This is a genomic window from Kribbella sp. NPDC050459 (assembly GCF_040655315.1).
Taxonomy (GTDB): Bacteria; Actinomycetota; Actinomycetes; order Propionibacteriales; family Kribbellaceae; genus Kribbella.
In genome coordinates this window covers 1-168,610 of sequence record NZ_JBFAJQ010000018.1, presented here as the reverse complement: position 1 = coordinate 168,610, position 168,610 = coordinate 1, and the positions used below count along the sequence as shown (strand labels likewise).

At 69.1% G+C, this 168,610-nt stretch carries 185 protein-coding genes, 3 tRNA genes, 1 other RNA gene, 1 pseudogene and 1 riboswitch; of the genes and pseudogenes, 114 read left to right on the top strand and 76 right to left on the bottom strand.

Annotation, left to right across the window (positions count from 1 at the left end; translation table 11 throughout):
- Positions 1–234: 234 nt before the first annotated feature.
- Positions 235–789 (bottom strand): hypothetical protein, encoded by a 555-nt coding sequence (locus AB0I12_RS39035; protein ID WP_359940321.1) that lies wholly within the window; start codon positions 787–789, stop codon positions 235–237.
- 128 nt (positions 790–917) lie between these two features.
- On the opposite strand from AB0I12_RS39035, the gene AB0I12_RS39030 reads away from it, so the two are divergent.
- A tRNA-Arg gene (locus AB0I12_RS39030) sits at positions 918–990 on the top strand.
- Between the two features lie 101 nt (positions 991–1,091).
- Here AB0I12_RS39030 and AB0I12_RS39025 read toward each other — a convergent pair.
- Positions 1,092–1,475: a hypothetical protein gene (locus tag AB0I12_RS39025; protein WP_359940318.1), complete on the bottom strand. Its 384-nt coding sequence runs from the start codon at positions 1,473–1,475 to the stop codon at positions 1,092–1,094.
- A 67-nt stretch (positions 1,476–1,542) separates the two neighbouring features.
- On the opposite strand from AB0I12_RS39025, the gene AB0I12_RS39020 reads away from it, so the two are divergent.
- Positions 1,543–2,106: a hypothetical protein gene (locus tag AB0I12_RS39020; protein ID WP_359940315.1), complete on the top strand. Its 564-nt coding sequence runs from the start codon at positions 1,543–1,545 to the stop codon at positions 2,104–2,106.
- A gap of 531 nt (positions 2,107–2,637) precedes the next feature.
- Here AB0I12_RS39020 and AB0I12_RS39015 read toward each other — a convergent pair.
- A complete protein-coding gene (locus AB0I12_RS39015; RefSeq protein WP_359940313.1) occupies positions 2,638–3,399 on the bottom strand; it encodes a hypothetical protein in 762 nt (253 codons plus the stop codon).
- 263 nt (positions 3,400–3,662) lie between these two features.
- Between AB0I12_RS39015 and AB0I12_RS39010 the strand changes: the two genes are divergently transcribed.
- The 3 genes from AB0I12_RS39010 (at position 3,663) to AB0I12_RS39000 (ending at position 6,124) form a co-directional block, all read left to right on the top strand.
- Complete coding sequence (locus tag AB0I12_RS39010; protein WP_359940310.1) at positions 3,663–4,187, top strand: hypothetical protein; 525 nt, start codon at positions 3,663–3,665, stop codon at positions 4,185–4,187.
- 120 nt (positions 4,188–4,307) lie between these two features.
- Positions 4,308–4,820, top strand: a complete 513-nt coding sequence (locus tag AB0I12_RS39005) for a hypothetical protein (protein WP_359940307.1) — start codon at positions 4,308–4,310, stop codon at positions 4,818–4,820.
- Positions 4,821–5,656: 836 nt separating this feature from the next.
- On the top strand, positions 5,657–6,124 hold the full coding sequence (locus tag AB0I12_RS39000; RefSeq protein ID WP_359940304.1) for a hypothetical protein: 468 nt from the start codon (positions 5,657–5,659) through the stop codon (positions 6,122–6,124).
- A gap of 195 nt (positions 6,125–6,319) precedes the next feature.
- On the opposite strand, the gene AB0I12_RS38995 is transcribed toward AB0I12_RS39000, so the two are convergent.
- The 3 genes from AB0I12_RS38995 to AB0I12_RS38985 all read right to left on the bottom strand — a co-directional run bounded on the left by AB0I12_RS38995 (position 6,320) and on the right by AB0I12_RS38985 (position 8,479).
- Entirely contained in the window at positions 6,320–6,949 is a 630-nt protein-coding gene (locus tag AB0I12_RS38995; protein ID WP_359940301.1) for a glyoxalase superfamily protein, read from the bottom strand.
- Positions 6,950–7,207: 258 nt separating this feature from the next.
- Positions 7,208–8,131, bottom strand: a complete 924-nt coding sequence (locus AB0I12_RS38990) for a hypothetical protein (RefSeq protein WP_359940298.1) — start codon at positions 8,129–8,131, stop codon at positions 7,208–7,210.
- Between the two features lie 189 nt (positions 8,132–8,320).
- Entirely contained in the window at positions 8,321–8,479 is a 159-nt protein-coding gene (locus AB0I12_RS38985) for a hypothetical protein (protein WP_359940295.1), read from the bottom strand.
- A gap of 485 nt (positions 8,480–8,964) precedes the next feature.
- Here AB0I12_RS38985 and AB0I12_RS38980 point away from each other — a divergent pair, with 485 nt between their 5' ends.
- Both AB0I12_RS38980 and AB0I12_RS38975 read left to right on the top strand, forming a co-directional pair.
- Entirely contained in the window at positions 8,965–9,366 is a 402-nt protein-coding gene (locus AB0I12_RS38980) for a DUF4375 domain-containing protein (RefSeq protein ID WP_359940292.1), read from the top strand.
- Between the two features lie 64 nt (positions 9,367–9,430).
- Entirely contained in the window at positions 9,431–9,907 is a 477-nt protein-coding gene (locus AB0I12_RS38975) for a GNAT family N-acetyltransferase (protein ID WP_359940290.1), read from the top strand.
- A gap of 34 nt (positions 9,908–9,941) precedes the next feature.
- Here the strand turns inward: AB0I12_RS38975 and AB0I12_RS38970 are convergent, their stop codons facing one another.
- Together AB0I12_RS38970 and AB0I12_RS38965 are read right to left on the bottom strand one after the other, a co-directional pair.
- Positions 9,942–10,295 carry a hypothetical protein gene (locus tag AB0I12_RS38970; RefSeq protein WP_359940287.1) on the bottom strand — a complete coding sequence of 118 codons (354 nt, stop codon included), beginning with the start codon at positions 10,293–10,295 and terminating at the stop codon, positions 9,942–9,944.
- A gap of 162 nt (positions 10,296–10,457) precedes the next feature.
- Positions 10,458–11,060, bottom strand: coding sequence for a TetR/AcrR family transcriptional regulator (locus tag AB0I12_RS38965; protein ID WP_359940284.1), 603 nt, complete (start codon positions 11,058–11,060; stop codon positions 10,458–10,460).
- A gap of 65 nt (positions 11,061–11,125) precedes the next feature.
- Between AB0I12_RS38965 and AB0I12_RS38960 the strand changes: the two genes are divergently transcribed.
- The 6 genes from AB0I12_RS38960 to AB0I12_RS38935 all read left to right on the top strand — a co-directional run bounded on the left by AB0I12_RS38960 (position 11,126) and on the right by AB0I12_RS38935 (position 15,050).
- The gene (locus AB0I12_RS38960) at positions 11,126–11,806 is read left to right on the top strand and encodes a molybdopterin-dependent oxidoreductase (protein WP_359940282.1); all 681 of its coding nucleotides are present in this window, start codon (positions 11,126–11,128) and stop codon (positions 11,804–11,806) included.
- Positions 11,803–12,411: a DUF2867 domain-containing protein gene (locus tag AB0I12_RS38955; protein ID WP_359940279.1), complete on the top strand. Its 609-nt coding sequence runs from the start codon at positions 11,803–11,805 to the stop codon at positions 12,409–12,411. Before AB0I12_RS38960 ends, AB0I12_RS38955 begins: the two co-directional genes overlap by 4 nt.
- Before the next feature lie 134 nt (positions 12,412–12,545).
- Complete coding sequence (locus tag AB0I12_RS38950; RefSeq protein WP_359940276.1) at positions 12,546–13,037, top strand: hypothetical protein; 492 nt, start codon at positions 12,546–12,548, stop codon at positions 13,035–13,037.
- A 183-nt stretch (positions 13,038–13,220) separates the two neighbouring features.
- Positions 13,221–13,889 carry a Type 1 glutamine amidotransferase-like domain-containing protein gene (locus AB0I12_RS38945; protein WP_359940274.1) on the top strand — a complete coding sequence of 223 codons (669 nt, stop codon included), beginning with the start codon at positions 13,221–13,223 and terminating at the stop codon, positions 13,887–13,889.
- Between the two features lie 19 nt (positions 13,890–13,908).
- A complete protein-coding gene (locus AB0I12_RS38940; RefSeq protein ID WP_359940271.1) occupies positions 13,909–14,292 on the top strand; it encodes a VOC family protein in 384 nt (127 codons plus the stop codon).
- Positions 14,293–14,312: 20 nt separating this feature from the next.
- Entirely contained in the window at positions 14,313–15,050 is a 738-nt protein-coding gene (locus AB0I12_RS38935; protein WP_359940268.1) for a VOC family protein, read from the top strand.
- A gap of 15 nt (positions 15,051–15,065) precedes the next feature.
- Here AB0I12_RS38935 and smpB read toward each other — a convergent pair whose 3' ends face one another.
- The 4 genes from smpB to AB0I12_RS38915 form a co-directional block, all read right to left on the bottom strand.
- On the bottom strand, positions 15,066–15,545 hold the full coding sequence (gene smpB, locus AB0I12_RS38930) for an SsrA-binding protein SmpB (RefSeq protein WP_359940265.1): 480 nt from the start codon (positions 15,543–15,545) through the stop codon (positions 15,066–15,068).
- On the bottom strand, positions 15,526–16,608 hold the full coding sequence (locus AB0I12_RS38925; RefSeq protein ID WP_359940262.1) for a hypothetical protein: 1,083 nt from the start codon (positions 16,606–16,608) through the stop codon (positions 15,526–15,528). Before AB0I12_RS38925 ends, smpB begins: the two co-directional genes overlap by 20 nt.
- Positions 16,609–17,658 carry a class I SAM-dependent methyltransferase gene (locus AB0I12_RS38920; protein ID WP_359940259.1) on the bottom strand — a complete coding sequence of 350 codons (1,050 nt, stop codon included), beginning with the start codon at positions 17,656–17,658 and terminating at the stop codon, positions 16,609–16,611.
- A gap of 173 nt (positions 17,659–17,831) precedes the next feature.
- The gene (locus tag AB0I12_RS38915; protein WP_359940256.1) at positions 17,832–18,542 is read right to left on the bottom strand and encodes a hypothetical protein; all 711 of its coding nucleotides are present in this window, start codon (positions 18,540–18,542) and stop codon (positions 17,832–17,834) included.
- Positions 18,543–18,742: 200 nt separating this feature from the next.
- Here AB0I12_RS38915 and AB0I12_RS38910 point away from each other — a divergent pair, with 200 nt between their 5' ends.
- From AB0I12_RS38910 to AB0I12_RS38890, 5 genes are all read left to right on the top strand, one after another.
- Positions 18,743–19,069 (top strand): hypothetical protein, encoded by a 327-nt coding sequence (locus tag AB0I12_RS38910; RefSeq protein ID WP_359940253.1) that lies wholly within the window; start codon positions 18,743–18,745, stop codon positions 19,067–19,069.
- A 59-nt stretch (positions 19,070–19,128) separates the two neighbouring features.
- Positions 19,129–19,563 carry a VOC family protein gene (locus AB0I12_RS38905; RefSeq protein WP_359940250.1) on the top strand — a complete coding sequence of 145 codons (435 nt, stop codon included), beginning with the start codon at positions 19,129–19,131 and terminating at the stop codon, positions 19,561–19,563.
- A gap of 11 nt (positions 19,564–19,574) precedes the next feature.
- The gene (locus AB0I12_RS38900; protein WP_359940247.1) at positions 19,575–20,342 is read left to right on the top strand and encodes a phosphotransferase; all 768 of its coding nucleotides are present in this window, start codon (positions 19,575–19,577) and stop codon (positions 20,340–20,342) included.
- A 37-nt stretch (positions 20,343–20,379) separates the two neighbouring features.
- Positions 20,380–20,544, top strand: a complete 165-nt coding sequence (locus tag AB0I12_RS38895; protein ID WP_359940244.1) for a hypothetical protein — start codon at positions 20,380–20,382, stop codon at positions 20,542–20,544.
- Between the two features lie 201 nt (positions 20,545–20,745).
- Positions 20,746–21,597 carry an alpha/beta hydrolase gene (locus AB0I12_RS38890; protein ID WP_359940241.1) on the top strand — a complete coding sequence of 284 codons (852 nt, stop codon included), beginning with the start codon at positions 20,746–20,748 and terminating at the stop codon, positions 21,595–21,597.
- Positions 21,598–21,601: 4 nt separating this feature from the next.
- On the opposite strand, the gene AB0I12_RS38885 is transcribed toward AB0I12_RS38890, so the two are convergent.
- Entirely contained in the window at positions 21,602–21,940 is a 339-nt protein-coding gene (locus AB0I12_RS38885; protein ID WP_359940238.1) for a ClpX C4-type zinc finger protein, read from the bottom strand.
- A 119-nt stretch (positions 21,941–22,059) separates the two neighbouring features.
- Between AB0I12_RS38885 and AB0I12_RS38880 the strand changes: the two genes are divergently transcribed.
- Together AB0I12_RS38880 and AB0I12_RS38875 are read left to right on the top strand one after the other, a co-directional pair.
- Positions 22,060–22,458, top strand: coding sequence for a hypothetical protein (locus tag AB0I12_RS38880; RefSeq protein ID WP_359940235.1), 399 nt, complete (start codon positions 22,060–22,062; stop codon positions 22,456–22,458).
- Positions 22,459–22,518: 60 nt separating this feature from the next.
- A complete protein-coding gene (locus AB0I12_RS38875) occupies positions 22,519–22,893 on the top strand; it encodes a hypothetical protein (RefSeq protein ID WP_359940232.1) in 375 nt (124 codons plus the stop codon).
- Positions 22,894–22,897: 4 nt separating this feature from the next.
- Here AB0I12_RS38875 and AB0I12_RS38870 read toward each other — a convergent pair whose 3' ends face one another.
- On the bottom strand, positions 22,898–23,842 hold the full coding sequence (locus tag AB0I12_RS38870; RefSeq protein ID WP_359940229.1) for a phosphotransferase: 945 nt from the start codon (positions 23,840–23,842) through the stop codon (positions 22,898–22,900).
- A 20-nt stretch (positions 23,843–23,862) separates the two neighbouring features.
- Here AB0I12_RS38870 and AB0I12_RS38865 point away from each other — a divergent pair, with 20 nt between their 5' ends.
- Positions 23,863–24,705 carry a DUF72 domain-containing protein gene (locus tag AB0I12_RS38865; protein ID WP_359940226.1) on the top strand — a complete coding sequence of 281 codons (843 nt, stop codon included), beginning with the start codon at positions 23,863–23,865 and terminating at the stop codon, positions 24,703–24,705.
- Positions 24,706–24,724: 19 nt separating this feature from the next.
- Positions 24,725–25,177: a hypothetical protein gene (locus tag AB0I12_RS38860; RefSeq protein WP_359940224.1), complete on the top strand. Its 453-nt coding sequence runs from the start codon at positions 24,725–24,727 to the stop codon at positions 25,175–25,177.
- 107 nt (positions 25,178–25,284) lie between these two features.
- Here AB0I12_RS38860 and AB0I12_RS38855 read toward each other — a convergent pair whose 3' ends face one another.
- Both AB0I12_RS38855 and AB0I12_RS38850 read right to left on the bottom strand, forming a co-directional pair.
- Positions 25,285–25,776 carry a methylated-DNA--[protein]-cysteine S-methyltransferase gene (locus tag AB0I12_RS38855; protein ID WP_359940221.1) on the bottom strand — a complete coding sequence of 164 codons (492 nt, stop codon included), beginning with the start codon at positions 25,774–25,776 and terminating at the stop codon, positions 25,285–25,287.
- Positions 25,777–25,812: 36 nt separating this feature from the next.
- On the bottom strand, positions 25,813–26,643 hold the full coding sequence (locus AB0I12_RS38850; protein ID WP_359940218.1) for a carbon-nitrogen hydrolase family protein: 831 nt from the start codon (positions 26,641–26,643) through the stop codon (positions 25,813–25,815).
- Between the two features lie 380 nt (positions 26,644–27,023).
- Here AB0I12_RS38850 and fgd point away from each other — a divergent pair, with 380 nt between their 5' ends.
- The 3 genes from fgd to AB0I12_RS38835 are packed head-to-tail and all read left to right on the top strand — an operon-like array spanning position 27,024 to position 29,237.
- On the top strand, positions 27,024–28,028 hold the full coding sequence (gene fgd, locus AB0I12_RS38845) for a glucose-6-phosphate dehydrogenase (coenzyme-F420) (protein WP_355693103.1): 1,005 nt from the start codon (positions 27,024–27,026) through the stop codon (positions 28,026–28,028).
- A gap of 10 nt (positions 28,029–28,038) precedes the next feature.
- The gene (locus tag AB0I12_RS38840) at positions 28,039–28,614 is read left to right on the top strand and encodes a GNAT family N-acetyltransferase (protein ID WP_359940215.1); all 576 of its coding nucleotides are present in this window, start codon (positions 28,039–28,041) and stop codon (positions 28,612–28,614) included.
- Between the two features lie 38 nt (positions 28,615–28,652).
- Positions 28,653–29,237 carry a GNAT family protein gene (locus tag AB0I12_RS38835; RefSeq protein ID WP_359940212.1) on the top strand — a complete coding sequence of 195 codons (585 nt, stop codon included), beginning with the start codon at positions 28,653–28,655 and terminating at the stop codon, positions 29,235–29,237.
- 152 nt (positions 29,238–29,389) lie between these two features.
- Here the strand turns inward: AB0I12_RS38835 and AB0I12_RS38830 are convergent, their stop codons facing one another.
- Complete coding sequence (locus AB0I12_RS38830) at positions 29,390–30,151, bottom strand: IclR family transcriptional regulator (RefSeq protein WP_359940209.1); 762 nt, start codon at positions 30,149–30,151, stop codon at positions 29,390–29,392.
- Between the two features lie 112 nt (positions 30,152–30,263).
- Between AB0I12_RS38830 and AB0I12_RS38825 the strand changes: the two genes are divergently transcribed.
- The 8 genes from AB0I12_RS38825 (at position 30,264) to AB0I12_RS38790 (ending at position 36,320) form a co-directional block, all read left to right on the top strand.
- A complete protein-coding gene (locus AB0I12_RS38825; RefSeq protein ID WP_359940206.1) occupies positions 30,264–31,457 on the top strand; it encodes an aldolase/citrate lyase family protein in 1,194 nt (397 codons plus the stop codon).
- 9 nt (positions 31,458–31,466) lie between these two features.
- Positions 31,467–31,706, top strand: coding sequence for a thiamine-binding protein (locus tag AB0I12_RS38820; protein WP_355475302.1), 240 nt, complete (start codon positions 31,467–31,469; stop codon positions 31,704–31,706).
- Complete coding sequence (locus AB0I12_RS38815; protein ID WP_359940203.1) at positions 31,699–32,094, top strand: helix-turn-helix domain-containing protein; 396 nt, start codon at positions 31,699–31,701, stop codon at positions 32,092–32,094. The genes AB0I12_RS38820 and AB0I12_RS38815 overlap by 8 nt, the downstream gene beginning before the upstream one ends.
- Positions 32,095–32,183: 89 nt before the next feature.
- Positions 32,184–32,678, top strand: a complete 495-nt coding sequence (uraD, locus tag AB0I12_RS38810) for a 2-oxo-4-hydroxy-4-carboxy-5-ureidoimidazoline decarboxylase (RefSeq protein ID WP_359940200.1) — start codon at positions 32,184–32,186, stop codon at positions 32,676–32,678.
- Positions 32,675–32,992, top strand: a complete 318-nt coding sequence (gene uraH / locus AB0I12_RS38805; RefSeq protein WP_359940198.1) for a hydroxyisourate hydrolase — start codon at positions 32,675–32,677, stop codon at positions 32,990–32,992. Before uraD (AB0I12_RS38810) ends, uraH begins: the two co-directional genes overlap by 4 nt.
- Before the next feature lie 6 nt (positions 32,993–32,998).
- Complete coding sequence (gene pucL / locus AB0I12_RS38800; protein ID WP_359940195.1) at positions 32,999–33,907, top strand: factor-independent urate hydroxylase; 909 nt, start codon at positions 32,999–33,001, stop codon at positions 33,905–33,907.
- The gene (locus AB0I12_RS38795; protein WP_359940192.1) at positions 33,904–35,247 is read left to right on the top strand and encodes an 8-oxoguanine deaminase; all 1,344 of its coding nucleotides are present in this window, start codon (positions 33,904–33,906) and stop codon (positions 35,245–35,247) included. The genes pucL and AB0I12_RS38795 overlap by 4 nt, the downstream gene beginning before the upstream one ends.
- Positions 35,248–35,363: 116 nt before the next feature.
- Entirely contained in the window at positions 35,364–36,320 is a 957-nt protein-coding gene (locus tag AB0I12_RS38790; RefSeq protein ID WP_359940189.1) for a hypothetical protein, read from the top strand.
- A gap of 40 nt (positions 36,321–36,360) precedes the next feature.
- On the opposite strand, the gene guaD is transcribed toward AB0I12_RS38790, so the two are convergent.
- The 6 genes from guaD to AB0I12_RS38760 all read right to left on the bottom strand — a co-directional run bounded on the left by guaD (position 36,361) and on the right by AB0I12_RS38760 (position 45,919).
- Positions 36,361–37,641, bottom strand: a complete 1,281-nt coding sequence (guaD, locus tag AB0I12_RS38785) for a guanine deaminase (RefSeq protein WP_359940186.1) — start codon at positions 37,639–37,641, stop codon at positions 36,361–36,363.
- Positions 37,638–38,561, bottom strand: coding sequence for a xanthine dehydrogenase accessory protein XdhC (gene xdhC / locus AB0I12_RS38780; RefSeq protein WP_359940183.1), 924 nt, complete (start codon positions 38,559–38,561; stop codon positions 37,638–37,640). Before xdhC ends, guaD begins: the two co-directional genes overlap by 4 nt.
- On the bottom strand, positions 38,549–40,888 hold the full coding sequence (xdhB, locus tag AB0I12_RS38775; RefSeq protein ID WP_359940180.1) for a xanthine dehydrogenase molybdopterin binding subunit: 2,340 nt from the start codon (positions 40,886–40,888) through the stop codon (positions 38,549–38,551). The genes xdhC and xdhB overlap by 13 nt, the downstream gene beginning before the upstream one ends.
- Complete coding sequence (locus AB0I12_RS38770; RefSeq protein ID WP_359940178.1) at positions 40,885–42,321, bottom strand: FAD binding domain-containing protein; 1,437 nt, start codon at positions 42,319–42,321, stop codon at positions 40,885–40,887. The genes xdhB and AB0I12_RS38770 overlap by 4 nt, the downstream gene beginning before the upstream one ends.
- Positions 42,318–44,243, bottom strand: a complete 1,926-nt coding sequence (gene uraD / locus AB0I12_RS38765; protein WP_359940176.1) for a 2-oxo-4-hydroxy-4-carboxy-5-ureidoimidazoline decarboxylase — start codon at positions 44,241–44,243, stop codon at positions 42,318–42,320. Before uraD (AB0I12_RS38765) ends, AB0I12_RS38770 begins: the two co-directional genes overlap by 4 nt.
- Positions 44,244–44,386: 143 nt before the next feature.
- On the bottom strand, positions 44,387–45,919 hold the full coding sequence (locus tag AB0I12_RS38760) for a helix-turn-helix domain-containing protein (RefSeq protein WP_359940173.1): 1,533 nt from the start codon (positions 45,917–45,919) through the stop codon (positions 44,387–44,389).
- A 267-nt stretch (positions 45,920–46,186) separates the two neighbouring features.
- On the opposite strand from AB0I12_RS38760, the gene AB0I12_RS38755 reads away from it, so the two are divergent.
- The 6 genes from AB0I12_RS38755 to AB0I12_RS38730 are packed head-to-tail and all read left to right on the top strand — an operon-like array spanning position 46,187 to position 53,021.
- Complete coding sequence (locus AB0I12_RS38755; RefSeq protein ID WP_359940170.1) at positions 46,187–46,999, top strand: TIM barrel protein; 813 nt, start codon at positions 46,187–46,189, stop codon at positions 46,997–46,999.
- Between the two features lie 28 nt (positions 47,000–47,027).
- Complete coding sequence (locus tag AB0I12_RS38750) at positions 47,028–47,954, top strand: 2-hydroxy-3-oxopropionate reductase (RefSeq protein ID WP_359940167.1); 927 nt, start codon at positions 47,028–47,030, stop codon at positions 47,952–47,954.
- On the top strand, positions 47,954–49,729 hold the full coding sequence (gene gcl / locus AB0I12_RS38745; protein ID WP_359940164.1) for a glyoxylate carboligase: 1,776 nt from the start codon (positions 47,954–47,956) through the stop codon (positions 49,727–49,729). The genes AB0I12_RS38750 and gcl overlap by 1 nt, the downstream gene beginning before the upstream one ends.
- 3 nt (positions 49,730–49,732) lie before the next feature.
- The gene (locus AB0I12_RS38740) at positions 49,733–50,872 is read left to right on the top strand and encodes a glycerate kinase (protein ID WP_359940161.1); all 1,140 of its coding nucleotides are present in this window, start codon (positions 49,733–49,735) and stop codon (positions 50,870–50,872) included.
- Positions 50,869–52,209 (top strand): allantoinase AllB, encoded by a 1,341-nt coding sequence (gene allB / locus AB0I12_RS38735; RefSeq protein ID WP_359940158.1) that lies wholly within the window; start codon positions 50,869–50,871, stop codon positions 52,207–52,209. Before AB0I12_RS38740 ends, allB begins: the two co-directional genes overlap by 4 nt.
- On the top strand, positions 52,206–53,021 hold the full coding sequence (locus AB0I12_RS38730) for a bifunctional allantoicase/(S)-ureidoglycine aminohydrolase (protein ID WP_359940155.1): 816 nt from the start codon (positions 52,206–52,208) through the stop codon (positions 53,019–53,021). Before allB ends, AB0I12_RS38730 begins: the two co-directional genes overlap by 4 nt.
- Here AB0I12_RS38730 and AB0I12_RS38725 read toward each other — a convergent pair.
- A complete protein-coding gene (locus tag AB0I12_RS38725; protein ID WP_359940152.1) occupies positions 53,011–53,550 on the bottom strand; it encodes a GNAT family N-acetyltransferase in 540 nt (179 codons plus the stop codon). The two genes, AB0I12_RS38730 and AB0I12_RS38725, sit on opposite strands and share 11 nt — an antisense overlap.
- Positions 53,551–53,630: 80 nt before the next feature.
- Between AB0I12_RS38725 and AB0I12_RS38720 the strand changes: the two genes are divergently transcribed.
- Positions 53,631–54,398: an SDR family NAD(P)-dependent oxidoreductase gene (locus tag AB0I12_RS38720; RefSeq protein ID WP_359940149.1), complete on the top strand. Its 768-nt coding sequence runs from the start codon at positions 53,631–53,633 to the stop codon at positions 54,396–54,398.
- Here AB0I12_RS38720 and AB0I12_RS38715 read toward each other — a convergent pair.
- Positions 54,373–55,164, bottom strand: coding sequence for an FkbM family methyltransferase (locus AB0I12_RS38715; protein WP_359940146.1), 792 nt, complete (start codon positions 55,162–55,164; stop codon positions 54,373–54,375). The two genes, AB0I12_RS38720 and AB0I12_RS38715, sit on opposite strands and share 26 nt — an antisense overlap.
- A 147-nt stretch (positions 55,165–55,311) precedes the next feature.
- Between AB0I12_RS38715 and AB0I12_RS38710 the strand changes: the two genes are divergently transcribed.
- Positions 55,312–55,638 carry a hypothetical protein gene (locus tag AB0I12_RS38710; RefSeq protein WP_359940143.1) on the top strand — a complete coding sequence of 109 codons (327 nt, stop codon included), beginning with the start codon at positions 55,312–55,314 and terminating at the stop codon, positions 55,636–55,638.
- 97 nt (positions 55,639–55,735) lie between these two features.
- Here the strand turns inward: AB0I12_RS38710 and AB0I12_RS38705 are convergent, their stop codons facing one another.
- Positions 55,736–56,527 (bottom strand): ABC transporter permease, encoded by a 792-nt coding sequence (locus AB0I12_RS38705; protein WP_359940140.1) that lies wholly within the window; start codon positions 56,525–56,527, stop codon positions 55,736–55,738.
- Positions 56,524–57,465, bottom strand: a complete 942-nt coding sequence (locus tag AB0I12_RS38700) for an ATP-binding cassette domain-containing protein (protein WP_359940137.1) — start codon at positions 57,463–57,465, stop codon at positions 56,524–56,526. Before AB0I12_RS38700 ends, AB0I12_RS38705 begins: the two co-directional genes overlap by 4 nt.
- Positions 57,466–57,561: 96 nt before the next feature.
- On the opposite strand from AB0I12_RS38700, the gene AB0I12_RS38695 reads away from it, so the two are divergent.
- Positions 57,562–58,335 (top strand): TetR/AcrR family transcriptional regulator, encoded by a 774-nt coding sequence (locus AB0I12_RS38695; RefSeq protein WP_359940134.1) that lies wholly within the window; start codon positions 57,562–57,564, stop codon positions 58,333–58,335.
- Here AB0I12_RS38695 and AB0I12_RS38690 read toward each other — a convergent pair.
- The 3 genes from AB0I12_RS38690 to AB0I12_RS38680 form a co-directional block, all read right to left on the bottom strand.
- Positions 58,321–58,923 (bottom strand): FMN reductase, encoded by a 603-nt coding sequence (locus AB0I12_RS38690; RefSeq protein ID WP_359940131.1) that lies wholly within the window; start codon positions 58,921–58,923, stop codon positions 58,321–58,323. The genes AB0I12_RS38695 and AB0I12_RS38690 overlap by 15 nt on opposite strands.
- On the bottom strand, positions 58,920–60,032 hold the full coding sequence (locus tag AB0I12_RS38685) for an LLM class flavin-dependent oxidoreductase (protein WP_359940128.1): 1,113 nt from the start codon (positions 60,030–60,032) through the stop codon (positions 58,920–58,922). Before AB0I12_RS38685 ends, AB0I12_RS38690 begins: the two co-directional genes overlap by 4 nt.
- A gap of 136 nt (positions 60,033–60,168) precedes the next feature.
- A complete protein-coding gene (locus tag AB0I12_RS38680) occupies positions 60,169–60,504 on the bottom strand; it encodes a tetratricopeptide repeat protein (RefSeq protein ID WP_359940126.1) in 336 nt (111 codons plus the stop codon).
- Between the two features lie 294 nt (positions 60,505–60,798).
- On the opposite strand from AB0I12_RS38680, the gene AB0I12_RS38675 reads away from it, so the two are divergent.
- Together AB0I12_RS38675 and AB0I12_RS38670 are read left to right on the top strand one after the other, a co-directional pair.
- Positions 60,799–61,332: a DUF4365 domain-containing protein gene (locus tag AB0I12_RS38675; RefSeq protein ID WP_359940124.1), complete on the top strand. Its 534-nt coding sequence runs from the start codon at positions 60,799–60,801 to the stop codon at positions 61,330–61,332.
- 11 nt (positions 61,333–61,343) lie between these two features.
- Positions 61,344–62,489, top strand: a complete 1,146-nt coding sequence (locus AB0I12_RS38670) for a hypothetical protein (RefSeq protein WP_359940122.1) — start codon at positions 61,344–61,346, stop codon at positions 62,487–62,489.
- Positions 62,490–62,542: 53 nt separating this feature from the next.
- Here AB0I12_RS38670 and AB0I12_RS38665 read toward each other — a convergent pair whose 3' ends face one another.
- Positions 62,543–63,418 (bottom strand): aldo/keto reductase, encoded by an 876-nt coding sequence (locus AB0I12_RS38665; protein WP_359940120.1) that lies wholly within the window; start codon positions 63,416–63,418, stop codon positions 62,543–62,545.
- A 154-nt stretch (positions 63,419–63,572) separates the two neighbouring features.
- On the opposite strand from AB0I12_RS38665, the gene AB0I12_RS38660 reads away from it, so the two are divergent.
- Positions 63,573–65,081, top strand: a complete 1,509-nt coding sequence (locus tag AB0I12_RS38660) for an alkaline phosphatase D family protein (protein ID WP_359940118.1) — start codon at positions 63,573–63,575, stop codon at positions 65,079–65,081.
- Positions 65,081–65,890, top strand: a complete 810-nt coding sequence (locus AB0I12_RS38655; protein WP_359940116.1) for a polysaccharide lyase family protein — start codon at positions 65,081–65,083, stop codon at positions 65,888–65,890. The genes AB0I12_RS38660 and AB0I12_RS38655 overlap by 1 nt, the downstream gene beginning before the upstream one ends.
- 3 nt (positions 65,891–65,893) lie before the next feature.
- Here AB0I12_RS38655 and AB0I12_RS38650 read toward each other — a convergent pair whose 3' ends face one another.
- Positions 65,894–67,474 carry an alkaline phosphatase D family protein gene (locus AB0I12_RS38650; protein WP_359940113.1) on the bottom strand — a complete coding sequence of 527 codons (1,581 nt, stop codon included), beginning with the start codon at positions 67,472–67,474 and terminating at the stop codon, positions 65,894–65,896.
- A gap of 157 nt (positions 67,475–67,631) precedes the next feature.
- On the opposite strand from AB0I12_RS38650, the gene AB0I12_RS38645 reads away from it, so the two are divergent.
- From AB0I12_RS38645 to AB0I12_RS38635, 3 genes are read left to right on the top strand one after another with little or no spacing between them, the layout of a single operon-like run.
- Entirely contained in the window at positions 67,632–67,862 is a 231-nt protein-coding gene (locus tag AB0I12_RS38645; RefSeq protein ID WP_355693036.1) for a hypothetical protein, read from the top strand.
- Positions 67,859–68,683: a Fic family protein gene (locus AB0I12_RS38640; protein ID WP_359940110.1), complete on the top strand. Its 825-nt coding sequence runs from the start codon at positions 67,859–67,861 to the stop codon at positions 68,681–68,683. The genes AB0I12_RS38645 and AB0I12_RS38640 overlap by 4 nt, the downstream gene beginning before the upstream one ends.
- Before the next feature lie 31 nt (positions 68,684–68,714).
- Entirely contained in the window at positions 68,715–69,197 is a 483-nt protein-coding gene (locus AB0I12_RS38635) for a GNAT family N-acetyltransferase (protein WP_359940107.1), read from the top strand.
- Positions 69,198–69,367: 170 nt separating this feature from the next.
- Here the strand turns inward: AB0I12_RS38635 and AB0I12_RS38630 are convergent, their stop codons facing one another.
- The 8 genes from AB0I12_RS38630 to AB0I12_RS38595 form a co-directional block, all read right to left on the bottom strand.
- Complete coding sequence (locus AB0I12_RS38630) at positions 69,368–70,432, bottom strand: hypothetical protein (protein WP_359940105.1); 1,065 nt, start codon at positions 70,430–70,432, stop codon at positions 69,368–69,370.
- Positions 70,432–71,502: a hypothetical protein gene (locus AB0I12_RS38625; RefSeq protein ID WP_359940103.1), complete on the bottom strand. Its 1,071-nt coding sequence runs from the start codon at positions 71,500–71,502 to the stop codon at positions 70,432–70,434. The genes AB0I12_RS38630 and AB0I12_RS38625 overlap by 1 nt, the downstream gene beginning before the upstream one ends.
- A 96-nt stretch (positions 71,503–71,598) precedes the next feature.
- On the bottom strand, positions 71,599–73,038 hold the full coding sequence (locus tag AB0I12_RS38620) for a diguanylate cyclase (RefSeq protein ID WP_359940101.1): 1,440 nt from the start codon (positions 73,036–73,038) through the stop codon (positions 71,599–71,601).
- An 81-nt stretch (positions 73,039–73,119) separates the two neighbouring features.
- Positions 73,120–73,875: a sugar phosphate isomerase/epimerase gene (locus AB0I12_RS38615; protein ID WP_359940100.1), complete on the bottom strand. Its 756-nt coding sequence runs from the start codon at positions 73,873–73,875 to the stop codon at positions 73,120–73,122.
- 13 nt (positions 73,876–73,888) lie between these two features.
- Positions 73,889–74,704 (bottom strand): sugar phosphate isomerase/epimerase, encoded by an 816-nt coding sequence (locus AB0I12_RS38610; protein WP_359940097.1) that lies wholly within the window; start codon positions 74,702–74,704, stop codon positions 73,889–73,891.
- Positions 74,701–75,846, bottom strand: a complete 1,146-nt coding sequence (locus AB0I12_RS38605) for a dihydrodipicolinate synthase family protein (protein WP_359940094.1) — start codon at positions 75,844–75,846, stop codon at positions 74,701–74,703. The genes AB0I12_RS38610 and AB0I12_RS38605 overlap by 4 nt, the downstream gene beginning before the upstream one ends.
- The gene (locus AB0I12_RS38600; protein ID WP_359940091.1) at positions 75,846–77,006 is read right to left on the bottom strand and encodes a Gfo/Idh/MocA family oxidoreductase; all 1,161 of its coding nucleotides are present in this window, start codon (positions 77,004–77,006) and stop codon (positions 75,846–75,848) included. Before AB0I12_RS38600 ends, AB0I12_RS38605 begins: the two co-directional genes overlap by 1 nt.
- A gap of 11 nt (positions 77,007–77,017) precedes the next feature.
- Positions 77,018–77,755: a cupin domain-containing protein gene (locus AB0I12_RS38595; RefSeq protein WP_359940088.1), complete on the bottom strand. Its 738-nt coding sequence runs from the start codon at positions 77,753–77,755 to the stop codon at positions 77,018–77,020.
- A 201-nt stretch (positions 77,756–77,956) separates the two neighbouring features.
- Here AB0I12_RS38595 and AB0I12_RS38590 point away from each other — a divergent pair, with 201 nt between their 5' ends.
- Positions 77,957–78,802: a hypothetical protein gene (locus tag AB0I12_RS38590; protein ID WP_359940085.1), complete on the top strand. Its 846-nt coding sequence runs from the start codon at positions 77,957–77,959 to the stop codon at positions 78,800–78,802.
- Here AB0I12_RS38590 and AB0I12_RS38585 read toward each other — a convergent pair.
- Positions 78,789–80,189, bottom strand: coding sequence for an FGGY family carbohydrate kinase (locus AB0I12_RS38585; protein ID WP_359940082.1), 1,401 nt, complete (start codon positions 80,187–80,189; stop codon positions 78,789–78,791). The genes AB0I12_RS38590 and AB0I12_RS38585 overlap by 14 nt on opposite strands.
- Before the next feature lie 116 nt (positions 80,190–80,305).
- On the opposite strand from AB0I12_RS38585, the gene AB0I12_RS38580 reads away from it, so the two are divergent.
- Genes AB0I12_RS38580 through AB0I12_RS38550 form a run of 7 tightly spaced genes read left to right on the top strand, consistent with a single transcriptional unit; the run spans position 80,306 to position 87,194 of the window.
- Positions 80,306–81,199: a nucleoside hydrolase gene (locus tag AB0I12_RS38580; protein WP_359940079.1), complete on the top strand. Its 894-nt coding sequence runs from the start codon at positions 80,306–80,308 to the stop codon at positions 81,197–81,199.
- Complete coding sequence (locus tag AB0I12_RS38575; RefSeq protein WP_359940076.1) at positions 81,196–82,488, top strand: extracellular solute-binding protein; 1,293 nt, start codon at positions 81,196–81,198, stop codon at positions 82,486–82,488. The genes AB0I12_RS38580 and AB0I12_RS38575 overlap by 4 nt, the downstream gene beginning before the upstream one ends.
- 4 nt (positions 82,489–82,492) lie before the next feature.
- Positions 82,493–83,392 (top strand): sugar ABC transporter permease, encoded by a 900-nt coding sequence (locus AB0I12_RS38570; protein ID WP_359940073.1) that lies wholly within the window; start codon positions 82,493–82,495, stop codon positions 83,390–83,392.
- Positions 83,389–84,285, top strand: coding sequence for a carbohydrate ABC transporter permease (locus tag AB0I12_RS38565; protein WP_355693010.1), 897 nt, complete (start codon positions 83,389–83,391; stop codon positions 84,283–84,285). The genes AB0I12_RS38570 and AB0I12_RS38565 overlap by 4 nt, the downstream gene beginning before the upstream one ends.
- 40 nt (positions 84,286–84,325) lie before the next feature.
- Positions 84,326–85,321, top strand: a complete 996-nt coding sequence (locus tag AB0I12_RS38560) for a sugar phosphate isomerase/epimerase family protein (protein WP_359940070.1) — start codon at positions 84,326–84,328, stop codon at positions 85,319–85,321.
- Positions 85,318–86,229 carry a transketolase gene (locus AB0I12_RS38555; RefSeq protein ID WP_359940067.1) on the top strand — a complete coding sequence of 304 codons (912 nt, stop codon included), beginning with the start codon at positions 85,318–85,320 and terminating at the stop codon, positions 86,227–86,229. Before AB0I12_RS38560 ends, AB0I12_RS38555 begins: the two co-directional genes overlap by 4 nt.
- Complete coding sequence (locus AB0I12_RS38550; protein ID WP_359940064.1) at positions 86,226–87,194, top strand: transketolase C-terminal domain-containing protein; 969 nt, start codon at positions 86,226–86,228, stop codon at positions 87,192–87,194. Before AB0I12_RS38555 ends, AB0I12_RS38550 begins: the two co-directional genes overlap by 4 nt.
- Here AB0I12_RS38550 and ribB read toward each other — a convergent pair.
- Positions 87,178–87,792, bottom strand: coding sequence for a 3,4-dihydroxy-2-butanone-4-phosphate synthase (ribB, locus tag AB0I12_RS38545; RefSeq protein WP_359940061.1), 615 nt, complete (start codon positions 87,790–87,792; stop codon positions 87,178–87,180). The two genes, AB0I12_RS38550 and ribB, sit on opposite strands and share 17 nt — an antisense overlap.
- An 84-nt stretch (positions 87,793–87,876) precedes the next feature.
- Positions 87,877–88,010, bottom strand: a riboswitch (FMN riboswitch).
- Between the two features lie 47 nt (positions 88,011–88,057).
- Here ribB and AB0I12_RS38540 point away from each other — a divergent pair.
- The 8 genes from AB0I12_RS38540 (at position 88,058) to AB0I12_RS38505 (ending at position 96,522) form a co-directional block, all read left to right on the top strand.
- Positions 88,058–89,632: a DUF4038 domain-containing protein gene (locus tag AB0I12_RS38540; protein ID WP_359940058.1), complete on the top strand. Its 1,575-nt coding sequence runs from the start codon at positions 88,058–88,060 to the stop codon at positions 89,630–89,632.
- A 29-nt stretch (positions 89,633–89,661) separates the two neighbouring features.
- The gene (locus tag AB0I12_RS38535; RefSeq protein ID WP_359940055.1) at positions 89,662–90,639 is read left to right on the top strand and encodes a sugar-binding transcriptional regulator; all 978 of its coding nucleotides are present in this window, start codon (positions 89,662–89,664) and stop codon (positions 90,637–90,639) included.
- A gap of 154 nt (positions 90,640–90,793) precedes the next feature.
- Entirely contained in the window at positions 90,794–92,140 is a 1,347-nt protein-coding gene (locus AB0I12_RS38530) for a threonine/serine exporter family protein (RefSeq protein ID WP_359940052.1), read from the top strand.
- A 205-nt stretch (positions 92,141–92,345) separates the two neighbouring features.
- Positions 92,346–93,548 (top strand): 3,4-dihydroxy-2-butanone-4-phosphate synthase, encoded by a 1,203-nt coding sequence (locus AB0I12_RS38525; protein WP_359940049.1) that lies wholly within the window; start codon positions 92,346–92,348, stop codon positions 93,546–93,548.
- Complete coding sequence (locus AB0I12_RS38520) at positions 93,545–94,318, top strand: class I SAM-dependent methyltransferase (protein ID WP_359940046.1); 774 nt, start codon at positions 93,545–93,547, stop codon at positions 94,316–94,318. Before AB0I12_RS38525 ends, AB0I12_RS38520 begins: the two co-directional genes overlap by 4 nt.
- Positions 94,305–94,703: a cyclic nucleotide-binding domain-containing protein gene (locus AB0I12_RS38515; protein WP_359940043.1), complete on the top strand. Its 399-nt coding sequence runs from the start codon at positions 94,305–94,307 to the stop codon at positions 94,701–94,703. Before AB0I12_RS38520 ends, AB0I12_RS38515 begins: the two co-directional genes overlap by 14 nt.
- Positions 94,693–95,670 (top strand): adenylate/guanylate cyclase domain-containing protein, encoded by a 978-nt coding sequence (locus tag AB0I12_RS38510; RefSeq protein WP_359940040.1) that lies wholly within the window; start codon positions 94,693–94,695, stop codon positions 95,668–95,670. Before AB0I12_RS38515 ends, AB0I12_RS38510 begins: the two co-directional genes overlap by 11 nt.
- A gap of 123 nt (positions 95,671–95,793) precedes the next feature.
- Positions 95,794–96,522, top strand: coding sequence for a GNAT family N-acetyltransferase (locus AB0I12_RS38505; protein WP_359940037.1), 729 nt, complete (start codon positions 95,794–95,796; stop codon positions 96,520–96,522).
- On the opposite strand, the gene AB0I12_RS38500 is transcribed toward AB0I12_RS38505, so the two are convergent.
- Both AB0I12_RS38500 and AB0I12_RS38495 read right to left on the bottom strand, forming a co-directional pair.
- Positions 96,506–97,690, bottom strand: coding sequence for a hypothetical protein (locus AB0I12_RS38500; RefSeq protein WP_359940034.1), 1,185 nt, complete (start codon positions 97,688–97,690; stop codon positions 96,506–96,508). The two genes, AB0I12_RS38505 and AB0I12_RS38500, sit on opposite strands and share 17 nt — an antisense overlap.
- On the bottom strand, positions 97,687–98,016 hold the full coding sequence (locus AB0I12_RS38495) for a PadR family transcriptional regulator (RefSeq protein ID WP_355692988.1): 330 nt from the start codon (positions 98,014–98,016) through the stop codon (positions 97,687–97,689). The genes AB0I12_RS38500 and AB0I12_RS38495 overlap by 4 nt, the downstream gene beginning before the upstream one ends.
- A gap of 125 nt (positions 98,017–98,141) precedes the next feature.
- Between AB0I12_RS38495 and AB0I12_RS38490 the strand changes: the two genes are divergently transcribed.
- Positions 98,142–99,068 (top strand): helix-turn-helix domain-containing protein, encoded by a 927-nt coding sequence (locus AB0I12_RS38490; RefSeq protein ID WP_359940031.1) that lies wholly within the window; start codon positions 98,142–98,144, stop codon positions 99,066–99,068.
- 42 nt (positions 99,069–99,110) lie between these two features.
- On the opposite strand, the gene AB0I12_RS38485 is transcribed toward AB0I12_RS38490, so the two are convergent.
- Both AB0I12_RS38485 and AB0I12_RS38480 read right to left on the bottom strand, forming a co-directional pair.
- Positions 99,111–99,779 carry a hypothetical protein gene (locus tag AB0I12_RS38485; RefSeq protein WP_359940028.1) on the bottom strand — a complete coding sequence of 223 codons (669 nt, stop codon included), beginning with the start codon at positions 99,777–99,779 and terminating at the stop codon, positions 99,111–99,113.
- A 149-nt stretch (positions 99,780–99,928) separates the two neighbouring features.
- Entirely contained in the window at positions 99,929–101,863 is a 1,935-nt protein-coding gene (locus tag AB0I12_RS38480; RefSeq protein WP_359940025.1) for a Xaa-Pro dipeptidyl-peptidase, read from the bottom strand.
- 145 nt (positions 101,864–102,008) lie between these two features.
- Between AB0I12_RS38480 and AB0I12_RS38475 the strand changes: the two genes are divergently transcribed.
- From AB0I12_RS38475 to AB0I12_RS38460, 4 genes are all read left to right on the top strand, one after another.
- A complete protein-coding gene (locus AB0I12_RS38475; protein ID WP_359940022.1) occupies positions 102,009–103,022 on the top strand; it encodes a LacI family DNA-binding transcriptional regulator in 1,014 nt (337 codons plus the stop codon).
- Between the two features lie 14 nt (positions 103,023–103,036).
- Positions 103,037–103,939: a 1,4-dihydroxy-2-naphthoyl-CoA synthase gene (locus tag AB0I12_RS38470; RefSeq protein ID WP_359940019.1), complete on the top strand. Its 903-nt coding sequence runs from the start codon at positions 103,037–103,039 to the stop codon at positions 103,937–103,939.
- A 194-nt stretch (positions 103,940–104,133) separates the two neighbouring features.
- A complete protein-coding gene (locus AB0I12_RS38465) occupies positions 104,134–105,099 on the top strand; it encodes a hypothetical protein (RefSeq protein ID WP_359940016.1) in 966 nt (321 codons plus the stop codon).
- A gap of 4 nt (positions 105,100–105,103) precedes the next feature.
- On the top strand, positions 105,104–106,066 hold the full coding sequence (locus AB0I12_RS38460) for a hypothetical protein (RefSeq protein WP_359940013.1): 963 nt from the start codon (positions 105,104–105,106) through the stop codon (positions 106,064–106,066).
- 103 nt (positions 106,067–106,169) lie between these two features.
- Here the strand turns inward: AB0I12_RS38460 and upp are convergent, their stop codons facing one another.
- Positions 106,170–106,811 carry a uracil phosphoribosyltransferase gene (gene upp, locus AB0I12_RS38455; protein ID WP_359940010.1) on the bottom strand — a complete coding sequence of 214 codons (642 nt, stop codon included), beginning with the start codon at positions 106,809–106,811 and terminating at the stop codon, positions 106,170–106,172.
- Positions 106,812–106,916: 105 nt separating this feature from the next.
- Between upp and AB0I12_RS38450 the strand changes: the two genes are divergently transcribed.
- The 5 genes from AB0I12_RS38450 (at position 106,917) to AB0I12_RS38430 (ending at position 109,835) form a co-directional block, all read left to right on the top strand.
- Complete coding sequence (locus tag AB0I12_RS38450) at positions 106,917–107,078, top strand: hypothetical protein (protein ID WP_359940007.1); 162 nt, start codon at positions 106,917–106,919, stop codon at positions 107,076–107,078.
- A gap of 87 nt (positions 107,079–107,165) precedes the next feature.
- A complete protein-coding gene (locus AB0I12_RS38445; RefSeq protein ID WP_359940004.1) occupies positions 107,166–107,654 on the top strand; it encodes a tRNA adenosine deaminase-associated protein in 489 nt (162 codons plus the stop codon).
- A gap of 31 nt (positions 107,655–107,685) precedes the next feature.
- Positions 107,686–108,114: a nucleoside deaminase gene (locus AB0I12_RS38440; RefSeq protein ID WP_359940327.1), complete on the top strand. Its 429-nt coding sequence runs from the start codon at positions 107,686–107,688 to the stop codon at positions 108,112–108,114.
- A 13-nt stretch (positions 108,115–108,127) separates the two neighbouring features.
- Positions 108,128–108,218 (top strand) — tRNA-Ser (locus AB0I12_RS38435).
- A 105-nt stretch (positions 108,219–108,323) separates the two neighbouring features.
- Positions 108,324–109,835, top strand: a complete 1,512-nt coding sequence (locus AB0I12_RS38430) for a potassium/proton antiporter (protein ID WP_359940001.1) — start codon at positions 108,324–108,326, stop codon at positions 109,833–109,835.
- Here AB0I12_RS38430 and AB0I12_RS38425 read toward each other — a convergent pair.
- Positions 109,832–110,287, bottom strand: coding sequence for a MarR family transcriptional regulator (locus AB0I12_RS38425; RefSeq protein WP_359939998.1), 456 nt, complete (start codon positions 110,285–110,287; stop codon positions 109,832–109,834). The two genes, AB0I12_RS38430 and AB0I12_RS38425, sit on opposite strands and share 4 nt — an antisense overlap.
- Before the next feature lie 61 nt (positions 110,288–110,348).
- Here AB0I12_RS38425 and AB0I12_RS38420 point away from each other — a divergent pair, with 61 nt between their 5' ends.
- Positions 110,349–110,648 (top strand): hypothetical protein, encoded by a 300-nt coding sequence (locus AB0I12_RS38420; RefSeq protein WP_355692956.1) that lies wholly within the window; start codon positions 110,349–110,351, stop codon positions 110,646–110,648.
- A 15-nt stretch (positions 110,649–110,663) separates the two neighbouring features.
- Here the strand turns inward: AB0I12_RS38420 and AB0I12_RS38415 are convergent, their stop codons facing one another.
- Positions 110,664–111,227: a LytR C-terminal domain-containing protein gene (locus AB0I12_RS38415; RefSeq protein WP_359939995.1), complete on the bottom strand. Its 564-nt coding sequence runs from the start codon at positions 111,225–111,227 to the stop codon at positions 110,664–110,666.
- Positions 111,228–111,258: 31 nt separating this feature from the next.
- Positions 111,259–111,552: a type II toxin-antitoxin system VapB family antitoxin gene (locus AB0I12_RS38410; protein WP_130386840.1), complete on the bottom strand. Its 294-nt coding sequence runs from the start codon at positions 111,550–111,552 to the stop codon at positions 111,259–111,261.
- A gap of 158 nt (positions 111,553–111,710) precedes the next feature.
- On the opposite strand from AB0I12_RS38410, the gene AB0I12_RS38405 reads away from it, so the two are divergent.
- From AB0I12_RS38405 to AB0I12_RS38385, 5 genes are all read left to right on the top strand, one after another.
- Positions 111,711–112,415: a L,D-transpeptidase family protein gene (locus tag AB0I12_RS38405; RefSeq protein WP_359939992.1), complete on the top strand. Its 705-nt coding sequence runs from the start codon at positions 111,711–111,713 to the stop codon at positions 112,413–112,415.
- Between the two features lie 69 nt (positions 112,416–112,484).
- A complete protein-coding gene (locus tag AB0I12_RS38400; RefSeq protein WP_359939989.1) occupies positions 112,485–114,032 on the top strand; it encodes a helicase HerA-like domain-containing protein in 1,548 nt (515 codons plus the stop codon).
- Positions 114,033–114,213: 181 nt separating this feature from the next.
- A complete protein-coding gene (locus tag AB0I12_RS38395) occupies positions 114,214–115,530 on the top strand; it encodes a GGDEF domain-containing protein (RefSeq protein ID WP_359939986.1) in 1,317 nt (438 codons plus the stop codon).
- Between the two features lie 21 nt (positions 115,531–115,551).
- Complete coding sequence (locus AB0I12_RS38390; protein WP_355692947.1) at positions 115,552–116,076, top strand: SigE family RNA polymerase sigma factor; 525 nt, start codon at positions 115,552–115,554, stop codon at positions 116,074–116,076.
- Positions 116,073–116,501 (top strand): hypothetical protein, encoded by a 429-nt coding sequence (locus AB0I12_RS38385; protein ID WP_359939983.1) that lies wholly within the window; start codon positions 116,073–116,075, stop codon positions 116,499–116,501. The genes AB0I12_RS38390 and AB0I12_RS38385 overlap by 4 nt, the downstream gene beginning before the upstream one ends.
- A gap of 56 nt (positions 116,502–116,557) precedes the next feature.
- On the opposite strand, the gene AB0I12_RS38380 is transcribed toward AB0I12_RS38385, so the two are convergent.
- Both AB0I12_RS38380 and AB0I12_RS38375 read right to left on the bottom strand, forming a co-directional pair.
- Positions 116,558–117,124 (bottom strand): hypothetical protein, encoded by a 567-nt coding sequence (locus AB0I12_RS38380; RefSeq protein ID WP_359939980.1) that lies wholly within the window; start codon positions 117,122–117,124, stop codon positions 116,558–116,560.
- 74 nt (positions 117,125–117,198) lie between these two features.
- Positions 117,199–118,398 (bottom strand): hypothetical protein, encoded by a 1,200-nt coding sequence (locus AB0I12_RS38375; protein ID WP_359939977.1) that lies wholly within the window; start codon positions 118,396–118,398, stop codon positions 117,199–117,201.
- Positions 118,399–118,553: 155 nt separating this feature from the next.
- Between AB0I12_RS38375 and AB0I12_RS38370 the strand changes: the two genes are divergently transcribed.
- Both AB0I12_RS38370 and AB0I12_RS38365 read left to right on the top strand, forming a co-directional pair.
- A complete protein-coding gene (locus AB0I12_RS38370; RefSeq protein WP_355475199.1) occupies positions 118,554–119,069 on the top strand; it encodes a SigE family RNA polymerase sigma factor in 516 nt (171 codons plus the stop codon).
- Positions 119,069–120,094: a hypothetical protein gene (locus AB0I12_RS38365; protein WP_359939974.1), complete on the top strand. Its 1,026-nt coding sequence runs from the start codon at positions 119,069–119,071 to the stop codon at positions 120,092–120,094. Before AB0I12_RS38370 ends, AB0I12_RS38365 begins: the two co-directional genes overlap by 1 nt.
- 32 nt (positions 120,095–120,126) lie before the next feature.
- Here the strand turns inward: AB0I12_RS38365 and AB0I12_RS38360 are convergent, their stop codons facing one another.
- Both AB0I12_RS38360 and AB0I12_RS38355 read right to left on the bottom strand, forming a co-directional pair.
- Positions 120,127–120,630 (bottom strand): DinB family protein, encoded by a 504-nt coding sequence (locus tag AB0I12_RS38360; protein ID WP_359939971.1) that lies wholly within the window; start codon positions 120,628–120,630, stop codon positions 120,127–120,129.
- Positions 120,627–121,421: a helix-turn-helix transcriptional regulator gene (locus AB0I12_RS38355; protein ID WP_359939968.1), complete on the bottom strand. Its 795-nt coding sequence runs from the start codon at positions 121,419–121,421 to the stop codon at positions 120,627–120,629. The genes AB0I12_RS38360 and AB0I12_RS38355 overlap by 4 nt, the downstream gene beginning before the upstream one ends.
- Before the next feature lie 113 nt (positions 121,422–121,534).
- Here AB0I12_RS38355 and AB0I12_RS38350 point away from each other — a divergent pair, with 113 nt between their 5' ends.
- Positions 121,535–121,897, top strand: a complete 363-nt coding sequence (locus AB0I12_RS38350) for a nuclear transport factor 2 family protein (protein WP_359939965.1) — start codon at positions 121,535–121,537, stop codon at positions 121,895–121,897.
- 156 nt (positions 121,898–122,053) lie between these two features.
- Complete coding sequence (locus tag AB0I12_RS38345; protein WP_359939962.1) at positions 122,054–122,791, top strand: phytanoyl-CoA dioxygenase family protein; 738 nt, start codon at positions 122,054–122,056, stop codon at positions 122,789–122,791.
- On the opposite strand, the gene AB0I12_RS38340 is transcribed toward AB0I12_RS38345, so the two are convergent.
- Positions 122,772–123,629 (bottom strand): aminoglycoside phosphotransferase family protein, encoded by an 858-nt coding sequence (locus AB0I12_RS38340; protein WP_359939959.1) that lies wholly within the window; start codon positions 123,627–123,629, stop codon positions 122,772–122,774. The genes AB0I12_RS38345 and AB0I12_RS38340 overlap by 20 nt on opposite strands.
- A 77-nt stretch (positions 123,630–123,706) precedes the next feature.
- Between AB0I12_RS38340 and AB0I12_RS38335 the strand changes: the two genes are divergently transcribed.
- Positions 123,707–123,877, top strand: a complete 171-nt coding sequence (locus tag AB0I12_RS38335; protein WP_359939956.1) for a hypothetical protein — start codon at positions 123,707–123,709, stop codon at positions 123,875–123,877.
- A gap of 413 nt (positions 123,878–124,290) precedes the next feature.
- On the top strand, positions 124,291–125,043 hold the full coding sequence (locus AB0I12_RS38330; protein WP_359939953.1) for a hypothetical protein: 753 nt from the start codon (positions 124,291–124,293) through the stop codon (positions 125,041–125,043).
- A 156-nt stretch (positions 125,044–125,199) separates the two neighbouring features.
- Here AB0I12_RS38330 and AB0I12_RS38325 read toward each other — a convergent pair whose 3' ends face one another.
- The 3 genes from AB0I12_RS38325 to AB0I12_RS38315 all read right to left on the bottom strand — a co-directional run bounded on the left by AB0I12_RS38325 (position 125,200) and on the right by AB0I12_RS38315 (position 127,176).
- Positions 125,200–125,523, bottom strand: a complete 324-nt coding sequence (locus AB0I12_RS38325; protein ID WP_359939950.1) for a hypothetical protein — start codon at positions 125,521–125,523, stop codon at positions 125,200–125,202.
- Positions 125,520–125,702: a hypothetical protein gene (locus AB0I12_RS38320; protein ID WP_359939947.1), complete on the bottom strand. Its 183-nt coding sequence runs from the start codon at positions 125,700–125,702 to the stop codon at positions 125,520–125,522. Before AB0I12_RS38320 ends, AB0I12_RS38325 begins: the two co-directional genes overlap by 4 nt.
- Positions 125,703–125,979: 277 nt before the next feature.
- On the bottom strand, positions 125,980–127,176 hold the full coding sequence (locus AB0I12_RS38315; RefSeq protein WP_359939944.1) for an MFS transporter: 1,197 nt from the start codon (positions 127,174–127,176) through the stop codon (positions 125,980–125,982).
- Positions 127,177–127,238: 62 nt separating this feature from the next.
- Between AB0I12_RS38315 and AB0I12_RS38310 the strand changes: the two genes are divergently transcribed.
- Together AB0I12_RS38310 and AB0I12_RS38305 are read left to right on the top strand one after the other, a co-directional pair.
- Entirely contained in the window at positions 127,239–127,643 is a 405-nt protein-coding gene (locus tag AB0I12_RS38310; protein WP_359939941.1) for a helix-turn-helix transcriptional regulator, read from the top strand.
- A 42-nt stretch (positions 127,644–127,685) separates the two neighbouring features.
- The gene (locus AB0I12_RS38305; protein WP_359939938.1) at positions 127,686–128,462 is read left to right on the top strand and encodes a GNAT family N-acetyltransferase; all 777 of its coding nucleotides are present in this window, start codon (positions 127,686–127,688) and stop codon (positions 128,460–128,462) included.
- 32 nt (positions 128,463–128,494) lie between these two features.
- Here AB0I12_RS38305 and AB0I12_RS38300 read toward each other — a convergent pair whose 3' ends face one another.
- Positions 128,495–129,067, bottom strand: a complete 573-nt coding sequence (locus tag AB0I12_RS38300; protein ID WP_359939935.1) for a TetR/AcrR family transcriptional regulator — start codon at positions 129,065–129,067, stop codon at positions 128,495–128,497.
- A 37-nt stretch (positions 129,068–129,104) separates the two neighbouring features.
- Between AB0I12_RS38300 and AB0I12_RS38295 the strand changes: the two genes are divergently transcribed.
- Complete coding sequence (locus AB0I12_RS38295; protein ID WP_359939932.1) at positions 129,105–129,485, top strand: nuclear transport factor 2 family protein; 381 nt, start codon at positions 129,105–129,107, stop codon at positions 129,483–129,485.
- Positions 129,482–129,682, top strand: coding sequence for a cation transporter (locus AB0I12_RS38290; protein WP_359939929.1), 201 nt, complete (start codon positions 129,482–129,484; stop codon positions 129,680–129,682). Before AB0I12_RS38295 ends, AB0I12_RS38290 begins: the two co-directional genes overlap by 4 nt.
- A gap of 100 nt (positions 129,683–129,782) precedes the next feature.
- Here AB0I12_RS38290 and AB0I12_RS38285 read toward each other — a convergent pair whose 3' ends face one another.
- Positions 129,783–132,212 carry a Tex family protein gene (locus AB0I12_RS38285; protein ID WP_359939926.1) on the bottom strand — a complete coding sequence of 810 codons (2,430 nt, stop codon included), beginning with the start codon at positions 132,210–132,212 and terminating at the stop codon, positions 129,783–129,785.
- A gap of 153 nt (positions 132,213–132,365) precedes the next feature.
- On the opposite strand from AB0I12_RS38285, the gene AB0I12_RS38280 reads away from it, so the two are divergent.
- Complete coding sequence (locus tag AB0I12_RS38280; protein WP_359939923.1) at positions 132,366–132,785, top strand: hypothetical protein; 420 nt, start codon at positions 132,366–132,368, stop codon at positions 132,783–132,785.
- 3 nt (positions 132,786–132,788) lie between these two features.
- Here the strand turns inward: AB0I12_RS38280 and AB0I12_RS38275 are convergent, their stop codons facing one another.
- The gene (locus AB0I12_RS38275; RefSeq protein ID WP_359939920.1) at positions 132,789–134,267 is read right to left on the bottom strand and encodes a DHA2 family efflux MFS transporter permease subunit; all 1,479 of its coding nucleotides are present in this window, start codon (positions 134,265–134,267) and stop codon (positions 132,789–132,791) included.
- 60 nt (positions 134,268–134,327) lie between these two features.
- Positions 134,328–134,945: a DUF624 domain-containing protein gene (locus AB0I12_RS38270; protein ID WP_359939917.1), complete on the bottom strand. Its 618-nt coding sequence runs from the start codon at positions 134,943–134,945 to the stop codon at positions 134,328–134,330.
- Between the two features lie 76 nt (positions 134,946–135,021).
- On the opposite strand from AB0I12_RS38270, the gene AB0I12_RS38265 reads away from it, so the two are divergent.
- The 4 genes from AB0I12_RS38265 (at position 135,022) to AB0I12_RS38250 (ending at position 139,324) form a co-directional block, all read left to right on the top strand.
- On the top strand, positions 135,022–136,104 hold the full coding sequence (locus AB0I12_RS38265; RefSeq protein ID WP_359939914.1) for a substrate-binding domain-containing protein: 1,083 nt from the start codon (positions 135,022–135,024) through the stop codon (positions 136,102–136,104).
- 115 nt (positions 136,105–136,219) lie between these two features.
- Positions 136,220–137,494 carry an extracellular solute-binding protein gene (locus AB0I12_RS38260; RefSeq protein ID WP_359939911.1) on the top strand — a complete coding sequence of 425 codons (1,275 nt, stop codon included), beginning with the start codon at positions 136,220–136,222 and terminating at the stop codon, positions 137,492–137,494.
- Complete coding sequence (locus AB0I12_RS38255) at positions 137,491–138,429, top strand: sugar ABC transporter permease (protein WP_359939909.1); 939 nt, start codon at positions 137,491–137,493, stop codon at positions 138,427–138,429. Before AB0I12_RS38260 ends, AB0I12_RS38255 begins: the two co-directional genes overlap by 4 nt.
- Entirely contained in the window at positions 138,422–139,324 is a 903-nt protein-coding gene (locus AB0I12_RS38250) for a carbohydrate ABC transporter permease (protein WP_359939906.1), read from the top strand. Before AB0I12_RS38255 ends, AB0I12_RS38250 begins: the two co-directional genes overlap by 8 nt.
- 224 nt (positions 139,325–139,548) lie before the next feature.
- Here AB0I12_RS38250 and AB0I12_RS38245 read toward each other — a convergent pair whose 3' ends face one another.
- Entirely contained in the window at positions 139,549–140,085 is a 537-nt protein-coding gene (locus AB0I12_RS38245) for a TetR/AcrR family transcriptional regulator (RefSeq protein WP_359939903.1), read from the bottom strand.
- 149 nt (positions 140,086–140,234) lie between these two features.
- Here AB0I12_RS38245 and AB0I12_RS38240 point away from each other — a divergent pair, with 149 nt between their 5' ends.
- Complete coding sequence (locus AB0I12_RS38240) at positions 140,235–141,038, top strand: nitroreductase/quinone reductase family protein (RefSeq protein ID WP_359940324.1); 804 nt, start codon at positions 140,235–140,237, stop codon at positions 141,036–141,038.
- Here AB0I12_RS38240 and AB0I12_RS38235 read toward each other — a convergent pair.
- From AB0I12_RS38235 to AB0I12_RS38220, 4 genes are read right to left on the bottom strand one after another with little or no spacing between them, the layout of a single operon-like run.
- Positions 141,033–141,788 carry a class I SAM-dependent methyltransferase gene (locus AB0I12_RS38235; RefSeq protein ID WP_359939901.1) on the bottom strand — a complete coding sequence of 252 codons (756 nt, stop codon included), beginning with the start codon at positions 141,786–141,788 and terminating at the stop codon, positions 141,033–141,035. The two genes, AB0I12_RS38240 and AB0I12_RS38235, sit on opposite strands and share 6 nt — an antisense overlap.
- An 8-nt stretch (positions 141,789–141,796) precedes the next feature.
- The gene (locus AB0I12_RS38230) at positions 141,797–142,264 is read right to left on the bottom strand and encodes a lincomycin resistance protein LmrB (protein ID WP_359939898.1); all 468 of its coding nucleotides are present in this window, start codon (positions 142,262–142,264) and stop codon (positions 141,797–141,799) included.
- Between the two features lie 21 nt (positions 142,265–142,285).
- Entirely contained in the window at positions 142,286–144,604 is a 2,319-nt protein-coding gene (locus tag AB0I12_RS38225) for an FtsX-like permease family protein (protein ID WP_359939896.1), read from the bottom strand.
- Positions 144,601–145,302, bottom strand: a complete 702-nt coding sequence (locus tag AB0I12_RS38220; protein ID WP_359939893.1) for an ABC transporter ATP-binding protein — start codon at positions 145,300–145,302, stop codon at positions 144,601–144,603. The genes AB0I12_RS38225 and AB0I12_RS38220 overlap by 4 nt, the downstream gene beginning before the upstream one ends.
- 120 nt (positions 145,303–145,422) lie before the next feature.
- Between AB0I12_RS38220 and AB0I12_RS38215 the strand changes: the two genes are divergently transcribed.
- From AB0I12_RS38215 to AB0I12_RS38205, 3 genes are read left to right on the top strand one after another with little or no spacing between them, the layout of a single operon-like run.
- Positions 145,423–146,208, top strand: a complete 786-nt coding sequence (locus AB0I12_RS38215) for a histidine kinase (RefSeq protein ID WP_359939890.1) — start codon at positions 145,423–145,425, stop codon at positions 146,206–146,208.
- Entirely contained in the window at positions 146,205–146,855 is a 651-nt protein-coding gene (locus AB0I12_RS38210) for a response regulator transcription factor (protein WP_355692881.1), read from the top strand. Before AB0I12_RS38215 ends, AB0I12_RS38210 begins: the two co-directional genes overlap by 4 nt.
- Positions 146,856–146,873: 18 nt before the next feature.
- Complete coding sequence (locus AB0I12_RS38205; protein ID WP_359939887.1) at positions 146,874–147,713, top strand: aminoglycoside phosphotransferase family protein; 840 nt, start codon at positions 146,874–146,876, stop codon at positions 147,711–147,713.
- Positions 147,714–147,758: 45 nt separating this feature from the next.
- Here the strand turns inward: AB0I12_RS38205 and AB0I12_RS38200 are convergent.
- Positions 147,759–147,846: transfer RNA gene (locus tag AB0I12_RS38200), tRNA-Ser, on the bottom strand.
- A gap of 112 nt (positions 147,847–147,958) precedes the next feature.
- On the opposite strand from AB0I12_RS38200, the gene AB0I12_RS38195 reads away from it, so the two are divergent.
- Both AB0I12_RS38195 and AB0I12_RS38190 read left to right on the top strand, forming a co-directional pair.
- A complete protein-coding gene (locus AB0I12_RS38195; RefSeq protein ID WP_359939884.1) occupies positions 147,959–148,144 on the top strand; it encodes a sigma factor in 186 nt (61 codons plus the stop codon).
- A 42-nt stretch (positions 148,145–148,186) separates the two neighbouring features.
- Positions 148,187–148,702, top strand: a complete 516-nt coding sequence (locus AB0I12_RS38190) for a GNAT family N-acetyltransferase (protein WP_359939881.1) — start codon at positions 148,187–148,189, stop codon at positions 148,700–148,702.
- Here the strand turns inward: AB0I12_RS38190 and AB0I12_RS38185 are convergent.
- Entirely contained in the window at positions 148,679–149,494 is an 816-nt protein-coding gene (locus AB0I12_RS38185) for a TIGR03620 family F420-dependent LLM class oxidoreductase (protein WP_359939878.1), read from the bottom strand. The two genes, AB0I12_RS38190 and AB0I12_RS38185, sit on opposite strands and share 24 nt — an antisense overlap.
- A 165-nt stretch (positions 149,495–149,659) precedes the next feature.
- On the opposite strand from AB0I12_RS38185, the gene ffs reads away from it, so the two are divergent.
- Both ffs and nadE read left to right on the top strand, forming a co-directional pair.
- An RNA gene (gene ffs / locus AB0I12_RS38180) (signal recognition particle sRNA small type) lies at positions 149,660–149,756 on the top strand.
- A gap of 71 nt (positions 149,757–149,827) precedes the next feature.
- Positions 149,828–150,646 (top strand): ammonia-dependent NAD(+) synthetase, encoded by an 819-nt coding sequence (gene nadE, locus AB0I12_RS38175; protein ID WP_359939875.1) that lies wholly within the window; start codon positions 149,828–149,830, stop codon positions 150,644–150,646.
- Here the strand turns inward: nadE and AB0I12_RS38170 are convergent.
- From AB0I12_RS38170 to AB0I12_RS38160, 3 genes are read right to left on the bottom strand one after another with little or no spacing between them, the layout of a single operon-like run.
- Complete coding sequence (locus AB0I12_RS38170) at positions 150,639–151,487, bottom strand: alpha/beta hydrolase (RefSeq protein ID WP_359939873.1); 849 nt, start codon at positions 151,485–151,487, stop codon at positions 150,639–150,641. The two genes, nadE and AB0I12_RS38170, sit on opposite strands and share 8 nt — an antisense overlap.
- 25 nt (positions 151,488–151,512) lie before the next feature.
- Entirely contained in the window at positions 151,513–151,917 is a 405-nt protein-coding gene (locus AB0I12_RS38165) for an SRPBCC family protein (protein ID WP_359939870.1), read from the bottom strand.
- Between the two features lie 2 nt (positions 151,918–151,919).
- Positions 151,920–152,396, bottom strand: a complete 477-nt coding sequence (locus tag AB0I12_RS38160) for a MarR family transcriptional regulator (protein ID WP_359939867.1) — start codon at positions 152,394–152,396, stop codon at positions 151,920–151,922.
- 162 nt (positions 152,397–152,558) lie between these two features.
- Between AB0I12_RS38160 and AB0I12_RS38155 the strand changes: the two genes are divergently transcribed.
- Positions 152,559–154,184, top strand: a complete 1,626-nt coding sequence (locus tag AB0I12_RS38155; RefSeq protein WP_359939864.1) for a long-chain fatty acid--CoA ligase — start codon at positions 152,559–152,561, stop codon at positions 154,182–154,184.
- 48 nt (positions 154,185–154,232) lie between these two features.
- On the opposite strand, the gene AB0I12_RS38150 is transcribed toward AB0I12_RS38155, so the two are convergent.
- Positions 154,233–155,048, bottom strand: a complete 816-nt coding sequence (locus AB0I12_RS38150) for a nucleotidyltransferase domain-containing protein (protein ID WP_359939861.1) — start codon at positions 155,046–155,048, stop codon at positions 154,233–154,235.
- A gap of 72 nt (positions 155,049–155,120) precedes the next feature.
- Here AB0I12_RS38150 and AB0I12_RS38145 point away from each other — a divergent pair.
- The 6 genes and pseudogenes from AB0I12_RS38145 to AB0I12_RS38120 form a co-directional block, all read left to right on the top strand.
- A pseudogene (locus AB0I12_RS38145) lies at positions 155,121–157,403 on the top strand (DNA polymerase III subunit gamma and tau); the annotation flags it as partial.
- Between the two features lie 1,105 nt (positions 157,404–158,508).
- Positions 158,509–159,090, top strand: coding sequence for a YbaB/EbfC family nucleoid-associated protein (locus AB0I12_RS38140; protein WP_359939858.1), 582 nt, complete (start codon positions 158,509–158,511; stop codon positions 159,088–159,090).
- 1 nt (position 159,091) lies between these two features.
- Positions 159,092–159,691, top strand: a complete 600-nt coding sequence (recR, locus tag AB0I12_RS38135; protein ID WP_355700982.1) for a recombination mediator RecR — start codon at positions 159,092–159,094, stop codon at positions 159,689–159,691.
- The gene (locus AB0I12_RS38130) at positions 159,684–160,328 is read left to right on the top strand and encodes a DUF5063 domain-containing protein (protein ID WP_167203751.1); all 645 of its coding nucleotides are present in this window, start codon (positions 159,684–159,686) and stop codon (positions 160,326–160,328) included. The genes recR and AB0I12_RS38130 overlap by 8 nt, the downstream gene beginning before the upstream one ends.
- Before the next feature lie 80 nt (positions 160,329–160,408).
- Entirely contained in the window at positions 160,409–161,062 is a 654-nt protein-coding gene (locus AB0I12_RS38125; RefSeq protein ID WP_359939854.1) for a hypothetical protein, read from the top strand.
- A 21-nt stretch (positions 161,063–161,083) separates the two neighbouring features.
- Complete coding sequence (locus AB0I12_RS38120; RefSeq protein ID WP_359939851.1) at positions 161,084–162,541, top strand: serine/threonine-protein kinase; 1,458 nt, start codon at positions 161,084–161,086, stop codon at positions 162,539–162,541.
- 26 nt (positions 162,542–162,567) lie between these two features.
- Here AB0I12_RS38120 and dinB read toward each other — a convergent pair whose 3' ends face one another.
- Positions 162,568–163,764 carry a DNA polymerase IV gene (gene dinB / locus AB0I12_RS38115; RefSeq protein ID WP_359939848.1) on the bottom strand — a complete coding sequence of 399 codons (1,197 nt, stop codon included), beginning with the start codon at positions 163,762–163,764 and terminating at the stop codon, positions 162,568–162,570.
- An 87-nt stretch (positions 163,765–163,851) separates the two neighbouring features.
- Here dinB and AB0I12_RS38110 point away from each other — a divergent pair, with 87 nt between their 5' ends.
- A complete protein-coding gene (locus tag AB0I12_RS38110) occupies positions 163,852–165,063 on the top strand; it encodes an MFS transporter (RefSeq protein ID WP_359939845.1) in 1,212 nt (403 codons plus the stop codon).
- Here the strand turns inward: AB0I12_RS38110 and AB0I12_RS38105 are convergent.
- Positions 164,946–165,506: a dihydrofolate reductase family protein gene (locus tag AB0I12_RS38105; RefSeq protein ID WP_359939842.1), complete on the bottom strand. Its 561-nt coding sequence runs from the start codon at positions 165,504–165,506 to the stop codon at positions 164,946–164,948. The genes AB0I12_RS38110 and AB0I12_RS38105 overlap by 118 nt on opposite strands.
- A 58-nt stretch (positions 165,507–165,564) precedes the next feature.
- Positions 165,565–165,885 carry a metalloregulator ArsR/SmtB family transcription factor gene (locus tag AB0I12_RS38100; protein ID WP_359939839.1) on the bottom strand — a complete coding sequence of 107 codons (321 nt, stop codon included), beginning with the start codon at positions 165,883–165,885 and terminating at the stop codon, positions 165,565–165,567.
- Positions 165,886–166,116: 231 nt separating this feature from the next.
- Here AB0I12_RS38100 and AB0I12_RS38095 point away from each other — a divergent pair, with 231 nt between their 5' ends.
- Positions 166,117–167,385: an aspartate kinase gene (locus AB0I12_RS38095; protein WP_359939836.1), complete on the top strand. Its 1,269-nt coding sequence runs from the start codon at positions 166,117–166,119 to the stop codon at positions 167,383–167,385.
- Positions 167,382–168,488, top strand: coding sequence for an aspartate-semialdehyde dehydrogenase (locus AB0I12_RS38090; RefSeq protein WP_359939833.1), 1,107 nt, complete (start codon positions 167,382–167,384; stop codon positions 168,486–168,488). Before AB0I12_RS38095 ends, AB0I12_RS38090 begins: the two co-directional genes overlap by 4 nt.
- Positions 168,489–168,610 lie beyond the last annotated feature (122 nt).

Below are 168,610 nucleotides of genomic sequence, written 5' to 3'. Positions count from 1 at the left end.
CGCTACGACAAGTACGCCCTCACCTACCTCGGTGGCGTACTCCTCGCCGCCATAGTCACCCACCACCGCATCACCAATTAACAGACACGACCTAGCCATGCCCGCGACCCTAACCACGCGAGGGTCCTCCCACGCGCGCAAGACCGCCGTGTCGCGGTTCCGTCACGAGACACGCGACGGTGTCTGGGAACAGGCTATTGCTTGTCGTCAGACACCGCCGGGTGTTCCCGGACCTCAGGCGAGCAGTGTTTTGACCGAGCCGCCGGACTCGGTGAGCTTCGTACCGAGACCGTTCAGGGCCTCGCCGACCGTCGCGAGGATGCCGGACAGGTCCTGCAGGTTGCCGGCCAGGCTCTCGATCTCGGTCGCGACGCCGCCGATCTGGCCGCTCCCGTCGTTCAGCTTCTTCGCCGCCGCGTCGCCGATCCCGGGGATCTTGTCCAGCTCACCCGCGAGTCCCGCGAGCATCCCGGCCGCATCGTGCAGCCGGTCCTTGGCCGCGCTCATCGTGGTCGCGCTCCCGGTCAGCGCCTTCCGCGCCCCGCCCTCCCCGTCCTCGCCGACGAGCGCCCCGGCCGCCTTCGCCGCCTGCTCACCGGCCTCCCCGAGCCCCGCCCCGATCGTCTTCAGCAACTCCGGCAGCTTCCCGAGAAACCCGACCGCGTCGTCCGGCAGCCCGCGCACCAGATCCAGCACCTTCTGGAAGTCGTCCGAGTTCTCCATCACGAACCCGACGGCCTTCTTCACGTCCCCCAGATCCCGCCCACCGAGCAAGTCCTCAATACCCATCCGCGGATCGTAGAGCCGCCACCTCCCCACCCCCCGCCACGCCGCACCCCACCACCGTCACGACCTCGTTGCGAGAGCCGATTGGCATCCACCCGCCCCCGCCATGTATCGTTACTCGACGTTGTCCAGCGCTCGTAGCTCAACGGATAGAGCATCTGACTACGGATCAGAAGGTTGGGGGTTCGAATCCCTCCGAGCGCGCAAATCGAAAGCCCAGGCAGACACCCTCTGACCTGGGCTTTTGTGTGTCCGGAGGCAACGGCAGAGAGGGCGGCTGCTGACCCCAAAGATTGACCCCAACGTCACCGCACCGGCTCCTCGAACAGGAACGCCAGCTTGTCCACGGCCCCGCGTTGCAGCTCCTCGGCCACGTCGACGTAGATGACCTTCGCCGTACGCCGGACTTGACGCCACAGCGTGTCGAAGTGGCGGTTCACGTTCCGCGGCTCGATCGGCGTACCGAGCGTGGTCGTGAACATGTGTCCCTTGTCCCATGCCTCGACCGCCGCTCGCTCACTCTTCTTGGCGGGTCCGGCCAGCTGTGCGAGGTGGCCGGCGCGCTCGGCTTCCTGTGCCTGTCGGTGGGCGAGCAGGATCGGCAGCAGTGACTTCGGTACTGGGACCTCCCGAACGGAGCCGTCGGTTTTGACCTGGCCGAGCTGCAGCTCGCCGTCAACGCGGTGCAAACCGTGCTCGACCCGGATTACGCCATTGGTTCAGCAGTAGCCTCACCCAATGACTCAGATCACCGGTGTGGCGCTGGGTGTGGAAGCAGCACGTCGCCTCGCCGCGCGGCGTCGAGACATCCAGCCCGGGCTGACCCCCGCCGAGTTCGACCGGATCGAGCAGCAGTACGGGTTTGAGTTCGCCGACGACCACCGTGCCTTCCTCAGCGTCGGCGTGCCGGTCGGCAGCCGCAACTGGCCGGACTGGAGGAACGACGACCCGGAGACACTGCGCGAGAAGCTCGCCCGGCCGATTGGAGGCGTCCTCTTCGATGTGGAACACAACGGCTACTGGCACCGCAGGTGGAGTGAGCGTCCAACCGATCGCACAGCCGCCGTCGAGCGGGCGCGGGAGCACCTTGCCACGGTTCCGAACCTGGTGCCGGTGTACTCCCACCGGTACCTACCGGCCGGGCGCGGCACCTCCGGCCACCCCGTGCTCTCCATGCACCAGGCCGACATCATCTTCTACGGGGTAAACCTGCTGGACTACGTCTACCAAGAGTTCTCGGCCGGGCCGGGCCTCGACCGCTCGGAGCCAGAATGGCAGCCGCAGGCGACTGTCCCGTTCTGGCGAGAGTTCCTTGAGTGACGGTGCGCTGCCGAAGACGCAAGGGGGAGCCGCGGGCGAGATTCCGCGTCAGGACTTAGAGTTCTCCAGGGCGTGACCGGCGGTGTCTCGCGGAACCGTCTCCGAACTTCACGCGCCGCCTGGCCACCCACCATCGCGCTACGAGCCACGCAGTTGCTACGACCGCCACCGCGAGACCAAGCTGTGCCAGCAGCCAGTGCCCAGCATCGCCCGCGATTGCGGCACCGAAGAATCCACCGTAGAAGCCCACCATCGCTGGCCACGGAGCCTCCATCTCGCGGATCGGTGCCCACCAGCTGACAGCCGCGAGAGACAGAGTGGCTACGGCGACCAGCCAGGGCGGATCAGCGGTCATGTCCAAACGGTAGCCGTACACCAACGTCACCCTCCCGTTGCTCGAAGAGAAACCCGGGCTTGTCCTCGGCATCGCGCTGCAATTCCTCGGCCACGTCGACGTAGATGACCTTCGTCGTACGGGGGTCAGCGTGCCCGAGAATGGCGTGAATTGCTCCGGCGGGATTCGCTGTGGAGTCAACTGTGGCGAGTGAGCTCCTCAAGGGCGGTCATTGCATGGCTGGCGACCAGTTCGTCCGGGTCGGCGCTCATCTTTCTCATCAGGGCAATATCTCTGTCATGCGAGACACAGAGCCACCATCGAACCGTCCCTGATCGGTCCTCTGCGAGCCGGCGTTGAACAACCTGTGGAAGCACGTCACGAGCGGCGACCTTGGCCCGGGCCGCGGCGCTGGAGTCCTCGGCAAGTCTCCACAATTGGGTTTCTGTTGCCAGCTCGTTGAGAGCAACCTCGCCGCGCACACGCGCATCTGGGTCCTGCATGAGCGCCTCCAAGACACTCGCGCTGTGTGTGCTTATCGCCAGTTGCTCGCGCACCTGCCAGTCAGTGTCTGCAATGACGGCCTGGATCAGATCGGGTTCCAGCTCACGCAGTTGGGCCGCAGCCCATCTGGCCTCCCGGTCAGGTGACCGAACCGCGGATTCTCGAACAGCTCGGTCGGCGTTCGGATGCTGAACAGCAGCCCACCGAATCTGGCGATCTGCGTCTCCCAGGCAGGCAAGCAGCAATTCGGGTGGACAACCTGGATTGTCGACCACTGCCTGCCTGGTCCGACGATCACCGTCGCCGGCCAAGCGGTCGAGCACCCAACTCGGCACATCCCTGCGCGCAGCCAGTGCGCGACGTACGCTCGGACTTGGATCTTCGACGAACTGCTTCCAATCGCGTGCCGACAGCGACGCAGTCCCGGCCTGGCGTGCACGATCAGCCACCTTCACGAGTCGATGGTAGGCGCGCCGGGTCAACGTTGTCGGGCGCACAAGCCGCAAATCCGCAGGCCTATCCCCGGCATCCCGCTACGCATGTGGTCGCACCGGAATTGGGACCATCTCGTCGATCTGTGCGCCGGGCGGCACACCACAACCCGGCCTGGCCCTTCAGACTGTGCGCATGAGTGCAGGCCGGGATGGTCCAGGCGGATGACCCACATGGGCCGCTCTGCCACAGTGGGATGGATGGGTTTACTGAGCGGAGTGAAGCGTTGACCGACAACCGTGAAGCGGCTGGGCTCGATCATTTTGACGTCGCTTTCGCCGCCCTCCGCCGCGCCCGACCGAGGCCAAGCGTCACCGAGGCCGCCGAAGTGCTTCGTCAGGCGTTGGCTGCGGACGGAGTCATCTGGCCACAGTCGTCCCTGCTCGAGATCGCGCGCACTGTCGTAGAACCATGGTGGCCCCTTCGCCACCCAGTGAAGTTCCTCCGAGAACGAGCTGTGCGCGACCGAAACGACTCCGAACAAACCATTGGGGCTCCCATCGATCGACAGCACGACGCCGTCGTATCCGCCCAGCGGCAGCGAGTTGCACTCGATCTCGCCGTCTATGACGCAGTCAAGGGAGTCGAGTTCCTTGCGGCTCGGCCAGGCGACGTCGGCGTGGTATTGAACCCCTGGACACAGTCCATGGCCGATGCAATTCGGCGAAAATGCTCGCCTTACCAGGTCTACTTCCTTGAGGCTCTGCGCGAGGTCGAGGCCGATCCGCCCCACAACACCATCGACACCTGATGCTCCCGGCCCGCTCATCGGCGGCCAAGGGACGGCAAGACGGCAACAGCCGCCCCGGAACCTGTTACCCAATCATTAGGGGACGGGGCAGGTGCGGCAGCAGGCATTCATAATCACGCCATGGCCGCGCGACCTCCTACGTACCCGTACGTACCCAAGTCCAACGCGCACCTCTTTCCTGGCCACATCTGGGGCATACCTCTGCGAGACGGCCGATTCGCCTGTGGCCTTGTGGTCGCACTTCCTACCGCTCAGGAAGCACCTCACTATGCGATCAACAGCCGAACGTTCGTCGCGGGTCTGCTCGACTGGGTTGGCGACGAACTGCCCTCGCCCAACGCGGCCGACGACAGTCAACTCCTCACATGGGGCTTCGGCCACATCAAGATGATTGGTGAGAACGGCGGGGCGATCCTCGGTCACCGTTCCCCGCCGGTCGACCGAGACGGCGCGCTGTCCGGGGTATCTCACCGGATGGGCGGAACGGTCGGGCTCTACCGCGACGGCCGGATGGTCCGCGCCGCCACCGCAGACGAGGCACGAGACCTCCCGGTCATCGGCACGTGGGGCTTCGCCTTCATCGTTCGCGTCGCTGAGCGCGTGTTCGTCGATCACAAACCGGTCGTTCGCTGACCTGCCCCGAGCGGTGGTCATTGGCACAGGTAGGCGGAAACCGGGTCGACGCGCCCGATCGAGCCAATCGCCTTCCCCGCGCAACTCCGCGAGCGTTGCGGCCGTGAGTTCCGGTCCGTGGATCCGCGATCTTTCGGCACCTCGAGCGGTGAGAATGCTGTTGCCGTCCAAGGTGTCGGCCAGCGCGATGCCGCCGGCCGGGTCGGCGTACTGGTACGAGTTCGCCAAGTACTCAGCATCTCGGTGACCCATCAGGACCGGCCAATAGCCCGTCGCTGCTTGAGCCTCGCGCTGCCGACGCCACCAGTCGAGTGCGTCTTAGCCCGACGCGGTGAATCCGAAGACCGGCGCACCCAGCGGCGTAGGCGCGATCGCGTGCAGGCTCGGCAGGCTCGACACCACAGCTGCGGAAACAGCGGGCCATCCGGAGCCTGTGTCACGCCCCGCCGGCGATCCATAGGATCGCGCCAAGCAAATCGTTGGAGAGGCACTCGCCGACCGTGGTGCGGTCGACTGGGCCTGAACCAACCCTGGGCAACCGCGTCGTCGTATGCCCCGACGCCAAGGGGGTACTCGGTGAGCAGGCCGGAAAGCCGGTGTAGTGCGATCCAAGCCATGGCGTCCTCTTGGGTGCTGAACACGCCGCTGGCATGCCGCGCTCCGTCTCCGTGGAACAACCAGACTGTCTCGTGCTGATCCCGCATCGTCTGATCGTAGGTTCGGCAGGGCCATCCGGGTCCTCGATAGTGGGTGCGGCGAGTGTGTCACCGGAAGTGCCGCGGGTGACGTGGTCCCAGCCAGCGAGGTTCGAGCGCCGGCTCTGCGAGACTCACCCGATGGCTGTGACCCCGGCAACCAGTCAGCACGAGCCGACCCGCGCTGAGGTGCAGGCCTGGTGGGAGGACGTCGTTGCGCGGCGTCGTACGCGCACCGAGGCGTCGGAATGGGCCGACACGTGGGTGCAGGCCGACTTCATGGGCGAAGAGCTCGTGCTTCAGGCCCTCCTTTACCTGCACGCTATGGACCTCGTCGTCGACGCGTCAGTGGACAATCCCCGGCATCGGGCCGGAGCTGCCTCCGAGTACCTGGTGTCGGACGCGGACATGGCTACTGCGCTGAGCCGATGGTTACGAGAGTTGAGTGTCTACGACGATGACCCCGACGGTTGGAACCGTCGGCGCTTTCAGAAGATGCTTCGCGACCTCGCCACGAGATCCGGCGCAGACCGTGCGCGCTCCTTCGGCGACAAGCTCGTCGATGCCGGTCACCTCACCATCGAAGACGTTCTCGACGTATTGCAGTAGCCATGTACCGGACGTTTCGTCACCACAGCAAACGGCCGGATCTGCGCGCGATCCGCGTGCCCTGACCAGCGCTGACGTTGGTTGGCAGCAGTAAGGGGGACGGGGCAACTATGGAGATCGAACTGTCAGAGGTGTCGGTTGGGTTCTTGAGGTTGTGGTTGACCGCAACCGATTGTGCCTCCGCTGCGGCGGGCCTCAGCCGACGAAGGCGATCGCGTTGCCGTCTGGGTCGCGCACGATGAAGTCGGTGCCGCCCCAGGCTTGTTTGGTCAGCTTCTGCACGATCTGGGCGTCGGCGGCCAGATATTCGGTGTAAAGCTCGCGCACCTTTGGCGTATTGACGAACGCCATGATGAGCCCTTCTCGTTCCACGGCGCCGGCCGCGAACACCGGTTCGTCTACGTGCTTCAGGTGCAAGGTCGCGCCGTCGCGCGACACCGATCCGTAGAACGGCGGGTTGCCGTGCACGAAGTCGATGCGGAAGCCGAGCTGGTCCCGATAGAACTTGGCCGAGGCATCGACGTCGGCGACGTACAGCACCGGTTTGGCGCTCGCGACCGGCGTGTCCTGAGTCTCCGGCTGCTCGCTGGTGGGCGGGGCCGCTTCCGTGTTCGCCTTGAGTTCGGCCCAGTTGGCGCAGCCCGCTTCGAGGGCGATGATCTCTTGGGCCTCGGTCAGGGGAAACTTCAGCGCGAGTGCTTCGTGGTCGGACAACGTGCGATAGCGCTCGAGCTGTCGGATGCGACCGCCAATCGAGAAGTTGCCTTCGCGGTGCCAGCGAACGAGCAGTTTCGCCTGTTTCTTGTAGGTTTCGAGCTTGGGCATGGCGCTCCCTCTTCGGTCTTGAAGTAGGTGGGCCTTGCCCTTTCGGCGTGCATGCCGTTGCGCCCTACGACCGGGGTTTAACCCGCGCCTGCGAGGTTTGAGATTACCACAGCGAATTGGGCGCCCGGCGGCTCAATTGACACGCTCCGCCATGATTCCAACGGTTCCTAACGAGCAGCATCTCTAGGCAACTGGTCTATCGGCATGTCCGGGGCTACCGGTTGCCAATAGCCTTCTGACCAGCTCAGGATCACTCGTTCACGGCCACCGGACGACGCTGTAGCTGTCGGCGAGATGTACAGGGTCTCGGATCACAACGAGGTTGTCCTCTGCGATCAGTAGAGCGCCGCCGAGATCGGCGTCATGGTCGTACGTGCCCTCGACTTCGAGCGTCACCGGGCTCAGCACGCTGATCGTGCGCCGAGCCGCGATCACGATCCGGCCTGCGGCGTCCGCTCCGAGAACCTCGATGCTGTGCTCGGGTGCCTCGGCACGCCGTACGGCCGCGAGTGTGTCCACATCGAAGGCGATCACGTGCGTGGCATCGATGTTCCAGACATTGGGAAACGGCGTGTCCTCGCGCTCACCACACAGCGCCACGACTTGAGCCCCGATCACGCGCGGCCCTTTCCCGTACGGCAGCCGGTGCCGTGCGACGCTGCGTCGTGACCGCAGGTCCAGGTCGGTCGCGACCGCGTGGTGGAAGGACCAGCAGCGGTGCCGGCCATCGCCTAGTCGGTGGACCAGCTCAGGTGCACCCATCCGGAGCCTCTTGATCACCGTGCCGTCGCGCCGCGAGACGAGGACCATGGACCGGCCGTGATAGGCCGAGATACCAAGTACCTCGTCCGACAGCGCGACCATCCGCCACTGGTACTTCCCGATGCCCTGGCGAATGTCGTCGCCGATCTTCGTCAACGACCCGACGTCGATCCGGCACAGACCGAACGTGGCCAGCGCCCAGGCCGCCCCGTCGGTCTCGGCGTCGAAGACGACATCGCGCAAATCTCCGGCCAGGCGCACGCCTGCGCGCAGGTCGCCGGTGAGCGGCTCGCAGACGTACAGCTTGCCGCCAGGCAACGTCGAGATCACCGCTGACGAGTTCGGGACACGGACCATGGCAGAGCCACAACCAGACCGGGACGAGCGGGGCAACGCCCGCCGGACGACGTCGAACTCCACCACCGCACCCTTTCCGCAGCCTGGCCCAAACGTCAACAGATGCGTGCGCTGATCGCGGCGTGCTCGGTCAATCATGGACGAGCCGACGCGCCCGCATCTGCCGCGGAACGCGAAGTTCGGAACTGTCGATGTGCGGTCGAGGGGTGGCGGCTCTTTGAATCACGAGCGCTTGCCGCTCGGTGTCCGGCATTACTCTGGCTTGCGCCCGAACACTCGCTTGGCGACGGAGCCGGTGCCGATCGCGCCGAACAGCGCGACAAAGACCTCCGAGGGAACGCTGCTGAAGCTCGAATCGACGCCGTGGAAGGTCGCATCGCCCCCATAGACGCCGACGAACAGCACGGCCACCCACATCGCGACGATCGCCAGGGTGGGCCAACATGTCGCGATCAAGGATGCGCGAAGCCCAGCCGCCGCGAGGGGACTGAACTGAAGACTGATCCTGCATGGTCGAGGTCATGACTGCCCCTAAGTGCACTCCTAGCCTGATCCAGTGGCTGAACCGCCGGTAGAGCCGGAGGTCGGGGAGCGCGTGGGCGGAAGGCCCTGAGCGGCTACTCCCCGGACAACGAGGCTCCGCGACGTCGGGCTGCCGTACCACGATCCGCACATGCCGCGACGCCTCTGCAATGTCGGAGTTCGCCTGGCGGACGAAGTCGCACACCACTCGACAGAGGAGGTCCAGGCCAGCGCATGTGATCCGCCAGATCCGCGACACCTGTCCGCCAACTGATCCGCAACAGCCCAGAAGCCTGGCGACCACGTGAAGGACCCGGTGAACGCACGGATCCGATGTGCGGATGTGCGCCAATGTCGCCCGTAGAGTCCTGCTCATGGCAACGGACGTCTGGGATCTGTACGCGCAACTCGGCGAAGGCAACCGTTCCGCACCGACCGCAGCCCAGCGGCAGGTGCTGGCCGTCTGTGACCTACGCCAAGAGGTCAACGCGGGCGGGTTCGACGCCTACTTTCGCTATTGGGGTGGCGACTCTGCAGCCGAGGCCCTCGCAGCCCTGCCGGAGCTGCTGGGGCAGGATTGGGCCAACCTCCTTCGCGAGGCCATGGAACTTCTTGGAGATCCCTATCCTGATGACCCCGACGACCGGGCCGACAGGATCGATACCGGCGGCCTTGACGAGACCCTGAATGCGTTGGACGTGCGCTTCTATGCACTCGAGGGCTCATCCGACGCCGATAGCCGTCTCAGCGCCTACATCGACGCCAACCTCAGCTGAGAGGAACGTCCGGATCTGCCGCTGTCCGCGCAGTTGGACTGAGCCGCGTGTCAGGGTGAGAGGCATGGACGCTGAGGACGAGGCTCGACCGCAGATCCGCACCTTCACCGAACAGGATCGCGAGGCGGTCATGGCGCTTGCCCCAGGGTTGACCGAGGGGGTGGCTCCGTGGCGTGATCCAAGCGCCGTACTGCGTGCCGTCACCCAGTGGGTCACCGACTCTCTCGAACGCGCGGACTCTGCCGACCATGCCGTCTTCGTCGCCGAGGTGCGCGGCCGTGTCGTCGGAGCGGTGACGGTGGCCACCAGGCGGCACTTCACTGGTGAGATAGACGCCTATGTAGGCGAACTTATTGTCGCCTCGAGAGACTCTCATCATGGTGTGGGAACAGCGCTGATGTCTGCTGCCGAGGATTGGGGGCGAGCGCGTGGACTGGCGCGGCTGAGCCTGGAGACGGGCGCGGCAAACACGATTGCGCGCGGCTTCTACGAGAAGCTGGGGTACGAGGACGAAGACGTCCGGCTCAGCCGTCGCCTCTGAGTGACGATGTCCGGATCTGCCGCATTTCGCGCTGTCACGCAGATGAGCGGTCCTGCTCTTGGCCCCAACCGGTGAGGATTCGAACCTCCCAGTCGTGTCCGGGACCAAGGCGATGGGCGATGTGGCCCGGCGGCATGGTGGCGAGCGACACGATCGAGCCGTTGCGCTCGACGACATGGGAAATGTGGGTGGCCGTGACGGCACCAGGAATGTTCGGGTCGTTGACTCCGTCGCCGGTACACCATTCGCCTGCGGGCGTGTGGATTACCTCCCTGGCCGGCTGCTCGCCACGAAGGACCGTGTTCTGCACGACCGCTCCCAGGGCAGGCGGGAAGCGGTCGCCCTCGTACGGGAACGGCATCACTCGGCGCATCTCGCGATCGGTCACAGCCCGCACCCTAGTCAGCGTCGGTCTCGCCGTCGAAACGCACTCACATGCCGTGATCCGCGCTCCCGGAGATCATCTGGCGGACAACTGTCAGGCGGTTGGCGCGGGCGTTGGAGTTTGACCTGGGGTTTGGTGGCTCGGTTGTCGGGAGATGCGCACCGATCAGGTGGTCGCCGCCCGTACGCCGCGCAGGACGACGTCAAGCACTGCGTCAGCCTCGGCACGGGCGGCCTGGGGGTCGTCGGCGCGGGCAATGTAGAGGGCTGAGCCGTAGAGACCGCCCAGTGCTAGGTGGGCGAGCGCGTCGACTGCGACACCGGGCAACGCACCGCTGTCCACCAGCGGCGTCAGCACGGTCCGCAGCATTGGCAGTTCGACGCCTTCGGTGCCGCTGTCCCAGGCACGTGCAGCCATCACGGTCACACTGTCGATGATCACGACCCGCCTGAACGCCGGGCGCAGGCAGGCGTCGAGGAACGCGGACAGGCCCGCTCGTACCGCGGTCCACGGATCGTCCTCGGCCAAGGCCGCGGCCATCACCGCGTCAGCGGTCTCGTCCAGCACCACGTCGTAGACCGCCTTGAACAGCGCGTCCTTGCCGCTGAAGTGGTGGTAGAGAGCGCCTTTCGCGAGACCTGCGCGCTGGACGATGTCGTCCATCGCGGTCGCTTTGTAGCCCTGCTCGACGAACCGCTCGCGTGCGATCCCGACCAGCAGCTCCCGGGTTGCCTCCGCCTGCCGTTCCCGCAGCCTCTTGACAGTCACCCGGCAAGCATAAAAGACTGACTACCAGTCGGTGACCGACCGTCGGTCGGTAAAGGAGAGTTGTCATGCTGCCACTTCCGCCCGGACAACGGAGCGTCGAGGGGTTCCCACGATTCGGCACGCACCTGCACCGGCCGCCGCCCGCGGTGCCGGACGATCCGGTGATCGCGATCAGCGGCGTCGTGCGCAGGCCGTCGGAGGTGCAGCTGCCGGACCTCGCCACGCTGCCGCGGCGCAAGATCGTCGCCGACTTCCACTGCGTCTCCGGCTGGACGGCGACCGACCTGCAGTGGGAAGGGGTGCGGTTCGCCGACTTCTTTCGCGCCTTCGTCGAGCCCGCGCTCTACCCCGAGGTCTCCGTCAGCCACCTCGCGTTCGTGGGTCTGGACGGGGTCAGCTCGGTGGTCGAGCTGCAGGACGCGCTGGCGGACGACGTCCTCCTCGCGGACCGGGTGAACGGGCGCCCACTCGGCGGCGACCACGGCGCGCCGATCCGGTTGGTCAGCCCTGCCCAGTACGGCTACATGAGCATCAAGCACCTGTGCCAGATCGAGGTGTGTTCCGCGCTGCCGGCACATCGCCTCGATCGGAGCATCATCGGCCGGCTGATCGAGGGCCATCCCCGGGCTCGGGTCTGGCACGAGGAGCGCCACGGCCACATCCCGGGATGGCTGATCCGGCCGTTCTACCGCCCGCTGATCCGCCCCATCCGCGCCCTCTGCGCGAAAGGAACGCAAGACCGATGAGACTCCCCAACGACGTCCTGAAGACTCAGGACTGGATCATCGACGACATCGTGCCCGACTTCGACGTCGAGGACGTCTGGGCCCTTCCCGCCGAGGGCGGTGCGCACGACTTTCCAGCCGTCATCCAGGCGCAGGACTCCCTCGACTTTCCCGCGGCCGCGCCGCTGCCGGTGCGAGTGCTGTGGGGCATTCGCGACCTGCTCGGACGCGCGTTCGGACTCGGGCGCATTTCGACATCCGCAGACGCCGCCGGCGCCTGGCCACCCGTTCCCGGCACTGGCGAACCATCGCTGCTCGCGCGGCTCCCCGAGGACCTCCGCGACACGTCCCCAGCATCGCCGTTCACCGACAAGCCGTTCCGGCCGCTGTACCGCACCGACACCGAACTCGCCCAGGAAATCTCCAACCGGACCATGTACGGCGTGATGCATCTGGCCTGGGCTGACCAGGGAAGCGACCGCTACCGCGCGCAGATGACCGTCTACGTCAAACCCCGCGGCACCTTCGGCAAGGCGTACATGGCCTTCATCAAGCCATTCCGTTATGCGATCGTCTATCCGGCACTAATGCGACACTTCGAACGAACCTGGTCACAACAGCACTGACGAGCGAGTCTGTACCCGTGAGCGCGGAGTGGCACCTGCGCCGGGTCCCGGCCGGTACGACGGGAAGAGGCGAGGGGCGGAGGTCGCCAGACAATGCCCATGACGGCGGCAGGCGACCCGAGCACAATGGCGCCATGTTGCAGGAGTTTGTTCCGGATGGGGAGACGCCGACACCCGGTGTGGTGGCCGCGTGGCTGGCCCTGGACACCCTGCAGGCGGAGCCCGTGCCGATGTGGGCGGCCAACTGGCTCGTTCAGGGGTACGACGGTGAATCGCTGGCGGAACTAGCCGGCCTGAGCGGACGGGACACCCGTGAGGTTCGTGATCTCCTCCCGGCAGCTCTCGCGGACGCGGGCGTTGACCCTTTGTCCTCGAGGCAGGCGGCCCTCAAGGTGGCGTACGACCACATCGCCACCATGCATCTGACCGGCCGGGTTCGTTGGGCCTGGGTCGTCGATCAAGTCGTCGGACTTGTGATTGGCAACGGGTACGCCTCCGAGGCCTTCGAACAGCCCCTGGGCGAGCTGTGGGGGATCGACGATGACCTGGGCGATCCATGGAGCCGGGCGGAGGACGAGCTAGCCGGAATCGTGCGCCAGGCATGCATCGAGCAGGTGCGGCAATGACCGGCGTGTGTCCGTCCCTTGGTTCGGGAGAGCAGGCGTACGAGTAGCTTCCCTCGAGTGCGCCGGCAAACCCCATGTCGAGCGGGAACTGGCCGAGGTTGTCGGATCTGGGACGTAGCGTTCGTCGAACAGGTGAATGGCGGTCGTTCACGCGGATTCGCCGTACTCGGCTTGGGAGGTTTTGTGAAGCTGCTGCTCACATCCGGTGGTGTGACGAACGAGAGCATTCGTGACGCGTTGGTCGAGCTGCTGGGGAAGCCGATCTCCGAGTCGCGTGCGCTCTGCATCCCGACGGCGCAATGGGGTCACCCGATGCTCGGGCCTGTTTCGGTGCGACGCTCCGTCGTCGGTGACCCTCCGTTTGACAGGCTGACCAGCTTGGGGTGGGCGACGTTGGGTGTCTTGGAGCTGACCGCGCTGCCCAGCATTGGCGAGGAGCGGTGGGTGCCGTGGGTTCGGGAGGCCGATGTGCTGCTGGTGGACGGCGGCGACGCGACGTACTTGTGCCATTGGATGCGGGAGTCGGGTCTGGCGGGTGTCGTCTCGTCGCTGCCCGAGACGGTCTGGGTAGGGCTCAGTGCCGGCAGCATGGTGATGACCCCGCGGATCGGCGACGACTTCGTCAGCTGGCCGTCTGCGCCGGACGACCGCACGCTCGGGGTCGTCGACTTCTCGATCTATCCGCACCTGGACCACGAGCAGATGCCGGGCAACACGATGGCCGATGCGGAGCGATGGGCCGTCGAGATCGCAGCTCCGGCGTACGCGATCGACGACGAGACCGCGATCAAGGTGACGGATGGCTCCGTCGAGGTCATCTCCGAAGGACATTGGAAGGCCTTCCCCGCCTAGCCGAAGGAGTCGACCGACGATGCAAGGTTTCGCGTGGAACGCGGTGTGCATCGACTGCGCGCCGGACGAGTACGACGCCGAGGTCGCCTTCTACCGCGACCTGCTCGGGGCAGAGGTGGCTGAGCGCGAGCCTCGTTGGGCTGCCTTGCAGGACCCCCGCAGCGGAATGTGGCTCAACATCCAGGCCAACGACTGGTACGTGCCTCCGGTGTGGCCCGAGGAGGTTCCTGCGCAGACGAAGATGATGCACTTCGAGATCCGGGTGGACGACGTCCAGGCCGCGGTCACGCGGGCAGTCTCGGTCGGCGCTCGTGAGGCCAGTCAGCAGCCGGCAGACCGCGACCCGAGCAGGCTGAGGGTGATGCTGGATCCTGCGGGTCACCCCTTCTGTCTCTGGAGCTGACTGTCGCTAGCATCGGCGGCATGGCAACGCGGCTTGTGCAGATCAACATGAAGGCTCGGGACGATTCGGCGCTCGGTCGTTTCTGGGCGGAGGCGCTCGGCTGGGAACTGTCGAGCGAGGGACCCGGCGTGACCAACCTCGAACCCAAGGGCTTCGTCTACCCCGACCCCGTCGCCGTCTGCATCGATCTGGTCGCCTCCGCGGAACCCAAGACGGTGAAGAACCGCGTGCACGTCGACCTCGCCACCACTTCGGCCGCCCATCAGGCGGAGCTGGTGGCGCGCCTGAAGGATCTCGGCGCGACACTTGCCGACGTGGGCCAGGGCGACGTCTCTTGGACGGTCATGGCCGACCCGGAGGGCAACGAGTTCTGCGTGCTGGATTGGCACGACCCGGTCCAGGACACCGGACCGATCGCCACGGTCGTGGTCGACTGCGCGGATCCGCGCGCTATGGCCGACTTCTGGGGTGAGGCCATGGACTGGACCGTGCACAAGGTGACCGACGACAACGCAGTACTGCGTTCCGCCAAGGGCGTCGGCCCCTACCTGCAGTTCCTCCGCACGCCTGACGAGAAGACCGTCTGGAATCGGGTCCACCTCGACATCCGCCCGTACCCGGGCGACGACCTGGAGGCAGAGGCCGCCAGACTGCAGTCCCTCGGCGCGACACCCATCGACCTGAGCGGCACCAATGTCACGTGGACGGTCATGGCCGACCCGGAAGGCAACGAGTTCTGCCTCCTCGCCCCACGCTGACCGCAACCTGGCGGGTCAGTCCCGGCGGCCTTTGAGGCGGCGGTTGACGGCGCGTTCGACTTCGCGGGTCGCCTCGCGTTCGGCGAGGGTCTGGCGTTTGTCCCAGGTCTTCTTGCCGCGCGCGAGCGCGATCTCGACCTTCGCGCGGCCGTCCTTGAAGTACAGAGTCACCGGGACGATCGTCAGCCCGCTCTCGTTGACCTTGCGCTCGATCTTGTCGATCTGCGCCCGGTGCAGCAGCAGCTTCCGCTTGCGCCGCGAGCCTTCGTTGAACCAGCGAGCCTGTGAGTACTGCGGGATGTGCACGCCGTACAGCCAGATCTCCCGGTCCTCGACGGCCGCGAACCCGCCGACCAGCGACGCTCGCCCGGCGCGGAGCGCCTTCACCTCGAGGCCCTGCAGCACGATCCCCGCCTCCCAGGACTCGCCCAGCTGGTAGTCGTGGGCAGCCTTGCGGTTGCGCGCGACGACGGGCTCAGCGTCTGGCTTCTTCACAGTCCGATTCTGCCTGGCGGCCGGCCAGCGCCGCGATACTGGCCAGGTACTTCCGTGGGATCTCGGCGCGGGTGCGGAGCTCGATCGGGTCGGCGTACGGGATCAGGCGCAGCCAGGAGACGAGGCGGTGCACACCGACCAGCGCCTCGGCGGCGTCGAGGTCGCGGCGCAGGACCCGCGGATCCGCGTCGAGACGGTCGCACCAGACGTCGACGTACGCGTTGAGGAGGGCGTCGCGGTGCTCGCGGGACAACGGCGCCCGCGTCCAGTCGGCCACCGCATCGAGGAAGCCGTGCAGGGTGACGAACGGATGCGCCCAGATCGTGTTGCCGAAGTCGAAGAACCGCGGCCGGAGTACGCCGGTGGAGCGGTCGGCGAAGATGTTCGCCGGGTAGACGTCGTTGAACTCCAGGTCGAGCGGAACAGTGCCGCTGAGCGAGGCGGTCCGCCGATCCAGTACGTCGGCAGCTCGGTCGACGCGGGCCACCACGGCCGGATCGGCGTACAGCGGATGTCGAGGCGGCAGGTCCGCCCACTCCCGGGCCACCGCGCGGACCCGATCGCCGGCCGCGGCCGGGGCGAGCTCGATCATGCCTGGGTACTCGGCCGGATCGAGGCGGCCGAGGAGGGAGCACTGCAGGCGGGCCAGGGCGCGTACGACGGTGCAGCGCGTCGGCTGATCTGCGGCGTCCGGGTGCCAGAGCGTCGTACCGTGATCGTCGGTGAGCAGGCGGCCGCGTTCGCGGTCCAGTGCGATCGGCCGGATCACGTCATACGGCGCGAACTGTGCCAGCCTCGCGACCAGGCCCGGCTCGAACCGGTGGCCTGGGTTGTTCTCCTTGAACCACACCAGGCCCTCGACGGTCGTGTAGCAGCGGACCACCGACCAGAAGCGGGCCCGGTAGGTGACCGGCTCCCCGCTGATCCGGCGACCGTGCTCGGCGAGGCGGTCGCCTACCCATGCGTCTGCGGTCTGCGTCCACTCCGGTGACGTCCAGCGAGCGACCCACTGACCCTGGGCGTCCGGGCCGAGTGGTCTCGCGGGCGGCGGGTAGTGGGGCATTCAGCGGGTGGCGGTCAGCAGGTAGGTGGCCGGGATGCGGTCGGCGGTGTCGCCGAGGGCCGGGTACATGTCGGCCTCGGAGAACTCCTGGAACGAGCGGAGCGTCAGCCCGGCGGTCAGGACGGCGCTGATGACGTTGCCGATGCTCCAGACGAAACTCTTGTGGGGGAGATCCGGGACTCCCAGCGTCCGGGTGATCTCGGGTGCCTTGAGCGGATCGGCGTAGCCGGCGCGATCCGGGACGAAGTAGTCGCCGGAGACGCTCAGACGGTCCTCGTCGGCGACCGTCAGCACCTCCCACAACGGGTGGTGCTCACTGATGACCAGCGAACCGCCGGGGTTGAGTCGTTGCGCGACCAGGTGGGCCCAGGCGTTGATGTCCGGCGCCCAGCACAGACCGCCCCAGGAGATGAAGATCAGGTCGAATCCGTTGAGGTCCTCGGACAGAGCCGTCATGTCTTGCTCTCGGAAGTCCACAGCCAAGCCCAGGGCGTCGGCCTTCGCCCTGCCCGTGGCCAAGTGGCTCGGTGCGAGGTCGACGGCGGTGACCTCGGCTCCCAGCTGGGCGAACGTCAGCGCCTCGTCGCCCACCGAGCAGGCCAGCTGCAGCACCCGTCGTCCGCTGACGTCACCGATCGCGGCACGCTCGTGCTCGTTGAACACGCCGGCCCCGGAGCGCAGCGTCTCCAGCGACGCACCCTTGCGCGCCGGCGCCAACGCTTCCCAGTACCGCTGGTTCTCGCGTACGACGTTCGCCGCGGACTCGTCCGGAGCGACCTTCGGATCGGTGTGCCACTCGATGTAGTCCGGCTCCGGATCGACCGGGAACCGTACGGCGTCGACCGTCGTACGGCCGCTCATCCAGGCCTTGGAGACCCGGTGCCCGCCGTCCATCAACCGCCCGTCCGCCGACAGGATCACCGGATAACCGAGATCGGCCTTCTGAATCAGATCGGCATGCCGCGCAACCATCCGGCAGGTCACCGCCCGGCCCCCGAACCAGCAATCCTCGTCGAAGGCCTTGATCGCCTCGATCGGCACAGCCTCCACCGGAAGCCCCTCCGCCAACTCCCACAACCGCTCAGTGAAGTAAAAAGCCCGCCCACCAGCCACAGCCCGCGAATGCCGCTCAACCATCCCGCCATCATCCCCCGCCAACCCTCAACCCGCCCGCCGTTTTCCTGGGCGCGGCCTCGGTCAGCTGGAAACGTTGCGGGTGTTGCTCAGGCGGTCACCAGGTCGCGTGCGGGGACGAAGATGTTGACCTGCGCCAGGTAGTCCGGGGTTTGTTCGATGATCTCGTCGCGCTCGAGGAACGGATGCTCAGGGATCCACGGATCCGAGAGGGCTTCGGCCTCGGTCCAGGCGGGCGGATCTCCGCCTGCCGCCTTGAACTCCTGAGCGGTCAGTACGGCGAGCAACGTGTCGAAACCCGCATGATCGGTCGTGTCCGGCGCGGCCTCCCAGGCGGCTTCGGAGCCGTCGTGGCGGTCGAGCAGCAAACGCAGATGGTCGCGGCCCTGCAGCAACATCCGCCATGCCCAATCGGTATCGCTCGCCTCGCGAATCGCGGTGGCCGTGGCAGGGGCCGTCAGGATCCGGTGATCCCGCGCCTCGTCAAGCGCGGTCAGTTCGGTTTCCAGGGTGTTGGTCATTTGGGTGAATTCGGTGGGGAGGTCGATGTTGTAGCGGTCGGCGAGGACGAGTACTGACCAGAGGCAGTCGGCGAGTTCGTGGCCGAGGTGGGCTTCGGCGTTGTCGATGTGGCGGCGGCCTTCGGTGGCCATGATGAGTTTGGCGAGGTCGCCTACGTCGCCGACGAAGCCGAGGGCGAGGTCGGTGGTGGTCCAGGGGGTGCGGCCGGCGGCCTCGTTGTGGCGGTCGTAGAGCTGGTTGATGGCGACGGCGCGGGTCTGCAGGGCTGCGAGATCCATGCGTGTAGACCCTAGCCTTGTACGGTGGCGGCGTGCGCGGACGACGTACGGCGGGGCTTGTGGCGACTCTTGCCGTGGTCGGCTGCTCGGTTCAGCCGCATGTGGAGATCTCTAGCGGGACTGGTGGGAGCGCGGAATTCGCGAGGCATGTGAAGTACTACGACATTCACCTGCCGGCGGGCGCTACCGGGCTTGAATGGGTGGAGCTTCGCGACTGGGACGTGAACGAGATCTATCTGCGCTTCGCCACCGACCGGGTCGGACTGGCCGGCTTCCTCGGCACATACCGGCTCACGCCGGACGCGCTGACGGACACGACCCGGTCGGAGGCCCTGCCGAAGGAGTCCGGCTGGGACGACGAGTTGCCCGCGCGGTTCGCCGAGTGGCAGCCGAGCAGCTGGCCGGCGCGAGCGAGTGACCAGGTCGACGACACCGACTCCAACGGCCTGCCTTTGTCCGTCGACCTCCTGGTCGACAACCCCACCGCCGCCCGCCCCACCGTCTTCGTCCGCATCATGCAAACCTGAGGAACGATCGAGTGGCAAACCAGATGACCGGCGGAAGCGGCACGTTCTAGGGTGGGTGTATGGCGTCGGTGAAGAAGTTTCAGGTCACCTTTGACTGTGCGGAGCCTGAGCGGGTTGGTCGGTTTTGGTGTGAGGTGTTGGGGTATGTCGCACCGCCGACGCCGGAGGGGTTCGCGTCCTGGGAGGAGTACGACCGGTCGCTGCCGGCCGAGCAGCAGGGGGCGTGGTTCGCGTGTTCCGACCCGACCGGGGAAGGGCCGCGGTTGTTCTTCCAGCGGGTTCCTGAGGGCAAGGTCGTGAAGAACCGCGTGCACCTCGACGTCCGGGTCGGCACCGGTCTCGTCGGTGCGGAGCGCCTCGCCGTGCTCGAGGCCGAGTGCCGGCGGCTCGAAGCGTTGGGGGCCGTCCGCGGGCAGCTGCTGCTGGCCGACGAGGAGAACGAGTCCTGCCAGAACATGCAAGATGTCGAAGGCAACGAGTTCTGCCTCGACTGATCCCTGCAAACGTGGAAGCTGAAGAGGTCCTGACCGGCGGGAACGTCGCCGACCGGGTCGTGAAGATCGGCGCGACGGTGCGGAAGCCGGCGCTCGACCACACGGCGGGGGTCGAGGCTGTGCTCGACCATCTGGCGGCGAAGCACTTCGAGGGTGCGCCGCGGACGTTCGGGCGCGACGAGCAGGAGCGCCACGTCCTCGAGTACATCCCAGGTGCGCTCGCGGACACGCTGCCGCCGTTCTCGCTGGACGAGCTGCGCCGCGCCGGACGGCTGATCCGTGAGCTGCACGACGCCATGGACGACTTCGAGCCGCCGCCGGACGCCGCCTGGCACCCGGCGGTACCGGACCCGGCCGGCGGCGAGTTGATCTGCCACGGCGACCTCGCCCCGTGGAACCTGGTCTGCAACGACGACCGCTGGGTCTTCATCGACTGGGACAACGCCGGGCCGTCGACGCGGTTGTGGGACCTCGGGTACGCCGCGCAGTCGCTCGTACCGTTGTGGCCGGGAGGCGACGTGACGGTGGACGCCCCGCGATTGCGGGCGTTCGTGGACGCATACGGGCTCGACCAAGAGCAGCGCCGGGCGTTCCCCGCGCAGATCGCGGCCCGGACGCGCGGATCGTACGAACTGCTGGTCCGCGGCCACGAGACCGGTGAACAACCGTGGGCCCAGCTTTACGCGGACGGCCACGCCGACTTCTGGGGCCCGGCCGCCGATTACGTCGCGAGGCACCACGACGCCTGGATCGACGCGCTGCTTTCCGGCCCCGCGTAACACTCCCCGGGCGGCTAGCGGGTAGGGGGTGGGGGGAATGACAGTGCTGCGGACGTTGCTGGCTGTGTGCTTCGTTCTCGCCGGGCTCGGAGGCATCGTCTCCGCGGTCCGCCAGGGCGAACTGTTCGACCTCGTCGTAGCGGTGGCCCTGTTCGCGACCGCGATTGCGCTGTGGCCGCGCAAGCATCGGAGCCAGGTCTAGCTTGCTGAGGGCAACAGGTCAGCTGAGAGGTGACGGCCAGTCGGTCTCGGGCAGCAGAGCGCGGAGCGACGATCGTCGACCCGATGCGGATGCAGCACGGCCGCCGCGGCGTCGATGAGCTCCTCGTCGGTCACCCAACGAAACCTAGCAACGCCGCACCGGTCGAACCACGGGATTTCGGCGCCGTGTGAGACTGCGGTGGTGGGTGAGTCGTACGTCGAGCTCAACGGAGTCCGGCAGTGGGTGCGGGTGGTGGGCGACCTGCGTGGGCGGACGCCGGTTGTCGTGGTGCACGGTGGGCCCGGCGGATTCGTCTACGACTTCGAGCGGCTGACGGGGCCTGGGCTCGAGCAGCTCGGGCCGGTTGTGTACTACGAGCAGCGCGGCTCCGGGCGCAGCGACGGCGACGGGCGGTACGCCGTACCGCTGCTCGTCGACGACCTGGAACAGTTGCGGCGGCATCTCGGCCTGCCGCGGATCGTGCTGCTCGGCATCTCGTTCGGCGGGGATCTCGCGGCCGAGTACACCGTCGCCTATCCGGATCGCGTCGCCGGCCTGATTCTTCAAGGCACCGCGCTGGCCGGGCCGCTCACGCCGTCGACGTGGGGATCCGGCTTCGAGGCCGTTGCCGCCGACGACGAGATGCGGGCCGCGATCCGCGCCGCGGTCGTTGAGTCGGGGCCAGGCGCGGTCTGGGATGTCGTCGACCGGGAGACCGTCGACCGCTTCCTGTTCCGTCGGCCCGCGGCGGCGCGGCGGGTCCGTGAGCTGTGGGAGGAGAGCGGGCTGATCAACACCGGCGAGATGGCGGCCGCGCTCGCCGCTGAGCCGCCGCGGCGGGTGCCGCTCGTCGACGAGCTCGCCGCGCTGGAAGTCAGAGTGCTGGTGCTCGTCGGCTTCTGGCATCGCAACGCGGGCGTGGATGCGTGCCGTGACCTGGCCACCCGGCTACCGCAGGCTCAGCTCCGCGTCTTCGGCGAGAGCGCCCATTTCCCGAACGTCGAGGAGCCTGACCGCTACCTTGCCGAGATCGCGGTGTTCACGGCAGGCTGACGGCCTATTCCTCGCCGGAGAAGCGTTCCCAGGCTGACTGGCGGCTGATGCCGAGGGCTTCGCCGATGCGGGCCCAGGTGACGGATCGGGAGCGCAGGGTGTGCACGCGTTCCTGTACGGCGGCCTCGACCTGGCCGCGGGACTTGTCGATCCGCGCGATGTCCGCAAGCAACTCTTCGTCGCTCTTGCCGTCCAGCGATGGGAGTGACGATTGCTCGTCGATCACCTGCACGCACAGGTCGACGCACTCGTTGCAGATGAACACGCCGGGCCCGGCGATCAGCCGCTGCACCTCGTCGGCGACCTTCCCGCAGAACGAGCATCGCAGCACGTTGTCCGGCATACCGCGTCCTCCAGCCTGTCAGGGTTGCCCTGACACAGGTGTCAGGCTAGCCCTGACAAGCTGCTACGGTCAACCGGGTCGGAGAAGGGGTGGATGTGTTCGTCAGGTATCAGAGTCCGGTGCCGGATCGGCGCGGCCGGCGGATCGGCGTCTTCGGGCTGGTGAACATGCTCGGTCAGCGCGGGTATCTGAGCGCCGAGGAGGAAGCGTTCCGCCGTACGACGAACGCCTGGTACGACGCGACGTACACGAACCCGTCGACCGTCGACCCCACCGTGTACGAGGCCAACCTGCGGGCGGCGGCGTGGTTCCGGTCGTCGGCCGCGCACCTGATGGAGCCGCTCCCGGGCTATCTGGCGATCCTCGCGGCCCACAACGTCCCGTGCGAACGCTACGAGTCACCCGCGCCAGGCCGGGTGCTCTACGAGGATGAACACCAGGTGGTCGTCGTCCCGCACGAACCCGAAGACCTCACTCACATCACCACCATGCTCTGGCTCCGCCCGAAGCCCGATTGAGCCTGGTGTACCCGCCGGGGTGAGGTGAAGTGGGGCGGTGGATCACTTACCGTGATCCTCATGGCGTTTGCGGCGAAGGGGAGCAAGGGGGAGTCGTTCCTTGCGGTGGTGGTCGGTGGTGGGACGGCGTTCGGGCTGGTGGTGGTGACGTCGCGGGCGTGGAAGGCGTGTCAGGTGGACGTCACCGGGAGCGTGCCGAACGGGCTGACGCTGCTCTTCCTCGGTGTGCCGATCGCGTTGATCGTCAATCTGGTGCTGTTCACCGTCGTTTTCCGGTACGCCGGGAAGGCGTTCCTGTTCTCGCTGATCGCCGCCGCCATCGCGATCGCGATCGCCGACCTCGCCCTGTTCTCGTGGCAAGGCACCCCGGCCGCCTCGCCCGGTACCTGCCCGGGCAACGTCCCGCCCTGGTGGCCGGAATGGATCCCCACCTGACGGATCAGTCGGCCAACCGCGACAGTGCGGCCGCGCGTTCGGGGTCTCCGATCGAGGCGGCTGTCGGGAACAGCCGGGCCCAGGAGCCGGCGCGGGTCAGCTGGCTGAGCCGGCGGGCGAGCTCGGCGGCGCGGCGCAGGTCGGGCAGCGAGTGACCGTCCGTCCACCGGTCGAGATAAGCGTCCTCCAACCGAGCGACGACCTCCGAGCCGTGGTCGTCGGCCGCACGATCGAGCGCGACCAGCAGACTGCAGAACGGGTGCCCGACATTCGCGTCACCCCAGTCGAAGAACGTGTACCGCCCCGCCCCGGCAACCAGAATCTGACCGTCATGCAGATCCGCATGATCCAGCGAATCCGGTACGCCGAGACCCGCAAGCTCCTCGCACGACGCGACCAGCCGCGGCCGGAACCGCCGCAACCGTTCCCGCTCCGCCGCATCCAGCGCCCCGTTCCCGGCGACGGCCTCGTCGAAGATCGACGGCAGCAGCGATACCCGAGCATCAGGTACGCCGAGACCCAGCAGCTCCTCCACCCGCGGTACGAGGGCCCGCTGCAACTCGGCGTACTGCGTCAACGCCTCCTCCCACTCGCGCGGCCCGATCTCCAGGCTGCGGAGCAGTGGCCCGCCGGACGGCAGCAGCGACCAGCCGCGGGCGGCGTCGACCGCGTACGGCGTGAGCACGTGGGACGGCACCCACCGGGACAGCGCCTCGCCGAGCCCGGCCTCGAACGCGCTCCCGGGCGACGCGGCCTTGAACCAGACCGGCTCGTCCGCCTCGACCCGGACGAGCACCGACCACGGCCGGACCCGGACCCGCCGCGGACCTGTCTCGCGAACGCCGGCCTCGTCGAGTCGCGCGTCCAGCCAGCCGAGCGCGGCTGCCCGCCACGCCGGGTCCTCCCAGGGCGTCACTGCGTCCGGATACGCGCCGCGGTCGATCTGCATGCGGGGACCATAATCGAGGAATGACGCGCTGGCCGGACTCGCCGTACCGAGTGGGGATCTCAGGCTGGCGCTACGCACCCTGGCGGAAGGTCTACTACCCCGACGGGCTGCCCCAGCGCGCCGAGCTCGAGTACGCGTCCTCTCGCTTGAACTCGATCGAGCTCAACGGCTCCTTCTACGCCCTCCAGCGCCCCTCCTCGTACCAGCGCTGGTACGAGGAGACGCCCGACGGGTTCGTGTTCTCGGTCAAGGGGCCGCGCTTCGTCACGCATCTGAAACGCCTGGCCGACGTGGACGCGCCGCTGGCGAACTTCTTCGCGTCCGGTGTGCTTGCGCTCGGCAACAAACTCGGACCGGTGCTGTGGCAGCTGCCGCCCAACTTCCAGTACGACGCGGAGCGCTGCGCCGCGTTCTTCGAGCAGCTGCCGCGAAGCACCGTCGAGGCGGTCGAGGTCGCCAAACGCCATGACGAACGGATGGAAGGCCGTGCGCTGCTGGAGGCTGCTGTCGACCAGCCGATCCGGTACGCGCTCGAAGTACGGCACGACAGCTTCAAGACCAAGCAGTTTGTCGACCTCTGCCGGGAGCACGACGTCGCGGTCGTCTGTGCCGACACCGCGGGCAAGTGGCCGATGTTCGGCGACGTCACCGCGGATTTCGCGTACGTCCGGCTGCACGGCGCCGAGGAGCTCTACGTCAGCGGCTACGACGACAAGTCCCTCGGTCGCTGGGCGCGGAAGATCCGTTCCTGGAAATGCGACACGTACGTGTACTTCGACAACGACGTCAAGGTGCACGCGCCGTACGACGCGGAGCGCCTGGCTGGAAAGCTCGGAATCACTTCGGCCGACACCGAAGCATGAAGGCCTTAGCGTCGGCGCTATGACACAGAACCCCGGAGAACTCGTCGAGCAGGCCGTCGGGCGATGCCTCCAACTCGTCGTCACCTGGCCGGCCTGGGACGGCGAACCGCGCATGTCCGACGACGGCCGCACGTTCACGCCGCACAAGGCGGTACGCCGGATCGCCGATCACCTGGTCGATCACCTGGCGGAGGTCGAGGCGCTGCTGGCCGGCGTACCGACGCAGCCCGACGAGTGGCACGCGAGTGCGCTCACGTCCGCCGCGGACCTCGCGCCGTTCACCGCGGAGGACGTACGCGAAGCCGAGCAGCGACTGCAGCGGCTCGGGCGGACGTTCGCACTGCGGTACGCCGCTCTCGACCCGGCCGAGTGGGACAAGGACCGCAGCCCGAACTGGACGCTCCGCGAGATCGCCGAACACCTCACCGAGCTCGACTGGTACGCCGCCCAGGTCGGCGACCTGAGCCGATAGCGCGGACGCCCATCACTCACCAACCACGCCGCGCCGCCGCACGGCACGCTCGCCACCGGTCGGCAGCGGCCGAGCCGCGGGAGTTGGTGAGTGATGGGCGTCCGCCTTTAGAACAGCCGCGCGCCCACCGGCTGCTCAAGGTCGAGCAGGAACTGCTTGCGCTTCAGGCCGCCGGCGTACCCGGTCAGCGATCCGTTCTTCCCGATCACCCGGTGGCACGGCACGACGATCGACAGCGGGTTCTGCCCGACCGCCTTGCCGATCGCCTGCGCCGTCTCGCCGAGCCGCGCCGCGATCTCGCCGTACGTCGTGGTCTCGCCGTACGGGATCTCCTCGAGCACGGCCCACACCCGCCGCTGGAACGTGTCTCCCTCGGGGCGGAGCGGCAGGTCGAAGGAAACCCGCGATCCGGACAAGTACGACTCCAGCTGCTCGACGACGAGCGCGATGAGCGGGTCGGACGCCTCGACCCGCTCACCCAGCGTCTGCGCCGTCGGCTTCACCCAGTGGTGCGGAAAATAGATTCCGAGCAGTTCCGTCCCCGACACCACCACCGTGAGCTCCCCGATCCGGGTGCTGACCACCGCATGCCTGTTCATACAGACAGAACGCGTCAGCACCCGGACCTGTGAGGGCTACGAGCTGACGCGGTCCCGCGTCCGGCGACGGAAGTCGCGGCCGACGGTGGTGAATTCGTCGGTGTGCAGCTCAGCGATCGCGACCGACGGCGTGCCGTCCTCCGCGCACTGCGCCAGCCATTGGCCGCGGGGACCGGCGACACCGGACCTGAGGTCGGTGTCCGGGTTGGCCGTGGCCGAGAGGCTCACCCAGCAGGTGTTGTTCGCGGCGGCCCCGCGGACCTGCACCCCGATGTGCGCGTTCACGCCCTCGTTGTTCGCGTACGACACGAGGACGACGTCAGTGCCGAGGCGGTCGTACTCGGTGAACAGCTCCGGGAACAGCACGTCCAGCCCGAGCGCAAGCCCGAAGCGGACACCGTCCACCTCGAACGTCACCGCCTTCTGGCCGGCGGAGTACATCCAGGTGACCTTCGTCGTGGACAGCATCCGCTCGTCGTACCGGGCGACCACCTTTCCGTGGTCGGACACGACGTACATGCTGTTGTGCGGACGGGCGCCGGGCAGTTGGTGGACCGACGGGATCACGGTCCAGATCCCGAGCTCGCGGGAGAGCGCGACGATCTGGTCGAGCTCGTCCTGCAGCGCGCCCCAGTCGGCCCGGGACCAGTCGGACGGGCCGACCTCGTCCGGACCGAGCGACGACATCACCCACTTGCTCGGGAAGCAGATCGCTCCTTCACCGAAGTGCACCAGGCGGGCACCCGCCTTGGCGGCCTGCCGCATCAAGCTGCGGACCTCGTCGCCGCTCTCCCGGAGCAGGGCGGCGTTCGTCGGGTCTTCACGGACCGTCGACTGGGCGACGGCGATGCGTGGGAATTCCGGCATGTCTGGTTCTCCTTGAGGAGTCGGACGGAAGTGCCGGAGGGCAGCCGTGTAGGACTCGCCGGTCTTCGCGGCGCGGGCTCGAACCCGTTGTTTGAGATTCCTGTGCGCTGTCATCTGGCCTTCCACGCACTCGCACGCGATCCCCCAGCGATCCCGTCGAGGCGGATGACCAGGACGAGCGGCCCGAGACAGGGAGTCCCTTTGCCTTCTCACGGTGACCGAGCTGGGGCCGGTCGACGAAGGTGAGGCGCGGGCCGCGCCGGACCCACATCCTTCCCGACCCCGGCGGCCGGAGTCAATCAGGCCCGCCGGGCGGCATAAAGTCGGACCCGGGCGCGGTTGTCTTCCGGAGTACGCGCAGACGACGTTGGGAGCAGAGGGTGAGCATTCGGGTCGGGTACAAGGCTTCGGCGGAGCAGTTCGGGCCGCGGGATCTGGTGGAGTACTCCGTGCGGGCCGAGGAACTCGGGCTCGACAGTGTGACCGTTTCGGACCACTTCCTGCCGTGGCGGCACGAGGGCGGCCACGCGCCGTTCGCGCTCGCCTGGCTGGCGGCGGTCGGCGAGCGGACCAACCGGGTGCTGCTCGGTACGTCGGTGCTGACGCCGACGTTCCGCTACAACCCGGCGGTCATCGCGCAGGCGTTCGCCACCCTCGGCGTGCTGTACCCGGGGCGGGTCATGCTCGGCGTCGGCAGCGGCGAGGCGCTCAACGAGATCGCGGTCTCGGGTATGGAGTGGCCCGAGTTCAAGGAGCGGTTCGCCCGGCTCCGGGAGTCCGTGCAGCTGATCCGCGACCTGTGGACGAAGGACGGCGTCAGCTCCGACGGGCCGTACTACAAGACCGTCGACGCGTTCATCTACGACCGCCCCGAGACCCCGCTGAAGGTGTACGTCGCCGCGGGCGGCCCCCTGGTCGCGCGGTACGCCGGGCGCGCCGGTGACGGGTTCATCGCGACGTCCGGCAAGGGCATGGACCTGTACACCGAGCAGCTGATGCCAGCCGTCCGCGAAGGCGCCGAGAAGGCCGGGAAGAAGTTCGAGGACGTCGACCGGATGCTCGAGGTGAAGATCTCCTACGACCGCGACCCGGCCCAGGCGCTGGAGAACACCCGGTTCTGGGCGCCGCTGTCGCTGACCGCCGAGCAGAAGCACAGCGTGACGAGCGCGACCGAGATGGAGCGGCTGGCCGACGAGCTGCCGATCGAGCAGGTCGCCAAGCGGTGGATCGTGGCGTCGGACCCGGAGGAGGCGGTGAAGCAGCTCCAGCCGTACGCCGACGCGGGCTTCAACCACTTCGTCGTCCACGGTCCGGGCAACGACCAGGAGCGTTTCCTCACCCAGTTCACCGAGGATGTCCTTCCGCTGCTGCGCAAACTGGGCTGACAATCGCTGGGTGGGTGACTACGAGATCGTCCAGGACAACGACCCGCGGTGCGCCGAGCTGGAAGCAGCCGGCTACCGCGTGGTCGCCGAGTCCTGGGCGGTGCGGCTGTTCGACCCGGATCGTGAGCTGCTGGAGTCCGCCGTACTCCGGGCCACGGCCGGTGGACTCACGATCCGCGAGCTCGGCGCCGAGTCCGCGCGGGAGCTGCACGCGCTGGAGAAGTCCAACGAGCCGGACTACCCGTACACGCCCGCGACGCACCGCGTGGTCGGAGAGCTGGCCGAAACCCGCGCGCTCTGGCCGGAGCACCGGGTGTTCGGCGCCTTCGACGGCAACCGGCTGGTCGGCGCGACGGTCATCCGCGCGAAGGACGGCTTCGGGGACACCCGGTTCACGTCGGTCCTGTCCACGCACCGCCGCCGCGGCGTCGCGCAGGCCGTGAAAGCCGCCTCGATCCTCGCCCTCCTCGACATCGGCATCACCCGCTTCAGCACCGGCGGAGCCGCCGCCAACCAGGCCAGCCTCCAAGCCAACCAGTCTCTCGGCTACAAACTCACCGAACATTGGCGCACCTACGCCCCCTGAGGGCCCCGGCCGGCGAGTGGGCGGAATAGCATCTCGGGATGCCTCTGCTTGTGGGATCGGTGTTGTCTCGGGGGACTTTGCGGGATGTGGCGCAGCCGCGGTTGGCGGTGGGGGACGGGTTGTTGTTGCGGCCTTGGCAGGGGAGGGATGCCGACGTCGTACGAACGGCGTTCGGGTGTCCTGACATTCAGCGGTGGCATGTTCGACGCCTGGACACGCGCGAGGAGGCTGGGGAGTGGGTCGGGCAGTGGGCTGATCATTGGGACGCGGAGACGGCGGCGAGTTGGGCGGTCGTCGGTCACGACGATGAGCCGCTCGGCCAGGTGGGGTTGCGGGAGGTCTCGCTGACGCAAGGCTCGGCGGCGCTGTCGTACTGGGTGACACCGGCCGCCCGTGGACGGGGCGTCGCGGCCGCAGCGGTGGACTCGCTGTCGGCTTGGGCCTTCGGTCAGGCCGGGTTCAATCGGCTGAACATCCACCACTCCACCGCGAACACCGCGTCATGCTGGGTCGCGACGAACGCCGGCTACCAGCTCGAAGGCACCCTGCGGCAGGCGATCATGCACGCGGACGGCTGGCACGACTGGCACGTGCACGGCCGGCTGCGCACCGACAGCCGCTAGCTCGAGGTGCGTACTGTCGGGGAATGCGGCACCTCAGCAGTACCTGCGTGGTGAGTTGGTGGTCGAGGCAGGGTGGGGCTGGCACGTGTTGGCCGACTCGGACGGAAACGAGTTCTGTGTCCTGCAGCCGCCGTCCCACCGCGGCGTGCGGGTCAGTGGAGGTCTTCGGACAGGGACTTGGCGGCTTGGGTGAGGAGCGGGATGGCGCGTTCCACCAGCGGCTCGGTCATGCGTCCCGCGGGGCCGGAGATGGAGATGGCCAGCGGGGAGGGCGCGTCGGGCACCGCCACCGCCACGCATCGTACGCCGACCTCCTGCTCGCCCTCGTCCATCGCGTAGCCGTCGCCGGCCGCCTGGTGGAGCTGGGTGGTGAACGCGTCGGGGCTGGTGATGGTGTTGTCGGTGTGTTTCGGCATGCCGGTGCGGTGCAGGAGCTCGCGGACCTCGGCGTCGGCGTACTGCGCGAGGATCGCCTTGCCGACCGCGGTGCAGTGCGGGAGGACGCGGCGGCCGACCTCGGTGAACATCCGCATCGAGTGCCGCGACGGGACCTGCGCCAGGTACACGATCTGGTCGCCGTCGAGCATCGCCATGTTCGCGGACTCGCCGAGCTCGTCGACGAGCCGCGCGAGATGCGGCCGGGCGAACACACTCAGCATGTGCGACGAACTCTCCCCGAGCCGGATCAGCTTCGGCCCGAGCACGTACTGCCGCGACGGTTCCTGACGCAGGTAGCCGAGGTCGACCAGGGTGCGCACCAGCCGGTGGATCGTCGGCAGCGGCAGCCCGGAGGCCGTGGCCAGCTGCGACAGGCCCATCATCCCGCCGGCGTCGGCCATCGTCTCGAGCAGCCCGAAGGCGCGCTCGATCGACTGCACGCTGCCGGTCCGGCCCTTGCCGTTCGTCTCCGCCATGACACCCACCTTTCCGGATCACGGAAGTTTAGCGCCAGATCCCGGAAGGTCGAATGGTTGCGCCTTCCGCAAAGTAGATATTAGTCTCCACAATACGGAAAAGGAGGCTGCAGTGGACGACCTGATGGCCGAGCTCGACCGACGCCTGGCGGCTGCCGACGCCGCGCTGGCCGCCGACTACCGCGGTGACCGCGGGGTCCGGCAGCCGATCCACACCGTGTACGTCCCGGCCGACCGGTACGACGTACGCACGGTGGACGACTGGGGCGCGCAGGCCCGTGCGGCTCTCGACGAGTACGCCGCCTCGGCCGCCGACCTCGCGAAGATCGTCGCGGCCGACCTGACCGACGACGTGTACGAGCGGGTCCGCGCCAAGCTCGAGCGGGAGCCGATCGAGGATCTCCGCATCGACTTCGAGGACGGCTACGGCAACCGGCCGGACGACGAGGAGGACGCCGCGGCGATCGCCGCCGCCGAAGCCCTCGCGGCCGGCCCGCGGACGCCGTACCACGGTCTGCGGATCAAGTCGTTGGAGGCGCCAACGAGACGACGTGGGGTCCGCACGCTCGACCTGTTCCTCGAGCACCTCGGGGCGGTCGACGACGGCTTCGTCATCACGCTCCCGAAGGTGACCTCGGTCGAGCAGGTCGAGGCGATGGTGCTCGTCCTCGAGACACTCGAGCAGAAGTACGGCGTACGGCGGCTGAGCTTCGAGATCCAGGTCGAGACCCCGCAGGCGATCCTCGGCGCGGACGGCACCGCGCTGATCGCCCGGATGGTCAAGGCCGGCGGCGAGCGCGTCACCGGGCTGCACTACGGCACGTACGACTACTCCGCCTCGCTCGGCGTCGCGGCGGCGTACCAGAGCATGGAGCACCCGGTCGCCGACCACGCGAAGGACGTGATGCAGCTGGCCGCGGCCGGTACCGGCGTCTTCGTGTCCGACGGCTCGACCAACGTCCTGCCGGTCGGCGACGCGGTCCACGACGCGTGGCGGCTGCATTTCCGGCTGGTACGGCGTTCGCTCGCGCGCGGCATCTACCAGGGCTGGGACATGCATCCCGCCCAGCTCCCGACCCGCTTCGCGGCGACGTACCTCTTCTACCGGGAGGGGTACGACGAGGCCGCGCAGCGCCTGCGGGCGTATCTGGGCGACGGCGAGTCGGGTTACCTCGACGAGCCGGCAACGGCCGTCGCCCTTGCCGGATTCGTGCTGCGCGGCATCGAGTGCGGCGCGATCGAGACGACCGAGTTCGACACCGCGGCCCTGGCTCGACTCGCCCGCCGGGCGGTGTCCGAGGGCTAGCCTCGCACCATGCGACTGGTTGCGGAGTTCACCACGGAACCGTTCGACGTGGACGGGTCGCCGCCCGCGCACGCCACCGAGGCGCTGCGCGCGGCGGAGGAGGCCGGGCTCGACTGTGAGTTCGGCCCGCTCGGTACGCAGGTCAGCGGCGAACAGCACCTGTTGCTGCCCGCACTCCCGAAAGTGCTCGAGGCGGCGTTCGCCGGCGGCGCGAGCCAGGTGACCTTGCAGGTACGGCGCGATGCCTGAGCAGCATCCCTTGGTCGAGGCGATCACGCCGCTGGTGGAGCGGCTGAACGCCGAGCTGATTGCACCGGCGGACGCCCTTGACGACGACATCCCGCTGAAGTGGGACGGGGAGGCGGTGGTCGCCGTCCGGCTGCCGAAACCCGCCGATGGCGGCACCGCGGCGGCCGTGGCCGGAACAAACGCCGGCGGGGTGCAGGGCCTGCTGGCAGAGGTTGCCGACGAGTTGGGCGGTCCGCTGCGCGACCTGTCCCGGCATGACAAACAGCAGGCCGTTCTGCTGCTGGAGGCGCGCGGCGCGTTCGAGTACCGCAAGTCGGCCGAGATCGTCGCCGAGGCGCTCGGCGTCACCCGCTTCACCGTCTACAACTACCTGAACCGCGCCCGCTGATTTTCAACAAACTGTTGACGACAGGCGGAGCGGGTGTCACGCTCTCGTCATACGGAAAGTCGATTTCGGGATTCGAGAAGGTGTGATCCGTGGACCTGGAGGAGTTCAACTCCACTGCGGCCGACCGGCTCCGGCCGGCACTGGCGGCCTGCTGCGACGTGCCCCGCTGGGTCGACGCGATCCTGGCCAAGCGGCCGTACGGCGATGCCGCGGCGCTGACCGCAGTCGCAGACCAGTTGCTCCGCGAGCTCGACGACAACGAGGTCGATCGCGCGCTCCAGGCGCACCCGCGGATCGGTGACCGCCCGCAGGGCGCGGGTACCGAGGCCAGTTGGTCGCGGAACGAGCAGTCCGGCGTCGGCGCGGACCCGGCGGTCCGGCAGGAACTTGCCGAGGGCAACCGTCAGTACGAGGAGCGGTTCGGCCGGGTGTTCCTGATCTGTGCGACCGGGCTGTCCGCGGCGCAGATGCTGGACAGCCTGCGGACCCGCCTCGCGCACGACGACGCGACCGAGGCAACCGTCGTCCACGAGGAACTGCGCAAGATCGCGCTGCTCCGGTTGAGCAAGGTGGTGGAGGCATGAGCTCGCTCAGCACGCACGTCCTCGACACCGCGCTGGGGCGACCGGCGCAGAACGTCGAGGTCCGGCTCTACCGGGGCGACGTCCTCGAGGCCGGCGGTACGACGGACGCCGACGGCCGGATCGCCGAGCTGCAACCGAAGCTCGAGCCGGGCACGTACCGGCTCTGGTTCGACGTCGCGGCGTACGCGAAGGCCACCGGCCAGGACATCTTCTTTCCCGAGGTCTCCGTGACCTTCACGGTCGCCGACGAGCGGCACTACCACGTCCCGTTGCTGCTCAGCCCGTTCGCGTTTTCCACCTACCGAGGGAGCTGACCTCCGATGGCCATCCACCTGGGCGCCAACCAGTACGGCAAAGCCGAGAACCGCGTCGTCCGCGTCTACCGCGACACGCCCCGGCACGAGATCCGCGACCTGAACGTGTCGACGTCGCTCCGCGGCAGTTTCGAGGCGGCGCACACGACCGGCGACCAGGCCGACGTACTGCCGACCGACACGCAGAAGAACACCGCGTTCGCCTTCGCCAAGGAGAAGGGGATCGGGGCGATCGAGGACTATGCGCTGACGCTCGGCGCACACTTCCTGGACGCGTCGCCGGCCGCGGAGGGCGCCCGGATCGAGGTCGAGGAGTACGCCTGGGAGCGCATCGACGACCACGACCACGCGTTCGTCCGGGCCGGCACCGGCGTCCGGAACACCGTCGTCAACGTCGAGGGCCGGGGTGCGCAGCGCAAGGCGTACGTCGTCTCCGGGATCAGCGATCTCGTCGTGCTGAAGTCGACCGGGTCGGAGTTCCACGGGTTCCTGAAGGACAAGTACACGACCCTGCAGGCAACCGACGATCGGATCCTGGCGACGTCGCTGGTCGCGCGCTGGCGGTACGACGCTAGTCCAACCGGGGATGGCTCGGTCGACTGGGACAAGTCGTACGACGGCATCAAGAGGCTGCTGCTCGAGCGGTTCGCGAACATCCACAGCCTGGCCCTGCAGCAGACGCTCTACGGCATGGGTTCCGCGGTGCTGGAGGCGCATCCGGAAGTTGCCGAGATCAAGTTCTCGGCGCCGAACAAGCACCACTTCCTGGTCGACCTGTCGCCGTTCGGGGTGGAGAACCCGGGTGAGGTGTTCATCGCCGCGGACCGCCCGTACGGCCTGATCGAGGCGACCGTGACACGCGACGACGCCGGCGACGCCGGGTCCGCCTGGCACGCGACGCCGGGATTCTGTTGAGCAGGACCGTGATCGAGGGCGCCTACGTGGCGACCCTCGATCCGGCCCGGCGCGAGTTCGTCGGCCACGTGGTTGCCGAGGGCAATCGCCTGGTCGCGGTCGGGCCGGGGCCCGCGCCGTCGTACGACGATGCTCGCGTCGTGGACGGGCGGGGCTGCCTGGTCACGCCGGGGTTCGTGAACACGCATCAGCACCTGTACCAGTGGGTGACGCGCGGACTCGCCGCGGACGCGACCCTCTTTGAGTGGCTGACGACGCTGTATCCGGTCTGGGCCCGGATCTCCGAGGAGACGGTGTACGTCGCGGCGCGGGCGGCGCTCGCCCAGCTCGCGCGGACCGGCTGCACGACCGTGGCCGATCACCATTACGTGTTCCCGCGTGATGGCGGGGACCTGCTCGCGGCCGAGATTGCCGCCGCGGGTGAGATCGGTCTGCGGTTCCACCCCGCGCGCGGCTCGATGGACCGCGGTCAGAAGGACGGCGGGTTGCCGCCGGATTCCGTGGTCGAGAACCGCGACGAGATCCTCGCCGCGACCGAGGCCGCGATCGACCGCTGGCACGACCCGTCACCGGACTCGATGCTGCAGATCGTGGTCGCGCCGTGCTCGCCGTTCAGTGTGAGCGGTGAACTGATGCGCGAGTCGGCCGAGCTGGCGCGGCGTCGCGGCGTACGGATGCACACGCACCTCGCCGAGACCACCGACGAGACTTCGTGGTGCCAGGAGACGTACGGGTGTACGCCCCTGGAGTACGCCGACCAGCTCGGGTGGACCGGTCCGGACGTGTGGTTCGCGCACGGCATCCACTTCGACGACGCGGAGATCAAGCACCTCGGCGGCACCGGTACGGGCGTCGCCCACTGCCCCAGCTCCAACGCCCGCCTCGGCGCCGGCATCGCCCGCGCCGCAGACCTCCGCGCCGCCGGATCGCCCGTCGGCCTCGGCGTGGACGGCGCCGCCAGCAACGAATCCGGCAGCCTGGTGGAGGAGTTGCGCCACGCCCTCCTCTTCGCCCGAGCCCGCAGCGGCCCACAAGCCCTGACCGTCCGCGCCGCACTGGAGATGGCGACTCTGGACGGCGCCCGCATCCTCGGCCGCTCCGCCGACCTCGGCTCCCTCGAACCCGGCAAACTCGCCGACCTCGCCGTCTGGAACCTCACCACCCTCCCCCACGCCGGCATCCCCGACCCGATCGCGGCCCTCACCCTCTCGACACCCCCACCCCTAACCCTCCTCCTCACCAACGGCCACCCCATCGTCGAACACGACGTACTCCTCACCGCCGACGAACCCACCCTGGCCACCGAGGTAGCTCGTACCCAAGCCCGGTTACTGGGGTGAGTGAACAGGCGCCGGGGTCGGGGAACAAGGAATAGCCTGTCTCGCGACCCCGGGGCTTATCCACAGATGCGCGATCGGATGTCCGAGCGGGGTGCGGAACGTGCACCTTCTTGGGCATGAACAGACGACTGGAAGTGATTGCGGCCGAGCGGGGCGGGTGGTTCACGCGCGCGGACGCGCGGGCCGCGGGATACAGCGACGATGAGTTTCGGCAGCGGGTGCGTGGCGGGCAGTGGCTCCGATTGAGCTTCAACTCGTACGTCGACCCGCGCGACTGGCCGGCTGACGAGCCGCCGTGGGAGCGCGCGATCCGGCTGCATCTGCTGAGCGTCCGGATGGCCGGCGCACGACTTCGTGACGTCGTCGTGAGCCATCAATCCGCAACGATGCTGCATGGTCTGCCCGTCTGGGGAACCGATCTGACGAAGGCGCACTTCACCCGCGCTGCCTCGGGACGTGCGCGCAGCGGTCGCGGCATCCGGCTGCATCGCAGCAGCAGCCCGATCGTCGAAGACGAGGTTGTGGAGCTTGGCGGCCTCAGGGTCACGTGCGTCGATCGGGCGATCGTGGAAACCACGTGTACGACGTCGTACGAGGTCGGCGTTGTCCTTGCCGATGCTGCGCTCCGGATGCGCTTGACGACGCGGGACCGGTTGGCCGGCGTCGTACGACGGCACCGGCGCTGGCACGGCTCTCCAGCCGCGGCAGCCGCCGCGCTCTTCGCGAACGCTCTCAGCGAGTCGGTCGGCGAATCGCGTCTCCGCGTCCTGATGGCGAATCAAGGCCTGCCTCCGCCTGAGTTGCAGGTCGAGATCCGGGGCGCCGACGGCCGGCTGATCGGGCGGGTCGACTTCCTGCTCGCGGGCGTGCTCGTCATCGAGTTCGACGGCGCGCTGAAGTACGGCAACACCGCGGACGCCGTACTCGCGGAGAAGTGGCGCGAGGACCGCCTCCGCGAACACGGGTACGGCGTGTTCCGCGTCGGCTGGGCCGACCTCGACCACCCGCGCGACACGGCCGCCCGGATCTGGCAGGCGTTGAAGAGACACGCAGCGGTGTCTGGGAACAGGTAATTGCCTGTTCCCAGACACCGGCGGCTGTCGTCAAGCCCCGTCAGTGGTGCAGGAGGTCGCCGTTGATCCAGACGGCCTGGACGTCGGCGGGGGTGCCTAGGGTGAAGATGCGGGCGAGGGCTTCTTCGGTGTCTTCGGCGTGGGTGATGGCTACGGCCAGGGGGGAGCCTTCCGCGGGTCGGAGGAGTTGGGCGTCGAAGTGCTGGCCGACCGAGAGGTGGCCGACGTGGGGGAGATCCAGGGCTTCGGCGCCGGCTGTCGTGGCGAGGTAGAGCAGGTGGGCTGCGGTGAGCGGTCGGCCTTGGTCGCCGAGGAGTTGCTGGCAGAAGTACGCCTGCAGGCCTTCCTTCAGCAGCGAGAAGCCGGTACCTGCGCCGACGTCCGATCCGAGCGCTACCCGGACCCCGAACTGCAGGTGCCGGGTCAGCGGGAACAGTCCGCTGCCGAGCGCCGCGTTGCTGGTCGGGCAGTGCGCGACCGTCGCGCCGCTGGTGGCCAGCGTCTTCAGCTCGACGTCTGTCGGGTGCACGTTGTGCGCGAGGACGGTACGCCGGTCCACCAGGCCGTGCCGGTCGTACGTCGTCACGTAGTCGCAGCCCCCGAACAGGTCGGCGACCGACGCGATCTCGGCCTCGTTCTCGTTCACGTGCGAGGTGAACAGCGCGCCGGGGATCGCCTCCATCAGCTCCTGGCAGGTCGCGAGCAGTTCGTCGGTGCACGACAGCGAGAACCGCGGCGTCACGGCGTACCGGTTGCGGCCGGCGCCGTGCCAGCGGTTCGCGAGCGCGAGCGACTCGGCGTACGCGCGGACCGGTGTGGTGAGCAGTTCCGGCCGTAGCAGCCGGTCGCTGAGCACCAGACCGCTCGTCACCCGCAGGCCGACCTCGGACGCGGCGCCGAACAGCGCGTCGACGGCGTCGGTGTAGTGCGCGCCGAAGACGAGCGCCGACGTCGTACCGGCGGCCGCGAGCCCGCGGACGAACTCGTTCGCCACACCGGTGGCGTAGTCCACGTCGGCCATCCGCGCCTCCTCGGGCAGCGCGTACCGGTCGAGCCACTCGAGCAGCGGCAGCCCGAGACCGCCGACCGCGCGAATCTGCGGGAAGTGCACGTGGGTATCGACGAATCCGGGCAGTACGACGCCGTCGCGCAGGTCCACGACCTGCTCGGCGGGATGCGCCTGGCGGAGCTCCGTGAACGGGCCCCGGGCAACGATCAGCCCGTCCTCGACCAGCAGCCCCATGTCGCTGCCGACCCGCAGCCCGGCGCCGTCGAACGGGTTCTCCGGCGTGTCGATGAACGTGCCACGATAAAGAGTCATGCCTGTGCCTCACGCTGAGCCGGCGTGGGGCGACGCACGGCAGGACGAGCCGACGCGGGATGCCGGTCGGCGGATTCGGGCCGGGCGGATCGCTCGGCGGATCGGGACGGTGCGGGCGGCCGTTCGGCCGCGAACCGTTGCAGAAGCCACGCGGCCACGCTGACCGCGATCACGGCCGGCTCCTTGCCGGGGAGATTGGGCAGGCCGATCGGTGTGGTGATCCGCGCGATCGCCTCGGGCGGGTTGCCGTCCTCGGCGAGCTTGCGCTGGAACCGCGTCCACTTGGCGCTGGAGCCGATCAGGCCGATCGTCGCGAGGTCCTCCTTGCGGATCGCGGCGTCGCACAGGGCCGCGTCCTCGGCGTGGTCGTGGGTCATGATCACCGCGTGGGTGCCGGGCGGGAGCTCACCGACGACGAGCTCCGGCAGCACCGGCACGTTGTGGACGTGGACGTGCGCGACCGCATCGTCTAGCGCCGACAGCCGCTCGGCCGTCAGCTGGTCGGCCCGGGAGTCGATCAGGTGCAGCTCGAGATCGTGCCGGGCGAGGATCCGCGCGAGCTCCAGGCCGACGTGCCCGACCCCGAAGATCGCCACCGACGGAACCACCGGCAACGGCTCCAGCAACAGCTTCACCTCACCGCCACAGCACTGCACTCCGTGCTGGTACGGCGCCTTGTCGGACAACGCGGCCGTGAGCTCCTCCGGGGTCGTCAGGCTGTCGGCGATCATCTGCCGCGAACGCTCGACCGCCAACGCCTCGAGATTCCCGCCGCCGACCGTCGACCAGACGTTGTCGGCAGCAACAACCATCTTCGCGCCGGCCTCCCGCGGAGCATGTCCTCGCACGGACACCACGGTGACCAGTACGCCGGCCTGCCGTCCGGATCGCAACCGCTGAACGGCTTTCACCCACTCCACGACGCACCTCCCCGGGCCCGATCGACCGCCCAGTACACGGCCTCCGGTGTGGCCGGCGACGGCAGATCCACGCTGGTGCCGGCTGGGCCGAAGGCGGCCGCAGCCTGGCGCAGGGCTTCGCGGACCGAGAACGCCAGCATGAGCGGCGGTTCGCCGACCGCCTTGGAGCCGTAGACGGCGCCCTCTTCGTGCGCCTTCTCCAGCAGCATGACGTTGAAGACCTCGGGCATCTCCGAGAAGCTCGGCAGCTTGTACGTGCTCGCGGCCTGCGTGGACAGCCGCCCGCGCCGATCACCGGAGCTCTCGTCCCAGCGGAGGTCCTCGAGCGTCAGCCAGCCGGCGCCCTGCACGAAACCGCCCTCGATCTGGCCGATGTCGATCAGCGGACTGAGGCTGTCACCGACGTCGTGGACGATGTCGACGCGGCGCAGCGTGTACGCGCCGCTGAACCCGTCCACCTCCACCTCGGCCGCCGCGACGCCGTACGCGAAGTACTTGAACGGCTCGCCGCGCATCGCGTTCGCGTCCCAGTGCAGCCCCTCGGTCCGGTAGAAGCCGGCCGCCCACAGCTGCACGCGCTGGTGATACGCGAGGTTGACCAGCTCGTTCCAGTCCACGCCGTCCCCGGACAGCCCGCGGACGACACCGTCGACGAACCGCACATCCAAAGGGCTGATCCCGAGCTTCCCGCCGGCGACCTGCGCGAGCCGCTCGCGGATCTGCTCGCACGCGTTCTTGATCGCCGCGCCGTTGAGATCGGCACCGGAGGACGCCGCGGTCGCCGAGGTGTTCGGCACCTTGTCGGTCCGCGTCGGAGCCAGCCGTACCCGCGCCAGCGGCACACCCAGCGTGGTCGCCGCGACCTGCAGCATCTTCGTGTGCAGGCCCTGCCCCATCTCGGTGCCGCCGTGGTTGATCAGCACCGACCCGTCCTTGTACACGTGCACCAGCGCGCCCGCCTGGTTGAACGCGGTCAGGTTGAACGAGATCCCGAACTTCACCGGCGTCAGCGCCAGCCCGCGCTTCACATGCTCGTGCGACGCGTTGAACGCCTCCAGCGAGGCCTGCCGCTCGGCAATCTCTCCGTTGGCCAGCACCTGCGACCAGCACGACTCGAGCCGATCCGCGTGCCGGACCGGCTGCCCGTACGGCGTGGAGTCGCCCGGCTGGTAGAAGTTCCGCCGGCGCAACTCCGCCGCGTCGTACCCGAGCAGCGGCGCGCACCGGCCGAGGATGTCCTCGATCACCAGCATCCCCTGCGGTCCGCCGAACCCGCGGAACGCGGTCTGCGACGTCTTGTTGGTCTTCGCGATCCGGCCGTCGACCCGGACGTGCGGGACTTCGTACGCGTTGTCGATGTGGCACATCGCCCGCGCCAGGACCGGCTCCGACAGGTCGAGGCTCCAGCCGCCGTCGGCGGTCAGCGTCGCGTCGAGCGCGACCAGCTTGCCGTCGGCCCCGAAGCCGACGGTCCACGAGCTGTGGAACCCGTGCCGCTTCCCCGACATCGTCATGTCCTGTGTGCGGTTCAGCCGCAACCGCACCGGCCGGCCGGTGAGTGTCGCGCCCAGCGCGGCGATCGCGGCGAAGCCGTGCGGCTGCATCTCCTTGCCGCCGAAGCCGCCGCCCATCCGCAGGCACTGCACGGTCACCGAATGGCTGGCCAGCCCGAGCACGTGGGCGACGATTTCCTGCGTTTCCGAGGGATGCTGCGTGCTGGACTGCACGAAGATCTGCCCGTACTCGTCGACCAGCGCCAGCGCCGCATGCGTCTCGAGGTAGAAGTGCTCCTGCCCGGCGAACTCGATCTCGCCGCGGAACACGTGTTCCGCCCCGGCCAGCGCCTGCTCGACGTCGCCGCGCTCCAGGTGCCGGCCGATGCCCTGGAAGCTGTCCGCCTCGATCGCCTCGCGAACGGTCACCAGCGACGGCAGCGGCTCGTACTCGACCTCGACCGCCGACGCCCCCAGCCGCGCGGCCTCCAGCGTCTCGCCGAGCACCCAGCACACCGCATGCCCGTTGAACATCACCTCACCCGGGAACAGCGGCTCGTCGTGCTTGACGCCCGCGTCGTTCACCCCCGGTACGTCGTCCGCCGTCAGCACGCGGACCACACCGGGTACGTCGTACGCCGGCTTCACGCGCAACGCGGTGACCCGGGCATGGGCGTGCGGCGACTGCACCGGCCACGCGTGCAGTACGTCGCGGGTGCGCATCACCAGATCGTCCGTGTACAAGGCCGCACCAGTCACATGCAGCGCGGCACTCTCGTGCGGCATCGGTACGCCGACCACGGCCGCGGCGGGCCGTTCAGACAACGAGCTCATGCGCCGACCCCCTGGAAGTAGAAGCGCAACAAGGACTGGCCGAGCATCGCGGAGCGGTACGACGAACTCGCGCGGTGATCGTCCATCGGCGTACCCTCGGCCGCCATCACGGCGGCGACGGTCCGCACGGTCTCCTCGGTCCACGGCCGGCCGATCAGCGCCGCCTCCGTCTCGCGGGCGCGCAGCGGGGTCGCCGCGACACCGCCCAGCCCGATCTTCGCGTCCCGGACGATGCCGTCGGCGACGTCGACGGCGTACCCGATCGCGACGCTCGAGATGTCGTCGAAGCGCCGCTTGGCGATCTTGTGGAACGCGCTCATCGGTGCCAAGGGCAACGGAATGACGATCGTCCGGATCAGCTCGTCCGGCGCCTTCACGGTCTGCCGGTAGCCGGTGAAGTACTCCGCCAGCGGCACCTGCCGCTCGCCCCGGCTGGATGCGAGAACCAGCTCCGCATCCAGTGCGAGGAGTGCGGGTGGAGTGTCTCCGATCGGTGATCCGGTCCCCAGGTTCCCGCCGATCGTCGCGCCGTTGCGGATCAGGCGTGAGGCGAACTGCGGGAAGAGCTGGTCGAGGAGCGGGATCCGCCCGGCCAGCCGCCGTTCGATCTCGGTCAGCGTGAGCGCCGCGCCGATCCGCACCTCGTCGTCGCCGAACGAGAACTCCCGCAGCTCTTCCAGCCGGTCGATCGCGATGGTCAGCGGCGGGCGGTCACCGAAGATGTTCACCTGCACACCGAGATCGGTCGAACCGGCAACGACCACCGCATCGTCCCGATCGCCCAGCACCGCGAGCGCCTGGTCGAGTGAAGCCGGGCGGATGAACTCTCCTTCCGGAGACACCATGCCGGTCGGCGCCGGCGCGGGCGGCGGTGTGTCACGGCGTACGGCGAGCGCGTCGTTCTCCGCAGGCGTGTCCAACGCGTAGGCCGCGTCCCGGATCGGGCGGTAACCCGTGCACCGGCACAGGTTCCCGCTCAACGCATGCAGATCGAACCCGTTCGCGCCATGCTCGTGGTCACCTTCACCACAAGCTCGACCGGGTCGGTAGTACTCGGCGGCCATGCTGCAGATGAAACCGGGGGTGCAGAAGCCGCACTGGGAGCCGCCGCGGACGGCCATCTCCTGCTGGACGGGGTGCAGCTCGGACGGCGTGCCCAGGCCTTCCGCCGTCATCAGCTCCTGGCCGTCCAGCGAGGCGACCGGGAGGAGGCACGCGTTGACTGCGGTCCACTCGGTCTCTGAGTCGATGCCGGGGCGGGCGACGAGGACGGAACAGGCACCGCACTCGCCCTCCGCGCATCCCTCCTTGGCGCCGGTCAGGCCGCGGTCGCGCAGCCAGTCCAGAACCGTCGTGTGCACGGAGACCGCGCCGATCGCGGTGAGTTCGCCGTTCACCGTCAAGGCGGGGGCGCGCAGGGCTTGGGTAGTCATCGGTTGGTGCTCCATCGGGTGCGTGCGCTGTGGATCGGGTTGGCGTCGGAGACGAAGTCGTCGAACCGGTAGCCGGCGATCTTCGCGATCTCGAGCAGGGCGGCGGCGTGTTCCTGGTTCTCGCAGTTCCCGAGCCGTTCCCGGCCCTGCTCGACGATCCGCTCGTACGACTCGGCGTCGCGGACCGAGATCACCAGCGGGAACCCGAACCGGTCCTCGTACGCCGAGGTGATCGCGGTCAGCTCGTCGCGCTCGGGGTCGCCGAGGAACGTCAGGCCCTTGTCGGACTGGTCCCGCAGCGACGCCTCGCCGCTGAGGCCGTCGGCGACGAACTGCGAGCCCAGCCGCGGGTACGCCTGGATGAGTTCACGCTGCTCGTCGCGGGAGCCCGAGAACAGCGCCTCCTGGAAGGACCGGCGCAGCGCGTGCGTGTCGGCGTACGGCCGCATCTCCCAGGCCCGCTCGACGGCCCAGCGCGGACCTTGGAACAGCGGACCGAACGTCTCGACGAATTCCTCGCGGGTCATCTCGTTCACCTGGTCGAGCCGGACCGTGTCACCCGGCTGCCCCGCCACCGCGGGCCCGAAGTTCTTGCCGACGTGGTGGAACAGGATGTTCAGGCCGATCGCGGTCAGGCTGCCGAGCGTGATGCCGCTGCCGAAGATGATCTCGGCCCAGTTCGGTACGGCCTGCGCGACCTGCGGCTGCGCGGTCACGTACATCGCCAGCCCGACGCTGGTCGCGACGATCACGACGTTGCGGTGGTCGTGGAAGTCGACCTTCGCGAGCGTCTGGAACCCGACCACGGCCACGGTCGCGAACATCGCCAGCGCCGCGCCGCCGAGCACCGGATGCGGTACGCCGGCCACGATCGCGCCGGCCTTCGGCACCAGACCGATCAGGATCATGATCGCGCCCGCGGCCGCGACCACCCAGCGGCTGCGGACCCGGGTCAGCCGGACCAGGCCGACGTTCTCCGCGAAGCAGGTGTACGGGAACGAGTTGAAGACGCCGCCGATCGTGGTGGCCAGGCCGTCGGCCCGCAGCGCCCGGGCGATGTCCTCGCGGCCGACCCGCTTCTCGACGATCTCGCCGGTCGCGAACACGTCGCCGGTGGTCTCCACCGCGGTGATCAGCATGACCACGACCATCGAGATGATGGCCGCGACCGAGAACTTCGGCCAGCCGAAGTAGAACGGCGTGGTCACCCCGGCCCAGGCCGCGTCGCCGACCGCACCGAAATGCGCGTCTCCGAACGCCCAGGCGACCAGCGTCCCGACGACCAGGCCGATCAGGACGGCGATGGTCGCCATGAAGCCCTTGAACACCCGCTGGATCAGGACGATCAGCGCCAGCGTGCCGAGTGCGTACGCCATGTTCTTGCCGCTGGTCGGCGCGGCGCTCGGGCCGGCGCCGCCGACCGCGTCCCCGGCCGCGACCGGCAGCAGCGCCAGGCCGATGATCGTGATCACCGACCCGGTCACCACCGGCGGGAAGAACCGGATCAGCCGGCTGAAGTACGGCGCGATGAAGAAAGTGGCCAGGCCCGCGACCAGGACGGCGCCGTAGATCACCAGCAGCCCGTCGGTGCCGCCGCCGGCCGCGAGGCCGATCGCGATCATCGGCGAGACCGCCGTGAACGTCACGCCCTGCAGCAACGGCAGCCGGACGCCGACCTTCCAGAAGCCGACCGACTGGATGATCGACGCGATGCCGCAGGTGAACAGGTCGGCGTTGATCAGGTGGATGAGTTGCTCGGTGCTGAGCCCGATCGCACTGGCGAGCAGGATCGGTACGATCACCGCCCCGGCGTAGAACGCCAGTACGTGCTGAGCGCCGTACACCGCGAGCTTCGCAGGCGGCAGCACCTGGTCGACGGGGTGGCGGTTGGTATGGCGGCTCGGTCGCAGGACTGCCTTCATCGGGGACACGCTCCTCGGCTGCTTTGGGGCGGTGCGGGGATTTGACCTGCACCTGAGCATCGGCTCACCGGGGTACGGATTGCACCCGGTGAACCTCCGAAGATGAACGGCCGGAGAACGGTCCGTTTTGTGCGATCACACAACTACAGCGATTTGAGCGCGAGGAACACGTCCACCCGGTCCTCGAGGCTCGACAGATCGCGTCCGGTCAGTTGCTCAACGCGTTCGATCCGGTAGCGAACGGTGTTGACGTGCAGGTGCAGCGACTCCGCCGTCCGCGTCCAGGAGCACGAGCAGGCGAGGAACGCCTGCAGCGTCGTGAGCAGGTCGGCGTGGGTCCGGCGGTCGTGGTCGAGGACCGCTCCGAGGACGCGGTGGCTGTAGGTACGGCGTACGTCGTCCGGCAACGTGGCGAGCAGCAGGACGTGCGAGGCGACCTCGTCCGAAGTGACCACCGACACGGGCGCTCGCGCGGCACCTGCCGCCCGCTGCGCGAACCTGGCCTCCTCGAGCGCGCCGGCGAGTGCGTCGACCGCCGTCTCGCCGCTGATCCCGACCGCGAGGCGTGCCCGGTTGAGGCCCGGGGCGAGGCGGCCGAAGGCCCGGCGCAGGTGCTCCGGGAGGCCCGGCGCGAACGGCAGGAATCCGACGAGCAGCCCGTCCCGCCCAGGGGCGACCACGGCCGGGCCGACCGTCAGCGCGACATCCTCCAGCAGGCTCAGGGCGACCTCGCTCGGGCCGTCGTCGCGTAGCTCGGCCACCGCCACGACCATCGGCCGCTCGGAGTGCGCGCCGGCCTGCCGCAGCCGGGCGGCGACCTCGGTCAGCGGAGCGCCCGACTCGACCATGGCCAGCGCGTCCGCCACCAACGGGCGCAGTGCGCGGCGGCCCTCGTCGCGCCGGGCCCGGTCCAGGGCAGCGATCGCGCACAGCTCGTGCACCGCCTCGACGTGATCGCCGGACCATTCGTGGTGGTCGCCCTCGATCACCAGCACCCACGCGGTCAGCCGGTTGCCGAGCCCGGATCCGACCGGGAACAGGCTGTACGACGCGTCGATCGTCATCGCCACGGCCGGTGTCCGGTCCGCGGTCAGGAACTTGCGGGTGACCGCGTCGACCGCGGCCGCGTCGAGCTCGCCCGGCCCGGGAACGACGTGCCGCCCGGTCGGGGTCAGCACCCGGCAGTCATGCCCGATCTCGGCGGAGATCCGCGCCGCCAGCTCGTCGAGGCTCCGCCCGGCGGCGATCGACGACAGCAGCTGCCGCTGGCGTACCAGGCTGGCCGACAACCGCGCGCCGGTCTCGGCCGATCCCGCCGCCGCGACGTACTCCGTGACGTCGGCGAACGCGATCTCGATCGGGACCTCGACCAGGGTCACGTCGTGCCGTCGGCAGGCCTCCACGAGATCTGCTGGGACGTCGCCCAGCTGCGCCTTCCCGGCCAGGATCGTGGTCGCTCCGCGACCGGCCATCGACGCCACGAACACCTCGCTGTCGGCGGCCTGCCGGCGCCAGACCAGCCCGGTCAGGACCACCTCGCCGCCGCTCAGGTACCGCCCGGGCTCGAGCAGGTCGGTGGTCACCAGCCGCCCGATCGGCCGATCCGGCATGCCGGCTCCGGAGTACAGCAACCGCAGCCCCAGCTCGGGCGCGTCCAGCAACTCCGCCAGCAACACGTCATACCTCCCGTTTAGAGGAAAGTACAACGCGCGCGCCCGCGTAGGACAGCCCTTCCGCGCCCCCGGCCCCTCGCCCAGCCGGCATTTCCGAGGTTAACCGCGCGGGTTGCCCCTTCACCCGTCGCATGCCAGGGGTGAAGGGGCAACGGCGGTGGTTAACCACTCAAACGGCTCCGGGCAGCGCCTTGACGGGTGGTGGGTGTGAGCTTATGGTCATTTCGCAGAACAGAAATCAAGTTCCACAATGCGGAAGTTGGAGTCGGGATGAGTCACCAGCTGAAGTACACGGTGAACTGTTCTTTGCTCTTCACCGAGTTGCCTCTGCTCGAGCGGCCGGCCGCCGCGCGCCGGGCCGGGTTCAGCGCGGTGGAGTTCTGGTGGCCGTTCGTCGAGGCTGTCCCGCCGGACCGCCAGGTCGACGCGTTCGTCAGCGCGGTCACCGACGCCGGCGTCCGCCTGACCGGCCTCAACTTCTTCGCCGGCGACATGCCGGGCGGCGACCGCGGCCTGGTGTCCTGGCCGAAGCGGTCCGGCGAGTTCCGCGACAACCTCGACGTCACCGTCGGCATCGGCGAGCGACTCGGCGCCCAGGGCTTCAACGCCCTGTACGGGAACCGTGTCGAGGGCAGCACGGCGCAGGAGCAGGACGACATCGCCGTCGAGAACCTCGCGCTCGCCGCCAAGGCCGCCGCGCGGATCGGCGCCACGGTCCTCGTCGAGCCGGTCAGCGGCGCGGAGCGCTACCCGCTGAAGATCGCGGCCGACGCGCTGGACGTGATCGACCGCGTCCAGGCGGCGTACGACGTACCGAACGTCGGGCTACTCGCGGACCTCTACCACCTGGCGGTCAACGGCGACGACGTCGACCAGGTGATCGCCGAGTACACCGGCCGGATCGCCCACGTACAGATCGCCGACCACCCGGGCCGCAACGAGCCCGGCACCGGCACGCTCCCGCTCGACCACCAGCTGTCCGCCCTCGAGGCGAACGGTTACACCGGCTCGGTCGGGCTCGAGTACAAGCCGTCCACCACCTCAGACGCAAGCTTCGGCTGGCTGCCGTTCGAGCGCCGCTGATCCCCGCTCCCTCACCTTCCTTCTCTCTTTGTCTTTCTTTCTCGCCGGCCACGCATTCCAGGAGTACGACATGACCAACATCGCCTTCATCGGCCTCGGCATCATGGGCAACCCGATGGCCGTCCACCTCGCCAACGCCGGCCACACCGTCGCCGGTCTGGACCGTACGCCGGAGCGCGCGGAGGCCCTGGTCGCCGCCGGCGGCCGCGCCGCGACCTCGCTCGCCGACGCGGTCAAGGGCGCCGACGTGATCTGCGTGATGGTGCCCGACTCGCCTGACGTCCAGGACGTGCTCGAGGGTGAGGACGGCGTCTTCCAGCTGGCCGAGACCGGCACACTGATCATCGACTTCTCCAGCATCCGGCCGGACGTCACGCAGCAGCTCGCCGAGCAGGCGCGGGCGAACGGCTTCCGGCTGCTCGACGCCCCGGTCTCCGGCGGCGAAGCGGGCGCCAAGAACGCCGCGCTGTCGATCATGGTCGGCGGCGACGCGGACGACTTCGCCGTGGCCAAGCCGCTGTTCGACGTCGTCGGCAAGACCGTCGTGCACGTCGGCCCGAGCGGGTCCGGCCAGACGGTCAAGGCCGCCAACCAGCTGATCGTCGCCGCGAACATCCAGGCCGTCTCCGAGGCCGTCGTCTTCCTGGAGGCGTACGGCGTCGACACCAAAGCCGCGCTCGAGGTCCTGGGCGGTGGGCTGGCCGGATCCACCGTGCTGAACCAGAAGAAGGAGAACATGCTGTCGCGCTCCTTCGAGCCCGGGTTCCGGATCGACCTGCACCACAAGGACATGGGGATCGTCACCGCGGCCGCTCGCGAGGCTGGTGTCGTCGTACCGCTCGGCGCACTGGTGGCGCAGCTGGTCGCGTCGGCCCGGGCGAACGGCGACGGCGGCCTCGACCACTCCGCGCTGCTCCGCGGCGTGGAGCGCCTGTCCGGCAAGGTGGTCGGCTGATGACCCGCATGCGCGCGGTCGACGCCGCCGTACTGATCCTGGAGAAGGAAGGCTCGACGCAGGCGTTCGGGCTGCCCGGCGCCGCGATCAACCCGTTCTACAGTGCGATCCGTGCGCACGGCGGGATCAAGCACGTACTCGCCCGCCACGTCGAGGCCGCGTCGCACATGGCCGAGGGCTACACCCGGGCCCGCGCCGGCAACATCGGCGTCTGCATCGGTACGTCGGGACCGGCCGGAACCGACATGATCACCGGGCTGTACTCCGCCGCCGCGGACTCGATCCCGATCCTGTGCATCACCGGCCAGGCGCCGGTCGCGAAGCTGCACAAGGAGGACTTCCAGGCCGTCGATATCGCCTCGATCGCCAAGCCGGTCGCGAAGTGGGCGGTCACCGTGATGGAGGCCGCGCAGGTCCCGGGCACCTTCCAGAAGGCGTTCCAGGTGATGCGCGAAGGCCGGCCGGGGCCGGTGCTGATCGACCTGCCGCTGGACGTGCAGCTCGCCGAGATCGACTTCGACATCGACACCTACGAGCCGCTTCCGGTCTCGCGTCCGGCGGCGACCCGAGCGCAGGCGGAGAAGGTGCTGTCCTTCCTCGCCGCCGCCGAGCGGCCGCTGATCGTGGCCGGCGGCGGAATCATCAACGCCGACGCGTCGGACCTGCTGGTCTCTTTCGCCGAGATCACCGGGATTCCCGTCGTACCGACGCTGATGGGCTGGGGTGCGATCGCCGACGACCACCCGCTGAGCGCGGGCATGGTCGGGCTGCAGACGTCGCACCGGTACGGGAACGCGACCATGCTCGCCTCGGACGTGGTCCTGGGGATCGGCAACCGGTGGGCGAACCGGCACACCGGCGGGCTGGATGTGTATCGGGGCTCGCGCAAGTTCATTCACGTGGACATCGAGCCGACGCAGATCGGGCGGGTGTTCGCACCGGACTACGGGGTCGTGTCGGACGCGCGCGCGGCGCTGGAGGTCTTCGTCGAGGTGGCGCGCGAGTGGGCCGCCGCCGGACGGTTGCCGGACCGTACGGCATGGGCGGCGGAATGCCGGGAGCGTCGTACGACGCTGCAGCGGAAGACGCACTTCGACGCGGTGCCGATCAAGCCGCAGCGGGTGTACGAGGAGATGAACCGTGCCTTCGGGCCGGACGTGCGGTACGTCAGCACGATCGGGTTGTCGCAGATCCAGGCGGCGCAGATGCTGCACGTGTACCGTCCGCGGCACTGGATCAACGCCGGTCAGGCCGGTCCGCTCGGCTGGACCGTGCCGGCGACGCTCGGGGTCGCGGTCGCGGATCCGGACAGCACGGTGGTCGCGTTGTCGGGTGACTACGACTTCCAGTTCCTGATCGAGGAGCTCGCGGTCGGGGCGCAGTTCAACATCCCGTACATCCACGTGGTGGTGAACAACTCCTACCTCGGCCTGATCCGCCAGGCCCAGCGTGGGTTCGACATGGACTACTGCGTGCAGCTGTCGTTCGAGAACATCAACAGCCCGGAGGTCAACGGGTACGGCGTCGACCACGTGAAGGTCGTCGAAGGCCTCGGTTGCAAGGCGTTGCGGGTCTCCGAGCCGGACGGGATCCTGCCGGCGCTGGAGCAGGCGAAGAAGCTGATGGTCGAGCACCAGGTCCCGATCGTCGTCGAGGTCATCCTGGAGCGGGTCACGAACGTGTCGATGGGTGTCGAGATCGACAACGTCGTGGAGTTCGAGGACCTGGCGATCTCACCCGAGGACGCGCCGACGGCCCTCGCGTTGCTGGACTGACCTGTGCGCGTGGTTGTTGCCTCCGACAAGTTCAAGGGGACGCTGACCAGCGCGGAGGTCGCGGACGCGGTCGGCGCCGGGGTACGACGAGCCTGCCCCGACGCCACCGTGGTCGCAGTCCCGGTCGCCGACGGCGGCGACGGCACCCTCGCCGCCGCCGTCGCGGCCGGCTACACCTTCGTCCCAGTCGTAGCCTCCGGCCCCACCGGCGAGCCAGTGCACTCCGGCTACGCCCGACTGGGCGACACCGCGGTGGTCGAACTGGCCGATGTCTCAGGCCTGGTCCGCCTCCCCGACGGCATACCCGCACCCCTCACCGCCACGTCGTACGGCACCGGCGAGCTGATCGCCGCGGCCGTCGACGCCGGATGCACCCGCATCATCCTCGGCATCGGCGGCAGCGCCTCCACAGACGGCGGCGCCGGCCTGATCGCCGCCCTGGCGGACCTGGGAACACCCGCTGGGGTCTGGGAACAGGCTATTGCTTGTTCCCAGACCCCAGCGCTTGTCGCCGCGAGGCTCCAAGGCGCGCGGTTGGTCGTTGCTTGTGATGTGGACAATCCGTTGACCGGGCCTTGGGGTGCGGCGGCTGTGTACGGGCCGCAGAAGGGGGCTACGCCGGAGCAGGTCGTGGAGCTGGACGCTCGCCTGGGGCGCTGGGCCGATGCGGTCGCTGACTGGACCGGCGCGGACCTCCGCGACATATCGGGCGCCGGGGCGGCCGGTGGGGTCGGCTTCGCCGCGCTGGCACTGCTGGGTGCCGAACTCAGGCCCGGCATCGACCTGGTGCTGGAGATGGTGCGCTTCCGCGAACAGTTCGCCGACGCGGATCTCGTCGTCACCGGCGAAGGGGCCTTGGACGAACAAACGCTGCACGGCAAGGCAGTTGCCGGCGTAGCGGCCGCTGCCGGCCGGCTGGGTCGCGACGGCGCGGGAATCCCGGTCGTCGCGGTCTGCGGTGTGAACCGCCTGCAGCGCGACAAACTCCAGAAGATCGGCGTAGCGGCGGCCTACGCACTGACCGACCTGGAGCCTGACGTCAGCAGATGCATCGCCGAACCCCGCCCGCTGCTGGAACAGCTCGGCGAACGGATCGCGGTCGACCACCTTACGATGGCACGAAGAGAGAAAGGCATCGCATGAGCGCTCTTGATCTCGTGATTCGGGCCCGCCGCGTGGTGCGACCCGACGGGGAGCGGTCGGCCGCGGTCGGCGTCCGGGACGGGCGGATCGTCGCGATCTCGCCGTACGACGCGGAGCTCGACGCCGCGACCGAGCTGCGTCTCGAGGACGACGAAGTGCTGCTGCCCGGTCTCGTCGACTCCCACGTACACGTCAACGACCCCGGCCGCACCGACTGGGAGGGCTTCACCTCCGCGACGAAGGCGGCCGCGTCCGGCGGTGTCACCACGATCGTCGACATGCCGCTGAACAGCATCCCGCCGACCTGCGACGTGCCGGCGCTGGCGCTGAAGCGCAAGACCGCCGAGACCCAGGCGTACGTCGACGTCGGCTTCTGGGGCGGCGCGATCCCGGGCAACGTCCCCGACCTGCGCCCACTGCACGACGCCGGCGTGTTCGGCTACAAGTGCTTCCTGCTGCACTCCGGCGTCGACGAGTTCCCGCCGCTCGACGCGGACCAACTGGCCGCGGCGATGCGCGAGATCGCCGCGTTCGACGGCCTGCTGATCGTGCATGCCGAGGACGCCCACGCCATCGACGAGGCCACCCCGCCGAACGGCGCCGGCTACCTCGACTTCCTCAACTCGCGGCCGCGCGCCGCGGAGAACGAGGCCGTCACGCAGGTCATCGACCTGGCGAAGACGACCGGCTGCCGCGTCCACATCCTGCACGTCTCCAGCGCCGACGTCCTCCCACTGCTCGCACAAGCCCGCAACGACGGCGTACGGATCAGCGCCGAGACGTGTCCGCACTACCTGAGCTTCACCGCCGAGGACATTCCCGACGGCGCCACGCAGTACAAGTGCTGCCCGCCGATCCGCGAGGCCGCGAACCGCGAGCTGCTGTGGGAAGGCCTGCGCGACGGCACGATCGACCTGGTCGTGTCCGACCACTCGCCGTCGACGATCGACCTGAAGCACCTCGACACCGGCGACTTCGGCACCGCGTGGGGCGGGATCGCGTCCCTCCAGCTCGGCCTGCCCGCCGTCTGGACCGAGGCTCGCCGCCGCGGCTTCACGCTGACCGACGTCGTCCGCTGGATGTCCGCCGCCCCCGCCGCGCAGACCGGCCTGTCCGCGAAGGGCGGCATCGAGATCGGCTACGACGCCGACTTCTGCGTCCTCGCCCCCGACGAGACCTTCGTCGTCGACGCGCGGCAGCTCCAGCACAAGAACGCCATCACGCCGTACGACGGGCGCACGCTGACCGGTGTCGTGCGGAGCACCTGGCTCCGCGGCGTACCCGTCGACCTCGCCGCCGACCCGCGCGGCCGCCTGCTGACCCGAGGAGAACGATGACCTTCTACGCGCCGAAGGGCGGACTGCCCGCGCAGACCGACCTCACCACCGACCGCGCGGTCTTCACCGAGGCGTACGCCGTCCTGCCGCGCGGCACGATGCGGGACATCGTCACCAGCCGGCTGCCGTTCTGGGACGACACCCGCTTGTGGGTGATCGCACGGCCGCTGTCCGGGTTCGCCGAGACGTTCTCGCAGTACATCGTCGAAGTCGCGCCGGGTGGCGGCAGCGACAAGCCCGAGACGGCCCCCGCCGCCGAGGCCGTACTGTTCGTTGTCGCTGGCAACCTTTTGCTGACGGTCGCGGGCGAGAAGCACACGCTGACCGAGGGCGGGTACGCCTACCTGCCGCCCGGCGGCGACTGGACGGTGCGGAACACAAGCGACGCGGCCGTCACGTTCCACCTGGTGCGCAAGGCGTACGAGCGGATCGAGGGCATCGACGTACCGCCGGCGCTCGTCACCAACGAGGCGGACGTCGAGGGCCGGGAGATGCCGGACACGAACGGCGCCTGGAAGACGCAGCGGTTCGTCGACCCGGACGACGTGCGGCACGACATGCACGTCAACATCGTGACGTTCGAGCCGGGCGGGGTGATCCCGTTCCCGGAGACGCACGTGATGGAGCACGGCCTCTACGTCCTCGAAGGCAAGGCGGTCTACCTGCTGAACAAGGACTGGGTCGAGGTGCAGGAAGGCGACTTCATGTGGCTCCGGGCGTTCTGTCCGCAGGCCTGTTACGCGGGTGGGCCCGGCCGCTTCCGGTATCTGCTCTACAAGGACGTCAACCGGCATCCCAAGCTCACGCTCTGACGGTCACCGGGCGCAGCGGAGGTGTCAACGGGTCGGTGATGAGCCGCGCGTGCCGCTCCACGTCGTACCTGTTGCCGTCGTAGGTGAGGCGTTCGCGTTCGACGCCCTCGGGCAGGAACCCGGCAGCGGCCGCGACCGCGCAGGACGCGGGGTTGTTGAGCCGGTGCCCGATCTCGAGCCGGTACAGCCCGGCGTCGTGATGCGCCCAGTCGGCGAGTGCGCGCAGCGCGTCCCGCGCGACTCCCTGGCCGCGGACGTCGGCGAGCGTCCAGTACCAGGTCCAGCCGACCCGGTGCCGGTCGATGTTCGTCACCCCCACGCAGCCGATCGGGTGATCGTCCGCGTCCGCCACGGCGTACACGTGCCCGTTGTCCAGGTCCGCGACCCGCCCGATCCAGTCGACGGCGGACGCGCGGTCCACGATCCCGCCCTGGTGCACCATCTCCGGATCGTCATGCGCCGCCGCCAGCCGCAGCGCGTCACCAGTCCGCCACCGCCGGAGCCCGAGCTCCCCGAGCGCGTATCCCATCCATCGAAAATACTCCTGGACCCGTCCCACCATCCCGTCCTCCGGCGCGTTCCCGGCGCGGCCGGGAGAGGATAGGCCGCATGGCATATCTGGATTTCAGGGATCAGGTCGCGGTGGTCACCGGGGCCAGCAGCGGGATCGGGGCCGCGGCGGCGGTCGGGTTCGCGGAGACGGGGGCCACGGTCGCGCTGCACTACCACCGCAACTCCGACGGTGCGAAGCACACCGTGGGGGCGGTGCAGACGGCCGGCGGTACGGCGTCCTTGCACCAGGCGGACCTCGCGGACCCGAAGGCGGCGGACGCGTTCGTCGACGAGGTGCTCGCGCAGCACGGGCGGATCGACGTCCTGGTCAACAACGCCGGCGACCTGGTGAACCGGTCCGCGATCGCCGAGGTCACCGACGAGGAGTTCCACCGGATCCTGGACGTCAACCTGACCTCGGTGTTCGCGCTCAGCCGGCGGATCGTGCCGGTGCTCCGCGCGCAGGGCGGCGGCTCGATCGTGAACGTGACGTCGATCGCCGGGCGGACCGGCGGCGCCGGCGGGTCGGTCGTCTACGCGACGTCGAAGGGCGCGGTCAGCACCTTCACCCGCGGTCTCGCCAAGGAACTCGCCCCGGAAGGTATCCGTGTGAACGCGATCGCCCCCGGCGTGATCAAGACCCCCTTCCACGACCGCCACACCGCCGACGCCCAGATGCAGGCCATGCTCACCACCATCCCGATGGGCCGGACCGGCACCCCCCACGAATGCGTCGGCACGATCCTCTTCCTGGCCTCCGAGCGGATGTCCTCGTACATCACCGGCCAGATCATCGAGGTCAACGGCGGTCAGCTGACGCCCTGAAGACCGCGTTGTGGTCCAAGACCTCACCGGTCGGCAGGTAACCGAGCTCATCCAGTACGGCGTGCAGCCGCGCGCGCGACTCGAGGCGCTTGTCCTCGACGATCACGACGCGCGGCTGCAACCGCTTGAACGTCCGCGTGCCTCCGGACAGGGCGGCGATCTCGGCGCCTTCGATGTCGAGCTTCACGACATCCAGCCGCTCCAGCCCGCAGGCCCAGTCGTCGAGCCGGACGACAGGCACCTCCTGCACCACCTCGCCGTCGCCGTACAGCGAACGCACCCCCGCGTCCGCCTCGTCGTACCGCCGGTCCGCCCGGAGCATCGCCAGCTCCGGTCGCTCACCGAGCGCCATCGGCACGACCTCCAGCTGTACGCCGTTGCGCGCCGCCGCCGCGCCGAGCTTCGCCACACTGTCCGCGGCCGGCTCGAACGCGATCACCCGCCCACCCCCGAGCTCCTGCAACCGCTTCGCGACAGTCAGGGCATGGACACCGATGTTCGCGCCGACATCCAGCACCACGTCCCCCTGCTGCAGCTCAGCACGCAAGAACCGCCGTACGGCAGGCTCGTACCGTCCCGCGTAATACAGAACAGCCTGCAGGTTGTCCCGCAGATCCAACTCCAGCAGCACCCCTTGCCGTCGTACCTGCACCGTCGACGCCCACCGCGCGGGAATCTTCACCAGCCCCGGATTCACCTCCGCCAACCGCGGCGAGATCCGCAGCGCGACCCGATGCACCCCGGCGTCGGTCAGCCCTTCGACCATGCCAACCGCTCGGGCAACCCGACGGGCGGCGCCGGAGCCCAGCCCACGCTCCGCCGCAGAAGCCAGCCCCCACGCCAGTCGCCGTACGAACCCGTCTCGGACATCCATTCTCAGCCGTTACCCAGGATCACCCCGCATACTCAGTCCATGGGGGACATCAACGTCGAACTACGCCGGTCCGGATTCGCGGAGTGGGGCTTCGAATACGCCAACGATCTTGTGGCGCTGTTGATCCTGGTTCCCCTCACCTTCCTCGGCAACGTGCTGACTCATGTGCTCGTGTTCCGCTGCGGTTGGACGCTGCACGTCTCCGCCGGCGACTACTACTACAAGCAAGTGCGCTACCGCTCGAAGGTCGCCGCCAAGGCCGACATCGAACGACAGCGGGAGCTGGCCGCGGCGATCGCACCGCCGGCTCCCGTCGAGCCGACGCGACTGCCCACACGAGGTGGATCCCTGCGCCGACCCTGGTGACAGCGGACGTCCGCCACTCACTAACCCCCGGCCGGACCACTACGCCACGCTCAGCGGCACAGAGGAACCCGTGGTTAGTGAGTGACGGGCGTCCGGTTCATCGCGACAAGGTCCGGAAGCGGTGGGCAGACAGCGGCAGGAAGATCGCTACCAGCAGGAGCGGGGCGATGAGGGCTGCGACTGCCGCGTTGGTGCCGATCCAGGTAGCGGTGGCTGATGGGTCGGGGTTGCCGAAGAGGGCGCGGGAGGCGGTGGCGGTGGCTGACAGTGGGTTCCACTGGGCGATCGTGCCCAGCCAGGCCGGCATCGTCGACGTGGCGACGAAGGCGCTGGACAGGAAACCGATCGGCCAGACCAGGACCTGCACCATCGTCACGCTCTGCGCGTTCTTGACCGTGAGGCCGATGAAGATGCCGACCCACAGCAAGGCGAACCGCAGCAGCAACAGCAACCCGAACGCGGCCAGTGCCGACGGCAGACCTTCGTGCCATCGCCATCCGAGCACCAGCCCGGTCCCGACCAGGACGGCGAGCGTCACCGCCGAGTCGAGCATGTCGGCGATACAGCGCCCGAGCACCACCGCCGCCGAGCTCATCGGCAGTGACCGGAACCGGTCCGTCACGCCTTTCGAGACATCGGTGGTGACCGCGGTCATCGTGCCTTCGAGCCCGAAGAGCATCGCCAGCGCGAAGATCCCGGGCACGAGCAACTCGTAGTACGACGAACCGGGCGGCTCCATCGCCCCGCCGAGCAGCCCGCCGAACATCAGCAGCATCAGCACCGGGAAGAACCACTGGAAGATCACCAGTCCCGGCTGCATCCGCCAGTGCGTCAAGGTCCGCCGCGCGATCGTCCAGCTGTCCGCGAGCGCCCACCCCAGGCCGTTCATGCGGCCGCCCCGGTCAGGTGCAGGAACACTTCGTCCAGCGTCGGCCTCCGCAACGTGATGTCCTCCGGCTCGATCTTTGCCTCATGCAACGAGTTCGCCAGCTGCACGAGCGCCTTCGTGCGATCCTTCACCGGCACGCTCACCCGGACGTCCTGCACCCGGACCTCCCCGTCCGCCAGCGCCGCGGCGAGCTCCACCACCTGCGGGATCTCGGCCGGATCCGCGAGGACCAGATCCAGCCAGTCCGACCCCAGCCGCGTCTTCAACTCGTCCGGTGTCCCTTCCGCGACGACCTTCCCCGCCTTGAGCATCGAGATCCGGTCCGCCAGCTGGTCCGCCTCCTCCAGGTACTGCGTCGTGAGCAACACCGTCGTACCGCCCGCGACCAGCTGCCGTACGGCGGACCACACCTCGATCCGCGTCGCCGGGTCGAGCCCGGTCGTCGGCTCGTCGACGAACAGCACCCGCGGCGCCACGATCAGACTGGCCGCCAGGTCGAGCCGCCGCCGCATCCCGCCGGAGTACTTGCTCACCGCCTGCCCGGCCGCCTCGGTCAGACCGAACCGCTCCAGCAACTCGTCCGCCCGGCCTTTGGCGTTCCCCAGATGGTTCAGCCGTGCGAACATCACCAGGTTCTGCCGCCCGGTGAGGATCTCGTCCACCGCGGCGTACTGCCCGACCAGTCCGATCCGCCGTCGTACCTCCGCCCCTTGCCGGCGCACGTCGTACCCCGCGATCGTCGCCGTACCGGAATCCATCTCCAGCAGTGTGGACAGGATCCGCACCGCCGTCGTCTTGCCGGCGCCGTTCGGGCCGAGCAGGCCCGTCACCGTGCCGGCCGTGACCTCCAGGTCGAAGCCGTTCAGCCCCGCGCCCTCCGTGCCGCCCCGGTAGTTCTTCCGTACGCCGACGGCCTCGATCACTCGTTCCGTGGTCACTTCCCACCTCTCCGCTCGTTGAGCCGTAGAGTGTACCGTACATTGTACGGCTCAGGTACGATGCAGCCAACGATGAGCGCTGGAGAAAGGGTCCGAGTGGCGGGTAGGAAGGCGGCGGCACCCGATCCGGCGCGCAGCCTGGCGCTGCTCTGGGGAAGTCACACCAAGGCCGGCCGCTCGGGCCTGACGGTGCGCGCGATCGTCGGCGCGGCGATCGCGCTGGCGGACGAGGCCGGGCTCGAGGCGCTGTCGATGCGGATGGTTGCCGACCGGCTGAAGGTCGGCACGATGTCGCTCTACACGCACGTCCCGGGCAAGGGCGAGCTGACCGACCTGATGTTCGACCAGGTGTACGGCGACCTGTACGCCGACGCGGACGAGCCGGCCCGGCAACCGGGCGGCTGGCGCGGTGCGCTCGAGTTCATCGCCCGGCGCAACTGGGACGTGCTGACCGCGCACCCGTGGATCCACGAGGTGCCGACGATGCGGACGGCGCTCGGGCCGAACATCACCCGGAAGTACGACACCGAGCTGCGTCCCCTGGACGGCCTCGGCCTGACCGACGTCGAGATGGACTCGGCGCTGACCCTCGTCCTCACCCACGTCCAGGGCACCGCGCGGGCGGGCGCCGAACAGCTGCGCACCCAGCGCGACTCCGGCCTGTCGGACGAGGAGTGGTGGCGTCAGATCTCTCCGACGCTCACCACGGTCATGTCCGGCACGCACTTCCCGGTCGCGGGGCGCGTCGGCACCTCGGTCGGCGAGCACTTCCAGTCGGTCATCGACCCGGCTCACGCGCTCAGCTTCGGGCTGAGCACGATCCTCGACGGTCTGGCCCAGCTGATCGAGTCGCGGTCAGCTGTTCAGTAGGTCCTCGAACGGAGTCGGGTTCTCGAAGGGGTCGGCCTGGGTGGGCGTCTCGTTGTGCAGAGCCGCGACCAGTTCGGTGGCGGCCTGCGTGATCCGCGCGCGGAGGCCGACGGCGTTCGGGCCCCAGTCGGTGGAGGCGGCGTACACAGCGGTCGGGACCGGCAGCGCCTTCAGGTAGGCGAACAAGGGCCGCAGGGCGAACTCCAGGACCAGCGAGTGCCGCTCGGTGCCGCCGGTCGCGGCCAGCAGGACGGGCTTGCCGGCCAGGGCCTTGTCGTCGAGCACGTCGAAGAACATCTTGAACAGACCGGAGTACGACGCGCTGAAGGTCGGGCTGACGACGATCAGGGCGTCGGCGGCGGCGACCGTGTCCAGGACCTCGCGCAGCGACGCCGACGGGAAGCCGGTGAGCAGGTTGTCGGTCAGGGCGTGGGCGTGGTCGCGGACCTCGATCAGCTCGATCCGCGAGCCGATGCCGCGTCCGGACAGCTCGTCCCGCACGGCGGCCGCCAGTTGGTCGGCGAGCAGCCGGGACGACGACGGTGTCGTCAGCCCGGCCGTCACGACGGCGATGACCTTGTCCTTCATCGGGTCGGCTCCTCGATCGTCTCCAGTTCGCGCGCACGCTCCGCCGCCGCCTTCAAGGAGGCATGCGTCGGCGCGTCCGGTACATGGGCCGGCTTCAACGCCGCGAACTCCTTCCGCAGCACCGGAATCACCTCTTCACCGAGGATGTCGAGCTGCTCCAGCACGGTCTTGAGCGGCAACCCGGCGTGGTCGATCAGGAACAACTGCCGCTGGTAGTCGCCGACCTGCTCGCGGAACGACAGCGTCCGCTCGATCACCTCTTGCGGGCTCCCGACCGTCAGCGGCGTCTCCCGGCTGAAGTCCTCCAGCGACGGTCCGTGCCCGTACACCGGCGCGTTGTCGAAGTACGGCCGGAACTCGCGGACCGCGTCCTGCGAGTTCTTCCGCATGAAGACCTGACCACCGAGACCGACGATCGCCTGGTCCGCGGCGCCGTGCCCGTAGTGCTCGAAGCGCTGCCGGTACAGCTGGATCATCCGCTGCGTGTGCGACATCGGCCAGAAGATGTTGTTGTGGAAGAAGCCATCGCCGTAGTACGCCGCCTGCTCGGCGATCTCGGGCGACCGGATCGACCCGTGCCAGACGAACGGCGGTACGTCGTCGAGCGGCCGCGGGGTGGACGTGAAACCCTGCAGCGGCGTGCGGAACTTGCCCTCCCAGTCGACGACGTCCTCGCGCCAGAGACGGCGCAGCAGGGCGTAGTTCTCGACGGCGAGCGCGATGCCGTTGCGGATGTCCTGACCGAACCACGGGTACACCGGACCGGTGTTGCCGCGCCCCATCATCAGGTCCACCCGGCCGTCGGCCAGGTGCTGCAGCATCGCGTAGTCCTCGGCGATCTTCACCGGGTCGTTGGTCGTGATCAGGGTCGTCGAGGTGGACAGGATGATCTTCGACGTCTGCGCCGCGACGAACCCGAGCTGGGTCGTCGGCGACGACGGCACGAACGGCGGGTTGTGGTGCTCACCCTGGGCGAACACGTCCAGACCGACCTCTTCGGCCTTCTTCGCGATCCGGACCATCGACTTGATCCGCTCGCCCTCGCTGACCGTGGTCCCGGTCGTCGGGTCCTCGGTCACGTCCCCGACGCTGAACACGCCGAACTGCATCCGTCCTCCTCGGGTAGGTAGTTCACTATTAAACTACTAACACCCACCAGAACACCAATCCTCGCCCGGGCATTCCGTCCTGGATACGCCGAAGGCCCGCGATCCGGACGGGATCGCGGGCCTTCGGGTGTCTCGGTCAGACGGTATGCGATTTCAGCAGCTCGTCGTCGCCGGTCAGCGCGGCGGCGATCCGGCGGTGCTTGCCCGCCTCGTCGCGGCGGGACTGCCGCTCGAGGGTGCGGGCCAGCATCAGGTGGGCGTAGTACTCGGTCGGCTCGCGGTCGATGACCTCGAGGAGGTGTTCCTCGGCCGGCTTCAGCAGGGCCGCGTGGTAGTACGCCCGGGCCAGCAGCAGTCGCGTCCCGACGTCGTCGGGCGTCTCGTCGACCACCGGCTTCAGCGCCCGGATCGCACCGCGGTAGTCCCGCTCCTCGAAGTACTGCTGTGCCAGTCCGTAGCTCAGTGCGCGCATGTCTTCCACGGGCCTGGCAACGCTTCTTGCTCGTAAGGTATTCCGCAATCGTGGACTCGTTGAGGTGATGGCTGAGACTGCTCGGATGCCCTCCAGCGCGGCGCGATCATCCATCGCGATCGTCCAGTTGCAGCGCTTCCAAGTCCGCCGCTTCATCGTCAGGTCAGCACTTTCGAAGACGCCCAGACGCTGAGTGTCGGAGGGTAGCTCCGGCCAAGGAAGCTGACGGTTGATTACAAAAGGTGATCGCTGGCATCCTTACTGAACGTCTACCGCCAAAGACACGGAGTGCCGATGTCGCAGTCTGACAAGAGTCTCGACGGGCATCACTCTCGCCTGCAAGGCAACTACGGAGAGGCGTACGTCCGCGTGATGGCAGCGTCAGTCGGTCTTCGCGTTTCCAAGGAGGAGCCCGAGCCTGAGGGGATCGACCTGCTCATCGCTCGAGTTCAGCCCGATCAGCGCCGCTCACGGGTTCGCGCGGAATTTCAGGTCAAAACGACGCGAACACCCGTCTGGCATGACGGGGTGATCAGGTACTCCCTCCGCCGCAATGATTACCTTGCGCTCACCGGGGTGCTCGGCGTTCACCTCGATATTCCGCGATATTTGGTACTTGTGATCGTGCCTGCCGACATGTCGGCATGGGCGGTGCCTGGTGCCGAGTGCCTTTCGCTCCATCGCCAGGCGTTCTGGGTCGACCTGATGGGGCCGTCGATCATCGAGGACAACCAGCAGAGTCTTACGGTGTCGGTACCCTCGACTAATCTGCTGACACCGGACATGCTCCTAGCTCTCGTCAGCGACCGCACGGAGGGGGTTGCGTGATGGATGTACACGTGACCGATGCGGACGCGTTGATGGCTCGCCCTATTGACAGTTGGCAGACCTACCTGACCGCGGCGGGTTGGTCGCCGGCGGTCAGGGCGCCCGGCGGCACCGAGTGGGTCCAGGACGAAGCCCCTGAGGCCATCTGGCTGCCTCGAAGCGCTGAGATGCGGGGCTACGCGAGTCGCGTAGCTGAGCTACTTCGAGTCCTCGCGGATCATGAGGGTAGGTCGGAGAGCGAGATTCTGTTCGACGTCACACACAGCTCGTATGACGTTCAGCGACTTCGATTGCGTCCAGACGGCGATCCCGGAACTGTTGGCCTGATCGACGGCAGCGATTCACTGGTCGGTATCAAGAAATGGATTCTCAGCGGCGCTATTGCGACGTCTCTCGGCGAGCATCAGTTGGTGCTCCCAAGTCGTTGGTCCGGCACCGTCGGCGCCTTCATGAACGAGTCGAAGCTCGCAACGCCATCCGAAGGCAGCTTCATCTGGAACGTCATCACACCTGTCGGTCGGCAAGGACAGACTGCCCTTCCCTTCGACCCTGATGCCCCGAACGTAGACTTCGGGCGAAGCGTGACGATGACGCTCTATGAAGCGACATCGGCGGTAAAGGACGCAGCTGTTTCAGTCGTGCAGGACGACCAGTCTGTTTCGGAAGCATTCGGAGCTCGATTGCGCCGCGGAGTCAGTGCGAATCTCTGCGAGGGACTCATTGAGACGGCGTCGGATTCCCGCGTTTCTTACAGCGTCGACTTCACCTGGGCTGCCACGCATCCGGGTCCGACCACGAAACGCATTACCTTCGAACCACCGGAGATCGAGGTGCTCACGGATGCCGCGCGCGACTTTCGCGGACGCGCCCCGCGGGAAGATGTCACCATCCAGGGGACGGTCGTGCGGTTGGTGCGAGAAAGTCGCCTTCGACCAGGAGAGGTAACGATCGCGGGTGTCATGGCCGAAGACTGGGAGGAGCAGTTCGGGCACTTCTGGGCCGAGCTTTCCGATGATGACTATGCGGCCGCCGTCCGTGCGCACGAGCAGCGAGCTGTGGTCCTGGCAACGGGAGATGTTGTGCGTGTTGGAAACCGCAGACGGTTGCTCAATCTTCGCCAGTTCGTTGTGCAGTCTGCGCCCGATGCTGACGACTGACACCCCATCGCGTCATGGTCGGCTGCCGGAGCAACGCAATGAGGTGCGGCCGTCTACACCAGATTGAGGGCAGCTATCTGATCGGAGGTGAGGGTGAGATCGATCGCGGCGTACGAGTCGCGGATGGTCTCGGGACGACTGGAGCCCGGGATCGGGATCACGTACGGCGACTTCGCGAGCATCCACGCCAGTGTCAGGCGCTGCGGTGAGATGCCGAGCTCCGCAGCCAGTTCGTGGAAGGCGGGGTGCTTGCTCCCGAGATCGCCCGCCTGCGAGATGCCGCCGAGCGGCGACCAGGGCAGGAATGCGATCTCGAGTTCATCGCACAGTTCGAGTTCGGGCTCGCTGGACCGGAACGCGGGCGAGAACTGGTTCTGCACCGACACCAGCCGGCCGCCGAGGATCTCGTTGGCCTGCTTGATCTGGGCGGGGTTCGCGTTCGAGATGCCCGCCATCCGGATCTTGCCGGCGTCGAGCAGGTCGCGGACGGCGCCGATCGAGTCCTCGTACGGCGTCTTCGGGTCCGGCCGGTGGAACTGGTACAGCCCGATCGCCTCGACGCCGAGCCGCTTCAGCGACGCCTCGGCGGCCTCCGCGATGTGCTTCGGCGAGCCGTCGAGGGTCCAGCTGCCGTCGCCGGGCCGCAGGTGGCCGCCCTTGGTCGCGACCAGCACGTCCGAGGTGTCGCCGCCGTACGTCGACAGCGCCTTGGCGATCAGGCTCTCGTTGTGGCCGACGTCGGTCGCGGTGAGGTGGTACGCGTCGGCGGTGTCGATCAGCGTGATGCCGGCGTCGAGGGCGGCGTGGATGGTCGCGATCGACCGGTCCTCGTCGGGCCGGCCCTCGATCGACATCGGCATCCCGCCGAGCCCGATCGCGGACACCTCGACGTCACCGATCCGGCGGGTCTTGTTCGTGTCAGCTGCCATACGTCCAACCTCCCGCGCGCGGACTGCGAAATCCAACAGGGATCTCCGCACGGATTCAGCACTCCGAGTGGTCAATGCCGAGTCAAGGGCTTACAAAACGTAGAGAAGTTACGTAAGAATATGGCGGAACTCACCTCAGGAACGGAGCCCGCCCGTGCCGTCCCGTCGTACCTTCCTCCAGCTCACCGGCCTCAGCGCGGCCTCGGTCACGCTCGGCATCTCCGCCCCGGCGACCGCCGACGCGACGCCGGCCCGCCCGATCCCCGACGGCGCGTTCGCCCTCGGGGTCGCGTCCGGCGACCCGCGCCCGGACGGTTTCGTCCTCTGGACCCGCCTCGCCCCGACCCCGCTCGCCACCGACGGCCACGGCGGCATGCCCGCCGTCGACGTGCCGGTGCAGTACGAGGTGGCCGAGGACAGCGGCTTCCGGAACGTCGTACGGCGCGGGCTCGCGATCGCCTCGCCGGAACTCGCGCACGCCGTCCATCCGCAGGTGGCCGGGCTCCGGCCGGGACGCGAGTACTTCTACCGCTTCCGCGTCGGCACGCAGCTGAGCCCGGTCGGCCGGACCAAGACCCTGCCGACGTACGGCGACCACTTCACCTTCGCGACCGCGTCCTGCCAGGCCTGGTACCACGGGTACTTCGCCGCGCATCGCGACATCGCCCGCCGTGCTCCCGACGCGGTGTTCTTCCTCGGCGACTACATCTACGAGTACGGAATCGTTGCCGGTGACAACCTCTGGCGCGCGGGTGTCGCGGTCGAGCCGGAGCACGGCGTCGAGATCGAGACGCTCGAGCAGTACCGGCTGCGCTACAGCCTCTTCAAGACCGACCCCGATCTCCAGGCCGCGCATGCGGTCGCGCCATGGTTCATGGTCTGGGACGACCACGAGGTGCAGAACAACTACGGCGCGGCCAACTCGTTGTACGGCGTACCGCCCGAGCTCTTCGTCCACCGCCGCGCCGTCGCGTACCGCGCGTACTACGAGAACGCCCCGCTCGCCCTCGACAGCCTTCCGCAGGGGCCGGACAGCCGCGTCTACCGCCGGTACGACATCGGCTCGCTGGCCAGGGTGCACCTGCTCGACACCCGCCAGTACCGCGACCCGCTGCCTGTCGACGAAGCCGACCGCGTCTCCGAGCAGCGCACCATCATGGGCGCCGAGCAGGAGGCCTGGCTGTACGACGGCCTGCGCAGTTCGCGCGCGTCCTGGAACATCGTCGCGGGCGGCGTCGTCCTCACCGCCGTCACCGACGACCGCACCGAACAGTGGGACGGCTATCCCGCCAACCGGCGTCGCGTGCTCGAGGCGATGGCCGGCGCCGGGACGTCGGTGATGCTCACCGGCGACATCCACCGCCATGTCGCGTCGGAGCTCCAGCTCGACGAGCGCACCGTCGGCGTCGAACTGGTGTGCTCGTCGGTCGGTTCGAACGGCGACGGCACCGACACCGATACCTACGCGAAGGACTGGCTGCAGCACCCGAACATCAAGCTCTACAACGCTCGTCGCGGCTACGTGCACAGCACGATGACCCGCACCGAGCTGACCACCGAGTTCGTGAACTTCCCGTACATCCAGGCCGACGCCAACGCTCAGCCGAACATCCTCGCCCGCTTCCGCACGCCCGTCGCCGATCCTCGCCTGGAGGCCTTCTAATGCGTCGTCCACCAGCAATCACCGGTCTGCACGGCAGCGGCGGCATCCGGATCGTGACGCTCGACTGGAAGCCCGTGTCGTGGGCGACCGTCGTCGATCACTACGCCGTGTACGCCGACGGCGCCCTGATCGGCAAGACCGTGTACCCGCACTTCGTCCATCGCGGCCTCGGCTTCACCGGCGTCACCAGGTCCTACTCCGTCGTCACGGTCGATGCCGCAGGCAACCGATCCGCGGAGTCCGCGGCCGCCGCCGTCGCCAACCTGACATCAGTGACGATCTCCGGTACGCCGGTGGCGACCGTCGGCACGTTCGACGGCAAGGGCTCCGAGCTCGCCCTCTCGCCGAAGGGCTACGCCCAGTACCCGACCCGCTTCCCGGCCGACGTCGACTACACGTTCGGTACGTCGACCCCGGCGGCGGACTGGTCGTACCTGCTGCCGGGGCCCGCCGACAAGTGGGCCGGCTCGAAGAACCACCGCGCGACGTTCCGCTTCGACCTGCCCGCCGTACCTGAGCAGGATCTCGATCTCGCGCTCTGGCTGATCGACAGCCACGCCAGCTTGGCTGCATCGGCGCTGCTGACGGTCAACGGGTTCGAGGTCGGTCGGCTCGCCTTCGCGAACGGCGCGACGAAGGGCTCGACGATTGCCGACAGCACCTATCCCGGCTCGCCGCTGAAGCCGTCGTACCTCGAGCAGCCGTTGCCGCGGACGCTCTTCCGCCCAGGCGCCAACGTCCTCGAACTCTTCAAGGACGTCGGCTCCTGGATCGCGTACGACGCTCTCGGCCTCTTCGCCCGGAGCTGAGGATCAGCCGGCGTGGACGTGCGGGTGCCGGTCCTCGACGACGTACGTCGCGCGGGTGCTGATCGGGGCGCCCGGCGTGTTGACGTACGGCACGACGCGGAAGTCGTTGCGCCACTGGTGCTGGTCGACCGTGACCCGTGAGTACCCGCGCTGGGAGTTGAAGAACTTCAGGTGCGGGTTCGCGGCCAGGAACTGCTGTCCCTGGTCGGTGGTGTCGGCGCCGTTGCCGCCGCTGGTGATCGACGTACCGACGAACTCGGTGCCGACCGTGGCCGAGTCCGGGTCCGCGAAGTCGCGCTTCAGCTCGAGCGCGTAGTTCTGGTGCCGGTCGCCGGTGATCACCACCAGGTTGCGGACGCCGCTGTCCTGCGCGGCCGCGAGCACCTTGTTGCGCTCGGCAACGTACCCGTCCCACGGGTCCAGCCAGACGTGCGTCTCCGGGCCGGGTGTCCAGTCGGTCTGGCCCATCGGGGCCTGGTTGCCGAGGATCTGCCAGCGCGCGTGCGAGGTCCGGAACCCGTTCAGCAGCCACTCGCGCTGCTTGCCGCCGAGCATCGTGTTGTCCGGGTCGAACCGGTCGTCGCAGGTCGCCGAGTCGCCGTCGCCGCACGGCTGGTCGCTGCGGTACTGGCGGGTGTCGAGGATCGTGAAGTCCGCGAGCCGGCCGTACGGCAGCCGCCGGTGGTACCGGATGTCCGGCCCGGACGGCATCTGCTCGTGCCGCACCGGCATGTTCTCGTACAGGGCCTGGAACGCCTGCGCCCGGCGTGCGCGGAAGACCGCGGGGTCCTGGTCCGGCTCGGTGTCGATCTGGGAGATGTCGCCGGCCCAGTTGTTCTCCACCTCGTGGTCGTCGAACGTGTGGATCCACGGGTGCGCCGCGTGCGCGGCCTGCAGCGGGGCCTCGGTCTTGTACAGCGAGTACTGCAGCCGGTACCGCGCCAGGTCGAACGTCTCGGTGTGGAACCGCGGATCGGTGGTGACGCCGCGCTTGTTGGTCTTCACCCCGGACTCGTACAGGTAGTCGCCGAGGTGGACAACGAGGTCGAGGTCCTCCTGGGCCATGTGGTCGTACGCCGTGAAGTATCCGTCCTGCCATGCGTTGCAGGACGCGAACGCGAACCGCAGCTCCCGCGGCTGCGCGAACGGGTGTGGCGTGGTGCGGGTCCGGCCGATCGGCGACACCTCGGCGCCGGTGCGGAAACGGTAGTAGTACACGTGGTCCGGCTGCAGGCCCTGGACCTCCGGGTGGACCGAGTGGCCGAGCTCGGGGGTCGCGACGACGCTGCCGCGCCGGACGACGTGCCGGAAGTTCTCGTCCCGGGCGACCTCGTACTCGACGCGGACCGGCTTCGCGGGCATGCCGCCCTTCCCGTCGACGGCGTACGGGTCGGTGGCGAGCCGGGTCCACAGCACCACGCTGTTCCACTGCGGGTCGCCCGACGCGACACCGAGCGTGAACGGGTTGCCGGTGCCGGACGGGGCGGCGTACGTCGTCGAGGCGGTCCAGGCCCCGGTGCCGAGCAGTACGGCGGCGGAGCCCGCACCCCCGTACCCGAGGAAGCGACGGCGGGACACGGACATGGTTCCTCCAGATGCTGGGCGGTCGAAGCGGTGCCAGTGTTCTGGCGGAGAATGGCGGGGAGGTTAACGTGATCGTCCGGGAACTTAACGACAAGCGACGGTATGAATCCGGTCTTCGCTAGGCTGGCCCGAATTGTTAGCTACCGGGGAGTTACCAATGGCCTACGAACCTTGCCGTTACGCGCAGCGCTGGCCGGAGCTGTTCGAAGCGCTCGACGACGACCAGAAGCAGCGTGTCAGCGACGCGCTGTCGAACAACCGGCTCGAGGGCTGGGAGCCGCAGCGCGACGACGTCGCCGACCTGGTCGACCGCGAAGCAGGCCGCATCGACACCGCCGAGTACATCCGCCGGACCATGGCGAAGGTGACCCGCGGCGGCTCGGCGTGACCCAAGAGGTTTCCGCGCAGCTCTCCGAGGAGGAGCAGTGGAGAGCCGCCGAGAAGGAGCGCTGGAACGCCTACCTGTGGGAGCCCGGCAGCTGCCTGCGGAACAAGCTCGACATCAAGAACCCGATCGAGCTGCGCTTCACCGAATACGCGCTGCGGGCCAACCGGCAGGGTGAGATCGACCGCGGTGAGGCCGACATCCCCCGCACCTACGACAAGGCGCACATCCAGGCGATCCATCGGCACCTGCTCCAGGACGTGTACGACTGGGCCGGCGAGTTCCGGAACGTCCAGATCCAGAAGCAGGGCAACGAGTTCGTTCCGCCGGGGCGGCTGGACGCGTGGACCGACAAGGTGAGCGCGAAGGTGCAGGACAAGGACTGGTCGACGATGTCGCGCGAGGAGTTCGTGCAGAGCATTTCCGAGGTCTACGCCTACCAGAACCTGACGCACCCGTTCCGCGAGGGCAACGGAGCCGCCGCCAAGGTGTTCGCCCAGCACGTGTCCGAGATGTCGCCGTACCGCCTGGACTTCGACAAGGTCGAGCGCGACGAGTGGAACGCCGCGGCCGATGCGTCATACCCGAAGGACCTGGAGAAGAGTACGGACCCGGACCCGCGGGCGCTGTACGCCGTCTTCGACAAGATGACCGTCGAACGCGGCGCCGTGGTCCGCGCCGACCCGGAACTGGCGGCGGCGTTGCAGCTGCAGAGCTCGACGTACGCCGGCGCGGACGCCCAGCACACGACCGGCAGGGGCGAGCGTCCCGACACCCACGGCGTCGACCGGGTCGCCGAGCAGGAAACCGAACGCGAAGACTGAGCCCGGGCGCCGCCGGTGCAGGATAGGCGGTATGCAGACCGACGAACGCATCCGCCGTGCCCGGCCGGACGACGTACCGGCGATCGTGGAGCTCGTGTACTCCCTCGCGGAGTACGAACGCGCCCGCCACGAGTGCCACCTGACCGCCGACCAGCTGCACACCGCACTCTTCGGCGCCACGCCCGCCGTGTTCTGCCACGTCGCCGAACACGAGGGCGAGGTCGTCGGCTGCGCGATCTGGTTCCTCAGCTTCTCCACCTGGCGCGGCGTCCACGGCATCTACCTCGAAGACCTCTTCGTCCGCCCCGAAACCCGCGGCACCGGCCTCGGCAAGGCCCTCCTCACCACCCTCGCCCAGGAATGCGTCCGCAACAACTACGAACGCCTCGAATGGTCCGTCCTCAACTGGAACACCCCCGCCATCGACTTCTACAAGTCCCTCGGCGCCACCCCCCAAGACGAATGGACCGTCTACCGCCTGACCGACGAGGCCCTCACCAGCCTGGGTTCGTGAAGGCAAGCAATCCCACGCGACGCCACGCCCGACTCCTCCGTCGCCGCGCCACGCCCCGCCCCACCCACCCGAACCGTTCACTCTGCACTACAGCGGCCGCATCCGCCGGGATACCTGCGCCGCGCCACGTCGTCGCTGCTCATCGTCGACCGGCCAGATCGGGCGCTCGTTCACAGGAACTGTTCCCGTAGTTCGCCGAGTAGCCGGCTCTTGTCCGCGAAGGGCCCGGTCGCCAGCCAGACCGTTCCCACCGCGGCTGTGAATGCGTCCTCGTCGAAGGTGGCTGTGACGGCGGTCGACGCGTTCTCGAAGGGGTCGCGCTCGTCGAACCAACCGTGCGTACGGTCGAGGAGGATAGTCACACCTTGCTGCGTTCCCGGTTCGACCGGACGGCGCGGCCCGTTGAGGGTCTCGAACCAGTCGGCACCCTGGTCCAGCCGATCCAGCATGCCCACGACGCGCACATGTCCGCCGTACCCGGCCTCCTCGCAGGCGCGTCGCGCTGCCCACCGAGCGATCGCGCGCAAGGTCTGCGGTTCGGCCTGCTCGAGCTCGTCCACCAAGGCCCGGTCCAGGACAGACAGTTCCCGGGCGTAGCGGGCTCGCTCCATCCGATCAGTCGGTAACGCCCCTCCCCACGCCACAGCCTGCTCGGCGAGCCGCTGTGCCTCGGCTTGCCGTTCCCTCTCCCGCTTCCGCTCGGCGAACTGCTCCGGCGTCGGCTGCTCGCGGGCGAACTTGTGCCAGTACGCTGCCTTCCGGCTGGTCCCCTTCACCACCCGATCGGGCGCGACCCGCGCCGGCCAGAACTGCAGCAGGTACCGATCGACCAGCGGCTCGCCATTCATCGGCGGCCCGGCCTGGTGACCTGCGTCCATACCCCAAGCGGAGTATCGGACCCGATAGTCCACACCCGGCTCGAGCTCCAACCGCCATGGGCCGCCGCCTCCACCCCAGGTGACCAGCGCGGCGTCGCCGATCGGCCGGTAGGCCGCCTCGACGACGTCTTCCGCGCTGTACTCGACCGACGGCATCGTCTCGTGCACCTCGACCGTGAAGCCCACTTCACCTGTGTGCAATCCGGTGATCAGGAACAACTTCCCCGGCACCGCCGCGCCGCACAACCCGTTCCGTTGCCCCGCGAAACACTCCCCGAGGTCCGACGAGTCCGGCGCACTCTCGACATAGATCTGAGCGTACGAAACCCAAGCGGCCCCGCTCATCATCGTGCGCATCAGACCGCCTGGCCGAGGTCCGGGAAGGACTGGCGGAGTTCGCTGATGAGTTGGTGCCCGTCGCCGACTGCATCGATGGCGAGCAGCAGGGTGTCGATCGCCGCATCCAGCGGTTCGTCGAACGTCTTGTCGATCACCGTGAGGGCCTGCAGCGGCGCGCTGAGGTTGTGCGGCCAGGCGCCGCCGACGGTCGAGACGAGCATCGGGCCGTCGGTATCGAACGTGCCGGGCGGTGGACCGGTCAGCTCGCGCGGACCGCCACCCGCGTCCATCTCGTCCAGCCTGGTTGCGATCCAATCGATCCGATCCAGACCCGTCGCGACACAGCCCCGGCGCGCAGCCCAGCGGGCGATCTTCAGCAGCGTGTCGGGGCCGGCCTGATCCAGATCGTCGAGCAGCGGCCGGTCGTACTGCACCAGGAGAACCGACATGTAGCTGTCTTGGATTCGTTCACTCGGGATGCTCCCGCCCCACGACGCCACCTTCGCGGCCTGTCGTTCCTCCGCCTCACGCTGTTCCCTCGCCCGCCGCATCTCGGCGCGCTGCTCAGGCGTCGGCGGTGGCGGTGTCTTTCGTGCAACGCCATGCCAGTACGCCGCGGTCCGGCTGCTCTGCTTGATCACTTCGTCCGGCGCGGACGGCGCCCGCCAGAACTGCAGGACGTACCGGTCGATCTCCGGCTCGTCCTCTTCAGGCGGACCCGCGTCGTGGCCGGCGTCCATTCCCCATCCGCAGTACCGCACGCGGTAGTCCACCTGTTCCAGTTCCAACGGCCAGTACCCGCTGTCCCATCCGCGCAGGACTACGCCCCCGGCAGGACGGAAGGACGCCTCGACGACCTCTTCCCACGTCTCGTCGACGGTCGGTGCCTCGTCGTACAACTCGACACCGAACCCGACCCGCCCGGTATGCATCCCGGTGACCAGGAAGAGCGCGCCGGCAACCGCGGCCCCGCACAGCCCGTTCCGCTGACCGCCGAAGCTCTCCGGCACCTCCGGCGACCGTTCACCGCTCTCGACGTAGATCTGCCCGTAGTCGACTCTCGCAGGCCCAGTCATCAATGTGCGCATGGCTCAATCCCCCCAGGATCGTTTTGTGCGGACTCCTTTCAACCACACTTCCGCAATCCACGCCAGCAGCCCCCTCGGCCCTCCGCAGTCCCCTTGCTAGCTTCGGCGGCTCTTGGCCGCGTACATGGCCTGGTCGGCTTCGTGGAGGAGGGTGTCGAGGTCGGTGGTGGTGGGGGTGATGGGGACGGTGCCGACGCTGGTGGTGACCTCGACGGCGATGTTGGGGAGGGGGCGGCTGACGGCGGATTCGAGGCGGGTGATGAGGGTGGTGAGGTCGTCGCCGGAGATGTCCTCGGCGAGGACGGCGAACTCGTCCCCGCCGAGCCGGGCGACCGTGTCGCCGTGGCGGACGGCGGTGCTGAGGCGGGTGGCGATCTCGCGGAGTGCGCGGTCGCCGGCCTCGTGACCGTAACCGTCGTTGACGAGTTTGAAGTGGTTGAGGTCGCAGAACAGCAGCGCGCCCGGGCGGCCGGTGATCCGGGTCTGTTCCAGGACCTTGACGAACCGGTGCTGCAGGAGCCGGCGGTTCGGCAGGCCCGTGAGCGGGTCGTGCGCCGCGTGGTGCCGGAGTTCGCGCTCGGCGTCCTTGCGGGCCGTCACGTCGTCGATCTGGACGAGCAGGATCCGCGGCAGGCCGGCGCCTTGCTCGACGAGTGACGCCGTGCCGCCGAGCCAGATCGCGTTCCCGCTCGGCTGCGTGAACACCCGCTCGAACCGGTAGGTACCGTTGCTGGCGGCAAGTTTCTCCAGCTCGGTCCGGGTCTGCTCCGGCTCCTCGTCCCGCAGGAAGCTGACCAGTCGCGTCCCGATCAGCTGGTCCGGGGCGTAGCCGGTGATCCGGCAGAACGCGGCGTTGACCCGCAGGATCCGGCCCAGCTCGGGTCCGTCGAACGCGACCGTCGCCATCCCGTTCCCGGCGCCTTCGAAGACCAGCCGGAACGTCGCCTCGCTCGCCTCCAGCCGGGTCTTCTCGGCCAGCAGCCGGTCGGTCAACCGGGCTTTGTCGATCGCGAGCCCGGCCTGGGTGGCGAAGATCTCCAGCAGTTCCCGGTGGATCGGCCCCGGCCGCCGCTGGTCCTCGGGCAGGTCGACCGAGAGCATCCCGACCAGCTCGCCGTCGGAGGAGTACAGCGGCGCGAACAGCGCGTCCAGCGGGTGCCAGGCCTCCGGCGCGTCGGACACCGGTACGTCGGGCACCCAGCCGGTGACCTCACCCTCCGGCAGCCGCTCGTGTGGCACGAACCGGAGCTTGCCCCACTCGTCGGCGATCGCGAACTCGGCGTCGAACAGGTCCGCCGCGCTCACCTTCCCGAGCAGCGCCGACCGGGCCCCCGGCGACCCGGCCACGGCGATCACCTCGAACTTGCCGTCCGGGTGCCGGAGGTTCAGCACGGCGATGCCGAAGCCGAGCCCGTTCACGACCCCGTCAACGACCGCCTGCAGCGTCTCGGCAAGGCTCCGCCCGGCGCCCATCCGCGCGCTCACCTCGTACAAGCGCCGTACGGCGGACAGCCGGACCGTGGGCTCGTTCTGCACTCGTTGAGAATAAGCCGATTTCACCGGGGGTGAGCAGGTGTACGCACAGGTGACCCGGTTAAGCGTTTGCTATGAGATGCGTCAGTACCGCAATTCGGTCAGTCCGCGGTAGCTGCGCTGGGCCGACTGCCAGGCGTCGGCGGGCTTGTCGTGTTCGACCAGATACTGCTCGACACCGCCCGCCTCGGCGTGCGCGAACATCGCGCCGAAGTCGAGCTTCCCGGCCCCGACGTCCTCCCAGGAGCCGTCCGCGGCCATGTCCTTGACGTGCAGCGCCGGGAACCGGCCCGGGTGCTCCTGGAACAGCTTCGCCGGGTCGTGCCCGCCGTCCACCGCCCAGTACAGGTCCAGCTCGAACCCGAGCAGCTCCGGGTCCACGTCCAGCAGGATGTCGTACAGCACCTGCCCGTCGACCTCGTCGAAGTCCCGGCCGTGGTTGTGGAAGAGCAGCTTCAGGCCGTTGTCCCGCGCGACCTTGCCGGCCTCGGTGAACGCGGCCGCCGCGGTCCGGAAGCCCTCGACCGAGTGCAGCTCGGCCGGAATCGACGGTACGACGGCCCACTGCGCGCCGAGCGTCTTCACGTCGGCCAGCGCGCCGGCCCAGTCGTCGCTCAGCCGCGCGTACCCGACGTGCTCGAGCACGATCGCGAGCCCGGCATCGTCCGCGAACCCGCGAATCTCCGCGGCGCTGTGGTCGAACCGCCCGCTCACCCCCACCGTGCGGTACCCGATCCCGGCGAGCCGCTTGAGCGTCCCCGGGTAGTCCTCGGCCAGCACGTCCCGCATCGTGTAGAGGTGCATGCCGATTCCGTCGGCAGGAATGGTCCGGTCAGTCATACAGGCTCCTTCGTCAGAGGACGTGTTCCCGGTACCTCGCCAGCGCCAGGTCGAAGACTTCCTGCCCCGGCGCGTCCCACAACTGCTGGTTGAAGATCTCGACCTCGATCGGTCCGTCGTACCCGGCCGCGTCGCAGGCCTCGCGCAGCCGGCGCAACTCGATCGCACCGTCGCCCATCATGCCGCGCCCGAGCAGCGTGTCCGCGGGCAGCGGAACCACCCAGTCGCTGACCTGGTACGACACGATCCGCTCGCCGGCCCGCTCGATCTGCCGGTACACGTCCGCGTCCCACCACAGGTGGTAGGCGTCGACGATCACGCCCACCTGCGACGCCGGGAACTGCTCGGCGAGGTCGAGCGCGCCGCCCAGCGACGACACCACGCAGCGGTCCGAGCAGAACATCGGGTGCAGTGCCTCGACCGCCAGCGTGACGCCGCGCTCCTCGGCGTACGGCGCCAGCTCGGCGAGCCCGTCGCGCACCATCGCGCGCGCACCGTCGAGGTCGCGGGACCCGGCCGGTAGTCCGCCGCTGACGAGCACGAGGACCGGCGTGCCGATGGTCGCGGCCTCGTCGATCGCGCGCCGGTTGTCCTCGATCTTCGCCTTCCGCTCGGCGGCGTCGGTCGAGGTGAAGAAGCCGCTGCGGCACAGCGACGAGACCTTCAGGCCGGCGTCGGCGACCAGTTTCGCCGCCTGGTCGACGCCGTACTCCTGGATCGGCTCGCGCCACAGCCCGATCCACTCCAGCCCGGCCTTCGCGCTCGCCGCGACGACGTCCTCGAGCGGCCAGTACTTCGTGGTCGCCTGGTTGAGGCTGTACCGGTTCATGCGTCGATCCCGCCGACCCGCAACAGCTGCCGGAACCGGTCGACGGCCAGCTCCGGATTCGTCAGTACGCCGGCCTGGTCCGCGAGCCGGAAGGTGTCCGCCAGGTGCGGCAACGACCGGCCGGTCTGCAGACCGCCCACCATCGTGAACCCGGGCTGGAACCCGTTCAGCCAGGCCAGGAACGCGATCCCGGTCTTGTAGTAGTACGTCGGCGCGGAGAAGATCTGCCGAGCCAACGGTACGGTCGGCTGGAACACCCGCTCGTAGGTGTCCAGGTCACCGGCATCCAGCGCGTGCAGAGCTGCTGCCGCCGCCGGGGCGATCGCGGCGAAGATTCCGAGCAACGCGTCGCTGTGCCGCTCGCCGTCGCCGCGGATCAGCTCGGGGTAGTTGAAGTCGTCCCCGGTGTAGAGTCGGACGCCCGTGGGCAGGCAGTTGCGCAGGGCAACTTCCTTCGAGGCGTCGAGGAGGCTGATCTTGATCCCGTCGACCTTCTCGACGTTGGCGTTGATCAGTTCCACGACGGTCGCGGCCGCGGAATCGAACGAGTCGCCGCCCCAGTACCCTTCCAGGGCGGGGTCGAACATGGGGCCCAGCCAGTGCAGGATCACCGGCTTGGCGGACTGGGTGAGAAGGCGGTCGTACACCTTGCGGTAGTCGTCCGGCGACTCCGCCGCCGCGCACAAGGCCCGGCTGGCCATCAGGATCGGCCGGGCGCCGACATCCTCGGCAACGGCCAACTGCTCTTCGTACGCACCGATGACCGCATCCAGGGTGGCCGGACCCGTCAGCTGGTCGGTGCCGACCCCAACGGCGATCCTGCCGTCCGGCGCTTCGGCGGCGGACCGGCGGATCAGTTCCTGCGTTGCCTCCCAGTCGAGGCCCATGCCGCGCTGCGCGGTGTCCATCGCCTCGGCGACCGACAGGCCCAGCGACCACAGGTGCCGCCGGAACTCCAGCGTGTGCTCCCAGTCGATCACCGCGGGCGCCCCGGGTGCGTTGTCCCCGAGCGGATCCGCCACCACGTGCGCCGCGGCGAACGCGAGCCGTGAGCGCGCCGGCGAATAGGTGCCCCGAGCAACTGGTTCGCCGGTCAGCCGGTACTTCTCGAGTCCCCCGTGGACCGGAAGGTTCAGCTCCATCAGTTGGCCCCGAGATCGAGCGTCGGGACCTCGAGCTTGCGGCCCTCGTGCCACGACTTCAGACCCAGCTCGGCGAGCTGGACGCCCTTCGCGGCCTCGACGAAGTCCCAGGTGAACGGCGCGTCGTCGACCACGTGCCGCAGGAACATCTCCCACTGCACCTTGAAGCCGTTGTCCATCGGCTCGTTGTCCGGCACCGTCGCCCACTGGTCGCGGAACTGCTCGGTGACCGGGATGTCCGGGTTCCACACCGGCTTCGGGGTCGCGGACCGGTGCTGGACGCGGCAGTTGCGCAGGCCGGCGACTGCGGAGCCCTCGGTCCCGTCGACGTGGAACTCGACCAGTTCGTCGCGGAACACCCGCGTGGCCCAGGACGAGTTCAGCTGCGCGACGATCCCGCCCTCGAGCTCGAACACGCCGTACGCCGCGTCGTCGGCGGTCGCGGTGTACGGGTCGCCGTTCTCGTCGACCCGCGTCGGGATGTGCGTGGCGCCCTGGCAGTACACCGACTTCACGGAGCCGAACGTCTGGTCGAGCACGTACCGCCAGTGGCAGAACATGTCGAGGATGATGCCGCCGCCCTCTTCGGACTTGTAGTTCCAGGACGGCCGCTGCGCCTCCTGCCAGTCGCCCTCGAAGACCCAGTAGCCGAACTCGCCGCGGACCGAGAGGATCCGGCCGAAGAACCCGCCGTCGACCAGCCGCTTCAGCTTCCGCAGGCCGGGCAGCGACAGCTTGTCCATCACCACGCCGTTCTTCAGCCCGGAGTCGACCACGAGCTTGGCCAGGTCGACGGCCGCGTCCAGGCTCTCGGCGATCGGCTTCTCGCAGTAGATCGCCTTGCCGGCCTCGACCGCGGCCCGGACGCCCTTCTCGCGCAGCTGGGTGAGCTGGGAGTCGAAGTAGATCTCGACGTCCGGCTGGGCCAGCGCCTCGGCCAGATCGGTGGTCCACCGCTCCAGCCCGTACTGCTCGGCGATCCGGCGCAGCTTGAGTTCGTTGCGGCCGACCAGGATCGGTTCGGGGATGATCATCGTGCCGTCGGCGGCGGGCAGTCCGCCCTGCTCCCGGATCGCCACGATGGAACGCTCGAGGTGCTGGCGCAGGCCCATCCGGCCGGTGACGCCGTTCATCACGATGCCGATGCGTCGCTCGTTCACAGTTCTACCTCTCACGCTCGGGTGGTGTCATAGACGTCGAGGCGGCCGCACATACCGTGCCGGCCGAACTCGGTAGGGGTCGGAAGTCGGTGGAGTTCGGCGGTCTGCAGGTGCGGCGCGGTGCCGGCCTCCAGCGCGTCCAGCGCGGCGCCGGTCTCGTCCGCGAGCCGCCGGGCGCCCTGCTCCCAGCGCTTGCGCCAGTCGGCGAGCTGCGGCTGCACGATCCGGACCGCTGCCGCGAAGAACTCGTCCAGCGCCGCGGGGCCTTCCGCCTCGTACCGCTCCCGCAGGACGGCGTATCCCTGGAGCGCGAGGTCGCGCCGGGCCATCGCCGACCGGGTACGGGCCGCGCCTTCGCCGGTCAGGGCGGTCGCCGCCAGGTACGTCTCGCGGTCGGCGAGGTATTCGGGCGGCAGCGTCAGGACGGCGTCGCCGGCCTCGGGGAGTCCGGAGTTGGACATCAGGGTGAGGATCTGCAGCCCGCCGGCGTTGACCAGCCGGTGGATCGTGCCGGGGTCGAACCAGACGACGGTCCCGGCCTGCAGCGGGGTCTCGGTGTAACCCTTCGTGTTCAGGGCCTGTACGGCGCCGGCGCCGGCGATCACGCAGTACCCCTCGGAGCAGGCCAGGTGGACGTGCGGCGTACCGCCGACCAGGCCGTCGGGCGCCTCGACGTCGTACACCGTCAGCTTCGAGATGCCGATGCCGCCGGGCAGGGCCGCAGCCGGCCCGGGCTCGAACTCACACATGGACGCCTCCCTCCCGCAGGCTTGGAAAGGGCTTTCCGCAGCCTGTGATCGCAACCATAGGTGGGCGTCACGGCCGAGTCAACCTGTAACGGAAAGCGATCTCCGACACGCTGCGGAACGGTTGGGCGGTCGAGTACGTCGTAGCCGGTCGACAAGACATTCGCCCTCCGGCCCGCGGGCCGGACTCTTGTGGAGGTGGTTATGGCCGACAGAATCAGCCGGCGGCAAGCGTTGATGCTCGGTGGAGGTGCGCTGGCCGCACTCGGCTCGGCGGCCGGTGCGCAGACGGCTTCGGCGGCACGGCCGGTGGAGCGGGGCGCGGCGGCGCAGGCAGGGACGGGGTGGTTCCGGCTACCCGTCGTGACGGCGAACATCGGGCGCAAGCACCTCGGCGCCCGAGAGGCCGCGATCACGGCGGTTCGCGGCGGCGACCCGGGGCATCGACCGTTCGTCGGCTGGCAGGAGATCAGCGAGGGCGACTCGGGTGAGCCGCCGATGATCACGCGGCACTTCGGCAGCAAGTACCGCAACGCGTTCCTGCACGACCCCAAGTCGTTCCGGGTGCCGATCTCGGTCCCGGACCCGTGGAAGATCGTGAACTCGAAGCGCACCTTCGTGCACGGCGGCATCGCCCACGTGACGCCGCCCCGGTACATCAACGAGGTGGTCGTCGAGCACAGCGCGCACCCGGGCCTGAAGTTCGCCCTGATCAACTCGCACTACATCGCGAACGCGTACAACGGCACCAAGAACCCGAACCTGCAGGACGAGTGGCAGCTGCACAAGAAGCTGCACCGCGAGCGCGTGATGGCGCACCACAACCAGGGCCACCTGGTGATCTGGACCGCGGACACCAACAACCCCGGCTACGTGCGGGCCACCGGCCAGGACAGCGAGCACCGGGCCTTCTTCAAGGGCATCGACCGGATCAACTGGCTGCCCGGTGACGGCAAGGTCCGGCTGGACCTGGTCAACACCAAGGTGATCCCGATGAACGTCGACGGCCACGACGCCCGGCTGGCCGTGTTCCGGATCAAGCTGGCGTGACGCGGACCGTCGCGACCGCCTGAGCCCATTCGTCCCGGCGCCGGCCACGATCGCCGGCGCCGGGACCGGGCTCGAACGTCCGATACGACCGTTTGCCCGCCCAGCCGGTCGTCGCGCCGAGCTTCGTCCAGGCCAGCTCGGCGACACCCAGAGCGGAAATCTCCGGTACGTCGGACGCCTCGACCGGATGACCGAGCAGATCAGCCTGGGTCTGCATGAGCAGGTCCGACACTGTCGCGCCGCCGTCCGCACGGAGGCTGCTGAGCGGGCCCGGGATCGTGTCCGCGATGTCGCAGATCTGGTGCGCGACCGCGTCGACGGCCGCCCGCGCGATGTGCGCTCGCGTCGTCGAGCTGCTCATGCCGGTCAGGGCCGCCCGCGCTTCCCGGTCCCAGTGCGGTGCGCCGAGTCCCGCGAACGCCGGCACCAGGACGACGCCCTCCGCCGCCGTGACCGTCCCCGCGAGAGCCGTCAAGGCGCCGACGTCGGGAAGACCGAGCAGGTCCGCGGTCCAGGCGAGCGCGGCGCCGGACGACACGATGTTGCCTTCCAGCGCGTACACCGGCCGGTCGGTCAGCCAGGCCAGCGTGCATCCGCCCGGCGCGAACCCGTCCACCGGCGTCATCACCGACGAGCCGGTCCCGTACGTCGCCTTCACCAGACCCGCCTCGGTACACCCTTGCCCGTACATCGCCGCATGCGAGTCCGCGAGCACGGCGACGATCGGGATCCCGTCAGGCAGACCTGGCACGCCGGATGTGGTCCCGAACCCCGCGTCCGACGCCCGAACGTCGGGCAACGCATCCCGGGGCACCCCGAACGCGTCCAGTAGTTCTTCCGACCAGTCCAGGGTCATCAGGTCGTACAGCAAGGTCCGCGATGCGTTCCCCGCCTCGGTCAGATGCTCGCGGCAACCAGTCAGGCGGTAAGTCAGCCAGGAGTCGACGGTGCCGACCAGTGCGTCGGATCGGTCGAGCAGCCAGCGCATCTTCGGTGCGGAGAACATCGCGTCGACCCGCAGCCCCGTGCGACGGCGGACGAGATCGTCGACGGACTCAGGTAGTTGGGTACACCAACTAGTGGTGCGAACATCCTGCCAGCCGAGCACCGGACCGACCGACTCGCCCGAGGAATTCCAGCCGACCACGGACTCGCGCTGGGTGGACAGCGCGATCCCCACGACCTCCACCTCCGGTGTGAGGCAGGACCCCACAGCCTGGAGAACGCTCTGCCACAGGTTCTCGGCGTCCTGCTCCACCCAGCCGGGGTGCGGGGTCGAGAGAGTGGCGGGGGCCGAGCCGGTGCCGAGCACGGTTCCGTCGGCGGCGACCAGGACCGCCTTGGAGTTGGTCGTGCCCTGGTCGATCGCGAGTACCGCCTGGACCATCGGCCCTCCAAGTTTCAACTGAGCTCTTGACGTGACTCTAGCCGCGTGGTGACACTCATGGCGACAGGCTATGCAGTAGTGAATATCTATTCGCACGACAAGCCGGAGGAGACCGCGTGAAGCCGAGCAGACGCCGGGTGATCATCAACACCGATGCCAAGAACGAGGCGGACGACCAGTTCGCGATCGTGCACGGGCTGCTGTCGCCGACCTTCGACGTCCGCGGCCTGATCCCCGCGCACTTCGGCACGCGCCGATCGGACCGCAGCATGGAGGAGTCCCGCGAGGAGATCGACCTGCTGCTGGACCTGATGGACCTGACCGGTCAGGTCACCGTCGCGAACGGCGCCCCGACCGGCATCCCGGACGAGCAGACCCCGCTCGACTCGCCCGGCGCCCGGCTCATCATCGCGGAGTCCAAGCTGGCCTCCGAGGGTGACCCGCTGTTCGTGTCGTTCCTCGGGCCGCTGACCGACATGGCCTCGGCGATCCTGCTCGACCCCGAGCTCGCCGGCCGGAACGTGATCGTGATCTGGATCGGCGGCCGCGGCTACAACGGCTACGCCGCCGACCACCGGATGGAGTTCAACCTGTCGAACGACATCCACGCGGCCAATGTCGTGTTCGGGTCCGGGATCACGGTCTGGCAGGTCCCGAGCGACGTCTACACGAAGGTCTCGGTCAGCTACGCCGAGCTCGAGGAGAAGATCGGCGACGCCGGTCCGCTCGGCAAGTACCTGATCGAGCAGCTGGTGGAGTGGAACGCCACCTGGCACGGCGAGCCGATCGAGTCCCGCTCCCTCGGCGACTCGCCCGCCATCTCCTTGATGCTCTACCCGCACAGCGGCAACTTCCGGACCCGCCCGGCGCCGCGCTTCGGTGTCGACGGCTGGTACCTGCCCGGCACCGACAACCCCATCCAGGTCTGCGAGCAGGTCGACGTCCGGTTCCTGCTCGAGGACATGTTCGCCAAGATCCGCCGTTTTGCCCGCCTAAGGAGCAACTCATGAGCAACCTCTCCCGCCGGGGATTCCTCGGTCTCACGTCCGCCGCCGCGCTCGGCGCCGGTCTGTCCGCCTGCACGGGCGGTGGTACGTCGACCGGCGGGGGAGCCACTCAGGCAGCGTCGAACAACCTGCGGCTGTTCACCTACGAGGGGGACGAGACGATCGGGTTGCTGAAGGCGCAGGTGAAGAAGTTCGACGAGCAGAACGGGACCACGACCACGGTCGACAGCCTGCCCGGATCGGGGGCGGCGGTGTACCCGGACAAGCTGCGCACGGAACTGCTCGGCGGCAAGGGCCCGGACGTCTGGCGGATCTGGGGCGGCCAGATCGGAGCGCCGTTCGCGAAGGCCAAGCAGGCGCTCGACCTGACGCCGTACTACTCCAAGTACGGCTGGGACTCGAAGATCAACACCCAGGCGATCGGCGGGATGACCTTCGACGGGATGAAGGCCGGGGTGCCGTTCGTGTCCCTCGGGATCGGTGCCTGGTACAACAAGTCGCTGTTCGCGAAGGCCGGCGTCAGCGCCCCGCCGAAGACCTACGCCGAGCTGGAGGCGATCAACGACAAGCTGGTGGCCGTCGGAGTGACGCCGCTCGGGACCGGCGGCAAGTACGGCTGGCACATCATGCGGCTGTTCGAGTACCTGCTCGAGCACACCGCGGGACCGGAGTTGCACGACAAGCTGCTGACCGGCGCCGAGAGCTGGGACCGGCCCGAGGTGGTCGAGGCGTTCGCGCTGTTCAAGAAGTGGCAGGACAAGAAGTGGCTGCCGCAGGGCGCGCTCGGGCTCGACCCGGCCGACATCGAGCCGGCGTACGTCCAGGGCAAGACGGCGTACACGATCACCGGACCGTGGACCGAGGCCGCGGCGATCCTGTCGGCGAAGAAGAGCTCGTCGGCGTTCGGAAACTTCGAGCTGCCGACCGACAAGAGCCCGGCCCGGCACTCCGGGTTCGTCGAGGGCTACATGATCAACGCGAAGTCCGGCAACGCGGACAAGGCCGCGGCGCTCATCGACTTCATCATCCAGCCGGCCACTCAGAAGGCGCTGCAGGTCACTGCCTCCACGGTCAAGGGCGCCGAGCCCGACCCGAAGACGCTGCCGCTGGCGGCCGAGTGGGCGCAGAAGTACGGCAGCAACCCGTTCTACACGATCCAGGACCAGGCGTTCCCGAAGAAGCAGGCCGACCAGTACTTCAGTGTCCAGAGCGACCTGCTGCAGGGCTCGGTCGCGCCGGACGCCGCGGCCAAGAAGATGCAGGAGATCGTCTCCGCCTGGGCGAAGAGCTGAGCGCATGGCCACCTCAGTCGCAGTCGCCAAGCCGAAACGCGGAGGCCGCTGGTCGCCGTGGTTGTTCGCCCTGCCCGCCCTGGCGGTCTACGTCGCGTTCCTGGTGTACCCGGCGTTGTCGTCACTGTGGTTCAGCCTGACCAACTGGGACGGCCTGAGCGCGACGTACAAGTTCGTCGGGCTGGACAACTACTTCAAGCTGCCGCAGGACCCGGTGGTCGTCACCGCGGTGAAGAACAACCTGATCTGGACCGTGGTCACGATCGCCGTACCGACCGTGATCGGGCTCCTGCTGGCGATCGCGCTGAACGGCAAGGTGCACGGCAAGCCGATCCTGCGGCTGATCTTCTACACGCCCGCGGTGCTGCCGCTCGTGTCCATCGCGAGCATCTGGGGCTGGCTGTACAACCCGCAGTACGGCGCAATCAACTCGTTCCTGCGGCTGATCGGGCTGGACGGGCTGGCGCAGGCGTGGCTCGGGCAGGACTCGACCGCGCTGTGGGCCGTGATGGTGCCGGCGATCTGGTTGCGCACCGGGTTCCCGATGCTGCTCTATCTGGCCGCGCTGCAGGGTATCCCGAACGAGCTGTACGAGGCAGCGACCGTCGACGGCGCGACGAAGTGGCAGCAGTTCTGGCACGTGACGATGCCGAGCCTGCGGCCGGCGCACTACATCGTGCTGGCGCTGTCGCTGATCGACTCGTTCAAGGTCTTCGACATGATCTACGCGATGACGTACGGCGGTCCCGGGACGTCGACGCAGGTGATGGGGACGTGGATGTACTTCAACGTCTTCCAGTACTACCAAGCCGGTTACGGCACCGCGATCGCCGTCGTGATCACGCTGGTAGCGATCGCGGTAGGCATCCCGTACGTCCGCTCCCAGACCAGGGAGGCCTCATGACCACCATCGCCCCGGCCCAGGTGACCGCGCCGGCTCAGGCTGCCGCCACCGAACCGATCAGTTCCGGTCCCAAAGGGCGTCGCGGCCTGGTGATGACGCTCGTCCTGGCGGTGATAGCGCTCTTCTGGATCTCACCGCTGGCACTGCTGGTGATCACCGCCGTACGCCCGCTGTCCGACTTCATCGGCAACGGGCCGCTGTCCTGGCCCGATCAGCTCACCTGGTCCAACTTCAAGGACGCGTGGGGCATCGGCAACTTCGCCACGACGTACAAGAACAGCGCGATCCTGGCCGCGATCAAGGTGCCGCTCGGTGTGCTGGTGTCGGCGATGCTCGGGTTCGCGCTGGCCAAGCTGCGGATGAAGTTCCGCCGGACGGTGATGTTCTCGGTGTTCCTCGGGCTGACGATCCCGATCTACATCACGATCGTGCCGGTCTTCATCATGATGCGGCAGGCCGGTGCGACCGACAGCATCTTCGGGCTGATCGGGCCGTACCTGGCCTTCGGCATCCCGTTCGAGGTGCTGGTGCTGCAGTCGTTCTTCCGGCAGCTCCCGGACGAGATCATCGAGGCCGCCCGGGTGGACGGCGCCGGCGACTGGCGGGTGTTCTTCACGATCATCCTGCCGCTGTCGGTGCCGGCCCTCGTCACGGTGGCGATCCTGGACGCGGTCGCGACCTGGAACGAGTTCCTGTTCGCGCTGATCCTGCTGAACTCCGACGCGCACAAGACCATCCCGGTCGGGCTGCTGAACTTCCAGGGCCAGTTCGCCAACAACAACACCGGCCTCGCGGCAGGCATCCTGATCGCCGTCGTGCCGATCCTGATCGCTTACACCCTCCTTCAGCGCTGGATCGTCGGCGGCCTCACCGCCGGCTCGCTGAAGGGCTGACACCGCCCCACACCGCCCCATGACAAGGAGAATCGAAACCATGACAGACATGCCGGTCTTCGGCGCGGGTATCTGGCACTTCGCCACCTACAAGGACCGTTACGCCACCGACGGGTACGGCGAGCCCGTCGGGCTGCTGGAGCAGATCGACCGGGCCGGCGCCGTCGGCGACCTCTCCGTCGTCGACCTGAACTGGCCGTTCGCCGGGTACGACGGCACGCTCGACGAGGTGAAGGCCGCGCTGCAGCGGAACAACCTGAAGGCGATCGCGATCACGCCGGAGATCTACACCAAGGACTTCGTCAAGGGGTCGTTCACGAACCCGGACCCGAAGGTCCGTCAGCAGGCGCTGGAGCTGTTGCACCAGGCAACCGAGCTGGCCAAGGACCTGGGCTGCTCGTACGTGAAGCTGTGGCCCGGCCAGGACGGCTGGGACTATCCGTTCCAGGTCAACTACCACGACATCTGGAACCTGGCGCTGGACGGGCTCAAGGAGCTGGTGTCGGCGCATCCCGACATCAACTTCGTGATCGAGTACAAGCCGCGCGAGCCGCGGGTGAAGATCATCTTCCCGAACGTCGCGCGCACGCTGCTCGGCATCGAGAAGATCGGCCTGCCGAACCTCGGCATCCTGCTCGACTTCGGCCACTCGCTGTACGGCCAGGAGACGCCGGCCGACGCGGCGCAGCTGGCGATCGACTACGGCCGGCTGTTCGCGATCGACGTCAACGACAACCTGCGCGGCTGGGACGACGACATGGTGGTCGGCTCGGTGCACCTGGTCGAGACGTTCGAGTTCTTCCACACGCTGCGCCGGAACAACTGGGACGGCGTCTGGCAGCTCGACCAGTTCCCGTTCCGCGAGGACAGCGTGCAGGCCGCGAAGCAGGCGATCACCTTCCTGAAGGCGGTGCACCACGCGCTCGACGTCCTGGACGAGGAGGCGCTGGCGGCGGCGCAGGCGTCCCACGACGCCCTCGCGGCGCAGAAGCTGGTCCAGAAGGTCCTGCTGAGTTCGATGGCGGAGATCGTATGACGCTGACAGTCGAGCACGCGACGCTGCCGGTCCTCGGACGGCTGCCGATCCACAGCAGCCGCGCCGAGCAGATCGTGCACATCGCCGAGGCCGCCCAGCAGATCCGGATCCAGGACCTGAAGCTGGTCCACCACGCCGGCGCCGGGCACATCGGCGGTGACTTCTCCGCCATCGACATCCTGGCCACGCTGTACGGCGCCGTGCTCGACATCTCGCCCGACGCGGTCGACGACCCGGAGCGGGACCGCTTCATCCTCAGCAAGGGCCATGTCGCCGGGGCGCTGTACACAACGCTCGCCGCGTTCGGGTTCCTGCCGGTCGAGGAGCTGGCGACCTTCCTCAAACCGCTGTCCGCGCTGAACGGGCACCCGAACCGGAACAAGGTCGCCGGCGTCGAGGCGAACACCGGCCCGCTCGGGCACGGCCTGCCGGTCGCGGTCGGTCATGCCCTGTCGGCCAAGCTCGACGTCTCGCTGCGGCGGACGTACGTCCTGGTCGGCGACGGCGAGCTGCAGGAGGGGTCGAACTGGGAGGCGATGATGGCGGCCTCGCAGTACCAGCTGGACCGGCTGACCGTGATCGTCGACCGGAACCGGCTGCAGCAGGGCGCGACCACCAAGGAGACCAACGACCTCGACCCGCTGCCGGAGAAGGCGGCCGCGTTCGGATTCGCGGTGGTCGAGGTGAACGGCCACGACCACGGCGAGCTGCTCGACGTGCTGTCCGCCGTACCGTTCCGCCCGGGCAAGCCGACCTTCGTGATCGCCCACACGCACAAGGGCCACCCGATCTCGTTCATGAGCAACAACGTCGCCTGGCACCACCGGGTGCCGGATGCGGCGGAGTTCCAGCAGGCACTGACCGAGCTGGAAGCTGTTGTTCCCGGATTTGCCAAGGAGCCGGCATGACCGCCGTACACACCCCTTCGATCGCCGACCAGCCCCGGTACGACTGCCGGGACGCGTACGTCGAGACGCTCGCGGAGCTCGCCGAGGCCGATCACCGGATCGTGGGTGTGGTCAACGACTCCGTCGGGTCGAGCAAGCTGAACAGCTTCCGCAAGGCGTTCCCGGACCGGCTGATCAACGTCGGCATCGCCGAGCAGGACATGGTCGGGGTCGCGTCCGGGCTGGCCAACGGCGGCCGGATCCCGTTCGTGTCGGCGGCGTCCTGCTTTCTCACCGGGCGTGCGCTCGAACAGATCAAGGCCGACGTCGCGTACTCGAACACCAACGTGAAGCTGTGCGGGATGAGCCCGGGCGTCGCGTACGGCGAGCTCGGCCCGACACACCACTCGATCGAGGACATCGCCTGGCTGCGCGCGATCGACGGCCTGCGGATCATCGTGCCGGCGGATCCGGTCGAGACCGCGGCCGCGCTGCGCTGGGCGGCCGCCGCGCACGGGCCGGTGTTCATCCGGGTCAGCCGGATGAGCGTGCCGAAGGTGTACGCCGACGACTACGAGTTCCGGCTCGGCAAGGCGATCACGGTCCGCGAAGGCAACGACGTCACCGTGATCAGCAACGGGACCGTGCTGTGGCGGGCGCTGGCCGCCGCGGAACGGCTCGCCGCGGAAGGGATCTCGGCCCGGGTGCTGTCGATGCCGACGGTGAAACCGCTGGACGTCGACGCCGTGGTCGCGGCCGCGCGGGAGACGGCCGGCATCGTGACTGCCGAGGAAGCGGTGCCGGGAGGCGGGCTCGGCGGTGCGGTCGCGGAGACCGTCGTCCAGCACCACCCGACCCGGGTGTCGATCCTCGGCATCGGCGAGTTCGCGCCGACGGGGTCGGCCGGCTACCTGCTCGACCGGTACGGCCTGTCCGCGGACGGCATCGCCGACGCCGCCCGCAAGCTGCTCAGGCCAGGTAGCTGACGAGATCCGCGATCGAGATCATCGCGAAGCCATGAGCGTCGGCGAAACCGCGCAGGTCGGCGCCGGTCATCAGGGTGCCGTCGTCGTTCATGAGCTCGCCGATCACGCCGACCGGCGGCAGTCCGGCCAGCCGGACGAGTTCGACGGTGGCCTCGGTGTGACCGGGCCGCTGCCGGACTCCGCCGTCGACGGCGCGCAACGGCAGAATGTGGCCGGGCCGGATCAGGTCCGCGCGCTGCGCCGAGGGATCGGCCAGCACGCGGACGGTCCGCGCCCGGTCCGCGGCGGAGATGCCGGTGCCGACGCCGGTCGCCGCGTCGACGGACACGGTGTACGCCGTCCGCAGGCTGTCCTGGTTGTCCGGCACCATCAGCGGCAACTCGAGCCGGTCCAGGATCTCCGGCGCGGCAGGCGCGCAGACGTAGCCGCTGGTGTGGCGGACGAGCAGGGCCATCAACTCGGGGGTCGCGAGGCTGGCGGCGAAGGTCAGGTCGCCCTCGTTCTCGCGGTCCTCGTCGTCGACGACCACCACGGGTCGCCCGACGGCGATCTCGGCGACGGCGCGCTCGATGGTGTCCAGGCTGGTGACGGTGTTCACGGTCGTTGTCCTCTCGGCAGTGCACGCAGAGCACTCCGGGGGCAACGACAAGCCCACGCCCCCATTTCCGAGGACGTGCGACTGCCACGTGCGTCTTCCCATCCGGACTTTCACCGTCGGTCCTGGAGTTCCACCAGGTCAACCGCTCCTCCTCGCGGAATCACGGGTCGCGGACTGTCACCGCCGGCTCGGAATTTCACCGACCCCAGAGCACGTGTGTTCTCTCGACCATCAGCTTAACGGCAACCACCACCCCAGGAGTGTCATGTCCATCTCATCCGTCTGGCGAGAGATCGAACTGCCGGCTACGGGCGACTGGGTCGATTTCGAGCACGAGTCCGGCCTGGCACTCCGCCGCCCCACGTTCTCCGCCTCAGGCGGCGGCGCGGCGGCGGGAGGTAGCACGGGACCGGGCGATGGTGCGGCCGGAGGAGCCGCCGCGGCGGGCGTTGCTGTGGTGCGGAAGGTCCGCTTCGCGGCGCCGCTTGCCGGCCGTTGGCGGTGGACGAGCGAGCCGACGCCGACCCGGCCGGACGTGCCCCCAGCACCCGGCTTCGGGGAGTTCGACGTGGCCCCCGCGCTCGACGACGAGCTCAATCCGTTCTATCGCCATGGGTTCTGGCGGATGTCGCCTGGCGGGCGGAGTCTCGTGCATGCGGACGGGACGCCGGCGCTGCTGGTGGCCGACACCGCCTGGGCTCTCCCGTGGCGCGCTACCCCCGAGCAGGTCCGTGAGTACGCTCAGGACAGACAGTCCAAGGGATTCAACGCAGTACTCCTGATGACCGTGCAGCCGGACATGCGCGCGGTCGGTCCCCGCGACCGCACCCAGGACGAAGGTTTCGACGTCGGCTTCGAGGACCTGCCCGACGGTCACCTACGGCAGCTGAACGCCGAGTACTTCCAGTACCTCGACGACCTCCTCGACATCCTCGTCGAGCACGGCATCGTCCCGGTCCTGCAGCCCGTCTTCCAGGGGTTCGGCTGGAAAGGCCTCGACGTGGCCGGCACCGTGGTGCCAGAGCAGGAGTACGCCGCCTACTGCCGCTACCTCGTCGCGCGGTACGGCGCCCGGCCGGCGATCTACCTGGTCGGCGGCGACGGCTCCGGAGCCGAGCCGCAGACCGCGGCGGGCGGCGCCGAGGTACACGCGGTCGACTGCTACGAGCAGCCCACCGGCATCCACTACCGCCCGCACATCCGCGCCGACGCCCACCAGGACGCCGAGTGGCTCGACTTCCAGTGGTGCCAGACCGGCCACACCGGCGAGCATGTCCCCGAGCGGGTCGCCGATATGTGGCGGAACCACCCGGTCAAGGCGGTCGCGAACGGCGAACCGACGTACGAGCACACCGGCCGAACCGGTGTGGCCGAGGGCTGGTGGCAGGGCCACGAGGCGTGGAGCAACCTGTGCGCGGGCGGGACGATGGGCGTCGTCTACGGCGCGGGCAGTCTGTGGCAGTGGCGGCTGCACGGCGAGGAGCCGGGGCACTCCGAGTTCTTCCTCGCCCCTGGTGCCGGCTGGCGGGAAGCGATCGGCTTCGAGGGGTCGACCTACGTCGGGATGCTCGGGAAGATCCTCGACGGGCTGCCGACGACCGACATGGCGCCGGACTGGACCCGGGTGATCTCGGGCCGCGCCCTCAGCACCGCCGACGGCGGCCTGATCGTGTACCGCGAGAACGGCGGCCAGGTGATGGTGTTCGACGACACGGTCCCGCTGAACTACTCGATCGTCGACCCGCGCGACGGCTCGGTCGTCGCGACCGGCCGGCGGGACACGCCGGGAAGTCCACTGCCTGACGCCGGTGGCGCACCGCGGGTCTACATCTGCCTATAGTCCAGGTTGATCGTCTCGAAGGGAGCACCGTGAACAGCAACCGTGGTGTCCGCCGGCCCGGGCTGGACGAGCTGCGGCTGCTCGCGAAGGTGGCCCGGATGTACCACGAGAAGGGCATCCGGCAGCCGCAGATCGCCGCCGAGCTGAACCTGTCCCAGGCGCGCGTTTCCCGGATGCTGAAACAGGCCGTCGAGGTCGGCATCGTGCACACGGTGGTGACCATGCCGAGCGGCGTGCACAGCGACCTCGAGGACGAGCTGCAAGGCCGGTACGGGCTGCGGGACGCCGTGGTCGTCGACACCCTCGGCGTGGGCGACGACGTGCTGCCGGCGCTCGGTTCGGGCGCGGCGGCGTACCTGGACATGACGCTGACCGGCGGGCACGTGGTCGGCATCTCGTCGTGGAGCGAGACGCTGATCAGCGCTGTCGACCGGATGCCGCGCAAGAGCGTTCCGGTGGTGGACAAGGTGGTCCAGATCGTCGGCGGGCTGGGCGACGCCGCGGTGCAGATGCAGGCCACCCGGCTGACCGCGCGGTTCGCCGAGCTGACCGGTGGGATGCCGGTCTACCTGCCCGCTCCCGGGCTGGTCGGCACCCCCGCCGTCCGCCGGGCGATGATGAACGATGTGTCGGTTCGGGACGTTCTGGGCACGTGGGGACAGCTCACCGACGCCCTGGTCGGGATCGGCAGCCTCGAGCCTTCGCCGCTGCTGCAGCGCAGCGGCAACGCGGTCGCGGAGGCCGACCAGGACGAGCTGCGCCGGCTCGGTGCCGTCGGGGACGTGTGTTTCCGGTTCTTCGACGAAGAGGGAAAGCTCGTGCGTTCGACGTTCGACCAACGGGTCATCGGGGTGACCGCGAAGGAGCTGCTGGCGGTGCCGCGCCGGATCGGCGTGGCCGGCGGCGACCGCAAGTATTCCGCGATCCGCGCCGCCCTGCTCGGCGGCTGGGTGAACATCCTGATCACCGACCTCGCGATGGCGCATCGCCTGCTAGGGGGTGCCTGATGACTCCACGCCTACTGCGCGGCACTCGGCACGGCACCTCGCCGCACTGGAGCAAAGGCCACGATGAAACCACATCGAGGCCTTCACTCCAGCACGCCGAGGCACCGCACCGAGCACCTGCTCGCGACGGCGTGGAGACATCAGGCACCCCCTGATGGAGCCTGACGAGCAGCGGGAGGTCTACGCGACCATCGACCTGGCGTTGCGGGTCGGTGAGGTGTTGCTGTCCAGCGGCGCCGGTACGGCGGACGCGACCGCGACGATCCTCGGCGTCACCGCGGCCGGCGGGCTGCGCGGGTGCGAGGTCGACATCACGTTCACGTCGATGGCGGTCTCGTACCAGGCCGCGCCCGACGTCGCGCCGGAGACGCACATCCGGCTGGTCCGGTACCGGTCGCAGGACTTCTCCCGGCTGACCGAGGTCGACCAGCTGGTCCGGCGGTTCGCCCGCGGCGACCTGACCCGCGAGGAGGCGTCGCGGGAGCTCGCCCGGATCACGTCCGCCGGTCCGCCGTACCCGCGCTGGAGTGCGGTGCTCGCCTGGGGTGTGATGGCCGGCGGCGCGACGCTGCTGCTCGGCGGCGGGTGGCTGATCACGCTGGTCGCGGTGCTGACCGCGATCGTGATCGACCTGAACAACCGGTGGTTCTCCCGGCAGCGGTTGCCCGCGTTCTACCAGCAGGTCGCCGGCGCGTTCGTGGCGACCGCCGTCGCGCTGATCCTGTACGCCGTGCACGCACCGGTGAAACCGTCCCTGGTCGTTGCCGCGGGCATCATCATGCTGCTGGCTGGGATCGCGCTCACCGGTGCCGTCCAGGACGCCATCACCGGGTACTACGTGACCGCCGCGGCCCGCAGCCTCGAGGCGATGCTGCTCACCGGCGGGATCATCGCCGGTGTCTCGCTCGGCCTCGCGCTCGGGCTGAGGTTCGGTCTGCACGTCGGCATCGAACCGCAGACGATCCAGCTGGCGAACCTTCCGATCATGGTGATCTCGGGCGCGGTGATGGCGGTCGCCTTCGCCTACGCGACGTACGCGCCGCTGCGGGCGTTGCTGCCCGTCGCCCTGATGGGCGCCCTCGCCTCGCTGGTGTTCACGCTGATGACGCGCGCGTCCTTCGGCCCGGCGTGGTCCACGGCCGCGGCCGCGTTCGTCGTCGGTCTGGGCGGGTACTCGAGCGGCCGGCGCACCGGCGTACCGCCGCTGGTCGTGGTCGTCGCCGGATCGATCCCGTTGCTGCCCGGGCTGACGATCTACAAGGGCCTGTACGAGCTGATGGGGGTCGGCCAGCTGATCGGCATCGTCAGCCTCACCACCGCGGTCGCCATCGGCGTCGCGCTCGCCTCGGGCCTGATCCTCGGCGAGTACGTCGCCCAGCCGATCCGCCGCGAGGCCCGCCGCCTCGAGGACCGCCTGGCCGGGCCGCGCTTGGTCGGCCCGCGCCGCCCGATCCGCCGCCAGACCGGCCGCACAACCCGCCGCCGTCGCCGCGCCGCCTAGCTAGCCGCTCGCCAAAGTCGTCGACCGGGCGGGTGGGTGGTGTGGTTTACTGCCGAGTGGTGCGATTCCACGGTGTGACGGTTCTGGCCCGTCGGCTCTGTCGCGAGGCGGAGTAACCCGGTGCTGACCGGGGCCACGCGGTGATACCCCGCTTCAGCTCGGACCTCCCGGTCCCTGGCCATCGTCAAGTGGTGGAGAGCGAAGCATGTTCACAGGACGAATCGAGCACGTCGGCACCGTCGCCGGGGTCGACGGCGGCTCGTTGCGGGTGACCTCGGACGTGGCGGTCGCGCCGGGTGGCGCGGTGTGTCTCGACGGGATCAGGTTCACCGCGGAGCCGGGTCCGGCCGGCGAGATCCACGTGGTGGTCACCGACGAGACGCGACGGCGTACGACGCTGGACCGGGTCGCCGTCGGTACGACGATGCACGTCGAGCTGCCCGTGGCGGCCGGCGACCGGATCGACGGGCACCTGGTGCAGGGACACGTCGAAGGCGTCGGCAAGGTACTGCGCGTGGACGTCGAGCCGGCCGGCCACCGGGTGTGGATCAAGCCGCCGGAGCGACTGCTGGCCCGGCTGGTGGCCAAGACCTCGGTCGCGATCGACGGGGTGAGCATCACCGTGGCCGAGCTGCTGAAGGACCGCTTCTCCGTCGTCCTGGTGCCGAACACGCTGGTGAAGACGAAGCTGGGCTCACTGGCTGCGGGAGACCGGGTGAACCTCGAGAGCGACCTGCTGGTGCGGATGGCCCGCGACCGGCACGGGCCCGAGCTGATGCGGGCCGTGGCCCGACTGCCCTGGGCCGGTCAGCTCAGCGGCGAGATCGGCGTACAGAAGGTCGTCGCGCAGATCGCGGCCGGCGGCGGCGTGGTCGTCTGGGACCCGACCGCCGAGGGGGAAGGCGACGTGGTCTTCGCCGGGGAGCGCTTCCGCCCCGAATCCATGCGCTTCCTGCTGACCGAGGCCTGCGGCCACACCACGGTCCCGTGCGACGCCGACCTCCTGCGGAGGCTGAAGATCGACCCGATCCCGGGCGAGGGGGACCGTCAGGGGACCGCGATGCATGTGCCGATCGACCTCGCCTCGGCGCCGGGCACCGGGGTGTCGGCGGCGGAACGAGCCGCGACCGTACGGCGGTTGGCGGCGCCGGACGCGGCGCCCGAGGACTTCCTCAGGCCGGGCCATCTGTTCCCGCTCGCGGCCCGTCCCGGGCTGCTGGCCGAGCGCCAGGGTCACACCGAGGCGACCGTCGCCCTGTGCAAGGCGGCCGGTCTCGCGCCGGTCGGGGTCTGCTGTGAGGTGATGCGCGCGGACGGCGTGATGGCCGGCGCCGCGGACCTCGAGCAGTTCGCCCTCCGCTGGGAGCTCCCGATGATCGACATCCACGACCTGGAGCGCTGGCTGTGAACGCCCTCTACGACAACCCGGAGTTCCTCGACGGCTACCGCCGTCTCCGGCAGTCCGGTGCCGCGATCAACGAGCCGCTCGAGATTCCCGCGATGAACGCGGCGCTCCCGCCGGTCGCCGGGGTGCGTGCCGTGGATCTCGGTTGTGGTGAAGGCGGTCTGGCCGTCCGGCTGGCCGAGGCGGGCGCGGCCGGCGTGCTCGCCGTCGATGCGTCGGAACAGATGCTCGCCGCGGCGGCACCACATCCTCGCGTCCGCTACCAGTGCGCCGACCTGGCCGACTTCGACGTACCGCAAGACTCCGCGGACCTGGTCGTGAGCAGCATGGCGCTGCATTACGTCGAGGACTTCGACGCCCTGGCGGCGCGGGTCGCTCGCTGGCTCGTGCCGGGCGGGGCCTTCGTGTTCACGACGGAACATCCGGTGATGACGGCTCCGCGGGTCGCGGCGGACTGCGTGGTCGACGACTACGCCGACGAGGGGCGCCGCGAGCGGACCTGGTTCGTCGAGGGCGTGGTCAAGTACCACCGGACGATCGGGACGGTCGTCGCGACCCTGCACCGGCACGGCCTCCGGGTGGAGCGCGTCGACGAGCCCGTCCCGACACCCGGCCAGGTCGCGGCGCGGCCGTCCCTCGCGATCCACCGCCGCCGCCCGCCGATCCTCCTGGTCTCGGCGCGTTTCGCGCCGCAGGGTGACCATCGTGTCGACGGCACGTTAGAGTTACCGACGGGAAACATCGGCGAGGAGGATCGACGTGGCACTGGGTAGGACGTCCCCGCGGGACCTGCCGCTGTTCGCGGATCTGTCCGGGCGTGACATCCGGGACATCTTCCGCGCCGGCGAGGAGGTCTCGGTACCGGCCGGCTGGTCGCTGATCCTGGAGCAGACACCGCCGGACGCGGCGTACCTGATCCTCAGCGGGACGGCCGCGGTCCGCGAGAAGGGTGAGGAGATCGCCGAGCTCGGCCCGGGCGACATCGCCGGCGAGGTCGCGGTCCGGAAGAACACGTTGCGAACGGCAACCGTCACGGCGAAGTCGCGGCTGCAGCTGCTGCACTTCACCCGGGAGAAGTTCGACGACCTCACCCGCCGGCTGCCCGCGTTCCGGGACGCCATCGACGCCACCATCGCCGAGCGCCGCGGTGGCCGCTGACCCTGGGACACCGGATCTGGCCGGACTGACCCGGGAGTTCGAGCGGACGCTGCTCGGTGGCGAGCGGAAGTTCACCCGGATCGAGGTGTCCGAGCGGGCCGGGATCTCGACCCAGCGCGCCGAGCGGATGTGGCACGCGCTCGGGTTCGCGACCGTGCCGGACGACGAGGTCGCCTTCACCGACGACGACGTCGAGGCGTTGCGGCTGGTCGCGGCGCTCGAGGACGACGGGTTCATCGAGCCCGAGATGGAGTCCTCGCTGGCCCGCAAACTCGGGCAGACGCAGTCCCGGCTGGCGTCGTGGCAGTCGGCGATGTTCCTGGAGTTCCTCGGCGGGTCCAAACTGTCCGCGGACGAGGCGATCGAGGTCGCGGGCCTGTTGCTGCCGGCCATGGAACGCCTGCAGACGTACGTCTGGCGCCGGCACCTCGCCGCGGCCGCCGGGCGCGCGGTGGCCGGCTCGGACGAGCTGGCCCGCGGCGTCCGGGCGGTCGGCTTCGCGGACATCGTCAGCTACACCCGCCTGGCCCGGCGGTTGGACGAGGCGGAGCTCGGCGAGCTGATCGAGCGGTTCGAGGGGACGGCGGCCGACGTGGTCGCGCTGAACGGCGGCCGGGTGATCAAGTCGATCGGCGACGAGGTGCTGTTCGTGACCGACACCGCCGCGCAGGGAGCCGCGGTCGCGCTGGCGCTGCAGGACGCGGTGACGGCCGACGCGGAGCTGCCTGAGCTGCGGATCGGGCTCGCGTACGGCACGATCCTGATCCGGCTCGGCGACGTGTACGGCGAGGTGGTCAACCTGGCCGCCCGGCTCACCACCGAATGCAAACCCGGCCGGGTCCTCGCCGACCGTGAACTCGCCGCGGCCCTCGACGGCCACCCGTCGTACGCCATCCACCGCCTGCGCCGCGTCGCCGTCCGCGGCTACCGCCATCTGGTCCCGTACGCCATCCAGCGAGCCGGTTGAGCGGCAGCTCGACAGTACGTATACGCCCACTGCGGGCGATCGGCGCGCCGCGCACGCCTGCTGGACAGGCCTGTCGCCGGACACCTCCTGTCGAGCTGCCGTCCGTGGCATACGGTTCGGGGTGTGCGGGAGATCAGGACGCCGGCTGAGCTGCAGCTGGTTGGCGGGGGCGACCCGATTGTTGGGTGGGCGGCTCAGGGGTTGGCCGCCGGGGTGCGTGCTTGGCGTGCGGGGGCAGCGGTGGCGGTCGCGTCACCGGACGTGTCGAAGCACGACCGGCTGGCGGTGGTCGGGCCGGTCAAGGACGCGGTGCGGCTGACGACCGGCGTACTGGCCGAGGTCGGTCCGTCGTACCGGCCGTTCGGGGACGAGGAGCTGATCCGCGATCTTGCAGAGCGGGTGCCGGGGCTGACGTTCTCGGCGGCCTTCGGGTGGATGGACGCCGAGGTCATCCCGGATGTCACCACGACGGCTGCCTGGATCGACGGGGATACCGGCGTCGAAGAGCTGCTGACACTCGCCTCGCCCACGTCGTACGCGTGGCCGGGGCATCCCGGCGTACGGCGTTGGGCGGCACTGACTGGTGAGCGTGGCGAGCTGCTGAGTATCGCCGCGGACGCGTGGAGCGCACCCGAGGTCGGCTTCCTCGCCGGCGTCGCGACGCATCCTGTTGCCCGCAGCAAGGGACTGTCGCGCCAGGTCTGCGGATTCACGACCGCCGAACTGGTGAAACGCCACGGCCGAGCGGCCCTGATGGTGGACGCGAGCAACGCCGCGGCGATCGCCGTCTACCACCGCCTCGGCTACAGCTACCGCCGCGTCGCGGCAGCGTCGGTCACCTCGTCGGCTTGACGGTGAGGGTGACGCCGGGGGTCGGTGTGCCGGAGGGCTTGGCAGTGGTGGGCGTCGCCGGGGCCGGCGGTGGGGCGAAGGGGGCCTTCGTCGAGTCCTTGCAGTTGTCGGACGTGACGTTGCCGTTCTCGTCGGCGACGACGACGGCCTGCGGGAACAGGTTGCTGGTGGAGTCGCGGGACACCTGGCCGTAGCTGGCCGCGCAGTCCTGCAGCTCCAGGGTGATCGGGCTGCCGTTCTGGTCGTACAGCCGCACCGACACCTGCTTGCCCTGGGCATCGAACGGGTAGATGTTCGAGACCGGGGTGCCGTTCACCGTGATGCCGTTCTCCGGCGGGTTGTAGCGCGTGCTGGTGCCGCGGTAGTCGTTGTAGTTGTTGAGGAACCCGAACGACGCACCGGCGTACGCCGCGGCCAGGAACGCCGGGACCGCGACCGCCGCGACGACGTTGAGCGGTACGACGTACCACAGCCAGCGCCGGTCCTGCTGGGTCCGGCGACCGATCCACACCGACACCGCGGCGCCGGCGAAGGCGCCGACCACGGTCACCGACAGGGCGCCGAACAGCGCGAAGAACCCGCCCGCGCCGATCATGCCTCGCACGACCCACCAGACCGGCTGGCCGATCGTCACCAGCTCGTGCCGGACGTTCGGCGGGATCTGGTCGATCCAGCCGCGGATCGCCGCCTCGCCGCGGGTGCCGCGCGGGGTGTCCAGGACGATCCGCGGGTCGTTGCCGTGCAGCGCGCGCAGACCGAGCGTCGCCGCCACGAACAGGACGCCGAGCCCGAGCAGCCCGAAGAACGTCGTCTCGTCCCGCGACCACGTGAAGATGCTGACCGCAACGAAGAACGGGCCGACCGTGCAGGCGATCAGGCCCCAGTGCAGCGCCCGCCGGCCGGCGGCGAGCTGGTCCTGGTTCACCGGCTCGGTGCGGGCCGGATAGCCGGCCGCGGTTCGCAGCTCGTCGGCGTACTGTCGGGGCGTCCCGAGGCGGGCCTGCAGGTCGGCGAAGGACGGCTGGTCACCGAGCTCAGCCGCTACCTCGGTGAGGTGATCGGTGACGTCGTGGAGCACGTCCTCGAGCTCACCCGGCGGCAGGTCGTCGAGTTCGGCCCGCACCTGCGTCAGGTAGCTCGCGACCGCTCCGGTCAGGGTGCTGTTCACGCGGCCTCCTTCTCCAGCAGCAGCACCGACATCGTGTCGGCGAAGTGGTTCCAGGTCTTCGTGGACTGTTCGAGCAGCTCCCGCCCGGTCTTGTTCAGCCCGTAGTACTTGCGGTGCGGGCCTTCCTCGCTCGGCTGCACGTACGACGTCAGCGCGCCGGCCTGGAACAGCCGGCGGAGCGTCCCGTACACGGAGGCGTCCGCGACGTCCTCGAGTCCCGCCGCGCGCAGGCGGCGCAGTACGTCGTACCCGTAGCCGTCGGCGTCTCGCAGAACGGCGAGCACGGCGAGATCCAGTACGCCTTTGAGCAGTTGGCTCGTGTCCATGGCGGCCTCCTCCGGTGTTCCGCGGAGAAGACTACTACACATTGCGGAGTACTCCGGTTGGGAGACTGGACGACTCCGCAATTTCGATCAAGTCGGCGCCGGGCGGCTGGGGCACAGTGGTGGACATGGCGGACGTGTTCGAGAAGTTCGTGGCGGTGGTCGCGGCCGGTCTTCGGGAAGCCGACGACCCGCTGGACGGCGCCGGCCTGGCGGGCCGCGTGCATCTGTCGCGGTTCCACTTCGACCGGGTGATCGGTGCGGTGGCGGGCGAGTCGCCGTTCGCGTTCCGGCGGCGGGTGCTGCTCGAACGCGCGGCGTACCGGCTGCTGACCGAGCCGGTCGCCGTACTCGATGTCGCGGTCGAGGCCGGGTACGGGTCGCACGAGGCGTTCACGCGTGCGTTCGCCAGGGCGTACGGAATGTCGCCACGGGAGTGGCGGCGGGAAGCGTCGCGGGTCTTCTTCCTCGCGGCGCCGAGTGGAGTGCATTTCCAGCCGCCGGCCGGTCTTCGGCTGCCGGCCCGTAGAAAGGTGAGAGGCATGGACGTACTTGTCAGGATGGTCGAGCACCACGTGTGGCTGACCGGAGAGCTGATCGAACGCGGCGCCCGGCTGGACGCCGCCACCCTGGACCGCCCCATCGAGCTGTCCGTCGAAGGGATCGACGACGACATCTCGATCCGCTACCTCCTGGACCGCCTGGTCTGGCAGGAGGAGATGTGGCTCGCGTCCGTCGAGGACCGCCCGTTCCAGGTCCCGGAGTGCGGCCGCGAGGTCGTCACCCCGATCCCCGAACTCCGCACCCGGCACGCCGACGCCGGCGCCCGCTTCGTGGCCCTCGTCAACCAACTCAACGAAGAAGGCCGCTTCGACGAGTCCTTCGTCGACACCACCTGCGAACCACCCCGAGTCTTCACCTACGGCGGCATGGTCGCCCACGTCCTGACCTTCGCCGCCCACCGCCGATCCCTCCTGGTAGGCGCCTTCTACACCGCCGGCATCACCGACCTCAACACCGGCGACCCGATGCATTTCGTAGCTGAAGGCAACTAATCCGTCGAGTCGTGAGAATTGGCTGACGCGCGCAGCCGATATTCACGACTCGGCGTCGGAGGTGGGGACCAATCGCCACGACTCGGCGGCCTGGGGCAGTGGGAGCGGGTCCACGTAGCCGGTCTCCGGCTCGGGCAGGCCTCCGAAGACGAGCAGCAGCCGGAGCCGCGATTCCATCGGAGAATCGACGCCTGAGCGGACCAGGGCCGCTGCTTCCCGAGCACGTCGGGCGCCCCGGACTCCGATCGCCGCGAGGGCTGTTTCGACCAGGTGGTTCGGCTCCGCGTCGGAGTGCCGTACGAGGGAGTCTCCTGCGCAGACCAGTCCGGTCAGATCGCAGTACGGTGACAGGTCGACGAACGTCCGCTCGGGCGACGTCAGCGGCAGTCCGGCACGCAGCGCGCGGTCGAGTCGCTGTACTTCGTGAACGCGCAGCCCGCGCACCCGTGGAAGGGTTCGCCGCGGATCGCGTCGGACGGTCACGTGGACGATCTCGGCGGCGCGATCGTCGGCGCTCCACAGGCTCAGCGCGGTGTCGTGACTCACGACCGCATCGGGCGTCAGCATCAACGCTGCCTCGGCCTGCAACCGGGACGTGAGAGCGACCGTTGCGTCGACGTACACAGGACCCAGCACCTGTCGGTACCGCGGGCCGCGCAGCACGCCGCGCGAGATACCCGCCGCCCGCGCATCCGCCACCGTGAACAACACACCACCATCATCGCGGGATCCCCTGTCCCACGCTTTCACTTGTCCACAGCACCGCCGAGTCGTGGCGATTGGCTTCGATCACCTTCGTCGAGTCGTGGATTCTGGCTGATCTGCACAGCCGATCTCCACGACTCGGCGGGAGACGAGGGTCAGTTCTTGGGGTCGTGGAGGTTGGGGCGTTGGGTGGGGGTGGTGATCTCGACCTGGATCGACTGGGGTTTGGTGGGGGCTGTCAGGTGGCCTGAGGAGACTGGGATGTTGAGTTTGCTGGCTGCTACGTCGATGTCGATGGTGGCGCCGGTGTCGTTGGGGCTGGTCCACTCGGTGTCGGACAGGGTGATGGCCAGTCCGAGGATGCGCCCCTTGGGGATGATCTGGTCCTGGGCGCGGAGGGGGACCGTGACCGTGGTCCACTGGCCGGGCTTCAGGGGGGTCGGCTTCGTGAGGGACTTGCTGTGCGCGGCGTCGATCCAGCCGCGGCTGACGATGCCGTGGTCGCTCTGTGCGGTGAGCTTCTCGACGGTGTAGTAGCAGCTGTCGTCGTAGTCGGTGCTCGATCCCTCACAGGTGCTGTCGTCGGTACGGCGGATGCCGGTGTACCGCTGGGCCTCGCCGTACTCGATCAGGCGCGCGGTCACCGGCGTCGTCGATGAGTCGGACTTCAGCCGGAGCGTGACCGACGGCGTCCCGCTGACCCGCAGCGGTGCCGCGAGCGGCGCGGACAGGAACATCTGACGCCCCGCGATCACCTGCGTCGGGTCCGCGACGATGTCGTCCTCGGTGAGCTCGGGGTCGTCGGTGATCGTCACCGAACCCTTGCCCGCGGCGCCTAGTTTGCCGGCCGCCAGCGGCACCGGCGTCGGCCGGTTCACGGCCGGCCACGTCCGGTAGTCGCGCCACACGTCCGGCGTCGTCTCGACCGAGACCATCGGCTCCTTCATCACGCCGTTCTGCAGGCCCTGCAGCCAGTAGTCGAACCACTTGTGCAGCTCGTCGACCCACTCGTCGCGGCGGAACTCGAACGGGTCCACGTGGTCCTCGAGCCCGAGCCACAGCTTGCGCGGCACGTTGTTGCGCGACAGCGCCGACCACCACTGCGAGAAGTGGTTCGTCTGCACGTTGTAGTCGCTGAGTCCGTGGGTGATGAAGACCGATGCCTTCACCTTCGACGCGTTCTCGGTGTAGTCGCGCTCGGCCCAGAACGACGTGTAGTCGCCGGTCTCGTCGTCGTCGTTGTCACCGAGCTCGCCGCGGACCTCGTCACAGGCGGCGCTGTCGTGCCCGACGTACCCGGCCAGCCAGGGCATGTAGTCGTCCGAGTACGGTACGCCGCCGGAGCGGGTGTAGTCGTACCACGACGAGATGGCCGAGATCGGCACGATCGTCTTCAGGCCCGGTACGCCGGTCGCCGCGACGCCGTTCGCGAGCGTCCCGTCGTACGACTTGCCGATCATCCCGACCGCGCCGGTGGTCCAGGACGCCTTCACCGGTTGCCCGTTCGCGGTGTGCGCGGTGTTGCGGCCGTTCAGCCAGTCGATCACGTCGACGACCGACTGGATCTCGTCGCTGCCGCCGACGTCGCCGCAGCCGGTGGAGCGGCCGGTGCCGACGATGTCCACGCCGACCATCGCGTAGCCGCGCGGGACGAAGTAGTTGTCGTAGAACAACGGCATCTTCCGGATCACGCCGTCGCCGTCGTAGGTCTTCTTCTCGCTCTCGTTGCCACGTCCGCAGCAGGAGTAGTACGGCGAGGCGTCCATGATGACCGGGATCTTCACGCCGGTGAGGGCGGTCTCGCTCGGCCGGACGATGTCCACCGCGATCTCGTCGTTCTCGCCGTCGGAGTCGGTGTCCATCGTGGTGTCGACGTACACCGACTCGCGGATGGCGTTCGCGTAGTCGTAGACCGGCTCGGTGCTCTTGGTGCGCGTGTCGATGTGCTGCGGCACACTGGGAGCAGCAGCCGGGGCCGGCGTACCGGGCCCGTCCGGGAGCGGCGCAGCGACGGCCGGACCGACGACGGCCGACAGGCTGAGCACGGCGGACGAGACCAGGATCGTCACCCGGGTGCGGACGGTCCTCATGGCTGGGAAGGCTAGTCACTCGCGGGCCGCAACGCCAGGTTCTGCCGAGATTGGCAGCGACCTGCCCGATACGCAGCGTGAGAACTGCGTGGTTCGATAGGGTGACCGCCACCGCCCACCGGGGGGACGCACGAAAGGGTAGGCCATGAATCTGCGAGCACCGGTCACGTTGCTGGACGTGGCACAGCGTGCGGGCGTGTCGGTCGCGACCGCGTCCCGCGTGCTGAACGGCGGGGACCGCGTGCCCCGTCCGGAGTTGCAGGAACGGGTGAAGGCCGCGGCCGACGAGCTCGGCTACACGCCGAACGCACAGGCGCAGGCGCTGGCCAAGTCGTCGACGAACGTGGTCGGCATCCTGGTGCACGACATCGAGGACCCGTACTTCGCCGCGATCGCGAACGGCGTGATGCGCGCCGCCGACGAGCGCAACCTGCTGGTGATGATGGCCAGCACCTTCCGGGACGCCGACCGCGAGATCGCCTACCTGTCGTCGTTGCGGGCGCAGCGGGCGCGGGCCGCGGTGATGATCGGCAGCCGGCGGACCGACAGCGACAGCCTGGCCCGGACGGCGGCAGAGGTGGAGAGCTTCCTCAACTCCGGCGCGGGTCTCGCCCTGGTCAGCCAGTCCGGGATGCCCGCGCACACGGTCGAGCCGGACAACCGCTCGGGGTCGGCGGACCTGGCCCGCGAGCTCGTCGGGCTCGGCTGGCGCAAGTTCGCCGTGCTCGGTGGGCCGGAGACGCTCGCGACGGCACGTGATCGGCGCGACGGGTTCGTCGCCGGGCTGGCCGAGGCCGGGCTGGCGCCGGTGGCGGTCGAGGCCGGCGACTTCACGCGCGACGGTGGGTACGCCGCCGCGGAGCAGCTGCTCGACCGCAACGCCGACGTCGACTGTGTGTTCGCGGTCAACGACGTGATGGCGGTCGGCGCGATGTCCGCGGTGCGTGCGCGCGGCGTCGACGTACCGGGTCAGCTCGGCGTCGCCGGGTTCGACGACATCGCGACGCTGCGGGACGTGTGGCCGGGTCTGACGACCGTACGGCTGCCGCTGGAGCAGATGGGTCGCCGTGCGCTGGAGCTCGCCATCGAGGGCGGCGACGCCACGACCGAGACGTTCAAGGCCGAGGTAGTACTGCGCGAAAGCACCGCCCGCGCCTGAAATATGCTCGACCGGTGACCGTCTCCGAGATCTTCGACCCGTCGGCCTGGAAGCAGGTGGACGGCTTCGAGCTGACCGATATCACCTACCACCGCGCGGTCGACGCCGGTGTGGTGCGGATCGCGTTCAACCGGCCGGAGGTGCGCAACGCGTTCCGGCCGCAGACCGTCGACGAGCTGTACCGGGTGCTGGACCACGCGCGGATGTCCACCGACGTCGGCTGCGTGCTGCTCACCGGCAACGGGCCGTCGCCCAAGGACGGCGGCTGGGCGTTCTGCTCGGGCGGTGACCAGCGGATCCGCGGCAAGGACGGATACAAGTACGCCGAGGGCACGACCGCCGAAAGCATCGACCCGGCGCGTGCGGGCCGGCTGCACATCCTCGAAGTACAACGGCTGATCCGCTTCATGTCGAAGGTCGTGATCTGCGTCGTCCCGGGATGGGCCGCGGGCGGTGGCCACAGCCTGCACGTGGTCGCGGACCTCACGCTGGCGTCGGCCGAGCACGCGCGGTTCAAGCAGACCGACGCGGACGTGGCGTCGTTCGACGGCGGGTTCGGCTCGGCGTACCTGGCGCGGCAGGTCGGGCAGAAGTTCGCGCGGGAGATCTTCTTCCTCGGTGACGAGTACTCCGCCGACGACGCGTACCGGATGGGCATGGTGAACAAGGTCGTCCCGCACGCGGACCTCGAAACCGTCGCGCTGGAGTGGGGCAAGAAGATCTGCGCGAAGTCCCCGACGGCCCAGCGGATGCTGAAGTACGCGTTCAACCTGATCGACGACGGGCTGGTCGGGCAGCAGCTGTTCGCGGGCGAAGCGACCCGGCTTGCCTACGGCACCGACGAGGCTGCCGAAGGACGCGACTCGTTCCTGGAGAAGCGGCCGGCCGACTGGTCGCCTTACCCGTATGCCTTCTAGGCGACTTCCGTTGGCATAGGCAACGATTCGCGCAACGGGAGCTGGTGCTGCTCCGTCGAGCGGATGGCTCGGGCGAGCACTCGCCTGTTCTGGCCTCAGTCTGGATTGGTTTTAACACTGGATCCTGTGGTCTTCACAGAAATATTCGTGCGAAGTGCTGACAGTTCGCGGTAGATCGCTTACCGTCGGGCGCTATGAACAATCTCTCCCGCCGTGGGTTGCTTGCTGGTGCCGGTGCTGTGGTGGTTGGCGGAGCGGTAGGAGTGCCGGCGTCCGCCGGGACGCTTGCGCTCCCGCCGTCGCGGCGGTTCGTCCTCGACGGGCCGGGCGGTGAGCTGTTCCGGAGCAAGCCGCTCGCGGACGTGACCGTCATGCAGTCGATCGCGTTCGACAACGTCAACCAGCGGCTGTTCACCGGGCAGCTGCGTGCGGGCTCGCCATCCAGCAGCGGTGATCTCACGCTGACGCAGCTCACGCTCGCCGGCGACGTGGTCGGTCACATGTACCTGAGCGGTTTCGGCCACGCGGTCTCGATCGGTGCGGAGGCCGTCGGGCGGACGACGTACCTGTGGACCGAGACCGACGTCGACACCGCGAACGCGCGCGGCCGGCAGATCGCCCGGTTCCGTTGGGAGGACGGCGCGACGCTGACCAAGGACTCGCCGGGCCTGCGCAGCTGGAAGCCGGTCGCGGACGGTGCGGTGTTCACGCCGTCGGTGGACCAGTTGCACGGCCGGATCGGGATCCGGCACACACTCGCCGACGGGTTCCACATCAATGTGTACTCGCTGGCCGCGGCGCGCGCCGGGGACTTCTCGCGGGTGCTCGCGTCGTTCAAGCAGCCCGCGATGACGGCGGGCATCGACTTCCAGGGCTGGGCGCTGTACGGCTCGTACGTCTACCTGTGGGAGGGCGAGGCGTACGCCGGTACGCCGGATCCTGTCGCGGCGACGTCGAAGCTCTGGACGTACGACATCACCAAGGGCGAGGTCGTCGAGTCCGTGCAGATCCTGGACGGCGCCGACCTGGTCTACCGCGAGGCCGAGGGTGTCGGGGTGCACGTCGATCGTTTCGGCTGCCCGCGGCTGTGCTTCGGCTTCGCCTCCGGCGTGACCGGCGACCGCCGGGCCAACCTCTTTTATCGGAGCAGATTGGTGTAACCGCATGGACAACCTGTCCCGCCGCGGGTTGCTGACCGGTGCCGGCGCATTAGTTGCCGCCGGCACCCTCGGCGTACCGGCGGCCACCGCCCGGACCCTGTCCCTCCCCACCTCGAAGCGCTTCCAGATGAGCGCGACCACCAACGAGTTCTTCCGCAGCAAGCCGTTGCAGGACGCGACCGTGATGCAGTCGTTCGCGTTCGACACCCCCAACAACCGCCTGTTCGCCGCCCAGCTGCGCGGCGGGAGCGGTGCGAACAGCGGCGATCTCGCCCTGACCCAGCTCGACTTCTCCGGCAACCAGCTGGGGTACATGTACCTGACCGGGTTCGGCCACGCGGTGTCGATCGGCGCGGAGGCTTCCGGCGGTACGACGTACCTGTGGACCGAGACCGACGTCGACACCGCGAACGGGCGCGGTCGGCAGATCTGCCGCTTTCCCTGGCAGAACGGGAAGACGCTGACGTCGTCGGCGGTGACGAAATGGAAGCCGGTGTCGAGCGGCAGCGTCTTCACCCCCGCCGTGGACCAACGCTTCAACCAGCTCGGCGTCAGGCACTCGCTGTCCGACGGGATGCACATCAACGTCTACTCGCTGACCGCCGCGCGCAGCGGTGACTTCTCGACGGTCCTCGCATCGTTCAAGCAGCCGGCACTGACGCCCGGCATCGACTTCCAGGGCTGGGCGCTGTACGGCTCGTACGCCTATTTCTGGGAAGGCGAGGCCTATCCCGGCGAGCCCGACGAGACCCAGGCGACGTCGAAGATGTGGTGCTACGACATCAACGCCGGCCAACTGGTCGACTCGTTCCTCACCCTGGCCGGCAAATCCCTCACCTACCGAGAACCAGAAGGCATGGCCGTCTACGGCTCCACCGACGCCACCGCCCGCCTCTACTTCGGCTTCGCCTCCGGCGTCACCGGCGACCGCCGAGCCAACCTCTTCTACCGCAACGACCTCATCTGATCAGCAAGCTCAGCTCGCGTCTCCGGGGTTATCCACTCGCTTGTGGGGTTCTTCGCTTGCATATCAGCGGAGAACCCCCAACAGCCGTGGATAACCCTGAAACTTACTGGGCGACGCCGTACAGGCGGTCGCCGGCGTCGCCGAGGCCCGGGACGATGTAGCCCTTGTCGTTGAGGTGGGAGTCCATGCCTGCGATTACGAGGTTGCAGGGGACGTCCAGGTGGGTCAGTTCGTTTTCCACGCGCTTGACGCCTTCGGGGGCGGCCAGCAGGCAGATCGCGGTGATGTGGTCGGCGCCGCGGTCGACCAGGAACTGGATTGCGGCGGCCAGGGTGCCGCCGGTGGCGAGCATCGGGTCGAGGACGTAGCACTGGCGGCCGGACAGGTCCTCCGGGAGCCGTTCGGCGTACGTCGACGCGGTCAGGGTCTCCTCGTTGCGGACCATGCCGAGGAAGCCGACCTCCGCGGTCGGGAGCAGCCGTGTCATCCCCTCGAGCATGCCGAGGCCGGCCCGCAGGATCGGGACGACGAGCGGCTTCGGCGCGGCGAGCTTCACGCCCTGCGCCTCCGCGACCGGGGTCTGTACCGTGACCGGGCCGGTCCGCACGTCCCGGGTCGCCTCGTAGGCGAGCAGCGTGACGAGCTCCTCGGTCAGCCGCCGGAACGTGGGTGAGTCCGTGTGCTCGTCGCGCAGCGCGGTGAGCTTGTGGGCGACGAGCGGGTGGTCCACGACGAGGATCTGCATAAGCCCGAACGGTACCGTCGGCGATTCGCGGCGGGAAAGCGCGCTCGCTGCCAAACTGGAAACTGCATTGGATTCTGCCCTGTTCGCCCACCAGGGAGTGACCCGATGACCGAGAAGTCGCCCGAGCAGCTCGACCGCCTGCGCCGGCGTGCCGCCTTCCTGCGCGAGCGCGAGGAGGCGGCGGCTCTGCGGGACCGGATCGCGCCCCGGCGGGCCCGCGTCCGGCAGCTCCGGGAGGCGATGCGCCGGGCGACGTTCCATCACTGACCATGACCGGGCGGTGTCGACCTGTGTTGGCGGATCTGATACCACAACGAGATCGCCTGGAAAGCTGGAGTCTGGGACGATGAGCCGGTGTCCGATGCCACGGCTATGACCGATCTCGACTGTGCGGTTGCCGCCTACCTCGAGGACGGGCACTGGACTGTCACCCCGCTCGTACTGCGCGGTGAGCTCGACCTGTCCACCCTGGTCTCCGCCCTGCGCCGTTACCCGGGCGAGGCGGGCGTGCTCGGCATGGTGTCGGTCGACGAGGACTTCTTCGTCCTGGTGCGGGTGGACGGCGGGCGGGCGCGGTTCCTGATCTCCGACGTGACCGCCGCGACCGAGTGGCCGCTGGCCCGGCAGGTCGTGGACGAGCTCGACATCCCGCTGGCCGATGACGACGACGAGCAGGTCCCGGCCGGCGACCTGGCGATCGTGGCCGACCTGGGGATGACCGCGATGGACCTCGGCGCGCTCTGTGACGACGTCGACCTCTACCCGGTGGAGATGCTCGAGGAGGTCGCCGAGGCGCTTGGCTTCGGCAACCAGTTCGACGACGCGATCGAAGCCGTTGGCTAGTCCGGTCCTGCGGCAGGCGTGGTCGCGGTTGATGGCGCTGGCGCTCGAGGAGGCCGAGCGGGCGCTGCCCGACGTACCGATCGGGGCGCTCGTGGTGGACGGCGACGGGGAGATCATCGGGCGCGGGCACAACGAGCGGGAGCTGACCGGCGACCCGACGGCGCACGCCGAGATCCTGGCGATCCGGGAAGCGGCCCGGCACGTCGGTGAGTGGCGGCTGACTGGCTGCACGCTGGTGGTCACGCTGGAGCCGTGCACGATGTGCGCCGGGGCGATCGTGCTGTCCCGTCTGGACCGGCTGATCTTCGCGGCGTACGACGAGAAGGCCGGCGCGGTGGGGTCGCTCTGGGATGTTGTCCGGGACCGCCGGCTCAATCACCGGCCCGAGGTGGTGGGCGGTGTGATGGCCGACGAGGCAGGCGCCCGGCTCCGCGATTTCTTCATCGGGCACAGACCTTGATAGTGTCCTCGGCGGTGGCGTGTCCGAGCGGCCGAAGGAGCGCGCCTCGAAAGCGCGTGACGGGCAACCCCCGTCCGAGGGTTCAAATCCCTCCGCCACCGCCAACCGCCCCTCGGGGCGGCAGATAGCCGGAGACCCTGATGCTGTGTGATGCGTCAGGGTTTTCGTCTCTCTGGACCTGACTCGGGACGCTCGGCGAGAGGGCCCCTATGGATGTTGCGGAGCTCGACGGCATTCTGCTGGCGGGTGCGGCGGTTCTGCTGGTCGCCGTGGTCGCGGTGCGGCTGTCCGCGCGGATCGGGCTCCCGTCGCTGCTCATCTACCTCGGGATGGGCCTGCTGCTCGGCGAGTCGGGGCCGGGGCACATCCACTTCGAGGATGCGCAGCTGGCGCACGCGCTGGGGTTCGCGGCGCTGGTGGTGATCCTCACCGAGGGCGGCCTGACCACCCGGTGGAACGAGGTCCGCCCGGTGATGCCGCTCGGGCTGGTGCTCGCCACGGTCGGTGTCGCGGTCAGTGTCGGCGTCGTCGCCTGCGTCGCGCATTTCGTGCTCGGGCTGAGCTGGCAGCTGTCCGTCCTGCTCGGCGCAGTGACTTCCCCGACGGACGCGGCGGCCGTCTTCGCGGTGCTCAGACGGGTGCCGATCCAACCGCGGCTGCGGGGTGCGCTGGAGGCCGAATCCGGTCTGAACGACGCCCCGACCGTGTTGCTCGTCACACTCGTCAGCACCGGCGAGATCGGCGACAAGGGCCTGCTGTGGTTCAGCGGCCTGGTCGTGTACGAGCTCGTCGTGGGCGCCCTGTTCGGCCTGTTGATCGGCTGGCTGAGCGTCGGCCTGATCCGGCGGATGGCGCTCGGCTCGGCCGGCCTGTATCCGCTCGCGGTGCTCTCCGTGGCCTTCATCTCGTACGCCGGGGGCGCCGTCCTCCTGCACGTGTCCGGATTCGCCGCCGTCTATGTGACCTCGCTGGTGCTGGGCCGGGCCGAGTTGCCGCACCGGATGGCGACCCGGTCGTTCGTCGACGGGATCGCGTGGCTGGCGCAGATCGGGCTGTTCGTGATGCTCGGGCTGCTGGCGTCGCCGGGGGACTTCGAGCTGAACGACGTCCTCGTCGCGCTCGTGATCGGGGTCGCGGTGACCGTCGTCGGGCGGTTCGCGTCGGTGGCGATCTCGGCGGCGCCGTTCCGGCTGCCGTGGCGGGAGCGGACGTTCATCTCGTGGGCGGGTCTGCGCGGCGCGGTGCCGATCGTGCTCGCGACCATCCCGCTCGCCGAGGGAGTGCCGCAGGCCGGCCGGATCTTCGACGTGGTGTTCGTGCTGGTGCTGCTGTTCACGCTGCTGCAGGGGCCGTCGCTGCCGTGGCTGGCGAAGCGGCTCAACGTGCTCGACGAGAACGCGGCGCACGAGGTGGACATCGACGTAGCGCCGCTGGAGTCGCTCGGCGCGGACATGCTCCAGGTGTTCGTCCCGAGCGAGTCCCGGCTGGCCGGCGTCGAGATCGGCGAGCTCCGGCTACCGCCCGGCGTCTCGGTCTCGTTGGTGATCCGCGGCGAGCAAGCTTTCGTTCCGGACCGCCGTACCGTGCTCCGGGCCGGCGACAACCTGCTCGTGGTCGCGCCCAGCCCGGTCCGCGAGCAGACCGTCCGCCGCCTCCGTGCCGTCTCCCGCGCCGGCCGCCTGGCGGGTTGGTTCGGCGAACGCGGCCGCGAGCAAGCCTAGCTGCGCGTCGCCGCGACGATGACCTTGGTCAGGCGGGCGTGCAGGTCCATGAGCTCGTCGATGTCCATGCCGAGGCGCTCGACGATGGCCGGTGGTACTTCGAGGGCCTGCTCGCGCAGCGCCCGGCCCTTGTCGGTGAGGGCCACAGCGAGGGAGCGTTCATCGGCGCGAGATCGGTCGCGGCGCAGCAGGCCGGCCGCTTCGAGACGCTTGAGCAGCGGGGACAACGTCGCGGGCTCGAGCTGCAGCATCCGGGAGAGGTCCTTGACCGAGACCGGCTCGTGTTCCCAGAGCGCCAGCATCACCAGGTATTGCGGGTGGGTCAGGCCCATCGGCTCGAGGACCGGGCGGTAGAGCGCGATGACCGTCCGCGCGGCGACCGCGAGCCCAAAGCAGACCTGATGCTCCAGCGCGAGAGGGTTGTCCGGCGGCGTGATCTTCGTCCCTACCATGCGATTAGTGTAGCAACATTATGTACACTAACTATTAGTGCGAAAAGTCAGTGAGGGAGCGATGACGCAGGTGATACGACGCCGGACCCCGCGGCCGATGAACATCGAGACCGTGCAGCGCTGGGTGGTCTCGGCCATCCTTTTCCATGTCGGCAGCGTCCCGGCCGTCACCCTGGCCGTCTACAGCATCGGCGTCGCCGGCGACGACTTCGGCAAGGGCGTCGGCCTGTGGCTGATGTCGGGCGTGATCGGCGTACTCACCGCGGTCGGCATCCTCGCCATTCACCGGCGCAGGCTGGTCTCGGCCTGGCTGCTGCCGGGCATCCTCCCGACCGCGGTCACCGGGTTCTTCATCTTCTGACCGCGGCCGGACGCCTCAGTTCGGGTTCTGGCCGGAGGGGATGGGCTGCGGGCTGGGGACCACCGGGAGGCAGACCGTGGAGCCCGGGGCGACCGCCACCGACGGGATGCCCTTGAGCTTCACCGCACCGAAGCCGGCGCCGATCACCAGGTCGACGGTGTGGTCGGTGCGGCCGTCGGCGATCAGCTGCGCCTTCTGGTTGAGCTGACCGGCGACGAGCAGCATCTCCGGCGCGTCCTCGGTGGCGCCGCGCAGCGCCACCACCTCGATCTTGTCGCCCTTGGGCTCGTTGGCGACCCGGTCGATGTTGAAGCCGCGCTGCTTCAGCACTTCCGCGACCCGGCCGGCCGAGCCCGCACGGGCGCCGCCGTTGTACACGTTCAGCACCACCTGCTTCGGGACCAGGCGGTTGTTCGTCAGTTTCTGCTCGGTACAGGTCGGCTCGGCGCTGCTGTTCATCAGCGAGTTCCAGCCCCACCAGCCGCCGCCGGCGAGGATCCCGAGCAAGATCACCATCGTGATCGGCGTACGCCACCGGAGCCGCGAGTGCGGTCTCGGTTGCGGATGAATCGCTGTCACTTGCTCCTCCCCCCGTGAGCGGCAGCCATGGTCAGTCCACTACCAGTACCCGTGCATGCAGGACTTGACGCTGCTGCAGTGCGGCCCGCAGCGCGCGGTGCAGCCCGTCCTCGAGGTACATGTCGCCCTTCCACTCCACCACGTGGGCGAACAGGTCGCCGTAGAAGGTCGAATCCTCGTCGAGCAGTGCGTTCAGGTCCAAGGTGCCCTTGGTGGTGACAAGCTCGTCCAGCCGCACCTGCCGTGGCGGCAGCGAGGACCAGTCCTTCGGCCGCAGGCCGTGGTCCGGGTACGGCTTGTCGTCCCCGACACGCTTGAAGATCACCCCCCGAAGTCTAGCCGGATCACAGGTCGTCCGAGAGGTCACAAATGTCACCGGAACAGTCCGGTACATCGACTCAACCTTTCCGGGCCGCCCGGCGTCCTACAGGAACAGGGAGCGGTGGGGCGGATCCGCGCCTACGACCAGGGGGAGTGAACGGTATGCGAATTCTTCCGAAACTCGGCCTCGCGACCGCGGCGATCACACTCATCGGGCTCGGTACGTCGGTACCGGCCGAGGCCGTCACGGTGTCCCAGGTGAAGGCCGCCCAGGCTCGCCTGAACACGCTCGGCTGCACGTCCGGCCCGGTCGACGGCAAGGCCGGCGCGATGACCCAGGCGGCGACGGTGCGGTTCCAGTCCGCCAACGTGCTGAGCCAGACCGGTTCGCTGAACAGTCCGACGTATGCGCGCCTGATGGCCTCGACCGCGAAGCGCTGCGACGTCCGCGCGGTGCCTCGCCGCTCCGGGACCGGGCGCCGGATCGTCGTCAGCCAGACGCAGAACTGGGTGTGGCTGATCGATGCCCGGGGCAAGGTCGTGCGGCAGGGCGGGATCATCGACAACCCGACGTACCTCAAGGCCGGTACGTATACGAGCGGCTCGAAATGCGGCCGGCCGGCCCGGGTACTGCGCAACACCGACGGCGGGCGGCTGTACCTGAACCACTTCGTCCGGTTCGCGCCGTGCGGCGTCGGGTTCCACCAGATCCCGACCTACAAGTCGAACGGGCAGCAGATCCACGCCGACTGGCTGCTCGGCACGAACTACCGCGCCTCGCACGGCTGCATCCGGGTGTCGGCCTCGATGTCGGTCGCGATCTGGTCGTTCGCGGCCGGCGCGACGCGTGTGGTCGTGATGCGCTGACCTCGGAGGACTAGCATGCCGACCGGGTAGTACAGCCAGAGTCGAGGCAACCGGGGAAAGGCGCGCCAGATGGCCGAGAAAGCCGACGTCGTGGAGACCGTCAAGCAGGGGTACGCGTTCGAGGGGGCGGCGCTCGAGCTGGGTGCTTTGCTGGTCGACGGCGAGCCGAATCCGGAGGCGGCGGTCCGGATCCCGCTGGGGATGATGAACCGGCACGGCCTGGTCGCGGGCGCCACCGGTACCGGTAAGACCAAGACCCTGCAGCTGATGGCCGAGCAGCTGTCGGCGGCCGGTGTCGCGGTGTTCGCCGCCGACATCAAGGGCGACCTGTCCGGCATCTCGCAGCCCGGTGAGAGCAGTGACAAGCTGCTGGCCCGGACCAAGACGATCGGCCAGGAGTGGACGGCGACCGGCTTCCCGACCGAGTTCTACGCGCTCGGCGGCCAGGGCACCGGGATCCCGATCCGCGCGACGATCACCTCGTTCGGCCCGGTGCTGCTGTCCAAGGTGCTCGGGCTGAACGACGTCCAGGAGTCGTCGCTCGGGCTGATCTTCCACTACGCCGACAAGGCCGGGCTGACCCTGCTCGACCTGAAGGACCTGCGCTCGGTCATCCAGCACCTCACCTCCGACGAGGGCAAGGACGACCTGAAGGAGCTGGGCGGCCTGTCCGCGGCGACCGCGGGTGTGATCCTGCGGGCGCTGATCGGATTCGCCGATCAGGGTGCCGAGGCGTTCTTCGGCGAGCCGGAGTTCGACACCGCCGACCTGCTGCAGCAGCGCGACGGCAAGGGTGTCGTGTCGCTGCTGGAGCTGCCGAACCTGCAGGACCGGCCGGCGCTGTTCTCGACGTTCCTGATGTGGCTGCTCGCCGACCTGTTCCACGATCTGCCCGAGGTCGGCGACGTGGAAAAGCCCAAGCTGGTGTTCTTCTTCGACGAGGCGCACTTGTTGTTCAACGACGCGTCCAAGGCGTTCCTGGACGCGATTGCGCAGACCGTCCGGCTGATCCGGTCGAAGGGCGTCGGCGTGTTCTTCGTGACCCAGACGCCGAAGGACGTACCGGACGCGGTGCTCGCCCAGCTCGGTTCGCGCGTGCAGCATCAGTTGCGCGCGCACACGCCGAACGACGCGAAGGCCCTGAAGGCGACGGTGTCGACGTTCCCGAGCTCGTCGTACGACCTGGGCGAGGTGCTGACCCAGCTCGGGATCGGCGAGGCGATCGTGACCGTGATGAACGAGAAGGGCGCACCGACCCCGGTCGCGTGGACCCGGCTGCGGGCGCCGCAGTCGCTGATGGCGCCGGCGTCCGCGGAGCAGCTGACCGCGGCGGTGCAGGCCTCGGCGAACAACGCGAAGTACTCGCAGATGCTCGACCGCGAGTCGGCGTACGAGATCCTGGCCGCGAAGGTGCAGGCCGGTGCGGCGCAGGCCGAGGCCGAGAAACAGCAGCAGGAGCAGGCCAAGCAGCAGGAGGAGCCGCGGCCGCGGGCCCAGAAGCAGGAGAAGTCGATGGTCGAGCAGGTCATCGGGTCCTCGGCCTTCAAGCAGTTCGCCCGGTCGGCCGGCCGGGAGATCGTCCGGGGCCTGTTCGGCTCCGCCCGCAGGCGTCGCTGACGGTCCGGGTTTTCCTTGTCAGGACAGGGGAAACCCGGCCTGATCGTTGATCAAACGACTGACTCAGCAAGGATTGCCGATCGTTTCCAAGTCGTCATCCACAGCCGCGCCGTCACCGATTGGGCCGTGACGCCTACACGCCGTACCGTGTGAAGTGATGGTTGCACAGAGTAGGCGGGCGATGCGTACCTGGGCGCTCTGGACCCTGACGGTCCCGGCGTTCGCCGTCGTGGTGCTCGTCGACCTGGCCGCGATCGGGTACGGCGTGCGCGCGTTCACCGAGGTGCCGAGCTGGCGTGGTCTCGACGTCGTGTTCGCGCTGACCGTCTCGGCGCTGATCTCGGTCGAAGGCGCTCGCCGGGTGGAGAGTCGCCGGCGGCGCGGTGGCGCGTTGCACAAGGACCTCTCCCCGGCGTGGATGATCGCCGCGTCGGTGATCCTGCACCCGGCGCTGGCGATCCTGGTCGCGGTGCTGCTGCGGATCTGGTGGCGGATCCGGGCCGGCAAGTGCATCCCGTACCGATGGGCCTTCTCGACCGCCGTGCACGTCCTCGCGGTCGGCGCCGCGCACGCGGTCTTCGTCTCGGCCCGGGGGCTGACCGGCGACAGCGGCCTCGGCCTGGTCGTCGCGATGACCGGCGGCGCTTTCGCGTACGTCGTGACCGACACCTTGCTGTGCGGGCTCGCGATCTCGCTGATCATCCCGGGCAGCAACCGGCAAGAGACGGTCGGCGGCCTGGACGACCTGTGCACCGACGCGACCGCCGCCACCTTCGGCTGCCTGCTCGCGGCGGCCTGCCTGATCAGCCCGTGGTTCGCGTTCGTCGCGATCCCGGTCACGCTGACCGCGCAACGCGCCCTGCTCCTCGGCCAGTTGGAGACCGAGGCCCAGACCGACCCGAAGACCAGCCTGACCCGGGTCGACTGGTGGCGGCGCCGGACCGAGCACATGCTGCGCACCTCGCGGAACCAGCACGAGCCGATGGCGGTGCTGCTGATCGACATCGACCACTTCAAACAGGTCAACGACCGGCACGGCCACCTGGTCGGCGACGAGGCGCTGCGCGCGGTCGCGACGATCCTGCGCAGCGCGATCCGGGCCAAGGACGTGATCGGCCGGTTCGGCGGCGAGGAGTTCGTGATCGCGCTCCCCGACACCGGGCTCGACGAGGCGACGGTGACCGCCGACCGGCTCCGCAACGCGGTCGCCAACAGCCCGCTGGCCGCGATGTGCGCCGGCGTCCTGGACGACCCGGACCTGGACCCGGACACCTTCCACCTGACCGTCAGCATCGGCGTCGCGGTGTACCCGGCCGACGGGACGACCGTCGACGACCTGCTGCTGCGCGCCGACCGCGCGATGTACGCCGCGAAGGCCGCCGGGCGCAACCGGGTCCGGCTGGCCGCGGACATCGTCCCGCTGCCCCGGCTGACCGCGACCGCACAATTCGTGGACCAGACAGAACCTTTGGCTCCTGCCCAGCGTCCTGTGAGGTGAGGACGGCAGGACGGAGCACAGATGACGGCCACGGGGAGTCGTGACGACGACTTCACGGCATTCGTGCTGGCCAGATCCGCGCGCCTGGTGCACTTCGCGCGGGTGCTCTGCGGTGATGCCGGCCTCGCCGAGGACCTGGTGCAGACCGCGCTGGAGAAGGCGTACCTGCGCTGGGACCGGATCGAGATGGCCGACCCGTTCGCGTACGTCCGGCAGGCGGTCGTCAACCAGCACCTGTCGTGGGTACGGCGACGGCCGTGGCGCGAGCGGCCGAGCGGTGACACGACCGAGCTCGAGCTGCTCCTCGAGGCGGACGCCGATCCGAGCGGCGGCGTCCATCGGCGGGTCGCGGTGGGGGCCGCGCTCGCCACGCTGAGCCGGCGCGAGCGGGCGGTCGTCGTACTGCGATACCTCGAGGACCTGACCGAACGGGAGACGGCCGCGGTTCTCGGGGTGGCGATCGGGACGGTGAAGAGCGCGAACGCGCGAGCCCTGGACAAGCTGCGGGCCGCGCCCGAGCTGAGCGGTGTGGGGGAGCGGGCATGAACGACGAACAACTCCGGGCAGCCTTGGCGCCCGACGACACGATCGCTCCGCTCGATCCGGCGCGGGTGATCGCCGGCGCGCGACGCCGACGGGTCCGGGGCCGGGTCGCCGCTGCCGCCGCTTCGGCCGCGGTCGCCGGGGTGGTCGCCGTGACGGTGGTCGCCGGGCTGCCGCGGGCCGACGTACCGCAGCCGGCGGGCCCCGGTCCGGCCGTGCCGGTGCAGCCGAGTATTCGGACGCCGGTTCGTACGCCTTCGGTGCGACCGACGCCACCGCCCAGCGCGACGCCGACATTTCCGGCTCGGCGGACGGTGCGGCCGACGAGCGTGCCGACGTCGAGTACGCCGCCGGGGCCGCGCGGTGACCGTACGATGCCGCTGCGGCAGGCTACGCCGTCGACTCCGCCGACGCGGACGCCGGACTGAACCGGGCAGAACCTTTTCGTTGCCCGGGTGCGTCCTTCAGCCCGACCGAACATCACTTAGGTGCGGAGGGCAACAATGAACGAGGCAGGCCGGAAGCGGCGGACGACCCGGGTGTTGGTGGGCGCGATCGCGTCCGCGGCCGTCGTCGGGATCGCGGTCGCCGGAACGGCGATGGCGCGCAGCGGTGGCTCGAACGCGGACACCGCGGCCCAAGGCGGTCCCGCGGCGACGCCGACCCGGTCGGCGTCGCAGGAACCGGCGTCCCGCGCGACCCCCAGCGCGATCGCCACCCCGACCCGCGCACCGTCCGCGCGCCCCACTCTCCCACCGACCGCGATGCCGACCTGCCGACCGGTTCCCACCCCCTCGCTGCCACCGTCAGCGACCCCGACCCGCGGCCCGGTCACCACCCCGACACGCGGCCCCGTCGCTACCCCGACGCGCCGCGCGATCGCCACACCGACGCCTCCGCCGAGTGCGACGCCGACCCGTCGTCCGGTCCCTACGCCGAGCCTTCCGCCGACGGTGTCGCCCACTCGTGCGGTTCCGTCGCCGAGTTGCGCGCCGACCTCGGCCCAACTGCCGACGGCCTTCCCGGCCGGCAAGTAGCGGACCTCCAGCACTCATCAACTGCACGGCCGCACGCTCGCTGAGCGTGCGGCCCTGACGTTTATGTCAGTTGGTGAGTGGTGGAGGTTCAGCAGGCGCCGAAAGCGCCGGCCGAGACCCACGCCTTCGCCACGTACATGCCGGCGTTGACCCGAAGCCACACGTTGCTCGTGCCCTGCGAGCCGGTGACGCTCTCACCGGTCGTCTGGCACTCGACGGTGACCTGCGCCGACTTGCCCGCCATCCCGACGACCGCGCCGGAGGAGTTCGGGGCGTTGCGCACGTTCAGGTAGCCGGACGAGATCGACACGGTGCCGCGGCCACCGTCGCCGGTCCACAGATAGGTGACGTCGACCCACGAGTTGTCGGCGAGCTTGAGTGCGTCCCAGAACACGCCGTCCGCGAGGTCGATCCCCGCCGGGTTGGCGACGGTCCGGCCGAACTGGTCCTTCCCGCCGTTGTAGCCGTTCTGGTACGCCGCCTGCGCCTCGGGCTTGCCCTGCGGCAGGTCCTTCCACATCTCTCGGGTCGCGCTCGGGTTCCAGTAGTCGTCCTTGGTGTTCCACGGGCCGACGTCCCACACCGGCTCGAAGGCGCAGCGGGTCGCGGTGCAGACCTTCACCGAGTACGTGCCGGATCCGGCGCTGGACAGCCCGCGTCGTGACGGCAGGGCGACGAAGTGGTCCCGGCTCACGATCACGTGACCGTTGGCCGTCGTACCGCCGACCAGGCCTTCGCGGGTGGCGAAGACGTGCGACTTGAGCGGTGCCGCCTGGATCGTCATCCGCGGCGCCGCGGTCGTGTCGGTGGGTTGCACGGTCACGTCGCCGACCCACGGCGCGGCGCCGGTCGAGGGAGCGCTGACGATGATGCGGACCTGGACCTGGTCGCTCGCCGCCGGCAGCACGGTCGGCGTACCGGCCTTGGCGGCGGTCCACTCCGACCACCTGTTGCCGGCCCACGACCGTACGTCGACCTCGGCCGACGAACCGTCCGGCGTACCGGAGGTGTAGCCGATGACCACGGCGGACGTGGGGGCGCCGAACCGGACCGGGGCGAGCTCGGCCAGGCCGGAGCGTTGCCTGATCTCGGTCGAGCCGATCGCGGCCGGGGCGTCGCCGAGGATGATCCGGCTGCCCTCGACCTTCACGTTGCTGGATCCGGCCAGCGGCTGGGCCGCGATCGCGACCGGATCCGGGGTGGCGGCGGTGCTGGGCAAGGTCGCGGTAAAGATCGCGGCGGTCAGCGCCAGACAGGCGGTGAGCGCGGTGGAGCGGGTGATACGCATGGGCGGAACCTCCGGGGCGGTGAAGGCTTGTGCACCCAATGTGACTCACAAACACCTCTTCTGCATAGCCCGTGAATAAATTTCTCGTGACGGAACAGAACCTGTTCGATCACCCAGCGGGTCTGGATCGTTGTGACAGAGGCTGAGGAGAATCGATGACCCGGACCGCGGACGCCGACTTCGAGCGCTTCGTCGTGGCGCAGTCGACACCCTTGCTCCGCTTCGCGGAGATGTTGTGCGGCGATCGGCACACCGCCGAGGACCTGGTGCAGCAAGCGTTGATGCGGTCCTACCCGAAGTGGCACAAGCTGACCGGCGACCCGTTGCGGTACGTCCGGCGCGTGCTGGTCAACCGATTCCTCTCCCAGGCCCGCCGGCACTGGAACAACGAAGTACCCAGTGATCCGGTGCAGAACGATTGGGACCAGCGAGCGGTGGCGGACTTCGCCGGGGCGGTTCAGACCAGAGAGGCCGTGCTCTCGGCCCTCGACGGTCTGACCGTCCGGGAGAGAGCCGTGGTCGCGCTGCGTTACTCGCAGGATCTCTCCGAGGCCGAGACCGCCGAGCTGCTCGGCATGGCGGCCGGGACCGTGAAAAGCACGGCCTCCCGGGCCCTGGCCAAGTTGCGTCTGGCACCCGACCTGATCGACAGCGGAGTTGGAGGAAACTGATGAGTGACGAGCAGCGGGTACACGACGCGCTCACGTACGAGATGGAGCCGTGGCAGCCGGACACCGCCGACCTGATGCGGCGCGGCAAGCGGCTGGCCTGGGTACGCCGGGGGCTGGCCGCCGCCGGTGTGACCGCACTGGCCGGGACCGTCGCGACGGTGTCCGCCGCGGTCGGTGGCCCGGCGCCGGTCAAGAACCTGCTGGCCGGGGGCGGCAAGCCGCCGGTGCCGGCGGTGGTTCCGACCGAGACCCCGAAGGTGCCGTCGGTGGACCCGACCTGCCTGCCGCAGAAGCCGCAGCTGCCGCAGGTCGTGGTCTCGGTGAACAAGACCATCGACCCGAACAACCCGCAGAAGCCGACGCTGCCGGCCAAGCCGAGCCTGCCGACTGCGAAGCCGACGCTGCCCGTGAAGCCGAGCCTTCCGGGCAAGCCGAGCCTGCCGAGTACGACGCCGAGCTTGCCGACGGGTAAGCCGAGCATCCCGACCACGAAGCCGAGCTGGCCGACGGCGAAGCCGTCGCTCCCGACCGCCAAGCCGACCCTGCCGACCGCCAAGCCGTCACTTCCGACGACGAAGCCGAGCCTGCCGTCGAAGCCGACCCTGCCGACGCTGCCGACCGTGCCGACGGCCAAGCCGACGCTGCCGGGCAAGCCCACCCTGCCGACGGCCAAGCCGAGCCTGCCGACCGCGGTTCCGTCCGCCAAGCCGGTCCCGAAGCCGACGCTGCCGGACTGCGTCGACGGCGTACCGACCGAGAAGCCGACGGCGCCGAAGCCGACGCTGCCGAACGTGCCGGGCAAGCCGACCGGCAAGCCGACCGCTCCGTCCCTGCCGACGGTCACGGTCTCCGGCGGCGTGAAGGTGACGGTCGACCCGGGCACGCAGCAGACCGCCCAGCCGACGCTGCCGAACAAGCCCTCGGTACCGACCACGATGCCGACGTTCCCGACGACGAAGCCCAGCATCCCCACGCCGAGCTTCCCGACGACGTTCCCCACCGGTCACCCCTCCTCAAACCGGTAGGGACCAGCCACCGGCGAGTGGGTCACGCAGCCCTACTCGCCGGTGGCGCCATCGCTCAGCTCGCGGGCCACGTCCAGGTGGCCCGCGTGCCGGGCGTACTCCTGCAGTACGTGGAAGAGGATCCAGTTCAGCGTCGGCCGGTCGTCGGTCCCGAAACGGCCGCCGGCCGACGCGACCGTCGCCGGATCGACGCCGGCCACCACGCTCCGGGTGAACTCGCCGCCCGCGTGCAGCTCGGCCAGCAGTCCTGGGAGCGTGTCGCCGGGCCCGAGTGTCCACGGGCCGTCCGGATCGTCCGCGGAGTCACCCCACGGGTGGTCGACCGGCTCGGCGACGAATCCCCAGCGCAGCCAGCGCCGCTCCATGAAGATCAGGTGTTTCAGCAGCTCGAGCGGCGTCCATCCCGACGGCAGGCGACTGCTGTGCAGGTCGGAATCGCTCATCCCGGTCAGCTTCGTCTCGATGATGCCGCGATAGCGGTCGAGGTACTGCAGGTGCAGCTCGATCGTGTCGGCGACGTCGCGGGCAGGCTTCATGACAGCGTCCTCAGATAGTCGGCCGTCTTCGGGTCCGCGGGGTAGAACGACTCGATCATCAGCTCCGACACCGTGACGTCGAGCGGCGTGCCGAACGTCGCGATGGTGGTGAGCAGCGACAGCTCGTGCCCGTTGTGCGTGAGCTGGAACGGTACGACGACCTCGGCCGGCGCGGGCGGCGCCGGCTTGTCGTGGACGGCGTACCCGCGCAGCTCGTCGTACAGGTCCTGGAGCTCGGGGTCCGCGGTGCCGGCCGCCTGGCGTTGCAGGCTCGCCAGTGCGGCCGCGCGGACCTCGGCGAGGTTGGCGATCCGCCGCGCCAGGCCGTCCGGGTGCAGGGTCAGCCGGAGCGCGTTGATCGGTGCCTGGAGCAACTTCTCGTCGACGTCCGCGGTGAAGATCGCGATCCCGGCGTTCGCCTCGACGATGTTCCACCAGCGGTCGACGACCAGTGCCGGGTACGGCGCGTGGGCCTCGAGCAGGCGGCGCAGCGTCGTCCGGATCGCGAGCATCGACGGCGAGTGCAGCGACGCCTCGCTGTACACGGGCGCGAACCCGCCGGCCAGCAGCAGTTGGTTGCGGTCCCGCAGCGGCACGTCGAGTTGCTCGGCCAGCCGCAGCACCATCTCGCGACTCGGTCGCGACCGCCCGGTCTCGACGAAGCTCACATGCCGCGTGGACACCTCGACCCGGTTCGCGAGCTCGAGCTGGCTGAGCCGCCGGCGCTCCCGCCAGCCGCGCAGCAGCTCGCCCACCGGGCGCTGGAACGTCTCCTCGATCGTGGCTGCCATACCCCGACCGTAGCGGTTCGCGTAGACAGCTCCATTACCTGCGACGTCATCGACGGTACGCCGGGCGCGGCGGCAAAGTTCTGGTCATCACCACGAACCGAGGAGGAAACACCATGAACGCAACCGCTCTCGCCGACCAGTACTTCGCGATGTGGAACGCGGCCGACGCCGACCGCCGGGCCGAGCTGATCGCGGCCAGCTGGACCGCGGACGCGACCTTCCAGGACCCGAGCTTCGAGACCACCGGCCCCGACGAGCTGAACAAGCTGGTCGGCGCCGCGCAGCAGATGTTCCCGGGGCTGTCGTTCGTCCGGACCGGCGGCATCGACGAGCACCACGGTTACCTGCGCTGGACCTGGCATCTGCAGGCCGACGGGCAGGAGCCGGTCGCGGGCGGCACCGACATCGTCGTGCTCGACGCCGACGGGAAGATCCAGAAGCTGATCGGCTTCCACGACTTCGCCCCGGAGCACTGACCTTTCGGGCACATCCGACTCTCGGCCGGCACACGGCGTACTTCAACTCCGCCTGCACACGAGACCGGATCGCGGCGTACCTGCTGGAGGGCAAGCTGCCGGTGGGTGACTGTTAATTGGGTGGAAGGCCCGCGGCGGTCGGCGCAGCATGGACGGATGCTCACCGCTGAGGAGCACGACGTTTTCGAGCGCGACGGGATCGTGAAGATCCCGTCCGCCTTCACTTCCGACGAGGCCGCCGCCATGCGGGACGTGCTGTGGAGCGAGTTGTCCGCGCGGCACGGGATGGATCGTGACGACCGTGCCACCTGGACGCCGTTGCGGCCGACCGGCCTGAAGACCACCAAGTCCAGCCGCGCGGCCCTCGCGGTGCTCGGTCCAAGGGTGCGCTCGGCGCTCGACGGGCTGCTCGGCGAGTGGATCCAGCCGAAGCACGCCGGCCAGGTGCTGGTCACCATGCCGGAAGGCGTTCCGTGGTCGGTGCCGCATCGGCAGTGGCACACCGACGTCGGGTTCGAGACGCCGACGGAGGCAGTCAAGATCTGGGCCCTGCTCGGGGATCTGGAGCCGGGCGGCGGCGGGACTCCGCAGGTCGCGGGCTCGCACCGGATCATCGAGCGGTTCCTGACCACGACGGACGAGCGCGAGTTCAAGGCGGTCCGCGACCAGGTGCTGCGCTCCGATCCGTGGCTGCGCAACCTGACCTCCGAGCAGCGCACGGTCGACCCCCTCGAGCCCACCGAGATCGAAGGGCTGCCGGCCCGCGTCGTCGAGCTCACCGGTCAGGCCGGCGACGTGTACCTGACCCATCCGTGGATCCTGCACTCGATCGCGCCGAACGCCGGCGACGTTCCGCGGATGATGCGCAGCCGCTTCATCTGGAAAGCGCAGTGACCAGCCGCGCGCAGCGAACCGGGTCCTCGGTGAGACCGGCGTGCAGTCCCCACAGCCAATAGTCGACGGTCCGCCAGAACACCCAGTCGCGGGCGCGATCCCGGTGCAGTCCCGCCTCACGAACAGCGATGTCGAAGTACGGGACGATCTCGGTCATCCTGTCCAGGTCCCACCACAGCACGCGGCCGAGGTCGAACTCGATGTCGCCGCGGTAGAGCACGGGGTCCACGGTCAGCCACGCCTCCCGGTGTCCCGCGAGGACCTGGCCGGAGTGGAAGTCGCCGTTGACCGCGGCGGTGGACGTGGTCTCGGTCGGGGCGACGTCGAGTGCCTCGCGCAGGATCGCGGCGTCGAACGGGCGCCCGAGCCGCTGCCACTGCGGCTCCAGCTCGGCCGATCGGGTCGTCACGATGTCCGCGGTCGACAGCGCGTCCTCCGGCCCGGGTACGGCGAGTCTGCGCATCAACTGGCCGAGCACGGCGATCACCTCGTCGATCGGCCGCGTCGTCAGCGGTGTCGACAGCCGCTCGAGCAGCATCGCTCCGGCCTCGGCGTCGTCGTCCCACAACTGGACCATGCCGCGGCCGTCCCACCACCTCAGCGCCCAGGCCTGCTGCGTCACCTCGTCACCAGGCGGTGACATCCGCAGTACGAGCTCCCCGCCGTCGCGCACGACCGGTACGACGATCGCGTTCCCGCCGTGGGCGATCGGGCCCGTGACGGCGAGGTTCCAGCGGCGGCACTGCTCGTCGACGGCGCGCGGAAGCGACTCCAGCCAGGCCTGTCCTTCGGTCCACCAGCGTGGCATGTCGAGGAACGTCCGGGGGAGCTCGATCATCCCGGAACCGTAGCGGGGCAACCCGCGGCATGCCCCTCGATTTCCAGATGGCCTCCCCAGCGGCGAGACGGAGGTCCATGATGTGGGCCGATCCGCATCTGCCGCGGACGCTGGCCGACGTACCGGTGAAGACCGGTTTCACGCCGACGCAGGACGGGGCGCGAGCGTGGGCGGACGATCTGCGTGGTCTCGGCGAGAGCTACTTCTTCAGCTTGAACAGGTACCTGTTCGTCGCGTCCGCGCTGTGACGTGCCTGGCGGGTGCGTCCTGGGAGAGACACACCCGCCGGCCGGTCGTTCTCCCGCCCCTCAGTGGGAGAACTCGCGGCTCGGTGAACACCACCCATGCCCGAATGGCACTGACCGAACCGCGGGACCACCTAGAGGTACCCCAGATCGCCGCCCGGCACACACTCCGGCACGCGTATCGGACGGAAAACTTGACGTTCCTCAAACCTTCACCGGTAGTAGCTGACCTGACAGCCGCTTAGGCTGGCGGCGATTTTCGCGCACCCAGGGTCGGTGTGCGGACGGCCAGGGGGAAGGAACGGCGATGCCGGAACTGTTCGACGACGAGTTGACCGACGACGTGCTGGACGAGCTGGAGGCGCTCGGCGCGGCCGAGGACGCGGACGTGATCCTCGGTGCGGTGGGTGAGAAAGGTGCCTGAGGCAAGGATCTCCTGGCGCGGTGTCACGGTGAACCGGCGGACCGTGGCGATGGTCGAGGCCGCGGAGCGGCTGTACGACTCGAAGTTCGCGATCCTGCAGGGCTCGTACAACGCCGGCGGCGTGCAGGCCTCGGCCGGTACCCACGACGGCGGCGGCGCGGTCGACGTCGACGTCCGGACGAAGAGCGCCGCGCAGCGAGTCGCGGTGGTGAAGGCGTTGCGGCAGGTCGGGTTCGCCGCCTGGCTGCGGACGCCGGCGCAGGGCAACTGGCCGTACCACGTGCACGCGATCGCGGTCGGCGACAAGGACCTGTCCCGGGGTGCGGCCGTCCAGGTCGCGGAGTACCACCGCAAGCTCAACGGGCTGGCGAACCGCGGGAAGGACGACGGGCCGCCCGGGTACTACGGGATGACCTGGGAGCTGTACCTGAAGGCGCACCCGCCGAAGGAGCCGGTGCCGGACTCGACGATCTCGCTGGCCGCGATGGAGTACGCGCGGACGCACGACGCGATGACCGGCGTGTGGGGCGCGGACCGGGCCCGGGTGATCGCCTGGGCGGCGCATCCCCGGGTCGGCGCGATCACGAAGGCCGAGACGGTGCCGCCGGCCGGCGTGCCGTGGCACCTGCATTTCCAGCGGGTGATCCGCAAGGTGCAGCTGCATTTCAAGCTCGACGTCACCGGGATCTTCAACTCCGCCGTGGCCGGCGTGATGAAGCGGTACGGGTACACGATCGTCGCCTGAACCACCCCCGGCATCGGCAAGGCCCCACCGGTAGCAGCCGGTGGGGCCTTGGTGGTCCACTACCGCCCGGGCATCCCCGGTGCAGCTGTGGAGGTGGAGAGCGGAACCGACGCCGATGCAGGGGTCAAGACGTCAGCTCCGCTTGCCTGTGTGGAGTTATCTCGAGTCGGCCGCCCAGACCTGCGCCTGGTGGAACTCGAGGTGTTGCCGCATCGCCGCCGGAGTGCCGCCGGGGCTGCCGAACCCGAGGTGGTTCATGGTCGGTACGACGACGGCGTGCACCTCGGACCGCTTCACCTCGTCGAGCAGTGCGTGGAACGCCGCCGACTCGGCCGCATCGCGCTCGGTGTAGACGGTGCCGAGGGTGAACCCCTCGGCGCTGGCGAAGGCGACCAGGGAATCGGTCGCGGCGGCCAGCTCCTCCGCGCAGCTCAGCGCGTCGGCCCGTACGTACCCGAGCAGCGTCGGCCGGGTGGTCATCGCTCGGCGTCCACCAGCACCGGCTCGCTCGTCACCCGGAGGGACGCGAAGCGCCGGCGCATGGCTTCCTCGTACTGCGCTGCCTGCTCCGCCGTGGCGGTGTGGTCCGCGATCGGGTTCGCGCCGAACCAAACCCGCACCCGACGGTGCGTTGCGGGGGTCTCGAGCGTCTCGGTCATCGCGGTTCCTTCGGCAGTCTCGGTCTCACCCCGGACGGCTTTGTCCGGCGTTGAGATAAAGAAACCTCACCGGCACCGACCTTCGGAACACTTCCGTAGGGACCTTTACAGAGGCCTAACGCAGAGTAGGGAAACCCTACGAACCTGCAGGTCAGCGCCCTCTGCGCGGCATCGTCGAGGCGGCCGGAAAGCATGTCAAGAATGGCTGCAGGTATTTGCAGATAACGATTCGGCGTCCGCCCTTTATTCGACGGCGATAGAAATCTATGACGTCCTGCTAACCCTTTGCGCGCGACTGCTTACGTACCGGTAGCAGGTGCGCCGGATGGCGCGGTACGACGGCCGGCGTGACAGCCGCGGCGCCGACCGCGAGGGCGGCGATGACGTTCAGGGTCAGCGGCAGCCCGAGGACGAGAGTTACCGTGGGTGCTGCCAACGCTCCGATCAGCAGTGCGAGTGAGTCGGCGGCGAAGAAGATCGCGCTGACGCTCGCGAGGACCTCCGGTGGAGCGGCGCGCTGGATCGTCGTCTGCGCCGTGATGAGCAGGATGCTGCCCGGTAGGCCGATGAAGGCCGCGGCGACGATCGCGATCGGGACGTTCGGGGCGTTGAAGAGCGCGAAGAAGGCTGCGGCGGTCGCGAGTTGCGTCAGGGCGAGGAGTTCGCGGGTTCCCAGCAGGCGGGCGGCCTTCGTGCTCAGCGCGGCGCCGAGGAGGTATCCGGCGCCGAGGCCGGAGATCAGGTAGCCGACGACGTACCCGGGGGCATGCAGACGGCCGACGGTGAACGGTACGAGAAGCGCGGTCAGGCCGGCGTTGGCGGTGAGGAACGTCGTCTGGCCGATCAGGATGCCGCGCAGTGCCCGGTGCTCGATCGTCGCCCTGAATCCTTCGAGCGGCCGTGGCGCTTCGCCGGTGCAGCTGTGCCGGCGGGTGCGGACCGTCGCGATGATTGCCGCAGACAACAAATAGCTGGCGATGTCGACGGCGAGTACGAACTCGATACCGGGTCCGGCCAGCAGCAGTGCGCCGAGCGGCGGCGCGGCCAGCCGGATCGCGCTGCCGGTGGCGGCGTTGACCGCGTTCGCGGTGGCCAACTCCTTGCCGGTGCCGACGACCGCCGGGAGCAGCGCGCGGGCCGCCGGCCGGAACACCGTCGTCGCGGTGTTCTCGAGCAGGATCGCGAGGTAGATCGGCCAGATGCGGCCGTGATCAGCGGTCAGGATGAGCCCGACCGCCGCCGCGCTGACCAGGTCGGCGATCCACATCGCCCGCGCCAGGTTCCAGCGTTCCAGCAGGACGCCGGCCCAGGGGCCGATCAGGAGCGCCGGGAGGGCCTCCAACGCCAAGGTCAGACCGGTCGCGACCGCGGATCCGGTCAACGCGAAGACGTGAAAGGGGATCGCGACCGCCAGCAGCCACGACCCGATGCCGGAGATCGCGCCGCTGAGCCAGAGGCGCCGGAAGTCCCTCACGCCGCCGGAATCTATCTTGTCGGGATAGACATCGGCAAGAGTGTTCTGTGAGGATAGGCTCCATGGAGCTTGGTGACGTCCTGCGCGACCGTCGGAAGGCGGCCGGGCGGACCATCGCGTCGGTGGCCGTCGACGCCGGTCTGTCCGTGCCGTACATCGCGAACCTCGAGAACGGCCGCGGCAACCCGACCCTGGCCGCCCTGGACCGCCTCGCGACCGCCCTCGGCGCACGGCTCGAGGTGCGCATCGACGACGAAGAACCATCGCCTGCGCCCTCGGGTGCCGCCGAGCAGCTGGCCGCGTCCGACCGGGCCGAAGCGGTCGTCACCGCCATCGCGAACGGGAGATCTCGCGCAGCGACGCGCCGCGAGCTGGTCGCGACTCTCGACGCGCTCGCCCTGCTCCTGGGTCGTCCTCCGACGGCCGCCGACCTCAACCGCCTGCTCGACCTCCTGCTGCTCGCGTAACCGGCTCGCGTAGCCCCAGGAGATCGTCGTAGGGTCCGCGACATGGAGATCGGGGCGCGGATCGCGCGGGCACAGGTGGACGGGCTGGCGAGGTCGCGGCGGCAGATCATCGCAGGGCCGTTGGTAGGGATGCTGCACGACCAGGACGAGTGGTACCTGTCGACGATGGTCGCCGCCGAACCCGGGCAGCCCTTCGCGCCCGAGGAGGTCCCGCCCGCGCTGGCTGTCATCCGGCAGGCCTTCGCCGCCGAGGACCGCTGGCTGAGCGCCGAACTCGTCGACGAGGCGAGCCCTGGCCTGGCCGAGGCGCTCGCGGCGAACGGAATGACGCTGGTGTCGCGTCTCCCGCTGCTCGTCGCCGAACCCGACGACCTGCTCGTACCTGAGTTGTCGGCCGGCGTCACGGTGAAGGTCGTCTCGTCCGACGAGGACCAAAAGGTGGCGAACGCGGTGGCGGCTGAGGCGTACGAGATGGACGGCGCCGGCTTCGCGCTCAAGCCCGACCCGGCAGACGGCGGCGCAGTCCTCGTGACCGTCGACGGCGTACCGGCCGCGACCGCGTCGTGGACCGCAGTGGCCGACGGTGTGACCGAGGTTGCCGGCGTGGGCACGATCCACGCCCACCGACGGCGCGGCCTCGGCGGGATCGCCACGGCGTACGCGACGCTGAAGGCGTACGAACTAGGCGGCGCGACGCTGGCCTGGCTGACTCCGGGCGACGACGGCGCAGACCGCGTCTACCGCCGCCTCGGCTACGCGCCCAGAGCCACCGCCGTCCACCTCGGCGACCCCGGCGGTCACCTCGCCGACCTGCGCTGACCTTCCCACCCCCCAATCTGGGTGGAGAGGGGTCAGGTGGGTTGGAGCAGGCGGGTGAGAGTGGTGTGGAGGGTTCTGTGGGCGGTTGTCGTGGTAAGGCGGCCCGCGGCTGCTGACGCGCCGGCTGCGTGGCCGAGAGCTGTCAGTGCAGTGACCAGCCAGGGCGCGGGAAGGTCGCGGGTGATTTCACCCGCGCGCTGACCGCGGCGGATGAGGCGCTCGAGGCGCTCGGTAACCGGGTCATGGCGGCCGTCGTCGGTGACCGTCTGCGGCACGTGAAGCAGGAGCGGGTGCTGCTCGAAAGCTCGCCAGGCCACGTCGATCAGACGGAGCACAGTGGTCAGTGCCGGTCCTTCGTCGAGGTCGAGCGCGTCGATCGCCGTCAGCGTCTCGGTGGTGAGTTGGTCGAGTACGGCGTCCAGTAGGACGCCGCGCGACGAGAAGTGTGCGTAGACGGTCTGCCGGGTGACATCGGCTGCCTCGGCGATGCGTTCGAGGCTTGCGTCGGGGTGCTCGTCCAGGAGGGCGACGGCCGCGGTGAGGATCGCCGCACGGCTGCGGTCCGCGTCGGCGCGGCGGCGTCGTACCGGCTTGTTCTCTGACACCTTGTCAAGGTTAACGGAAATGCTTATCTTTGACGGCATGTCAGATTTAAGCGCGCGAGAGTTCGTCGCGGACTTCTTCGGGTCGTTCACCCGTGAGGTGATGGAGGGCGGTGACGCGGCGGCGGTCGTGGACCGGTACTACACGCCCGACATCGAACAGATCGCCGACGGCGTGACGCTCGACCGGCAGCGGCTGATCGACCACCTGCGACCGGTGCGGAAGAACCTGGTGTCGTTCTCGTACGACGTGCACGAGGCGATCCGCGCCGGCGATCGGGTGGCGGCGCGGTTCACGATCCACGCGGAGCTGCGCCGCGGGCGGACGATCGCGACGGAGGTGTACCTGTTCGGTGAGCTCGCCCCGGACGGGCGGATGCGCCGGACGACGCAGGCCACGAGGGACGTGACCGCGGCATGACGACGTTCAAGGTGCTCGGGATGACCTGCAGCCATTGCGTCGGGTTCGTCACCGAGGAACTCGAGGCCGTGCCCGGCGTCGAGTCGGTCGAGATCGATCTGCCGACCGGGACGGTTGCGCTGGCGACCGACCGGCCCGTCGAACCCGCGGCGATCCGGGCCGCGGTGGAGGCCGCCGGCTACGAGGTCGAAGGGTGACGGACCGAGTCGTGGCGTTTGGCTGCCACCCAAGATGTCGAGTCGTGGACTTTGGCTCTTTCCTACAGCCAAAACCCACGACTCGACGAAGCGCGGCGGGTCAGCGGACGGTGAAGCCTGCCTTGCGGAAGGCATCGGCCAGGGAGGTCTCGTCCATGGAGGTCTCGGTCGGGGTGGCACGATTGCCGGATCCCCGGCCGGCCTGACCGCCCGAGCCGCCGCGGCCGCTCTGACCGCCGGGTCCACGACCCTGGCCGCCCGGTCCGCGACCACCTGAACCACGGCCCTGGCCGCCTTGCCCGCGCCCCTGCGCGCCGCCCTGACTGCGACCGCCCTGGCCACCGGCCTGACGACCGCCCGAGCCGATCTCGTCGTCCAGGCGCAGCGTCAGCGAGATCCGCTGCCGCGGGATGTCCACCTCGAGCACCTTCACCGTGACGATGTCGCCCGGCTTGACCACCTCGCGCGGATCCTTGACGAAGTTCTTCGACAGCGCCGACACGTGCGCCAGCCCGTCCTGGTGCACACCGATGTCGATGAACGCGCCGAACGCGGCCACGTTCGTGACCTGGCCCTCCAGCCGCATCCCCGGCTTCAGGTCCGCGATCTTGTCCACGCCCTCGGCGAACACGGCGGTCTTGAACGCCGGCCGCGGGTCGCGGCCCGGCTTCTCCAGCTCGGCGAGGATGTCGGTCACCGTCGGCAGACCGAACATGTCGTCGACGAAGTCCGCCGCCTTCAGCCGCTTCAGCTCCGAGGACCCGATCAGCGCCTTCACGTCGGTGCCGGTCGCGTCCAGGATCCGGCGGACGACGGGGTACGACTCCGGGTGCACGCTGGATGCGTCGAGCGGGTCGTCGCCGTCGGGGATCCGGAGGAAGCCGGCCGCCTGCTCGAACGCCTTCGGCCCCAGCCGCGCCACGTCCTTCAGCGCCGTCCGGGACGTGAACGGCCCGTTGACGTCCCGGTGCTGGACGATGTTGTCCGCCAGGCCGGGCGTGATCCCGGAGACCCGCGTGAGCAGCGGCGCGGACGCCGTGTTCAGGTCGACGCCGACCGCGTTCACACAGTCCTCGACGACCGCGTCGAGCGAGCGGGACAGCGAGTTCTCCGGGAGGTCGTGCTGGTACTGGCCGACGCCGATCGACTTCGGGTCGATCTTCACCAGCTCGGCCAGCGGGTCCTGCAGGCGGCGCGCGATCGAGACCGCGCCGCGCAGCGAGACGTCCATCCCGGGCAGCTCCTGGGAGGCGAACGCGGACGCCGAGTACACCGACGCGCCGGCCTCCGACACGACCGCCTTGGTGAGCTTGAGCTCCGGGTGCTTGGCGATCAGCTCGGCCGCCAGCTTGTCGGTCTCGCGCGACGCCGTACCGTTGCCGATGGCAATCAGCTCGACGTCGTGCGCGGCCGCGAGCGCGGCCAGCGTGGCGATCGACTTGTCCCACTGGTTCTGCGGGACGTGCGGGTAGATGACGCCGGTGTTGACGACCTTGCCGGTCGCGTCCACGACGGCGACCTTCACGCCGGTCCGGAAGCCCGGGTCGAGGCCCATCGTGGCGCGGGTGCCGGCCGGGGCGGCCAGCAGCAGGTCCCGCAGGTTGGCCGCGAACACCCGGATCGCCTCCTCCTCGGCGACCTGCCGCAGCCGCATCCGCAGGTCGATGCCGAGGTGCACGAGGATCTTCGTCCGCCAGGCCCAGCGGACCGTCTCGACCAGCCACTTGTCGGCCGGGCGGCCCTGGTTCTCGATGCCGACCTTGCGGGCGATCGTGGTCTCGTACTCCGTCGGGCCGTCCACCTCCACGCCGGCGGGCAGCGGCTCGACGGAGATCGTCAGCACGTCCTCCTTCTCGCCGCGGAACAGCGCGAGGATCCGGTGCGACGGCATCTTCGTGAACGGCTCGTCGAAGTCGAAGTAGTCCGAGAACTTCGCGCCGTCGGTCTCCTTGCCCTCCCGGACCGCGGACGCCAGCCGGCCCTGCTCCCAGAGCCGCTCGCGCAGCGCGCCGATCAGGTCGGCGTCCTCGGCGAACCGCTCGACCAGGATCGCCCGGGCGCCGTCGAGCGCCGCCTGCGGGTCCGGGACCTCGGCATTCACGAAGACCGCGGCCGCGGCGATCGGCTCGACGTCCGGGTCGGCCATCAGCCCGTCGGCGAGCGGCTCGAGGCCGTTCTCCCGGGCGATCATCGCCTTGGTCCGGCGCTTCGGCTTGAACGGGAGGTAGATGTCCTCCAGCCGGGACTTGGTGTCGGCCGCCAGGATCGCGGCCTTCAGCGCGTCGTCCAGCTTGCCCTGGCTCTCGATCGACTCGAGCACCGTCTGCCGGCGCTCCTCGAGCTCCCGCAGATACCGCAGGCGCTCCTCGAGGGTGCGCAGCTGGGCATCGTCCAGCATCCCGGTGACCTCTTTGCGGTACCGCGCGATGAACGGGACCGTCGACCCCTCGTCCAGCAGCGCCACCGCTGCCCGCACCTGGTTCTCACCGACCTCCAGCTCCTCGGCGATCCGCTGCTCGATCGACTGCACCACCACTGTCCGTTCCCCTCTACGCCCGACAACCACCGAGCATTCTGCCCCGGTCAGGTCCCATATCCTTCCCCATCCCACCCCCCACCCCGAAACCCGTCCCACCCCCACCTGTGGACAACCCGTGCGATCATCCCGTCGAGGAGGGAACACATGGGGCAGTTCAGCAAGTACGCCGAGCGCAGTCTCGAACCGCCGCGGGCAGCAGCCCGGGTCATCAACGCACTGATACTCGTGGCAGTGACCGTTCAGGCGGTGAGCACGCGCCGTCTGGAAGACATCCTGCTGGCTGCGTTCTTGGTCGGCATGCTGGTGCCTGCAGGCATCAGCTCGCAGGGCTTCACTCGGTTGACCGCCCGCATGGAGGCCCACCCCGTGCTGGCCTCGGTGTACGTGGCCCTGCTGCTGACCTGTGGCGGCTTCGCGCTCCTGGCCCACTTCCTGCCCCGGCGGACCAGTCTGCTGGCGGCTGTCGGGCTGGCGCTGGTTTCCGTGGTCGTCAGCCAGATCGGGCGCCGCCGGCGCGCAGCGAGCTCCCCGCGGCCCGATGGGCGCGGGGAGCTCGGGCAGTAAGAGTCAGGCTGCTTCGAGGAGTACGTCGTCCTCGGCCTCAGTCTGCTGCTTTGCCGGGCGCATCACCGTGACGGCGATGGTGACCGCGGTGGCGACGATGGCGGCGGCGACGGCGAAGGAGAGGTGGTAGCCGTCGGTCAGGGCGTCCAGTGTGGGCTTGGTGTCGGCGACCGCCGCGGTGCGGGTGGCGGACAGCGTGGCCAGGACGGCCAGGCCCAGGGCCGCGCCCACCTCGCCCATGGTGCCGATCAGACCGGAGGCCAGGCCGGCGTCCTCGGGCTTCACGTCGGACATCGACAGACCCATCAGCGCCGGGAAGCAGATACCGCCGCCCAGACCCAGCAGCGCCAGCACCGGCAGGACGTGAACGAAGTAGTTGCCGCCGACCGGCGCCTGCGTGAACAGCGCCAGCCCGACCACGATCAGCGACAGTCCGGCGACCAGCGGGCGCCGCGGCCCGAACCGCATCACCAGCTTCTCCGAGTACTTCACCGACAGCAGCCCCATCACCACGGTGGTCGGCAGGAAGGCCAGACCGATCTCCAGCGCGTCGTACCCGAGCACCCGCTGCAGGTACAGCGAGCCGAGGAAGAAGATGCCGAACATGCCGGACGCGGACAGCGCCTGCACCAGGTTCGCACCGGTCAGCGTGCGGGAGCGGAAGATCCGCAGCGGCACCAGCGGGTTCGCGGCGGTCGCCTCGCGGACGATGAACCCGGCCAGCAGCACCAGCGTGACCGCGGCCAGCACCAGCGTCCGCTGAGCGGTCCAGCCCAGCTCGGCAGCCGGCTTCACGATCGTGAACACGCCGACCATCAGCGCCGCGGTGATCAGCACCGCACCCGGTACGTCGGTGCCCTTGCCGATGCCGAGGCCCTTGTCCTTCTCGATCAGCTTCACGGCCAGGACGACGGTCAGCACGCCGATCGGCAGGTTCACGAAGAAGATCCAGTGCCAGCTGATCGCCTGCGTCAGGACGCCGCCCGCCAGCAGGCCGATCGACCCGCCGGCCGACGCGACGAACGCGTACATGCCGATCGCCTTGGCCTGCTCACGCGGCTCGGGGAACAGCGTGACGATCATGCCCAGGATGACCGCGGAGGTCAGCGCGCCGCCGACGCCCTGGATGAACCGGGCGATGACCAGCACCTCCTGGGACCCGGCCAGACCGCACAGCACGGAGGCGGCGGTGAAAACGATCAGTCCGGCGGTGAAGACGTTCCGCCGCCCGAGGAGATCGCCCAGCCGCCCGGCCAGCAGCAGGAGGCCGCCGAATGCGATCAGGTACGCGTTCACCACCCAGGCGAGGGATGAGCTGGTGAAGCCGAGGTCGTCCTGGATGGCCGGCAGGGCCACGTTCACCACGGTCACGTCGAGCACGATCATCAACATGCCCGCGCACAGGGTGTACAGAGCCAGCCAGCGCGAGCGGCCGCCCTGCGCGGCCGGCGTCGTCGCCAGGGTGTCGGTCGTCGCGTACATTCCGGTTCTCCTTGCAGTCCGTCGTAGTGGCCTTACACCTCTACGTCGAACCAGGAGGACTCAGATTGACACGTCTTCAGAAGTTTTTTCGCGCCGCGGCCGGGACAGCGCGTACGCCGTGAGCGCCGGCACCAGTCCGGACCCGACAACGAGCAGTGTGGGCAGCTGCGATGCCAGCGCGAACCAGGTGAGCAGTACGACGACCCCGCCGGCCACCGGCAGCGGCCGACGCAACAGGAACAAGTTGGCCGACCGGAACAGCGACTTGAACGTGGCGGTCTCCGGAGCCTCCGGCAGGATCGCCAGGCCGCTCAGATAGAGCCCTAGGATCATGCCGGTCAGCGGAATCAGCACCGCGAGCGCGAAGATCCGCACCGGGCCGTCGGCGTACGCCCAGAACGAAATCCCGAACGCCAGCATCACGCCGCCGACCCACAGCCCGAACGCGGGCAGCCAGAACCGCTTCATCGCCCAGCCGAACTCCTGGAAGAACCGCCGCAGCAGCTTCGGCTTCTCCTGGCTGATCGCGTCCGGCACCACCCGCTGCATCGCGAACGCGGCCGGGAAGAGCGTGAGGATGCCCAGGCTGATCACGACGAACACGAGCTGCAGCATCAACAGGTCGCCGACGACCGCCAGCTTTCCCAACACGGTGCTCGTCCGGCCGGCCTTCTCCACCGATCGCCTCCTCGTTCCGTACGGGCGGGTCCTGATCGTATGATCACGAACAATCACGGACAGACCAGGGGATCACATGCTTGCACAGGAGCGCCACGAGCTGATCCTGCGGAGCCTGCGCCGGCACGGCCGGCTCCGGGTGGCGGACCTGGTCGCCGAGCTGGGCGTCTCCGCGATCACAGTACGCCGCGACCTGGCCGAACTGGACTCGGCCGGACTACTCCGCCGGGTGCACGGCGGCGCGATCGGCGTCGGGACCGCGGACCAGGGCGCGCACGGCAGCCGCCTGACGATCGGGATCATCGTTCCCAGCGCGACGTCGTACTACTCCGAGGTGATCCGCGGCGCCGAGGCGATCGCCGACCGGTATGGCGCGCGGCTGGTGCTCGGCGTCTCCGGGTACGACGTGACCACCGAGCGTGAACGGCTCGACAAGGTGCTCGGGATCGGCGTCGCCGGACTGCTGATCAGCACCGCGCTCGGCGACGGCGACGCCGCCCGGCTGGACAGCCGGCTCGACGACATCGACGTACCCGTGGTGCTGATGGAGCGCGCGTTCGGCTTCCCGCACGCGGCCCGCGAGTACGACCACGTCCGCACCGACCACGCGTACGGCGCGATGCTGGCGCTGCGGCACTTCCTGGCGCTCGGCCACCGCCGGATCGCGATCAACCTGCAGGCCACGGTCACGGCGTACTGGCTGCGTCGCGGGATCGAGTCGGCCGCGCAGGCGCTCGGCGTCGACGTGTTCCTGTCACCGGTCGACCTGCCGATGCGCGGCGACGACCCCGGCGCGATCGCGCAGCTGGACGCGTTCCTCGCCGAATGCGAGTCGTTCGGCAGCCGCGCGGTCCTGGTGCACTCCGACGAACATGGCGCCCGCCTGGTCGAACGCGCGATGGAACTCGGCCTGCGCGTCCCCGAGGACCTGGCGGTGATCGCCTACAACGACGTCACCGCGTCGCTGGCCGTGGTCCCCCTCACCGCCATCTCCCCACCCCGCCGAGCCCTCGGCGAAACCGCCTGCGACCTCCTGCTCCGCAAACTCGAGTCCCCCACCACCCCCATCCAGCACCTGAGCCTCCTCCCCACCCTCAACATCCGCACCTCCTGCGGCACCGCTGAGGCGGAACAGAACCTGTCCGTGTTCCGATCCTGATCGAATGTGATCATTCGAGCGCTTGGGTATTGACGAGGAAAGCCCTTTCCCATACTTTCGCTGCACTTAGGGGTCGTAGGCCCCGGCTGAACAAAGTCAGCGAAGGAGTTCCCCTGTGAGACGTGGAGTGGGACTGACCCTGCTGGCCGCTGCGCTCAGCGTCGTGGTCAGCAGTTGTGGCAGCGGGGTGATCGACAAGAGCACGGACGGCGTGCCCCCGGCCGAGGCGACCGGGACGCTGCGGGTGCTGCTCCCGTCCTTCCCGCCCAGTGCGAAGGGCAAGGCGGAGTTCCAGAAGGTCGTCGACGACTTCCACAAGGCCTATCCGAAGATGAAGGTCGAGCCGGACTTCGCGACGTACAAGAACCTCAACGAGAAGATGTCGACCGCGATCGCGGCCGGCATCCCGTACGACGTGATGGTGACCGGCGTCGGTTGGGTGCAGCCGTTCGCCTCGAAGAACATCTTCGAGGACCTCGGCAAGTACGGCGTGACGCCTGACTACATCAGGGAGAAGAGCACCCCGGCGCTGATCCCGGCGGTGACCTACGACAAGAAGCTGTACGCCTATCCGCTGATCGCCGACGCCCGCGCCGTCGCGCTGCGCAAGAGCGCGTTCCGCGAGGCGGGCCTGGACCCGGACAAGCCGCCGGCGTCGCTGGACGAGATCAAGGTCGCCGCCGAGAAGCTGACCAAGCGGGACAAGGACGGCAACATCACCCGCAGCGGGTTCGACCTCGCGTCCGCGACCGGTTTCCGGCAGTCGTTCACGACGTTCCTGGCCTCGACCGGTACGCCGCTGTACGTCGGCGGCGAGCCGAACTTCGACAACCAGAAGGGTCTCGACACGCTGCTGTGGATCAAGTCGATGATCAACAACGTGCAGCCGTACGGCCAGACCAACGCGGCGCAGCAACCCCTGGTGCTGACTGGTGAGGCCGCGATGGGCATCGTCAACGGCGGCGTGGACTGTTCCGCCGAGGGCATCGGCCAGAAGAACTGTGACGACCTGAAGTTCTTCCGCTTCAACAGCGGCAAGGAGATCGAGTACGTCGGCGGCGACCTGGCCTCGATCGGGTCCCGCAGCCGGCACAAGGACGCGGCCTGGTCGTTCATCCAGTCGCTGACCAAGCCGGCCACGCTGGACGCGCTGGCCAAGCTGAACAAGAAGGTCCCGGCCTACAAGGACGCGAGCAACTCGCCGCAGGCGAAGTCCAACCCGCTCAGCCAGTTCGTCGCGGACGGCCTGGTCTACGCGGTCAACGAGAACGAAGTGCCGTCCAACTGGCTCGAGATGCGCGGCAACTTCGACATCCAGCTCACCCAGGCGGTCCTCGGACAGAAGGACCCCGCCAAGGTGCTGCACAACCTGGCAGGACAGTCCCGATGAGTACAACTCTTGAACGTCCCACACTTGCCACTCCACGCAAGGTGAGCCCGTCCAAGGACGGTCGCACGCTGCTCCGCAGCCAGGCCCGCGCGGGCTGGGCCCTGCTCGCGCCCGCGCTACTGCACTCCGGCGTCTTCATCGTGATCCCGGTGATCGCAGTGCTGGTGCTCAGCCTCACCGACTACAGCTTCGGCGACACCTGGGCCTGGGTCGGTTTCGGCAACTACGCCGACCTGTTCCGCGACGTCGACTTCCTGGCCTCGCTGTGGCACACGGTGCTGTACGCGATCGTGGTGATCCCGATCTCGATGGCGATCTCGCTGGCGGTCGCGATCGGGCTGAACCAGAAGATCCGCGGCCTCGGCTTCTTCCGGACGGCGTTCTACATCCCGACCGTGACCGCGACCGTCGCGGTGGCCACGATCTGGCTGTGGATCTACAACCCGGGCTCGGGCCTGGCGAACGGCTTCCTCAGTCTGTTCGGCTTCGCGCCGAACCGGTGGCTGGCGGACCCGGCCACAGCGTTGCCGTCGCTGATGGTGGTCGGCATCTGGCAGGGCCTCGGGACCAAGATCATCATCTACCTGGCCGCGCTCCAGGGGGTGTCCCGCGACCTGGTCGAGTCGGCCGAGCTGGACGGCGCGGGCCGCTGGCAGCGGTTCGTCAACGTCACCTGGCCGGCCATCGGCCCGGTCCAGTTCTTCGTCCTGATCACGTCGATCGTCGGGACCTTCCAGGTGTTCGACCTGGTGTACGTGATGACGCAGGGCGGCCCCGGATCGGAGACCCGGGTGCTGGTGATGGACATCTACCAGAACGCGTTCCAGGACCTGAAACTCGGCTACGCGTCCGCCGAGACCGTGATCATGATGCTCGTGATCGCGCTCTTCATCGGCGTCGGGCGCCTGCTCCAGAAGGCGGATGCCAATGACTAGCGTTTCGTTGCCGGCGGTGGGTTCGGCGAAGCCGTCGGCGTTCCGGCCCGGCCGGATCCTGCTGTACGTCGTCCTGCTGGTCGGCGCGCTGCTGATGATCACGCCGTTCGTGTGGATGCTGCTGACCGCGTTCAAGAGCAACCTGGAGATCGCGAAGTTCGGCTGGCTACCGGGGGAGCTGCGCTGGCGGAACTTCGTCGAGGCGATGCAGACCGCGCCGTTCCTGCGGTACTTCCGCAACAGCCTGTTCATCGCGGTCGGCGAGACGGCGTTCACTCTGGCGGTCTGTACGACGGCCGGGTACGCGCTGGCGAAACTGCCGATCCGCGGCGGCAAGACGTTGCTGAACTACTTCATCGTGCTGCTGCTGGTGCCGTTCCAGATCATCCTGGTGCCGCTGTTCCTGATCGTGAAGTCGATCCCGCTGTTCGGCGGCAACAACATCCTCGGCCAGGGCGGGATCGGCTGGCTGAACTCGTGGTGGGGCCTGATCATCCCGCTCGGCGCGGCGCCGTTGTTCACGTTCCTGGCGCGGCAGTTCTACGTCTCGCTGCCGGACCAGCTGGCGCAGGCCGCCCGGGTGGACGGGCTGGGTGAGTTCGGCATCTTCTGGCGGATCATGACGCCACTGATCAAGCCGGCCCTGATCACGATCGCGGTGTTCCAGATCGAGGCCGCCTGGAACGGGTTCCTCTGGCCGTTGATGATCACCACGTCGGACGACCTGCGGCCGCTGCAGCTCGGGCTGGCGATCTTCTCCCAGAACCCGGCGGAGATCCAGTGGCCCTACCTGATGGCCGGGACGGCGCTCGCGACGCTGCCGATGATCGTGCTGTTCGTCTTCGCCCAGAAGCGGTTCGTCGAAGGAATGGCGAACGTGGGCATCAAGGGCTGAATCCTCGAACAGGTGCTCACCCCGCCCCGGGTGAGCACCTGCGAGGCCCCCTCCACATGCGGTGGTCCCGAAGAAACACCGGAGTTTCCCACTCGGTCCCCCCGCTGGGTCACTCACCCGTTTATCGGCGCAGTGTGGCCCTCGTTACAACAATCGTGAGGTTTTTTCGCCGATCCGCGCGACGATTTCCTTTCGCATACATTCGGCGACGGTCCGTGAGCGAATCAGTGCAGGTGGCTGTGGACGACGTACCGGACCATCGGCCCGAGCTCGGTCGTGCCGAGGAGCTCCAGCGCGTTCGTCGCGCGCAGCGTGGCCAGGCCGTGCAGGTTCGTCCACAGCGCGATGGCGCGGAGCTCGGCGTCGGCCGGGTGCAGCCGGGCGACCAGGTCGACGAACGTCCGGAACAGCGGCAGCGAGGTCGCGCGCAGATTGCCGCCGGCACCGGCCAGCAGGTCGTGGCGGAAGATCAGGTCGAACATCCCGGGCCGCTCGGCGGCGAATTCCAGGTACTTCGTCGCGGCCGCGACCAGCTGCTCCTCGGGCGGTCCGTCGCCGTCGGGCTCCAGGCGGGCGGCGAGATCCTGCAGGCCGGTCGCGGCGATGGCGGCGAGCAGCGAGTTGTGGGTCGGGAAGTAGCGGCGCGGTGCCCCGTGCGAGACGCCCGTCCGGCGCGCGATCGCGCGCAGCGTGAGGTCGGAGAGGCCGTCCTCCTCGAGGAGTTCGACCCCGGCCTGGACGAGCCGATCGGGCAAGGACACGTACGGTAGTATCGCCGACGTGACTGCCGGGTCGGCTTCGAGCCATTACCGAGTTGGGTCCCCGGCTGCGTTCTGAGCGCCGCGCGGGCCCCGCCCCGCTTCTCTGCTGTCTGCGAATTCCTTTGTCATGACACCACAGAGAGAAGCGAATCCTGAACGATTTCACCGCACAACTCATTGCGGAGTTCAAGGCCAACGACGGTAAGGTCGGCGGTCCTTTCGAGAACTCCCGGTTGTTGCTGCTGACAACCACTGGTGCGCGGACCGGCGCACCGCGCACCGCGATCCTGGGGTACTACCCGGACGGCGACCGGGTCCTGGTCGTCGGCTCGGCCGGCGGCGGCCCGAAACACCCGGGCTGGTACCACAACCTGCTCGCCGACCCCGAGGTCCACATCGACCTGGGCCTGTTCGACTATCCGGCGACCGCGGTCGTCCTGCGGGACGCGGAGCGCGACGAGGTCTTCGCACGACTCGTCGAGGCCGACGCGGGGTGGGGCGAGTACCAGCAGCGCACCACCCGGACGATCCCGGTGGTCGCGCTGGTTCAGAAGCCAGGGCCCCCGCCACACGGCGGAGGCTCGTTCGCCGAGGCGTTGAAGACCATCCATGCGGCGTTCCGGCGCGAGCTGGCCCTGATCCGGCACGAGGTCGCCACGTCGGGCACGCTGGGCGCACAGCTCCGCATCAACTGCCTGACGGTCTGCCAGGGCCTGCACTTCCACCACACCGGCGAGTCGGCCATGTTGTTCCCATCGCTGCTGGAGCAGCACCCGGAGCTGGCGGACGTGATCGCCATGCTCCAGACGGAGCACGACCAGATCGCCGTACTGCTCGAGGAGCTGAAGCGTCTGGTCGGTGCCCCGGATGTCCTGGCCCAGGTCGATGAGCTGATCGCCCAGCTCAACGCGCACCTGGACCGCGAGGAGGCGGAGCTGCTGCCTTATCTATAGCGGCCGTTGCGCCAGCAGCGCATAGGAGTTGGGGAGTCGGCCGGACCACGCCGCGGCGCTCGTGTCGTCCTGCGGGCGCCAGAACGGCTCGGCGTACTCCTCGAGGACCTGGAGCCGTAGACCGGCTGTCGTGATCGCGGTGACGATCTGGCCGAGCGTCCACTGCCACTCCTGGGCGCCGTTGCCCGGGAACGTGTCGTTGATGTGCGACTTGGCGAAGTAGCTCCGGTCAGGTCGGATCCGCGGCTCGTCCTGATCCCAGGTCCACAGCGGTACGGCCGGGTGCGCCTCGTACACGAAGAGGTGTCCACCCGGTCGTACCACCCGGGCCGCGTCCCGCGCCCAGGCGTCGATGTCCCGCATCCAGATCAGCGCGCCCTTGCCCGTGTACACGAGATCGGCTGACGCATCCTTCAGCGGTACGCCGGGGACCTCGGCCACGACGTACCGGCAGCTCACGCCCAGGTCGTCGGCCCGGCGCTGCGCAGCGCCGGCCGCCACGGAGCTGTAGTCGACACTGACGACACGGTCGGCGCCGGCCTTCACCAACGCCACGTCGTCCAGCCCGTGCCCACTCTGGAAATGCACCACCACCGGCCGTTGCGCCAGGACCGGCGCCAGCAGCTCCCGCTCCCGCGCGAACAGTTGCTCGTCCCCGCGAGCCTCCGCCAGCAACTCGTCGTACTCGTGAACGTGCTTCTGTGAAGCCCGCTCCCACACCACCCGATTGCCCGCGACGACCTCGTCCATGTCCTAAGTCAGCCCGACCCGAGCTCTTCGAGCAACTGCATATCGTGCAGGTCCACCGGTCTCAGCTGGTAGCCCTGGTGCGATTGGAGCTGCGCACCGAGCGGCATACAGCGCACGGGCCGTCCGCCGATCCGCCCTTCGACGGCAGGCGGTATGAGGTGGGTGTTGCCGTCGAAGTCGAACTGCTCGGTCCCGCCGTCGACCGGTGTACTCGGGTGCAGGTCCACGCGATGCCCCTCGGCCGCATGTGTCAGCTGCACGGTGACCTGCACGAACCGGGCATCTGTCACGGCGTACCCCAGTCCTTCCAGGACCTGCACCACCTCATCCAACTGCGGTCTGGCCACACCTAGGTCCAGATCCCCGTGGGGCCGCGTCTGCCGGCCCACCAGCGCATCCACACCCCAGCCGCCGTCCACCCAGACGTCCAGCGGCTTCAGCGCGTCCAGCAACTGCAACACCCGCTCCGGTGTCACCGTGCGACCTCCTGTCCAAGCTCACTCGTTGTGGAGGACCTCGGCGATCGTGGCGCGGGCGGCCGTGCGGGCCGGGAAGTACGCGCCGGCCGCGGCGATCACGATGCCGGCGAGGACCAGCAGGGCGAGCAGGCCCGCAGGGTATACCTCGAGCATGAAGTCCGGTAGCTCGATTTGGGCGCCGTTGGCCATCGCCGGGACGACCAGGCGGTGCGCAACGATCCCCAGGGGGATGCCGAGCAGGCCGCCGATCGCTCCTACCGCGGTCATCGACGTCACGACCATCGCGGTCACCTGCGCAGGCGTCATGCCGATCGACTTGAGCATGCCCAGGTCGCGGCGGCGTTCGCGGGTGTTGAGTACGACGGTGTTGAACACACCGAGCGCCGCAACGGTTCCCAGCATCAGCGTGAGCAGTACTACGGTCGCCAGTACGACGGCCACGAACGTGCCGGGGTCCTGACCGGGCGTCTCCTCCAAACCGGAGTCCTTGGCCTGCACCGCCTTGACGACGGCGTCGAGGTCGGTCCCCGGCTTCACGTTGACCTCGTACAGGTTGGCCCGGAGCTCTGGCGCGATGAGCGCGAGCGTTGCCCAGTTGGACAGCGCCTCGTCGCCGGAGTTGTACATCGCCTTGCCGACGATCTGCGCCCGTACGCTCTTGCCTCTGGACTGCAGTGTGATCGTGTCGCCGATAGCCAGGCCGCGCTGCCGCAGGAACCGCTCCGACACGACCACCTGGCCCGGACCGTCGAACCAGCGTCCGGCCAGGATCCGGTACCCGAGTTGATCGAAGTCGCCGCGGTAGAACGAGACCCGGACGTCCGTCCGTGTCCCAGGCAGCCGCATTCCCACGTCCGTGCTGGCAGCCACGGACGTCACACCAGGCGTTGCCCGCAGTACGGCCTCGTCTTCGGCGTCGGTCAGCTTGGCACCAGGGGGCGCACCCGGCGGCGCCTCGCCCTCGCCGCCGCTTTGGCCGGCGAACATCGTCAGGTCAACAGCATCCGCTCGACTCGCTGCGGTCTGGTAGGTCGTCAGTGACTTCCCCAGCCCGACAGCCAGCGTCACGCTGGTCACTCCGAGCACCACTGCCGCCAGGGTCAGCGCCGTACGTCCAGGACGAGCGAACGGCATGCCCAGCCCCAGACTGACCGCCCGCGGCAGCCGTGTCCCACTCAGCGACCGCTGTACCCGTAGCCCTCGTCCGGCCCGCGGTGCGCTCCCCGCACTGATCGCCTGAGCCGCTGACAGACTGCGCGCTCGGAGCGCCGGCAACAGGGCAGACAGTGCAACCAGTGCAGGTACGCCGAGGAGCGTCGCGATGTCGACCCAGATCGGCACGCCCATCCCGCCGGCGCCGTAGTTCTCGAAAGCCCTTGTCAGCAAGGACGTCGCGAGGACGTTGCCGAGCACCACACCGGCGGCACAGCCGACGACGGCCGGGATGGAGATCATCCCCAGGTACACCGTCATGACCTGCGTCGGCGTGAAGCCCAGTGACTTCAGAACGCCGATGTGCTTGAACCCTGCGACCACAGCGCCGCTCACGACGTTGGCCACGATCAGTACGGCGACGGCGAGTCCCAGCCATCCGAACACCATCAGGAACGGTACGAACGTGTTGGGCTCGCCCGCTGCCATCGCTCGCAACGCCAAGTACGACTGTGTGCCTATGAGGGCATCGGACGGCAGACCGGCCGTCACGCCCTGCTGGCCCGCCGTGACGTCGGCGTTGGTCGCAGCGTGAGCGAAGCGATAAAGCATCTGCGTCGCCGTCGGGTGCAGTGCGTTCATCTGTTCCGGTGTCACCCAGGCATCGGCCGACTGGCTCACGCTGTACGCAAACCCGACGATGGTCAGCGTCTGACCGCCCGCTGTCATGGTGTCGTTCAGTTGCGGGCCGCCGCGTCCCTCTTTGTCGACCGGGTTCCGGTTGAGCACGATCTCACCCGGCTTGGTTGCCCAGCGCCCCTTCCACACATTCAGCCGGTCCACGGCACCGCCGGGATCGGCACGGCCCACCGTCACCAGTGAGTCCGTCAGCTGCGTGCGGTCGAGCTCAAGCGTCGCCTGCGCGAACGGTCCGGCGACAGCCGCCGCACTCCGCGCCGCTGCTGTCAGTTGCGCGTCGGTCACCTTGCTGCGGTCGTACGACGCCGTCAGCTGGGAACCGCTCTGCTTCGCGTACGCGTGGTCGAACGGTCCGCTCGACGCGGCCAGGAGGCCCAGTGCGACCACGATCATCGTTGTGGAGAGCAGTACGACGACGCCGATCACCACAGTCTGCACGCGACGCCGTCGTACCGCTGCCCGCGCCACCGGCCAGACGGCGCTCACGGCGTACGCTCCAGGCTGCGCTCCCCGGCGATCTGTCCGTCGAGGAAGTCGATGACCCGGCTGGCGCAGCGTGTTGCGAGCTGCTGGTCGTGTGTCACCAGCAGGAGCGTCTGACCGATCTGGTTGAGGTCCAGGAGCAGATCCATGACCTGCTCGCCGGCCCTGGTGTCGAGCGCGCCCGTCGGCTCGTCGGCGAGGAGGATGGCGGGGCGGTTCATCAGTGCGCGGGCGACTGCTACCCGTTGCCGCTCACCGCCACTCAGTTGCGCCGGGTAGGTGTTGCGGCGTCCAGCGATGCCCAGCTCCTCGAACAGCTCGAGCGCGCGCTTCCGTGCGTGTGCTGCCGACGTACCGGTGAGCTGTGCGGCCAGCGCGACGTTGTCGAGAGCCGACAGGTCGTCCAGCAGGTTGAAGAACTGGAAGATCATCCCGATCCGCCGGCGCCGGAACAGCGCCAGCCCTTTCTCGTCCAGCGTGCCCAGGTCGTCGCCGTGCACGATGACCGATCCCGACGTCGGCCGGTCGAGCCCGGCGACCATGCTGAGCAGCGTCGACTTACCGCTGCCCGACGGTCCCATCACCGCGACCGCCTCGCCCGCGTGGATCTCCAGTGACACTCCGTCGAGCGCGGCGGATTCGCCGTACTCCTTGCGTACGGCGGTGAGCTGTACGACCGCCTGTCCGTTGTCCTCCGTCATGCTCCTCACGCTAGAGCCGCGGAGCGGTCGCTGACGTCAGCCTGCCGGGCTAAAGTGCGCGCCTTGTCATCCTGGAGATGTACGACCTGCCACGCATTCTTTGGGACAGTGGATCTCGTGATGTGGTTACTGGTAGCGCTGCTGGCTGTGGTGGCCGGTCTGCTCGCGTTCGCCTCTGTGCGCACTCGGCGTGCCCATGCGCGTGCGTTGGAGGAGCGCAGCTGGTTGCTGGAGCGGGAACGGGAGACCGCGGCGCGGAAGGCGGTCGACGCCGAGCGGGCGCGGATAGCGCACGACCTGCACGACATCGTCAGCCACAACGTCAGCGTCATGGTCATCCAGACCGGTGCGGCCCGGCAGGTGCTGGCCACCTCACCCGACGAGGCGGAGGCGGCTCTCCTCGCGGTAGAGGCCGCGGGCCGCGACACCATGGCGGAGCTGCGGCATCTTCTCGGTGTACTCGCACCGAAGGCGGACGGGGCCGAGGACGACGCACTGTCGCCGCAGCCGAGTTTGACGCGCCTGAGCGAGCTGATCGATCGGATCGCGTTCGCCGGTCTTCCGGTCGAGGTGCGGATCTCCGGCGACCCGGTTCCGCTACCGGCCGGCGTCGACGTCACGGCGTACCGCATCATCCAGGAGGCGCTCACCAACGCGCTCAAGCACGGCGACGGGAACACCGCCGAGGTGACCGTTCGCTACGCGCCGCACGCGCTCCGGGTCGAGATCCTGAACACCGGGCCGAGCGTCCTCACCGGAGGCCGCCCGGTCGCGTCCGACGGTGAGGGGCGGGGGCTGCTGGGGCTGAAGCAACGCGTCGCCGTGTACGGCGGGCAACTCGACGCCCGCCGACGCCTCGGCGGCGGCTTCCGCGTCCGCGCCAAGCTCCCACTGGAGCGCCCGTGACCACGCGGGTCGTGATCGCGGACGATCAGGCCCTGGTCCGCACCGGCTTCCGGATGATCCTGTCCGCGCGCGGCATCGAGGTCGTCGGCGAGGCCGCGGACGGCGTCGAGGCCGTGGACGCCGTACGGCGCCTGCACCCGGACGTCGTCCTGATGGACATCCGCATGCCGACCATGGACGGCCTGGAGGCCACCCGCCGCATCCTCGCCACCCCGACCAGGTGCCGGATCCTGATCCTCACGACGTTCGACCTGGACCAGTACGTCTATGCCGCCCTGTCCGCCGGCGCCAGCGGCTTCCTGCTCAAGGACGTGACCCCCGAACACCTGGCCGCCGCCGTCCGCCTGGTCACCACCGGCGACGCCCTCCTGGCCCCCTCCATCACCCGCCGCCTGGTAGAACGCTTCGCCACCCCCGCACCCACCCTGCACCGCGACCTGTCGTCCCTCACCCCCCGCGAACTGGAAGTTCTCACCCTCATGGGCCAAGGCCTCTCCAACGCCGAAATAGCCACCGCCCTCACCCTCAGCGAAGCCACCGTCAAAACCCACGCCGCCCGAATCTTCGCCAAACTAACCCTCAGAGACCGCTCCCAAGCCGTAGTCCTCGCCTACGAAACCGGCCTGATCACCCCAGGCGACCACTGACCCGGCGTACGCTCGGCCATGAGGGAAAGCAACCTGCTGACCTGGGCCGCGGCGGCGGTCGGCCCAGTGCTCGAGATCAGTCCGCTCCATGGCGACCAGGGCCCGTGGCGCCTGACCACCGCCGACGCGCGCTACGTCTTACGGGCACCGACTCCACGCATAAATGCGCCGATGATCGCGACGGGCGCCGCGGCACTCCAAGTCGCCGAACAACACGACCTGCCTGCCCCACGACTGATCGACGTGGATCTGTCCGGCTCGGATGCCGGCGTACCTGCCACTGTCGAGACCCTTGTGCCCGGCACATCGGCATGGGCAGTCGGGACCCCCGAGAGGCTCCGCGCCGCTGGAGCCGCGCTGGCCCACCTGCACTCCGTCCCGATGCGTCCGCAGGCCCACCTCCCCTTCCGCCCACGCCCCATCGCCGTGGACGACTTCGCCCGCGACCGCCGCACCGGTCACCTGCCCACCACGCCGCTCCTGTCCGAGGCCGACGATCTGGTGACGGCCCACGGTCTGCCCAGCGAGCACTCGGTCTACCTACATGGCGACGTATGGCCCGGAAACCTGGTCTGGTCCGACCATCACCTCAAAGCCTTCATCGACTGGAAGACCGCCGGCGTAGGCGCCCCCGGAGTAGACCTCTCCGAACTCCGCAAACAAGCAGCCATCAGCTTCGGCCCTGACGCCCCCGCCCACGTCCTCACCGGCTGGCAACAAACCGCCGACACCCCAGCTCAACACGTCGCCTACTGGGACGCCGTGGCAGCCTTGAACACCCCCACCACCCTCCACAGCCCCACAGCCACCACCCGCCGCAACAACTTCCTACGCCAGGCCCTCCACCATCTCCCCTGACAAAGCACCAGGGCGGCCCTCATGTCTGAGAGCCGCCCTGCTGAGTGGCGGAGGATACGAGATTCGAACTCGTGAGGGGTTGCCCCCAACACGCTTTCCAAGCGTGCGCCCTAGGCCTCTAGGCGAATCCTCCAAGCCGAGAGGATACCGAGGCGGCGCGGGAATCCGAAATCGGGGGCGTGAACCTGATGGGCGGGTGGGGGTGAGGGAGGTGACGCGCGGAGCCGGGTTGGGTGGGTGTGGTGGTGCGGGCTCAGGTGGGGGAGCGGGAGGCGGTTGCTGGGCTGGTGCGGGGGCTGCCGCGGCTCAAGGAGCCGGAGCGGTTCGCGGCGTGGCTGTTCACCATCGCTCGGCGCAGCGTGGTCAACCACTTGCGGCAGCGGTACGCCGACCAGCCGCGCGGGTCGGCCCGGTGCTTGCAGCGGTGCTAATCCTGCCGCTGGCGGTAGGGCTCCTCATCTAGGGTCGGCTGCATGGAACTGCGCCCGATCGCCCCGGCAGATGTCGACGCGGTGCAGGAGCTGATCGAGTCCGATCCGGGGTACACGGAGCGGATAACCGGCTACCCGCCGGGTGAGTCAGACGCCCAGAGCCTGTTGATGATGCGTCCAGCGGACCTGCCCGAGGAGTCGAAGGTCGTGCTGGGGGCATTCGACGACGGTCAGCTCGTTGCCGTTGTCGACCTGCTCAGGGGATTCCCGAACGAGCACACGGCGTTCATCGGGCTCCTCGAGGTCCACGCGACCCGCCAGGGCCACGGGTACGGCGGGACGACGTACCGGCTCGTCCAGCGGTACGTCGAGACCACCTGGCCCGAGGTCCGGACCATGCGGCTGGCTGTCGTCGACACGAACGCCCAGGTCGCCACCGGCTTCTGGCAGCGGCAAGGGTTCGAGGCGACTGGTGAGGTGCGCCCGTACCGGTACGACAAGCTCGAGTCGAGCGCCCGCCTGTACGAGAAGCAGCTACCCGAGCAGGGCGGGAGCTAACGCACGCCACTGCTCGATCGGCTGCGGACCCGTCACCCCAGTAATCACGTTGACGGCGACGTGGTCGGCACCGGCATCAAGGTGCTCGGTGAGCTTGGCCTTGATGTCCGCCGAACTGCCCCAAGCCGCAAGGGCATCGATCATGTGGTCGGGGAGGGTGGACAGATCGCTCTCGCTGAACCCTTGTCGCTTCAGCGAGCTGGCGTAGCCAGGGATCGTCGTGAAGAAGCTGATGGTGTCCCGCGCGATCGCCCTGGCCCGCTCCGCGTCGCTCTCCAGTACGACGAGGTGGCTGACGGCCAGGAGCTTGTCAGGGCCGAGCACCTTCCGCGCTTCGGCGGAGTACGCCGCACGGGTCAGGAACGGGTACGCGCCGGCGGACCGCTCCGCGGCCAGCTTCAGCATCTTCGGACCGAGCGCTGCGAGCACCCGATGCTCCACTGGTACATCCAGCTCGTCCAGGTACGCGTTGAGCGTGGCGATCGGCTTGGCGCCGTGTGCTCCTCCCAGACCGACGGTGAACCGTCCCGGCGCGGACGCCTCCAGCGCGGCGTACGTCGTACTCACGTCGGCCGGGCTGTACTTCACGACCGCCAGGATCCCGCTGACGAACTTGATCGCCGTCGTCGCGTCCACCAGGTCGGTGATGGTCTGCAGCTCGGGCAGCGGCCCGCCGGACAGCCAGATCACTGGATAGCCGAGCTCCTCGGCCGCCCGCGCCGCCGCGATGGACTCCGCACTGCTGTCGAGCCCGGTCGTGATCCCGAACGCCCCAAAACGATGATCCGTCACCAAACCAGTCTCACCCCTCGCCGGCACCGACGGCCACCCCTGTTCGCTCACAGCGTTCGCAGCTGAGCGCTCTTGACCCGCCGGCTGGAGGTGGAATGCGCCGTCCCGCAGATGCGCGAGTTCGGGCGGATTTCGGGCATGCTCTTCCGATCCCGTACACTCATGGCTGGTTCCCCGCGTGGCGGTATCTCGCCCAATCCCCCCAGGGCCGGAAGGCAGCAAGGGTAAGTGAGCTCTTCCGGGTGCGCGGGGAATCCTTATGTCTGGGCTTGGTCCTCCGAGACATGTCTAGGCTTGGTCCTCCGAGACGTCGTCCCGAGACCAAGGAGACCGATGAACCCCGAGAGCCGCTACCTGCAGGAACTGATCATCGCGGAGCTCGACGTGCCCGCGGCGTTCGACGTGGCCAACGAGGCCGAGCAGCGGGTCGAGTTCCTGGCCGACCGGCTCCGGCGGACCGGCGCCTCGGCGTACGTGCTCGGGATCAGCGGCGGTGTCGACTCCGCCACGGCGGGCCGGCTGTGCCAGCTCGCGGTGGAGCGGGTGCGGTCGGAGGGCGGTCAGGCGACGTTCGTCGCGATGCGCCTGCCGTACGGCGTGCAGGCGGACGAGGTGGACGCCCAGCGCTCGCTCGAGTTCATCAAGCCCGACGAGACCCTCATGGTGGACGTGCAGCCGGCCACCGACGCGATGGTCGAGTCGGTGCGGCACTCCGGGCTCGGTGACCGTGAGGACTTCCACGTCGGCAACATCAAGGCCCGCCAGCGGATGGTCGCGCAGTATCTCGTGGCCGGCGCCCGCGGCGGGCTGGTGGTCGGCACGGATCACGCGGCGGAGGCGGTGATGGGCTTCTTCACCAAGTACGGCGACGGCGCCTGCGACCTGACGCCGCTGTCGGGTCTCACCAAGCGCCGCGTCCGCGCGGTGGGTGAGTGGCTCGGCGCGTCACCCGAGATCACCGGCAAGGTGCCGACCGCCGACCTGGAGACGAACAACCCGGGTGTGCCGGACGAGTCGGTGCTGGGCGTGACGTACGACGAGATCGACGACTTCCTCGAGGGCCGCGACGTCGACGAGTCGGCTGCCGCCAAGATCATCGCCACGCACCGCCGTACCGCTCACAAGCGCGCCGTACCGCTCGCCTTCAGCTGAAGAAATCGGTCACCAGCTGGGCGAAGGACTCCGGCTGCTCGGCGTGCACGAAGTGGCCGGCGCCTGTCGCGTAGTAGTAGGTGCCGTCCGGTACGTGGGAGCGGAACAGCTCGATCTCCCGCGGGCTGGTGGCCGGGTCGTACTCGCCTTTGATCAGCAGGGCGGGCTGCGTCAGCTGAGCGAAGTGCTGCAAGACGGGCTCGCCGAAGCTGGGGGAGTTGGTGATCTCACCGGAGAAGTGACCCGAGCGCTGGTGGTACTCATCCGGCAGCTCAGTGTCGGCCGGTAGCTGTAAGTCTCGGGACCCTGGTCCGAGATAGATCTCCATCCGGCGGTCGCCGAGCTGCGCGATCACTGCGATGCGCTCGTCCCACATCTGCTTGGTCGCCAGACCGGTGTGCGGCGGGAGCTCGGCTCCGGGCAGTAGCGGCAGCGCGGCGCGGACGAGGTTTTCGGTGGCGAGTGGGATGTCCCAGGCGGGGTTCTCGAAGACGATGCGAGTCACCGAGGCCGGGTGGGCGGCGGCGTACCTGAGTGCCAGGCGACCGCCGTACGAGTGGCTGAGGACCGACCACTGCCGGAGGCCGAGGTGCTCCCGCAGCGCCTCGAAATCGGCGATCAGGTCTTGCTCGCTCACCGGTCCGTTGAGCGGGTCCGAGCGCTGTACGCCGCGCTGGTCGACGCCGATCAGGTGGAAGTCGCGCGCGAGACGGTCGCCCTGGAACGCCATGAAGTCGTACGAGCCCGCGCCGGGGCCGCCGTGGACGAACAGCAGCGGCGGCGCGTCCGAGCGGCCGCGCCGGTCGACGTACAGCCTGGTGTCGCGCACCTCCGTCAGCATGACCGGAGCGTAGTGCGCGCCCGGCTCAGGCCGTGTGGGCCAGTTGGACCTGGCGGATGCGGTTGGCGAGACGGGCCAGGCGGATGGTGGCAATGTTCCGGTACGCCGGGCGGAGGACGGTCGCCAGCGGTCCGGACTGCTCGAACGTGTGAGTGACCCGGCTGTCCGCGCCGATCGTCCACGTGCCGACCTCGCGGAAGCCGGGGACCTGCCAGACGATCTCGACGCGGTCCGCCTCGACCACTGTGTATTGCAGCTCGCCGGAGAAGCCTGGACGGACGCGGAGCGCGTAACGGGTCCCCGGGTTGGTCTCGCGGGGGCCGTCGATGGCGAGGAACGCCTCGTTCCACTCCGGCAGGCCTAGGGCGTCGAGCAGCACCTGCCGGATCGCTGCCTGGCCGGCGTGGATGGTCTCGGTGGCCTGTTCCATGACTAGTTCTCCTGATGGGCGAGTTCGGGACCCCGGCGGCGGGCCAGGGCGGCCCCGGTCGGGAAGGCGTCGGCGAGCGAGCGAAGGGTGCTGATCGTCTCGTCGAGCGACTGGCCGGCGAGACGGTCGTCCATGGTGCGATGCAGCCGGTTCTCCGCGGTGATGATGCGGCGGTGCAGTGCGCGGCCCTGCGGAGTCAGGCTCAGCGTGAGGTAACGCCGGTCGACCTTGTCGATGCCGCGTTTCACCAGGCCCTGCGCGACGAGCCGGTCGACCAGCCGGCTCGGGCTGTTGCCGGTCTCGCAGACGAGCAGCTCGCCGAGGGCGTTGAGCGTCATCGGGCCGTGGTCGCGCAGCACGCGCAGAACCTCTGCCTGTGAAGGCGTGATGCCGAGCGGCCGCAGCTCCGCGGCGAGCAGGCGATTGCCCTCGCGCTGGATCGCCAGCACCAGATAGCGAAGCTCCTCGACAACCTTCATGGCAGATATATTACACGACATGTATGTCGTGTCATCTGTTTGTGGTGAGTGTTTCGTGGCTGTTGCCGGAGGCGACGATTCCGGCAGGGTTCCGGAAGAGTGCCGGAGAAAGTCCGGTTGAGGTCATGGTCAAGGTGACACCGCGGCTGGCACAGTGTCTTCATGAAGGGTCTGATGCAGAGTTACCAGCTGTCGCTCGACACGATCTTCCGTCGGGCCGAGCAGTTCTACCCGGACAAGACCGTCTACACCGGCGGCCCGGCGCCGACCAAGCTGACGTACGGCGAGTGGGCCGACCGCACAAGACGCCTGGGCGGGGTCCTCGACACACTCGGGATCAGCCCGGACGGCCGTGTCGCGACCTTCGCGTGGAACTCGGGCCGGCACCTCGAGTTGTACTTCGCTGCGCCCTGCACCGGCCGCGTGCTGCACACGCTGAACATCAGACTCTTCCCGGACCAGGTCGTCTACATCGCGAACCACGCCGAGGACGAGGTGGTGTTCGTCGACCGGTCGCTGCTCGGCCTGTTCCTCCCGCTGCTCGAGCGCCTGCCGCAGCTCCGCCACATCGTCGTGATGGACGACCTCCCGGCCGGCGCCCCCGCGGCGGAGATCCCGGACGACCCGAGGTTCCACGACTACGAGGAGTTGCTTGCCGCCGCTCAGCCGGTGGAGTTCCACGTCGAGGACGAGAACCAGGCCGCGGCGATGTGCTACACGAGCGGTACGACGGGTCACCCGAAGGGCGTCGTGTACTCCCACCGCTCGACCTGGCTGCACTCGATCGGTGTCCTGACCAACGCCGGGATCGGACTCGATGAGACCGACACCGTGATGCCCGTCGTGCCGATGTTCCACGCGAACGCGTGGGGTCTGGCGCACGCGGCGCCGATGGCCGGGGCGTCGCTCGTGTTCCCCGGGCCGGACATGAGCCCGCAGGGGATCCTGAAGCTGCTCCAGGAGCAGGAGGTGACGCTGTCCGCCGGCGTGCCGACGATCTGGCAGGGGCTGCTGCCGCTGCTCGACGGCGTGGAGTTGCCGAAGCTGCGACGCATCCCGTGCGGCGGATCCGCGGTCCCGGAGGCGCTGTCCGAGGCCTTCCGCGCCAAGCTCGGCCGGCCCATCCTCCAGGCGTGGGGCATGACGGAGACGAGCCCGGTCGCGACCGCGGCCCACGTCCCTTCGCGGAACACGGACCTCCCCGAGGAGGAGCAGGCACACCTGCGGGCGCGGGCCGGCCTGCCGCTGCCCGGTGTCGAGGTGCGGATCGTCGAGCCCGGTTCGATCACCCCGCTGCCCTGGGACGACGAGGTGACCGGCGAGCTGCAGGTTCGCGGCCCGTGGATCGCAGCTGAGTATTACCGGCCCGACGACGGTGCGCAGCTGAACACCGAGGACGGGTGGATGAAGACGGGAGACGTCGCCGCGATCGACCGGTTCGGGTCGGTGCGGATCGTCGACCGGACCAAGGATCTGGTGAAGTCCGGCGGCGAGTGGATCAGCTCGGTGGAGCTGGAGAACCTGCTGATGGCGCATCCCGCGGTGAAGGAGGCCGCGGTGATCGGCGTGCCGCATCCGAAGTGGGACGAGCGGCCGCTCGCCTGCGTCGTCCTCCAGGAGGGCACGAGCGCGACCAGCGAGGAGATCCTCGAATACCTCCAGCCGCTGGTCGCGAAGTGGTGGCTGCCGGACGCGGTCGAGTTCATCGACGAGGTGCCGAAGACCTCGGTCGGCAAGTTCTCGAAGAAGGACCTCCGCACCCGCTTCGCAAATTACCACCTGGAGTAGGCAGTTGTTGCCGTGGGCACGAAAATTTCGTGCCCACGGAGACGGTGGTCAGTCGAAGCTGCAGCCGAAGTGGTTCTGGAGGTGCTCGAGGGTCGCGTCGACGAAGGCGGTGGGCCAGACGTTGCCGGTGAGCTTGGCCAGCGCCGTGCCGCGCGCGATGAACTGACGGCAGATGTACTGGTTGGCCGCGATGATGTCGGCCGGGTCGGTGCCGGCGGCGGGGATGGATTCCAGGGCGATGCGTTGTTCGTCGGACAGGAGCGCGTTCAAGCGCTTGGCTCCGCTGGTCCGGTGTACGCCGCGCTCGGCGAGCATCAGCGCGATGAGCTGGTCGCGGACGGCGCCAACGCCCTGGTTCGCGACGATCCGCTCGTCCCGTCCTAGAACAGTGACCAGGTTGCCGAGGAAGTAGAAGAACAGATTGACGGCGCGGTCCGGCCAGTACGGTTCGCCGGGGCGGCCGCCTCGAGGTGCGATGTCGCCCTCCGGGAACAGCATGCCCTCCCGGTCGAACAGCACCCGCACCCCGTCGTACTGGAATCGGTCGAACGACGCCAGCGGGTGCACGATCAGATCCACGTGCAGCCAGTCCGGCGTGATGCCGAGCCCGCCGATCAGCCCCGGCAGCCGATCCGCCAGCACGGTCGACCCGGCGAGTTCCCGTAGTACGTCGGCCCAGTGCTCCTCGAACCACTCGGTGCTGTCGTCGGTCACCACGAGGTGTACGTCGACGTCGCTGAACCGGTCGGCGGCGCCCGTCCCGTAGCTGCCGATCAGGTACACCCCCAGCACCCGCTCGTCGGCGCGCAGGACCTCGGCCGCCCGGGTGATCACTGCCTGCTGCCGCTCGTCCCCAGTCGTCACCCGCACCACCCTAGGTCGCGCGCCGGGCCCCGTGGGCGGGGAATTGTCTGCGGGCGGCGCTAGGGTTGCCGCGTGGAAGCGCCCCTTGCCTTGTATCGCCGGTACCGCCCGGAGACGTTCGCGGAGGTGATCGGGCAGGACCATGTCACGGCACCGCTGCGGAACGCGTTGAGCAACAACCGGGTCAATCACGCCTACCTGTTCTCCGGGCCGCGCGGGTGTGGGAAGACCACCAGCGCGCGGATCCTCGCCCGGGCGATCAACTGTGAGAAGGGCCCGATCGCCGAGCCGTGCGGGGTGTGCAAGTCCTGCACCGACCTGGCCCGCGGCGGCCCGGGCAGCATCGACGTCATCGAGATCGACGCGGCCTCGCACGGTGGTGTGGACGACGCGCGTGACCTGCGCGAGCGGGCGTTCTTCGCGCCGGTCGAGAGCCGCTACAAGATCTACATCATCGACGAGGCGCACATGGTGACCACGCAGGGCTTCAACGCCCTGCTGAAGCTGGTCGAGGAGCCGCCGCCGCACCTCAAGTTCATCTTCGCCACGACCGAGCCCGACAAGGTGATCGGGACGATCCGGTCGCGGACGCATCACTACCCGTTCCGCCTGGTGCCGCCGAAGGTGCTCGCCGACTACATGGCGACCCTCTGCCAGTCCGAGGGCGTGACGATCGAGTCGGCCGCGTTGCCGCTCGTCGTGCGGGCCGGTGCCGGCTCGGTGCGTGACTCGCTGAGCGTGCTCGACCAGCTGATCGGCGGGGCAGGCCCGGCCGGCGTGACGTATGAGCTGGCGGTCGCCCTGCTCGGGTTCACGCCCGACTCGCTGCTCGATGCGTGTGTTGACGGGTTCGCGGCGCATGACAGCGCGGCAGTGTTCGAGACAGTTGAGAAGGTCATCGAGACCGGCCAGGACCCGAAGCGGTTCGCTGAAGACCTGCTGCGGCGGCTGCGAGACCTCGTGGTGCTGTCCGCCGTACCGACTGCTGTGACCTCAGGTCTGATCGAGGCCGCCGAGGACCAGGCTGAGCGGCTGCAGACCCAGGCCGCCGGGATCGGTCCGGCGGAGCTGACCCGGGCCGCGGACATCGTCGCGGCCGGTCTGCTGGAGATGCGCGGCGCGACCGCCCCGCGACTGCAGCTCGAACTTATCTGCGCCAAGGTCCTCCTCCCCGGCGCCGACGACTCCACGAACGGCATCCAGGCCCGCCTCGACCGCATGGAACGGCGCCTCGCCATCCCCAGCGGCACGCCGGACTCCGCGACGGGCGCTGTCCAGGGCGCTGGTACGCCGGGGCCTGGTCAGACGGGCGGCATGTCTGCTTACGCGGGCGGCGTGTCCGGTCCTGCTCAGGCGGCTGGTGTGTCGGGTGTGGCCGGGGCGGACTCGTACGGCGACGGGAGCGCGCCTGCTGCGGCTGCGACGAGCAGAGCGGCCGCTCGAGCCGCCGCAGGCGCAGGTAACCGCCCCGCCTCCAGCCCCGACGACACAGCATCTGCTGCCCCCATTGCGGGCTCAAGCGCTCCGGCGGCCTCAGCTGAGACCGCCGGCCCTGCGAGCCCAGCCGCGTCCGCTGGTCCAGGTAGGACTGCGGCGGGTGTAAGTGGGACGGGTGATAGAGCTGGACAGGGCAGTGAATCAGCTGCGGGGGGACCGGTTGGCGCGTCCGGCGGGGCGCGCACTGGTGCCTGGGGTGATGAACCGGCCGGCGCACCGGAGCAGCCAGGCCAGAGCGGGCAGCCAAGCGAGCCCGCGCAGTCGGCTCCGGCCGGCCAGGGTGCTTCGGCGCCCGGTCAGGCGGGTGTGGCAGCCGGTGGGGGTGTCGGGCTGGCTGACATTCGGCGGTTGTGGCCCGAGGTCTTGGAAGCCGTCAAGGCGCAGCGGCGGTTCGCCTGGATCATGCTGAGTCAGAACGCTCAGGTCATCGCGATCGACGACCAGACGCTGACACTCGGTCTGGTGAACGCCGGTGCTCGGGAGAGCTTCGCGCGGTCCGGCAGCGACGAGATTCTTCGCCAGGCGATGATCGACTCGATCGGCGTCAACCGTCGTGTCGAGGCAGTCGTCGACCCGTCGGCCGACCCGGGTGCAGGAGGGGGCGGCTCTGCAGGTCGCCCGGGCCCGCAGTCGGGCGGTCCTGGTCAAGCTGGCGGTTCGCAGTCCGGCGGGGCCGCGGGCCTCGGCGGATCCGGTGGCCCAGGTTCGGTGGACGGTTCCGGGAGCGGCGGGCCGGGCGGCGGTGGGGTTTCGGCAGGTGGTCCCGGGGCTGTCGGTGGGCCAGGTGCGAGCGGACCTGGCGGTCCGAGTGCAGGTGGCCCGGCGGCCGCGGGCGCACCGGGCGCAGGCGATCCCGGGACAGGTGTCAGCGGGGCCGGTGGCGCTGGGGCAGGTGACGGCGGATCCGATGCGGCTGGGCTGGGTGCCGGAGCGGGCGGTCACGGTGGTGCGCCCGATGCCGGCGGCTCAGGTGCGGCCAGCGGGGTCGGCGGACCGGCTGGCGACGCTGCCGGCAGTGCAGCAGGCTTGGCTGGGCTCGGCGCAGGCGGCGGCAGTGCCGCGGGCGCGGCTGGGCCCAGGGCGGGCGGTAGCGGTGCGGCGGGATCGGCCGGAGCAGGTGCCGGCGGTGCAGCGGGACCGGGTGGGCGTGCTGCGGGCGGCGGCAATGCAGCGGGCGCGGCGGGGCATGGCGCGGGCGATGGTGCAGCGGGATCGGCTGGAGCAGGTGCGGGCGGTGGCGGTGCGGCGGGCTCGGGTGGTCGCGGCGCGGGCGGTGGTGCGGCTGGAGCGGGGGCTGCGGGTTCGGGAGCTCGGGGTGTTGGTGGGCGGACTGGGGCCTGGGACGACGGGCCTGGTGGGGCGATTGCTTTGCAGGAGCCGCCGGACGAGTACGAGATACCTCCGGAAGACCCGTGGGAAGACGGGCCGATCGCGCGTCAGCAGCCTGCCGCGCAGCAGGCCGCGCAGGCCGCGCAGGCCGCGCCGGCGGGGCGACGGCAGACGGGCAGCAAGCGCCGGGCGGCGGAGGCTGCCGTTGCGGCTGAGCAGGCGCGGCAGGCGTCGGCAGCTGCGGCCGCGCCCGACGTACCGCTGACGCCTGAGGAAGAGGCCGACGCGATCGGCGAGGACGACATGGTCCTCGAGGAAGACTCCCGCTCCCACACCGACCTGCTCCGCGAAACCCTCGGCGCACAGATCATCACCGAAGAACCCAACTAGAACGGTCATCCACAGCCACTTGGGTCGTGGTGGAGGTGGGGGTCCACAGCATTCACAGGGGTGTGGATAGGGTTGTCCACAGGGTTGTGGAAAGCGTGGGGAGACTGGTCGGTTTCCGGGTGTGAGGTGGGTTGTCCGGGGGACCGGCTAGTGTTGAGGCTCCGGTGGTTGGCGGTGGGTTTCGCCGACCGGCCGGGCAGGCAGACTCGGGGCTCGGGAGAGCGGTTCGGACGAGGAGATCGCGGTGTTCGACGGTGGCGGTGCTGGGGGCTTCGACATGTCCAACCTGCTCGCGCAGGCGCAGGCGATGCAGAACCAGTTGATGGAAGCGCAGGCCGACCTGGAAGGTCAGGAGATCGAGGGATCGGCCGGTGGCGGTCTGGTGACTGCCCTGGTGTCCGGCACGGGCGAGCTGCTCAGCCTGAACATCAAGAAGGAAGCCGTCGACCCGGACGACACCGAGACGCTGGCCGACCTGGTGGTCGCCGCCGTCCGGGACGCCTCGGAGAACGCGAAGCAGGCTGCTGCTGCCGCGATGGGACCGCTGGCCGGTGGGCTGGGCGGCGCGTTCGGTGGCGAGGGCGGTTTCCCCGGGTTCGGCGGCGGTGAGTCGTCGGCTCCCGCCGGGTTCGCCCTGCCCGAGTCGCAGACGCCGCAGATCGGTCGGACCGACGAGGACGAGAGCGCTCCGAAGCCCCAGGGCCCGGATGAAACAGCCGGGCCGGGCGGGTCGGCGCGGGCGAGCGGTGAGCAGGGCGGTTCGGGTGGCGTCGGGTTCGTGAACCCGGGGAGCGCGGCCGGCGAGCCCGGCCAGAACCCGGGCTGACGTGTACGAGGGGGCCGTTCAGGATCTCATCGACGAGCTGGGGCGGCTGCCCGGTGTGGGGCCGAAGTCCGCGCAGCGGATCGCGTTCCACCTGCTCGCGGCCGACGAGACCGACGTACGGCGGCTCGCGCACGTGCTCGTGCAGGTCAAGGAGAAGGTCAAGTTCTGCGAGATCTGCGGCAACGTCGCGGAGGACGTGCAGTGCCGGATCTGCCGTGACCCGCGCCGCGACCTGAGTCTGATCTGTGTGGTCGAAGAGGCCAAGGACGTGGTCGCGATCGAGCGCACCCGCGAGTTCCGCGGCCGGTACCACGTGCTAGGCGGGGCGATTTCGCCGATCGAGGGCATCGGCCCGGACGAACTGCGGATCAAGGAGCTCATGCAGCGGCTGGCCAGCGGTGAGGTGACCGAGATCATTCTGGCCACCGACCCGAACCTCGAAGGCGAGGCGACCGCGACCTACCTGAGCCGCCTGCTGCGGCCCATGGGGTTGCGCGTCACCCGATTGGCTAGTGGACTTCCAGTAGGCGGTGACCTCGAGTACGCCGACGAGGTCACTCTCGGACGGGCATTTGAAGGGCGACGATCGATCGATGACTGAACCAACAGATATTGCGGAACGCGCTTTGGGCACCGACAGCGAGGACCTGACAGAGTTCGCCGAGCAGATCGCCGACCAGGTCCGGAGCTTCCTGATCTCGGTGCGCGACATCGCCGCGCAGCCGGACGAGGACGGAGTCGACGAGGGCCTCGCCTCGCTGCCGTACCTGCTCCTCGAGGTGAGCCAGCTGCTGCTCGCCGGCGGCCGGCTCGGCGCGTTCGAGGACTTCGTGCCGGAGGAGCGTTTCGAGAGCGACGCCGGCCCGGACCCGGACCTGGACGCGATGCGGGACCGGCTCGCGGTGCTGTTCGAGGGCCTGGACGAGTACGCCGAGGTCTTCGACCCGTACGCCGCGCCGCCGGAGATCACCGTCAATCGGCTCTCCGACGACCTCACCGCGATCGCGACCGACCTGGTGCACGGCCTCGCGCACTACGAGGACGGCCGGATCGTCGAGGCGCTGTGGTGGTGGCAGTTCTCGTACGTGTCGACCTGGGGCGCGGCCGCGAGCGCCGTACTGCGGGCCATCCAGTCGCTGATCGCGCACGACCGGCTCGAGCCGGCACACGACGCGGAGACCGAGGCCACCGACCGCGAGCTGGTCGAGGTCGCCGAAGAGGCCGTGCAGCGCCGCTGACTCGTGTCGCGAGGCTGGTTGTCCACAGCTCTCCGACAGACCGTTGGGCGTGACCGGGGTAGATCCGGTTGAATGATGCGGTGTCGGTTTTCGAGATGATTCGGCGGCTTCCGGAGATCGGTGCGGTGCGGCGGGTGAGCCGTGCGCTCGCGGTGCTCGACCTGGTGCTGAACGATGACCAGGACATCCTCAACTTCTACTCCTTCGATGCGCGGTGGTCGCCGACGGAGGAGGCCGCGTTGATGCGGGACGGGTCGGGGAACGGGTACTCGATCGTGTTCTCGCCGGACGGGGCGTTCGCGTACGGGTTCGACCACGAGTCGCCGATGTCGCCGTGGACCACGGGAAAGCTCTGGCCCGGCTTGCTGGATGGTGTACCAGAGGTCTTCCACTCGGCGCGGGACGACAAGGCGTTCGCGGAACCGAACGGAGTGCCCCAGGCGACTGTGTGTTTCTGGCGTACGACGGAGGACTCGGCCTGGCGATGCGGCCCGGTGCACAACGTGGCCGCCGACGGGGCCGACTGGTTGTTCGACCTCGTGGCGGACGGCCGGCCAGAGGCGTACCTGACCTTCGCCGAGGACTACTACGAGCGCGCACTGGACCTCGACGCCGTCCGGCACGTGTACGCCCTGATGCCGCTGACGGAGTACGTCGTCACGTCGCTCAATCCCGAGCGGCGGTTGACCGATCTCAAGGAAGGCATCGCCGAGATCGGTTACCCGCGGTCCTGACCCGCGTTAGCGTGACGCCCGATGACAACGCATGCGCAGGATCCGGCCGCGGTCGGGCCGTTCGCGATCCAGGGCCGGCTCGGCCGTGGGGCGATGGGTGCGGTGTACCTCGCGCGGTCGCCCGGCGGGCGGCTGGTCGCGGTGAAGGTGGTGCGCGACGAACTCGCCGGCGACTCGGGGTTCCGGGCGCGGTTCGCGCGTGAGATCGACGCGGCGCGGCGGGTCAGCGGTGCGTTCACGGCGGCGGTCGTCGATGCTGATCCGGCGGCGGACCGGCCCTGGCTGGCGACCGAGTACCTCCCGGGACCCACGCTGCAGAAGGCGATCGAGGAATCTGGGCCGTTGCCGCCGGATGCGGTGCGGTCGCTGGCAAGCGGACTGGCCGAGGCGCTGGCGGCGATCCACGCGAGCGGTCTCGTGCATCGCGATCTCAAACCGTCGAACATCGTGCTGAGCGGCAACGGGCCGCGGGTGATCGACTTCGGTATCGCGCGAGCGCTGGAGGAGGCGAGCCTGACCGCGACCGGGATGGTGATCGGCACCCCCGGGTACCTGTCGCCGGAGCAGATCACCGGCGCCGGGGTCGGGCCGGCGAGTGACGTGTTCGCGTTCGGCGCGGTGCTGGTGTTCGCGGCGTCGGGCCGAGGCCCGTTCGCGACCGGCAGCCCGGCGTCCCTGCTCCACCGGATCGTCAACGAGCAACCGCACATCCCACCGCTGCCCGGGCCGCTGCACGACGTAGTACGGCGCTGTCTCGCCCGCGACCCCGCCCAACGGCCGACGCCGACCGACGTATTGCAGACCCTCGGCCCCGCAACCAACCAGCCGCCCAGCATGCTCCCGCCGACGACCGCCCTTCCCCCACCGACCAAGGTGCTGCCGCCGCCTCTGGCCTCGCCAGGCGCAACCCCGCCAGGCGGGGGCTGGCCAGCCGCGGCCCTGCCGGCCGCAGCCACGCCTGTCGCGGGCGCGCCTCAGATGGCGGGCGCGACCTTTGCTACCAGCCGGAGGCGGCCAGGGGTCCTCGCCGCGCTCACCACCTTTGGCTGGCTCGCGTTCATCCCTGCCGACCCGCAGGTGAAAGCCCTCCACCCGGTCCTCTCGACGCTGTCCGCCCTGATCTCCCTCGCCTTCCTGTACTTCGCCGTACGGCACTGGATCCTCGTGCTCCGGCCGAAGGTCGTGCTGCGCCTGTCACCGGAAGGCCTGTCGGTCACCCGCCGGCGTCGGCACGCCACCGTCCCGTGGTCCGGTGTCACCCGGCTGCGCGTCGGCGGTGACATGAAGCGCCCGTGGCTGGACGCATGGCTCGAGCTGCCGTACCAGCACCAGCTCCCGGTCGATCGTCATCACAACGGCGGTCTCCGCATCTACCCGATCGCCCACGGCGCGTCCCAGAACAGCCGCCGAACCCAGGTCAACGAACTCCGCGCCGCCCTCAACTGGTACGCCGCCCGCATCCACGACACGTCCTACTAGGCCCTGTCTGTTGATCCAGACAGGACCTAATCCGGAAGCATCGGCATCTCGAGGCCCTGGGACTTGCCGAGGAGGATTCCTCGGGTGATGGCGTTGGTGCCGAACCTGTCCTTGACCTGGTCGAGCGCGTTGTCGAGCTCGTTGTTGGCGGCCTTGTCGAACGGGAGGGCCAGTTGCAGGGCGGCCTCGGTCTCCAGGTTGCCGACCGAGATGCCGATCATGGTGAGGCCCTGCGTGGTGATCAGCGGCTGTGCAGTGCGCAGCAGCGCGCGGGCGGTGACCAGGATCGCGCGCGTCTGATCGGTTGCCTGGGGCAATGTATGGGAGCGGGTCGCGCGGGTGAAGTCGTCGAAGCGCAGCCGCAACGTCACCGTCCGGCCGGAGCGCCCGGCGGATCGCATCCGGCGGGTGACGCGGTCGACGAGACCCGCGAGCACGGCGTCCAGCGTCGCCGGCGACTTCGGCGACCGGCCCAGCGCCCGCTGGGAACCGATCGAGCGCCGCCGGCGGCCGACCTCGATCGGCCGCGGGTCCCGGTTGTGCGCGAGCGCGTGCAGGTGCCGCCCGGACGCCCGGCCGAGCATCGCGATCAGCGCCGCCTCGGGCAGCATCGCGACGTCGCCGACCTTGGTCAGTCCGCGGTTCCGCAGCTTCTCCGCCGTCACCTCGCCGACGCCCCACAGTCGCGAAACGTCCAGCGGATGCAGGAAGTCCAGTTCGCGGTCCGGTGCGACCTCGAGCAGGCCGTTCGGCTTGGCGACGCCGCTCGCGACCTTCGCCAGGAACTTGGTGCGCGCCACGCCGACCGTGATCGGCAGCCCGACCCGCGACAGCACCTCGGCGCGCAACCTCGCCGCGATCTCCACCGGCGTGCCGCGGATCTTGCGCAATCCTCCGACGTCGAGGAACGCCTCGTCGATCGACAGGCCCTCGACCAGCGGTGTGGTGTCCTCGAAGACCTTGAACACGGCCTTGCTGGCCTCGGAGTACGCCGACATCCTCGGCTCGACCACGATCGCGCCCGGGCAGCGGCGCAGGGCCTGCCCGCCGTTCATCGCGGTCCGGACGCCGAAGGCCTTGGCCTCGTAGCTGCAGGCGAGCACGACGCCGGCGCCGACGATCACCGGGCGGCCGCGCAGGCGCGGGTCGTCGCGCTGCTCGACCGACGCGTAGAACGCATCCAGGTCGGCATGCAGGATGGTGGCCCCGCCGGACGACGACACGAACACATGTTCGCATAGACCGCGGACAAAACAGATAGGGAGAATTCCCGACGCGGCAGACATCGATGTCAGGAAAGAATGAGCCCCATGGACCTGACCGCGTACCGCGACCTCTGGAAGACCCAGGGCGTGATGGCGTTGCTCGCCTCCGCCTTGATCGCGCGGTTGCCGGTGCTGGCGACGATGGTCCCGCTCGCCTTCCTGGCCAAGGATGCCGCCGGCAACTTCGGCTGGGCCGGTGTGGTGGCGGGCGCCTACTCGGTCGGTACCGCCGTCGCGAGCGTCGTCTGGTCCCGGATGGCGGACCGCAAGGGTGCGCGCAAGGTCGTGATCGGCACCGGGATGGCCTGGGGCGCGTCGATGGCCGTCGTCGCGTTACTGCCGTACAGCTGGTACCGGCTGCTGCCGGTCGCTGCGGTGGTCGCCGGCGTCTGCGTGGCGCCGGTCACCTCCGCGCTGCGAGCCAACTGGCCGCGGATCGTGCACGGCTCGCGGCTCCGGGCGGTCTACTCGCTGGACGCGACCGCGCAGGAGTTGCTGTTCGTCATCGGCCCGATGTCCGGCGCGGTGATCGTCAGCTTCGCCAGTCCGCGCGCGGGTCTGCTGGCCTGTGCCGTCACGGCGGCCGCCAGCATCTGGTGGTTCGGGCTGAACCAGCGCCCGGGTGTCCACCACGACGAGAACGCCGAGCCGCGGCCGACCGCCCGGCAACTCCTGTTCCATCAGCACCGTACGGCGTTGCTGGTCGCCTGGGCGTGCCTCGTGATGGGGTTCGCCGCGATGTCGCTCGGCATGGTCGCGGTCGCCGACCACCACGGGAACCGCCTGATCGCGGGCGTCCTCGAGATGGTCGCCGCGATCGGCAGCGTGACCGGCGGCATCGTCAACGGCGCCCTGCCCGGCGGCCGGAACTCGTACGTCTGGCGGCGGATGCTGTCACTCACGGTCCTGGTCACGGGCTGTGTGTTCGTGACGTCGTCCGTGGTCGCGCTGGCGATCATGATGTTCGCGGCCGGCTGCCTGATCGCGCCGACGATCGCAGCCGTGTACGAGCGGATCGGCGAGCTGACGCCGAACTCCGCGCACACCGAGATCTTCGGCTGGGCGCAGAGCGGCGGCATGGTCGGCGCCGCGGTCGGCTCGGCCGTCGCGGGGGCCGTGGTGGAGGCGTTCGGCGTGCGCTACGCGTGGGTCCTGGCGGCCGGTCTCGGCGTGCTCGCGACCCTGTCCTTGCTCCGCGTCCCGCCCCACCGGCCGGTGGATACCAGCGCCGTCGAAGGTGCGGCGGTGGCGGCGTAACGCATCCGGTAGTTCGCCTCGAGGACGCCGCCGTCGCGGGCGCACATGGAGATCAGGTGCAGGTGCCGCCGGTCCAGGATCATCCCCCGGCCCGCGGCGACCGGGTGGATCAGCAGGGAGATCTCGTCGATCAGGCGCCACCGCAGCAGCGAACGCACCAGCATCAGGCTGCCGATCACCTGCAGGTCGTCACCCGGAACGGACTTCAGTGCGGTCAGCACCCGGCGCGTGTCGCCCTGCAGCATCTCGGTGCCCGCGCGGGCGACGACGGGGCGCGATCCGATCACGAGGTTCCGGGTGTGCTCGAGTCCGCCGAGCGTACCGGCGTACCGCTCGAAGGTACGGCGGCCGAACAGCACCGTCCCGCCCGGCGGCATCAGCTGTCCGAGCGCCGGTTGCGCCAGCCACTGCTCCGGCCGCTCGACGACGCCGTCCTCGGACATGCACAACCTGGCCACGATGTTTCGCATACCAAGCCAGATGCAGCCGGAGCCGCGAAGGTTATGTCCGGCGGCCGCGCTGCAGCTCGGTCTCGAGTGCGTCGAGCCGATTGGTCCAGAACCCGCGGTACCGGTCGAGCCAGCTGTCGATCTCCCGCAGCGGCTCGGGGTCCACGGCGTACAACCTCCGGGTCCCGTCGACGGTCACGGTGGCGAACCCGTTGTCGCGCAGCACCCGCAGATGCTGCGAGACGGCCGGCTGGCTGATGCCGAACTCGGCGCCGATCGTCGCGGCGATGCTGCCCGCCGGGAGCTCACCGTCGGCCAGCAGCTCCAGGATCCGGCGCCGGACCGGATCGCCGAGGATGTCGAAGGCGTGCACCGGGCAAGTATTTCAGCGATGACTTATATGAACAAGTGGCCGGACGGTTTCCGGCCCGGGCCGACCCCGGCCGGGGAACCTTCCGGCCGCGGTCGCGATCGGCCGGACAGCCGGCCCGGGTGCTGGTCAGCCGGTAGGCAACGGTCAGGTCACGGCTAGAATGAGGCGATCGACTACGCCTGGTGCAACGCCGCACGGCGTACCGCAACCAGTGGTTTGAGGAGAAACACTGTGGGACGCGTCGTACACAAGTACGGCGGTTCTTCGGTCGCCGACGCCGATTGCATCAAGCGCGTGGCCCAACGGATCGTCGCGACGAAGAAGGCCGGGAACGACGTGGTGGTCGTCATCTCAGCGATGGGAGACACCACCGACGAACTGATGGACCTGGCCCAGCAGGTCTCTCCGCTGCCGCCGCCGCGCGAGCTCGACATGCTGCTCACCTCGGGTGAGCGGATCTCGGCCGCGCTGCTGGCGATGGCGATCGCGAACCTGGGCTACGAGGCACGCAGCTTCACCGGCTCGCAGGCGGGCGTGATCACCACGTCCGCGCACGGCAACGCGCGGATCATCGACATCACGCCGGGCCGGATCGAGGAGGCGCTCGGCGAGGGCCACATCGCGATCGTGGCCGGGTTCCAGGGTGTCGCGCAGGACACCAAGGACATCACCACGATGGGCCGCGGCGCCTCCGACACGACCGCGGTCGCGCTGGCCGCCGCGCTGGACGCCGACTACTGCGAGATCTACACCGACGTGGACGGCATCTTCACCGCGGACCCGCGGATCGTGCCGGCCGCCAAGCAGATCTCGAGGATCTCCTACGAGGAGATGCTCGAGATGGCCGCCTGCGGCGCCAAGGTGCTGCACCTGCGCTGCGTCGAGTACGCGCGCCGTTACAACGTCCCCGTCCATGTGCGTTCCTCCTTCTCGCAGAAGGAAGGCACCTGGGTCGTCGATGCGAAGGAACTGGATCAGATGGAACAGGCGATCATCTCCGGCGTGGCCCACGACCGCGGCGAGGCCAAGATCACGGTGGTCGGCGTGCCCGACAAGCCCGGTGAGGCGGCCCGGATCTTCGAGACGGTCGCCGGCGCCGACACGAACATCGACATGATCGTGCAGAACGTGTCTGCGGTCGCCACGAACCGCACCGACATCTCGTTCACGCTGCCCCGCGCCGACGGCGCCCGGGCGATGTCCGCGCTGGCGCGGATGAAGGACGCGGTGGGCTACGAGCAGTTGCTGTACGACGACCAGATCGGAAAGGTCTCCGTCGTCGGAGTCGGAATGCGCTCGCACCCGGGCGTTTCCGCGAAGTTCTTCTCCGCGCTCGCCGACGCCGGCGTGAACATCGAGATGATCTCCACCTCGGAGATCCGGATCTCGGTGGTCGTGGACGAGAACCTGGTGGACGCCGCCGTGACCGCGGCGCACACCGCATTCGATCTGGACGACGAGCACACCCAGGCTGTCGTGTACGGAGGAACTGGACGGTGACCCCTGTGAGCGCTGTGGAGAACACGATCGACGACCGGACGGGCCTGCCCTCCCTGGCGGTGGTCGGTGCGACCGGCGCCGTCGGGTCGGTGATGCTGACCCTGCTTTCGACCAGGCAGAACGTCTGGGGAGAGATCCGGCTGATCGCCTCCGAGCGCTCCGCGGGCAAACAGCTGGTCGTCCGCGGCGAGGAGGTCGAGGTGGTCGCGATCAGCGAGGCCGCCTTCGACGGGATCGACGTCGCGATGTTCGACGTACCGGACGAGGTGTCGGCGCACTGGGCGCCGATCGCGGCCGCCAAGGGGGCCGTCGTGGTGGACAACTCGGGCGCGTTCCGGATGGACCCGGACGTCCCGCTGGTGGTCCCGGAGGTGAATGCCGAGGCGGCCCGGAACCGGCCGAAGGGCATCATCTCCAACCCGAACTGCACGACGCTGTCGATGATCGTCGCGATGGGCGCGCTGCACCACCGCTACGAGCTCGAGCAGCTCGTGGTGGCGTCGTACCAGGCCGCGTCCGGCGCCGGGCAGTCCGGGATCGACGCGCTGTACGACCAGCTCACCAAGGTGGCCGGCAACCGGGAGCTGGGCAGCACGCCCGGTGACGTCCGGCGGCTGGTCGGCAACGACCTCGGTCCGTTCCCGGCTCCGCTGGCGCTGAACGTCGTGCCGTGGGCCGGATCGCTCAAGGACGACGGCTGGTCGTCGGAGGAGCTGAAGGTCCGCAACGAGTCTCGCAAGATCCTCGGCCTGCCGGATCTGAAGGTGTCCGCGACCTGCGTGCGGGTCCCGGTCGTCACCACGCACTCGCTGTCGGTGCACGCCCGGTTCGTCCAGGAGGTCGACGCCGACGGCGCTCGTGAGGTGCTGCGGGACGCTCCCGGCGTGCTGCTCTTCGACAACCCGGCCGAGGGCGAGTTCCCGACACCGGCCGATGTCGTCGGCACCGACCCGACCTGGGTCGGGCGGGTCCGCAAGTCGCTCGACGACCCGAACGCGCTGGAACTGTTCGTCTGTGGCGACAACCTGCGCAAGGGCGCGGCCCTGAACACGGCCCAGATCGCCGAGGTCGTCGCCAAGGAGTTCATCCCGGCACAAGCCTGACCGGAACGCCGAAGGGCCCGCACACCAGGGCGGTTTCAAGGGGTCGTCGCAACACCGCCTTGGTTTCTAGGTGGTGAGTAGATCACGTAAGCGCTCGGCTGGGGTGTCCCAGCCGAGCGTTT

Excerpts from the sequence above, each read along its gene's own strand:
- AB0I12_RS39035 (WP_359940321.1), bottom strand. The coding sequence starts at position 789 with ATGGGTATTGAGGACTTGCTCGGTGGGCGGGATCTGGGGGACGTGAAG.
- AB0I12_RS39005 (WP_359940307.1), top strand. The coding sequence starts at position 4,308 with ATGGCCGCGCGACCTCCTACGTACCCGTACGTACCCAAGTCCAACGCG.
- AB0I12_RS39000 (WP_359940304.1), top strand. The coding sequence starts at position 5,657 with ATGGCTGTGACCCCGGCAACCAGTCAGCACGAGCCGACCCGCGCTGAG.
- AB0I12_RS38995 (WP_359940301.1), bottom strand. The coding sequence starts at position 6,949 with ATGCCCAAGCTCGAAACCTACAAGAAACAGGCGAAACTGCTCGTTCGC.
- AB0I12_RS38980 (WP_359940292.1), top strand. The coding sequence starts at position 8,965 with ATGGCAACGGACGTCTGGGATCTGTACGCGCAACTCGGCGAAGGCAAC.
- AB0I12_RS38975 (WP_359940290.1), top strand. The coding sequence starts at position 9,431 with ATGGACGCTGAGGACGAGGCTCGACCGCAGATCCGCACCTTCACCGAA.
- AB0I12_RS38960 (WP_359940282.1), top strand. The coding sequence starts at position 11,126 with ATGCTGCCACTTCCGCCCGGACAACGGAGCGTCGAGGGGTTCCCACGA.
- AB0I12_RS38955 (WP_359940279.1), top strand. The coding sequence starts at position 11,803 with ATGAGACTCCCCAACGACGTCCTGAAGACTCAGGACTGGATCATCGAC.
- AB0I12_RS38950 (WP_359940276.1), top strand. The coding sequence starts at position 12,546 with ATGTTGCAGGAGTTTGTTCCGGATGGGGAGACGCCGACACCCGGTGTG.
- AB0I12_RS38940 (WP_359940271.1), top strand. The coding sequence starts at position 13,909 with ATGCAAGGTTTCGCGTGGAACGCGGTGTGCATCGACTGCGCGCCGGAC.
- AB0I12_RS38935 (WP_359940268.1), top strand. The coding sequence starts at position 14,313 with ATGGCAACGCGGCTTGTGCAGATCAACATGAAGGCTCGGGACGATTCG.
- AB0I12_RS38925 (WP_359940262.1), bottom strand. The coding sequence starts at position 16,608 with ATGCCCCACTACCCGCCGCCCGCGAGACCACTCGGCCCGGACGCCCAG.
- AB0I12_RS38915 (WP_359940256.1), bottom strand. The coding sequence starts at position 18,542 with ATGGATCTCGCAGCCCTGCAGACCCGCGCCGTCGCCATCAACCAGCTC.
- AB0I12_RS38905 (WP_359940250.1), top strand. The coding sequence starts at position 19,129 with ATGGCGTCGGTGAAGAAGTTTCAGGTCACCTTTGACTGTGCGGAGCCT.
- AB0I12_RS38895 (WP_359940244.1), top strand. The coding sequence starts at position 20,380 with ATGACAGTGCTGCGGACGTTGCTGGCTGTGTGCTTCGTTCTCGCCGGG.
- AB0I12_RS38885 (WP_359940238.1), bottom strand. The coding sequence starts at position 21,940 with ATGCCGGACAACGTGCTGCGATGCTCGTTCTGCGGGAAGGTCGCCGAC.
- AB0I12_RS38875 (WP_359940232.1), top strand. The coding sequence starts at position 22,519 with ATGGCGTTTGCGGCGAAGGGGAGCAAGGGGGAGTCGTTCCTTGCGGTG.
- AB0I12_RS38870 (WP_359940229.1), bottom strand. The coding sequence starts at position 23,842 with ATGCAGATCGACCGCGGCGCGTATCCGGACGCAGTGACGCCCTGGGAG.
- AB0I12_RS38865 (WP_359940226.1), top strand. The coding sequence starts at position 23,863 with ATGACGCGCTGGCCGGACTCGCCGTACCGAGTGGGGATCTCAGGCTGG.
- AB0I12_RS38860 (WP_359940224.1), top strand. The coding sequence starts at position 24,725 with ATGACACAGAACCCCGGAGAACTCGTCGAGCAGGCCGTCGGGCGATGC.
- AB0I12_RS38855 (WP_359940221.1), bottom strand. The coding sequence starts at position 25,776 with ATGAACAGGCATGCGGTGGTCAGCACCCGGATCGGGGAGCTCACGGTG.
- AB0I12_RS38850 (WP_359940218.1), bottom strand. The coding sequence starts at position 26,643 with ATGCCGGAATTCCCACGCATCGCCGTCGCCCAGTCGACGGTCCGTGAA.
- AB0I12_RS38835 (WP_359940212.1), top strand. The coding sequence starts at position 28,653 with ATGCCTCTGCTTGTGGGATCGGTGTTGTCTCGGGGGACTTTGCGGGAT.
- AB0I12_RS38830 (WP_359940209.1), bottom strand. The coding sequence starts at position 30,151 with ATGGCGGAGACGAACGGCAAGGGCCGGACCGGCAGCGTGCAGTCGATC.
- AB0I12_RS38820 (WP_355475302.1), top strand. The coding sequence starts at position 31,467 with ATGCGACTGGTTGCGGAGTTCACCACGGAACCGTTCGACGTGGACGGG.
- AB0I12_RS38815 (WP_359940203.1), top strand. The coding sequence starts at position 31,699 with ATGCCTGAGCAGCATCCCTTGGTCGAGGCGATCACGCCGCTGGTGGAG.
- uraH (WP_359940198.1), top strand. The coding sequence starts at position 32,675 with ATGAGCTCGCTCAGCACGCACGTCCTCGACACCGCGCTGGGGCGACCG.
- pucL (WP_359940195.1), top strand. The coding sequence starts at position 32,999 with ATGGCCATCCACCTGGGCGCCAACCAGTACGGCAAAGCCGAGAACCGC.
- AB0I12_RS38790 (WP_359940189.1), top strand. The coding sequence starts at position 35,364 with ATGAACAGACGACTGGAAGTGATTGCGGCCGAGCGGGGCGGGTGGTTC.
- guaD (WP_359940186.1), bottom strand. The coding sequence starts at position 37,641 with ATGACTCTTTATCGTGGCACGTTCATCGACACGCCGGAGAACCCGTTC.
- xdhB (WP_359940180.1), bottom strand. The coding sequence starts at position 40,888 with ATGAGCTCGTTGTCTGAACGGCCCGCCGCGGCCGTGGTCGGCGTACCG.
- AB0I12_RS38770 (WP_359940178.1), bottom strand. The coding sequence starts at position 42,321 with ATGACTACCCAAGCCCTGCGCGCCCCCGCCTTGACGGTGAACGGCGAA.
- uraD (WP_359940176.1), bottom strand. The coding sequence starts at position 44,243 with ATGAAGGCAGTCCTGCGACCGAGCCGCCATACCAACCGCCACCCCGTC.
- AB0I12_RS38755 (WP_359940170.1), top strand. The coding sequence starts at position 46,187 with ATGAGTCACCAGCTGAAGTACACGGTGAACTGTTCTTTGCTCTTCACC.
- gcl (WP_359940164.1), top strand. The coding sequence starts at position 47,954 with ATGACCCGCATGCGCGCGGTCGACGCCGCCGTACTGATCCTGGAGAAG.
- allB (WP_359940158.1), top strand. The coding sequence starts at position 50,869 with ATGAGCGCTCTTGATCTCGTGATTCGGGCCCGCCGCGTGGTGCGACCC.
- AB0I12_RS38730 (WP_359940155.1), top strand. The coding sequence starts at position 52,206 with ATGACCTTCTACGCGCCGAAGGGCGGACTGCCCGCGCAGACCGACCTC.
- AB0I12_RS38725 (WP_359940152.1), bottom strand. The coding sequence starts at position 53,550 with ATGGGATACGCGCTCGGGGAGCTCGGGCTCCGGCGGTGGCGGACTGGT.
- AB0I12_RS38720 (WP_359940149.1), top strand. The coding sequence starts at position 53,631 with ATGGCATATCTGGATTTCAGGGATCAGGTCGCGGTGGTCACCGGGGCC.
- AB0I12_RS38715 (WP_359940146.1), bottom strand. The coding sequence starts at position 55,164 with ATGGTCGAAGGGCTGACCGACGCCGGGGTGCATCGGGTCGCGCTGCGG.
- AB0I12_RS38710 (WP_359940143.1), top strand. The coding sequence starts at position 55,312 with ATGGGGGACATCAACGTCGAACTACGCCGGTCCGGATTCGCGGAGTGG.
- AB0I12_RS38705 (WP_359940140.1), bottom strand. The coding sequence starts at position 56,527 with ATGAACGGCCTGGGGTGGGCGCTCGCGGACAGCTGGACGATCGCGCGG.
- AB0I12_RS38690 (WP_359940131.1), bottom strand. The coding sequence starts at position 58,923 with ATGAAGGACAAGGTCATCGCCGTCGTGACGGCCGGGCTGACGACACCG.
- AB0I12_RS38685 (WP_359940128.1), bottom strand. The coding sequence starts at position 60,032 with ATGCAGTTCGGCGTGTTCAGCGTCGGGGACGTGACCGAGGACCCGACG.
- AB0I12_RS38680 (WP_359940126.1), bottom strand. The coding sequence starts at position 60,504 with ATGCGCGCACTGAGCTACGGACTGGCACAGCAGTACTTCGAGGAGCGG.
- AB0I12_RS38675 (WP_359940124.1), top strand. The coding sequence starts at position 60,799 with ATGTCGCAGTCTGACAAGAGTCTCGACGGGCATCACTCTCGCCTGCAA.
- AB0I12_RS38665 (WP_359940120.1), bottom strand. The coding sequence starts at position 63,418 with ATGGCAGCTGACACGAACAAGACCCGCCGGATCGGTGACGTCGAGGTG.
- AB0I12_RS38655 (WP_359940116.1), top strand. The coding sequence starts at position 65,081 with ATGCGTCGTCCACCAGCAATCACCGGTCTGCACGGCAGCGGCGGCATC.
- AB0I12_RS38650 (WP_359940113.1), bottom strand. The coding sequence starts at position 67,474 with ATGTCCGTGTCCCGCCGTCGCTTCCTCGGGTACGGGGGTGCGGGCTCC.
- AB0I12_RS38645 (WP_355693036.1), top strand. The coding sequence starts at position 67,632 with ATGGCCTACGAACCTTGCCGTTACGCGCAGCGCTGGCCGGAGCTGTTC.
- AB0I12_RS38635 (WP_359940107.1), top strand. The coding sequence starts at position 68,715 with ATGCAGACCGACGAACGCATCCGCCGTGCCCGGCCGGACGACGTACCG.
- AB0I12_RS38630 (WP_359940105.1), bottom strand. The coding sequence starts at position 70,432 with ATGCGCACGATGATGAGCGGGGCCGCTTGGGTTTCGTACGCTCAGATC.
- AB0I12_RS38625 (WP_359940103.1), bottom strand. The coding sequence starts at position 71,502 with ATGCGCACATTGATGACTGGGCCTGCGAGAGTCGACTACGGGCAGATC.
- AB0I12_RS38615 (WP_359940100.1), bottom strand. The coding sequence starts at position 73,875 with ATGACTGACCGGACCATTCCTGCCGACGGAATCGGCATGCACCTCTAC.
- AB0I12_RS38610 (WP_359940097.1), bottom strand. The coding sequence starts at position 74,704 with ATGAACCGGTACAGCCTCAACCAGGCGACCACGAAGTACTGGCCGCTC.
- AB0I12_RS38605 (WP_359940094.1), bottom strand. The coding sequence starts at position 75,846 with ATGGAGCTGAACCTTCCGGTCCACGGGGGACTCGAGAAGTACCGGCTG.
- AB0I12_RS38595 (WP_359940088.1), bottom strand. The coding sequence starts at position 77,755 with ATGTGTGAGTTCGAGCCCGGGCCGGCTGCGGCCCTGCCCGGCGGCATC.
- AB0I12_RS38590 (WP_359940085.1), top strand. The coding sequence starts at position 77,957 with ATGGCCGACAGAATCAGCCGGCGGCAAGCGTTGATGCTCGGTGGAGGT.
- AB0I12_RS38585 (WP_359940082.1), bottom strand. The coding sequence starts at position 80,189 with ATGGTCCAGGCGGTACTCGCGATCGACCAGGGCACGACCAACTCCAAG.
- AB0I12_RS38575 (WP_359940076.1), top strand. The coding sequence starts at position 81,196 with ATGAGCAACCTCTCCCGCCGGGGATTCCTCGGTCTCACGTCCGCCGCC.
- AB0I12_RS38570 (WP_359940073.1), top strand. The coding sequence starts at position 82,493 with ATGGCCACCTCAGTCGCAGTCGCCAAGCCGAAACGCGGAGGCCGCTGG.
- AB0I12_RS38565 (WP_355693010.1), top strand. The coding sequence starts at position 83,389 with ATGACCACCATCGCCCCGGCCCAGGTGACCGCGCCGGCTCAGGCTGCC.
- AB0I12_RS38560 (WP_359940070.1), top strand. The coding sequence starts at position 84,326 with ATGACAGACATGCCGGTCTTCGGCGCGGGTATCTGGCACTTCGCCACC.
- AB0I12_RS38555 (WP_359940067.1), top strand. The coding sequence starts at position 85,318 with ATGACGCTGACAGTCGAGCACGCGACGCTGCCGGTCCTCGGACGGCTG.
- AB0I12_RS38550 (WP_359940064.1), top strand. The coding sequence starts at position 86,226 with ATGACCGCCGTACACACCCCTTCGATCGCCGACCAGCCCCGGTACGAC.
- AB0I12_RS38540 (WP_359940058.1), top strand. The coding sequence starts at position 88,058 with ATGTCCATCTCATCCGTCTGGCGAGAGATCGAACTGCCGGCTACGGGC.
- AB0I12_RS38530 (WP_359940052.1), top strand. The coding sequence starts at position 90,794 with ATGGAGCCTGACGAGCAGCGGGAGGTCTACGCGACCATCGACCTGGCG.
- AB0I12_RS38525 (WP_359940049.1), top strand. The coding sequence starts at position 92,346 with ATGTTCACAGGACGAATCGAGCACGTCGGCACCGTCGCCGGGGTCGAC.
- AB0I12_RS38495 (WP_355692988.1), bottom strand. The coding sequence starts at position 98,016 with ATGGACACGAGCCAACTGCTCAAAGGCGTACTGGATCTCGCCGTGCTC.
- AB0I12_RS38490 (WP_359940031.1), top strand. The coding sequence starts at position 98,142 with ATGGCGGACGTGTTCGAGAAGTTCGTGGCGGTGGTCGCGGCCGGTCTT.
- AB0I12_RS38480 (WP_359940025.1), bottom strand. The coding sequence starts at position 101,863 with ATGAGGACCGTCCGCACCCGGGTGACGATCCTGGTCTCGTCCGCCGTG.
- AB0I12_RS38475 (WP_359940022.1), top strand. The coding sequence starts at position 102,009 with ATGAATCTGCGAGCACCGGTCACGTTGCTGGACGTGGCACAGCGTGCG.
- AB0I12_RS38465 (WP_359940016.1), top strand. The coding sequence starts at position 104,134 with ATGAACAATCTCTCCCGCCGTGGGTTGCTTGCTGGTGCCGGTGCTGTG.
- AB0I12_RS38460 (WP_359940013.1), top strand. The coding sequence starts at position 105,104 with ATGGACAACCTGTCCCGCCGCGGGTTGCTGACCGGTGCCGGCGCATTA.
- upp (WP_359940010.1), bottom strand. The coding sequence starts at position 106,811 with ATGCAGATCCTCGTCGTGGACCACCCGCTCGTCGCCCACAAGCTCACC.
- AB0I12_RS38450 (WP_359940007.1), top strand. The coding sequence starts at position 106,917 with ATGACCGAGAAGTCGCCCGAGCAGCTCGACCGCCTGCGCCGGCGTGCC.
- AB0I12_RS38440 (WP_359940327.1), top strand. The coding sequence starts at position 107,686 with ATGGCGCTGGCGCTCGAGGAGGCCGAGCGGGCGCTGCCCGACGTACCG.
- AB0I12_RS38430 (WP_359940001.1), top strand. The coding sequence starts at position 108,324 with ATGGATGTTGCGGAGCTCGACGGCATTCTGCTGGCGGGTGCGGCGGTT.
- AB0I12_RS38425 (WP_359939998.1), bottom strand. The coding sequence starts at position 110,287 with ATGGTAGGGACGAAGATCACGCCGCCGGACAACCCTCTCGCGCTGGAG.
- AB0I12_RS38420 (WP_355692956.1), top strand. The coding sequence starts at position 110,349 with ATGACGCAGGTGATACGACGCCGGACCCCGCGGCCGATGAACATCGAG.
- AB0I12_RS38405 (WP_359939992.1), top strand. The coding sequence starts at position 111,711 with ATGCGAATTCTTCCGAAACTCGGCCTCGCGACCGCGGCGATCACACTC.
- AB0I12_RS38400 (WP_359939989.1), top strand. The coding sequence starts at position 112,485 with ATGGCCGAGAAAGCCGACGTCGTGGAGACCGTCAAGCAGGGGTACGCG.
- AB0I12_RS38395 (WP_359939986.1), top strand. The coding sequence starts at position 114,214 with ATGCGTACCTGGGCGCTCTGGACCCTGACGGTCCCGGCGTTCGCCGTC.
- AB0I12_RS38390 (WP_355692947.1), top strand. The coding sequence starts at position 115,552 with ATGACGGCCACGGGGAGTCGTGACGACGACTTCACGGCATTCGTGCTG.
- AB0I12_RS38385 (WP_359939983.1), top strand. The coding sequence starts at position 116,073 with ATGAACGACGAACAACTCCGGGCAGCCTTGGCGCCCGACGACACGATC.
- AB0I12_RS38375 (WP_359939977.1), bottom strand. The coding sequence starts at position 118,398 with ATGCGTATCACCCGCTCCACCGCGCTCACCGCCTGTCTGGCGCTGACC.
- AB0I12_RS38370 (WP_355475199.1), top strand. The coding sequence starts at position 118,554 with ATGACCCGGACCGCGGACGCCGACTTCGAGCGCTTCGTCGTGGCGCAG.
- AB0I12_RS38365 (WP_359939974.1), top strand. The coding sequence starts at position 119,069 with ATGAGTGACGAGCAGCGGGTACACGACGCGCTCACGTACGAGATGGAG.
- AB0I12_RS38360 (WP_359939971.1), bottom strand. The coding sequence starts at position 120,630 with ATGAAGCCTGCCCGCGACGTCGCCGACACGATCGAGCTGCACCTGCAG.
- AB0I12_RS38355 (WP_359939968.1), bottom strand. The coding sequence starts at position 121,421 with ATGGCAGCCACGATCGAGGAGACGTTCCAGCGCCCGGTGGGCGAGCTG.
- AB0I12_RS38350 (WP_359939965.1), top strand. The coding sequence starts at position 121,535 with ATGAACGCAACCGCTCTCGCCGACCAGTACTTCGCGATGTGGAACGCG.
- AB0I12_RS38345 (WP_359939962.1), top strand. The coding sequence starts at position 122,054 with ATGCTCACCGCTGAGGAGCACGACGTTTTCGAGCGCGACGGGATCGTG.
- AB0I12_RS38340 (WP_359939959.1), bottom strand. The coding sequence starts at position 123,629 with ATGATCGAGCTCCCCCGGACGTTCCTCGACATGCCACGCTGGTGGACC.
- AB0I12_RS38335 (WP_359939956.1), top strand. The coding sequence starts at position 123,707 with ATGATGTGGGCCGATCCGCATCTGCCGCGGACGCTGGCCGACGTACCG.
- AB0I12_RS38325 (WP_359939950.1), bottom strand. The coding sequence starts at position 125,523 with ATGACCACCCGGCCGACGCTGCTCGGGTACGTACGGGCCGACGCGCTG.
- AB0I12_RS38320 (WP_359939947.1), bottom strand. The coding sequence starts at position 125,702 with ATGACCGAGACGCTCGAGACCCCCGCAACGCACCGTCGGGTGCGGGTT.
- AB0I12_RS38310 (WP_359939941.1), top strand. The coding sequence starts at position 127,239 with ATGGAGCTTGGTGACGTCCTGCGCGACCGTCGGAAGGCGGCCGGGCGG.
- AB0I12_RS38305 (WP_359939938.1), top strand. The coding sequence starts at position 127,686 with ATGGAGATCGGGGCGCGGATCGCGCGGGCACAGGTGGACGGGCTGGCG.
- AB0I12_RS38295 (WP_359939932.1), top strand. The coding sequence starts at position 129,105 with ATGTCAGATTTAAGCGCGCGAGAGTTCGTCGCGGACTTCTTCGGGTCG.
- AB0I12_RS38290 (WP_359939929.1), top strand. The coding sequence starts at position 129,482 with ATGACGACGTTCAAGGTGCTCGGGATGACCTGCAGCCATTGCGTCGGG.
- AB0I12_RS38280 (WP_359939923.1), top strand. The coding sequence starts at position 132,366 with ATGGGGCAGTTCAGCAAGTACGCCGAGCGCAGTCTCGAACCGCCGCGG.
- AB0I12_RS38275 (WP_359939920.1), bottom strand. The coding sequence starts at position 134,267 with ATGTACGCGACGACCGACACCCTGGCGACGACGCCGGCCGCGCAGGGC.
- AB0I12_RS38265 (WP_359939914.1), top strand. The coding sequence starts at position 135,022 with ATGCTTGCACAGGAGCGCCACGAGCTGATCCTGCGGAGCCTGCGCCGG.
- AB0I12_RS38255 (WP_359939909.1), top strand. The coding sequence starts at position 137,491 with ATGAGTACAACTCTTGAACGTCCCACACTTGCCACTCCACGCAAGGTG.
- AB0I12_RS38250 (WP_359939906.1), top strand. The coding sequence starts at position 138,422 with ATGACTAGCGTTTCGTTGCCGGCGGTGGGTTCGGCGAAGCCGTCGGCG.
- AB0I12_RS38235 (WP_359939901.1), bottom strand. The coding sequence starts at position 141,788 with ATGGACGAGGTCGTCGCGGGCAATCGGGTGGTGTGGGAGCGGGCTTCA.
- AB0I12_RS38220 (WP_359939893.1), bottom strand. The coding sequence starts at position 145,302 with ATGACGGAGGACAACGGACAGGCGGTCGTACAGCTCACCGCCGTACGC.
- AB0I12_RS38215 (WP_359939890.1), top strand. The coding sequence starts at position 145,423 with ATGTGGTTACTGGTAGCGCTGCTGGCTGTGGTGGCCGGTCTGCTCGCG.
- AB0I12_RS38205 (WP_359939887.1), top strand. The coding sequence starts at position 146,874 with ATGAGGGAAAGCAACCTGCTGACCTGGGCCGCGGCGGCGGTCGGCCCA.
- AB0I12_RS38190 (WP_359939881.1), top strand. The coding sequence starts at position 148,187 with ATGGAACTGCGCCCGATCGCCCCGGCAGATGTCGACGCGGTGCAGGAG.
- nadE (WP_359939875.1), top strand. The coding sequence starts at position 149,828 with ATGAACCCCGAGAGCCGCTACCTGCAGGAACTGATCATCGCGGAGCTC.
- AB0I12_RS38170 (WP_359939873.1), bottom strand. The coding sequence starts at position 151,487 with ATGCTGACGGAGGTGCGCGACACCAGGCTGTACGTCGACCGGCGCGGC.
- AB0I12_RS38165 (WP_359939870.1), bottom strand. The coding sequence starts at position 151,917 with ATGGAACAGGCCACCGAGACCATCCACGCCGGCCAGGCAGCGATCCGG.
- AB0I12_RS38160 (WP_359939867.1), bottom strand. The coding sequence starts at position 152,396 with ATGAAGGTTGTCGAGGAGCTTCGCTATCTGGTGCTGGCGATCCAGCGC.
- AB0I12_RS38155 (WP_359939864.1), top strand. The coding sequence starts at position 152,559 with ATGAAGGGTCTGATGCAGAGTTACCAGCTGTCGCTCGACACGATCTTC.
- AB0I12_RS38130 (WP_167203751.1), top strand. The coding sequence starts at position 159,684 with ATGACTGAACCAACAGATATTGCGGAACGCGCTTTGGGCACCGACAGC.
- AB0I12_RS38120 (WP_359939851.1), top strand. The coding sequence starts at position 161,084 with ATGACAACGCATGCGCAGGATCCGGCCGCGGTCGGGCCGTTCGCGATC.
- AB0I12_RS38110 (WP_359939845.1), top strand. The coding sequence starts at position 163,852 with ATGGACCTGACCGCGTACCGCGACCTCTGGAAGACCCAGGGCGTGATG.
- AB0I12_RS38105 (WP_359939842.1), bottom strand. The coding sequence starts at position 165,506 with ATGTCCGAGGACGGCGTCGTCGAGCGGCCGGAGCAGTGGCTGGCGCAA.